Genomic DNA, 230,686 nt, shown 5'->3' on the forward strand with positions numbered 1-230,686 from the left:
GATTGCGAATTTTTAAATATTGATGAAAAGAACATGCCTCGTGATGGCAGAGAAATCGACTTCAAAGATATTGAAAAAGTTCGTCCCAAAGTTAAAAGTATAACGAATAAATTAATGAATAATCACGCTGACTTGATGAACAAATTAGAACACCTATGATTGTTTTAAACGATCATAGCAAAATATTTTTATGCGCAAATATATCTCAGCGTCTGCTTACACCATCCCAAAAGTACATTCTTTTAAACGATAACAAGCGTACTACTATAATATTTACTCTTGCTTTTCTGAAATTAAATAGGTACGTGCTAGATTCCATAGCTGTTGAAAGTAAAAGATTATGTTGATTATAACAATCAATACCACAACCAAAAAGCACTTTCAACCCCTTGTAGAGTAATTAGAAACCACCATTCAAACGAAACTTGATAATAAAAAACGGTTACCTTTCAGTACTAGTTAATAGCAAACTTATAAAAAGTAAAAAATTCATATTTTTATTTTAAGCTAGATCCCTATAAACATTTAATTAAAAATAAACCACCCTGTTCAGATAATCATCACTATAAAATAGTTACATAATTACAACCTCGTGTTTTATTTTAATCACAAATAAATTCTGCATTGTCATCTAATAATTTATAAAGCTCTCTAATTTCATCATGTCTTCTCTTTACCTTGTCGATATTTCTTTTTTGACAGAACGTACATGCTAGAATTCTTTTTGCTCGTGATATAGCAACAAAAAAGGCCCTTATATCTTCATCTCGTTGTTTTTTAAAGTTCCAAAAACCTTGGTCTTCTAATCCTACAAAATAAACTGCTTCATACTCCAATCCTTTACTCTTATGAATTGTCATGATAGAAATTGTATTTTTTCCTTTGAAGTTATCAATTATATCCTGCCAGTTTGTAGCATTATCTTTGGTTTTTATAATTAGATCACAAAAATTTTCAAGCTGTCTATCAAGATAAGACTTATTTCTATATTCTGGAAAAGCTTCTTGTATACTTTCAGTCTTAAAATAACTCATAATTTCATTTTTTATTTTTTTGACTTGTTCTGAATCTAAAGCACCAGTAAGTTTTTTTTTGAAACTTTTTAAAAAAAGATTTAACGATTTTAAGCACTCTCCAAACTGCCGATCATTTTCACTTGTTGTAATTTGCTTGATTTTACACACTATATCAATGTATTCTTGCCATTCTTTCGATTCCAAAGTATTATCCGCTGCTGAAATAGTTTTTAATATTAAATCAACTACGGGCTCCTTGAGTAAACTTTGATATGGATCTTCAACTCTAATTTGAACATCCTTTTCTTCCAAGTAATTTTTTAAGCACTTTGTATATACGTCTGGTTTTTGTTTACACAAAATAACAATATCTTCAGGCCGTAATCCTTTCGATAATCTTTTTAATATATCATCACCTACTAATTGAGCCTCATTTTCTTCGCTCGTAGATTTGAATAATTTTATCTCCCCGTCTTCTTTTCCCCATTTTTCTGAAGTTCTAATATTTTCAATACCTTCTTCTAATAAAAAGCAAACTGATTCTTGCAATTTAACTAATGCGGGTGCTGAGCGATGATTCATTTTCAAAGACAACTCGTTAGCTGAAAAGTCCCTTTTAAAATCTTTAAATATTGTTTTAAGAGCGCCAGCCCAGCCCATAATCCTCTGCTTTGTATCACCTACGGCTGTTATAACCGTAGTAGTATCTTTAAAGCATTCGGTTATTAACTCGTATTGAAGTGCTGTTGTATCTTGAAACTCATCTAAAAAAACAAATGGGTATGCATTTTGTATTAAACGTTTAATATTAGGATTCGTTTGAAGTAGGAAAATAGCGAGCTGGTTGATCATTTTAAATGTTAAGTTCGGTTTTAAATTTTCTGTTCCTTTTAGAGAAAGTTGCCATACTCCATCGGGTTCTTCTTCTAAAGTTGGCTTTTTTATTTTGTCAAAAAAATTATTTATTGTTGTTCTTGAATATTTATATACTGGTTTTTCTATATTTTTATAAATTGTTTCCTTTATTTCTGAATCTTCTATTGTATATCCTTTTGGCGGTCGCCATTTTAGTGGAATTGCCATTATAAATTGATCTACTAATCTTTTAGAAAAACTATCAAAAGTTATGGAATCTAGCCGTATATTATTTTTCTTTTCAGTACGCTCTTTCACTCGCTCTTTTAAATTACTTGCTGCATCTCTTTTGAAGCTTATTGCTAAGATTCTATATGGGTTTTGACATTTTCCAGTTTCAAGTAGGTAACTTGCTCTTTGTGCTAACATTTCAGTTTTTCCGGCGCCAGGACCAGCTAATATAAGAGTATTTTCTTCTGAAAATACAGCCTTTTTAGCATTTTTTTCTAATTTTATTCCATTTCGAGGGTTCCACACTTCTTTTATCATTTTTCATTTTCACCTTCTAGTAAGTATTCTGCTTTAACAAGTAACCGTTCTATTACTTTTGGCATGTTAGTATTTAAAGTTTCATCATCAATACTTGATAGTGCCAATATATGTGTAGAAGGTTTTCCTCTTCCTAAAAAGAAGTAATTGTACCAAATCATTAATTCACGTTCCTCTTGATTATATGATTCACCAGTACCACCATCTTTTTTTAATGTTTCTGCTACTGCGTCCTCTATCTTTTTCACAAAATCTTCTTCTAAAGATTTTGTATTCTTTTTAGGAACCTTAACATTTTTACCTTGTTTGTTTTTATATCTAGGTCCCTCATCATCATTAAGTAATCCTTTATAAAAGCCCCCATAAGCTTTTAGCATCATGAAGTCAATATCTAGTGGTGCAGAAAAGAAAATGTTTTTATTTTCTAGAGCATCTATTGCTTCCTTTAAATCTTTTTCACTACTTACAACTTTTTGGCCTTCAAATACTGATAATTTTTCATTTAGCTCTTCATCATTTTCTTTTAACTTCTTTAATTCTTTAATGACGTACTTAATACGTTGCCAATCGCCACCTTTTCTTTCTTTATCCAAGTCTAAAAGCGTTATATATGGTATTCCTAACTGATTTAGCAATCGCCATAAATGATTAACAAATCTACCCCCAAGCGGGACAACAGAGATTCCAGCTTCATCTAAATTTTTATTTTTAGCCTCAAAAAATCGAGGCAAAATGATTTCTTCACTATCTCCTTCACCTAAAACCACAAGTTGTGCAAAATATAGCTCTGGATATGTCTGGACTGCTCTTTTAATATATTTATATGCTTCGTCTTCTTTGTTTGGCAACGATAACTTATGAACTTCTGTATATTTTTCTCTAGATTTTATTCTAAAATGACGAATTTTTAGTGGGTCTACTCGTTTTACAATTGCCGGTGAATGAGATGTGAGCAGTACTTGAGCATTTTTTAATTTAGCAATTTCGAGCAACCTGTTCATTAGTTTTCCTAATAGATGTGGTGAAATGTGATTTTCGGGTTCCTCAATTGCAACCATCGTTAACAATGGAGGAGTATCGTTTATAATCGGATCATTTTCTGCTTCTAAATCAATAAGTTCATTTTCAATTTCAAGAGCCGTTTTCACGGTTGATATATAAAATAAAGAACGTGATCCATCTCCCATTTCATCAATTTGATAATTATGTTCTACGTTCGAAGAATTAAAAACAATTTGCGTCTGTTTACTCATCGCTACTAGATCAGTCGGTGAAATTTCTAATTTTGCTCCGCCATATCTTTCATCAGGACAAAACTCGTCCCAAATTTTACGTACTTTATCATTAATTAATGCCATACCACGTTCACTTAGGAAATCATTATTTAGCCTTTTGTTTTCGTTATTAATTTTTTCTTTTGTCTGCTCTGCCCACACTACATTTTTTATTAAACTTGATAATAAGCTATGAGAACTATCTTTTAGTATACGTGTTGGATTTCTGACTGCAGGCACATAAATCATTCTTAAACTATTAAGTTGCAAACGTGAAGCAATGGTTGAATTATTTTCTCTATCAACATAGTAAGTATTATAGTCAACTGTCCCGCTTGCACCACCTTCAGATGTCCAACTAGCTTCAAGTCGAATATGAAGATACGGTTCATCTTCTGGGCTATTAATTGTCATATTTTTCAAAAAAATAGCCGCTGCACGTCCATCATTTTCAAGTTTTTCTGTACTAATCCCAAAAATAACATCTATACTTAAATCCCGATTTGTTGTCTGCTCGTTTTCTTCTTGGGGTGACACAAAGAAGTCAGTTGCTTCAATAATTCTATCTTTTGGATTAGTTGAAAAAATTTTATTTAGTGCTTGTAAAGTAGTTGTTTTTCCGGTTCCATTATTTCCGATAAAAGTATTAAAGTCGTCAATGTTAATTTCTGTTTTTTTACCAAATGATCGAAAGCCTTCTATAATCACTTTTTTTAAATAAATTGGTTTTTCCATCGTAAATCTCCTAAATCAGTATTTATTTTGATAATGTAAGTTTATCACCAATTCACCTTATCGTAACTGAATTAAAAACTAAACAATGCATACTAAATAATAAAATCTTCATAAAATCACACAACATTACGTCTAGCTAAAAAGGTTTAGTTCACAAAGTGAACTAAACCTTTTTAAATACTTCTAGGAAAATTTAAGTTGTTAGAACGTACTAAAACTATTTGCTTATTTAAACAAATCGGGATGTGTACAATTTCGTTATCAAACTCATATTAATAAAAATCATCCGCTAGTTATAAAATCGACAATCCTGATTCCTCAATATCCCGTTGGAAACCTTTAACCGTATCCACTGAAATTTCTAAAGCTGCTTTACCCGTTTTACTTAACTTCGTAATTAAAGCTGGTGGCACCGTAATAATATCCACCCCCATTTGTTGTGCTTCAAATACGTTGTACACTTCTCGCGTACTTGCCCATAACAAGGATGCTTCTGGGTGAGACTTCGTAATTTCTACACTGCTTTCAATCAAATGATGCGGATCAATTCCAGCGTCAGCTACCCGTCCCACAAAAATGGAAATTAAGTTGTGGGTGCCTGGTGCTAAATTACGCTCGGCAACTTCAACCTGTTCTACCGTGGTGATTGCCGTAATGTTTAAGTTAATATGCGCTGCCGATAGCTCTTTAATCACGTCCGCAGTGGATTCTCCGGTTGTAGTAATAATCGGTACTTTTACATACACTCGGGGACCTAAATCATGTAAGATTTGAGCTTCCCGCAACATTTCTTGCGGTTCGTTACTAAAAACTTCGAAAGAAAACTCCTGCTCTGGAAATTCTGCCACCGCTTGGCGGGCAAAAGCTAAATAATCAGTCACTCCCGCTTGTTTTAATAGCGAGGGGTTCGTAGTAAAACCCTTAACGAACGCCTGCTGACTAGCAGCTCGCATTTTCTCAATTTCCGCGCCGTCTTCATAAACCTTAATAGTTAAATCATTTACATCCATCATTTCACTTCCGCCTCTGCTAATTTTGCTTTAAATCGTTCCACAATGTTATCTACCGTGAAGCCTGCTTGTTGAACTACTTTCGTGCCGTTCCCGCTTGCCCCAAAGTGATCAATTCCGATTACCGCGCTCGCCACTGTGGCTAAACCATTGCGACTGCCCATTTCAAGTCCTAGCTTTACCTTCACGTTTGGTGGAAGAACTTGAGCTTGATAATCCGGACTTTGAGCTTGGAAAAGCTCGACGCTCGGCATGGAAACTACTGCCACGTTCAATTTTTCTTGGGCGAGTTTTTGTTGTGCCTGTAGAGCTAAGGCGACTTCTGAACCCGTTGCAACCAAGATTCCGTCCGGATTGGCGGTGGCAGCTGGCGAAAGTGTATAGCCGCCGAAGGCCACTTTATCAGCCTGCGTTTGCACTAATAATGGCACTTTTTGGCGGGTCAACACTAGTACCGTTGGCTGATCAGTAATTTGGCCAATCTTTTGCCAAGCGCCCAGTACTTCGTGCGCATCGGCTGGGCGAATCACCGTCACGTTAGGAATGGATCGTAATCCGGCTAGCTGTTCAATCGGCTCATGAGTTGGTCCGTCTTCGCCGACCGCAATCGAGTCGTGCGTGAAAATGTATACTGCTGGAATCTGCTGGATCGCCGCTAAGCGAATCGCTGCTTTGAGATAATCACTAAAGACAAAGAACGTGCTCCCAAACGCCCGGGTGTTGCCATGTAAGTTAATCCCGTTAACCGCAGTTGCCATACCAAATTCGCGCACTCCGAAATAAACGTTGCGTTGTTCGGGATGCAACGCATCAAACGCCTTCGAATCATCAAGGCGAGTATTATTTGAAGAATACAAATCTGCTGAGCCGCCCCATAATTGCACGTTCTGGTCGGCAACCTGTTGCATAATTTTAGAATTGCTCGTTCGAGTTGCCATGGGCTCCTGCCATGCCGGGTCATCTAAATTAAGCTTGGTCGTATCTAAGCGCGCATCTTGAAATTGGCGGTAAACTTCTGGAAACTCTGTTTGATATTCTTGGAACATCGTTTGCCAGGCTTGGTAGGCCGTTTGCTTTTTAGCTACCTGTTCTTGATAATGTTGGTAAATTTCTGGGGCAATCTCAAACGGCGCCGCTTGCCAATGATAAAATTGGCGCATCGCTGCCAAATTAGCCTTTCCTAAGGCATTTCCATGTACCTTATTCGTCCCGCTTTCCGGGGTACCATATCCGATTATCGTTTTAACTTCAATCAAGGTTGGTCGGTCGCTAGTTTGGGCTTGCTGTAACGCTTGTTGCAACCCAGCCAGATCATTGCCGTCGGTAACTTTTTGGTAATTCCAGTTAGCAGCTTTAAAACGCTGTGCGACGTTTTCGTTGGCACTTAAACTCAAAGGTCCATCAAGCGAAACGTCATTAGAATCGTACAAAACAATTAATTTATTGAGCTGTTTTTGGCCTGCAATGTTAATAGCTTCCTGACTAACCCCTTCCATTAGATCCCCATCACCAACTAAAGCATACGTGAAGTGGTTGAAAACTGGGTAACCTGGGCGATTAGCCAACGCTGCTAAGTGGCGTTCTGCCATTGCCATCCCGACTGCCATCCCTAAGCCTTGGCCTAACGGGCCGGTGGTGGCATCTACACCGGCCGTCATCCCATATTCCGGATGTCCTGGAGTTCTAGAACCGAGCTGCCGGAACTTTTTCAATTCAGTTAGCGGTAAATCAAAGCCATTCAAATGCAATAAACTATAAAGCATTGCCGATCCATGGCCCGCGCTTAGAATAAAGCGATCCCGATTAATCCATTTTGGATCTTGTGGGTTAAATTGTAAGAACTTCTCCCATAATGTATACGCCATGGGTGCCGCATCAATCGGCAAACCTGGGTGTCCGCTTTGCGCCTTTTCAATCATGTCTGCGCTTAGAAAACGAATTGCGTTAACCGCATCAATATCTTTTTTAGTAAATCTCATTCTCCAATCTCCCGTCTAATCATAATAAAGACTTGTTAGTTGTTTCTTCATAATCTTTAACCATTTGATCCCAAGCCTCTTCGATATTAGAACTCAAGCCAAACAGTCCACTGCGTCCCACAATATAGATATCCGGTCCTGCTTCATCAATAACTTTAAAATGTTCCCGGTTTGATGAACCATCCATTTCGATTAAGTATTGGTACCCGTATTCTTCTCTTAATTTCTTTAACGTTTTTATTTTTTCCAAAGTCGAAACTAAAAATCGTTGTCCTGCAAACCCTGGATCTACTGTCATGATGGTGACTTTATCCAGTAAATCAATGTATGGCTCAATGACTGTTATTGGTGTTTCTGGATTTAGAACTACCCCTGCTTTTAAACCAGCACTGTGAATTTGATCAATTAATCGAAAAGCTAGACCATCTAAGGTTTCTACATGCATACATATATAATCACTTTTGATACCGATCAGTTGTTTAACCCAAAAAGACGGATTAGTTACCATTAAATGAGCCGATAAAGGTAATTTACTAATTTTCCGTACCTCTTCCATAAACCATGGTGATAACGTAATGTTAGGTACATAATGTCCGTCCATAATATCAATATGATAAGAATCAACTTTAGTGTTCAAAAACGTAATCTGTTCTTTAAATTTATCTAAGTCCATCGTCATTAATGATGGTGAAAATCTAGCTTTTTTCATTTCTACCCCTTGCTTATTAATTAATTTCCAAATCGTCTAAACTGATATCTTCCTCAACATTATCGTTAGCCTTTTCGACCTTCCCATCTTTTTTGATAATTGCATAAACTAAACCAGTTACAAAAATATTAACGAGTAATGATGCTAACCCTGCTAAAGGTTGCGACATAGTTGGAAGCATTAAAAATCCACCGAATGGGACTGTAGCATCCGCGCCTAAAACTAACGTAGTTGCTCCACCACACATACCACCAATAGCGGCGGCTACAATTCCTCGTACTAAATCATTCATTACAATTGGTATTGATCCTTCTACGATGTTTACAACTCCCATAGGTACCGCAGATTTAAGTGTTTCCACTTCTTCTTGTGTGTATATGTTTTTCTTTAACATTTTGGCGATTAAAAAAGCTAACCCAAATCCAATTGGAGTTGCAGTGTTTACTAATTGCAAAGCTGTTACTGGTCCATTAATTCCTTGTGCCTGAAGAGTTAATACGAATGCAAATACCGTCTTATTAATTGGTCCACCAAAATCAACAATACTTAAAACCCCAATCGCTGCACCAAAAATCAAATTAGATGTTGAACCTAAACCTTTTAGCAAATCTGTTAACCATCCTGTGAACCAAGCAACTGGGGTTCCAATGATATAAATCATGATTAAACCACTTAGAAGAGAAGCTAAAAATGGAATAATTAAAGTCGGCATGAGCCCTTTAGCCCAGTTAGGTACCTTTACGTGCTGCATGATTAAAACTGCAAAGAGCCCCGCAATGTAACCGCCTACAATTCCGCCAATAAAGCCAGCTCCAATAGTATTAGCAGCCAATCCAGTTACAAATCCTGGAGCAATACCTGGTTTTCCAGCAATTGAAAAAGCAATTCCTGTTGATATAATTACCGGTAACATGCCAAGTGCTTTTCCACCCATGGTTGCTAAGGCTTGCCAAAAATTAAAATTACCAATTACTAATGCATCTTGTGCTTTACCGCCTAATGCCATTCCAATCGCGATAATGAAACCTGCTCCACAAACAATGGGAATCATATAGGAAATTGCAGTTAATAGGTGTTCTTTTAAATTCATTTTCTTGGTTAATTCTTTCATGGATTTCTTCTCCTTAAATTAATCAATGCGAACTACTTTGCTAATTCGCCCAATTTTTCAATTAACTTATTTGGCGATTTGATAGCTACTTCAGTTGAAACTTTAACAACCTTTTTACCTTTAAATCGTTCTTCACCAGCTATTTTCACGTCTACGGCCAAAATTACTATATCTGCTTTATTGATTTCTTCAGGCGTTAATTCATTTTCAATACCAATAGTGCCCTGAGTTTCAATTTTTGCTTCAAACCCAGCTTTTTTTGCAGCCTCTTCAATCTTTTGTTGTGCGATATAAGTGTGTGCAATTCCTACAGTACAAGCTGCCACCCCTACAATTTTCATATCTAAAGTTCTCCCTTCATAACTTTAATCTTCAAAAGCCATTACTACATCTTTTGCATTATTAGATTTTAGTAATTTCTTTATTACTTCACTTTTTCCTAATTTCTTTGCAAATAAAGACAGCATTTTTAAATGTTCTCTTGCCCCTTCATGATCATCGCTTACCGCAAAAAGAATAATTACCTTAACTCCATGATCATCTAAGGTTTCCCATTGAATCTCGTCGTCCAGAATGCCAATTGCTACCCCGATTTTTGCGACATCGCTACTTTTTCCATGAGGGATTGCAACGTACTCACCAATACCAGTGGAACCTTGAGTCTCCCTTATATAAACGTCCTTAAGATATCCGTCAATGTTTTTTAGATAACCGTTATTGAAGAGGATTGTAGCCAGCTTTTTTAACGCTTCTGCTTTATCCTTTACTTTTAGATGCGTTGCAATTGTCTTCTTATCAATTACTGTATTAATTCCTAAATCCATCATTATTCATCCTTTTACCCGCTAATTATTTTTTCAATCAATTCCCTATCGCCTAAGTAAAGAGACTTCTTTACCTCGTCCTTAATAAAACTTTTTAAGATTTTAGATATTTGTTTGGCTGCTGGAAGAGTAATGTCTTCTCGTAAACAGCAAAAAATAAAATATTGTGCTGCTGAACTTCCGTCCCATAGTTCTACTGCATCTTCTAAAGAAACAAATATTACTACGTTTTTAACGAAAATATTACTTTGAGCATGCGGAGCCGCAATCAAATCGTCAATCATAGTACTTCCCAGATTTTCTCGTTGGTTAAGTTCTCTAAATAAATCTTGCCGTTCACTAATTAGGTGATTTTCTTCTAAAAACTTAGCGACTTCTTCAAAAAGCTCTTCTTTACTGTGACTATTTAAATTCCAAATTGCATAACTATCTACTAAACTTTCCACTGTATGTTCCTCACCGCTTTTTTAACGTTATCTTCATCTTCTTTTGTAAGCATGGCGCTAACAACCACCACAGGTATGTCTACCTGTGAAGATGATCGAATAGTAGAAATAATTAACCTTGTCTCTGGATGTTTTTTTAGTGCCATTGCTAAATTAAAACTCGAAATAGTCTCAACAATTTTCAAATCAGGAAATTTCTTTTCAACTTTTACTCTTAGTAATTCAGAGGTTCCCACCCCGGTCGCACACATTATCAAGGTCGGTATTTGTGGACTCTCTTCTTCAAGCGCCATTGCAAAATATAAAGTAAGAAACCCTATTTCATTTTCATCTATTTGAGGAACTTTCAACCTATCCGTTATTAATTGAGTTGCCTGTTTTATATAATTAAACATTTCGCCGTATTCAATTCGAATCTGTACTAATAAGCTGTTATTAATTTTGATTCCATTCTCCAATCGATTAAGCATTGGTCTAACATGTTCCATTAATCGATTATGAAAACTAGAATCGGTAAATTTTTTGCCACTTATGTTTTCAACAGTTTCGATTAAATAATTAGTAAAATTAATCGTCTTACCATCGTTTCGAATATTTTGGGCTACTCCCGGCAAGCGCGAGGAAATTAAATATTCATATAGATAGTAAGCTTCGTTTCGTGATAACTTTTTATGCACATAGTGCTCAATATTTTGGATAACTTCTTCAGAAACTATTTTCAATAAGTTTGTAGGCTCAATTTTTCTGAAATATTCGCTAATTTCTTTGGACGATTCCGCCACTTGTCGCTTGCCCTGGTTTCTCGTACGGTCAACTAAAATGTACATATGCGTAAATAGATTTACATTATATGGGTAAGGGATTGTACTTTTTATTCTGCTTTCAATTAAATCAATCTGCTTAAATACAAACCGAACATCATATTTCCTCGTAAAATTGTCATTTTTGAGAATTTGTTTTAAATCAATGACATCTCGGTCATCAGTTAAATCCTTAATTGCTTGTCGAATATTAAATTCTGCTCCAGAAACGCTAAGATATTCATTTGATCGATGCACCTCAAGATTGTATTTATTTAACACATGTTTAATAAATTTTTCGTCACTAATTTTCGATGAGTCACTAATATAATATTTATCGAACAACGTCTTTATCCGCACTTTAGCTGGAGCTTCTTTTAGCAACACTTTCATAATTTGATTACGCCGTTGAATTGGTAGTTCATCATTTATAGAATTTGGCTTTTTTCCTTCGTCAGTACTTATATATTTTGAATAATCAAGTTTGTATCCTTGTCCTCGTTCTGATAAAATAAGCGGCCCATTTCGATAATTTTTATTAATTGCGTTGATTGTTCGATAAACTGTCTTAAGGGAAACATCCAGCTTTTTTGCTAATTTTTCAGCTGATACGTAGTTTTCTTGATTCATCAATAAATAGATGATGCGCTTGCCCCTCTTATCCGTAACATTCCCTCCCTTCAACTTATATATTAAAACGCTTTCATTTTTATACACACAGACTTATGACCATTGCAATGGTCACTAAACTATTACGACTAATTTTTTTGGATAAATTGTGCATACTAAAAAGCCCTCAATCTATATAATTGACGGCTTTTATTAAACCTATTCAGTAAATTTAACCTGTCCTACTTAAAATACTGCTGCGACGACGTTTGGTCATCACCTAAAACATTGTGGTGCAACATGTAAAATACCCCTGAAGACCAAGAGAAGTTTGACGAATTCAAACCGTCTCCATTTAATGGGTTATAGTTTTCACGAATTGGTCCGCTTCCCGTTAATCCTTCGGCGTGGTCGAATAGCTTTTCGGTTTGCTTAAGTGCCTCAGAATTGTAGTTATAATTCTGTAACCCTTCGATACCAAACATCGCTTGATCCAGCCAAACTGGTCCTCTCCAATATTGGGTTGCAGTGAATTTTTTGTTATCCCGCGAAGTAGTTGGGAAAGGCATGTACGTGTTAAACATCTTTTTATTCATCAATACTTGTTTTACCTGAGCTGCTTGATCAGTCGTTGCAACCCTTGCCCAAAGCGGAATCAACCCTTCAGGACCCTTCCCTCGATTTGAAAGCAACAGAGTCGATCCATCTTTGTTACTTTGTAAGTCGTAGAAGAACCCGGTTTTCTTATCAAACATTTTAGATTGAATCTTATTTTGTAATTGTGAGGCTTCAGCGGTATATTTTTCAGCATCGGCGGTATATCCGAGTTCGTTAGCAATCGCCGCTAAAAATCCCTTATCAGCGTACAAGTAAGAATTCAAGTCAACGGACTCTTGGTTAACTGAATATCCAACAACCTTACCCTTGCTGTCCTTATCTGGATAAACTTTAACACCTTTATCAGCCTTGCCCACTCCAGTAGCATCAAACCTTACCGCATTGTCCATTCCAGATTCCCATGCGGAAGCAAGAATTACTTCTTCTTTATTAACAACTTTCTGATTGTGCTTATTCTTCTTGTAATGCAATGGATCGACCGTTGCGCCATATTCAACTAAACCGTCCTTATTGTAATCCCTATTGGAGTACCACCAATCATGGTAGGCAACCAACTTAGGATACATTTCCTTCAAAAAAGCTTTATCCTGATTTGATTTATAAACCTGCCAAACTGCCCATGAAGCTAATGGTGGCTTAGAATTACGTTCATTCCAGTTAATTCCATCCCCACCGCGTTCCTTATTCTTGTTGTAGAAGATGGCATCGGGAATCATCCCGGCATCTTGCGGACGCACCTTATCTTTTTTAGTAATTTGGTAATCGAATAACGCCTTAATTGAACTTTCCGCTAACTCTGGGTCAAACTCTGCCACGGCAGCGGCATGTTTCCATGAATCCCATGCCCATAAGCCTTCGAACCATTGGTCAGACATCGAAGGAACGATTCCATCATGTTTTAATTCTCCAGCTGGGCTTATCCAATTGGTTACTAAAGTTTCCATTCCTTTAACTGCTGCCCGATCATACTTGGCTTTGTTAGCAACTTCCTTCTTACTTTTATCATTCTCCGTTGCCTTAGTGATATAGTTATTCCAACGATTTTCGTTTTGTTGGAAGAGGGTATCTACATTTGCAAAATCATTATTGGCCTTTGCTACTTCAGCATCCGCCTCTTTTTTTGTAAAGGTATAAGACTGGGTAGATTCTAAGGTTTGACTTTCGCCTGGTTTAACGGTAAGAGTTTTATTTAAACTACTCTTGTATTTGTCACCCTTGATACTAGTTTTAACTGGCGCGCTGTAAACCACGTTAAACTGATTACCAGCAGTGGTCATATAATAGTTATCGTTTCTAACCTTCGAAAATTTGACCTTTACCCCGTTAGTTCCTTTCACTAACTGCTGTTTAAAATTAACCGTTTTCTTTTCCCGGGTCTTTAACTTATTGATAATGTCTCCCGTCCAGTACGCTTTTAAACTTAGATTAGTCTTGCCAGTATTTTGAATGTTTGTTCTAACCATTGCCGTGCGGCTATCAGTAAAAATCAGATCCAAAGTGACCGTCATATTTTTAAACTTATAAACCTGGTTCAAACGACCTGGATAATAGTTAAAACTTCTCTTAGCGTCCGCAAAGTTAAATTCTTTATTCGTTTTTGCGTTGATAATATGTAGCTTAGAAATTTGGTGCGACAAATTGACTGGATATTCTTCAGCAATGATCATGGGTCCCGGGAAACCACCATACGTCGAAGATACCCCTTCTTTTGGCAAATAATAAGCATGCCAAGCACCTTGATCCGAAAAAGATGAATACTTATTGGTAGATACTTTCTTATTCTTTGAATAGAAATTTGCAGTCGGATTGCCACTTATATCTAAGACATTTTTGTAATCTTCTACCGTGTCAGCTTTAACAAAATATCTGTTTTCGCTTAGTAAAATTCCGATACTTAGCCCACAGACTACGCCTAAAAGGCATTTTTTTATAAGACTAGAATTAATCATGTGTTACCCCTTCCCGTAAAAATATCAATATCTCTCAAAAAAATTGGAAACATAAACTTTTTTAATAACAGCATATTTATCTCCACTTGCAATTAGAATGGCGATACATTACCACATTAACTTTAATTTTTTATGTTTTAAAACATACTGTTTGTCAGCTATAACAGTATCATTAAAGCGCATACATTTGAATGATTTTTTTGATAATTAGGTTAATTACTTTTAGTGAAATTTCATGAAAATAAATACGTGATTTGGTAAATATATCCACTGCAACAAAAAAAGTCGTCAATCAGGGTGATTGACGACTTTTTCTTGTTAGATAAATATATTTCATAGATCAATAGACATGTTACCATTTATTAGTTAAGTTAACAAGGGTTATTAGCTACACATGTATTTTAATGCGCTATTATTTTCTATTAGCATTTTAATTGTTTAAATACTTCACTAAGATTCCAATTAAATTTGAAAAAACTATCATCTTTTCTTTAAAATGCTTTTGGCTTCTTTTAAAATATCTGTTCTTAAAATATATAGCATTCCTAGATAAGTTATAGCACCTATTATGACTTCTATTCCTAGTGCTCCCCATGAGTAATTTAATTTTTTATTTATAAAAAATACAACCACAAACATTAAAAATCCTGCAAACAAATATTTTCCAAAATCATGAAATAATTTTTTATAACTAATTTGTTTCCTAATAGCAAAAAGTTGATATCCGCTTACCGTCATCTCTGAACAGACTGTAGCAATACTTGCTCCAAAAGCTCCTAGGCACAAAATCAAAGGAATATTTATCACAATATTTACTATAGCTCCTAAAACTACAGAAACTGTATAACTCTTATTTTGCTTTGTAGGTAACAAATACTGCACACCTATAGCACTGCCCCAAGCAATTATTGGTATGACTATTGATTCTACTTGCATAAGTGGAATCACAGCAATAAATTTTTTTGAAAAAAACAAGGGTACAAATTTACTTGTGACTGCAATCATTCCAAACATCATCGGAATTGACAGCGCTGATACGAATGAAAAGCTACTATATAATGATTCTTTTGTTTTCTGTATATCGCCTCGCATATATGCATTTGCTACATGGGGCAACATTACTGTACCTGTAGCGGTAACAACCGCCAATACTAATTTTATTACCTTATCAGATTGATCAAAAAATCCCGCTGCCACAACCGTATCCAGAGTTCCCAACATGGTTTTATTTACTACTAAGTAAATTTGAATGGCAACTTGCGGAATAAATAAAGCTATAGATGGGCTAAAATGCTTTATTATATTAAGTGATTTAAAATCAAGTTTTCCAATATAACGTTTTAAATTAGGAAATAAAGTCAGATTTCCAAATAACAATGATAGTGACAGAATGAGTATATACGTAAACAAATCATTAAAATCTTTTACAAAAGTAAATATGCAGAACAGTGATATTATCTTTATTACTAAATTTCTAAGTACTGTTACAGCAAAATTTTCGACACCCATAAAGAACCACGATATATCAAAAGCTGCTGCAATGATAGAAATCGATTGTGCTATATAATATGATCTATATTCTTTTGTTAAAAATAAAAAAGCTACAAAGAATATATACGCAACGGTTATCGTAATAATTCTCAGAAAGAATATTTCATAAAAAGTCTTTGTAATTTCTTTTTTATTGTCTCTGACAAAAGCAATTTGTCTGTTACCATAAATATTTATCCCAATACTACCAGCGAGAATAAAATATTGAATAATTGAATTAGTATATGAATTAATCCCCACGCCTTGGGGTCCTAAAGCTCTTGAAAGGTATGGTGTAGTAACCAAAGGAACTAAAAGAACAAATATTTGGTAGAAGGCGTTGTACAAATAGTTCTTAACAACTTTCATTTAATCAATCCTCACTAATCCACGTTTTCCAAAAACTTAGAAAGTGCCTCTTTCCAATCGATAACTTTAAAACCAGTACCCTTAGTTTTACTTAAATCCATAACTGAATGCTTTGGTCGGTAAGCCTTTTGAGGGTATTCTGCCGATGTTACTGGTGATACTTCTACTTCAGTATCTTTTAAAATTTCTTTTGCAAATTCAAACCACGAACATTCACCATCGTTAGATAATTGATAGAGTCCATACGCAATGTTATTTTGAACTGCATATAGCATAAACTCTGCTAGGGTTCTTGTCCAGGTTGGACGCCCAACCTGATCGTTAACTACGGTAAGCTTGTCATGCGTCTTAGCCAAATTTAACATCGTGAATACAAAGTTTTTGCCATATTGTCCAAATACCCAAGAGGTCCGAATAATATAGTACTTACTCATTGTTTCAGCAACTATTTTTTCCCCTTCATACTTAGTACGACCGTATTCGTTTTTTGGATTTGGTTGGTCATCTTCCGTATACATTCCACCATTATTACCATCAAAAACATAATCTGTACTAATATAAATTAAAGTTGCTCCAACCTTTTCGGCAGCTTCTGCTACATTCTTGGTTCCGTCAACATTAACTTTTTGATTAATTGATTTTCCAGGTTCTTCTTCAGCAGCATCTACTGCAGTAAACGCTGCACAATGAAATACGTATTTTGGAGTGTTTTCTTCAAAATAATTCATTACAACGTCACGATTGGTAATATCTAATTCTTTAGCATCTGTAGCTGTGTATTTAATATCCTTTTCGTCGAATAAATTTCTTAATTCCGTACCTAGCTGTCCATTTGCACCAATTACTAGATTTTCCATGTTAACCTCCAAAAAAAGTAGGCATACGCCTACTATATTAATTTAAATTTATTATTGTCCGTTAGCAGCATATTTCTTTTCCACAGCTGCTTTCTCATCTTTCCACCAATCTTCGTGGTTCTTATACCATTCAATTGTGTGACGCAATCCATCTTCGAAATTCGTATATTTAGGTTTCCAACCTAATTCTTCACGTAACTTGGTTGAATCGATTGCATACCTTAAGTCATGTCCTGGACGATCTTTAACTTGTTCGTATGCATCTTTTGGTTGTCCCATTTCTTGTAAAATTAACTCAAGTACTTCTTTATTATTCTTTTCGCCATCTGCACCAATTAGGTAAGTCTCGCCAATTTTACCTTTTGTTAAAATTGTCCAAACTGCCCGAGAATGATCGTTAGTATGAATCCAATCACGCACATTTTTTCCTGTACCATATAATTTAGGCTTAATACCACTCAAAATATTAGTGATCTGGCGAGGAATAAATTTTTCAATATGTTGATAAGGACCATAGTTATTAGAGCAATTGGAAATTGTTGCTTTTAACCCAAAAGATCTTACCCAAGCTCTAACTAATAAGTCAGAACTGGCTTTTGATGAAGAATAAGGACTACTTGGTTTGTATCTAGATTCTGGAGTAAACTTTTCCCCTTCACCTTCACCATGTCCGGGGAGATCCTCACGCAATGGTAAATCTCCATAAACTTCATCTGTAGAAACATGGTGGAAACGAACTCCATATTTCCGACAAGCTTCTATTAAAGTATAAGTACCAACGATATTTGTTTGGATGAATGGACTAGGATCAATTAGTGAGTTATCATTGTGGCTTTCAGCGGCGTAATGAACAACCGCGTCCACATCTTTAACTAGTTTATCAACTAGTTCTGCATCCGCAATATCCCCCACCACTAATTCAACACGCTCTTCTGGCAATCCCGCTAAGTTAGCGCGGTTCCCAGCATACGTCAACTTATCTAGTACAGTAACGTGCACTTCCGGATGATTTTCGACTACATAATGGACAAAGTTAGAACCGATGAACCCAGCACCACCGGTAACAATAATATTCTTCATTCTCAGCACTCCTTAAATTTCACCGTAAACAAAAGGATTATCTTTTTCAAATTCTGCAAATGTTGGTTGAGCTGCATCTTTTTCAGAAGTAATTGCCATGTCAAAATCAATTGGCCAGTTAATACCTAACTCTGGATCCTTGAATGAAATTCCACCATCTGCTTCAGCATTGTAGTAATTATCGCATTTGTATAAAAAGTTTACGTTGTCAGTAAGGGTAACAAAGCCATGCGCAAAGCCCTTTGGAACTAGTAGCTGACGATGGTTGCTTTCTGAAATAATGTAACCTTCCCATTGTTTGTATGTAGGGGAGCCCTTCCGTACGTCAACAATCACGTCAAGAACAGCTCCGGTAACAACCCGAATTAATTTAGTTTGAGCAGCCTTCCCGCGTTGAAAATGTAATCCACGTAAAACACCTGCTTGTGCAGAAAGCGATTGGTTGTCTTGAACAAAGTCAAAATCAATTCCAGCATCCTTGAAATCACGATCTGAATATGTTTCAGTAAAGAAACCACGATGATCGCCGAAAACAGCTGGCTCGATAATCTTTACATCTTGTAGATTTGTTGTCGTTACTTTTAATTTTCCCATAGCTTATTTCTTACCCCTCAATCAATCTTAATAAATACTTACCATAGTCATTTTTCTTTAAGGGTTGCGCTAACTTAAATACTTGCTCCCGATCGATATATCCCATTCGATAAGCAATCTCTTCAAGACACGCGACCTTTAAGTTTTGTTGTTTTTGAATTGTGGCAATGAAACTTGATGCTTCTAACAATGAGTCATGGGTTCCCGTGTCTAGCCATGCGTAGCCTCGTCCCATAACTTGCACATCTAAGTTTCCCCTTTTCAAATATGTATCATTAATATCTGAAATTTCTAGTTCTCCACGATCAGAAGGTTTTATTTGCTTAGCAATTTCAACCACATCATTATCGTAGAAATATAAGCCAGTTACAGCAAAATTACTTTTTGGATGCTTTGGCTTTTCAACAATGGAAACTGCGTGACCATCGTCATCAAAATCAACAACCCCAAAACGCTCTGGATCTTTAACTTGATATCCGAAAACTGTTGCTCCAGACGTCTTTTCACTTGCTTCTTGTAAAAGCTTTGAAAGTCCAGCACCATAAAAAATGTTATCGCCTAAAACCAAAGCAACGGAATCATTACCAATAAAATCTTCGCCTAAAATAAATGCTTCCGCTAAACCGTTAGGTTGTTCTTGAATCTTATATTGGATATTAATTCCAAGTTGTGAGCCATCACCAAATAAAACTTTAAATTGATCGATGAAATCCGGTGTAGAAATCAACAGAATATCCTTAATTCCAGCAAGCATTAGCACCGATAGTGGATAATAAATCATTGGTTTATCATAAATTGGCACTAACTGCTTACTTGTCGCTTTAGTTATCGGGTATAACCTTGTACCCGAACCGCCAGCTAAAATTATTCCTTTCACGAAAATTCCTCCTCCGTTTTAAGCTCTATGCAGTACCCTTAACAAAAAATTATCTATGCGGTTAACCAATCTATAGAACATTTTATAACTCTTTGATATACCGTAGTAATTAGATAATAAGTATAATCTACTACTATCGTTAATTTTTTTAAATTTCAATTTCGGTAATTCTGTAGACCCTCTGCCTATATGCTTAAAATTATAATCAGTTAATAAATAATTTTGTTTGTTTATTCGTTTTAATCTTACAAAGAGAATTTCTTCTTCATAATACAAGAATGTATTGCTATCGAAATAACCAACCTTTTTAAAAGTAGTTTGTCTAATTCCAAAAAATGCGCCCATAACAATATCAACAGGTATTATATTTCTGCTATTTCTATACATACCACCTTCTCTAACACCCATCTTTAAGGATATCCATCTAAAAATCCAGGAATTAAACATAAAACCTGTTACTGGAGTTAAATGGTGCCAAGCAGATTTTAAAGTTCCATTTATTTTCGTCGTGACGGCGCCTGTATCAAAATTTTCCTGAATAAATTTATGTACAGCATTTACTGCATTTAAATCTGGAAAAGAATCTGGATTGACTACGTAGATTATATTGTTCTTTGACACCCCATATAGTTTTTCGATCAATCTGAAGCCAAAGTTATTTCCACTCGCATAACCTAAGTTAGCATTAGTTTGCCCAACAGAAACTCTTTCTTCATCAATGTAATTTTGTTTTAAGACTTCAAAAGAGTCATTAGCAGACATATTGTCTACAAGTACTATCCTATCCATTCCATTCTGTATAAGATTATCCACACATTCTATACTTTGTTTATAATTATTAAAATTTAGAACAACAGCAATTTTCATCTTTTAAAAATTCTCCATTATAAACTCTTCAGTAGTTATCTTGCTATTTACTGTAGGAACCCATTCTTTCTTATAAGTCAATTTAAAAAAATAATTTTTTTTATTTTCTATAATTTTTTTTATTTGTTCATTTACTGGTTTATTCCACAATTGCATACCTACCATTCCATAAGGGTTGATTATTGGCATATCTTCCCACCAAGTACTTAGTTGTGCAATATTATTTTTTCCTGCAAAGTAAGCTTTAAAATTAGCAAAGTAATCAAATTTTATTACTTTATCAAGCAATATCTTTTCTGTAATTTCTAAAGCAAACTCGTAAAAAGTAGCTCCCTTTTTTCCAACTAAAAAACTGTTATTAAATCCTTCTACAAAAGGAATGGCGATATATTCACTCTTTTTATCAGTAACGTCGTAAATTTTATTCCATACTAGTAATTTCGGGTTCCAAATCTTATTGTCCAAAGGCTTAATCATAAAATGGGTCGCGTCTTGCCAAATACCACCATAATCTCTTAAAAGTTTCATTCGAATGTAGTCTGTAAAGTGAGCAGGCTTAATGTTTCCCTTTTTAAATTCAGAATAGATTTTAGGATTAACTTCAATGTATTCATGTATATTTTTTAATGTAATAACTTTAACTTCATAGCCATTTGAATTCTTCTTTAAAGACTCTATACACTTCTTTACTATCTGTGGCATATCATTGAACCCCTGTAACCAAGCTGTCCATATTATTTTTTCTTCCGGAACTTCCCCCTCATGCCAAGTCATATTTTCATATTTCTTATAGATATCCTCATACTCTTGAAAGATATATTTTTCGACCATTTTATCTGTGATAGTCGTTAACTTACGTGCCATTTTCCCAAGAGATAAAAATTTTTTGTTTGTTTTGATGAAAAACTTTTTCAAAAATAATGCACATAACTTTATTAAAATAAACTTATTTCCTTCAATAACTCCAAAACAATCATAAATATTGCATAATCTAGACACGCCTGTTTCCTCCATGAAAATCTACTTCCAACGTACCATCCGATATACTATCCATTAAAACAAGTAGCAATGGTAAGTATAAAATCCTCTGTGGATCAAACAGTGACGTACTAATCCAACTGCCAAATATTAAAACGAATACAACTAAAAACAAATATTTCGAATGTGACTTAATAAAAAGGCTAACAGTCGTCACAAAATATACAAGTATATTAAAAACCCCTAGCCAACCATATTGTGCAATTAATCCAATCATACCAACATCATCATAATTATACGAATAAACGTTACCGATAATATCTACATGTTTATTATGCACAAGATTTGGAAAAACATCATCCCTAGCAAAACCTATAGAAAACCATTTATGCAGTGATATGTTTTGTAAATAATATCTCATCGCTTCTTGGCGAATTGACAAAGAAATTCCACGAGAAGAATTACCAAAGATAATATTGATAATAAATTTGACCATAAAATACAACACCGGAATAGTTAAAATACCTAGAGTTAATATTACGAGGTCTCTTCCAAAATGCCTATTTATGAACCAAAGGATAAATAACAATAAAACTAGCATAGTCATAACTATGTACGATCTAGTTTGACCCACTAAGAAAATAAAAGCAACGTATACTCCAATATACAATGTATACTTCCAACGATTAAACAGGTTCAACCCGGATACAATTGAGAATATTATTAGTAACAAAGCAACAAATATAAAGTCAGAAGACGATGGCATTCTAGTAAAACCTAATTTTACAAATCTCATAGAGGTTGCAGTATTATAGTCATTATTGCTCATAAAAAAGATAACTTTGCCAAATTTAGATATGAAAATAGATTGAAAGATTTTGATTAATGAAAGTATAAAAGCAAAATTTGTAAAAATCTTCATCAAATTAATCCATGACTCTTTAGAAGAAATTGCTTCTGAAAATGGAAAATACAATACTATTAATAAAAAATAATAGCTAACAAAAAAAGTCTTAATTACAGGTTGCCCATAAGTGGAAACCGTAGCCAATAATACAGCTAACCAAGATATCAGAAATAAAGCAACAAATAAGAAATAATTTTTTTTGCGCCTAAAATCAATACCATAGGCAATACTTCTAATGAATATATATATAAAGGCTACTACTAATAATAGTTTTTTCTGCGAATATGACGTGAAACTGGCTAAAAAACTTGTTTGTGTATTTATTAAATCAAAAAAATTAATTTGCAAAAGCAACATAAACGTAATAAAAAACTTGTCAAGTGTCCTCACTCTAATCTCCCTTTTCAAAAGATGATTTTAACGGATATTTCACATTAAAAACATCTATTAACCCCTTTGATATTTTTCCGAAAAGTGCCTCATCTATCTTAGAATCATCGTTTAAAACTATCATTTTATGCTTACTTTTTTTTACATCAAGTAAAGCTTTTCTGTAGTCGTCTTTCAAATCATATATTTTTCCTACTCGTGGGCTTCTGATAGAAAAATCACCTTGTACCAAAGAATAATATCTGACCAACCATATTGAAATATCGTTTTTATTTCTAAAACGATCATTCATAGTTTTGGTGTAAGCCTCATTATTTTCTTCTATAACATTCTTCATGTTTGACTTTAAAAAAGAGTATGGATAATGTAAATCAAAGAATCGTGTGAATTTAGGCCAGAAAAAAAGCAACATCGTATAAATATTTAACTCTAAATTAATGGGATTAATAAATTTAAAAAATTGTTTTCTCATGACTTTCTTTTTGTCAAATTCCTGATTGATAATGCGCATGTTGTTAGTATGTATATAATCAAAATCATATAGTGGTTGGATAGCATTTAACCCTGCTGTATCTTTAGGCAACCCACTTTTCGAGAAGAAATCGGTAGGCTTAACAGGCTTATTTAAAAACATATCATCATTAAAATATACAAAATGTTCTTCTAAATTTTTTATTTTATATAAGTTAAGTTCGATAGCATTAGAGTTAAAAACAGGTCTATATTGCTCATTAATAATTTCACTATGGTCAATAACCGTAATCTTAGAATTTTTATCTTCTAACCAACTTGGTTTCTGACTATCTGTTACTAAATATATGTGATTTACCCACGGTGCATTCTGTTCTACTGCTCTAAACCAGTATTTAAAGATACCGTAGTCTCTAAACCTAGCATTTTTTACATCTAAAGTATCGTCATCTTTATACTTTATATATTTTTTTAACCACTTTGGATCTTGACCATTGACCCATGACACAACAAAATCAATCTTAAAATCCATTACCATAATTTCCAACCCCACTTATTAAAGTAAATATACATACTTTTTAGCATTTGCTTAATCCCTTTAATTGACTTCCTATTTTGTCTTTGCCACTCATGATAAACAACTGCATCAGGAAAAAAAACAACATCTGATACTTCATTAACTTTTTTTGTAATATCACTATCTTCCATGTAGAGAAAGTACTTCTCATCAAACCCCTTAATCTCTTTAAAGATTTGAGTTCTAAACATCATAAAAGATCCCGGAACATTATCTGCATGGTGAATTTTTGAATATCCATCAGGTAAGTTCACAAAATATTGCTTGCGTTTTTTAAAAAAGGGACCTCCAATAAACCTTAGTGCCATATCTAAAAGTGTAGACTCTTTTTTTAATAGATGCTGAATGCTGCCATCTGGATACTTAATTAACGGAGAAAGAAGCCCATACTTCTCATTATTTTCCATAAAGTCGATCATTACATTAATTTCATTTTTACTGCGTATTGTTATATCAGGATTTAAAACAAAGTGAAAATCGCTATTAATCTTATCTAATACTAAATTATGCCCAGCCCCAAAACCTTTGTTTTTGGTAGGGAGGATTGTAAAAATTTGTTTGTTATTTTTAGAAATTTCTAATAATTTTTTTGATAAATCGACGTTATCTGGAGAATTATTCACTAAAAAAAGTTTTACTTCTTCTATATCCGTAGTAACCTCAAAAAAATTACTTACCAATTTTTTAATTTCTGTTACATCATTGTTATATAGCACAATAGATGCTGAAATTTTAACCAATGTCTTCCCTACTTTCTTAATACGCACCATTTGGCTTAAAAACTATTAGTACTGTTCTAAGAAGAATATTCAAATCCAAAAAAACACCACTATTTTGTATATAATTCAGATCTAGCTCAACCATTCCATCAAAATCCACATCATTTCGACCACTAACTTGCCATAAGCCTGTACAACCAGGTTTTACGGCTAGCCGTTGACGATCGTATTCTGAATATTCCGCAACTTCCCGTTCCAGCGGTGGACGCGGGCCAACTAAGGTCATGTCACCAACCAAAACGTTCCATAATTGTGGGAGTTCATCCAAACTATGTTTGCGCGTGAACCTCCCCACCTTAGTAATCCGGGGATCGTGTTTCATCTTGAACATGGCCCCATCGACCTCATTTTTTTCAAGTAAATCTTCAAGCTTTTTATCAGCATCGACGATCATTGATCTAAATTTATACATTTTAAAAGGCCGCTGACCTTTTCCCAATCTTATTTGTGAATAAAAAATTGGTCCCCGATCTTCGGCCTTAATTGCTAGGCTAATTATTAAAAATAATGGGGATAACAAAATTAAACCTGCACCACTTGCAATGATGTCTATTGCTCGCTTAAAAAAATGATAAATAAAACGTCGATTTTGATATTGCTCATCAATCACAATTTTTTTATTTTCTGTCATTTTAATCTCCATTTTAGAACAACCAGAACCTCTTTTTCTTTCTTTTTTTAACTTCCGATACGTGCAGGATATCGTCCGTAGCAATCGAGTCCCCATTTACGATTGCCTTTGCGTTGTAGTTAAAACTTGTTGCCTTTCTTTCAGTAGTTTTCTTCGTTAACTTATTAAATGCGTCCCGCATTAAGAACCGCCGTCCCTTAAAATTATGGGCGTCGGACGCAAAGATAAAACCTAAGTTAGCGTCAATGAAGCGTTGCGTCAGCTCTTCGACGTGATTGCCAAACACGCCCAGGTAGCTGCTACTGGTCAATTGCGATAAGCAACCCATTTCGATGAAATCGTATAACCGATCCGGATTTTTTTGAAATCCGTGATTTCGTTCAGGATGGGCCAGCACCGGAGTGATACCCCGGGCAATTAGCTCAAAGACCATATCTTCTGCGTACTCTGGAATTCCGCTGTGCGGAAATTCGAGCAACAGATACTTACCCGCTTCATCCATAAATAAGATGTCGTCTTGGTCAATTGCGTCTAACAATTCACCAGTCAAATGCACTTCTTGCCCGGGAAAAACCGTCAACGGAATTCCCGCTTTGTCTAATTCAGCTTGAAAAGCATTTGTTTTAGCAATAACGTCTTTTTTATGATTGGTGTACATTCCGTCCATGTGATGCGGCGTTAATAAAATGTGTGAAATTCCTTGTTTAACCGCTTCGCGCGCCATGTCGAGCGCCATCGGTAGGTCTTTCGCGCCGTCGTCAACCCCTGGCAGAATGTGACAATGTAAATCAATTAAACCCATGATTACTTATCATCCGTTCCATAATAACCACCATAGTAGCCACCGTAATAGCCACCATAGTAACCCGTTGATTTTTCAGCAGATGCACGGTTCAAAATGGCACCCAAAATGTTTGCCTGAACCGTTTCGAGCATTTGTTTAGCATGCCGAACGCCCGCTTTATCCGCGATTCCTTGAGGCACTACTAAAACAGTCCCGTCCGCACGTGCAGCCAAAACTTGTGCGTCGGTAACCGTATTGACGGGCGGTGCATCGATAATAACCAAGTCAAACTTGGTGGTGAGCACCCCTAGAAGGTTAACCATCTTAGATGAACCTAAAAGTTCGGATGGGTTAGGTGGAATTGGACCACTAGGCATTACGGAAAGATTTTCTACTACCGTACTGTGAATTGCGTCATCCAAGCTACCAGTGCCAGCCAATAGGTTACTTAAACCAACCGCGTTGCTAGTCCGGAAAGTCCGGTGCACGGTTGGGCGGCGCATATCCGCGTCAACGATTAGAACACTTTTGCCTTGGTCAGCCCAAGTTACCGCCACGTTGTTGCTGACGGTCGACTTTCCTTCAGATGGTGCCGAAGAGGTAAAGACGATCGATTTTAATTGCTTATCCACTGACGAGAATTGGATGTTCGTCCGCACCGTCCGGAATTGTTCAGCAATTGTGGAAGTAGGATCATTATAAGTAATCAATCCGACTCCATTTTTTAGACTTTCATTATCTAGCTTTGGTTTCTTCTTAAAAAACATGCTTATCACCTAGACCCTTCTGCGCATTCTAGTTTCGCCATCATCACGGTTATTGCCACCAATCTTAGGCGCAATCTTTCGACGAATTTCGTTCTCGTCAATTTCGCTAATAATCCCAAGCCCCTTCAAACCGAGTTCCTCAGTAAGGAATTCTTCTGAAGTAACCGTCCGGTCGCTAAATTCACGTAAGAACGCCAATCCAACTCCGAGCAAGAAACCAATTACGATTCCAGCTGCGATATTAAGTTTTGTCCGTGGACTAACTGGGTCATCGTCTGGAGTAGCTTTAGAAACAATCGAAACGTTGTTGATGCTCATGATCTTTACAACCTTACGCTTGAAGACCTTAGCAGTTTCGTTTGCCATCTTAGCTGCCGTATTCGGGTTAGTGCTTTTGGCATTAATCGAGAAAACTTGGGAGTTTTGTTGACTACTGATTGAAATGGAGCTCTTTAGGTTATCAACGCCGCTCTTGTAACCCGGAAGACCGGTTAATTTTTCGTCCGCCTCACGTAGAACCGTTGGACTAGTAATAATATCTTTATATGTATTAATCATCTGCACATCGGCTTGGGTTTGTTGTAATTGTGCGCCCGCCATGTCATCCGACAGCTTCCGATTAACCAAGATTTGAGTAGTTGCGCTGTACTTAGGCGTCATCACAAAGAACGTCATTAGCGCAGCCAATAAAGTAATAATAAACGTGCTAGCAAAAATTAATCCAATATGTTTTCGAAGTATGGCTAAGATTTGGCCAATACTAATCTGTTGTGTTTCTGCAGTTTCCATGAAATCCTCCGAAAGTTATCTTAAGTAGTCAAACATATTTGTTGAAATTGATGCGAGATTATCTTCCCCATTAACGTAATTACTAAATAGGAAGGTTCCCGTTTGGTCCTTCAAGTTCCATTCCACACGGTTACGCCCGCCTGCAATTGATTGGGCAAGGCTTAGTGAGTTTCCATCAACTGAAAAGCCCGCTGCGTGGTCGCCCTTAGCATCCTTGAAAACTTTGTCCAAGGTTGCAGGAGCAACGTAATCACTATTGAAGAGATAATTGAAGAGCTGCGCCATGTCGCTAGGCGAACTAACTAGCTGATCTTTACCAAGGCGGTTGATTGCCTTAGTGTCCAAGTCGTCCAACGAAACCTTCGTGCCATTGAGCGAATCGCCACTCTCGTAGTAGTCAACCGTCTTATTCTTCAAACCAAACGTGGTCTGATCAAGTTCGAGCTGATCCAGCAAGTCTTGAATGACCGACCGATAACTTTGGCCGGTCGCCTTTTGAATAATTGCTGCTTGTAAAATAGTGTTAACTCTTGAATCCGAATATGTACCTTCACTTGCTGAATCGTACGCAGCGTCCGCGTTGACCTTCTTAATCAAGTCCTTTGCCGAGCCGGTCGCCGAAAAGTCAGCGGCTGACAGCCCCGAAGTCTGATTCATGACTTCCTTAACGGTGATTAAGTCCGCACCGGCAACGTCCTTATCGTACTTCGACAGCTTGTCGTTTAACTTCACCTTGCCAGTGTCAATCAAGTGCATGATGACCGCGTTATTGACCACGTCTTGTATTTTCCCCATCACAAAACGACTATCTCGCGTCATCGTAATTTTATTTGCGTGGTTGCCGTAGCCACGCGAACTAACGAGAATTTTCTTACCTGTATTTAATGCTGCTGAACCATTATACTCGCCGTTGTTTAAAATCGAATCGAGGTTAGAGCTCTTCGATACTTTAAGCAAATCGGACGAAGATGATGTGGTACCTGAACTACTTGCGGAGTCGGATTTTGACCCCGTGTACTTTTCGATAAAGTGCGTAGCTAGAGAATCCTTATTGACTAAGGTCAACCCAAAGCCCGCGCCCGCAAAGACGACTAAAGACCCTACTGTAACCCCTAACCACGTTAGCGTTTTTTTCATACAGTATCTCTCCATTTTCAATAAGTCACAATTTAATCTATCATTTAACAGGGTAAGTTTCAACTGAATCGCACCCAGTCGGGTACAATGTCACTTAATTTACTTGGTTTTGTAACTCCGTTGTAATCTTTTGTAACAAAAATAAAGTGCGCAGTTGTCGTCTTAAACTAGTTCACTTGGCACCTCGCAACCTACTCCCTAAGCTAGTTTAGACAACGATAGCCATTATACACAAAAAACGACTGGAAGAACATATCCAGTCGTTTATCAATTGCGCAAAAACCCCTCTAAATCAAGGGTTAAGTCTCTTAGAATTTTCTTGCTAACTACTCGTTTTCATCCGTTTGCTTCCCATAAATCGAGCGCAAGCCGTTTAAGTCCTCTTCACTTAAGCCTTGCTGTCCCCGGTCAATCGGATACATGATTGAGGTCAAGCTTTGGCTGTGATCTAACCCTAACGCATGCCCCAGTTCGTGAAGCGCAACTGATTGAGAAATCGAGCGGTTATAATAAATGTTTAGTTTCGCCGAGGCGTGGTTAGCAATCCGGCTAACGACCCCCTGTTGTTCAATCACGTCGGGGCCGCCCACCCCTAGCTCAATAGTCCGGTCTTGGTTTTCTGGCATGGCCTTTTGGTAAACACCGAGCGTCACGTGGTTTAGCCAGTTGTGCATTGGTCCGGGTTCCAGATCCACAATTCCCGTTTGGTTGTACTGCTTGATTGCTTGTTGAAAGACCTTCTGAACGTTTTCTGGCGTATTCGGCGCGAAACTGTAGTAATAGGTCTTCGACAAATTCTTTCCCTTCACTACCGACTCAACCGGAGTTGCTTTTCCGCTCGCCTGGTCCGCCTTAGTCGCTTTATTCTGGTTAAAGTTCCAGTTGGAATCAATCACCGAATCTAAGCTGGTCGCCACTTTATTAATTCCCGTACGGAAGGTTTGCTGAACGCCGGCAGGAATTGTCACCACGTCGCTTTTAATCAACCACGCCGCAATCCCGAAAATCAAAAGCCATCCCCAAAATGTTCTAAAACGCAAAAAGCATCCTCCTAGCGCGATTAGTTTAAGTTAAATAACGCATCGCTTTCCAATCCGATTGAAGATTTTTACCTTCTTGTATTTTAAAACGATTTAGGTCCTAACTAACCAAAAATTGCCTCACCTTTATAAAAAACTAAGCTTCTTGGTAATTTTGCAATACTTTGAGGAACTGTTCGCCATACTTGGCTAATTTATTTTCCCCAATTCCCTTAACGTCTAACATTTCATCCAACGTTTCCGGAAGCACCGCACACATGTCGCGGAGGGTTTTATCAGAAAAGATTACAAATGGCGGAACGTGTTGTTCTTCGGCTAAATCACGCCGCAACTGACGCAACTCTTCAAACAAGGCGTCGTTAGTTGGCAATGATTTTTCGGCTCTGACCGCCACTTTGCGGGTTACCCGCTGCTTACCACGCAAAATATCTAGTCCGGCCGCAGTATTTTTCAAGACGGGATACTGGCCGCCTTCCATCGCGATTATTCCCGAAGCAACTAGGTAATCGATCAACTCGGTAACCTGCTTTTTGGTCTTTTGCTTCATTAGACCGTACGTCGATAACTTTTCAAAATGAAACTGCTTGACGCGCTGGTTTTGCGAACCGGTCAATACGAGTGCCACCATTTCTTTTCCAAACCGCTCGCCCATTCGGTGCATGCACGACAAAACTTGTTGAGTTTCAATGGTGATGTCTTGTGCTTCGCGAGTGTCTAAACAGTTCCCGCAGTATCCACAATCCGGACCATCTTCGTGGAAATAATTTAAAATGTAGCGTTGCAAACACATCTGAGTGTTGCCGTACTGACTCATTGCCTGGAGCTTCTGGTATTCGACTTCCTTACTTTCCTCATCCCGTTCCGAGCTTTCAATGTAATAATGTTGAATTTGCACATCCCGTAACTTATATAGCAGGATTGCTTCACTAGGCAGGCCATCCCGACCGGCGCGCCCCGCTTCTTGGTAGTACGCTTCAATGCTGCCAGGAATCTGGTCATGGATGACAAAACGGACGTTACTCTTGTCAATTCCCATCCCAAACGCGTTGGTGGCAATCATCACCGGCACCCGGTCGAAAAGGAAGTCCTCTTGGTTTTGGCGTCGCTCTGCCTTACTAAGTTGTCCGTGATACATCGTCACGTTGAACTTTTTCTTAGTTAAAATTCGATGAAGGCGTTCCACTTCCTTAACCGTGCTGGCGTAGATGATTCCGGACTGGTCCTGGTTTAACTTGAGGTAGTCCATTAAGAAGCGGTCGCTATCCTGGTTCTTAACCACTTTAAACGCCAAGTTTTCGCGCGCAAAGCCAGTTTGAACCTGTTCGGTAATTCCTAAACGTTCCTTGATGTCCGTGGCCACCCGCGGAGTCGCCGTTGCCGTCAGTGCAATAATCGTCGGTCGAGTTGGCAAATGTTGCACTAGGTCGGTTAGGTTTAGGTAACTGGGCCGAAAATCATGGCCCCATTGTGAAATACAGTGGGCCTCGTCAATTGCCAATAGATCGATCGGTAAGGAAGCCAGCTGGTCAAAGTAGTCGGAATCTAACCGTTCTGGCGAAATGTACAACAATTTCACCTGTCGATTACGTGCGGCCGCAAAGCGTTCGTTAATTTCCATGTAATCTAACGTACTATTAATGAAGGTTGCGGAAATGCCGTTGTCCACCAAGGTATCGACCTGATCCTTCATTAGCGAAATGAGCGGTGAAACCACGAGGGTCAATCCCGATTGCATGAGGGCCGGAATTTGGTAGCAAAGCGACTTGCCGCCCCCGGTGGGCATGATTGCCAAGACGTTTTGCCGGTGAAGCACGGCGTCAATGACGCGCGCTTGCCCCGGCCGAAAGGTATCGTAGCCAAAGTTAGATTTTAAAACGGTTTGTGGATCCATCGAATGCCTCTTTCTTTTTGTTGATAGTAGTTAAGTATAGTATGAAAGATGAGAGAGTGAAAGCCCTCGGGTAAGGATCGAGGATTAACGTAAACCAGCCATTAATCGTGAGTTTGGCGATTGATGGCTGGTTTGGGTTAACCGCAGAGCCTTGAGGGCTGAAACTCGTTTTCGTTTGAGAGAACGGAAGCCCCTGGGTAGCTTGTGAGGATTAGCAGAAGCTAGTGATTAAGCACGGGCTTAGTGCTTGATTACTGGCTTTGGCTAACCGGAATAAGCTAGGGGCTGGAGTTCATTTTAAATTAGAGAACGGCAGCCACTGGGTAATCTTTGAGGATTAGTTTAATTTTGGAATTAATCGCGGGTTGGGCGGTTGATTCCAAAATTGGACTAACCGGAGAAGATTGGTGGCTGGAGTTCATTTTGGCTATGCCACAGAGAACGCCCCCACCAAAAAAGCGGAAATCCGCAACGCATGATTTCCGCCTTCATTTTGAAGTATGCTAGTTTTAAAGTCTTTTTATTTCCACCGATACTTCCAATCCTTTTGCGAATACGCCTGTTCCCAGAAATCATACTCTAATTCACAACTACGCAAAAAGCGGTGGGTAATTTCTTCTTTGCGCTGGGCACTTAATTTAGGCGCGGCCTCGTCCAGCATCGCAAATAACTGGGTAACCGAATCGTCGCCAGCACCTTCTTCGTCGCCTTGGTAGAATTCAATCCACGGCAAGAAGGGGTTGTCAGGTGCGGCGTTTTCCACAATCGCTTGACTGATTTCATTGTACGTCCACGGGCACGGCAACACGACCGCTGCAATGTCTAACAAATCTCCTTCGCGAACCGCCGTGAATAAATGCTCCGTGTACAACGCAGTTAATGGCCGGGGTTCAGCGTGCTGGTGCTCGGCTAATTCAATGCCGGCGATGTCGCATAAAATCTGGTGGGCCGCTGACTCATCCGCAAGTGAATATTGAATTTGTTCGCTGAAAAAACGCATCCGTTCCTTGGTTTGACTTTTTACCAACGCTCCAGCAAAAACCTTCGCAAAGGCGTTCAAAAAGCAGGTGTCCTGCTCCACGTAAACCGCTAAGGCTGCGCTTGGAACTTTGCCCGCCTGAATCCCCTGCACAAACGGATGCTGTTGAATGTCGTGTAAAATTGGCTGGGCAGCTTGCTTTATTTCTTCGGAGAACATGCTGCACCTCCTGCTTGGGCGACCGTGGCTTTAATTCCAGCAATTTGCTGGGCAGGATCAGTCATTTGAATAAACATGCTGATGGCCGCAATTCCAGCCACGCCAGTTGCCACCGTTTCAGCAACCCGCTCCAGCGTGATTCCACCTATCGCAACGACCGGAAAGTTACTCATCTGGACTAATTCACGTAATTTATCCACTCCTAGGGCATTCCCAGCATCGGCTTTGGAGTTAGTTTCGTAGACGGTTCCGGTTCCCAAGTAGTCTACGCCGTTCAACTGGTTGGCAGCGGTGATTTGCGCCGCGGTATTGCACGAAAGCCCCACGATCATTTGGTCGCCGACGCGTTCTAAGACCGAGGTAATCCGTTCGTCTTTTTGACCGACGTGAATCCCCTCCGCCCCCACGGCCAACGCTAAGTCTACGTCGTCATCAATAAACAGCGGAATCTGGTATTTTTGGGTAATCTGTTGACAAGCCCGGGCTAGTTCAACTACTTCGTCACGACTAGCGGTTTTCACCGCCCCCTTGTTACGAAACTGAAAGGCAGTGGCTCCGGATTGCACGATTCGTTCCACCGTCGGTAAAAAGTCCGCCTTGCTAGCCACGTCCTGGGTACCGGCAATAAAGTAGGCTTGTAGCATTGTTGGATTAAATTTCATTTTCAACCTCCCGATATGCCCAATGGTTTAACGGGCCGTGCCCGTGTCCCACCTGAATTCCGTCACTAATCGCGGCGTTAATAAAGGCTTTGCCAATTTGTAGGGCTTGTTTTAAAGATTTCCCCTTCGCGATTTCCGACACGATTACTGACGAAATCGTGTCGCCAGTGCCGTGGGTGTTGCTGGTTTCGTAACGGGGGCTAGCTAACTCTAACTCGCTACCGTCCGCGAACAGAACGTAATCGCGACTTTCTGCTGAATCACTAAAATGACCACCCTTAATCAAGACGTTTTGTGCGCCCAGTTCCTGCAACCGGGCAGCAGCCACTTTGGCATCTGCGTTATTTTTAATTGGCATCCCCGCTAATTTTTCAGCTTCAGGGAGGTTCGGGGTAATTAGGTAAGCCAGTGGCAACAACCGGGTCCGCACCGCTTCAATGGCTTCGTCGCTCAGTAGTTTCGCACCGCCCTTTGCAATCATCACCGGATCCACCACTAAAGGTCCAAAATCATACTTTTGATAGTTTTCCACAACCGCGTCAACAACTGCCGAATTAGCCAACATCCCCGTTTTTGCAGCTTTAATATCTAAATCTTCGGCCAACGCCGCAAACTGATGGTCGATAATGTGGCGTGGCATCACCGCCACGTCGGTCACCCCCAGCGTATTTTGAGCGGTCACCGCGACCACCACGCAGGTTCCAAAAACCCGGCGTTCCTGCATCGTTTTCAAATCCGCTTGGATTCCAGCTCCGCCGCCGCTATCCGTTCCGGCAATCGTTAAAACTTGCGCTGGCTTTTTTGTATCCATGTTAATCATTCCTCAACTTTCATTCTTTCTTCAACTTGGACAACCGTGATGTTTGCCAATTCATCCATCAGCCCGTTCAAAAAACTCCCTGGCAAATACTGGTCGTGCAATTTTTCGGCAATCCGTTCACCGGCGCACGACAAGGTCAAACTTGCGTTAATTGCCGCCTGCAACGGCGTTGGTCCGATCGCACAAAATGCGGCTGCTAAACTCGAAAGTAAATCTCCCGAGCCCACCACCGCCGGCAAAAGCCGGGTTTGGTTGTGAATCTCGACCACCCGGGTTCCGTCACTAACGTAGTCGGTTGCCCCACTCGCAATCACCACGTTATGGTACTTTTGTGCGCAAGCTTTCACCACTTGATGTGCATCCCCGTCGCCGTTTCCCGCGTCAATTCCACGAGTTTGCCAATCAATCCCAGCTAATACGGCAATCTCGCCTAAATTACCACGAATTATGTCGAAGTGATACTTTTTCAACAACCGGAAGTTTAATTGCTGGCGGTACTGGGTTGCTCCGACCGCTACCGGATCCAAAACGAGCGGTTTTTGTTGGTCGTTCGCCGCTTGGCACAGCGTTTCGATGTCTGCCCAGCCTTCTCGACGTACCGCTCCAAGGTTAATAGTCACCGCGGACGCCAAGCGGACCAGTTCTTCGGCTTCGCTTTCCTCTTCACTCATAATTGGGGAAGCCCCCACCGCGTTTAACCCGTTTGCCACTAAAAACGGGGTCACAAAATTGGCGTAGTTAACTACCACCGGGTTAACCTCTCGAATTCGCTTAATTCCTTGTAAATCCATTTGATCAGCTCCTCATTCATATCTCCACCAAGCGATGTACCGAAGGCGGTCTCTACCAGCGAACCATCGCTGCAGATTGACGACCGCGTTTACTAACATCCTCCATCGGCAACCAACAAAAAAACCACCCTTGAGAAGGATGGTTTTCGCCCAATAAACACTTTCCTTCGCAAGTATCAACTTACAGGTTCAAAGGGATCACGCTGCACAAGCGCATCTCAGTTCTTCTAAGAACACCCCTAGTGTAGATATTATTTTATTTGAATATGAATTCGGTTTCATAATACGCCTTTTAACCCCCTTACACAAGTCCGTGAGCATATAAATTCACTTTTAAGGGCGACCCCTGCTAAAATAAAGATGTACCAAAAATATTCAAAGGGGGATAATATTTATGGATAAAGACAGAATGGAAAACACTAAGGACAAAGTTGCAGGTAAAGTACACGAAGGTGCTGGTAAATTAACTGGCGACAAGAAGGAAGAAAGCAAAGGCAAAGCACAAAACATGGCGGGCAAAGTTAAAGACAAACTTGCTGACGTAAAGGATTCCGCTGCCGGCGCAATGGAAGAATTAAAAGACAAGTTAGACAAGAAAGACGATAAAGATCACGAATAATTAAAAAACCGCAAATTGCGGTTTTTTGTTTGGCCTAATCACGTATCTGGAAACTAACTAAAAACAGTTCTACATCCTGAGTCTTCATTCATTTCAATTTTCTACATACATTTTAATGAAGCTTTTTTTTAGTGGTGCTCAAGCCCGCCGAATAAAAAACGGTTAAAAACATTTAGGACTTTAGCATCAACCGCACTAAGAAAACTGGTTTATTTCAACATAACTAAAACCCCACCAATCATCTAAACCATGATTAATGGGGTTTTATTAATGCTCACAAACTATCCGACTTTGGTCCCACTGTTTGTAACTTCTTCCGTGAATTATTGAATATTAACATCTGAAACTTGGTAAAAGGCATTTGCCGTATTAGCAATATTCCATACGCTTAGGATCACGTGGTATCCCTTTTGGTCCGGAATGTTAATTTTGTGCGTTACTTCGGTTCCTGGGGTTGCCCCGTGGTCGTCAAAACTAGCAATTTTCTTGAAATCACTGAATTTTAACGGTTTATTCGGGTCCCAGCCTGGTTTGGTAATGTAGTAATCCCACGTACTGGTACTGTGTGGAGCGGTTAGGTGCCAGGTAATATCAAAGGCACCACTCTTAATCGGCGTCTTGTACCAACGATCGGCAGTTTGCTCGTCTAATTGAGAAAACTTAGCAAGCCCCGCGCTCGCAATTTTACCATCGATAAAGGTATTTTTCGGCGCTTCGATACTTTGCGGTTCGTACATTACTGGTCCAATATTTTCGTTCAATGGTTTACCAGGAAACTCGCTACTTCCTAAATAAGCCCGGCCTCCAGGATTAGTAACGTATCCGTGCGCGGAAGCCTTGATAACGCTAAAACCTAATACAACAATTACAACACTAACAGCTACTAAAATATAATGTAAAATTCGGTTCCTCGACTTTACCATAACACATCCCTCCTTATGTCTATAAGATAACATGGTGGAAAATTGCGTTCCACAAAAACGCTTACACAAATAAAAATATCGGTAATCGTTGATGGTCTGCGTAGGTGGTGCCGGTCAGACTCGTTGCCCGGTGCAATGATGCTCTTTAAAAATCTTTTCCAGGGTAAAAGGAACTTCAAATCCCTTATATTGCACTCTCGACACGCTTTTATAAAGCCAAATTCACCATCTTAGTTGACACATCTTATGCAATCTCCACAATTGACTGCTCATAAATCAAGCCACAAAAAAACTGGGTAACCAAAACTTGGTAAACGACCTCGTTTTGGTTGCCCAGTGAAAATTAAAATTTAACTGATTTTTAGTTATTTCCATATTGTCCGCGCTGATGACGATTTCGTTTGGCCAAGTCGGGATAGCTTTGAAATAGCTTGCGCAACTCAGCTTGGAGTTCGGGATCGTTGCGCTTACGCCCGTGTCCCCGGTATTTCTTCATAATTTCGCGTTGTTTCTTCCTTAACTCATGTAAATCAACATTATTCGCACTCAAGAACTGATTCTGTTCGGCTTCCGGAAGTTCCGTAACGTCTTGGAAGTCCGTATAATCGTGCCGGGTGACCATAAACGAAAAGACCGGAATTGCCAAGTAGATAACTACGGCCCACTTCGGATAGAAATAGGCTAACACTAAAATTAACACGCTCGCGAAGCCAAGAAAGTTGTTGTGGTTATCATAAATCTTATGGAAAATCCGTCTCATTTCGTGGTGGCTAGTGTACTTTTGCTTGATAACTTCATAGCTGAGCCACATAAACAGGATGCTGACAATCATGGTCAACACCCCGTACGCCATTACGGTAGTCCGATTAGTGTCATAAATAATGACTTTGGTAAAAATTGGCGTCAGACTTAAGAACGCCAAAAAGGTAAACTCCTTAACGAAAACGCGGTCGTTCATGGTATCACTATCCTTGAACAACATGGCGTGTTGGTACCAAATGTTGGCTACGAAACAAAAACTAATGAAGAAAATACCAATGCTTTTCCCAAATTGTAAATATTCACTTAACGCATCGTGTTGCGGTAACGGCAGCTCCAACACCATGATGGTGATGATAATGGCGATTACCGCATCACTAAACGCATCCATTCGTTCCTTCAACTTTTTCAATTGCTCTTTTCATCCCTATTCCACGTGCTTGCCATCGATGATCACCACGTCGATGTGCTTTGCCACGCGATTTTTTTCTGGAGGCAGTTCCATGTAGTCTCCGTACATCCGGGTTAAAATTTTATCATAATGCTTGGGGATGGCAACCTCAAGATTTTCAAACTTATGCTTGGTTAACTCGGTGAGTTCCCGCTGGCTCAAAACCTCTTTATCGTAGGCGTATTGGGAAGCATAGTTCTTATAATGGTGGAACGGTTCATGATTATACAACCGCATGATGTTTTCTCGCCGTTCCTTCAGCTTTGCGACACTCATGAAGAGGTCCAAGCTCTTATCCTTAGGATCCTTACGAAACGGCGTCTTGATGACGTTATACCCTAGGCGCAGTAAGATTGCCGTATCCGCGATTTTGAACCGGTTATAAACCGCTTGGCGAATTTCAGGTTGGCGAGGAACCTTATCAAACGGAAAAATATCGATAAAGATTCCCTTCCGCGCGTCGTTGACGTTATTTTTCTCTTCAATATAAGTATTGGTATCTAAAATCTTCATATAACTAAACGCAAAATTAGGATCCGTATCCGCAGTTTGCATAAAGTAATGGGTATGTTGGAACTCAACCGGCGCCACGGTTGCAAATTTATCATAATTTTCCCGGGTCATCCCCAAGTCGACATCGTCGTCCCACGGAATAAATCCATCATGTCGAATCGCGCCCAGCAACGTACCGCCAATTAACATATATTCAATATCATACTTATCGCAAATGGCCGTAACCACTTGCAACATCTGCAACTGCACCCGATGCAGTTCTTCAATTTGACTCATGGCGTCCCTTCCTTTCATCTTCTAGAATAATTGTTACATTTAAGGATTGGTTAAGCAATAGGCAAAGAAGTTTGATTTTTTTGGGGAATGTAATATGATAATGGCAGACGGGAGGGAGTTTTTATGAAACCAACACAAAACAATCTTTTAGGTTATCTATTGAAGAATTTACAGAATTCAGAATTAGTTGAACGCCTTTTACGCAACTTGCAGGGCCAACAATTGGCTTACCGCCCCATTCCGATTGAAAATAACAAGAAACGTCGGTAAAATAGAACGTATGTTATAATATCTATGTAACATGATTTCGGGGTCGTTATGGATTCGACAGGTATGGGTCGAACTGTAACTGCATTTCGTAGGTTACGTCTACGTAAAAACGTTCAGTTTAATTATAACTGCAAAAAATAATAACAATTCTTACGCTTTAGCTGCCTAAACAGTAGCTTAGCGTGATCCGCCTAGTCTCGTCCACGGGCTAGTAACGGGTCTCAAAAAGAGTGGACTTGCGCTTAAGGATTGGCCTGGATGCTTAAGAAGAGGATTTACAGACTAGCGTTTTAATGAGGCCCTGACATACGGCAGCTTAATTCGCGAATTTAAATAGTATGGATATGAATGTAGAGGTTACAGTGGCGACATGCTTGGACGCGGGTTCGACTCCCGCCGACTCCATTTTTGCTATTCCTTCCCGTTGTATACAGCGTTAAAACGTTGATATGACGGGATTTTTTTGTACTTCTAAATATTCATGTTTTGCTTAAAATTGCACAGAATTGACCTAAAACTTAGCCAAAAGCTTAGCCAATTTTTTTGGTACTTATTCCTATTATGGCAAGGTTTAAAGCACTTATTTTTTACAAAAAATTCTATAAAGCTTAGCCAATTTTAGTTATTTGGCCTCAACGTAATCTTCAAATCTCTGCAAAGCTGCTACATTCTGTTGTTCTGTCGTATGAGTGTACACGTCGAGCGTAACGCTACTGTCTGCTCTTGAGTGTCCCAATCTCTGTTGAGTCTCCTTAAGACCTACTCCAGACTGATACAGTAGTGAGGCGTGTGTGTGCCTAAACCCGTGAATTGAGATGTGCTTGAGTCCCGTGGCTTTAATAGCTTTATTAAGCCATTTGGTGGGGGTATTCATGGAGCGAAAATGATTTCTATTGCTTGCGAATACCAACTGACTAGTATTGTTAGTATTGAACCCCATCCCCAGAAAAGTCTCACGTTGAATACCCTTCCATTGCCTGAGGTATCGCATGGTACTGTCATCCAAGTCGATTGTACGGCGTCCAGCCCTACTCTTTGGGGGTTGCACGATTAACTTACCACCTAACCCTTGCGTAAGAGTCTTGTTAACCCGTAACGTGTTGCCTTCAAAGTCGATATCCTTCCACGTTAGCGCCAGTAATTCCCCTTTCCTGATACCTGAATAAGCCAATAATCTGAACATGGTGAATTGTTCTACGTCCCTTTTGGGGGTCATATAGTCGAAAAAGGTATTCAGTTCGTCTCTAGTCCAAAAGTTTTCTAGCTTCTCTCCTGCCTGTTCCTGTACTCGTGGCATTGTTACCAGCGTGCAAGGATTTCGACTCACATATTCAGCTCTAAGAGCGTAATCAAAAACCATAGAGGCGTAATTTAGCCATTTTTTATAAGACTTTGCTTGCAGAAACCACCTGTTAACAACCTTCTGGCATTCATTGGGTGTGATTTGGTCAATAAGCATGTCGCCAAAAGCAGGCAGTACATGAATATTAATAATCCGTTGGGTCTTCTCTAGCGTTGACTCACGTACGGTTAAGCGGTACTGTTCCATCCATTCTGTGCAAACATCCCTGAAAAAGCGTCTCTCATCCTCCTGTAGTCCTCTTTTTTCGATTTCCAATTCTAATCTACTCAATACGATGGAGGCCTCTTTCCTCGTCTTAAAGCCACGTCTTCTCGTGGTCTTTTGGCGTCCCGTTAGAGGATCAACCCCTGCATATACTTGAAATTCATATCTAATTTTTCCTGTTTTTGTTGTGTATTTTTTAATTTTTGCCATTTTTATTTTCGCTCCTGTGTTGCTTGCGAGGCTCACATTTTTTGAAAATATTGGGATGACCTCCCGTGTTGCAGAGCCAGACCCGCAACAGCTACATGTTACATTTAAATCTTTATTTAGGCAACTCAAAACATAAATTTAAGAGATTTCACAATTTGTTTGTGAGATTTCTTTTTTATACATATTATCTGCAGAGGCATAGAAATGTATCTGATTGATATTTTTTGTATTTTCTTGGCATTTTCTCGTTTTTTTTATACATATATAGACATGGGGATATTTTTTTTAATTTTTTTACTCGAACCGACCAGTTTTTCACTATGTTATCTATGTAAGAGATTAAATGAAATTGCATTAAATTGATATTTTTTTAGTAAAAACCATTATTTTCACCCCATATTAGGAGTGTAAGGAAAAAAATTAAAAATTATTCTGTAATTTGTTTGTGAGATTTAAGTGTCTTATACATATTAACTATGTACAAGACCATTTATGTTTTAATTCCATCGAATTGCATAGAATTGATAATTAATTTTAAAAACTTGGCAAAATCCCTCATTTTTATACATATTAAGAAGTGTGAGGGGGAGCAATCATACATAGCCATATATTTAGATGGCTTAAAAAATAATTGGAGGATATACACATATGGAATTAACTCAGATAACTGAAAATAAGGAACTGATGAAACAACTAGCCATCATGTTCAACCCTACCCCTCGATATATGAACAAGAAAGAGGCATGTAAATATATGGGGGTCTGCTATAGAACTCTCCAGAAAGCTATTGCCGAGGGACTGCCTTCCGTTCTAATTGGAGGTGTACTCCGCTTCGACCGCCTAACAATTGACGAATATTTAAAAAATAACCAGATTTAAATAAAAAAATACGCTTGCGAGGCTTATTGTACACAGAATCACTGAACTAAATAAAATGAATATTTTATACCAAATAAACACCCTACAAACGTTGATATGACGGCATTTTTGAATTTTAAAGCTATCAAAATGCTAAGTAATTGGAGGAATTACTATGAATAACGAACGAGAACACTTCACGGGAGCAGTCATAGGTTTTAATATATACACAAATGCTAACGACACTAAGCAAAGACCTGTAATCTATCTCAGAAATGTAAGTGGTTCTAAACATCATTTTGATTTTGCACATCTAACTTACACTAAGGATATGCGGGATAACATCGGAATGTTAAAAAAATATGATTGGATAGAGTTTGATGCCCGTATTAAGCAAGTTAATCACACCATCCCCCTAAAGCCAGAGTTGTTAAACCCGACTAAGACAGGACTTTTGAGACCTTCACGTAGTTGTAAACCTATCTCAGAAGGCAAAACATTTAACATGATTAATAACTATTTAAAATATCGTACGGCATAGACATAATAATTAGATAGCTTCAGGAGTTATTCATATGCGGGCTTTGCATGTGGATAACATAACTAATAGTAGTTATATATTAGAGTCGTGAATCACTACGGTATTAATTAATGATAATGATGTAGTCCCAAATTAGGATTACATGTTAATTATTCTAGTAATTATTAAGTTAGCTACTAGTTGTCTTGGACTTTTCATTTTGAAACCCACAAAATGAAAAGATTCTTCAAATTCCATTCTGGAATTGTGCCCCATGACTATAAATCCTTGACGGTAAAATAGTCAATCACTTTATATATAAGAAACGACTAAATTACCGTGAAGCAATTATATATATTTAATATAGATAAATTGACTTAAATTAATTAAAAAATGGTACAGGTCTTATATAAGGTATCTAGCAAATTTTAACGAAAAAAACAAAATAGAGGTGTGTGTATGAGCAATGGAACCGTGAAGATGTTCTTATGCGTAGGCAACGCAGGAACTGGAAAAACAACGGCAATAAATGATGTACTAAGAAATATTGATGATAATGATGTATTTCTGACTACACCTAACAAAACAGCCAGTAGCAGATTGCAAGGTAGTATTAAACGTGTAAATAAGTTATTAAAGGTAAGGGTTAACTTTGGTAGTTATAGCACTAATAAAGCAAGTAATATAATTATTGATGAATTTGGGAAGATGGCGAGCATTACCTTTGAATCCTTACTAATGCATGTTAATAACCAAAAAGAATCAGGACAAGATGTAAATATTTATTGCTATGGAGATAGCCACCAGCAACCAGCAATCAATAAATCAGGTGCTTTGGATGCACTCTGGATGAAAAATGAACACAATAAACAAATATTTGATGATAATGATGACAAGAATTTTAATGGTCTAATGAAACAACTATATAAGAATATAAAAGATGGTACATTTCTTGATGTAGTTGATGACTGGAAAATTTATATTGATAGCATTCAGGTTAGAGTATTGAGAAAAAACTATAGAATGGATGCCGTTACTAGTTGGAATGCTAAAGATTTTAATGAAGAATTTTATCAGGAATTAAGAAGTGAACATTCATTTAACCATAATTATCAAATGCACCTAAAGCAATGTTTTAATGATGGGTGGATGATAATAAGCCCTGATTACAAAAGAATCAGAGAAGCCAACGATAAGTTAGAAGATGGAAATATAATTCCAATTGAAGACTTTCCCTTTGTCTCACCAAAAAAGAAAGACTCTGAAATCTATCTCAATCCCTTTAATAAATATTTAGAAAGATTGAAAAATACTATCCCAGATATTCCAACTATTGATAAAGAATCAGTTGATCCTGACTATTGGAATTTCATGTGTGGAAGTGTAACAGATAACATACAAGGTATGGAATTTGATAAAGTATGTTTCTATATGGGAAACCGACCAATTCCCCCCCAAAGTCATGATTTTTATACAATTAATAACCTTCATACTGGATTAACCAGAGGCAAGAAAGATTGGATGTATATAGGAAAATTAAGTTATTTTGACCAATTATTAAGTACGCCTCGTAGAGATGCATGGGAACAATTAGAATTAGATAATAATAATAGAGCACTGGAAGAAGTTGTGAAGAATGTAACAAAAGAATATTTTGGAGACCCTAACATTAATCCATATAGTGACTATAAGGAAATTATGAATAAGTGGAATATTAAAAAAGGTGTTTGGAGTAAATCAACTTTTGCAATTGAATTGAAGAAGAAAATTAAAAAAGATAAATTAGATATTCCACTGTATTTGGATTGGGCTACGAATAGTACTAATAAATCTAAACAAGTTGGTAACTCTTTAGGCGGTAAAAATAAGACTGGTAAAGGTAAGAACCAAAGTATATACAATAATTTATCAAATGAATTAAAGCAACAATTACCGAAAGATAGAAGCGATAGAACTATTACAAGCAAGGATTTTTCAAAAAAGTATGGAATGACAAAAGAGCAATCCAGAAAATTAAATAATTAATTGCTAATGGTGGCAGATTTTTAACCACCATACATACAGCCTAATTCGGTAAATTGCCGAGTCAGATTTTTGCCACTTTTGGCAGAACAATATACTTAACCGTGTAAAATATTTTTAACAAGAAAAGTCGATGTGGTACCTTGTGTATATATTTGAGGTTGCGAGGCATTAACAGAATTTTCATCTTTTTTCTAAATCACCCCCCGCCCTATTAAATAGGCATTTCCATCGATATTAATTTTTAAAAAATCATATTTCTATGTTTTAGTTTGCCTCAATCTTCCTACACCTATCCAACTATATAGATATTCATTATTGTGTATAAACATTCAATATATGCATAAAAAAGTCCTAGCGATCAGCTAGAGCCACATATATTTTTTATTTCGTTTTTTATTTTAATTTTGAGATTGCAAAAGTCTTGACCTCCCACCACAAGCGAGCAACTAGGCACAAGCATAAACGCATCATCTATATACATATCATGTATATCAGCAACACAACATACCAACTATAAGGTGAGCACATAAGTAACTAGGTATAGACACCAAGGCAAACCACAAGCAATGACGGAGCCACCAGCGACAGCATAGGACAGACAGCCGAGCCACTCAAGAACACTAAGACTATAGACCACAAGTACATGACACAAGACACACACGTACGACACCACACACAAGCATAGACACATATATAGTAACCACTCATACAGTAGCCATATAAGACACATAGGAGAGCGTAAAATATCTTGTGTAAATACATAAAAGATTTCTGAATTGTATAGAAATAGGGAATGCCTTTCCTTATGATATTTAGTAATCACAGAAAACATCACAGGAGGCATTCCCCATGAATGAACTTACCACAGAAATTATCGCTGCACTAGCCCAAAAGCAAGATTTGGACGAAGTTTTTCGTCACCACCTCGAAATTGCGATTAACCAGCTGCTTCAAACCGAATTGGCAGAGTTTTGAGGTTACGAACCCTACTCATACGCTGGGATTAACACTGGTAATAACCGCAACGGCAGTTATGAGCACTCGTTTGATACGAAGTACGGCCAACTTAACTTAACCATTCCTCGAGATCGCAATGGCCGGTTTGAAAATCATACCTTGCCAGCCTACGGTCGGCATAGTGATAATTTAGAAACAACGGTCATTCAGTTGTATGCCAAGGGAATTACCACTGCTGAAATTGCCGAACTCATTGAGAAAATGTACGGTGTTCACTACTCCAAAGCCACGGTTTCCAACATGACTAAAGCCGTCAATGAACAGGTTCAAGCTTTCCAGCAACGTCGACTGGCTTCACAATATGCGGCCATCTTCTTAGATGCCACTTACTTGCCATTAAAGCGGGATACCGTTCAAAAAGAAGCCGTTCATCTTGCGATTGGCATTCGTCCAGATGGTACGAAAGAAGTGCTGAACTACCAAGTGGCGCCAACGGTATCGACTGGCATCTGGACTGAACTGCTGGGAACCTTGATCAAGCAGGGCGTTAAAGATGTGCTGTTGTTTGTGGCCGATGGGTTAGTTGGTTTGGATGAAGGCTTGAATCGGCATTTCCCTAAAGCCAAACGACAACGTTGCCTGGTTCATGTTGGGCGGAATCTGATGAACAAAGTTCGCGTAAAAGACCGCAAGGCCGTGATCAGTGACTTTAAACAAGTTCATCGGGCCGCCAACCGTAAAGCAGCCGAACTGAAACTGAATGAGTTCGCCAACAACTGGCATCAGACCTATCCCAAATTAATCAAAGATCTGCTTAAAATGCCGAATTTACTCACTTTCATGGACTTTCTACCAGCTATCCGGCAATCACTATACTCCGCTAACCTGATTGAGAACTTTAATAAGCATCTCAAGCGCACCACCCACCACAAAGAACAATTTCCAACGGAAGATTCACTGGATCGCTTACTGGTTTTTCAGTTTAATGTCTATAACGAGAAGTCTCTGAAGCGGATCCACCGAGGGTTCAAAGGACTCCAGGACACCTTGGAAGCATCATTTATTTAAGTTAGATACATATTATATGTACGAAGGCATTTCATTTACACAAGATTCTTGACGCTACCAGTATAGTCCCTAGTCTGATAATATTTGTTGTATTTTTCTGTATTTAGTTATTCGATGATATCGAGGCTAATATGTCAGCCTTCCAATCAGCGTCGAAATCAGTTTCGATTATTGGTTTATATGAAGTATCTACGGCATCCCAAATAACCTTTTCGTTTACACCTTTATCATGTAACCATTTAATCAACGTATCAATTGTCAGAGGATATATGGTTGCACGAACAGAGCGATGTTGGACAGCGGTTTCCTCTAAATCGGTTGCAGCCACAGAACGCCAAATATTTTTGGTGTTCTTATCAACAGCGTCAGTAATGAAATATGTTTGAACCGGAACAGTGCGACTAGCAGAAAGATTGACGGTATGCCTAAGTACTGGTTCCCACTCCCCACGTTTAATGGCATTCTTATCCATCAGTGTTACTTCAAGAAATAAAGTATGATCCTTGTATTCTATTATAATGTCACCAGAATTTTCATCTTGCTTCTTCTTTTGTCCTCCTGCTTGTGCCACAGGTAATCCTTCTGAACCCAGCGTAAGGTTCATTGACTCTCGCAAACTATACTTTTCCTCTGAAATGTAACACCAGGCAACCGCAATTTGAAAGACTGGTCCATCTGATTGAACCCAATGACACATTGATCGTCATAAAGTTAGATCGTTTTGCTCGTAGTACTAGAGAAGCATTGAACTTAATTGATGACTTATTGAAAGAAAAAATAATGATTAAGGTTTTAAATTTAGGAACGATAGATAACACCCCAATTGAGCGTATGATTGTCAGAACTTTGCTATCGGTCGCGGAGGTGGAGCGTGATATGATTATCGAGCGTATGCAAGCCGGTAAAATATTTGCAAGGCAACACAATCCCAACTATAAGGAGGGTATACCCAAAAGAAAAGAAGATAGCTGGAATATGGCTATCTTTGAATATTCTAACTCTCATACTGTGAAGGAAGCCGCTGAAGCTATTAAATTATTGAAAGGAATCAGCCTTTTAAAAAGTCAACAAAGCACTTCTGCTTTAAATCATATTAGGGTATCACAAATACTTTACAAATATTTTTTGCGTCGCAACCAAAACCAGCAAATTAGGCTTAGTATAACAGAGATAATCAGCACAGCAAAAACACCATAAGAAGATTTTTCAAACGGGACATGGACATTGATTCCCCAAAAGCCAAAAATAATCGCTGGAATAGTCAAAACGATTGATATCTCTGTTAGAGTTTTCATAATCATGTTAAGCTGATACGAAATCATATTGGTTATCATATCTTCCAAATCATCCAAATATTGGCTATAACCTAAAATAATTCTATCCATTGTGTCGCTTGTATCGTATATCCCACCAATTATTTTTTTGGTGGTAAAATCAATATCATTAATAGTTGTGGATTTTTTTTAATGAAATCCAGCGCTTTGTGATTAGCGCCGTAGGTTGTTGACAAAGCTATCATGTATTTTTGAAGAGTCAATAAATCACCAAACGTTGGTCTGAGTGAACCGGACGTTGATATTTCTGAGTCTAAATCATCAATTTTTTCCTTGACTCCACGAAGATGGTTAAGCATCACATGGAAATCTTTTTGTATGATCTTTAAAAGTACTTCCTCTATGAAATTATTGACATCACGTAAAACCATATTGGATAAGAGTTCGGGAATGAATTTTAATTTTTGTTTTGTAAAAATTATCAACTTATTTTTAAATACCAAGAAAACAATAGATGTCGTCAGATTATGTAGATGCCCACCTTCATGTACCTCGGGAAACAAAAAACTTACGAGCAAACTTTTTTCATCGTTCCGATCTATCATCGTGTCATATGCAACTTGATCATCAAACGTTAGTATATTGCCTATTTCAAGGTCATATTTATGTTCAAAAGATTCGATATATTCTCGTTCGTCACCATAAACATAAACAACGGAAGAATTTTTGATATTTGATTCTGACGAAACTAATAATGTATCTTTTGTTAAAGAATAAGTTTTCAGCATTGTAATCCTCCTGCTTTATATTTTTCTCAAAAATAAATGCGTAATTGTTGTGAAATAAATACGTTATCAGTTTTAAAAACATTTTGTCTTATGTATGATAACCTGCCAAAAATTTTATCTCACACATTATCTAGACAATCTTGTCCCCAGCTTCTAATGTATTATCTAATTTATAATTATAGACCCTAATTTAAGGAATGTTTTGGTAACCACCTAGGATCATAGTTAACTCATAGCAAAACTCCTGGTATTTTACTTAGAAGTCGATAAATTAATTGGACTGCTTTATGGTGGTAAGTTATGACGTATTTTAACACCTTTAATTATAAGGCACAAAAAAGCGACACAATTGTTAAGTTATGACGTAGTTTATATATTCATTTAGCGGACATTAACCCATTTATTAATAAAAACTGGACTTAGAATGCGTTTCTCAAACGTCAAAACATGAAAAAACGCCTATTTCTAGGCGCTTTTTACGATTATTGTTGTAAAGTTTGTTGAGCTTTTTTAGCTCTTGGCTTTTTCAAATCTGGATTATCCTTTGCACCTGAAGATGGAAAGGGGACTGCTTCTTCTGCTTATGGTGGTCTAGGCCTGGCTTTAGGTAATAACGGATTTAACGTTATCGGTGCTTTGTTCCTTAGCCAGGTTCGACTAGGATTTATAGTCTTTGGTATATTCACATTTGCTGGCGTATTAATTACAACTTTGATTGTCCATGAGCCTTCTAATTTAGATGAAACCTCAACTAAAAAGAAAGAAAAGTTTTCTTTAAAAAATGTAAAGTTAATTTTTCCTTCTTGGCAAATTGGCGCGACTACTACCTAGCTCTTATAGGAAAAATGTTTCAGGGAGTTGGAAACTTTGCAATTACAGGATACATTTTATATATAATGACCGACTTTCTTCATCGTGGTAATCAAACTCAATCTTCTATCCAACTTGTTAACATGATTATGCTTATTTTTGGCATTTTGATGGGATTAGTCGCTGGGCCACTATCTAATAAATTTAAAATACTGAAATTACCAGTAGGTCTCTCAACTATCTTATTAGCAATTGCAGGTCTCTCCCTGTTCTTCTTAAGAAATAATACTGGTATTATTCTTTACGCCTTAGCTGCCGGTTTAGGAATGGGCTTATGGAACGCACTTGATAATTTATTAAACTTAAAAGTTATCCCCGATCAAAATCGTGTTGCATTTTTCTTAGGTGTTTACAACTTAGGTAATACAATTACACAAGCTATCGCACCCGTTTTAGCCGCTGCCGTCATAAGTCTTTTTGGTTATTCTGGAATTTTTATTGTTTCATTTATTTTTTCCTTGATTGGTGGTATTTCAATGCTATCGATTAAATCATTAAAACGTTAGTAAGATATTTTTTAGCAATCCTTATTTAAAGTTAAGGATGGCTTTTTGTTCTCTTCAGTTGCAATCGCTTGCAACTCGCACCTATCTTCTGCTATGCTCGTGCCAACAATGGTAATTGTTTATTCACCTAAATTTAGGATGGAGGTAATTAAATGACTGAAAGTTATCAATTTGATGTTTTGTACTTAGGCGCGGGGCATGGTGCCTTCGACGGGGCGGTTCCACTAGCTAATAGTGGTAAAAAAGTCGCCATTATCGAAGCGGACAAAATCGGGGGAACTTGTCCAAACCGTGGATGCAACGCGAAAATTACGCTGGACAACCCGGTTCAACTTTTACGCCACCAAGAACGCCTTGATGGCATTGTAAATGGTGACTTAAAGCTGGATTGGACTGCCAATGTAGAACATGAACACGAAGTCATCGACGGCTTGCCGGACATGATTACTGGTTTACTCGACTCTGTTGACATCGAAATTATTCACGGTCGTGGAAAATTTGTTGATGCTCACACCATCGAAGTGGATCAACAGCGCTACACCGCTGACAAAATCGTGATTGCAACGGGGCTACGTCCCCACCATCTAGATGTTATGGGCTCAGAACTTACGCATGACAGTACCGATTTTATGAGCCTCAAACAGCTTCCTGAAAATATCGTAATTATTGGCGCGGGCTATATCGGCATGGAATTTGCCACGATTGCCAATGCTGCCGGCGCGAACGTCACTGTACTTTTACGCCATAATCGGGCGTTGCGCAAATTTAATCAAGATTACGTAAAACAAGTCATTGCCGACCTCGAAAAACGAGGGGTGAAGTTCATTTACAACGCTCAGGTGGATCGTTTTGAGGAAGACGGTTCTCATTTTACCGTGTCTTATAACGATCACGAAACCCTCACCACCGACTGGATTTTGGATGCTACCGGACGAATTCCTAACATCGAAAACATCGGATTAGACGAAGTAGGCGTTAGTTACAATGCTAACGGGATCGAAGTTAACGATCATCTTCAAACTAACATTGATAACATCTATGCTTCTGGTGATGTGCTTGATAAAGAACAGCCTAAGCTCACCCCGACTGCGATCTTTGAATCTAGTTATTTAACCCAACTTTTCACAGGAAAGACTACTGACGCAATCAACTATCCGCCCATCCCAACCATTGTCTTTACCTCACCACAAATCGCACAGGTTGGTATGAGCGTCGAAGAAGCTCAGCAAAATCCTGATTACACCATTAAAACTAATCATCTTCCTGACGGATGGTTCCGCCAAGTTGATAAGGAAACAATTGGTGATAACACCTTGATTTACGATCAAGACCATCATCTTGTAGGAGCAGCTGAAGTTAGTGAACATGCTGCCGATGCAATTAACGTTTTATTACCAGCAATTGAGTTTCAATATACAGCTGAACAACTAGGCCGCATCGTACCTCTCTTCCCTACTTTGGGAGCGGACGTCTGGTCACAGATTTAAAAAAACGCTGAGCCTCTTTTAAGGAGACTCGGCTTTTTTTTATTATTTAGTAAATTCAGCAATTGCATCATCAATATGTTGCCGTACTACCTCAACATGATCCATTTCATCATCTTCTACATGTGGTAAAGGATTACGTGCTCGTCCTACACTTACCCCACGTTTAGCTAAGATTAACTTCATCACATCATATAAATTACCTTTAAATGATGTCAATTCTGAAATTAAATCATTAATTTTAAGTTGAATTTGAAGAGCTTTTTCAAGGTCATCCTCACGAACGCACCGATCCGCTTCCATTAACAATTCTGGATAAACACCATAAGTTCCACCTATACCTGCATCGGCCCCCATTACGCGTCCACCTACAAATTGTTCATCTGGCCCATTGAAAACAATATTATCTTTACCAGCACGTAATTTCCACATATTGATATCCATTACTGGCATGGATGAATTCTTAACCCCAATAACTTGTTCTTTTGCCATCATACGTTTAAATAAGTTTTCTGATAGTGCATAACCGGTTGTTTGCGGAATATTATATATAATGAAATCTAAATTAGTTACTTCCATCATGCTTGTCCAATATGCTTCAATTGCGTGTTCAGGTAATCCAAAGTAAATTGGTGGGATTGCAGCAAGGGCATCCACTCCAATACTTTCAGCATGCTTTGCTAACTCGCTTTGAATCTCATTTCATGTTTTACGTTCTTATCCCTTTCTATATTTTATATTGGTGCTATTGAAAAGCCAATTAAGGCGTTTATTTTTGTGTTTCAGCCATTTTTATAGATTAAACGGATAATTAGTCGTTTTAACTATAAAATTGCTTATATGGCATTTTATAGCTTTTAACGACTATTTACATTTTTTGCATTTCTAATTAATTCAGATACTCCGTCCCTAAGTCCATTGATAAATTATTCTTCGCTATCTGGTTTGTTGAGTGTTCAAGCTTGTATTCACGTTGTAGTTTAGAACTACCGTAATTTTCAAACATATTTTTCATAGTGATATATAAATAGTTCTCGTAATTTTTAATCTGTTTATCGTCGCTTCGCAAAGCATTAAAATACCGACGCAAGGTTTGTGTGATCTTGGTTTGTAATTCTGGTTCATGATCTAAGATAAAAAATAGATGATGATCTTTGTGTAAATCTTGGACATCTCGTCTAGCATTTAGAATAATCCCAATAGTTTTTTTAATGATTTTAGGATTATTATTTGCCCATAGACTAATTAGTCGTATTGTTTCTGGTTCAAATGGAATAGGGTTATTATCTTCTTCTGTCAAAAATTCTTTTGCATGTTGTACTAGGTCTTGATTTTGTTTTTCAATTTGAGCATTTGAAAAATTAGCAGTGGAAAAATCTAGCTGTGCAGTCTCTTTATAGTATCTATTAGTATCTAAGTTATTATATTCTTCTTGATTAACTGCAGAATTTGCAGTTCCGCTTGTACCAAGGGTTTCAGCCGTTTTATTAGAAAAATCAGGCATTTTATAAACATCGGTTGCTGTAAGATGGAGTTGTCCTAAATAAAGCCGATTAGGCAAATTCTTTTTTGCTTTGGATCAAACCCCACACTTTCTTGTCGTAACAATCCAAATTCTTCTAATTGCTTTTTAATAGAAATTACTTTGTGTTCTGAACAATTAAGTAATTCTTTTAGTTCTAAATTGGTAAATATAAAAAACACTTTATTATTTTCAGGTACTGTACCCTGTCAAGTTTGCACTTTAAATAATAAAAATTAGTTGGCCTTGCCAAAGCGATATTCTGCTGCGGTAAGGTCATTTCTTTTCGCTGAGATAAATTTCTCGGTAAAATATGTAATGCCTTCTTTGACTTGTTGTTTTAGTTCTACCAACGTTTGAGCTTTAGGAAGATGAGCTATCCAAATTGCTTTGAAATCAGCCCACCAGTGCTCGATTACCGCATTATCTGCCGGTGTTCCCGGAGCTGAGTAGCTATGCTGTGCATTGTTAATCACTAAATACTGGTTGAATGCTTTTGAGGTATATGCTGCTCCACGGTCAGTATGGATAAGCGGAGCTAATGCTCCTTCATTTACTCGTGCCCTTTCAAATGCTTTAATAGCCCCTTCCGCGGTTTCAGTAGGTGTAATTAACCAACTTACTGGATACTGGCCATATAGATCTAATACCACATGCAGTCGAACCTTATTAAGCCGTACTCCATATGTTATTTCTGTGGTATCCGTAACCCAAACTTGATTAGCTGCTGTCTGATTGAATTGTCGCTTGAGGATGTTTTCAGCTTCATAAGCTTGCTGAGTCTGGATACGCTTGCGAGTCGGCTGACGATAGTCAGCCTTGATTCCATGTTCCTTCATTATTCGAATGATACGTTTCTTATTCACATTGTAAGAAATTTGTTGGCTCAAATTGATTAACCTAGTCATCTTGTCATAGCCAACACTTTGCTTATGCTCATTCTCTAACTGCTTAATTAATTGAAAAATCTCTGACTCTTCGATTTCGCGCTTACTTGGCTTATGTTTGAGCCATTTATAGTAAGCCTGCCTTGTTATTCCAGCTGCTTTGGTTAATTCACTAACTGAGTAGCCTTCGACTATCATTTCCTGAATCGCTTGATATCGTCCGGTCGTTTCACCTCCCGATTTTGTATTTCGGTAGATTGCAAATTTAATTCGAATTTTTGGACAAATTTGTCAGCATAACCTGATACGGTGTTTGCCAGTCGAGTATTTTAAGCGGTCGCTGGTTAATTTGGAGTAACGTCGTCGTTAAATCTTGAGCACTAATGTGCTCAAAACGAGTCCCTTTAGGATAAAAATAACGTAAATTCCGATTAAAGCGTTCATTACTACCACGTTCAGCTGGAGTATAAGCGTGGCAGTAATAGGTCTTAATACCATATTGTGATTCAAGTGATACTAGCCCACTAAACTCAGTGCCACGGTCCACAGTAAAGCTGTGCACCGGACCATTAAAAGTGGTTAGGAACTTAGTTAGTGCTTCATTAACAGTCGCTGTCGTCCGATCTTTTAACCGGTATGCCCAAAGGAACCGTGATTTGCGATCGATTAAAGTTAATAAAACTGCCTTACTATGCCCACGAGGACCAACGACTGTATCTAGTTCAAAGTCGCCGATGCGCTTACGTTGATTAATCATCATGGGACGCTGTTCAATTGATCGCCCCAAAGATTGATTATATTTGGATCGTTGGTCAACGTTACGCCGTTGGCGTACGCCATGTTCAGGTAGATCATTCAAGGAGAAACCAATTCTCCCCTGATTTAGCCAATTATAAATAGATTTAGTAGCTAGTTTAAATTCGTGAGCAATCATTCCTGGTGACCAGCTTAGACGTAAATGGTTGAGAATTTTTTGCTTTAACTCATCGCTCAGCTTAGTTTTCCGACCACATCGTGATCGCTTGTATTCGGCATCTGTTTATGCTAATTCAGCCTGATAAGGTTGACATCGAGATAATTCATAAAAAATTGTTGACGGTGATCGGTTCAGCCGAACGCCCATTTGGATATTGGACAGCCCTAGTTCACAAAAGGTTTCGATTTTAATTCGTTCGGAATAGGTTATACTAGACAAAAGATCAGCTCCTAAAAGATGGGTTTGTGGTAAACACCATTTTAAAGGAAGCTGATCTTTTTTGTCCGAACAGCGTTCGGATTAATTTTACAATCTACTATTATACAGACGGAGAATAGCGTTTGCAAATATTTTGATTTCCTTATCAAAACTATTGCATATTACTTTACTTAATTTTGAATAAATTTATATAATGGGCATATAAATCAAAAAAGGGGTGTATGAATTTGAAAAAAATTAATATCTTATTGGCAGCGGACCGTAATTATGCTGACCCACTATGCATTACCATTAAAACTGCTTTAGAAACCTTAAATTCAGCAACCCGGGCCCATTTCATTGTTTTAACTAACAACCTTGGTGACCAAACCCGGGCACTGTTAGACAAATTGATGCATAATTTTCATACCATTGAGTATTTAAATCTTGACGACGAACGTTTTGATTTTTGCCCAACGAACCAACACATCAATAAAACCGCATATTTTCGAATCATCGCCCCTAAGCTACTAGCTTCACGGCAGATTGATCGACTAATTTACTTAGACGTTGACGTTTTGATTCGAAAGGACCTAACCGAACTTGCCGAAAGTAATTTAAATGGTAATACCGTGGGTGCGGTTATTGATACGGGACAGGCTTTTGCATTGCATCGCCTAGGTGTCGATCCCGTGGTTGCCGCAAGTAATCTATATTTCAATTCCGGAATCATGGTGATCGATGTTGCCCGGTGGAACGCCCATCGAATCACAGAAAAAACTTTGGCATTTATTAGAAATCATGCCGACCGAATTATTTTCCACGACCAAGACGCGCTTAACGCCGTGTTAGCTGGGGAAGTTCAATTTCTTCATCCAAAATGGAATTTACAAAACTCGATTATTTTCAGAAAACATCGGCCAATCAACCAGGGGTACGCTGAACTAATCGACGAAGCCATTAAGGAACCTAGCATTGTTCATTTCACTACTCATGAAAAACCGTGGAAGGACCTCACCGTCCATCCTTATTTAGATGAGTATCACGAAGAACTTGGTGAATTGGAAATGCATCGTGGAGTGATTAACGTTATCTCAGCGGCAAACTCGGCCTTTATTCAACCGCTTGCCACATCTTATATTTCGATTTTAGAAAATGATCCAGAACACCAATACAATTTCTTCTTGTTACCCGATCACCTGACTGATCGCGACATGATGTTATTGGGAAGCATCATTGCCCGGTATGACAACGCGACGATTAAAATTGTAGAAGTTAACGAAGAATTACTAGCTAACGCGGTAGAAAGCGACCGAATCGTCAAAACGGCCTACTACCGCATCCTAGCTCCCGCATTGTTGCCATCCATCAACCGGGCAATCTACCTCGACTGCGACATCATTGCCAACACAAGTTTGCATGAATTATGGCAAACCAACTTAGAGGGCAACGTAATTGCTGCCGTAGAGGATGCTGGATTCCACGACCGGTTGGAAAAAATGGGAATCACTAAGGAAAATGAAAAGTACTTTAATTCGGGAATGATGTTAATTGACCTTGTCCGTTGGCGGGCGAAGTCAATCACCCAAAAAGTGTTAGATTACATCAACCAAAACCCCGAAAAATTACGTTTCCACGATCAGGACGCGTTGAACGCCATCCTTTACAACGATTGGCTACACTTGCATCCCCAATGGAACGCCCAGTCCAACATTGTAATGGAAACCATTTTTCCACCGCGGACCGAATTGTTGGAACCTTACGCAGAAACACGTGAAGATCCTAAGTTAATTCATTTCTGCGGACACGTAAAGCCTTGGCACGAGAATTGTGAAAATCCTTACGCCGAGGTGTACCTGAAGTATCACGAAATGGTTAGCAACCAAGGTGAGAAGGTTCGCGGATAAGCTCAGTCAGGTTGGTTACCAACTTAACCACTAGCTTTTTCAAAACTTATTTTATTGCTAACCATTTAAAGTACCTTAAAAGTGGTAATCCTCCTAATCCGATTATCCACTAAAAAATAGGGGCTAGAGATTAAAAATCTCTGGTCCCTATTTGGTGCGTTAATGTTGAATTTTAAGGGCTCTAAGTCAACAAGTGTTGCTGAAGGCAATTGAAGAAAATCAATTCATTCACGAATTGGTTTTCTTTTTTAGTTTTAAATATAAATTCAATATATATACGATCTCTCAAGTGCTGCCAATTTCTATATCCATAAGCCGTGCGTTGAATTTGTTTAATTTTACGAATAGTGCCTTCAATACGACCATTTAATAATGGTGAATATAGAGCATATACGATTGATTTAACGCGTGTTTTAAAAGTATTAAGTAGTGTACGAAGATATGGAGTAGTGGTCTTGGTTCTAAGCAGTTGTAACAATTTTTCTTTATCTTGATGCCGAATGGCATCAGCGATGGATTGAACAGCAAAGTAGACTTCAGAAAAATCTGAATTAGTACTAATACCCTCGGAAACAACTTGTTCAGAAGTTAAACGGTAGATTGCAAATTTAATCCGAATTTTTGGACAAATTTGTCAGCATAACCTGATACGGTGTTTGCCAGTCGAGTATTTTAAGCGGTCGCTGGTTAATTTGGAGTAACGTCGTCGTTAAATCTTGAGCACTAATGTGCTCAAAACGAGTCCCTTTAAGATAAAAATAACGTAAATTCCGATTAAAGCGTTCATTACTACCACGTTCAGCTGGAGTATAAGCATGGCAGTAATAGGTCTTAATACCATATTGTGATTTAAGTGATACTAGCCCACTAAACTCAGTGCCACGGTCCACAGTAAAGCTGTGCACCGGACCATTAAAAGTGGTTAGGAACTTAGTTAGTGCTTCATTAACAGTCGCTGTCGTCCGATCTTTTAACCGGTATGCCCAAAGGAACCGTGATTTGCGATCGATTAAAGTTAATAAAACTGCCTTACTATGCCCACGAGGACCAACGACTGTATCTAGTTCAAAATCGCCGATGCGATTACGTTGATTAATCATCATGGGACGCTGTTCAATTGATCGCCCCAAAGATTGATTATATTTGGATCGTTGGTCAACGTTACGCCGTTGGCGTACGCCATGTTCAGGTAGATCATTCAAGGAGAAACCAATTCTCCCCTGATTTAGCCAATTATAAATAGATTTAATAGCTAGTTTAAATTCGTGAGCAATCATTCCTGGTGACCAGCTTAGACGTAAATGGTTGAGAATTTTTTGCTTTAACTCATCGCTCAGCTTAGTTTTCCGACCACATCGTGATCGCTTGTATTCGGCATCTGTTTATGCTAATTCAGCCTGATAAGGTTGACATCGAGATAATTCATAAAAAATTGTTGACGGTGATCGGTTCAGCCGAACGCCCATTTGGATATTGGACAGCCCTAGTTCACAAAAGGTTTCGATTTTAATTCGTTTGGAATAGGTTATACTAGACAAAAGATCAGCTCCTAAAAGATGGGTTTGTGGTAAACACCATTTTAAAGGAAGCTGATCCTTTTTGTCCGAACAGCGTTCGGATTAATTTTACAATCTACCAATTAGGAGAATAAAAATCGTGAAAATCAAATTTCTTACTAAAAAATTTTTTAGAACGAGACTATCTGAATTTATCTCTGTTCAAACTGATAACTTTTTGAGAAAATTAAAGCCGAGACCGTTTTTTACAGAATATATCGAGCAAGTTTTCAGAAAGAACGTTGAACCTAACTTTAGCCAAAATTGCTTGACTTTATCGGTTTTAACGGACACTCATGAAAAAGCTGTTTCCAGTTCATCGTACTATGGTCTCAACGGTGTAAGGCATATTATTGAAGCCAATAAGGCTTGCGATTCATTGCCAGTGGATTACAATATTCATTTAGGCGATTTGATCGACGGTAGTGATAAGCCAGAGATCAGTCGAGGATTGTTACAATTCACGATGGAAAATTACCAAAATAGCCAGCGTCCTTTTTATGTGCTGGAAGGTAATCACGATGAAAATGATAAGTATGATGAACACAAATTTATTACTTCAGCCTCATTTAGACGTGACGACTACTATAATTTGGTAACGAAACATGATTTCGAACAACCTGAGATCAAACGCTTGAGTCTCGGTTCCAAAGTTGCTTGGATCGATAAAGGGGATATTCGAGTAATTTTCTTGAATACGAGCGATATTCCCTATATCCTAAATGGCGGGACCAAGAAGTACGACTTCAAAAAAGTCCGTGGTATCCGCGAGCAACAGATCGAAGATTTAATATCTATTTTAGAAAAGACAATTGATAAGCATGTCGTAGTTTTTGGTCATGCTAATTTGATCAGTCAAAGTGGTCGTTCAGCTTTGAACTTCAACGGTGACTTAGTTCAGAAGATTTTTACTAGCTTTAATAATAAGGATTCTGGACAACTTAAAAATGAATTATCCGATGATTTTGGAGTTAATGTTCGCTATAACTTTACTGATACCGGTATTTCGACCATATCGAATTACATTTGTGGACACATGCATTATGAAAAGTACTACAAAGTTAATGGGATTAATCATATAATATTAAATTGTTCGGCCTTAATGGGTAAAAAACATGGCCTAACGACTGATTATAATAAAAAATGGGATCGCCGATATAATGAGATTTCCGAATTAGCTGGATATTTCATTAATATCAATCCCGACAAAATGTTGCTCCAAATATTTGGATATGGTGCAGCAACCAGATTCGTAAGTTTTGAAATTTAAGGAGAATTAATATTTGCGGTATCGTCGGTTTCGTAGACAAGAAGATTGCTGACAAAAAGCCAGTTATAGAAGCTATGATGGATACGATCAAACATCGTGGTCCAAATAGTTCGGGGGAATTAGTTAATGAGGATACGGCGCTAGGATTTCGTCGATTGAGTATCATTGATATCAACAGTGGTATGCAACCTATTTACAATGAAGATAAATCAAAAGCAGTAATTTTTAACGGAGAAATTTATAACTACCCCGCTTATCTTGAGTTTCGTCGTTTAAAGCATAGCACTAGGGAGGCTTAGATGCCTTTTTTTGTTATCAAAAAGGGCCTAGTACTTTTGGAATGGAAATACTTTCCAACACCAAAAATTCTAGACCCAATTAAATTGGGGCCTCGCAAGCATATTTTTTTATAAAACATAGCCAAAAGCTTAGCCAATTTTTGAATTAGCTATGTAAACTTTGGTATATCAACGTTTGTGAGCAGTCGGGTACAAAACCCGCCGACTCCATAAGATAGAAAAAGCAAGAATGCTGATTAGGATGATATCAGCGTTCTTGCTTTTTTGATTGGTGGAAAACTTTTTGTACGGGAGCCACTTTAAGATGCCCCAAATAACACCTCAAAATGTTCAATCCCCTTTAATCCAAAATCGGCAGCTATCCCTATTCAGGAGATAACTGCCGATTTCTAGTTAATACTCATAATTTTAACGCGTTCGGTTGCGCTTTATTCACTTACAATCAACAATGATTTAATCGCTTTGCGTTGGTCCATAGCTTCATAGGCAGCTTGAACATCGTCTAGCTTGAAGCGTTGGGTAAATACCTTACCAGGATTGATTTTACCGTCCAAAACTGCTTGTAGTAGTCCGTTGCGATCGTGCGTAGTAACTGCCGCAATCCCGCCTCGTAAGCCAATATTACGTCTAAACAACGCGTTGGTATCCATTTCAGGATTTTGCGGAATCCCAACCCGGCCCACAATTGCGCCAGGACGGCCAACTTTAGTGGCGGTATCTACCGACTGTTCAGTACCCACACATTCTAAAACGGCGTCCGCTCCGTGGTTGTCAGTGATTTCCATTACTTTAGCTACGGCTTCGTCGCCCCGTTCTTCAACAATATCAGTCGCGCCAAATTCAAGGGCTAACTTTTGTCGATCAGCGTGCCGGCTCATTGCGATGATGCGTTTTGCTCCGCGCAATTTTGCCGAAATCACCCCACACAATCCAACGGCACCGTCTCCCATAACCACCACCGTATCTTCAGGTTTCACTTCGGCGGTGAAGGCCGCGTGGTAGCCCGTGGCCATAACGTCAGACAGGGTTAAGAAGTTATTCAACATTTCGTCAGAATAATCGGCTGGTTGGCCCGGAATCTTCACCAGCCCCCAGTTAGCGTTAGCATAACGAACGTATTCACACTGGTAGGCGTTATTACCTGGTTCGCGATTATAACAATCACCATCAAAACCAGCTAAACATGCGGGACAGTGCCCACAACCGTGCGTAAACGGGACGATAACAAAGTCTTCCACCGAAACGTTATGTACGTCGCTACCCACTTCTTCCACAATCCCAATTGCTTCGTGGCCTACTGCCGAACCATGCTCGTGTTCTGAAATCCCCCTAAAAAACCATAGATCTGAGCCACAAACACACGCTCTAAGCACTTTGATTACGGCGTCAGTTGGCTTCTTCAAAGTTGGCTTTTCAATTTCTTGGACTTCTACTTTGCCTGGTTCCATAAATACGGTTGCTTTCATGACGGTTCTCCTTTGTTGTTAACTATTTTCCTGTATTATAACGCAAATGAGTGTAAAAAAGAGCGCGGGACAAAAGTCGGGTAGTTTGCGAGCATTAACTGAAAATTGCCCATCATGCCTGAATTGGGCATAATGGGCAATTTTTGGTTACGCGGAACTCATGAACTTTCCACTTATTATCCCACGTTAATAACAATCTTCCCCCGCGCATGGTTCGTTTGGCTACGTCCGTGTGCGGCTCGGAGACCATCTTCCGTAAGTGGGAACGTGCTATCAATGATCACTTTAACTTCGCCCTTTGCTACTAAATCACCTAGTTCGGCTAACTGTTTACCATTGGGTTGGAGCCACCAGGCCGTTGCTGAAGGCTGCGCTTCTTGTTGCTGTTGGGTAGGATGTCCCGCAATCGTCACTAACTTACCAGTTGGTTTCAAGATTGCTAAGCCCTCATCCAAAGCATCGATTGTGTCAAAAACGGCGTCGTAATCCTGAAGGACGTCTTCGATCTTGTGCTCATGGTAATCGATCACTTCATCAGCCCCTAAGCCCTTCAAAAATTCTGTGTTTTTAGCACTGGCAGTAGTGGCCACGTAAGCACCTAAATGTTTGGCAATTTGGATCGCAAAAATACCCACGCCGCCGGCTCCGGCTTGAATTAAAACTTTGTCGCCCTTTTGCACCTTTAAACGGTCTACGATTACCTGCCATGCGGTTAGCCCCGCCAATGGGATTGCCGCTGCTTCTTCAAACGAAACGTTGGCTGGCTTCAACGCTAGTTTATCTTCCTTAACCGCCGCGTATTCTGCGTAGGTTCCCTTCGTTCCGTCTTCATAGATGTCAGGACGGGCGAATACTTCGTCGCCGACTTTAAAATCCTTAACGTCCTTACCAACTTTGGTAATCACGCCCGAAAGGTCCCATCCCAAAACCACTGGAAATTGCCAATCGTACATTTGCTTCAAAAGCCCCATACGCGCTTTCCAGTCAATTGGGTTAATGCTAGTATTCTTGATCTTAACTAAAACTTCGTCGTCCGCAATTTGCGGAATCGCTAATTCCTCTTCGTGAAGTTGGTTAACGTCCCCGTATTCTCTAATCGTAATTGCTTTCATCGTCATTCCTCCTCAGCGAGTGTAACTTATTTTTTTAGGTATGTTTTACATTGTACCTCTTGTAAAAAGTAAGTTGTATAAAAAATGCTCATTTTCCTCATTCCTAATTCATAAAGTCCTCGTTGTTAGGCCTTCAGAAGCGTTAAATATTTTAAAGAGCTAGTTTTGCCTTCTGTAAATTCTTCAAGTTTAGCCTACGAATACGTTATATTTTCCGTTAAACAATCTTCCAAAAAATGCAATCGACATCCCGTGGCGGTTAGTCCTTCTATTTTAAAAAATATCATTTAGCATTGCTCCTCCAGCCCGCACCAATAATTTTTGGACATATTTGTCGTATTTTTAAAAGTAGATTTTTACATTAGAAAGTAGTAATCTTTTCCAGTAATAAAGGGAAAGGTGTGATAAAGATATGCTTTCAGAAAATCAAGAATATTTAAAAATTTTAGCCGATTTAATTAAAATCAAGTCCGTTAATGACCACGAATTAGAGGTCGCGGAATATCTAAAAGATTTATTCCAGAAAAATGATATTCACTCAGAGATTCTCCCGATTAAGGGCCAACGTGCTAATTTAGTTGCTGAAATCGGTAGTGGTGCTCCCGTCCTCGCCGTTTCGGGGCACATGGACGTTGTCGATCCCGGAAATTTAGCAGCTTGGGATAGCGATCCATTTACGATGACCGAAAAAGATGGCAAGCTCTTTGGTAGAGGAATTACGGATATGAAGGCTGGTTTAGCAGCTTTAGTAATTGCCATGATTGAATTGAAAAAACAAGGCTTGCCTAAAAAAGGCACCATCCGCTTGCTTGCAACTGCCGGAGAAGAAGTTGGTGAAGAAGGTTCCGCAGCCTTTTACCGTGACCACTATATGGAAGACGCGGACGGTTTGCTAATCGCCGAACCTTCCTCAACTTACGGCACTACTTCCGAACAAAAGGGCTCTTTTGATATTAAATTTACTTCTAAAGGTACTTCTGTGCATAGTTCGACACCTGAAAAGGGCTATAACGCCCTAGTTCCTTTGATGCAACTACTAAATGAAGCTAACGAATATTTTGAAACAATCCCTGCTGGAGAAATGGGCCCGGTAAGATTCAACATTGATGTTTTAAATGGTGGAAATCAGATTAATTCCATCCCTGATTTAGCTACGGCCTTAATCAATGTTCGAACCATTCCAGAATATGATAATGACCAAGTAGCTAAGAAGATTGAATCATTGGTTAAAACTTATAATGACGCCGGCGCACAAATTAGCACGGAAATAATTATGAATGAGTTCCCGATTGCAACGAGTCCTTCAAACCAATTAGTTAAAACTATTCAATCCATCGGTAAGGAATACGCTGGACGTGAGATTGTCGTAGCTGCTAGCCCCGGGATTACCGATGCTTCTAACTTAGCAAAGGATAAACCAAACGATTTTCCTTTTGCGGTATACGGCCCTGGTGACGGCTCACAACATCAAGTAAATGAAAGTTTACCTAAAAAGATGTACCTTGATTTCATTGAAATCTACCAAAAATTGTTTATGGAATTCCTTGAAAAATAATATCATTTGCAGTTGGAGCCCCGTTTAGTTTCCAAATAAAAAAGTTCTAATCGCCAAGCGGTTAGAACTTTTTTATTATCATCCTATTCTTCATCTAGCGCATCCTTAAACCGCGCCTTCAATTTATCCTCACTATAATTAAGCAACGTTTCTGGGGCGATATCAAATTTACTACTAATAATTAATAGTTGGTCCAAAACGTCGGCAAGTTCTTCCGTAAGGTTGTCGCGCAACTGCTCCGCGTTGGGTTGCGGTTCTCCAGGATGGTCCCGGCCAATTTTGATGGCCCGAATTGCTCGTGACAACTCCCCCACTTCTTCAGTTAAAAAATTAAGGCGCACAAACGGGGAAAGCTGATACCAATTCCGTTTTTGATAAAAATTAACTAGCCATTCTTGATGTTGATTAACTCGCAAAATCCTGCCTCCTAAAAAATGTTGCATCTAGCATAGCATAATTTTGATTGGGGTGTGGTGGGTTAGGGAATGGATTTCATAGTAAAAATCTAATTCTATGATTAGATTCCCAGTTCCCTTTTCAACGCTTCGCTAGCAACCCGCGATACGTTAATATTCTGTTCTTTAGCCATTTCGTTCAAGTATTCTGGAACGGTAATCGTCTTTTTAACGGTTTTAGAATTCTTTTTTAGCCATTTGCTCATATCAACGGTAATGTAAACTAACCGATCATTTTTATTTAACTTCCAATTACTTGGATCTTGGACCTTAGGATAGGATTTTTCGCCATCTAACATGGTTCCAATGGCATCTTCCGCCCAGCAAACCGCGTCTTCGAACGTATCTCCCTGAGTCACCATTCCCTATATGTTAAGAAGTGACTACATAATAATGACCTTCATGGTTATATTCGCTTATAATTACTGGGTAAATTAACTTTCTTTTCACGAGTACACATTGGATGTGCTAATGAATCACTTAAGTTTTACCATTTGCTTACCCGCTTTTTAGCACATCCTACTCCTTTCATCGCCTTTATCATACGTATTTTATCCTTATAAGTAAATTGTTTCTGGTGCCGGTTAGACAACTTCAAAATAAACGATTATTTTTGTAACTAAGTTAACAATTTCCTAGTGTTAAAATGAAGTGAAATCAGTTATATATAAACAATAACCATCACTCATCAAATGAGTCACCAACTTTAACCAATCAAAATAAGGAGCACCCTCATGAACCAGCAAATTGAACTCATCCAACGTTACTTCAACATGTGGAAAAATAAAAAGCTAATTGATTTAGCACAAATTTTCACTCCAGCTGTGCATTACGTGGAATGCTATGGAGCGGAGTACGTTGGCATTCAAGAGATTCAGCGGTGGATAACTCATAAATTCAAGGTACAAACCGTGACTTGCTGGGACATTAAAAATATCTATCATGATGGCGCTACTTATATCGTAGAATGGATGTTTGCTTGCGTTGATCATGGAAAGAATTTCAAGTTTGACGGTGTTTCCTTAATCACCTTTAAAGATTTACAAATTGCCGAAATCAAGGAATTTGAAAGCAAACATTCTCATTACCGTCCTTATCAATAAATAAAAGGGCTGTGACAAAAGGCTCTAAATAAAAAACGGTCCATGAAGTGAAACTTCCTCATGAATCGTTTTTATTTTGGCGTTTTGACTTCAATAGAGCCAAAACGTGTGTCAAAAGTCAGTTGGTTCCGCTTAACCAAAAATCACCAAACTTGGCATTTCCCCACCTAACCCATATAATTAAAAAACAATCATTGCATTGAAAACGTTTAACAAGGAGGACGACCATGCATTTAGTTCAAGCATTTTTACTTTCATTCACCGCATTTTTTGCAATTATGAACCCCTTTGCTAACTTGCCAATGTTCGTCAGTTTGACTGCTGATAACAGCCGCAAGGAAATCAACGCGATTGCCCGGCTGGCTTTTATCGTGGCGACCGTCATCGTAGTGTTGTTTGCCTTTCTCGGAAATTACATCTTCACCATTTTTGGCATCAACCTTGCTGCACTCCGCATCATGGGCGGGATCATTTTAGGATTGATTGGTTACCACATGATTCAAGGTAACGTTTCGCCGATCCAGCACAATCCCGAAAAATCCGTTAAGGATTCCGTCAACAGTAGTAACACCAACGTCGCGATTTCCCCGCTAGCCATGCCAATTTTGGCCGGCCCCGGAACCATTGCCACCACCATGAACTTGGCTAGTGGAACCAACCCCTTCATCGTTGTGGCCGCGTTCGTTGTTTTAGCAATCATTGCTTACTTCATTTTTATCTACGGTGAACAAATCATGGACAAGCTGGGCAACAACATCATGAATGTGATCACCAAGTTAATGGGGCTGATTTTAGCAACCATCGGCGTCAAAATGCTGATTGTAGGTGTGCAAGCCGCCTTCCATCTTTAAAATAAAACGCACCCCTAAAGTCGGCTAGTTCGTGAGCATTAACAAGGAATCGGTGGTTATGCATGAACATGGTTACCAATTACCTATTAAGCGGCGCAAACTGACTTTGGGAGCACGTTTTGGCTCTATTATTTAAAAATGTTTTCCACTTTAATTTATTATCAATCGTTTAAGAACGGCGAATTAACGCCGTTCTTTTTATTGGGCAAAATTTTGCATAACGTTCGCAAATTTCACAGCTTTAGCCGATACTGCCCTCCATCTGAAACTTAATCAACCGATCTAATTCCACAGCGTATTCCATTGGTAATTGCTTGGTGAAGGGCTCCAAAAATCCCATAATGATTAATTGAGAGGCGGTTGCTTCGTCTAATCCCCGACTTTTCAAGTAGTACAATTGGGCTTCAGAGATTTTCGAAACGTGGGCCTCGTGTTCAATCGTGCCGTCGCTCGTTTCAATGTCGTTAACTGGGAAAGTATCGCTGGCACTGTCTTGATCCATCAAAATCGTATCACACTCAACGTGGGACTTAGCCCGTTTGGCCGCCTTAGTGTACTTAATCAATCCCCGGTAGTCCGCCCGACCGCCGTTATGGCAGATTGCTTTTGAAACAATCGTGCTATGGGTGTTCGGTGCTAAATGGATCATCTTGGCGCCGGTATCCTGGTGCATGTTGGCACCCGCCGCCGCAATCGACAGCATTGAACCGGTGGCGCCCGCGCCCGTTAGGTAAATGCTGGGGTATTTCATGGTGACCTTTGAGCCTAAATTGCCGTCGACCCATTCCATGGTGCTATTTGCTTCGGCCTGGGCCCGCTTGGTTTCTAAGCTGTACACGTTCGTTGACCAATTTTGAATCGTTGTGTAGCGACAATAGGCATCCTTTTTAACGAACACTTCTACAACCGCGGCGTGCAGACTATCCTCCGCGTAATTCGGCGCGGTGCATCCCTCGACGTAGTTAACACTGCCACCTTCGTCGACGATAATTAGGGTTCGTTCAAACTGGCCCATCCGACCCGCGTTAATCCGGAAGTAGCTTTGGATCGGCACGTCGGCATGCACATTTTTCGGCACGTATAGAAAAGTTCCACCCGACCAAACGGCGGTATTCAATGCGGCAAACTTATTATCGTTTGCGGCAATTAATTTACCAAAGTACTGTCGGACTAGTTCCGGATGCTGTTTCAAAGCTGAATCAGTATCCATAAAAATGATTCCCTGACTTTCTAAATCCTGTTTGAGGTTGTGGTAAACCGCTTCGGATTCATACTGTGCCGCCGAACCGGCTAAGTACTTTCGTTCGGCTTCTGGAACCCCAATTCGTTCAAAGGTAGTCTTGATTTCGTCGGGCACGTCCTCCCAGTTGCGAGCAATGTGATCCGTTGCCCGCTGGAAATATTTAATTTCGTTCAGATCAATCTCACTAAGGTCTGGTCCAAAGCTCGGCATGGGCATGGATTGGTAAATTTGGTAGGCCTGTAACCGCAAGTCTAGCATCCATTGGGGCTCGTGCTTCGCCCGTGAAATGGCTTGGATGGTTTCCTCGTTAATTCCGACCCCGGTTGAAAAGACCGGCTGGACGTCATCCATCGGTCCCCATTCGTCCTTAAAATTTCCTGGTTGCGTTGGACTGACTTCATCCATCAAAAACTTCTCCCTTCTCCTTTAAACCTTCTGCAAGCGCGTGCCATGCTAAGGTACCGCACCGCACCCGCGTTGGAAACTGATGCAGACTAGCAAAAGCCGCTAAATCCCCCAGCTGATCGGAATCACAATCCTTTTGTAACACTAAATTTTGGAAATTTTCCCAGAGTTGGTGGGCATCCGCTAAGGTGCGGCCGTTTAATTGCGCAACCATCATACTTGCCGATGCCATGCTGATCACACAGCCCGCCCCCGTGAAACCCAGTTGCTGGATCCGTTGTGCGTCAACTTCGGCATAAACCGTAATCTCGTCGCCACATTCGGGATTGCGCAACGCCCCGACACAATTTGCGTGGGGTACTTTTCCGTAGCCTATCGGGTTCTTAGCGTGATTTAAAATAATTTTTTGGTATAACTCTTGTAAATTGTTCATGATAAAATCCGCCCCACTTGTTCTACCGCGTCCACTAAGCGTTGCAGATCAGCAATCTGATTTTCGAAGGTAAAGCTCGCCCGCACGACGCTACTAACGTTCAAAGCTTGCATTAATGGTTCCGCACACAGGTGTCCGGCGCGCACGGCCACTCCCGAAGCATCTAAAATCGTGGCCACGTCATGGGCGTGGTGTTTGCCAACGTTAAAGCTAACCACTCCCACCCGTTGTTGATAATCTAACGGGCCGTAAATTTTAACCTCCGGCACTTCCTGGAGTTCGGTAAGTAAAAACTGCATTAAGCGTGCTTCATGTTTTTGAATAGCGGCAAAGTCCTGTTTTTCTAGATACTTCACGGCCGCTCCTAGCCCTAGTACGCCAGCAACGTTGGGGGTCCCCGCTTCTAAACGGATTGGTAAAGGCTGAAAAGTTGCCGAAGTTGGCGTAACCAAGTCGACCATTTCGCCACCAAAACGGACCGGTTCCATCTCCTCTAACCGAGCTAGCTTGCCATAAAGCACCCCAATCCCTGTGGGGCCAAACATTTTATGCCCGGAGAACGCGAGAAAATCGGCATCCATGGCGATAACGTCAATTGGCAAATGGGCGACCGCTTGGGCAGCGTCCACCACTAAGATTCCGTCATACTGATGAACTAGTTGGGCAACCTTTGCCACGTCAACCACCGTCCCCAACACGTTAGAAACCATCGTGAGCGAAACTACCTTGGTATGCGTATTGACAAGCTCTGCTAATTGAACATAATCCAGGTTACCTTGCGAATCCATTCCCACCATTCGCAAGCGCGCCCCAGTTTGGGCAGCCACCCGTTGCCAAGGCACTAGGTTAGAATGGTGTTCGAGTACACTGACGATAATTTCGTCCCCCGGCTGCAACCGCGGCTGTGCATAGCCGAAGGCAACCTGGTTTAACGCGTCGGTAGTCCCGCTGGTAAAAACGACCGACTCTGGTTGAGGAGCATGCAGCCACTGGGCGATTTGTTCGCGAACCGCTTCATAAGCGCTGGTGACCCGGCCCGCAAGCTGATAAATCCCCCGATGGACGTTAACCTTGTTAAACCGGTGATACTCGTCAATTACCGCTAAAACTTCCTCTGGCATGGGGGTGGTCGCCGCGTTATCTAAATATGTTAAGCCTTGGTAATCCGTCATCTTAGCCAACCTCCCCGTTGCGCAAACGCCAAATCGGTTCCATAAAGTTATCAATTAAAATTTGCTTTGCCGTCGCCATCGGCAGTCCCCGACTTTGTAAGTAGTAAAGTTCATCTTCGTCATACTGGCCGACACTAGCGGCGTGGCCGGCTCGGACGTCGTTTTCGTCAATCACTAAGACCGGGTTAACGCTGCCCTTAGCATGCGGTTCTACGGTCATTAACCGACTTTCCTGGTCCGCGTCCGCATCACTGGCCCCGTGATCAATTTGGCCAATGCTCGTAAAGTTGACCCGGGAATTTTCGTACAAAACTCCCCGCATGTTGATTCGGCTAAAAGTATGTTGGCCCAAATGCTTAATTTGACCACGGATGCCCACCCAGTCATCTTGGTAGCCGTAACGCGCCAAGTTAAGGGTTGCCCGACTGCCGGTTCCAGCAAGCGTTACGTTTAAATCACCCAACAGCTGGCCCTTAGTTTGTGGCCACAAGGACCAATCGAGGTTAGCATCCCGAGCACTCACAAAATCACCTAGCAATAAACTTCGGGTAGCCTGATGGCTTTGCGTGTCGGTGATGAGTGTCAAATTGCTTTCGTCCGCTAAAGTTCCCCCAATCAAACAGTTGGATTGGGGCACTTCTCCTGCTAAATCTAGCGTTAACTTCGTGGTCAGCCGACTATGGTCCCCTAAATCAAACCAAACTGTCCATTCCACGGGAAAAGCTGACTCCGTTCGCAAGGTTAAGTTTAGCGTTGGCGAAATTTCCGCGTGGTCCGGCAAACTGATTACCACACCTTGGAGTTGGTCTTGCAAGTGTTGTTGCACAAATTGGTTGTTCGTGGAAGCTAGTAATTGGGGCAGCCCGGATAGTTCCGCTGTCGCACCATTAATGCGCCGGACCGTACCTCCCGCTGCATTAATGGCTTGCAAAGCTTCCGCGTTGGCCTCCCAGTCCCAAGCGGCGCTGGAAGAATCCGTCAAGGTAAAAACTGCGGGGTCATACCGAATTCCTAAAATTCGGGGATAACTTGCGGTCGTCGTTTTATTCAAGGGAATCGCCATGGCAGGTTTCACTTCCTAACGTTTCCTCTAATTCAGCGTAGCCAGTCTTTTCCAGATCCGTAGCTAGTTCGGGGCCGCCGCTTTTAACAATCCGGCCGTCCATCATGATGTGCACCACGTCAGGCACCACGTAATTCAACAGGCGCTGGTAGTGCGTAACCATCAAGCAGCTAAAGGTGGTACTGCGCATTGCGTTGATCCCCTTTGCCACAATTTTGAGGGCGTCAATATCTAATCCGGAATCAATTTCATCTAAAATAGCCATCTCGGGTCGTAACATCATCATTTGCAGGATTTCGTTACGCTTTTTTTCACCACCGGAAAAATCGGCGTTAAGCCCCCGGTCAGCATATTCCGGATTAATTTCTAAAAATTCCATGTTCGCTTTAAGCTGTTTTAAAAAGGGCAGTACGGCAACCGGTTGGCCTTGGTTACGCGCATTCAACGCTGCGTGAATGAAGTCGGCGTTGGAAATTCCCGCGACCTCCATCGGATACTGCATCGCTAAAAAGACTCCCGCCCGGGCCCGTTCGTCCACGCTCATTTCCGTGATGTCTTGCCCGTCTAACCAAATTTGGCCATCTACAATCTCGTAGAGCGGATTTCCCATAATCGTTTCCGAAAGCGTTGACTTCCCAGTCCCGTTAGGTCCCATCAATGCGTGAATTTCTCCCGGATTAATTTGTAAATTAACCCCGTTTAAAATGCGCTCATCACCCGCATTGACCTTTAAATTTTTAATTTCTAACTTACTCATCAAATTCTCCTACCTTAACGAAGCAATTTATCCCAAATGACGACTTGGTTTGCGGCTAACGATTTAGGCACGTCGATAATTCGTTGGTTGGAACTTCCCCGAAATTGAAGCGTCAAATCTTTTTTAGCTTCTAAAAACCGGCCATCCACCAAAATATCTAGTTCACTTAACAATTCCAATTTATCGTAAGATTCCTGCATCAATTCGTCCCAGGTGTAACCGGTCCACGACCAAATGTCCTTGTCGTGCCCAAATTCTTGGCGCACCCGCCGGACTAGCCGCAAGCAAAACTGCGTGTTTAAGAAGGGTTCTCCGCCTAACAAGGTCAGCCCCTGTACGTAACTTTGCCCCATGTCTTCGATAATTTGGTCTTCTAATTCCTGCGAATAGGGGCGTCCATAATGGAAATTTTGCGCCGCCTTGTTGTAGCATCCCGGACAGTTGAATAAACAACCCGAAACGTACAAGCTGCAGCGAATACCTTCCCCGTCAACCATGTTAAACGGCTTATAGTCGGCAATGTATTCTAAACTGCGGTCCTTCGCCAGCCATTCTTGCGGCTGGGGATTTCTCGGTGACCGTACTCGTCGTTGTCTAACCACGTTTTCACCCCTATTCCATATTTTTAACCCGTGATGAAATTTCTTTGTGCCGTCCGTGAACCATTGGCCGAATCATTGGGTTTCCTAAGTAACCACAAGTCCGTTTAACCACGTCACAAGTTTTGGGGTCACGGTTCCCACATTGCGGGCATTCAAAACCGCGGGCCGTGGGTTTAAAGTCGCCGTCAAAACCACATTTATAGCAGTGGTCGATCGAAGCATTCGTCCCTAAATAGCCCACGTGGTCATAAGCCCAGGTCCAAACTGCTTCTAAAGCAGCCGGATTTTGTTTTAAATTCGGGTACTCACAGTAGTGAATAAAGCCACCGGCCGCGTACTTCGGGTACTCCTCTTCAAAAGTAAGTTTTTCAAACGGAGTCGGATTTTTCCGGACGTCGTAATGGAAACTGTTAGTGTAGTATTCCTTGTCGGTAATGTCCTTGATCTTGCCGAATTTTTCAATATCATCCTCACAGAAGGTATCCGTCAGGGATTCGGCTGGCGTGGAGTAAACGCTGAAATGATAACCGTACTCTTTTTCCCAAGCTAGGCACTGTTCGTACAGGTACTTCACGATTGAAACCGTGAAATCGTGGGCCTCCTGATTATCTTCCCAATCTGGACCGAAAAAGGCAGTTCCCACTTCGTACAATCCAATGTAACCTAACGATATGGTCGCCCGCCGGTGGTTAAACAGTTGGTCCACGTCGTCACCATCTTTGAGGCGGACCCCAAAGGCACCGTGCTTATACAAAATCGGTGCATTTTGTGGTTGGGTATCCCGGCAACGTTTAATCCGGAAGAGTAAGGCTTTTTTCGCCAACGCCACCCGGTCTTCCATAATCTCCCAGAAGACTTCCCGATCACCCTGGGCTTCAATCGCAATCCGTGGCAAGTTGACGGTTACGACCCCTAAATTCATTCGGCCGCTATTAACTTCTTCGCCATCAGCGTTCTTCCAAGCTTGTAAGAAGCTCCGGCAACCCATGGGCGCCTTAAAGTTTCCGGTTAATTCCACAATTTTGTCGTACATTAAAACGTCGGGATACATCCGTTTAGTTGCGCACTCTACGGCCAACTGTTTGATATCGTAGTTGGGATCTTCCGGATTTAAATTTATTCCGCGCTTAATTGAAAAGACCAACTTCGGGAAAATTGCGGTCCGGTGCTGCTTACCGAGTCCCTTAATGCGAACTTTTAAAATTGCCTTTTGAATTTCCCGTTCGATCCACGAAGTTCCCAGACCAAATCCCACCGTGGTAAACGGCGTTTGTCCGTTGGATGAAAACAGCGTGTTAACTTCGTACTCTAACGCTTGCATTGCGTCGTAAATATCTTTCTTGGTTTTTTCCTTAGCAAAGGCCTCCCGTTGTTCGGGGAGCACCCATTTTTCGGCTTCCTTCAAGTGCTTTTCGTAATTTAATTTTGCGTAAGGCGCCAACATTTCATCCGTCCGGTCTGACGAACACCCTCCGTATTGGCTCGATGCGACGTTCGCAATAATCTGCGACATTTGGGCGGTTGCAGTTTGAATCGACTTAGGCGACTCTACTTCCGCGTTTCCAATCTTAAAACCATTCGCTAGCATACTCTTGAAGTCAATCAAGCAGCAGTTGGTCATTGAAGTTAGCGGTGAATAGTCCAAGTCATGAAAATGAATATCGCCGCGCAAGTGAGCCTTTGCTACGGTCTGTGGCATCATCGTTAATCCAAATGATTTGCCGACCATTCCGGCCGTTAAGTCCCGACGGGTGCTGAAAATATTACTGTCCTTATTAGCATTTTCGTGAACTACCGTATCCCTTCCATCAAATAACTGGCTTAATTTATTTTGCGGGTCAATCGCGGCCTGCCACTTGGCTTCATCGGCTTGCCGATATTCAGCATATTTTTCCCACAAGTCGTCCCGTTGATAATCATGGAGGATCGCTTTGAAGACTGCCCGAATTTGTTCTACCGTTAGCGGCGACGCCATTTGCGTTAACTGTTCTAAAATTGCTTGCGTAATATTTTGCCGTTCAACATCGTCCGTGGTTAATTGATCAACCACTAGCGCGATTTTATAGGGATAAAATTGCATCCTTTCCCCATCTGCTTTAACTACTTGTTTTTGACGTAATTCAGTCCAAGCGTCGGTTGCGATTGCTTGCGAATTGATCATTTTAACCACCCGTCCTTTTCTAATTTTTTATTCCAATCTCGTTCAATTCTCGCTATAATAAACAGCGTTATTATTTTCTGTTTATTTAAAGCTGTTTGATATTCGAAACTGGCTTGATTGGTTTCTCTTCACATCATAGATTACTCCGATTTTGCAAAAAGATAAAGGTTGAAAACACAAGATGTATGTGCTTAACGAACGATCAACCACTATATATGGTGTATGTAACGCATTTTAAAATAACAATCAAAAACCTGGTCATCGCAGTTTAGTTGCGGACCAGGTTTTTAGATTTGATTGATTTCTCATTACTACCGGCTAAAAATATTTTGTTTTACTGAACTTAATTAATGCTAAAGTGCGCGCCAAGAATCAGTTTGTTTTTCCATATTAACCACTTACCCCGAATACTAAACCACTTGTCCCTTGTCCCCATACAAACCTTTACTAGCTCCTTTATACTAATTCCAACCAAAGGAGATGACTTTATGAACACACTAATCGTTAAAAATCTAACTAAAAAATATCCCCACCAAATTGCCGTAAACCAAATTGACTTAAAAATTAAGGCTGGAGAATTCGTCGCTTTTCTTGGACCCAATGGTGCTGGAAAAACAACCACAATCAATATGTTAATTGGTTTAATTTCACCAACCAGTGGTTCCATTGAATTGGCGGGGTTGCATCCCGCAGACTCCGACTACCGAAAAAAGATTGGCGTAGTTTTTCAAAATAGCCTACTGGATAAAAAAATGTCCGTTCGGCAAAATATTCGAAGTCGGGCAAATATGTATTCCCAAACCTCTTCGAGCTGGCTCCAATTCTTGTTTAAACATTTCCACTTAAATAATCTTTTAAAACAACCCTACGGCACCCTTTCAGGCGGGCAGCGTCGGCGAGTCGACATCGTTCGCGCCCTAGTAAACCAACCGGAAGTTTTGTTCTTGGATGAACCGTCAACTGGATTGGACATTCAGACTCGCAATACCATTTGGCAAGCCATTCATAAGCTTCAACAGACCACCAAAATGACCGTGATTTTAACCACCCATTACTTAGAGGAAACGGAACAAGCTGATTACGTATACGTAATTGATCGCGGACAAATCATCGCTGACGATACTGTCACTAATTTAAAGCTTCAGTACGCGCAATACTCACTGACCTTAATTCCGAATAATCGTCTTGCTTTACAACAAGCTCTATTGAAAAATAACAGTTCATTTTCAAACGTTGCTACCGGTTTTGAATTACACGTTGCTAGTATTGACGAAATCCTCCAGATCGTTGGCCAGTACCGTGCCTTACTAACCGCTTTTGAATGTCGGCAAGGCAACATGAACGATATTTTCCTCGCACTCACCGGAAAGGAAGTTAATTAAAATGTGGTCACTAACTAAACGAAACTTATACCTTTTCTTCAGCAGTCCAAGCACCATATTTTTTTCACTCCTTGGTGCGTTAATCGCGTTTGTCCTCTACACTGTCTTTTTAAGGGATAACATTGATAGCGCCCTTATGCTTAAAAATTATAATTTACTTCTTGATCCTTGGGTGATTGGGGGAATCCTAACCGTCACCACCATTACAACCACCCTCACGGCATTTTCGCAAATGATCATTGACCGTGGAACGAAAACTTTGGCAGATTTTTTAATCACCCCGGTTGCCTACTTTAAGATTCAGTTTAGTTATATAATTAGTGCAATTACCATCAGCATCGTGATGCAATTCGGTATGCTAGCAATCATGTACACTTATTTTTCGATAACTGACCAACTGCGTTTTCCCTTTGAACAATTAGTCCCGTTATTCTTACTGATTATCTTAAGCAGCTTAGTTTGGACCGCCTTTTCTCAATTTATTCTCAGCTTTGTCACGCGCATTGAGACCTTAGGACGGTTAGGGACCATCATCGGAACCATGAGTGGCTTTCTCGCGGGAGTCTATTTACCAAGCGGAATGTTACCTGATTCAGCACAACGCTTCATTAACCTAATTCCCGCAATTTATAACGCAGCTTTATTTCGTAACCTGCTGATGAAAAAGCCTTTAAGCCAAACCTTTAACAGTGTTCAGGCTCGACACATTTTTGAAAAAAGCATGGGCGTTCGCATTAATATAAACGGACCATTAACTGGTTCAACCATGGTAATAATTTTATTTGCCAGTTTCTTAGGATTCAGCTTATTATCCTTATTACTTAGCAAACGGAGCCGGAATTTTATTACTAAACAAATCTAACCAGCCTCGGAAAGAAGGGGTTAAATTGAAAATCTCGTTTAACCAAGATACCTCGTTAGCTACCGACGAAATCATGGTTTCAATTAAAGCTGCACATTTAAATACTAAAGTTACAAGGTTATTAGAACTGTTGGATCAATTGGATAAACAAAAAGAAACTTTACCGATTGTTATCGATGACCAAGTCAACCTAATTCCTTGTTACCAAATTGTTGCTCTTGAGGTCTTAGGCGAACAAGTAACGATCCACACTATTACCCAAGATTACCAGCTACACGGCCAGCTAAAAAACGTGCTTGCTAAGCTTGATGCAACTAAGTTTGTTCGAATTAGTCGAAGCGCCGCCCTTAACTTGGATTATCTAAAACTACTTGAACCCTCTTTTTCCGGTAATATGGTTGCTCGCATGCAAAATAATCTAAAACTAATCATTAGCCGAAAATATCTGCCCGACTTAAAACACCATTTAGGATTGTGAGGTATCCAATTATGAACGCGATAAAAAAGTTTTTGCGGTACATTGTCTACCACGTGATGGCCGGTTCGACCTTTTATTTAGCAACCATTGCATGCGGGTTTACCACAATTAGTCCTACTCCTCAACACGCCTTGCAGCTCTTCTTGATGTTTGCTCTAATTGGACTTCTAACAATTACCCTTACCGAACTACAAAGTCATCAATTTTTAAAAATCCCCTTTTTAGGCAAAATTTTTCTTCACTTTGTGGGTACTTTTCTAATTATTGCCGGAACTTCATTTGTTTTTAACTGGCACTTTGCCGCTCCTAGTATTGTAGCTAGCTTCATCTGGGGGTACTTGATTATCTATCCTGTTGTTTGGTTAGCCCTTTACTTCTACTGGTGGTTAACGGCTAGAAAGATTAACGTTTCCCTGCGTTCCCGCCAAGCAAATTTCCATTCTTCAAATAACCATTCAAACTAGTATTTCACAAAAAAACTGGTCCAAATAGGCTTACCCTCCTATTTGAACCAGTTTTATTAATCCATTATTAAATTGAGTAGCGTGCTAAACCTATTGTGCCGTGTATCCGCCGTCCACCACAAATTCGGAGCCAGTCGAGAAGGAGGATTCATCGGAAGCTAGGTACAACACCATGTTGGCAATTTCTTCCGCGGTGCCTAGGCGGCCAACTGGGTGTAGTTTCTCCAAGTCCGCCCGCATTTCAGGATACGCATCCACCATTGGGGTGTGGGCGTATCCCGGATGTACCGAATTAATCCGGATTGGATAATGTTTCTCCGCACAGTACAAGGCTGCTGATTTAGTAAGTAAACGCACCCCACCTTTTGAGGCGTTATACGCGTACAGGTTAGAAATCCCAATCAGGCCCGCTATCGAAGCCATGTTGATAATCGAACCACCCTTTTCCTTCATGTGTCGAATGCCATACTTCACTCCTAACATGATGCCGTCCAGGTTAACCGACAAAATCTTGTGCCATTCGTCAAGTTCAATATTTTCAGCATCGTCAAAGGCTAAAATTCCCGCATTATTAACCAAAATATCCACTTTTTCGAATTTATCAATTGCCGTCCTAAAAATGGGTTCCCAATTGTCTTCCACCGCAACGTCTTGTTTGACGAAAACGGCCTTATCTTCGCCAATTTCCTGCAAGGCTTCACTTGCGCCAGCAACATCAACGTCTGTGATCACCACTTTTGCACCTTCTCGAACAAAAAGTTTGGCACAGGCTAACCCAAAACCTTTTACTCCACCAGTAATAATCGCAACTTTTCCGTCTAGTCTACTCATTTCATTGGCCTCCTAAACCTATTTTATTCGGCGCATTCCCTATCAACTTAAGCATAAACCTACCAGTACCAATTTGCAATCATTTTCACAAATCATCCTATTACCCCTGTTATTTTTTCGGTTGGGTCCCTTGTCATATCTAACGTTAAGAATAACGTGACCTTACCAATCTGTTCCCATAATTTTTAGGTAGACCATTTGCAGCCAAGTAACCGCTTTACAAGCCGATTACAAAATGCTACGATTGCTTCATAGTAAAAACTTAAAAACAACAATGCTGGGGTGCCGTTTTGGCTGAGATAATACCCATTGAACCTGGTCTAATTAGTATTAGCGTAGGGAGATATTGGATAATAACAGCCAGTTTTTCGTTGCCGAAAAGCTGGCTATTTTTCTGGCTTCTTGTTTCTAAGTAAATTTATTAATTTACTGAGGAGGTTTTTTAGTTATGAATACTAAAAAAGCAAACTGGAATTACTCGTTACGAGACGTAGTCTTTATTGTGTTAATCGCGATTTTTTGTGGGGTGATTTTTTTCGCCACTAATTTATCGTATAGTTTTCTAACGGCGGGGTTGGCCGCAATTGGTCTCGGTCCGCTAGCTAATGACCTGTTACTTGGCCTATGGATGATTGCCGGTCCTTTAGGCATCATGCTCACCCGCAAAATTGGATCCAGTATCATCGCGGAAACTCTGGGTGGTCTGGTTGAAATGCTCCTAGGCGGTCAGTTTGGCGCTGGTGCAATTCTTTCCGGGCTCATTCAAGGAATTGGGAGCGAGCTTGGTTTCACCTTCACTGGCTACCGCCATTACGACAAACTGGCCTTATTTTTGTCGACCGTCACTAGCACCATCATTACCTTCGGCTGGAGCCTTGCCCAAGAAGGCTATGCCGCTTACCGTCCAAGCTTTCTAATCGTTTTGTTTATCGCTCGGTTTATTTCAATTGGTTTCTTCTGTGGCGTTTTAGTTGCCTGGATCAACCGGCTGGTAGAGCGTTCGGGCATTATGCGGCGGAAGTAGGCATCCAATTATGGAAAAAGTCACAATTAACAATTTAACTTTCAAATATCGGCAGGCAACTCAGCCGATTCTCAAACAACTTAACTTTCACCTAACGGCTGGTAGTTTCAACGTTTTGTACGGTCCGTCTGGTGGCGGAAAGTCCACTCTGCTACGGATTATCGCAGGACTGTACCCTCACTTTGCGGGAACAATTATCCAAGGAACCATCAAATTGGAAGGGAAGGACGTTACCGCCTGGCAACCCGCAGAGCTGACCCAAAAATTGGCGTTGCTCTTTCAAAATCCACGAGAACAATTTGCCATGGACCAAGTCGAAAAGGAATTCATCTTCACCTTGGAAAACTTGGCTATTCCCGCTGATGAAATTGACGATTTAATTACCCAAGCGCTTAGTCAAGTGGGGATTGCTCACTTGCGTCACCGGCAACTCGCCACCCTTTCTGGCGGAGAACTGCAAAAAGTCGCCCTCGCGATTACTCTGGCAACCGGCAGTGACTTAATTTTACTTGATGAGCCATTTGCCAACGTTGACCTAAAATCTCGCAAAGCCCTCATCAAGCTTTTAAAAAAGCTGCAGGCACAAGAAGGCAAGACGATTTTAATTGCCGACCACGATCTCAACGACTATGCGGAAATTTGCGATCACTTATACCAGCTTGATCACCAACAAGTTAGCTTAATTACCGATCCACAACCGATTTTTGCACGTTACCAGTTAACCACCCGCACGGCGTTCCCGATTCCTAACGCAAACGCCGCTGCAATCCTAAAGTTACAAGATTTTGGGATTGAAAACGGGGGCCGGTATCTACTTCAGGCCGTCCAAACGTCCTTCCCCAAGCAACACTTAATTTTGCTTACTGGTGAAAACGGCTCGGGAAAGTCGACGTTATTCGAAGCAATTGCCCGACTTCATCCCTATCAGGGCAAACTTTTTTACGATAATCGGCCGCTTTCTCAGTTCAACGCGCGAACTTGGGCCAAAACTGCTACGGTGGTCTTTCAAGATTCTGAAATGCAATTTCTTAAAATGACCGTCACGGAAGAAATCGACCTAAGCTTACAGCATGCCCGGGCACCCCAATATTGGACTGCCGACCGTATCCAGGACTGGCTGGAACGTCTTAATTTAGCGAAGTTACAAGAACAGATTGTTTATCAACTTTCGGGCGGGCAAAAGAAAAAGCTCCAAATCTTAACCATGTTAATTTTAGGCAACCCGCTCGTTTTGCTTGATGAACCTTTGGCCGGCTTGGATTTAGCTTCCGTAAGGGTGGTTATGCAATTAATTCAAAAAGCTGCCCAAGTACAAAAACAAACCATTGTGATGATCAGTCACCAATTGACGGGACTGCCAGAATTTTTTGACTATCATTTGGCATTGACCGATCACCAGCTTATTTATCAGGAGGAGCTAAATGGATTCATCAGTTAAATTCATTTTAATTCTGGCAATTAGTTTTGAAATTGCCTTTGTTAAAAGTGTTCCCGTTAACCTAGTGATTATCATTGGCGGATTAGCCTACTTGCTTTGGAAACGAATTGCGGTGCGCAAACTGGGACTGCTTTTGGTGATCCCGCTGCTTCCTGCCGTAGCAACTTGGATTTCGTTTTATTTAAACGGGACCGGCAACGCGGTGCGGACCGCTTGGACAATGGCTACCCGGGTTTACGCCTACATTGTTTTGGGTGGAGCATTTTCTTTTACCGCGACCGTCGAAAGTCTGTTAGGTTCCCTGGAACAAAATTGGCATTTACCTACCAAATTCGTTTACGGATCGTTAGGCGCCTTTTACTTCATCCCCCGGGTAAAGACGGCCGTTCAACAAATTAAAACCGCAGCCATGCTGCGTGGTGAAGTTTTACACGTCTGGTCCCCCACAATCTTTTTTAAGGCGATTTTACTATCGCTGCGTTGGTCGGATAACTTGGCAATTGCCATGCATTCCCACGGTTTTAGCGAAAATCAGCCGCGCACCCATTACCAAACTTACGCCATTCCCCGATGGAACTGGGGCGTTGCCGCGGGAACTTTTTTAGCTTTACAAGTACTGGTTTGGTATTTTAGATAGTAAATCGGGTGTTGGGCCTTTAGTAAAGCCCAACGTGCACCAAAAATTAGTTTGTTCCGCTTAACCAAAAATAGACCATTATGCCTGAATTTGGCATAATGGTCTATTTTCAGTTAACGCTCAGAAATTACCCGACTTTTGTTTCCCGCATTTATTTTTATCTAGTCTTTTTCCACTTTTCCTGGCCAAGCTAGCATTCCGCCGACCACGTTGGTTACATCAAAGCCCTGGACTTCGAGTACCCCGCACGCGTTTGCTGAACGTCTTCCCGAACGGCAGATCACGTAGTATGGAGTTGCTTGGTCTAATTCGGCTAAGCGATTAGGTAGTTGGCTCAAGGGAAAATTACGCGCCCCCACCGCGTGCCCAGCCGCAAATTCGTCTGGCTCCCGCACGTCCAATAAAACGGCGGTAGTTAGCGGATATTTTTGGTAAAAATCTTCCATTGCAATTGTTTTAACCATTGCTTAACGCTCCTCATGTTAGTTTAAATTGTATATTGACCATGATAGCATTCCCTTTTCTAACTGAATAGTGATTGCCTATTTAGCTAATCGTGCTACCATTACAGTAAAAATCAATTGGAGGACAAGCACATGTTGAAAACTTGTACCACTATTTTAGTCGGTAAAAACGCTAGCCTGACGGGTTCCACCATCATTGCCCGTAACGAAGACGGTGCCGATGATTCTAATGCCCAACGGTTCGTGGTCGTTAACCCCGAAGATCAGCCCCAACCCTATCATTCTGTCCATAGTGATTTAACGATTCCCCTTCCCGACAATCCGCTCCGCTACACCGCCACGCCCGATGCCGATCCCACATATGGCATTTGGGGTGCTGGCGGCATCAACAGTAAAAACACGGCGATGACCGCTACCGAAACCATTACTACTAACGCCCGGGTACTTAGCGTGGATCCGTTAGTCGAAAAGGGACTTGGCGAAGAGGATTTTCTTACGCTAGTTTTGCCGTACATCGAGTCTGCCAAGGCGGGCGTCTTGCGCTTAGGTAAACTTTTAGAAGAATACGGTACTTACGAATCCAACGGAATTGCCTTCGCCGACCGCGAAGAAATTTGGTATATGGAAACCATCGGAGGCCATCATTGGGTTGCAATCCGAATTCCCGACGATGCCTATGCAATTGCGCCAAACCGCTGGAACATCACCGATTTTGACTTTAATTCAGCTAATTGCCTAGCCTCTGCGGATCTCCCGGAATTCATTGCCAAAAATCAACTTAATCCGGATCACGAAGGCCTTAATTTACGGCACATTTTTGGTAGTGCCACGATTAAAGACCGGTACTACAATAACCCCCGGGCTTGGTACGTCCACCAATTTTTGGACGATAATTTTGTTGGGGAGCCTACCGACCAAGATTTACCTTTCATTAATCGTGCAACCAAGAAAATTTCTGTGGAAGATTTGAAGTTTCTTTTGAGCTCACACTATCAAGAAACGCCCTACGATCCTTATGGCGAAACGGTGCCCGAGAAACGTTTTCGGCCAATCGGCATCAATCGCAATCTAGAAACTCACATTCTAGAGTTACGCAACCAAGTTCCCGATGAAATCGCGGGAATTCATTGGCTGGCCTTTGGTCCCAACACGTTTAACGCCATGGTGCCGTTTTATAGTAACGTCGCGGATACTCCGGCTTGCTACCGCGATACTCCCACGGTAGTGAATACCAACTACATGTACTGGATTAGCCGGGTGCTTGCTTTAATTGGAGACGGAAATTTTGCCCTCTACCAAGATTTACAGGAAAACTTTGCCCAAACGGTACTCCAAAACGTGCTAAGAATGCAAAAAGAAACGGATCACCAAGCCACCCTCACGGAAAAAATTTTAACGTCCGCTAACCAGGCAATGGCCGATTTCACCTTAGCCCAGGCTACTAAACTGCTTAACGATGCAATCAACATCGGTTCCCGCAATATGAGGTTGCGGTTTTCGTTGGGGGATTAGGATGCCACCCTTGTGCAGCCACTAAATATTCAAAAAAGCCTTGAATCCGTCATCGTCTGACTAAATTCAAGGCTTTTTGCTTACTATTAACGTTTTGAATTAGAAGCTAGCGTTACCCGGGGTCCGTGGGAATGGGATAACGTCGCGGATGTTTTCCACACCAGTAACGTACATCAATAATCTTTCGAAACCAATTCCAAATCCGGAGTGTTCCGTTTCCCCATATTTTCTTAATTCAAGGTACCACTTGTATTCTTCAGGATCCAAGTTAAATTCCTTAATCTTTTCGTTCAACTTAGCTAGTCGTTCTTCACGTTGGCTACCACCAATCAATTCGCCAATGCCAGGTACTAATAAGTCCACTGCGGCAACCGTCTTGTGGTCTTCGTTTTCCCGCATGTAGAAGGCTTTGATGTCGCGTGGGTAATCCGTGATGAACACTGGCTTTTGGTAAACTTTTTCGCTCAAGTATCTTTCGTGTTCAGTTTGGAGATCAATTCCCCATTCAACTTTGTTTTCGAATTCTTGGTCAGCAGCTAACAACTTGTCGATTGCTTCCGTATAAGTAATTTGGGCAAAATCGGCGTCGCGAGTTGCTTCCAAACGAGCCCGTAATTCTTGGTCCACGTTTTGGTTCAAGAAGTCGATTTCATCAGAAGCATTTTCCAAAAGATAGTTGATCACGTACTTCAACATGTCTTCGGAAACGTTAATCACGTCTTGCAAGTTAGCAAACGCCATTTCTGGTTCAACCATCCAGAATTCAGCGGCATGCCGCGTAGTGTGTGAATCTTCCGCACGGAAAGCCGGACCAAAAGTATAAACATCCCGGAAAGCCAACGCAAATGCTTCCGCGTTCAATTGACCACTAACCGTTAAGTTAGTTGGTTGCTTGAAGAAGTCCTTAGTAGAATCAACCTTGCCTTCTTCGTTCTTTGGAACGTTGTTAAGGTCTAAAGTAGTCACCTTAAACATTTCACCGGCACCTTCCGTATCACTAGAAGTGATCAACGGAGTGTTAACGTAGACAAAGTTATTCTTTTGGAGGAATTCGTGGATGGCAAAGGCTGCCAACGAACGAATCCGGAAAACTGCGTAAAAAGTATTGGTCCGCGGACGCAAATGTGCTTGTTCACGTAAGAATTCTGGTGTGTGGTGTTTCTTTTGAAGCGGGTAGTCACTGTCTGAGTTACCTAAAACTTCAATTTCAGTTGCGTGAATTTCAAACGGTTGTTTAGCTTTCGGAGTGTCCACTACCGTTCCGACTACTTTTAAGGTAGTGTAAATGGGAGCTTTCTTAATTTCTTCGTAGTTCTCCAACCCATTTTCCATGATTACCTGCACATTTTTAATGCAGGAACCGTCGTTAATTTCCAAAAAGCTAATTTTCTTGGAAGAACGGAGCGTCTTTAGCCAACCCGTTACTTCTACTGCTACATCTTCATCATGCGTTGCTTGCGCATAAAGTGATTTAACCAACGTATTTTCCATTAAAAATCCCTCCATTGTCTTCGTAAAAAGTCCGCCAATAAAAAAGTCTTCCATCCCGTAACAGGGACGAAAGACTTCGCGGTACCACCCAAAATTCGTTTAAAAATAAACATCTCTAAAAGCACATCTAAAATATGCTCTCCAAACGATAACGTATCGGTCACGTCTAGACTTACTGGACGCTTAATCGTTCAGCCTAGAAACAAAGAAGATGTTTTTCTTAAAAGAATAACTTCTTGAGCTTCCACCATCCTCAATTCGCTTTAAGTTACGGGCTTAAAATACTTGTTCTTCTTACGGTTTTTGATTATATTCAATTAGCTAGCTTCAAGATTAGCATAGAAAATTATTTTTGTAAATTGGGATTTCGTTGTTTTCACGCCTTTAGTATGCTATTCTATGCTCAAATATTTTCCCGAAACGGAGTATTATATTATGGTTAGTTTCGTATTGCTTTTGGCGATCTGTCTCATCCTGGCGACCGTTTACGTAACCTGGCTTAAAAATGACCGAAATCTCCACCTCGATTGGCATTCGCCACTCTTAATCCCCAAAGTATTTGGCTTTGGGGTGACCTTTAACCCGAATAATTTCTTTGGATTAAGCATGATTATCATCATTATTTTGTTAATTTTATTGCCTTTAATCCAATCACTCCATCTTTTTTAAAACTCATCGACCCTATAAAATCAAGTTTGCTTTTATAGGGTTATTTTGCCTTTGTGTATAGCAACAATCCCCCAAAAATATTAAGCTACGCATAAGGTAAGCAACGCCCAATCGTTTCAGTTCCTTTACTATGATTTCTGATGTTATCATACGTTACGAACATCAAGAATTTATTTTACAGTTATGTTCTGGGGGGATAATAACTATGCTATATAAAGATTTAAATGGAAAAGTCGCCGTGATTACTGGCGGCTCAAAAGGAATCGGCAGCGCGATTGCCGAACGCTTTGGGCAAGAAGGTATGCACGTCGTTATTAATTACAACTCTGATAAAGATGGCGCCAACGCCGTGCGGGATCAAATTAACGCAGCCGGCGGTGAAGGCGTGGTCGTGCAAGCTGACGTATCAACCGAAGACGGCGTTAAGCGCCTAGTCGACACGGCCGTCGATCAATTTGGCGACCTAGACGTTTGGGTCAACAACGCGGGGATGGAAAATCAACAACCGACTGCGGAATTATCGTTTGAAAGCTGGAAACGAGTGCTCGACGTCAACCTAAACGGCGTGTTTTTAGGTTCAAAAGCGGCCATTAATTATTTTCTTTCGCATGATAAGCCCGGAAACATTATCAACATGTCTTCCGTTCATGAGAAAATTCCGTGGCCAACTTTTGCACACTACGCTGCTAGCAAAGGCGGCGTAAAACTGTTCAACGAAACAATTGCGATGGAATACGCCGACCGGCACATCCGGGTAAACGCAATTGGCCCTGGCGCGATCAATACGCCCATCAACGCTAAAAAATTTGCGGATCCTGAACAGTTAAAAACCACTACCAGCATGATTCCCATGCAACGAATTGGCGATCCTGAAGAGGTTGCGGCCGCGGCGGCATGGTTAGCTTCCGCTGAATCAAGTTACGTCACCGGAATTACCCTCTTCGTTGATGGCGGGATGACACTTTATCCATCCTTCCAAGGCGGTAAAGGTTAATTAAAAGAGGTATTAAAATAACAGCACTGAGAGTTTGCAAACTTCTCAGTGCTGTTTTGGTGACGACGTTTTTTAAGGACCCCAAATCGGTAGTTACGCCCAATTTAGGCACAACTACCGATTTTGGGTTAGTGCTCGCAAGCCACCCGAATTTTCCCACGTCCGCCTACTTGTAAACCTGTTTTTCGGATTATTCGATGTGATTTTTTAGCCAGGCTAAATGGGATGCTTCCCTTTCAACCGCCCGAGACAAAATTAAGTAATGTCCGTAATTTTCCTCAATCGCGGATGGTTCTTCAAACAGTAATTTTTGCCGTTGCTTTAAGTGGGCCACTTTTTGTTCGTGAAGGTCCGCCGCCTGTTTTAAAATTTGCTGTAAAAGTGGATCATGTCGGTCAGCGATAAAGTACATTTTAAGTGACGTCAGTTCATCATTTTTGGCCGTAATCGGGGTAGCGAGCCATTCCCGCAAATCCGTTTGGCCCTTCTTAGTTATTGCGTAGTTAATGACTTTCCGATTTTGTTCATCGTCAACCACTTCAATTTGGCCTTCGTCCGTCATTCGTTGTAATTCAGGATACAACTGGCTGTGCGAAACCGTCCAGAACTCGCTAATTTCATTCTTAAATTCCGCAATCATATCTTTTCCAGACATAACCCCATTTTTATTTAACAATCCTAAAACAATGTACGGTAAAACTCGTGGTCGTGGCATGCGAACTCCTCCAAAAATTAATTACTTGTTAATTCGCTTGTAGTTTTCATCAAAATACTTTCCGTTGCGAATGTCGCTGGTAATGCCATCGTATGGTTCTTCAGAAATAACGTCTTCGTTATTTTGTCCAGCATCACCCATGTAACTAATTTTAGCAAATTCTGGAACAACTAGTTTAGGATAAGTTTCGTATTTTTCACGAGATTCTTCCATTAAATCAATGTGTTCATTTTGGAAAGTAACCGTGATTTCAGGATGTTCTTCAACCCACTTAGGGAAGAAAATGGTTCCGTGCAACTTACCTTCGTTTGGCATGAAGTCTAGCGCCACATCCGTTCCGGTCGGTTCCGTCCAAGTAATCTTATAAACACCTTCCGTCAACATTACGATGTCGGCTTCTTGGTCCTTAACCCAGCGGCCGGCAACCATTCCCCCATGAATTCGATAATCTACCGTATGGTCATTTTTAGCGTACCATTCGTATTCCCAACCATTATCGTATGTGTAAATAAAGTGCGTTCCTAAAAAGTCTTCTAAAGTTTTAAATTGTTTTTCCATTATTACTTCACCTGCTTTTGAATGTTATGCCGTTATCGACAAAAGTGATTATATGACGTTATCGACATAAAAGTCAACAATGGATTTTCTAAAAATTTAGCTAGCTCACTTTCAAGGTTTTCTTTAAGGTACGCATGACATCTTTCCAAAATAAAATAGGGACCTTCAGCTAAATACTGAAGATCCCTATTTTTAATTAGTAACCAAACTATTACCTCAATTCCCGAAGAATTTTTTTAAAATTCCTCGTCACCTTGTGCAACCATGGTGTATTGGAAAATTCCTTTTTGGCCCGCGCTTAAAAGTTCCTTAACCAAATCAGCTTTATCGAATTGGGTCCGGTAAACAAATAGCTGTAACAACATTGGAATATTCGTCCCCGTAATGATTTTTAAATCAGGAAAATCTTTGGTCAACGTCACTAGCGTGTTAAACGGTGTGCCCCCTTTTAAATCAGTTAAGCAAATCGGAGATCCATCTAATTCCGCAATTTCTTTTTTTAACTGGGCTTTGAAATCCGCTAAATCTTGCCCCATTTTGAAATCTATGGCCGCACATTTTTCTTGCTTACCACAGATCATTTCAGCCGAATCCCGCATTGCGGTGGCTGATTTTCCATGCATGCATATTAATACTGATGTCATTAGTTGAACTCCACTTCTAGTAATCTAAAGCTCGATAGTAGCGCCGAATATCCATTGGATGACGATTGATATGTTCAATATTTACATCAATACGGTTGTTAATTGCATGGAAGACAAATGGTGACAGGGTGCCCCGGAATTTTTCTGAAAATCCTGGTAAATCATAGTCTTTAGTATCAATAATTGTGTAATTTCCACAAATTTCGGGTAGGAATTTAGCAACTCGCTCACTAAGCGAACGTTGGCTATCTTCCCCAACATAAACTGTAACTGGCGTATCTCGGTCAACTACTTCAAACATTCCGTGGAAAAATTCAGCAGCTTCAATGGCACGAGTCCGAATCCAATGTTGTTCTTCCCAGTAACACATTGCGTATGAGTAAGTTGCGCCCCATTGGTTACCAGCTCCAACAAAGTAATGAATGTCGTCATCATGATGTTGTTGCGCAAATTCTTGAGCAAATTTGTCCGCACCTTCTTCAATATTCGCAATATCTTCAGCAAAGTGTTGATCCATTTCACTATAGAATTCTTCATATTCCGGGAATTCACCTTTAAGATACATTAAACGATCCGCAACCATGAAGAATTTAAGCTGCTCATTTTCTGGATAAGAAATACAATGGGTTACTAAACTTGCCAAATCAGCTTCAGCCCTATCAATAAAACCTAGAATAGTCGCTCCCGCTGCTTTAATTTGTTTTACCGCGTCAACCACTTCCTTAGTATTACCAGTAACTGAAGAAGTGATTACTAAAGTTTGGTCAGTAATTCGGCGATTCCCGGTCGTTAGGTATTCAGCTGCATTTTGGTAAAATGTTTCAATTCCCGATTTTTCTTTCATATGAACTACTGCTTGCATTGAGGATGCATAGGTACCACCAATCCCTAACCAGCAAACGTTACGATATCCTTGATCAGCAATCTGGTCTATTAATTGATTGATTTCACTCCGTAATTTAAGTGCACCTTGCATACCTGCGACTAATTGTTGTTTGTTAAATTTTCTCATGATGTTCTCTCCTTTATTGTTTAATTAGATTTTAGAAGCTGTAATTTGATCAAAATCTGGATAAGCCGAATGTTCTAAATCAACTCCCTTAATTTTGGAAAGTCGATAGGCCATTAAATGGATTGGCACGGTTAAAAATAATGCCGCCAGTAGTTCATCAGTTGCTATTTCAAAAGCTAAATCTCCGGTTGTCAAAGTACTCAAATTAACTTGGTTCGCATAAATTGTGTAAACATGGTTGACATGTTGTTTTAAGAATTTCCTTAATAACTGTGCACGATCCGCTAATTTACCATTCGGCTCTATGAAAACTATTATGTCTTCAGCGTGAAGTCCTAAATATGGACCATGCATATATTCTTCAAGTTCTTTTCCCCAAGCATTATTCCGTACTGCTTCAGTAAATTTGGTTTCTCCTTCACGAGCGACACCGTAAGCTGCACCATAACCAATAAAAGTAATTCTTTGTGCATTACTAAAGTCATCCACATGCTTTTCAACCCACTGATCGCCTTGTTTAATAACTTGTGGCAATTTTTTCGTGATTTCTTGAATAAGTTGCCAATACTTTTCATCCTCTTCAGCCGATATTTTCCCTAATTTTTTCGAAAGCACTAGCGCAATTAAGATTAAATCTAAAATAGTCACACTATATCCTGCACTGACGTATGGCATTTCTTCCACCGGCATTCCCATTTCAAGAACCCGGTTGCTAACTCGTGCCAATGGGCTATCTTTTTCACTAGTTAAGGCGACGACCATTTTTTGATTCTTTTGCAACCGTTCAACTAGCTTAACTACTGAATAACTATGCCCCCCTTGAGAAATTGCTAAACAAAGGGTGTCGTTTTCAATATTCATTAAATAATTTTCTGATATTGAAGGTTCTTCAACTTGAATAGGCATTCCTAGAATTTTGCTCATCAGTGGTAATGCACCAAAGGCCGCATTTGAACTAGAGCCCGTTGCATATATCATTACTCGCTTAAACTTACTTAAGTCCCACTGATTAAGCGGTTTCAAAAATAACTTTTCAACATTATCAAGAACTTGTTGATACAGCTTTGGTTCCAAATGCACATAATCATTAATCGATTTCACTATCTTGCTCCTCTCTATTTACTAACCAAGTAATCCACTCCAAGCACCAAAAATTCCGATTGCCGCAATCAATAACAAAATGTACTGTGCTTTCCATCCTTTTTTATCAAGCCAAAAAATAAATAGCGTAAATAATAACGGCAATATTCCTGGTACGATGCCATCAAAAATCTTTTGTACGGAAGTGGCATCCGCCCCTGTCCCAATTTTCATTGGCATTTTCAAAGTTACCATTGTAGCAACCATGGCTCCAACCACCCCGAGGCCTAAAACAGAAGCACCATACGTTAACTTATCCATCAATCCCGTTTTTTGCACTCGGTCAATAAATGACGCTCCAATGTTATACCCAATAAACAAGCCATAATATCGTGCAATGATTGCTGGAATGTTAAAAATCAGAAGAAAGAGTAACGGTCCTAATATATTTCCCTGGAAAGCTAACGAGGTTCCGATCCCGGTAGCAATAACTCTTAGAGTGCCCCAGAAAAATGAATCTCCAATCCCGCTTAACGGTCCCATCAAAGCAATTTTAATGTTATTAATGGAATCTTCATCAAAGTCGTCATTTAACGCATTTTGTTCTTCCATTGCGATCGAAATGCCTAGCGGAAAAGTACTTAACCATGGAGTAACGTTGAAAAATTCCAAGTGTCGCTTAAACGAACTTTTTAACTTGTCTTCTCTGTTTTGATAAATTTTCTTAAGAGCTGGAGTCATCGCATAAGAATATCCTAAGTTAGATTGTCGTTCGTAATTCCAAGCCCATTCCATGGTAAACGACCGCCAAAAGGTTGCCATTAGATCTTTTTTCGTAAGTAACTTAGAACTCTTCATCTTCATAATCGATTCCTCCATTTTGCCCACTATTCGTAGTTGAATTTCCACCTACAGCTGCTGGTTCAGCATGAAATTTATCTTTAAATGCTGAGTAACCCGTTAAAATCAAAGCTAAACATGCTCCGAAAATTGCGACGCCGGTAACTGGAATCTTCATATATACAGCCAGTGCAAACCCTAAAATAAAGAACGTAATGTTGTTTTTGTTGACCATCATCTTTAAAAGTAACGCAAAACCGTAAGCCGGTAGGAGCCCCGTTGCAATACCTAAACCATTAATAATGAACTGTGGAATTACCGCTAAGAATGATTTAATTACCGGGCTACCCAGCAAATAGGAAACTCCTACAACTAATCCAATTGGTAAGTTAATTGAGAAAAATCCTCCAAGAAGATTCATTCGATCGAGTCCCTTGCTATTGCCTTGTTCCGCGTAATGATCTGCTTTATGCACAAAGTACGGCAAAATAAAGATAAAGCACAGATTTTTAATTACCAGCACTAACGAAGCAATTGGGATTCCTAACGTTAAAGCAACCGCCGTACTTTTACCAGCTCCGATTGCAAATGCCGTTCCTAATACGCTTCCTGAAATAATTTCTGGTGGAATCGATGCTCCGATTGAAAAGGAACCTACAAAAGCTAGTTCTAGAGTTGCTCCCATAATAATTCCTTGTTGCACATTACCCATGATTAGACCAGCTAACGTACACATTACTAACGGACGGGAAAGCATGGACGAACCTAAGAAATACTCTCCGTTCCCCAACATAGCAATCAAGGCTAGCAGTAAGGCTGTTAAATAGGCACTCATTTTTACACCTCCATAATTAATCTATTTTTTTGAATTCTTGCCGCTCTTCGCTAGGAACTTGTTGGATATAAACGTCTACACCACGTTGTTGTAGTTGAGTTAATTGTGCTCCCTCATCGTTAGTCAAATTAATTGTCTTAGAATAATTAATTGTTCCTTCGCGTGGCTTTGTACCTCCTAAGTTAAGCTCCCCAATCTTTCCGTCGGTTTCTTGAATTAGTTTGCTAGCGTCGGCAACTGATTCCACAACCACTAGCATTTTATATTTATCAGTGACGCCTGAATTAATTGCTTTAATGCTGTCTTCAATTGATTTCATCACTAACTTTGCATTATCTGGTTTCGCCAATCGAATTGCCGATTTACGAAAATCATCGCTAGCAACGGCATCATTAGCCACCAAGATAGTGTTTGCTCCCAAACTGTTAAACCAAGAAACCGCTACTTGACCATGTAATAATCGATGATCTACTCTAACAAGTTTTATCATTTTAAATTCCCTCACTTTTAATCAAAGTCTATTGAATATTTAGTATCTAAAGCGCTCTGTAATTTATATTCAATGGCAACTACTCGTGCCCGATCGTCTAAAAAGGTATTAGTTATTTTAAAAACTGGAAAGTCAGTTGCCACTTCTAACTGTTTATAATCTTCATCGGTAGCTTCCGTTAATTGAAAATCTTGGTAAACATCCTGGACACTCAGTTTGCCAGTGTTAACTGCTTCAATAATTGCGGTAACCTTCAATATCTCCGGATCAAAGCCGGGAAAATAATCCAGTGGCAAAATTAACTTTTCATACGTGCGTTCACCTTCGGAAAACACTAAAAAACTAAGATAATAAATCAATTCATTCTCTTTGATTCCAAAGATTTTTGAATAGTAAACCCCTGCCTTACGCAAGTAGCTTTCCTTAATCTGTGTTTTCTCAGGTTCTAGCCCAGTAGAAGTTTTAATAATTCCGGTCATATCCAAAATATTTTGCTTAGAAATTCCTGGGGCAACAAATAGTCCCACGCCTTTTTTACGCACAACTTGTTTTTCTTCAACTAGTTGCTCAACTGCCTTACGCACCGTTGTTCTACTAACTTGGTATATCTTTTGTAGCTCACCTTCATTCGGTAAAACTCCGCCCTTTTTGTATACCCCATTTTCAATTTTGCGTTTGATATCAGCGTAAATTTCTTTAAATAGTGTCATTTTATAAGTCCTCTTGATAATCAAAAATATTCTTTGCCTTGAAGTGGTACTTGAAGTTACTCCCAATAAGGTACTGCACCGTATGTTCAACTGGAACATCATTTTCTTCGTAGTTAAAACTGTCTACTTGATATAACGGTTTTCCCTCTTCCACTTGTAATGTGCGTCTTAAACTTTCGTCTGCTAACACACACGTGATGGTTTCATAGCCGTACGTGGGTTGAACCCCATAATTTTCTTTTAAGGCTTTATAAAGCGAATAGTTATTAAAATTAAAATCCACTAACTTCTCGAAACGCTTTGCATCTAGATATGCAATTTCAAATGAAAACGGCTGGTTTTTGTACAAACGAAGTCGCTTAAGCTCTAACGTTTGCTTAGTAGAACTTTTAAAAAAGCTTTCTAAACTATTTGGTGTATTAATTACTTTTGCGGAAAGCTGTTGAATTTGTTCATTTGATTCTCCTAATTCACTACTTAACGGGCGCATTCCTAGCAAATTAACATCTATTTTCTTGTTAACCCGAATTCCTTGACGATTTTTAACCCGAATATCACCTTCTTTTTGTAATCTCGCTAACGCATATTTGACAGCGTTACGACTTACTTGTAATTTCTCCGCTAATTCTCTTTGCGATGGCAATTGATCGCCATCCTTTAATTCCATAATCATTTCCCGAAGTAACTCTTCAATAACGGTTGATGGTGAAATATCTTTATACTCCATTGCAATACTCCCTTGGGACTTAAAATGCTTATTTTGTATTTATAAACTTGGTAAAAAGCTTATTTTTTAACAAGTCAAAGCATTCAAAGTAACATGTTAGTTTATTTTTGAGCCCACAGATAGTGTAAGCGCATTCAGATAATAAGTCAACATTTTTTCTAAAATAAAAAAAACAGTGTGGGCTCTTTCACCTCCACACTGCTTTTAAACTATTTAGTAATGAAAAAAATTCAAATTTTTGATTCTTCAAGTTCCATTTTGCTGGACCCTTAATTTCGTAAGTTATCTCTTTTTATTTGTTGTTTCAAGCACGCCTTACAACATTAATTCCCGCAACTGGTCATAAGAATGTGCCACCGCGGTTGGCTTGATTGGCGCATCCACCGCGATTTGTTGGGGATTATACCAAATGCTTTTGAGCCCGGCTTGATTGGCCCCTAAAATGTCGGATTGCAACCGGTCGCCCACCATTGCGGTATTCTGGAAACTCATATCCGCATATTTATGCTTAATTGGCGCAAAGAAGCGTTCATCAGGTTTAGCATAACCAACGTCTTCTGAAATAAAGCAGTCGGTAAAGTATTGGTCTAACTTGGAACCAGCGAGTCGACTCAACTGAGTCTTCTTAACCCCATTAGTTCCCACCATCAACCGAATTCCTGCCGATTTCAAATCCCGCAGTAATGCTTGCGCGCCTTCAAATTGGTAGTAGCTAGTTGCCAATCGCTGGCGGTATTCCCGTTCAGCAGCGACCCCATCGCCATCCACTCCGAGTGCCGCAAAGGTTTTCGAAAATCGGGTTTTCAACACTTGATCCCGAGGTGCACCTTGCTCGATTGCTTCCCAGACCTGCTGGTTAATTTTTGTGTAGGTTGCCAATCCAGTCGTCAAATCTTGCACGCCATATTTACGTAAGACTTCGGTAGCTTTGATACGTTCACCCTTCTTAAAATCCAGTAAAGTATCGTCTAAATCAAAAATCGCGTATTTTAACATTCCGGTACCCCTTAAATAATTTTTCATCTATCGTAACTTATCCTTTAACATTTAGCAAACAAACGTTTGTGTAAATACCTTAAATTTACTATAATTGTTGATGTTGTTGAAATTATTAAACGTAATTACGTTTAACGGGTTTATTATGAACGGATATAAGACATGGCTAAAGCAAAGAAATTCAAACGTCCCAGAATCTTTTCTAAATCTAACTTAACCGTAGTTGTTTTGGTAATTCTGGGCTTTCAAACTTACCCTAATTTTACCAATCAACAATTAGATATTCATTCAAATACTGATTCCTATGGCGAGGAAAACGCCTCCAATGAGGCCACCTTGATTGAAAATCAAATTGCGGATAGTTTTAACGGTCGCCTGCCTTTTCAAGTTAACTTTACGGACTCCCAGATTATCATTCGGGTCCCTAAGTTAAACTTGTTTGATTTCACCCAGCTTTACGCACCCAATATGGTCCATATTCTGAAGAAAATCCAGGGCGACACGCTTCCCCGTTCGCTGAAGAAAATTCGGCTAAGCGTCGGCGACCAAACCCAAGTCTTCTCAATCAGCGCAATTAAAGAGGCTAACTTTAGTACCGAAAAAATTAAGGAATTCAGCCAAGAACAATGGGGCCAAATTTCCAAACAAACCTACCAAGATTACTATCAAAACTACGTCCTCCCCAAAATCACCCGTAAGTAGTAAAAGTACGCGTGACGGACTTGAAAACTTTACTAAGTCCTAACCCAAAATGCTAAGAGCAGGACAAAAGTCGGGTAGTTTACAAGCATTAACAAAAAAATCGACCGTTGCCTAAATTGGCATAACGATCGATTTTTTGTTAAGCGGAGCAGCTGATTTCGTTGGCGCTTCAATAAAATCAAGCTCTCAAATCAACTTTTAGTATTATTAAATAGATAATTCTAACGGAACATGGTCCGGGTTGCTTTCAAAAGCACCTTTGGATTCTTCTCGTAGTGGTGCACTGGGGTCATTTTTTCTTCAGGAATTCCTAAGAAATGGTAGACTGCCCGTTGTGCCGCCCGGAACGAGTATTGTTCGGTAAAGACCATGTCAAATGGCATTTCTGCGAACTGGCTGACAAATGCCAAGTTTTTCGAATGCTTTGGCACTACTTCAGGACGGTCTCCAACAGCTCGCGTATTGAACAGTGCGCTAGCGTACGGCATGTAAACCGGAATTACGTTAACGATGCTATCCATAATTTCCTCTTCATGATAAACAACGCTATCCGTTGCTTGATCAACTTCTGCCAAATGACCTAGTAATTCTTGCAGCATTTCTTTTCCGGTCATTTCAATTACCGGTTTGTCCACATAATCCCCATTTTTACGTGGGAACATGAAGTAGCCCCAGAAGACCGTTTCGTTTTCCTTTTGAGCGTGAAAATGCGGCTGATGGTGAACCACGATGGATAACAAGTTATTACTATCTACCCAAGTATTTAAAGCATTCCCCGGTTCTTGTTGGGTAATCCGGCTAATTTGGTTTACCAAATAGTGGTTCTTCGTGGTTACCGTAAAGCTCATCCATTCACTTTGGGCACGGTCGTTAAAGAACTTGTCCGGATTTCCTAGATTATAGAAATGTTCGGTAGCTTGTTTCCATAATGCTGCGCTAGGAGCGTATTCCATATTTTCCTTAATTGGGGTGTTGAAATCACCAATCGATGAACTATCGGTAATCGCGCCGTTGATATCGAAAACGAGGTCATTTTCGTCAACCGGGATTGTGCCGGTTTGCTTATTTTCCCCTACGTCTTCGTACTCTAAGCCAGTAACGATGATATCATCGCGCAACGGAGTGTCCTTGAATTGGAAGGCGGTAATCTTACGGTTGTTGATAAAGGTAACCCCGTGATCGCTCAAGTACTTACGCATCGGTAGAATGATACTTTCGTATTGGTTATACGGCGTTCTGGTAACCCCTTCAAGGGTGTTAATCCGACTAAATTCCAGAATCATCCGGTTCATGTAACGCCGCAATTCCATTGCGGAGCTTTCCTTCTTAAACGCAAAGGTAGTTTCCCACATGTACCAGAAGTTAGTAGTGAAAATGTGCGGACTATCCTTAAACCATTCCGCGATGCTGACGTCGTTAAGCTTTGCTTCTTGGCTTTCAGGCATCATCATTAATTTGGTTAACAACTTCCGGTCTTGGTTATTAAATTGCATATGCGAATAGTCGTCCGCACCGCCATTATTCCGGATCCCGTTACGCTTATCCATTAGCCGGGCCACGTCATGGGTTGGATGAGCATGGTCAAAGTTTAAAATGTCATCCGTAACCGATTGCCCTGGGTGATCCAAAGACGGCACGCTCCGCAAAACGTCCCACAAGTTTTCATAGGTCTCTTCGTTAAGCATCCGACCGCCCTTGGCTAAAAAGCCCCGATCGTTAGATAGCCGTTGGTTGCCGTATTCCGTCTCGTAATCCGCAACCGCTGCCCCATCGTTAGCCCCGTGTTTATCGAGTCCGAACATGGTAATTTGATTACCGCTCCAACCACCATCACGAATCAAATATACGCCGGCAGCTAAATTTGCAACTCCTGTACCAATCATAAACGCTTTTCTCATCATCGATTCCCCCTTGTGGAAACAAACCTGATTATTCTTATATTTAAATTCAAGAATAGATTAACACGAAAAGCGAATTTTTGCGAGCGTTTACACTTGCGGATAAAAATTATTTTTTCTGGTACAAAAAAAGAACTGCGAAAACCAAAAAATACTTTCCCAGAATTAAGAAATTCCAGAAAAGCATTTGAATTACTTGAATTGTATAATGCAAAAACGGGCCTTAAAAGCCAAGTAATTATTCTTTATTAGCACTGATATGATTTTCGTGTAAAATCGCGTTGAAGTCCTTCATAATCCGGTCATCTTTTTGCCATTCTTCCCACGAAGTCATGTTTTCGTCGGGCATTTCGTAGCGTTCCCCGATGTATTTTTCATAATTAATTACATGTTGCGAATGCGATATGTTCAGCTGCATAATCCGCACTGATTTAATATAACCACGTTCGGCCGCTAGCTCAGCGCGACCATTCATCATCATGTTACCAATTTCAATGTATTTAGTACCATCCAAACGGGTAATCTCTTGAATCAAGGTGAATGTCTCATTACTCTTCATTCTCTCGCCTCCACTTATCTAGTATAAAGTGCGTTACCGACTCCTGTCTAGAATTATTATGGCACCAAAAAAGGATCCGGACTTGTACGAGTCGGATCCAGCATAAGAGAGAAAGAGAATTGATTGTGCAGGTAGGAGATGCGCCACTACCTTACAACCATATGTTAGCGCTTACACATAATAATGTCAACCTAAATTTCAAAAATATTCAAATTAAAATTCAGGCGACTTTGCACTGCTCTTCCTCCTATTCTACCGTGACACTCTTAGCTAAATTACGCGGTTGGTCAACGTTGTAACCCCGCTGCAAGCAAGCGTAGTAAGCCAATAATTGAGCAGCAATGACGCTAACCAACGGCATCAACATTTCATCAACGTCAGGAAGAATTACGTCATCCGTATTCTTGGCGAGGCTTTGGCTAGCGAAGGTGATTACCTGTGCTCCGCGTGAAATCACTTCTTCTAAATTGCTCCGGGTGTGATCGGCAGTTTTACCTTGGGTAATGATCCCGATAACCGGAGTCCCTTCTTCAATTAAGGCAATCGTGCCGTGCTTCAATTCGCCGGCTGCAAAACCTTCTGCTTGAATATAAGAGATTTCCTTAAGCTTAAGGGAAGCTTCTAGGGCTACCGCATAATCTAGCCCCCGGCCAATGTAAAAGGTGTTACGCGCCTTTAAAAGGGTGTCTTTGGCCAATTGTTCGATAGCTGCCTTTTCATCCACCACCGTTTGAATTGCGTTTGCCACCATGCTTAATTGTCCTGCAATGTCAAAATCAGTTGCCGCATTGATTTGCTTCATCCGTCCCATTGCTACCGCTAGAAGTGCTTCTACGGCAATTTGCGCGGTGTAGGCCTTGGTCGACGCTACCGCAATTTCCGGACCCGCTTCTAAGGTTGCCGAGAATTCTGCTTCGCGCGCCAACGTTGAGTTAGCCACGTTAGTAATCGTGAGGCTTGGCTTTTGCCATTCATCATTTACCCGGACTAAAACTTGCCGACTATCAGCAGTTTCACCACTTTGACTAAGGAAGATGAAGAAGGCATCTTTTTCAATAATTGGATCGTCGTAGGCAAATTCGGATGCTAGCACAACTTCCGTTGGCACCTTGGCAAAGCGTTCCAATAACTTCTTGCCCACTAAACCAGCATGATAACTAGTTCCCGCACCCACAATGTAAATTTTACCGGCTTGGTTTAATTTATCTAACATTGCTTTATCGAAACGAACTGCGCCTTTTGAATCAAGGTATTTTTCTTCGATGCGCCGGATTACGGCTGGTTGCTCGTCAATTTCTTTTAACATGTAGTATGGGTAAGTTCCCTTATCAGCATCGGACTGGTCAATGTCAACTTCAAAAGGATCCCGTTGAATTGCTTGACCATCTGCATCAAATAGCTCCACTTTGTCAGGGGTGATTTTAACCACGTCGCCATCGTGCAACTCCACAAACCGTTTCGTCACGTTGATCATTGCTAAAGCGTCGCTGCAAACTACGTTAAAGTCGTCGCCTACCCCAATTAATAACGGGCTCTTGTTCTTGGCTACAAAAAGGGTGTCCGGCATTTCCCGGTCCATTAAAACAAAGGCGTATGAAGAATCCTTCAACAAGCTTAAAGTTTTCTTGAAAGCGGCCATGGTCGATAAACCTTCTTTAGCGAAGTGGTCAACTAATTGAACCACTACTTCAGTATCGGTATCGCTTTGGAAAGGCACGTCTGCTAAATAAGTTTGTTTTAATTCCTTGAAGTTTTGAATCACTCCATTGTGCACGAGGTAAAACCGGTTGTCTGCCGAAAAATGCGGGTGCGCATTAGCCACGCTCGGAATACCGTGAGTTGCCCAGCGCGTGTGCCCAATTCCGGCACTGCCGTTCACGTCATCAGAAAGTTGATCTTCTAAGTTTTGAATCTTTCCTTGCGCTTTAACTAGGTAATCCTTGCCTTGACCATTATTTACGTAAATTCCCGCAGAATCATATCCCCGGTACTCCAATTTTTTCAAACCATTCACTAAAAGTTTGGTCGTATCTGCTCTACCTGTTACTCCAACAATTCCACACATAATCCCTGTTCTCCTAAATTCATCTATTTATTTTTATATAATTGGTATAATTAACGATTCTTAATATATTACCACTTAAGGCGATTGTCAAACATTATTTTTCGAAATTGGTATATATCAAATGCAGGAATAGGTATAGCACAAGGGATTAGACCCCCTTAAATTTTTTACCCCAAACTCATTTTATTAGACAATCAAAAACGGGCTAGAGATTTTCTCCGCCCGTTTCGTTTTTTTATTATTTAATTACAGCCGTTAATCAACGCCAACTTCACTCTTAACTACCGCAACAATCCGGTCAACGTATTGGTTAACCGCTTCTTCAGTAGGAGCTTCCGCCATCACCCGAAGTAAGTCTTCAGTTCCGGAAGGACGGACTAATACCCGGCCTTCGCCAGCCATTTCGTCTTCAACCTTTTTGATAATGTCCTTGATGGCTTGGTTTTCAAGCGCTAATTTCTTATCTTGAACCCGTACGTTAACTAACTTTTGAGGATACGTAGTTACTTCAGCAGCTAATTCGGAAAGTTTTTTACCAGTTTGCTTAACCACGTACATTAATTGGATAGCCGTAAGCATGCCATCCCCAGTAGTGTTGTGGTCTAAGAAAATGATGTGGCCGGATTGTTCCCCACCAAGGTTATAACCATCCTTCAACATTTCTTCCACCACGTAACGGTCACCAACTTGGGTTTTAACCGAATGCATGCCGTGTTTTTCTAACGCTTTGTACATTCCGAGGTTACTCATTACGGTCGTTACCACGGTGTCTTCCTTAAGACGACCCCGTTCACTTAGAAACTTACCGCAAATGTACATGATCTTATCACCGTCGACGATATTTCCCTTTTCGTCTACCGCAATACAACGGTCGCCGTCCCCATCAAAGGCAACTCCCATATCCGCGCCCTTTTCAACCACGAATTTTGCTAGAGCTTCTGGATGAGTCGAGCCGACTCCCGCATTGATGTTTAACCCATCGGGATTGGTTGCCATCGTTTCAAATTCAGTATTTAAGTCAGCAAAGATTTGGGAAACGTAGCCGCTAGTAGCACCGTTAGCAGCGTCCACCGCGATATGTAACCCTTCTAGGTCGTCGGGAATCGTTTGTTCCAAGAATGCCGTATAGTTTAACCCACCTTCAGGGTAATCCGTTACGGAACCAAGTCCCTTAGCCGATGGCCGGGGGAGGTTATCTTTTTCAGCATCTAAAAGAACTTCGATTTCAGCTTCTAATTCGTCAGATAGCTTGTAACCGTCCGAACCGAAGAATTTAATTCCATTATCCTCTACTGGATTGTGCGAAGCGGTAATCATCACTCCCGCGTCAGCTTCTTGCTTACGAACTAAGTAAGCAACCCCGGGCGTCGTAACGATTCCCATATCCATTACTTCGATCCCTACTGACAAAAGGCCCGAAATCAAGGCGTGTTTTAACAACTGGCCAGAAACTCGAGTATCTCGTGAAACCAGTACCCGGGGACGCTGATCAGCATCCTTGGCGTGCTTAGTTAATACGTATCCGCCAGTTCGCCCTAATTGGAAAGCTAGTTCTGGTGTCAACGTTTCGTTTGCGATTCCACGAACTCCATCTGTACCAAAATACTTCAATTTCATTATTGAAAATCTCCTTCTTTGCGACAAGACCTGTAGCCCGCCGTCAATCTCTTTTAACTCATTATCTAAATTATAAAATCAGCAATTTAATTAGCACAGCTCCCAAGCTAGTTTTCACTTATGAATCACTGTTGGAGCTGCGGATTCCCGTCACTGCTAGTATCGTCAGCGGACGAACTCTCGTCACTACTTGCTGAACTCGAAGAACTTTCTTCACCACTCGATGAGGATGCGCTACTTGCTGATTTTTCCGAACTGCTAGAAGAGGACGTAGCTTGACTGCTTGCCTCACTAGATTCCTTGGCTTTTTCTGTTTTCGCCTTGGAAACTGGAATAGTGACATTTACCGATTGCGGAGTCAAGACTACATTTACAATGTTACCGTTTGAGTCCAAAGCTTGCAACACAGAACGCGCAGAAACATCCTCTGTCGTGTTGCTAGGGACGTTAACGTCGGCAACCACTTGGCTAATCCGGTCAATTTCTGATGCGGAGCCCGTTGCTTGAACCGTCGTTACCGAGGTTTTTACGTTCCCCATCGTATACCCTTCCTTAACCATGTTGGTATCGTAACGGTAGCGAATTTCAAATTTCTTCGTCTTCCGATGGGCAATTGTAATTTTTGATTTTTCTGGTTGGATTCGGTAACGAATATCCTTACCAAGCCCTTCCACTTGATATTTAACCGTATGCTTACCCGGTGCATAATCCTGCAATGCAAGGTACACCTTAAAATTACGGGTGTTGGTTAAGGTAGTAATCATTGCGCTGGAGCCGTTCAGCGTAATTTTAACGCGTTCTTGGTATCCACTAACTACGTACTTACTTGAATCCACATCTAAATCCACCGGCATCGTAATTGTAGCCGTCTTGGTGGACATCAACGCGGTTTTATTCTGGTTTGCATCGGTCCCCGAAACCCGCGTTGAAGTAAGGTGATCGGTCTTTACGTACGCAAAAAGCAAAAGGGCTAAGACTAACGCAATTAACCGATAGCTAAAATTTTTGGTAAAAAATTTTTTCATCTAGTGCCGCCCCCTTTTTCCCTTAAAGAAGGCCGAAATATTTTCCGTAACCGAAGTGAAGAACGGGGTGGGCCCTTCATCACTGGTAATTAATTGGGTCCGGAAATACCGTAAGTAAGATTCTTGCGACATATCCCGTAATAGTTCGCCGTCCTTCATAATAGAAACTTCTCCAGTTTCTTCTGAGACTACGATGGTCAATGCATCGGTAACTTCACTCATCCCGACCGCTGCACGGTGTCGAGTCCCAAGTTCCTTAGGAATTAAGTTGCTCTGTGACAAAGGCAAATAGGCAGCTGCCACGGCAATCTTACCGTTTTTAATAATCACCGCACCATCGTGTAACGGGGTGTTCGGGATAAAAATGTTGATTAACAACTCTCCCGAAACGTCCGCATCCAGGGGAATTCCGGTTTCAATATAGTCATCAAGCCCGGTTTCCATCTGAATTGAAATCAACGCTCCAATTCGGCGTTTAGCCATGTACTGAATCGCCTTATCCAACGCTTGAATCATTTTTTCTTCCGCTTCTTTTTGCGAATGGTTCTTTGCAAAAATCGACCCGCGACCTAAGTGTTCCAGTCCCCGGCGAATTTCCGGCTGAAAGATGATCACCATCGCAATTACTCCCCAATTGATGACCTGATTCATAATCCAGTAAACCGTGCTTAATCCGATATACCAGCTTCCCGCCATAATTATAATAATGACGATAATCCCACGAAATAACTGTACCGCTTTGGTTCCCCGCAGCAGCATAATCAATTCATAAATTACAAACCAAACCACGAGTACATCAATAATATTGATGACATCGCTCCAAGTTAACAACTGGGACCAATTTATGTTCATACCTGTCCCTCCAAATTCATATTCAGGGATAATTATACCAGAGAGAATATAAAGTGACCTCCTATTTGTTGCAGGGGGTTAATTTATCGCACATTCACGCTTCAAATGTGCCCAATTGCATTTTACCCGTTTGCCAAATTGGAGGTCACTTCGTTTAAATATTCAATTTATTTTTCTTCACCAATAATCCGGACTTCGGTTTCCAACTTAACCCCAAACTGTTTAAATACCGTGGCTTGTACGTGGTGAATCACGTCTAAGTAGTCAGTTGCCGTAGCATTCCCGATGTTAATGATGAATCCGGCGTGCTTTTTAGAAACTTGGGCGCCGCCAATCGTGAAGCCTTGCAAACCGGCTTCGTGAATTAACTTTCCGGTAAAGTAACCGGTGGGGCGTTTAAACACACTCCCGCACGATGGATATTCCAACGGCTGCTTGGAAGCACGGAGCCGGTTTAACTCATCCATCCGCGCCCGGATCTTAGTTTGATCACCAGGACGCAACTTAAATGATGCTGAAATTACCACATCGTGATAATCCTGCACGCTGCTGTGTCGGTACCCAAAATCCAATTCGTGGTTATTCAGCCGTTTAATTTGGCCATCTGGCGTTAACACTTCGGCACTTTCCACAATTTCACTAATTTCACCGCCATAAGCTCCGGCATTCATGAAAATCGCACCGCCTACTGAACCCGGAATTCCAGCAGCAAACTCAAAACCGGTCAATCCTGATTGGTAAGCTACTTCGGTGGCTTGAATTAAAGCTGCCCCCGCTTCCGCAATCACGGTATTGCCGTTAACTTGGATATTGTCCATCTTGGTTAAGATTAAAACTAGTCCGCGAATTCCTCCGTCACGCACAATCAAATTACTTGCATTTCCAATCACCGTTAGGGGCGTAGCGGTTTCCTTAGCCCAAATCATCAACTGCTTAGTTTCAGTCACCGACTTGGGAAATACTAGCAAATCCGCTGGTCCGCCCGTTTGTGTATTGGTGTATTTTGACAACGGTTCATCTTTGTAGACCTTAATTTCTGGAAATGCCGCGGTTATTGATTGATCCATCATACTTTCCCCTCTTACCTCATTTACATTGTGAATCCTCACGATTCATCGAAAATCTCTTCGCTTATTTTATCACTTTCATACTCTGGATTAAACGGTCACATAGCGTATGGGACTTAATCACCGAAGCCGGAGATACCGGGCTGGGACCGTCATTTTCCACCGCCCGCAAAAAAGCTTCAATTAACGGCGCAAATCCCCGGGTTACCAGCATTTTTTGCCAGTCTGGCGTACTTTGGATCGTCCGTTGCCCGTCGTGATCATGGGTTAACGTTTGTAAGTTTTCCACTCGGGCGACGCCGTGATCGCTAACTACCTCTGCTACTTCAGTATTCGCACCAGCGCGCAAATCAATTTGGGCCACGCCAGAAGCATCCCCGTTGGTTAGTTCGACCTCCGCCCAGACCAACTGACCATCCTGTTCTCGTAGGCGGCCATCCACGTATTCCACTTTTGATGATCCCATTAAAAACTGAACCAAATCAATTACGTGAATCATTAGGTCATAAACGGCAAACTGGGGACTTTGATTTTCCATCACCCGGGTCTTAGCTGCCCGAACTAAATGCGGGGTTCCCAATTGCCCGAACGCTTGGTGCAGTGGCGCAAACCGCCGATTAAATCCACAGGTTAATAACACGTGCTGCTCAGCAGCAATTTGGTAAAGTTCTTTCACCTCCGCCAAATTTTCTGAAATGGGTTTATCCACATAAACGTGAACCCCGTGTTGCAGAAACTTTTTGATAATCGCGTAATGGGTGGAGGTAGCGGTATGAATGAACACCGCCTGAACGTTTTCCTCAAACAAATCATCCATCCGGGTCGTCCCGTGTTGAAAACCGTACTTTTTCTGCAAATATTGCAATTTTTCGGCTTGCCGGCTGACTAAGTACCACTCGAAGCGATCTTGTAACTGACTATCTACCGGCAAATAAGCCTTTTGAGCGATGTTTCCCAATCCAATTACCCCAACTTTAATCATTGGAAAAACTCCTTTACGCACTAATCTTTATTCGTTAAACTTGACTTAAAATAATATAAGGACAGTGATATTTTTGAACTTTGTTGCCATTGATTTTGAAACTGCCGCGCCTGCGCGGGCAAGCGCTTGTTCAATCGCGCTGACGGTGGTTCAAAATGATCAAATCACCGACGAATTGTACTCTTTAATTAACCCGGAAACCAAATTTCATTGGCGGAACGTTCAAGTACACGGGATCCACGAAGCCGACGTCCAGGACGCGCCCACCTTTCCGGAGCTATGGCCAATTTTACAGCCGTTCTTTACTCCCGACCAACTTGTCGTGGCCCACAACGCCAACTTCGACAATAGCGTTTTAAAGAAGACGCTGGAGCGTTACGAACTTAACCGGCTGCCTTACCAAACTTTGGACACTTTGCGGACTTCCCGCAGCTTTTTCCCTAATTATCCTAACCACAAGCTCAACACGCTCTGTGATAATTTGGGGATTGAATTAGAGCACCACCACAACGCCTTAGACGATAGTTTGGCGTGCGCGAACATCTTGTTGTATGAGAAGAAGCAGTTCGGTGCGGACGCCATCAGTAGCTTTATTCGTAAAGTTAGCTAAGCTTACGTGCCATTCGTTTTAAACTACGACCCTGATCATCCTTGATCGGGGCTTTTTTAGTTGTAAAGCCCATCTTTTCGTATAGGTGGATGGCCGGCTCGTTATCCGTCAGGACGTCTAGCCAAATGGTCGATAAGGAGCTGTAATTTTTAGCCCAGTATAATGCTTCATCGACTAATAGGGTTCCAATCCCGTTGTGCCAATATTTTTCAAGCACGCCGACTCCCAACTCGGCCTGCCCCTTTTTAGCGTCCGTTTCCACAATCGTCAGCAAGCCGATTGGAGCATCCCCCAACTTTGCCAACAATAAAAAGTTAGTCGGACTTTGCTGAATTAACGCTAAATTTTGTTGAACCAGCTTGAGCTCCAGCTGATGGATGGTCGGGTCAAACTCAATTGAATCCGTCTCCGTTTCTAATTGGTCAATTAGCCCCACGATCGCTTGGGCGTCCTCGGGAGTTCCCTCCGTTAGGTAAACTTCATCTTCCCTATTGGCCATTGATTTCATCCTCAAGGAATTTTTCAAATTGCTGGTACCGTTCGCCGTTGGGTTCGATAGTTAGGAACCGCTGGGTATTATCGTGGTTCCGGTCCAATCCAATCTTCAAGTACTCTTCAGGCAAGTATTCCTTAATAAACTGGGCCCACTCAATAACGGTAACCCCATCGCTTTCAAAATATTCTTCTAAACCAATGTCATCAGCATTCCCATCTTCTAACCGGTACGCATCAATGTGATAAAGCGGCATCCGCCCGTCATGGTACTCGTGGATGATTGTGTAGGTGGGACTTTTTACGTAGCGTTTGATCCCTAAAGCTTGGGCAATGCCCTTCGTTAAGGTGGTCTTCCCTGCTCCGAGATCTCCGTCTAACACAACCACATCGTTTGGATGTAGAAGTTTACCAATCATTTTGCCAAATTCAATGGTCATTTCTTCGTTTCGTAATTGATAAGTTTGCATTTATTTTTCCTCTTCTACGTGTTCTGGTAGTTGCCAATCAATCGGCTTTTCCCCCATCGCTTCCAAAGCTGCGTTAGTTTTGGAAAACGGCTTGGAGCCAAAAAAGCCCCGGTATGCCGATAACGGACTGGGATGCGCAGATTGAATAATAATGTTTCGGGACTGGTCAATTAACTTAATCTTGTCACGCGCGGCCCGGCCCCACAAAATAAAGATCACCGGCTTTTCACGTTCCGACAACCGTTTAATCGCCGTGTCGGTTAGCCGTTCCCAGCCGTGACCTTGATGTGAAAAGGCCTGGCCGTTGCGGACCGTTAATACAGAGTTAAGCAACAGTACTCCTTGGTCCGCCCATTTCTTCAGGTATCCGTGTTGTACCGGTTTGACTCCTAAATCATCCTGTAATTCTTTGTAGATGTTTTGTAAAGACGGGGGCACCGGCACTCCCGGGCGCACCGAAAAACTTAGTCCGTGCGCTTGGTGAGGGCCATGATACGGATCCTGCCCTAAGATAACCACTTTAACCTCCGAAAACGGCGTCCATTCGAATGCTTGGAAAATGTGATACATATCGGGGTGGATATTTTGGGTTGCGTACTCCTGCTTTAAAAACTGGTGGAGATTTGCGTAATAATCCTTTTCAAATTCACTTTCTAAAACCTTCTGCCAATCGTTATGAATAATTGTTTTCATACCTCAATCTTCCTCGAACAATTTGTTACTTCCATTCTAACTGATTTCTGAAAAAAATGGCGGGGTTCATGTTAAAATTAGGATAAATATATGGATTGGATGTGCATAACATGATTTCAGTGATTGCTTCAGATATGGATGGAACGTTACTTAACGAAGAAATGCAAATTTCACCAGGTAATGCTGCGGCGATTAAAAAAGCGCAGGACGCCGGAGTTCATTTCGTCGTGGCAACGGGTCGCGAATATCGTGAAGCGAAACCCCTTTTAGAGACTTACGGGCTTTCCGTACCACTTATCACCCTCAACGGTGCCGCAATTTTTGACACCGAAGGCAAAATTCTTGATGAAGTGCCGATTACTAAGCCTAACGCGCAGTTAATCATGCACCAACTCGAGAAACGCGGACTTTACTATGAAATCACCACCAACCAAGGCGTGGTTTCCAACAGTCGGACCCGGCGGATCGAAACGGTCTCTCACCTTTTAGAGACCGTTAACCCAGATACGCCATTCAAACTAGCAGTGGCCATGTCTTCTGCCCGGGTAGAATTAATGAACATCCGGTACGTAGATAATTACCAAGTGCTCCTTGACGATCCGAAAATTCAAATTTTGAAGCTGGTTGCGTTTGGTCAAAACGGTCAAAAGGGATTACAACCCGTCCGGGAAGCTATTCAACAACAAGTTGACGTAGCAATTTCATCATCGTTTGAAAATAACATTGAAATCAACAGTCCCCGTGCGCAAAAGGGACTTGCTGTACAGAATTTTGCGGACCAACTTGGAATTCCGATGTCCCAAGTGATGACGATTGGTGATAACTTAAACGACGCTTCCATGTTGCGCGTCGCGGGCGTTAGCTATGCCATGGGCAATGCAATTCCGGAGATCAAGCGCTTGGCAAACCACCTCACCGTAACTAACAACGAGGATGGGGTTGGAAAAGCCATCCTGGAACAGCTTGCCGAAAATCAACAATAATTAAAAAGAGGCTAAGCCGATGCAGAGATTCTATCTAAAAAGTCAAGGGCTAGAAAATAAAGGTGCTACCACGGTTAGCGATGAAAACCATAATTCCAAATACCTTCTAGTTGGCAAATGGGGCATCAAACGCGATGCCCTTTCTGTTTACGATATGCAAGGCCAGCTCCGAGCTGAGCTTAAGCAAATCGCGGTAGGACTATTACCCAAGTTTAAATTGTTTTTAAATAACCACGAAGTTGGGACGGTGACGACTCCCGTAGGCTTCATTCGCGGGCTCTTGTACGTTCACAACCTTCGCTGGATTATTATTGGAGATACCGTTACCTGCCATTTTAAGGTTTTTCATGGCTTAACTAAAATTCTTGAAGTTAACCGCGTTCAAATCAACGGCAGTGCATATATTGAATTGAACGTTTTCGTAGAATCCAATACGCCACTGTTTATTTGTTTAGCGGCGATTCTCGACCGCTGGATTCAAAAACGCCCCCCGCTTCGGGAGCCTAAACTAGTTCGAACTTGGAAGATTGAGTCAGACACGGCTGGCTATAATAATTTTTCGAAGGAGAATTCTAATGCAAATCACTAAAGCCACTACTGAAGACATGCCCCAGGTTGTCGAGCTACTCAAAATCATTCTCGACGAAATGGAACTGCCTTTTTACTTGAAAAACGATCCTCAAGAAGTTACTAAACTATTCGTAGCAACCTTCCAAAGCCCCCTATACCAAGAGGCTGCCGACGTGGTTGTTGCTAAAATGGATAACCAAGTTGCGGGAGTCGCTTTTGGCTATCCAGGTGCTAACGAAGAGAAGTTAAAGGATGAATTTCAAAACCATTTTGACCAAGTTGCCCTCGCTCCTCAGCCCATTTACGAAGAAGCTGAAGCTGACGATGACGAATGGTACCTCGATTCGCTAGTAGTTAACCCTGATTTCCAAAATCACGGAATCGGTACTAAGTTACTCAATGCCCTTCCCGAATACGCGAAAGCTCGTGACTTAAAAATGGTCGGGCTACTGGTTGACGATTTGAATCCTGACGCAGAACGCCTTTACCGGCGAATTGGTTTCCAACTCGACCACCGGCAAATTGTTTCTGGTCACCACTACCAACACTTGAAAAAGGAAGTTTAACCTTCTCGAATTCTCATTAAAGTAATCGAAACCAAGGATAGGGGAAAGACTAAAACTCCCTTGTTAAAGTTAAAAATCGTTTTGGTGTGTTGCCTTTCATAGCAGCAAAAGCAGCTTGCATCACTCAACCTAAAATCGACTGTTATGCCTGAATTTGGCATAATAGTCGATTTTTAGTTTACTCATAAACTACCCGACTCTTATTCAGCCTCTTTTTCATCACCTTGCTAAGTAACTGTAGAAACCAAAAATAGCTGTGGATTATTCCCCTCGATGGAGGGAGTTATCCACAGCTATTTTTTATTATTCACTTATCAATAAACGTCGCCCGTTTAACGGTTCTTCAACGCGCGTTCAATTTCCCGTTGTTGGTCACGTTTCTTCAAAGTTTCTCGTTTATCGTATTCGTGCTTTCCTTTAGCAACCCCGATCAGCACCTTCGCAAAACCGTGCTTAAGGTAAACTTTTAAAGGCACAATCGTGATTCCTTTATTTTGGCTAGCTTCTTGTAACTTTTGAATTTCTTTTTTGTGCAACAAAAGCTTCCGATTTCGCAACGGATCGTGATTAAACTGATTACCTTGCAAGTATTCACTAATTTGCACGTTCACCAAAATTGCTTCACCATGGCGAATTTGCACAAACCCGTCTCTGAGGGTAATCCGGCGTTCCCGAACTGATTTAATTTCCGTGCCGGTTAACGCAATTCCCGCTTCCATCGTGCTTAAAATAGAATAATCATGGCGAGCCTTTTTATTTTGGGCTAAAGCTTGATCCTTTACCTGTGGTTTTTTAGCCATACGAAACCCTCCTCTTTATTTTTTGTGAGAAGTATTCTTAGAAAAGCGTTTGACGTTTTTATCTTTGTAGAATGGTTTGTTGTTGGAATTATTAGAACGTTGCCCGTTTTGTCGGCGATTTCGGTTACCATTCCGTTGACCGCCCTTGTTACGGTTAAAGGATTGGCGAGGTGGCAACTTAATTTCGCTAGTTGGCGTCTTTTCCGGATGCAACAACTCGAAGTCCACTTCAGCCTGGTCCTTTTCTACCCGCATTAACTTCACCGCAACTGGTAAGCCAATTTGGAAGGTCCGGTGGGTGTTACGGCCCACTAGCGCCATTTGATTTTCCACGTATTCGTAGTAATCATCCTTCATGGTACTAATATGGATTAAGCCTTCAATGGTGTTTTCCAATTCAACAAAAAGTCCGAACTTCATTACGGAACTAACCATGGCGTTAAATTGTTCACCAATGTGGTCGCCCATGTATTCAGCCTTCTTCATACTGTCAACATCGCGTTCCGTATCGATTGCCCGTCGTTCAAGTTGGGAAGTATGTTCCGCAATTTCCGGAATAATGTCCGCGTACTTTTCTTGAGCGTCTTTTCCAGTACCATCTTCCGCATAATGGCGAATCAACCGGTGCACAAACAAGTCGGGATACCGCCGAATTGGCGAAGTAAAGTGGGTATAGTACTTAGCTGCTAACCCAAAGTGACCTAATGACCTAGCATCGTACTTCGCTTGGCGCATGCTCCGCAATAACATAACCGAAATCATGGCTTCTTCACGGGTTCCCGCAACTTTTTTGAGGACGCTTTGCAACATCTTTGGTTTAAGATCCTTAGTGCTCCCCTTAACCACGTGGCCAAAGGTTGATAAGAATTCGAAGAAGGTTAACATCCGTTCGCTATCTGGGGTTTCATGGACCCGGTACAAGAATGGCACGTGGGCGTCGTAGTAATGCTCTGCCACCGTTTCATTAGCCGCCAACATAAAGGATTCGATCATCCGTTCTGAAGTTCCGCGTTCCCGCAACTTAATATCAATTGGGTGCCCATTTTCGTCGACAATGATTTGTGCTTCGTTATCGTCAAATTCAATGGCTCCGCGTTGTTTACGGCGCTTCAACAGCAACTTGTGCAACTTGCCCATCATTTCAAACATTGGCACTAAATCTTGGTAACGCTCGATGGTTTTCTTATCGCGTGCTTCCAAGATTTTGTTAACGTCGTTATAAGTCATCCGGGCGTTAGACTCAATGACACTTGGGTAGATTTTATGGCTTAACACTTCGCCATCCGGACTGATTTCCATTTCACAAGTCATCGCTAGCCGTTCCACGTTAGGGTTTAAGGAACAAATCCCGTTAGAAAGCTTCCGCGGTAACATTGGAATTACCCGGTCCGTCAAATAAACACTGGTACTGCGCCGGTATGCTTCCTTATCAAGCGGGGAGCCTTCCTTAACGTAGTGGGAAACGTCCGCGATGTTAACTAGCAAGCGGTAGTTACCGTTGTCTAACTTTTGTAAGCCAACTGCATCATCAAAGTCTTTTGAATCATCGCCGTCAATGGTAACCACTACTTCGTTAGTTAAGTCCACGCGACCTTGTTTTTCGGCTTCAGTAACGTGGTCTGGAATTTGAGCAATTTCTTCTTTAACGTCATCCGGAAATTCAGTTGGTAACTCATGTTGGTAAACAATTTCCAGAATGTCTACTCCCGGATCGTCGCGGTATCCAATCGTTTTTTCCGCAACCCCTGCAATTAACTTAGGGGCGTTGGGTTTTGGATACTGGGTAACCTGAGCAGTAATCACCGCTCCGTCTTCGGGGTGAATACCGCCTTCTAGCACGTCAAACTCGTAGTTAGACATCTTTTTATCTTTTAGATTAATGTGCCCGAGCACGTTATGAGCAGGGTCTGGAGCAAATTCAAACACCCCCACTGCTTGGGTGAGATGCCGTTTGGTAATTTTCTTAACAATTCCTTCCGGACCCCGGTCGTCACCTTTTTTAGACGGACGCACGATTTTTACATCGACTTCGTCCAAATTAAGCGCGTAGGCGGTGTGTTCTTCACTGATATAAATATCAGGAATTTCATCATCTTCTACCGCTACAAAACCAAAGCCGCGGTCATTTGCCCGAAAGGTTCCGTGAACGAGCAATTGGTTTTGGGGGCGGGCAATTTTAAACTTGTCATCCGCCGTGATTTCTACTTTATGGGACCGTTCCAACGAAGTTAATTCTTTGACCAATTCGTTGAATACGGACGCCTTTTCTAAACTAAGACCTTTAAACAATTCTTCCGCGGTGAATTTTTGTGTAGGCCGTCGCTCCAAATAATTAATGATTGAAGCTTGAAGTTTACTTGATTCCATTACTTACCTCTATAAATTCATAGTATTAAATAAAAAAGCTAAAGACAAAACCATGCTCGATTTTGTCTTTAGCCATTCCTAATCCGTCCCAAAAATGCCTTAGGACTTCGCTAAATGCAATTTTTTTGTTAGATACGATCGCTTTTAATGGGCCGATACGTAAACCATTGCAATGGTGATAGCAAAAAACAAGAAAAGCAAGACTGCCGTTACTCTTTGCATGAACGCTTCAAATCCACGTGACTTTTGCTTTGAGAATAGGTCACCAGCCCCACCTGTCAATGAAGACATCGCATTATCAGTCTTTGCCGGTTGCATCATAACCGCAATGATTATGACCACTGACAGAATCAATAGAATTGTCATCAAAAGTGAGTACACAAGATGACCTCCTTTGTATTCTAAATAAGTTCTAGTATTAATTTAACATACTTACGGGTGAATTCCAATTTAAACAATAAAAAAAGGATGGACAAAATGTCCATCCTTCTCTTAGATCACTCGAAATGAATTACTTGTTTGTAATATCTTCGCGTGCTTGTGCACTAAGGTTGTAGAATGAGTGGATACCCTTGTATTCTGCAACGCCTTCGAGTTGGTCTTCAATCCGCATTAATTGGTTGTACTTAGCAATGCGGTCTGTACGACTCATTGAACCAGTCTTAATTTGGCCAGCGTTTGTAGCAACAACCAAGTCAGCGATTGTTGTATCTTCTGTTTCACCTGAACGGTGAGATACGATAGCTGTGTAACCAGCTTCCTTAGCCATTTCGATAGCTTCCATTGTTTCTGTAAGTGTACCGATTTGGTTAACCTTGATAAGGATTGAGTTAGCAGCACCCATCTTGATACCTTTTGCAAGGTATTCAGTGTTTGTAACGAAGAAGTCGTCACCAACAAGTTGAACTTTCTTGCCAAGTTCTTTTGTGATGCTTGCCCAGTCTTCCCAGTTGTTTTCGTCAATTGGGTCTTCGATTGAAATGATTGGGTATTTGTTTACTAAGCCTTCAAGGTACTTAACGAATTCTTCAGTAGTGAATTCTTCACCAGTTGACCAGCGAAGCTTGTACTTCTTGTCATCGTCGTTCCAAAGTTCTGAAGCAGCAACGTCAACAGCGATTGCTACGTCTTTACCTGGCTTGTAACCAGCTTTTTCGATCGCTTTGATCAAGTATTGAAGAGGTTCTTCGTTGTTAGCAAAGTCAGGAGCGAAACCACCTTCGTCACCAACTGAAGTAGCTTTGCCGTCAGCAGCTAAAAGACTCTTCAATGCGTGGAATGTTTCTGAACCCATCCGGATAGCTTCCTTAACAGAAGGAGCACCAACAGGCATAATCATGAATTCTTGGAAGTCCACTTTGTTATCTGAGTGAGCACCACCGTTGATAACGTTCATCATTGGTGTAGGAAGAACGTGTGCGTTTGATCCGCCAATGTAGTTGTAAAGTGGAATTTGGAGTTCGTCAGCAGCAGCACGAGCAACCGCTAAAGAAACACCTAAGATAGCGTTAGCACCTAACTTACCTTTGTTAGGAGTACCGTCTAACTTGATCATTGCCTTGTCAATTGCGATTTGGTCAGTTACTTCAAAACCAACAATTTCCTTAGCAATTGGGCCGTTAACGTTAGCAACAGCCTTTTCAACACCCTTGCCTTCGTAACGGTTCTTGTCGCCGTCACGAAGTTCAACAGCTTCGTGTTCACCAGTTGAAGCACCTGAAGGAACGATTCCGCGACCAAAGCCGCCGTCTTCTGTGTAAACTTCAACTTCAACAGTTGGGTTACCACGTGAGTCTAAGACTTCGCGTGCATAAATATCAGTAATAAGTGACATTTTAATATCTCCTCACATTTTATAATCTGCTTATGCAGTTACCATTATATTATATTTCTAGAATTAAATTAACCCTGGTAGTTAACTAATTGTAGGAATGATTCTGGATCGAGTGAAGCACCACCAACAAGGCCACCATCGATGTCTTCTTTGCTCATCAATTCAGCGATGTTTGCAGGCTTAACACTACCACCATATTGGATACGAACTTTGTCAGCAACGGTTTGGTCGTATAACTTAGCAACCGTTTCACGGATTACGTGGCAAACTTCTTGTGCTTGGTCACTTGAAGCAGTCTTACCAGTACCGATTGCCCAGATTGGTTCGTAAGCAATTACGGTGTTAGCAACTTGTTCAGCAGACAAGTCTTTAAGAGCGTTAGTAACTTGGCCAGCAACCCATTCGTTAGTTTCGCCAGCTTCGCGTTGTTCAAGCGTTTCACCACAGCAGATAATTGGCTTCATGTTGTTCTTGAAGATTGCCTTAGCCTTCTTGTTGATGTCTTCGTCAGTTTCTTTGAAGTATTGACGACGTTCTGAGTGACCGATAACTACGTAGTTAACGCCCATTTCAGACAATGCTTTTGGACTAGTTTCACCAGTAAAAGCACCTTCATCTTCGAAGTAGCAGTTTTCAGCAGCAGTCTTTAGTTGTTCATCTTTAGAGAATTGTACTAAAGTGTTTAAATCAATTGCAGGAGCAGCGATTACTGATTCTACAACTGAAGCATCTGGTAATTTGCCCTTGATACCTTCCAAGAATTCTTGTGTTTCTTGGGGGTTCTTATTCATTTTCCAGTTTCCAGCAATAATTGGAGTACGCAAAATAAAACATCCTTTCTTAATCACAAAATATGTAACCGAACGGGATTAGCAATCCCTGTGGATTCCCGACCCCATTCAAGTTAATTATTTGTTAGAAATTGCAGCGATACCTGGAAGTTCTTTACCTTCAAGGTATTCAAGTGATGCGCCACCACCAGTTGAGATGTGTGTCAATTGGTCGCCAACGCCTAATTGCTTAACAGCGGCAGTTGAGTCACCACCACCAACGATGGTTGTTGCGTCTGATAGAGTTCCTAAGAACTTACCAACTTCAAGAGTACCCTTAGCGTAGTTGCTCATTTCGAATACACCCATTGGTCCGTTCCATACAACGGTCTTAGCGTCTTTAAGAACGTCCTTGAATTCAGCAACTGACTTAGGTCCAATATCAAGAGCCATGTAACCGTCAGGAATGTCACCTTCAACAACTTTGTGAGGAACATCGTTGTCAAATTTTTCAGCAACAACACTGTCTACAGGAAGAACGATCTTGTCGCCACCCTTAGCAAGGATTTCTTTAGCAACGTCAATCTTGTCAGCTTCAACAAGAGAGTTACCAATGCTCATGCCTTTTGCAGCGTAGAATGTGTATGTCATACCACCGCCGATGATAACTTTGTCAGCTTTGTCAAGTAAGTGGTCGATAACACCAATCTTGTCAGAAACCTTAGCACCACCTAAGATTGCAACGAATGGGCGCTTAGGATCGTCAACAGCTTCACCTAAGAACTTGATTTCCTTTTCCATTAAGAAACCAGCAGCAACTTTCTTGCCTTCTGCCTTCATTGCTGTAGCAACACCAACGTTTGATGCGTGTGAACGGTGTGCTGTACCAAATGCATCGTTAACGAACATGTCGCCAAGTGATGCCCAGTACTTACCTAATTCAGGATCGTTGCCACTTTCCTTCTTGCCGTCAAGGTCTTCGAAACGTGTGTTTTCGAATAACAATACGTCACCGTCGTTCAAGCCGTTAACTGCGTCTTCTAATTGTGCACCGCGAGTTACGGGAACAAAAGTAACTGGCTTGCCAAGCAAGTCTGAAAGACGTTGAGCAACTGGACGAAGAGTCAATTCTTTCTTGTCTTCTTCCTTCTTGATCCGACCTAAGTGAGAGAAGAGGATTGCCTTTCCACCATTTTCAATGATGTATTTGATGGTTGGTAGTGCGGCTACGATACGGTTATCGTCACCGATCACACCATTTTTAACTGGCACGTTGAAATCAACGCGCATCAAAACTTTCTTGCCTTTAACATCTAAATCTGAAACTGTTAATTTAGCCAAGATAATTCCTCCTTTTAAGTGAGCAATAAATTATTTTTTCTTAAAAAAAGAGACGGAGGAAGTGACCTCCCTCCGTCTCCAAGACCGATTAGACGGTTTGAAATCTACAAATATTTAAGAATTTAATCTTAAAGAGTAGCAAATTTCAATAAAGTACGTACCATTTGGCAAGTGAAGCCGTATTCGTTGTCGTACCAAGCAACAGTCTTAACTAATTGCTTGTCGCCAGCCTTTGTAACTTCTGTTTGTGTTGGGTCGAAGATTGAACCGTAAGTTGTACCAATGATGTCGCTTGATACTACTTCGTCTTCGTTCCAACCAAATGATTCGTTGCCTTCTGTATGCTTCTTGATTGCAGCATTAACTTCTTCAGCTGTAACATCCTTGTCAAGAATTGAAACAAGTTCTGTTAATGAACCGTCAACAACAGGAACACGTTGTGCATGTCCTTGTAATTTACCGTTCAATTCTGGGATAACAAGGCCGATAGCCTTAGCAGCACCAGTTGAGTGAGGAATTGTGTTAGCTGCAGCAGCACGTGCAGAACGGAAGTTTCCACCACGAACAGGGCCGTCAAGGATCATTTGTGTACTTGTGTAAGCATGGATTGTTGTCATTGTACCAACTTCAAGACCAAATTCTTTGTTCAAGAAGTATGCCATTGGTGCCAAGCAGTTTGTTGTACATGAACCAGCTGAAACGATGCGGTCGTCAGCAGTTAAAACATCATCGTTTACGTTGTAAACAACTGTCTTAAGGTCTGAACCAGCAGGAGCTGAGATCAATACACGTTTTGCACCAGCGTCTAAGTGAGCTTGTGACTTTTCTTTTGATGTGTAGAAACCTGTACATTCAAGTACGAAGTCTACGCCGTCTTCCTTAACCCAAGGAATGTTTTGAGCTTGAGGTTCTGCGTAAACGTGGTACTTCTTACCATCAACAACGATAGCGTCATCTGTTGCGCTAACTTCGCCAGGGAAAGTACCATGTGTTGAATCATATTTGAGCAAGTGTGCTAATAATGCAGGACTTGTCAAATCGTTGATAGCAACTACTTCGATATCATTTGACTTTGCACCCAATTCGTGGATACGACGGAATGCCAAACGACCGATACGTCCAAAACCATTAATACCAATCTTTACAGTCATACTAAGATTTCCTCCTTTAGGAATCTAAAAAAATAATTTATTTTAAAAAGTTCAGTCACAATTGGCCTCACTTTTTTAAAATCACGTTTGCGGCACCTTCATCAGTAATTAAAATTGTCTGATGCGGTGCAATTTTCATGTACGACTCAATCGCTTGAGCCTTGTCATGACCACCGGCCACGGCAAATACATGATTGAAATGCTGGACATCCTGTAATTGGAGTCCAATGCGATGAACCTGATATAAGATCCGACCTTCCTTATTATAGAAAGAGCCGAACGCTTCTCCCACGGCCCGCGCCTTCCGCAAATAACTCTTGATTTCGGAGTTAACTCCTCGTCTTTGAGCCATCGCATCTGCTCGGCCAATCCCGTGGATGGCAACCCCGGCATGCACGATTAGGTCCAACACCGGTCTCACCGTTGGTTCATTTAGTAGCGGGTGATATGTGCTTTCGCTGAGTTGTTCCGGAATATATAATGACTTAGCTTCCCCTGCGGTCTGCTTGGCCATCGTAGCGGCAACTGAATTAGCTTGCTTAGAAACTGATTCGCCAATGCCGCCCCTTCCAGGAACAAAAATCAACTGGCGGTGCTGTGAGAGCTCTGGTTTAAGCCTCGTCGCTACCGACGCCATCGTCGATCCGCCCATCACCACTATAGTATTATTACCCTCCGGCAATAATTTTGCAAGTGCGTCATTTAAGACAATTCCTAGTTGCTTGGAAACGACCGGGCTCTCCGCTTGATCACCGCGAACAATGAAGCACCGTTCGATATTTAACCGTTCCGCTAATTGCTTTTCTTGGCTAGTTAAGCCCAAGAATCTATTAGCCACCGGTTCCAATCCGTTCATAACCCGACGACCCTCATCCGATAGCGACATCCCCGCTGGCGAGGTCTTTAACAACCCTTGAGACTTTAACACGTCCGTCTGGGACCGTAAAACCCGCTCGCTTAGATGTAAGTGTTCGGATAAAACTCGTCTACCAACTGGAGCCAACAAGTCGATTGATTTTAAAATATCAAATCTTTGTAGAAACTCGCTGATTAAACCTGGGACAACAGACTCTAATAAATCCATTTCATTATCATCCATGTTATCTCCTATATGGGACTTTATTTGTCCAGCTGTGTCATAAAACGACCCAACAACTTAAAAATAAATGGCACACAACCATAAGAACTAATTCTTGTTGCATACCTCACTTACAAGTCAAATTATAACAAGCTCCCCATCATTTTGCAAATTTGCCTGCCTAAATATTCTATTTAATTTTAAGCTTATTTTTCCAGATAGCGTTTTCGTTTTGATGACGACGGGATTCCCAACGCTTCCCGATACTTAGCGACCGTTCTGCGGGAGATCGTGACCCCCTGCGCCTTTAACTGCTTTTCAATTTTAGCGTCTGAAATGGGCTTTTCCTTATCTTCTTGATCAATAATTGCCTTAATCTTTTGCTTGGCCGCATCGGCGGAGACGTCGCTAGTCTGGTTAACCGCATTGCTGAAGAAAGAACGTAATTCGAAGGTTCCAAAGGGCGTTGCAATATACTTGCCATTAACCGCACGAGAAACCGTCGATTCGTGTAAATGTAATTTGTTGGCCACGTCTCGTAGCATCAACGGACTTAATTCTTTACTCTTCTGAAGGAAAAAGTCTTGTTGTCGCTCAAAAATTATCTTGCCCACCCTTAAAATGGTATCTTGGCGTTGCGTCAAGCTTTTGGCAATCCAATCGTATTCGCGTTTTTTCTCATTTACGTAGCTGCTTACTTCATCGTCAGCCTTTTTACGTAATTGTTCAAAGTATTCCTGTGAAAAACTGACCCGTGGTCGCGAAGCTTTCGATTGGATTAGTCGGGGTTCGCCATTTTCCAACTTGAAAATTAAGTCTGGCGTAATGTATCCGCGATCTTGCTTACCAAAGCCCGCTCCTGGATTTGGGGTTAAAGTGCGCACGTAGTCGAAAACTTCTTGAACCTCAGCCAATGTAATGTCATATCGCTGAGCAATCTTTTCCCAATTACGGTCAACTAAGTCGTCAAACGACTCTTCTAAGACCATATAAGCAATCTCAGGCGAACCCTCGTCATTTTCAGTTTGGAGCATTAATGATTCTTGCAGAGTTCGGGCTCCGACCCCGGGCGGATCCAGTTGCTGCAAAAGCGTGACTGCATCCATGATGGCAATGTCATCAGCCTGCGTTTTTTGCTTAATTTCGTCTTCCGTGATTCGCAAATAACCATTTTGGTCAACGTAATCCAATAGGAAAAGAACCAACTTCCTTAGTGGCGTATCCCGCATAGTTAGATGGACTTGATCCAATAAATAATCAAATAATGATTGTTCCGTATCGCTAGCAATTTGATTCATAAAGGTCTCATGCGTGTCGGAATTTTTCGACACCTTGCTTAAAGGCCGTTCTTCAGCTACTTCAACGGTAATTAAGGGGTTGTCCATTTCTTTTTGTTTCAAGAAATTTTGCAACTCTTCAGCATTGTATTGCAGCATTTGAATTGACTGCTGTAGTGTTTGCGTCATTGCCAAACGCTGCACTTGCTTTTGCTGTTGCGTTTGGTTCTGCGTAAATCCTTGCTTCATTACCATAAAATTTTTCTCCATAATTCTATTATTTTTAGCTTGTTTTTTTTGCCAACATAATGTAAAATTTATTTTGTTAAGCGCCGTTAGTGTAATGGATAGCACGTGAGATTCCGGTTCTCAAGATCGGGGTTCGACTCCCCGATGGCGCATTTTTTTATATTCTGAAACGTAAAAGTACTGAGATTGCGAGTAATTGTCATCTTCAGTTCCCGATATCTGTTATTAGTAATTTGAATAATTGCTGATGACAGATATTTTTTTATAAACAACTTACCATTTTGATAAGTCCTTCTTTAACGTCGATTATATACTAGTAATAGCGCTTTATCCATGATAAACCCGTATTTAGTATTCCAGCGTAGGTTTTAACAAGTATTTTCATTTCTTCCCCCATCCTTTACTCCTTGTTGGTGCTAGATAGTACTTTTGAAGCATTAATTTTAATGAATGAGCAAAAACATTTGACCTTTTTTGACCAATGAGATAAACTAAAGCCATGGTTAGTAATTAATACTAAATCTTTATCCGAAAAGGAGGCTACTAAGTTATGAACTTGGTTCCAACCGTTATTGAACAATCATCACGTGGCGAACGTGCTTATGATATTTACTCACGACTATTAAAAGATCGGATTATTATGTTATCAGGTCCAATTGACGATGATTTGGCTAACTCAATCATTTCTCAATTACTATTCCTTGATGCACAAGACTCTGAAAAAGACATTTACCTTTACATCAACTCTCCAGGTGGCGTAGTTACTGCTGGATTGGCAATCTACGACACGATGAACTTCATTAAAGCTGACGTACAAACCATCGTAATGGGAATGGCTGCTTCGATGGCCAGTGTTTTAGCTTCTTCTGGTACAAAGGGCAAACGTTTTGCATTGCCTCATTCAGAAGTTATGATTCATCAACCTTCTGGTGGTGCTCAAGGTCAACAAACTGAAATTGAAATTGCCGCTGAACAAATTTTGAAGACTCGGAAAGAGTTAAATAAAATTTTGGCAGAAAATTCTGGTCAACCGCTAGAAAAAATCAACCTTGATACGGAACGGGATAACTACCTCTCTGCGCAAGACGCAGTTGATTATGGTTTGATCGACGGTATCATGGAAAAGAACGCAAGCCTTAAGTAAGCAATCTTACTGATACTTGCAAAGCAAAAGAGCTTGGAAATCAAAAACGATTTCCAAGCTCTTTTTTATCTATAGTTTAATTTCCTAAACCGCTAACCATCACTTTGTACCGAAATTCATACCATTCTTCGGCCATTCGGGCTTCCCCTTCAATTTCTTCTTCCAAAGCAGAGAAGCGCCGTTCTACATCGGTATTTGGGAAAATGTAATGTTCGGGATCTTCCTTACTCTTCATTTCTAGCCAACCCCAGAAATTATCTTCAATTAAATAGCCGCCACTGGACAGCGTCTTAATAATTGTACCCATTCGGCCGTCCCATAGCTGAACAAATTGATATTCTTTATACTTCACTTTTGCTCATCCCCCATCACTCACTTATTAAAGAAGAGACTGTAACATTACGTTCCAGCCTCTTCTGCTTATACACCTATATTAAATTTTATCTACAGAAATTACAACGAAATTGCTGAGTCCAAGCCATCTAATTTGTAGAATCCATAGTTATTAATGCAATTAACAATGCTGCTTACGTAAGTAGGTGCCGTTGCGTAACCGCCAGCTTTGATTGCTTTAACTGATTCAACGTAGTTGTGCGCATGGTTAGAAAATGCATTTGCGTATTGTGGACGTGATTCTAATTTCTTAGCGTAGTCCGCAATCGAATCCTTGAATGAATCGTATTTTCTGAACGCAGCTGAAATAGTTACTACCCGACCATTAATAACTTCTTGAGTATTCTTGGTATAGGTTGCACCATGCCACGTGCTGTCTGCCTTAATTCCAAAGAGGTTGTGTGCTTCTTGAGCCAAAGTTGAAGCACCATAAGCACTTTCTACAACGGCTTGTGCCATTGCAACGGAAGCGTATAAATGATTGTTTTGGCAAACGTTCATTACGTCTGCTGCAATGCTGTTAACAAAGTTAGTTTGAGCAGCCGTCCAGTTTTGGTTGGTAAAGTGGTAATTGCTACCGTTGTTGTGGTTATTATTGCTGTTGCTATTGTTATTATTGGATGAACCTGGAACGTATACGTCCCCCTTATTAATCCAACTAATAACCTTATCTAACAAGAGGCGGTTACCGTTCATTTGGATAACTTTGTAATTCTTACCCTTTACGCCGTAGTAGATGTTTTGGCCGGTTGCCCAACGTTTAGCAGACGGCTTGATGGTTACGTTTGTACCAACCCGGATCGTACCATCGTTATTATTAGCGTGGTTATTATTGTTGTTATTGTTATTTTGCGAACCGTTTGAACCAGGAAGGTGAACATCACCCTTGTTGATCCAGCTGATTACCTTATCCAACAATAGCCGGCTACCGTTCATTTGAATAACCGTGTAAGTCTTACCCTTTACACCGCTATAAATATTTTGACCAGTTGCCCAACGCTTAGCATTGTTATTGATGGTAACTTTTGAGCCAACGTGGATTGATTCTGTATTACCGTTATTATTGTGGTTATTGCCGTTATTATGGTTTTGGTTGCCAGAGTTATTGTTATTCGAGTTCGAACCGGGAACGTGAACGTCGCCCTTGTTAATCCAGCTAATTACCTTATCCAATAAAAGACGATTTCCGTTAGTTTGGATAACCTTGTAGCTCTTGCCCTTTACACCACTGTAGATGCTTTGACCAGTTGCCCAGTGGCTAGCATTGTTGTTAATGGTAACCACGGTACCAACCTTAATGTCCGCATTGTTAGTAGTGTGATTATTATTATGATTGTTTGACGAACCGGAATTAGAACCCGCCTTGTAAACATCACCGTCGTTAATCCAGCTGATTACTTGATCTAACAACAACTTGTGACCATTAGTTTGGATAATCTTGTAAGTATGCCCCTTAACCCCATTGTAAATGGATTGACCAGTTGCCCAGTGAGAAGCACTGTTCTTGATGGTAACCTTGTCGCCTACATGGTAGCTTTGGTTATTTTGGTTGCCATGGTTATTTGAAGAGTCATTTTGGTGGTTATTATTTTGGTTGTTTTGATTATCATTTTGATTATTGTTTTGGTTGTCGTTAGCAGCATCATTACCGAAACCATATGCCAAATCATGCGCAAACTGTTCCTTGGTAATTCCATGAGTACCTAAGTAACCGTATGGGTCAACGTGATTTCCCCAAACGTGTTCGGTAACCCAAACATGTGACTTAATTCCAGTGTATTCATCACTATCCAAAGTTGTTGGGATATTCCACTTCTTTGCGGAATCACGGAGTAAGTTAACGTAAGTTTGGTAGTCCTTCTTGAATTGGCTATCCGAGTAAGTTTGTGCTAATTCAACTTGAACGGGAGCATTTTCGTTAGCCCATTTACCAGCACCCCAAGCAACGTACCCTTCTTCTCCAACGGCGTATACCCGTCCGCCATCTCCAACGATGTATTGAACGTAGGTTTCACTACTATCCCATTCCCGTTTTTCGTAGATAGCAACGTCGCGAGCAGATGAGTATTGTCCAACGGCATGGGCAACGATAATTTTATTGTTAGTCTTTTGATCGCTACCTTCGTTATCAGCTAACCGATATGTATTATCAATCGTGTAGTCCTTCGATGAGTTATCGGTCTTCTTTTCTGCAGTTTTTTCCGCTTTAGCGTCTTTTTGGGCAGCTTCAGAAACCGCACTTGAATTAACCGAAGTTTTAGCTGCGGCAGAACTTGATTTCACATTAGCTGCTGAAGATACGGCTTCCTTAGCTGCGCTATCCTTAACGGCTGCTGAAGTAACCGTCTTGCTTGCTGCCGAGCTTGGAGCTGCAGAACTAGCTACACTAGTACTTACCTTTTTAGCTGCACTAGAAGCTGGGGCTGCTTTAACTGCATTAGCTGAAGCGGCTTCCTTAGCTGGTTTTACTGCTGAAGAAGTAGTTGCTTTGGTTTCAACTTTTGCTGCAGCAGAATGTTGGTCAGCCTTTGCAGCACTATCCGCGTTAACCTTAGCTGCAGATTGAGCAGCGCTAGAAGCTGGGGCTGCTGATTGTGCTGTAACGGCAGCTGAACTAGCTTTGACAGTCGCTGGCTTAGCTAACGTAACTTGCTTTTCGTTAACCGGAGCCGTTTTGGTCTGTTGATCAAGTTGACTTGCAGAATTAGTGTTAGCTTGCGCATCGCTATCCGCATGTGCTTTTTCAGCATTAGTATTGAGTGCTACCAAACCCAAACTAGCTGTAGCGATACTTGCGAATGCCCACTTCTTCCCTGACTTAAACATTTTGTAATGCTTTTTGATTTCCATATATTAACTACTCTCCTATATCCAAACCTTTTCGGCGTTGATTTATATATCCCCTTAAGGATAGCACATCTGTTTATTAAAACGTTTTACATTATAGTTACAAAGTCCGTAGTGTAGCGCTTTTGGCACATTTTACTTGCAAAATAAAAATACGCGAAGTTAACAGTATTCCTGTCCATCCCCACGTATTTTAGATAAATTTATATTCATTGGTCCTGTATTAACCAATGCAAAAGTTCTTAAGAAATATTTTTTATTGCGAAAAACTTTAAGCTCGCAACTTTTCTGCATACTGATTAATCTTTCTTAACCGGTGGTTAACCCCCGATTTAGAAATTGGCCCACCCGGCACTAGTTCGCCAAGCTCTTTCAAACTAACTTCCCGGTGCGCTAACCGTGTCTTCGCGATGTCGCGCAGCTTAGGCGGCAACTCGTCGAGTCCTACCACTTCATCAATGTACTGGATGTTATTAATCTGCTTCATCGAAGCGTTGGCAACTTTATTCATATTAGCATTTTCGCAATTTACCAACCGATTAACCGAATTACGCATATCCCGCATAATTCGAACATCTTCGAATTTTAACATTGAATTGGTTGCGCCAATTAGTTGAAGAAAATCTGCGATATGTTCGGCTTCCTTCAGGTAAACAATGTAGCCGCTTCGGCGCTCCGTTGTCCGGGCGTTGAGGTGGTACTGATTGATCCAATCCGCAATCATTTGATTATGGGCTTCGTAAAGCGAATAGATTTCCAAATGATAGCGACTAGTTTCGGGATTATTAACCGAACCTCCCGCTAAGAAGGCCCCCCTTAAATATGAGCGTAGCTCCGATTCAGTTGATAGGAGCCCCTCCGGAACGGTTTCGTTAATTTGAAAATCGTCTTTTAAAATTGATAAATCGTTAAGTAGTTGCTGAGCGCCCGTCCGCAAACGCACAATGTAAAGATTGTTTTTCTTCAGCTTCATCTTACGACGCACACTTAACTCTGCTTCTAAGTGGTAGAAGTTTTTTAGTAGCGAGTAAATCCGCCGTGCAATCGCCGGATTTTCCGTCTGAGTATTTAACACTAACTGCCGATTATTAATCCCAATTGAACCGTTCATCCGGATCAACGCCATCAATTCAGCCTTTGCGTTATGTTCGTGGACTTCCAAGCTAGTCAGCTCTTTTTTTACTTCACTGGCATAAGACACGACCACACCTCCTATGCTTGTTTCTTAATTGGGTTGCTACAGATGTGCATTAGCTCACCGACCACTTTTTCACCATCATGGAAAGCACCGCCGTCACGCAGTTTCAAAAAGTTATCCGAAATTACTCGTACCCCTTGCTCGCGGAGTCCTTTAAAATTATGAATTACTTGTTTGGAAACTTCGTCATAACGGTTGAAATCCATATACGATTCAGGAACTTTTTCGGTATTAACCAACACGGTATCCACAAAGTTTCGACCTAGATGTTGGTTTAAAACGCGGACGTGGTCGGCATCGGTAAAGCCGATTGTTTCGCCTTTTTGAGTCATAATGTTGCAAATGTAAACAATTTCCGCTTGGGTCGCTAAAACGGCCTTACGAATGTCTTCAATCATTAGGTTTGGCAAAATACTAGTGAATAAACTTCCCGGTCCTAGGATAATTTCGTCAGCTGCTTCAATAGCTTCTAAGGCTTCTGGAACGGCCCGCGGCTTTTTATGCTCACTCCAAGGATTGTTTTCGACCCAAACCTGTTTAACATCCTTGTGGGCCGCGGTAATTTCTGATTCACCTGCTAAGCTCGTGCCATCCGTAAACTTAGCGTGCAACACTAGTGGTTCAGCACTTGCCGGATAAATATGTCCTTCAATTTGAAGCATTTGCGATAATTCTCGGATTGCAGGGTCAATTCCGCCCCGCATTTCAGAAAGTGCGGCGATAATTAAATTACCAATCGCATGTCCGGCAAGAAAGTTATCTTCACTTTTAAAGCGGTATTGGAAAATGTCCTTGAGTTCGGGCGGCATGTCCGACAAAGCCACCATGACGTTCCGGATATCCCCCGGCGGAACCACGTTAACGTAGTCTCGAATGATTCCCGAAGAACCTCCGTCATCTGCCACCGTAACGATGGCGGTCACGTCTGCATTGCGTTTGTGTAGCTCGTTTAAGATAACTGGAAGGCCAGTCCCGCCCCCAATTACCACGATTTTAGGTCCCTTGATTTTACTCATGAGCGATTTACCGTTTCCTTTCGCTTATTTACATCTCGGTGAGAAATGTGAGTAACGTAGTGCTTAGCTAAATCATTTCCTAACCGCTCCGCAATCGCTACTGAACGATGTTGCCCACCGGTACAGCCAATCGCGATCGTCAAATTCGACTTTCCCTCTTGTTGGTACCCCGGCATAATATCCATCAGCAGCTTTAAATAAGCTTGGTAAAATTTTTCCGTAGCCGGCTGGTTCATTACATAATCGTACACCGGTTGATCGGTTCCCACCTGATTTTTTAGTTCCGGCACGTAGTATGGGTTAGGCAAAAAACGCACGTCCATAGTGATGTCTGCGTCAATCGGTAACCCGTATTTGTAGCCAAACGAAACTACTTCAATATGGAATTTAGGAACCGTTTTGTTGGTTGAAAATTGGTTAAAAATTTTACTTCTTAATTCGCGAGGCGTTAAATTACTAGTGTCAATCACCAGCTGGGCCTCCGACTTGATTGGGGCAAGCAGTTCGCGTTCTTTGCGAATTCCGTCCGCTACCCGACCGTCCATCGCTAGCGGATGTGCCCGCCGAGTTTCCTTGTAACGCGCAATTAATTCCTCATTAGTAGCATCCAGGAACAAGATGTCACGATTAATTCCCGAAAGTGCTTGGGTATCGGTCAGCATCGTGATGACTTGTTCGTAAAATGCATCCGAACGTAAATCAACTGCTAAGGCAACTTTGGTGATGTTGCCATTTTCTTTAATTAATTCCCAAAATTTTGGTAACAGTGCTAACGGCATGTTATCAACGCAAAAGAAGCCCATGTCTTCGAAACTTTGCATTGCGACAGTTTTTCCGGCACCGCTCATTCCCGTTACCACTACCAATTTCAATGATTCGTTCATAATGATTCCCCCATTCCAAGGTAACAACTTCTCCAGTATAACACATCCGGGCGTGTCATTTTTTAAATGATACCACGAAAACTTGGCGACCACCAAAGGTCATCGCCAAAAATCCCCGCGGTACTACTAAAAAAGCGGAAATCTAACCAATCTAATGGTCTGATTTCCGCTTAATTTTTGATAAAATTACTTTTTCTGTAGCTTGCGATCTCGTTCTAAAACAGGTTTCAAATATTGACCCGTATAGCTTTCGGCCACTTCCGCAATTTCTTCGGGGGTTCCGGTAGCCACGATTTGTCCGCCACCGTCGCCGCCTTCTGGTCCTAAATCAATTAGGTGATCTGCTGTTTTAATAACGTCTAAATTATGTTCAATTACCAAAACAGTGTTGCCATTATCCACTAGGCGTTGTAAAACATCTAACAACCGCTTAATGTCATCAGTATGCAACCCGGTAGTTGGTTCGTCTAAAATATAGAAGTTTTTTCCGTTAGCTTTTTTATGCAATTCAGCAGCTAACTTTATCCGTTGCGCTTCGCCCCCAGAAAGGGTAGTTGCGGATTGCCCTAAATGCACGTATCCTAACCCAACGTCAATGATGGTTTGAAGCTTGCGGGCAATTTTAGGAATTGGCGCAAAGAACTTAGCGGCTTCTTCAACGGTCATATCCAAAACTTCCGCGATGTTCTTCCCCTTATATTTAACTTCTAAAGTTTCAGAATTGTACCGGGTGCCATGACATACTTCACAAGGAACGTAAACGTCTGGCAGGAAGTTCATTTCAATTTTCAGAATTCCGTCACCCTTACATGCTTCACAACGACCGCCCTTTACGTTAAAGCTAAAGCGGCCCTTTGTGTATCCACGTAGCTTAGCTTCGTTAGTTTGGGCAAACAGTCCGCGAATATCATCAAACACACTCGTGTAAGTTGCCGGATTACTCCGGGGAGTCCGTCCAATTGGGGTTTGGTCAATGTTAATAACCTTTTCAATGTTCTTGATTCCGCTAACCGACTTATACTTACCAGGCTTTTCCGAATTTCGGTTAAGTTTTTGTGCCAAAACTCGTTTCAACACCATGTTTACCAGGGTAGACTTACCGGATCCCGAAACTCCGGTAACGGCAATAAACTTTCCTAATGGGAACTTCACGTCAATGTTTTTCAAGTTGTTTTCTTGAACGCCCTTTAGTTGAATTGCCAAGCCGTTACCATCCCGCCGTTCAGTAGGGACCGGAATCGACTTCTTACCAGCTAAATATTGTCCGGTAAGCGATTTACGACTGCGTTCAACCTGTTTGGGAGTCCCCGCGGCCATTACTTCGCCACCATTTTCTCCGGCGCCTGGACCAATATCAATCAAATAGTCCGCTGCCCGCATGGTATCCTCGTCATGTTCTACGACAATCAAGGTGTTGCCGAGATCACGCATCTTTTTCAAGGAACTAATCAAGCGATCGTTATCCCGTTGATGCAACCCAATCGAAGGTTCGTCCAGGATATATAGTACTCCGGATAAGTTCGAACCAATTTGGGTAGCTAACCGAATCCGTTGCGCTTCGCCTCCGGAGAGGGTTCGTGCCGACCGACTTAAGGTCAGGTATTCCAACCCCACGTTCCGTAAGAAGTTCAACCGGTCCCGGATTTCCTTCAAAATTGGCGTTGCAATGACGGTGTCTTGTTCCGAAAAATTAAGTTTCTCAAAAAAGGCCGTACACCGGTCGATTGGTAATTCAGAAACCTCACCAATGTGTTGACCGGCAATCTTAACCGCCCGCGCCTTCCGATTAAGACGATAACCGTGACAAGTTTGACAAGTTAACTCCCGCATATATGACCGCATTTGGTCACGCGTGAAGTCACTGTTAGTTTCTTGATAACGGCGGTTGACATTATTAATGACCCCTTCAAATTCGGTATCAACATCCCGCACTCCTCCAAAGTCATTTTCGTAATGAAAATGGAATTGTTTTCCCTTGGATCCGTATAAAATTAGTTGCCGTGCATCCTTCGGTAGGTCCTTGAACGGCGTGTCCATATCGATCCCAAAACTTTCCGCCGCCTGTTCCAGTAATTTTGGATAATACTGGGAGCTAATTGGATTCCAAGGAGCCAAAGCCCCTTCCCGCAACGTTTTATCCTGATCAGGAACTACTAAGTCCATATCAACTTCCAGTTTAACCCCGAGCCCGTCACAATCTGGGCAGGCACCAAACGGAGCGTTAAATGAAAACAACCGGGGTTCCAACTCTCCCACCGTAAATCCACAAATTGGGCAAGCGTAGTGTTCCGAAAATAGAATGGGGTCTCCGCCAATCACATCGGCGGTCGCGTATCCTTTACTTAATCGTAAAGCCGCTTCAAATGAGTCAAAGAGTCGGGAATGAATCCCCTCCTTAACCACAATGCGGTCAATGACAACGTCGATGGAATGGGCCTTGCTCTTTTCTAATTCCGGAACTTCTTCAACATCCATGGTTTCACCATCAACCCGAACCCGCACAAAACCTTCCCGCTTGATGCTAGCAAACACCTTTTTATGTTGCCCTTTTTTAGCGCGCACGATTGGGGAGATAATTTGTACTTTAGTTCGTCCAGGAAGTTCCATAACCCGATCCACCATTTGTTCAACCGTTTGGCTAGTAATGATCGTCCCGTCGTTTGGACAGACGGGAGTTCCCACCCGCGCCCAGAGTAAGCGCAGGTAATCGTTAATTTCCGTAACGGTTCCCACCGTGGACCGGGGGTTCTTCGAAGTAGTTTTTTGGTCAATTGAAATTGCCGGGCTCAACCCGTCAATCGAATCTACGTCGGGTTTGTCCATCTGGCCTAAAAATTGCCGAGCGTATGCTGATAAACTTTCCACGTAACGACGCTGCCCCTCCGCGTATAGCGTATCGAAAGCAAGCGAACTCTTCCCTGAACCAGATAAACCAGTTACCACCACTAATTTATTTTTCGGAATGGTAACGTCAATATTTTTTAAGTTATGTGCTCGCGCACCGTGAATGATAATCTTATCATTTACCAAACGGAATTCCTCCTAATCAATCTGGGCTTTTAATTCCAATACCGTATCACGCAGATTAGCAGCCCTTTCGAAATCAAGTTCTTTAGCTGCCGCGCGCATTTGGTCTTCCAGACTTTCAATCATTTCTTTTTGGTCTTTACGATCCATATCCGCGAAGTCCACATCCAAAAAGTCGTCCTTTTCACCAGCGTCTTCCGTCTCCGTGGTAGCTGAGATTAGCGAACGGATATCTTTCTTAATCGTGTGCGGGGTAATCCCGTGTTCCTTATTGTATGCTTCCTGAATCGAGCGCCGCCGCGCGGTTTCGTCGATGGTTTCCTTCATAGATTGGGTAACGTGGTCGGCATACATAATTACGTGTCCGTGTTCGTTACGCGCCGCCCGTCCAGCCACCTGAATCATGGAACGGGTGTTACGTAAGAAGCCTTCCTTATCGGCATCTAAAATTGCCACCAGTGAAACTTCCGGAACGTCAATTCCTTCCCTAAGCAGGTTAATTCCGACCAAGACGTCGTACTTGCCCAGTCGTAAATCACGAATAATGCGGGTTCGCTCCAGCGTCTTTACGTCACTATGCAGGTAGGCCACTTTAATCCCCATATCCTTTAGATAATCGGTTAAGTCTTCGGCCATCTTCTTCGTCAAGGTAGTTACAAAGACCCGTTCGTCTTTTTCTACGCGTTGGTTAATTTCGCCAAGCAAATCATCCATTTGGCCCATAATTGGCCGCACTTCAATAGTCGGATCCAATAATCCCGTTGGCCGAATGATTTGTTGTACCACGTGGTCCGTCCTAGCCGTCTCGTAGTCCCCAGGAGTTGCTGACATATAAACCACTTGATGAACGTGTTTTTCAAACTCCTCAAGTTTCAACGGCCGGTTATCTAACGCACTTGGTAACCGGAACCCGTAGTCAATTAATTGTTGCTTCCGGGCCCGGTCCCCGTTGTACATCCCGCGAACTTGCGGCATGGTAACGTGGGATTCGTCAACTACCAATAGGAAGTCGTCTGGGAAGAAGTCCAGTAGCGTATACGGTGGTTCACCAGGTTTGCGACCGTCCATGTGCCGAGAATAGTTTTCAATTCCGTTGGTATAACCCATTTCTCGCAACATTTCGATATCGTAAGTGGTCCGTTGCTTCAGTCGTTGGGCTTCCAATAACTTACCCTGGCCTTCTAATTCTGCAAGCCGGTCCTTTAATTCCGCTTCAATTCCTTCGATAGCGTGTTCCATCCGGTCTTCGTTAGTCATAAAGTGGGTTGCCGGGAAAATGGTGATATGATCGCGGTCACCAATAATTTCTCCAGTTAAAGCGTCCATCTCACGCATCCGGTCAATCTCATCGCCAAAGAATTCCACCCGGATTGAGTGGGCTTCGTTAGCGGCCGGGAAGATTTCCACCACGTCGCCGTGCACTCGGAAACGTCCCCGTTGAAAATCAATGTCATTTCTTTCATATTGAATGTCGACTAATTCTCGGAGTAATTGATTACGGTCAATCTCTTGCCCCACGCGTAGTGATAAGGCTTGGTCGCGATATTCGCGCGGGTCCCCTAAACCAAAGATACTCGAAACTGAGGCCACCACAATCACGTCGTTCCGTTCCAATAGCGAGCTTGTCGCCGAATGCCGCAGCTCATCGATTTCGTCGTTAATGGACGAATCCTTTTCAATATAAGTGTCACTAGAAGGCACGTATGCTTCGGGTTGGTAATAGTCGTAATAACTAACAAAATACTCAACTGCGTTATTTGGGAAAAATTGTTTGAATTCACCATACAATTGTCCAGCGAGCGTCTTGTTATGTGATAAAATCAGCGTCGGCTTGTTGACCTGCTGAATTACGTTTGAAATGGTAAAAGTCTTTCCAGTTCCGGTCGCACCCAAAAGAATCTGTTCTTTTTCACCCTTCTGGATCCCATCAACTAGTTGTTTAATCGCCGTCGGTTGGTCTCCGGTAGGCTGGTACTTAGAAACTAGTTCGAACTGCCGATTTTCCTCGCGTTCAATCATTATTTTTCCCCCATTCACACAAAAAAACTGAGATGAACCCCGTTAGGTTCTGGCTCTCAGCCATTTGATTATTAACGTTTGAGTTACTGCCACTATTCTATCACACCGAACATACTTTCGCTATTTTTTTGCTATTGAATAATTGTGCGACTAATTTTTTCTAATTTTAGTTGGTCCGTAAACTCTTCATTTAACAATTCGGGTAAAACTTTTTCGAGGAAGTATTGCACACTCGGCATGTCCTTATATTTAACAATCGTGGTTAAGCTTTCCTTATAAATGTCGGTATAAACGTCTTCCGGATTTCCCTTTTGGATTTCACCAAACGATTCGTAAAGCAGGTCAATCTTATCCGCCACCGCTAAAATCTGGCCTTCGATCGTGTCATCCTTGCCCTCTGACAAACGCCGTTCGTAAGCAGCTTGGAATTCAGCAGGAATTTCATTTTTAATGAAATTATCCTTCATTGAATCTTCTACATTCGCCAGCATCTTCCGCAAGTCGGCCGTGGCATACTTAACCGGCGTCTTGATGTCGCCGATAAACCGTTCGTTATAGTCGTGATTAAGGGATTTTTCATAAAGTAAACGCCAATTAATTTGGTTTCCCGCATGTTCTTCCACGTCGCCTAAAAATTGAGCAATTTCCGCCACTTTGAAGGAATGTTCCGCAACCGAATGTTTTTGATACTTAAAAAATCCGGGTGCCCGGTAAATTGTTTCTAAATTACTTAAACTTTTAAAAAATTGATGCATCCCCATAAAAAATTCCCCCTAAATAAATTTAAATTGTTAACATACTATCACAAATAAACTGGAATGTGAAAGTTTTCCGCCGGGGAACAAACTTGGCTCAGCACCCCTTTTAAAACAGCTAGAAACTAAAAAAGATCCGGCCGTTAGCCGAATCTTTGCTTATCAAGTTATCAAATTGATGGATAAGTTTAAACGTGCTCCGGTACCCAGTTTTCTCCGGTTAACCAAATATCGGGACCAATCGCTCAAACTGCGATTAGTCCCGATATTCAGTTAATCCTCAAAATCTACCCGGGTCCCTGCGCACTCTAGTTTATCAACCCATCAATCGCCTTTTCATAGTTTTCGATCTTCTTCAAAGTTGCTTCTTCGCTTTCGCCTACCGCTCCGATATAGAACTTAATCTTTGGTTCCGTTCCGGATGGGCGGATCGCAATCCATGAGCCATCTGCCAACTTAAACTTCAAGACGTCCGCCTTTGGCAATTCGATTGGCGAAGTTTCGCCATTATCTGCATACTTAGTTTGACTTAAGAAGTCTTGGGTTTCAACCACCGCAACGTCGTCAAAATGGTCTGGGCGTTCTTCACGAACCTTTTCCATGATTGCTGCCATCTTCGCTTTACCATCCACACCAGGGAAGTCTTTTGAAATGGTTTTTTCTTCATGGTAGCCATACGTTGTGAAGAGGTTTTGTACCCCATCATAAAGGGTTTGACCCTTACTCCGGTAATAAGCGGCAATTTCCGCCAATAGTACAATCCCTTGAATGGCATCCTTATCCCGAACAAATGGCCGAACAAGGTAGCCGTAACTTTCTTCAAAGCCAAACATAAAGGTGTGTTCGTTGGTTTCTTCATAATGTTTGATTTGATCGGCAATGTACTTAAATCCGGTCAAAACGTCAATCATTTCTACGCCATGAGCTTCCGCAATCCGGGTTGCTAATTCACTAGAAACGATTGATTTTACGGCTGCAGCGTTCTTTGGTAAGTCTCCAGCTTCATCGTGGGCGGTTAAAATGTATTCTAACATTACCGCCGCAATTTGATTTCCGGTCAATAACTTGTAATCGCCATTTGGTAAACGAACGGCCGCTCCTAGTCGGTCTGCGTCGGGATCCGTCGCAATCAAGAGGTCTGCCTGTTGCTTTTTACCTAACTCAATCGCCAAATCAAAAGTTTGGGCAAATTCCGGGTTGGGGAATGGTGTTGTGCCAAATTCAGGATCCGCAATGGCTTGCTTTGGTACCATCGTGTAATCTTTGAAACCGGCATTTTCAAGGGCACGGCCGCCGACTACCTTTCCAGTTCCGTGAAGTGGCGAATAGATCAACTTCATATCTGCGCCATATTTTTTAATAAGGTCGTGGTTGATGGAAACCGTCTTTACTTGTGCAAGATATTTCTGGTCAATATCTTCGCCGATCAAGGTCATTAAGCCCTTTTCACGGAGTTGGCCTTGCGTCAAAGCTTTTACGCCAAAAATATCGGTGACCTTCCGAATGTATTCAGTAATCCGGTCCGATTCCATTGGTGGCATTTGCCCGCCATCCGGACCGTAAATTTTATACCCGTTATATTGCTTAGGGTTGTGGCTAGCCGTAATCATAATACCAGCGTAGGTATCGAGTTCACGAACCGTAAAAGAAAGTTCGGGAGTAGGCCGCATACTATCAAACACGAACGTTGGAATGTCGTGGTTGCCTAAAACACCCGCAGCTTCTAAAGCAAATTCTTGCGAATGGTAACGGGAGTCAAAACTAATTGCTACTCCCCGTTGCTTGTCTTCGGCATTTAGCGTGTCCATGAAGTTAGCTAAACCTTCCGTTGCTTGACGAACCGTGTAAATGTTCATCCGGTTGATTCCCGGACCCATTACTCCCCGCATTCCTGCAGTTCCAAATTCCATCGGTGCATAAAAAGCCTCTTTTAGCGCTTGTGGATCCTTTGCTAATTCTTTTAATTCTTGTTTTAAGTTAAAATCTAAATCGGCAAAATCTTGCCATTCTTTAACTGAATCTTCCCAGTTCATTAAAAAATTCCTCCTCGGTGTGAGTAACTTAATTTTTATTATACAATACGATTAGTCACTCAGAAAGCGTTTTACCCAAAAATCGCACTCTGCCATTACCTATAATTATAAAGTACAGCTAATCCATAAAAAAGTTTTTAATTATTAAACCACTCCAGTTCACCAAAAAAGCCTCCAGAAACCAAGGTTTTCCCTGGCTTCTGGAGGCTTCATAATTTTCTTAAATGATTAATGACTTCACACTTTTAGGATAACGATTGAATGTACTCGTAAGCTTGTTGTCCCGCCGTGCCACCTTCTCCAACTGCCGTAGCAACTTGGCGAAGGTTTTTCTTCCGTACGTCACCGACTGCAAAAATTCCCGGAACCTTGGTGTGCATTAGGTTGTCGGTTGGAATCCAGCCGTTTTCATCTAAAATGCCCAAGTCCTTAAACGGAGCGGTCATTGGCTTTACCCCAACGTAGATAAATACTCCCGCAGCTTCAATAAAAGAATCTTCACCAGTTTGGTTATTTTTAACCTTTACGCCGGTAACCTTATCATCGCCCACGATCTCGGTTACGTTGCTGTTCCAAATAAATTCCATCTTGGGGTTAGCAAACGCCCGGTCTTGGCTGATTTTTTGTGCCCGAAGTTGGTCCCGCCGGTGAATAACAGTAACTTTCGATGCCAATTGAGTTAGGTAAATACCTTCTTCAATCGCTGAGTCACCACCGCCGACCACGATCAAGTGCATTCCCTTAAAGAAAGCACCATCACATACCGCACAGTAGGAAACTCCCCGGCCACTAAAGTCTTCTTCACCAGGCACGCCCAGCTTCTTGTATTCTGAGCCGGTCCCAATGATGATGGCCTTGCCGATAAATTCTTCACCCATATCGGTCTTCACTAACTTAGTGGCTCCATCGTCACGAATTGATTCGACGCTTCCGTAAGCGTACTCTGCGCCAAATTGAGTGGAGCTTTCGTACATTTCTTTTGCTAAATCTGGTCCCAGGATGGACTTAAATCCCGGATAATTTTCGATGGCTGCCGTATTATTCATCTGGCCGCCATAAATCCCGCGATCAAGCATCAGCACCGACAAATTAGCACGCGATGCATACAAAGCCGCAGTCATTCCAGCCGGCCCCGCACCGATTACTATCACATCATATTGCTTTGCCATAATAATCCTCCATATCTGATAATGAATCCACTATACACTTACTTTTAATAACTGTCCATTATTCTGTATTATAATCACTAATTTAAAAATTGCATTTTTAATGCTTAGCAAGTTACCCAGCAACTTAGAAAATAAATAAGGGAGCCCGGGACCAAAAGTCCGAGTCTCCCCTAAATAGCTATGTTAATTTTTATTTGAGCGTTTTAGCCAATTCCTTGATGTAGGCCTTAAGTTCATCCTTTGTTTCTGGATGCTTCAAACCATATTCAATGTTGGTCTTTAAGAAACCAAATTTGTTACCCACGTCGTAACGGTCACCGTTAAATACTTTCGCAAACACCCGTTGCTTCTTGTTTAACGTATCGATTGCGTCGGTTAATTGGATTTCGTTACCTTCACCAGGTTTTTGGTTTTCGAGAATGTTAAAGATTTCTGGAGTAAGTACGTAACGACCAATGATCGCTAAGTTACTTGGTGCTTCATCAACTGCGGGTTTTTCCACAAACTTAGAAACGTTGTACAAGCCTTTTTCCACTTCTTCAGATGGATCAATAACCCCGTACTTCGAAACTTCTTCGTGAGGAACCGGTAAAACAGCTAATGTAGAAGCACCAGTATCTTCAAACGAATCAACCAGTTGCTTAGTTAGGGGAACCTTGTCTTCCATCAAATCGTCACCTAACATAACGACAAATGGTTCGTTACCAACGAATGTCTTCGCAGTTAAAACCGCGTCCCCTAAACCACGGGGATGACTTTGCCGCTTGAAGTACATGTTCAGACCGGTGGTTTCTTCAACCATCTTCAACATTTGCTTCTTGCCCTTTGCCTTTAAGTTAGCTTCCAATTCAGGAACCGCGTCAAAATGGTCTTCAATTGCCCGCTTACCTTTTCCGGTAATGATCAAAATATCTTCAATTCCAGACTTCCGTGCTTCTTCGACGATGTATTGAATCGTAGGCTTGTCCACGATTGGTAACATTTCCTTAGGCGAAGCCTTAGTTACTGGTAAGAATCGGGTTCCTAATCCCGCTGCTGGTATGATTGCTTTACGTACTTTTGTCATAAAAACTCAAACCTCCAAATATTTACTCTAATTCTGATTTTCCATCCCGGTGCATAAGGTCATCAATGACTTCTTTAACACCTTTATCATTATACAACACATCGTAGATGGCTTCAGTAATTGGCATCTCGATATGTTTTTGTTGGGCTAATTCGTAAGCTGCCTTGGTAGAAGGAATCCCTTCGATGACCATCCCCATCGTATCGATAACTTCTTGCAGCTGCATTCCTTGGCCAAGTTCGTTACCAGCCCGCCAGTTTCGAGAATGAACACTCGTAGCCGTAACAATCAAATCACCAACCCCGGATAAACCAATAAAGGTTAGCGGTTTAGCGCCAAAGGCAACCCCTAAACGAGATATTTCAGCTAATCCCCGGGTAATGAGGGCTGCTTTAGCATCGTCCCCGTATCCAAGGCCGTGTAAAGCACCCGCGCCAATCGCAATGACGTTCTTCAACGCCGCCCCCATCTCTACGCCGATGATGTCGTCATTGGTGTAAACGCGGAAATAGTGGTTCATAAATAATTTTTGGACCATTTCAGCACTTGCTAAATCAGTGCTTGCCGCCGTTACCAACGTCAAGTCTTGTTTAGCAACTTCTTCAGCATGACTTGGGCCAGACAAGACCACGATCGCCTTTCGGTACTGGCTTGGAATTTCTTCTTCCAATACTTCAGAAAGACGTTTGTGCGTTCCTAACTCAAGTCCCTTACTTGCATGAATAATCACTGGTTGTTGCTTTGTTTTTTCTAAAACGGCAACCATTTGTTGAGCAACTAAGCGCATTACCTTAGTAGGAACAACGAATAACACCGCATCAACGTCTTTCAACGCAAATTCTAGATCCGTCGTTGCTACTAAACGTTCATCATATTTGAAACCTGGCACGTAATGCTCGTTAGTGTGTTGGTCGTTAAGCTCTTGAGCTTGCGCCTCCATGTTTGTCCAAGCAACTACATCATTGCCATTTTGAACCAACATGTTTGCTAAAATACTGCCCCATGAACCGGCTCCTAACACTGCAACTTTTTTTGCCATTATTAATCCCCTTACAATCTATAAAATATAATTATTTAAAAATATGTACCCTCTCATTATCATATATAAAGGTACTTTACTCAAGGTCTTTTGGTGCGAACTGGTTTCCATCCAGGTAGTCGGGAACCGGATTTTGGACCCGCGTTCGGCGCCAAATCAACAGGCCAATCGCGCCCATAAATAACACTACCGACAACCATTGGGAGACCCGAATCCCCAATAACATAAGGCTATCCGTTCGCATTCCTTCCACGAAGAACCGTCCGAAAGAATACCAAATCACGTAGCTCAAAAAGATTTCACCTTGTTTAAAAAGTTTCGGTACGTGACGTAAACTCATTAACACAATAAAGCCTAAAATGTCCCATACGGATTCATACAGGAAGGTTGGTTGGCGAAACGCGCCGTTGATCCACATCTGCTGAATAATAAAGGGCGGCAGGTGCAAACTTTGCAGAAAAGCTAGGCTGGTCACCCGCCCAAAGGCTTCCTGATTCATAAAGTTACCCCACCGGCCAATTCCTTGAGCCATGATCAGCACCGGAGCAATGATATCCAACATCAACCAAACCGGAATCCAGTAGTATCGACAAAATAGGTAAACCACGATTCCCGCACCAATCAACGCACCGTAAATCGCAATTCCACCGTCCCAAACCCGAATGATTTCGGAAAGGTGGTTTTGGTAGTAACCCCATTCAAAAATCACGTAGTAGGCGCGAGCACTAATAATGGCCACCGGTAGCGACCATAAAATCAAATCATAGATGCGGTCGGGATCCACGCGCCGGCGTCGCGCTTCCCGAACCGCTAGAATGGTTGCCAGGACCACGGCAGAGGCAATGATAATTCCGTACCAGTGCACCTGGAGGCTCCCCCACGAAAATGCAATCGGATTTAAAGCTCCGATACTTAAATTCACTAAATCCACTTCCTATGCTTGTGAGTTATCTTTAATCAACGCGTTAAGGTTTTGGTCGAAAACCTTCGTAGCGTCGTAACCCATATTTTTAGCCCTAAAGTTCATTGCGGCGGCTTCGATGATGTCCCCGAGGTTCCGTCCAACACGAACCGGAATCGTAATTTTGGGGATGTCTAAATCAAAGAAATGCCGGGTTTGTTCACCATTCCCGAGCCGATCAAAATGGGTTTCTTTATCCCAATTTTGTAAGTGGACGATTAGGTTAATATCGGTACTGTTCTTAACCGAACTAGCCCCGAATAAATTCATCACGTCGATAATTCCGACTCCCCGGATCTCTAACAAATGCCGGAGAATTTGGGGAGCTTCCCCAATTAAGGTCTGTTCATCTTGTTGGTAAATATCGACCCGGTCATCCGCAATCAGCCGGTGCCCGCGTTTAATAAGGTCTAGAGCAGTTTCACTCTTCCCGATTCCGGAATCACCGGTGATCAGTACCCCTAGTCCGTAAATTTCCACAAGTTCACCGTGAACCGAATCTCGTTCAGCTAAACGGTCTTCTAGGTAGTTAGTCATGTTACTTAACAACCGGGAAGTCGGAAGGGTCGACGTTAAAATCGGCACTCCGTTATCCTTTGCCGCCTTAATTAACTCCTTAGGCACCGGAAGTCCCCGTGAAATTACGAAGGCGGGCGTTTGCTTATCTGCCATTTGGCTGTAGACAACCGTGCGATCCGCGCTCGTCATGCTATCCTTTGCGTACGAAATTTCGGTTTGGCCAAACAACTGAATTCGCTCGCGGGGGTAAAATTTAAAGTAATTGGTTAATTCTAATCCCGGCCGGGAAATGTCACTAACCGTAACCTGCTTTTTATCTAACAGGTCTTCCCCATAAAATACGTCGAGCCTAATTTTTTTAACTAATTCTGTAATTGAAACACTATCGGCCATTACGATGGGCCTCCTTTAATAACGATTGGAAAAATGATTCGAAATAATCATGTTACAAATCGACAAAATCACCGAGATCAACATCGTCATCCCGAATGACGAAAAATAGAAGTTAGCGGGACCAACCAGCGCCGACGTGAACGTCAGCATTAACGCGTTAATCACGATGCTGAAAAATCCTAAGGTCAATAACGTGATTGGTAGCGAAATAATTTGTAAAACTGGCCGCACGCTAGCATTTAAAATCGCCAAGACGAGGCTTGCCGCTAACGCAATCCAAATGTTAGAAACGTAGAAATTTCCGCTATTTTGGAAAAATCCCGTTAAAGCGACAAATAAAATTCCATTCACTAATACTCGTTGCCAAAAGCGCATTTGCATTCTCCTAATCTTTTATTCATCGACGTCGTGTACTTCGGCGTCCTTAATTTCTTTTCTTTGCCGTGATTGCTTTTGTCCGGGAGTTTTTCCCGAAAAGCCAGTCCAGTTGGCAAACTGCTGAAAGAATCCTGTATTTTGACTTGGCATGTACCAAGCTAAAATAAAGTATGGAATCAACAACAACCCGTGTGATAGTAAAATTAGTACTAACGCAATGATTCGGGTAAGGGACTTATCCCAGCCAAAATGCTCCGCAATGCCACCGCATACTCCAGCAACAAAACGGTCGTTAGACTTTGTAAACTTTGATTTGAAACCTGATTTCAAACATTTCACCTCTAAGCTTTTTAATTATCTGTAATTTTACAGCTTTTCACTTTCGATTAGCAAACTTTATCCCCATAAAAAGTACGGGTATTACCAAAATTTTAAATTAATCCCCTAAAAGGCAGCACATCTTATGTTATTTTCCATGATAAAAATAAAAAAGCGAGAGTGGGACAAAAGTCGGGTAGTTTGTGAGCATTAACCAAAAATTGACCATGATGCCAAATCCAGGCATCATGGTCAATTTTTGGTTAAGCGGAACAAACTAGCTTTTAGCACACGTTTTGGCTCTATTGAAGTCAAAACATCAAAACAACTTTTTAAGGACCTTTTTATCCTTGAAAAGCATTTTTTACTTTTTTCCCAGCCTCCACCCGTTTATTTTTAATTGTCCCCGGATAACTCCGTAATCTTTCCAGTCTGGTTGTACATGATCCACTCCACCACGTTAATTACGTGGTCGCCAATCCGTTCCAAATAGCTAGCAACCATTAAATATCCGGTCCCTCCAGTCACCACTTTGGCGTCGTGTTTCATTTTACTGGCAATGCTTTGCCGAATTTTTTTAAAACTGGTTTCGATTTGGTGGTTCGCATCGATAATTTCTTTTGCAAGCCGGCCGTCATCCTTAACGTAGGCGTCAATCGTTGCGTCAAGCATCCCCCGAATCAAATGGGTCATTTCAGCAATTTCTGCTTCAATTATTGCATCCCGCTGATGCCCCTTAATTCGGATCGTTTCCTTGGCAATCCCCACCGCGTGGTCGCCGATTCGTTCCAGTTCCGAACTCGCCTTTAAAACTACGATCACCTGTCGAAAATCATTAGCCACTGGTTGTTGCAGCGCCATCAAATTAATTGCCTGATCTTCTAACCGCACTTCGGCAACATTGACTTTTTCATCGTGTTCAATCACGGACTGAGCTAGCTCACGATCGTGGTCAATAAAAGATTTGGTTGCCTGATAAATTTGTTCCCCCACGTCCAGTCCCATTTCCGTGAACTGTTCTAATAGCCGCTTAAGCTCTTCCTTAAAAATTCCTTGCATACCAATTCCCCCTTAACCAAATTTACCGTTCAAGTAATCACTCGTTGCCGTCTGATCCGGATTTAAAAATAGTTTAGCAGTTGGCCCCGCTTCCACTAACTGCCCGTTTAAAAAGAACGCCGTCTGATCCGAAATTCGAGAGGCCTGTTGCATATTGTGGGTCACTACCGCTAATGTGTAATTTTCTTTCAAAGCCACCAAACTTTCTTCCACCTTCCCCGCCGAAATCGGGTCTAGCGCACTAGTTGGTTCATCTAAAAGAATAATTTCCGGTTGAACCGCTAACACCCGGGCAATGCAGATCCGCTGCTGCTGCCCGCCCGAAAAAGAAAGGGCGTTGCTTTTTAAATGATCTTTAGTTTCTTGCCAAACCGCGGCCTGTTTCAGACTCGTCTCCACCCGTTCCGCTAAAACTTGGGGGTCAGTGATTCCCGCAAGGCGGAGCCCGTAGGTGACGTTGTCATAAACCGAAAATGGAAAGGGGTTGGGTTGTTGGAAAACCATACCGACCCGCCGTCTTAAATCCGCTTCGTCAGTTTGAGCATCGTAAATGTCCTGCCCCGCAACCCGAATCGTTCCGGTCACCCGCACTTCTGGAATTAAATCGTTCATCCGGTTCAAACAACGTAAAAAGGTTGATTTGCCACTTCCCGACGGACCAATTAACGCCGTAATTTGGTTTTTTGGCAAGTTAAGGTTAATTCCGTGTAAAGCCTCCGTTTTCCCATAAGATAAGCGCACGTCTTCTGCAGTTACCACGTTATTACTCATTACCCTTCTCCTTTAACCAAAGTTTCCTGAAATATAGTCTTCCGTCAATTTTTCACGGGGATTGGTAAAAATATTCTTGGTTGTATCAAATTCTACAATCTTCCCTAAATGCATGAACGCCGTATAATCGCTTAATCGTGACGCCTGCTCCATGCTATGCGTAACGATGATGATCGTATACCGCTTTTTTAATTCTCGCAGCGTGGTTTCAATCTTAGCGGTCGACACCGGATCTAGCGCGCTGGCCGGCTCATCTAACAGTAGAATGTCGGGATTCATCGCCAACGCCCGGGCAATGCACAAGCGCTGTTGTTGTCCGCCCGAGAGTGCTAAGGCACTTGCATTTAAGCGGTCATGCACTTCATCCCACAGGGCAGCTTGTCGTAAACTCGTCTCGGTCACTTCAGCTAGTTGCGCGGAATCCCTTATCCCATGCTCGCGTAATGGAAAGGTGATGTTACGTTCGATTGACTTAGCAAACGGGTTGGGACGTTGAAAAACCATCCCGATCCGGCGCCGCATTTGGTAAATATCAACGTTATTCGTATTAATATCTAACCCCCGGTACGTAATGCTACCGGTTACTCGCGCAATGCCATCGTTCATCCGGTTCAAGCTGCGTAAGTAGGTCGACTTTCCCGATCCCGAGGCACCAATTAACGCTGTAATTGAATACCGGGGGAACTGTAGCGAGGCATCAAAAAGGGCTTGCTTTTCCCCATAGAATACCTGTAAATCGTGAGTTTCCAGTGCAATTTCACGGTTAGTTGGAAACCTTAGGATTGAACTTTCATTAACGTTGGTTTGCATTGCATTCATCCCCCTATCGGCTCGCAGTAATTCGCCGGTATACCCAGTTACCTAAGCGCCGAGCGCTGAAATTAAATATTAAAATTACGATAATCAAAACTGCAGAAGCTCCTGCAGATACCTGGCTAGCATCGGGCATGATTCCCTCCGTGTTAATCTTCCAAATGTGGACGGCAAGGGTTTCCGCCGGCCGGAAAATATTCAGTGGACTAGTGCTGCTAAGCGGGTTCCAATCGGCGTAATTTAAACTTGGTGCGCTTTGTCCCGCGGTAAAAATTAGTGCAGCGGCTTCCCCGAACACCCGTCCCGCACTCAGAATTACTCCGGTTAAAATCCCGGGTAAGGCAGCTGGTAGAATTACCTTGGTAATCGTGTGCCACCGGGAAATCCCCAACGCTAAACCTGCTTCTCGTTGTAAATCAGGCACCCCTGCCAAGGCATTTTCAATGCTACGGGTTAACAGTGGTAAATTGAATAGCGTTAGGGCAATTGCACCTGAAAGAATGGAAAATCCTAGTTGAAACTGCACCACGAAAAGTAAGAAGCCAAACAACCCGACCACTACCGAAGGCAACGAACTCAACACTTCAATCATGATTCGCATAATTTCGGTAATTTTATTTTGGGGCGCATACTCGTTTAAATAAATTGCTGCTCCTAACGCAATCGGTAAGGATAGTATCAGGGTTAGCACCAATAAATAAAATGAGTTAAACAATTGATCCCCAATGCCGCCTCCTGCACTAAAGGCGGCCGCCGAAGATGTCAGAAATCGCCACGATACGTGTGGTAATCCGGTCGCTAAGATAAAACCTAGCAACCCAATTAGGATTAAAACGACCAATCCCACCATTGCGTAAATTACCCCGGTTGCAATCCGGTCAATTCGTTTCGCCTTCATTTAAACGCCCCCTTTTTGCCAATCATCCGAATTAATAGGTTGAAAAATAGTGACATTATCAACAGTACCAGAGCTAAGGACCACAGGGCGTTGTTTGGTAAAGTGTCCAACACTGTATTCCCGATTCCAGTCGTTAAAACACTGGTCAACGTAGCCGCCGGAGTCAAAACATCTTTTGGCAAAACCGCTGCGTTTCCGATTACCATTTGTACCGCGAGTGCTTCGCCAAAGGCGCGGGCCATCCCAAAAATAATCGCCGTTAACAACCCGGGTAAGGAAGCACGCACCACTACTTTAGAAATTGTCTGCCAACGGGTTGCCCCTAACGCTAAGGAAGCTTCCCGATAGTGACGGGGAACTGCTTGTAAACTATCCACGTACATTGCGGTTACGGTTGGCAAAATCATTACCAATAACACCAGGGCGCCAGCTAAGATTCCAAAACCGGTTCCACCGAAAATACTACGGAGAGCGGGGACCACCACCGTTAAGCCGACGAACCCGTAAACTACCGATGGGATTCCCACTAGTAACTCAATTACCGCTTGAAGAAGGCCCCGACGTCGTTTGTTTGCAATTTCCACCATGAAGATGGCCGTTGCCATTGCCAAAGGCGCTGCCAAAAGTGCCGAGCCCAGGGTTACTGCAAAAGAACCGACAATCATCGGTAATGCACCCACTAACGGGGTCGGTTTAGCAGTCGGATTCCAGATTGTTTTGGTGAAAAAATCGCCTACACTGATTTTGTTTTCTGAAAAAGTTGCTAAGCCTTTGGAAGTGATCATGAATAAGATTGCTAGAACTACTAGCATAATTACTCCCACACAAATCCGGGCGATTAATTTGCCCAATTGATCTTGCCGCGCGGCTTGTGACTTTTGGGTTAATTCCTTTTGAATTTCATCAATCATTTTGCTCCCCCCTGATCGGAATCACTTTTCCGTCCATGGTCCGTTTCACTTGCATATCATGAATGGAAATGTATCCTAAATCACTCACTAAATTTTTTTGTACCGTCTGGGACGTCATGTACTTAAGGAAGTCTCGGGTTGCTGAGTTAGTTTTCAGCTGGGTGTACATGTGCTCATACGACCAAATTTTCCACCGGTTAGTTTGCACGTTTTCCGCGGTGGGTTGTACTCCGTCGATCGCGATTGGCTGTAACTGCTTATTGAAATATGAAAAGGACAGATAACTGATTGCCCCGGGAGTTGCCTGCACCACCTTTTGCACCGTTCCGTTAGCATCCTGTTCCTGAGCATTTACTGCGCCACCATGCGGTAAAACCGTTTGTTCAAACGTTTTCCGGATTCCGCTGCCTTGGGCCCGATTGATTATCACAATTTTTTCATCCGGGCCGCCCACCTGTTTCCAATTGGTGATTTTTCCCGTGAAAATTTTTTGTAACTCGGTCATGGACAAATTCTTAATTCCCACGTCTTTATTGACCACGGGTGCAATGCCGACTACCGCCACTTGGTGATCCTTTAATTGACTAGCTCGAATCCCATCTTGTTGCCCAGCATATACATCAGAGTTTCCGATTTGTACCGCTCCTTGTTGAACTTGACCAAGTCCGGTACCCGATCCGCCACCCTGCACGGTGATCTGTGCTTGCGGGTGAGTTACCTGATAATCTGCCGCCGCTTTTTCCACCAAGGGCTGCAACGCAGTCGAACCGACGATGGTTACTTTTTGGGTGGCGTCTTTATTCTGGCAACCCGCAAGTAACCCAATTCCCAAAATTAATCCGCAACTAAGCAGCAACTTAAGCCATTTATTCATTAGCGAACCTCCCGTTTTTCCTGTTCCTTACTTACATATTTAGCTTATGAAAGCTAGGTAAAGGTTCCATATGGGTAATGTAAAGATTATGTAAAGATGTCGAAACTAACGCCAAGATTAGCTAAGTTATCCACATCCCCATGAGCAAAAACTTACTTTTACATCGTCAAAGTCAACAAAAAAAGGCGTCGGAATTTTCCGACACCTTAATTGTGTAAATTATTATTTTAAACCCGGCGCTTAAACCGAACTACGACGGTGGTTCCACTATCGTCATCGTCCGATTCAATCCGAACGCTACCGCCCATATCCACGACGGCTTCCTTAACAATGGCTAACCCCAGGCCGGTTCCGCCCTTCACCGCATTGTTAACCCGGTAAAAGCGCTCGAAAACTCGTTCAGACTGATCTAACGGAATTCCGATTCCGGTATCACTAACTGACAATTCCCAACTATCGTGGTGCGAAGCGTATTCGACCTTAATCTTTCCACCATGGCGATTGTAACTAATCGCGTTAGTAATCAAATTCTTAGTGATTTGGAAAAGGTCGTTTTCTACCACGGTTTCCATGGCCGTTTCCGGAATTTTATTTTCCACCGTCAACTGCATTTCTTGTAAATTGTTTTGTAACATGTGAAATTGCTGTTCCACGTAAGCGTACAAGTTAACTTTCTTCCAGGTCTTTGGTTCATTTTTAACCTGGGACATGGTCAAAATATCATCCGCCAGGCGCACTAATTTGTCACTTTCCGACTTAATAATATTTAAAAAGTTATCCAGCGTTTCGGGATCGTCTTTGGCGCCCTCCAACAACGTTTCCGCAAATCCAGCAATTGAAGTGATGGGGGTCCGCAACTCATGAGAGGCGTTGTTAACAAAATCCTGTTCAATTCGTTTCGACCGTACGCTTTCAGTTACGTCGTAAAGCAACACGATAATTTCAAACTTGTGGTGCACTTTGGGACTGTAAACTACGTTAGTTTCAAAAATATAAGATTGCCCGCCGTCTTCCAGTTCGAGTGTTTTAGTGACGCTTTGGCGACTTTGGAAAACTTGGTCAACTAAGTTTCTGAGCTCCTGATTTCGCACGTCTAACGTGTAAGGGTGCGGAATATCGAGCGCCGTGATTCCTAACCGGTTAATGGCGTAAGTATTCGCCACCTGTAACTCCCGGTGTCGATTGATTACTAATACTCCCACCGGTAAGTTATCCATAATCGCTTTTAATTCATTTTGTTGGTTGGTCAACTCGTGAATTTGGTGACGCTCGTGTTTACTAATTTCATTAACGGCCTTAGATAATTTATAAAAGGGGTCGTCTGGATCCAGGTAAATTTTAGGAACCTTATTCCCTTTAATGGTCTCTTCCAGGTTAATTCGGAACTGGTGTTGCCGCTCAATGATGTTCTTTTGATTACTCCAAAAAACAATCACTTCAATCACGGTAATCAATAAAATTACCGCAATCATTAAGGTCATGTCGACCCGGGTGACCCGCGGGTTTTCCTTAACAATTAATTTATAAACCAGAAAGGCCATAAACGCGTTCCCAATCAAACTTGCTAGCCCAAACTGAATGGTTTTTCTAATGCCCTTCTTTTGTGAAGAACTCATAACCGAACCCCCTAATAGTTTTAATCAACCGTGGATGTTTTGGATCATCTTCCAGCTTGTCGCGTAAATGGCTGATGTGCATATCCACAATGCGCGTCTGCCCGCCATACTCGTATCCCCAAACCTGTTCGAGGATTTGATCCCGTGATAAAACTTGGTTACTATTTTGAAACAAAAACTTCAACAACCGAAATTCATTGGGTGTTAAAGCCACCGGTTGCCCATTTTTTTGTACCGTCAGCCGCTTAAAATCAATCGTAATTCCGGTAGCAGGTAATTCAGGGACAATTTCCTTTAAGTCGACCACCCGGTTAGTCCGCCGCAAAATAGCCTTAATCCGGGAAATTAATTCCTGTGGGCTAAACGGTTTGGTTAAGTAGTCGTCCGCCCCTAATTCTAGTCCTAAAATCTTATCCACTTCGCTAGATTTAGCCGTCAACATAATAATCGGAATTTGTTCATTGAACTTACGGATTTGTTTCGTAGCTTCGACCCCGTCCAACTGGGGCAGCATCAAGTCCATAATCACAAAATCGACCTTCCCGCGTTGCACTTCTTTAACAGCATCAACCCCGTTGTCTACGCTAATCACTTGATAATTAGCCTGTTTTAAATTGTACGTTAAGAGTGTAACGATTGCCGGTTCATCATCGACCACTAAAATTGTCATTGCCATGAAAAAATCTCCTATTTAGGATTACGTTTCTGCAACTTCCATTGTAAATAAGCGTTAATAAAGTCATCCAGATCGCCGTCCATCACACCTTGCACATTCGCAGTTTCTAAATTGGTCCGGTGATCCTTGACCATTGAATACGGATGAAAAACATAAGAGCGAATTTGGGATCCCCAACCGATTTCTAGCTGGGTTCCCTCTAACTTAGCCTTTTCTTCGGCCTTTTTCTGCTCTTCTAACTCGAACAACTTGGCCTTTAACATATTCATCGCGGTAACCCGGTTTTGCAATTGGGACCGTTCCGCTTGGCTAGCGACCACGATTCCGGTTGGCAAATGAGTAATCCGAACAGCCGAAGAAGTTTTGTTAATATGCTGCCCGCCGGCCCCGCTAGAGCGGTAAACGTCCACCCGTAAATCGTCTGGGTTAATGTTAACTTCTACCGAGTCGTCTAATTCTGGCATTACGTCTACCGAAGCAAACGAGGTGTGCCGCCGCCCGGCTGAATCGAAAGGCGATAACCGCACGAGGCGGTGAACCCCTTTTTCCGAACGTAGGTAGCCGTAGGCGTTATGGCCCATCACCCGTATTGTAACACTACTAATTCCGGCAACTTCGCCGGCTTGGTAATCTTCAATTTGGACCTTGAATTGGTGCTGTTCCGCCCAGCGGGTATACATCCGCAGTAACATCGAGCCCCAGTCTTGGGATTCGGTTCCGCCAGCTCCCGGATGAATTTCCAAAATGGCATTATTGGCATCGTACTTGCCATTCAGCAACAGCCCTAACCGGTAGTCACGCAACAGTTTGGCCGTTTGGGAAAGTTCGTCTTCAAACTCCGCCTGCACGTCGGGGTCCGCTTCCATTTCCAATAGTTCTAGGGTGACCTCTAAGTTTTCCACATGGTCAGTTAAATTTTTATAATTGTCGTATTTAGCTTTTAATACGTTAGTTTCGTTAATTATTTTTTGGGCTTTTTCCTGATCATTCCAGAAATCAGGTTCCGCCATCTTTGCCTCGTTAACACTGATGCTTTCGTTCAACGCATCTAAGTCAAAGAGACCTCCCGAAGTCAGCGACCTCTTTTTGCATATCTTCAATTTGATGTTTTGCGTCCGTTAGCTCCATTTCATCTACTCCTTTTTTCTTTTAACTAAAAAAACTGGGTCAGCTTTGCCGCCTCCCCAGTTTATATTATAAAGCTACTAACGTTCAAGGTTTTGTCGAATTTCCGACTTCATGAAGAGTCGGGTAGTTTCGTACTCAATGTCCGTAACCATTTCGTTGAACATCCGGTAGCCTTCTTGTTGGTATTCAACTAGTGGGTTTAATTGACCATAACCCCGTAGTCCAACTGATTGACGTAATTGATCCATCGCGTCAATGTGGTCGGTCCAGTGTTGGTCAACCACTCGTAAGATAACTACTTTTTCAAATTCGAGAATTTGTTCAGGCGCGTACAACGCATCTTCCTTTTGCTTGTACATCTGGTCTGCTAGCTGCTTCAAGTAATCCTTGATTTCGTTAGCCGACTTGCCTTCTAAGTCCTCAATGTTAATATCATTTTCGTTTACCAAGGTGGTCCGGGCAAATTCCACAATCGTATCTAGGTCGTAACTCTTCTTCGTCTTGGCCGTATGCGCGTCTACCACCCGGTCAATCGTCCGGTAAACCATCGGCATTAGCACATCTTTTAGACTGTGTTCTTCCATAATTACTTGTTGCCGTTCCGCGTAGATAACTTCCCGTTGCGCCCGCATTACGTCATCGTATTGTAAGACGTTCTTCCGCGCGTCGTAGTTGTTACCTTCAACCCGTTTTTGGGCAGATTCCACTTGGCGGCTAATCAAACGGCTTTGGATTACCGCGTCTTCATCCGCTACCTTCATCCGGGAAAGCAAGTCCTTAATTCGTTCAGAACCAAAGCGAATCATCAAGTCGTCTTCTAGTGAAAGGTAGAATTGCGACATCCCGACGTCACCTTGCCGTCCAGAACGTCCCCGCAACTGGTTGTCAATCCGCCGAGATTCGTGACGCTCGGTACCGATTACGGCTAACCCGCCGAGTTCGACTACACCAGGTCCCAATTTAATATCGGTTCCCCGTCCAGCCATGTTAGTCGCGATGGTTACGGCACCCTTTTGGCCCGCGTTAGCAACAATTTCAGCTTCGCGAGCGTGGTTTTTCGCGTTCAAAACTACGTGCGGAATCCGTTCACGGTCTAATAACCGGGATAGGTATTCGGAAGTTTCAACCGCCACGGTACCAACCAGCACCGGTTGTCCCTTAGTATGCAACTTTTTAATTTCCTTAACTACCGCTTTAAACTTACTTTCCAAAGTTGGGTATAGTAAATCAGGGCGGTCGTCCCGGACTACTGGCCGGTTAGTTGGTACACTAACCACTTCCATGTTATAAATTTCGCGGAATTCTTCCGCCTCCGTTTGCGCCGTCCCGGTCATCCCGGATAATTTCTTATACATCCGGAACAAGTTTTGGTAGGTAATGTTAGCCATGGTCTTGGAACCATCTTGAATTTCAACGTGTTCCTTAGCTTCAATTGCTTGGTGAAGACCGTCAGAAAAACGCCGGCCTTCCATGACCCGTCCGGTAAACGAATCAACAATTAGTACTTCACCATCATCAGAGACCACGTAGTCCTTATCCTTGGTCATGATGTAGTTGGCCCGAAGTGCTTGGTCAATGTGGTGATTCAAGGCGCTGTTTTCTACATCGTATAAATTATCCGTGTTGAAATACTTTTCACCACGTCGAATTCCGTTTTCGGTCAATGAAATTGACTTAGATTCCCAATCAATCGTGTAATCGCCATCGGTAAGAGTCTTCACGAAGCGGTCCGCACGTTGGTATAAGGTAACCGAGGGTTCAGTTTGTCCAGAAATAATCAACGGAGTCCGGGCTTCATCAATTAATACCGAGTCAACCTCATCAATTAACGCGAAGTTCAATGGTCGTTGTACCATATCTTCCTTGTACACAACCATGTTATCCCGCAAATAATCGAACCCGATTTCACTATTGGTGGAGTAGGTAATGTCACAATTGTAGGCTTCCCGTTTTTCGTCAGGGGACATTTCTGCCGTGTTAACCCCAACCGTCAAACCAAGCCACTTGTATAACTCACCCATTTCAGTAGAGTCCCGTTCCGCTAAGTATTCGTTAACGGTAACTACGTGAACCCCTTCGCCGCCTAGGGCGTTAAGGTACACTGGTAGTGTAGCGGTCAAAGTCTTTCCTTCACCAGTTTTCATTTCGGCAATATTTCCGCCATGAAGAACCATTCCACCAATTAATTGCACCCGAAAAGGGAATAGTCCCAACACGCGTTTGGCACCTTCCCGGGCAACCGCGAAGGCTTCAATTAAAATATCATCGAGGGTTTCCCCATTTTTTAAACGTTCCTTAAATTCTGGCGTTTTTGCCTTTAATTCTTCGTCACTTAATTGTGCCATTTCATCCTTAAGGGCATCAATTTTGTCGGCTTTTTTTCCTAGCCGTTTGATTTCACGGGCATCACTTTCAACCCATTTTTTTAAAATGTTTGCCATGTATAATTCCTTCCGTACTCTTCTAAATCGTGTCCACGATAAACTTGTCTAAGTTTATCATTTTTTTCTATATTATCAAAGTTCATCAAAAAAAGCTTAACAAACCATGTGTGGTCTATTAAGCAATCCTTATTTTTAACATTCACAATTATTCGTTAGCGGATTCAATTAAACCATAGCGACCGTCGTGACGCCGATAAACAATATCAACCGATCCTGTATCAGCGTCTTCGTAAATAAAGAAGTTATGGCCTAACATGTCCATCTGCAAGATTGCTTCTTCAGCCCCCATCGGCTTCAAGGATACTTGCTTAGTCCGCACAATATCAAATTCACTGGCCTCTTCTTCGTCTTCACGTGCGTCTTCTTGTGGGATTTCAACTCCCTTATAACCCGTTTCCCGTGATTTACGATTAATTTTAGTTTTGTATTTACGAATTTGTCGTTCTAATTTGTCCGTTACTAAATCCACGCTTGCGTACAAATCAGGCGATGTCTCTTCTGCTCGTAATACCAAGTATGGTAATGGTATGGTAACTTCTACTTTAGCTGTCCGATCTTGGTATACCTTCAAATTTACGTGTGCCTTTGGGTTAGCACCTTGATCAAAGTACTTTTCGATTTTACCAATTCTTTTTTCAACGTAATCTCGAATTGATTCTGTTACTTCAATATTTTCACCACGTACATTAAAATCAAGCATAAGACTCTCTCCTTTCAACTGTGAACAAAGTGCGTCCACGTGCAGAAATATAAGTTTTACTTCATGTATTTCTGTACACTTATATTATAAATGAAAACGCTATAATAAACAATTAATACACTCAAAAACTATCGGCAAAGCGTAATTGAACGAACTTGACGCGCACCATGCTTACTAAGCTCCCGTCCGGCTTGGCGAACGGTTACCCCAGTGGTGTAAATATCATCAATAATTACCCATTTGGCTCCGGCGACTTTATTGGGTTCAACAACCCGGAAAGGATTTTCACGTTGCAACCGTTCCCGACGGCTACGTTGAAACTGATGGCGGGCTTGTTCAGAGCGTTGGCTAATTAAAACGGGCTCAAATTCCAAACCTTCTATTAACCCCGCCACCTGATTAAATCCCCGTACCTTTATTGTACCTTGATCGACCGGAATTGGTACTAAATGTTCATCTTCTTTAACTAAACTTTGAATAAAATTGATAAAATCGTTGCAAAAAGCTTTACGCAACCAGTAGTCTCCCTGAAATTTATAACGCTGAAAAAATTCCTTCATGAACGCGTTGTATTGAAAAAGTGCTTGATTGTTAAATTGGTCATTCCATTTTTGGCAATCTGAGCATTGTAACTGGTTAGCTAGTCGTCCGCAGCTTACACAAACTTTACGCTCCTGCAAATTAACTAACTGGTTTCGACAGTTGTGACAAAGCAACTGCGGTTGCGCCCGTTGAAAGCTAAGGATAAAGGATAGGTCAACTCGTCTATTCAGCATTCGACTGCATAATAAACAGCGGTTCATTGCTTAAAGGCCTGCTGGTTCATAAATTTAATCTGGCGTTGGGCCCTTTTAATCCGGCGGGTTAACATTTGGCCGATAAATAAGACGGTTCCGGTTGGTCGTTTAGGACTGCGCCCGACCCTTCCAGCAATTTGTACGAGGGCAGCCATGGAAAAGATTTCATCATCCGCACCTAAAACTGCTACATCAATTCCCGGAAAGGTAACCCCGCGTTCCAAAATGGTGGTCGTAATTAAACCGGTAAGCTGACCTTCCCGCATTGCTGAAACCTTCTCAATCCGTTCCGGGTCTTCTGCGTACACCGTTGCTAAATCAAGCTCCGGGAATTGTTTTTGAATGGCCTGCAAAACTGAAGACAACTGGTCAATTCGCGGAACAAAGACTAAAAATTGCCGCTGTGTCTTTGCTTGAGCCATTAGAAATTGGCGCAGTCGTTCCGGAAGCCGCCGGCGGTGAATTAATTTTTGCCAATTGCACCCACTAACCATTTTAATTTCTGGTAGCGGGTGCCCGTGAAACCGGCGGGTTAAATAGCTAGTAGGCAACCGGTGGGACCGACTATCCTTTAACAATTGACCGTCTGGCGTGGCCGTCAAGTAAATGGTCGTACCGCACTCCTTACGCGCTTGGTGCGCCGCGTAGTGTAATGCTGGATTCATTGCAAAGGGAAACGAATCCACTTCGTCAATGATTAAAACGTCAAAGGCGTGGTAAAATCGAAGTAGCTGGTGCGTAGTGCATAAAACTAACTGTGTATACGTATAGGGAGTGGAAGTGCGCCCGTGTAATAATGCGATCGCAATTTCCGGAAACGCCGCTTGAATCCGGGGGTGCAGTTCTAAAACTACATCGATACGTGGAGAGGCAATTGCAACCCGGAGCGCTTTTTTTAACGCAAAGTTAATTCCCGGAAAAAGCATTTCGGTTTTTCCCGCCCCCGTAACGGCCCACAATAGCCGGTCCGTTTGCTGTTTAATTGACGAAATAATTTCGTTGGCGCAACGCTGTTGGTCCGGGGTTAGCTGCCCTTGCCATTTTAAATATGAACGGCCCACAGGAAAGTGATTCGGTTCAGGCAAGTTTCCTAACTTAACCAATGTGGACATTCGACCGAGATTTATACAGTGTCGACAATAATACTGCTGGTTGGGTAAGCTGCCCTCCTTTAATTTGGTAGTCGCTCCGCAGCGCTGACATTGGATCCGCCGTTTTTTTACGATAACGGCTGGAAAATAATTAACCGTTGGATCAGTAGCTTCCGCCTGATTAACCGGTACTAGCCGGCCGTAATATTTTTCTTTAACCTTTGCTTCCATACTATAAGATACTTAAAAAGGAGACCTTTTCTTGAAATTAATTTTATCCGTCAAAGAACCGGTTACCACTGAACAAGACATTAAGAAATCCCGTTTCATTAGCCGGATTATTCCGGTACAAACCGAAGAAGAAGCCCAAACTAAACTGCAAGATATCCGTGAAATCGAAGCTAAAGCTACCCATAATTGTTTTGCTTACGTGCTTGGAGACCACCAAGATATTCAACGAGCTTCGGACGATGGTGAACCTTCTGGCACGGCGGGCGCGCCCATCCTTGAAGTTTTAAAACGTGAAAATCTAACAAACGTTTTGGTAGTGGTCACCCGGTACTTCGGCGGCATCAAATTAGGCGCCGGCGGGTTGATCCGGGCTTACGGATCGAGTACTTCTCTTGCTGTGCAATCTGCTACCCTAATGGAATCGGTAGACCAAGAATTGCTAGCAATCACCATTGATTACCAAAATAACGATCAGTTAACCTACTACCTCGAACAACACCAAATTACCCAGGTGAATCACGAGTATACCACTCAGGTAATCACCACCGTAGCCGTCGACCAAGACCAAGTGGCCGATTTAAAGGCAGAACTAACCGGACTTTTTAGTGGCAACGTTAGCTTTAAAGATGGCGGACAACAACGCGTTCAAGTTCCGTACCAACCTCAGTAATTATTTAACAAAAAAGCATCACGCCTTACATAGTATCTCCAAAATCTAACTTTTAGGGATTACTACATCAGTCGTGATGCTTTTTTTGTTGGTGACGTTCACTACGCGAACGCACCCGATCTTTTAAAGTATCTTCTTCTTTAAATTCATTGCTAGCAGTTTTAGAAGTAGTGGTCCGAACTAATCGTTTAATCCAGCTCAGCATCGGGGTCCGATTTTCCCCTACTAGCCCGATTGCTTCCACAAACAACTCAATTCCCACTAAAATTCCGATTGTTAACAATACCGAGCCCCACAATGTAGAAAGCGGGTAGAGCAACGCGATAAAGGAAAAAATCATTGAAATACCATAAATTACCAACACGGTTTGTCGATGCGTCAATCCCATTTGCATCAAACGGTGGTGCAAATGGCGCTTATCAGCGTGCGCAATTGATTGTTTATTTAGCAGTCGTCTCAAAATGGCGTAAATTGTGTCGGTTAACGGCACTCCTAAAATCATTACCGGGATTAAGACGGAAATGAAGGTGGCGTTTTTCAATCCTGAAAGCGAAAAGACCGCAATCATAAATCCAATAAATAACGCCCCGGTATCCCCCAAATAAATGCGGGCCGGGAAGAAATTATATGGCAAAAAGCCCACTTCTGCAGCCACTAACGTAAAAATCATAATTACAATGTAAATATTAGTGGATGGTAAAAAGAACAATCCGGTAAACCCGGTCGTAAATAGCGCAATGATGGTGACCCCGGTAGCCAACCCGTCTAGACCGTCCAATAGGTTAATCGCGTTAGTAATCGCGGCAATCCAAATTAGGGTAATTGGTAACGAAAACCATCCCAAATGGACAATCCCAATAAACGGTAAAGTCAAGGTCGTCATTTGCACTTCCGCAAACCAATACACCGCTAAAGCCGCGAGCAAGATTCCAATCATTTTCTGCGAAGGTTTTAATTCAAAAATATCATCAATAATTCCGGTTAACATAATTATACATTCGCCGAAGAAGATTCCGTAAAATTGCGGGTTAGGAATTTGATTTCTTAGTAAGAAAAAAAGTGAGAAATTAAATGCCAAGAAGATTGCTAACCCGCCCATCGTCGGCATCGGCACTTTATTAACCCGCCGAGCGTTCGGCTTATCAACCGCTCCAATTTTAAAAGCAATTCTTCGGACAAATGGTGTTAAAATCGCCGAAATGATCATGGTTGCAAATAAACTGACAACTATTTCAAATCGCATAATTTGTCCTCTTTTATGTTCATAATAAGCTCATTATACCGAAATTTGCATGCCTTATACAGTAACTTCACCGAAAACTCACATAATTTAACGATAATTTTCATTTTAAAACGACAACGTTTCCACAGAAAAATAACATCTATTCACTTCAACGAAGTTTTTCCCGGAGTCTTTGCACAAAAAACGGGTTAAGGAAACTCACTTCCTTAACCCGTTTACTTTTATTTCAAATGATAATTATACGTGGAAACAATAATGTTTTCGCGTGAATTTAGTGCCGCCCGCAAACGTAAACCAGTTTGGTTATGCAAAATGTTTTGCCATGGCTTGCGCGGAACGAATTGCGGAACCAATACCGTCGTGGTGTAATTCCGTTCTGCCGCCCGTTTAGCAATTACGTCACAGAACCGAAGCGTCGGATTGGTAATCGAACGGTACGACGAGTGAATGTCGATAAACCGTACGTCCGGATATTCCGCTTTAAATTCCATCGCCGTCTTATGCTCTTTTTCTGGGTTAGCATCAAACGAAACGTGCATGGCGATTACGTAGTCCCCGATTGACCGAGCGTAGTTGATCGCACCAGAAGTTACTTGGGTAACGTTGCTAACCAACACAATTACGGTTGAACCGTCATAGTCGTGCAAGTTAACCTTGCCCTTTTCCACAACCCGCAGTTGGTCAGCGACTTCGTCATAGTGCTTACGAATCTTGTAGAACATCCGCAATAACAGTGGCATAACCACGAAGTATGGCCAAACGTTGCTAAAGTGTAGGAATAGCAAGCAAACTACTAAGACTGCCGATAGTAACGCTCCTAGTAAGTTAGCAGAAGCATTTATCCACCAATGAGCGCCGCCTTCTCGTTTCCAATGCACGATCATTCCGGATTGTGACAACGTGAACGGTACGAAAACCCCAATAGCATAAAGCGGGATTAAGAGACCGGTTTGTCCACCGAAAATCAAAATCAGCACGATTGCGCCCGCGGCTAACGAAATGATTCCGTTAGAGTAGCCGAGTCGGTCGCCCCGATCCATGTAAGCATGGGGCATGAACTTATCCTTGGCCAAATTGTAGGCCAACATTGGAAAGGCCGAGAACCCGGTGTTTGCGGCTACCGCCAAAATCAACGCGGTTGACAATTGTAGGATATAGTAGAAAATCCCGTGGCCGAAGACCGTAACCCCGATTTGGGAAAGCACGGTTTGCGAACTCATCGGCGTAATTCCGCTGTAGTAAGCTAAGAACGTGATTCCCGCGAAGAACGAAGCCAAAATCAACGACATGATTGCCAAAGTAGCTGCCGCATTTTTCCGCCGCGGTTTCTTGAAATTAGGCACCGCGTTACTAATCGCTTCTACCCCAGTTAGGGAAGATGATCCAGAAGATAACGCCCGCATGAAGAGCACGAAGGTCATTCCCGGCACGGTCGAGCCAATTGCTGCCGCCGCATGATAAGTAACTTGTCCGGTAACGATGTTATATAACCCTACAATAATCATTATCGAGATTACCACTACGAACAGGTAAACCGGGATGGTAAGGAAACTTGCCGATTCCCGCAACCCTCGCAAGTTCAGGGCCATAATTCCGAGCACAATCAGCACCGCGATGGCCACGTGATACTTCTGTAACGCCGGGATTGCCGAGGTAATCGCTTCGGTTCCGGAAGTCACACTTACGGCCACCGTCAGCATGTAATCAACTAACAGCGACCCCCCGGCGACTAGCCCGGCCGAAGTCCCCCAGTTCTTGCTAGCAACTACGTAAGCACCGCCTCCCGAAGGATACGCCTTAATAATCTGACGATATGACACCGTAATTGCAAATAATAGCACTAACACGATTGCTGCGATCGGGATTGAATACCAAGTTGCCGCAGCTGATAAAACAATTAAAACCGAAAGAATTTCTTCGGTACCATATGCGATAGATGATAAAGCATCTGAAGATAGCAGAGCGAGCGCCTTAAATTTCGTTAACGCTTGGCCACTTTCGTCTAACGTCTTCAGTGGTTTACCAATTAAAATACGTTTCAAATACGAAAACATTTTTTACTCTCCGTTTTTAAAAATATGCAAGTGAAATTCTACTCCAAAACCAGTAAATTAGCTAGCATATTTTTGGATTCTCACTCATATACTGATAATAACAGAATTTAGGCAAATAAAACAAAATTCCTGATTAACTTTTAAAGAGATTTTGCGATAACCCTTTACCCCGGCATTTGGACACAAAAAAAGACGCGCAATGCGCGTCTTTTCCTGGATTATTCAGTTGCCTTCAGTGATTAATTGCGGGGATGGTTTACCATTTTCGGTAAGCATCTCCATCAGTCACGAAAGTTTGATTACATCATTCCGCCCATACCTGGGTTTGGAGCTGCTGGAGCTGCCGGCTTTTCTTCTGGTAAGTCAGCAACTACTGCTTCCGTTGTTAATAACAATGCGGATACACTAGCAGCGTTTTGAAGTGCTGAACGAGTAACCTTAGTTGGGTCAACGATACCAGCTTCAATCATATCAACCCATTCGTCAGTTGCAGCGTTGTAACCAACACCATCTTTTTGTGTCTTAAGTTTTGTAACGATGACGGAACCTTCTTCACCAGCGTTTTCAGCAATTTGGCGAACTGGTTCTTCAAGAGCACGACGAACGATGTTGATACCTGTTAATTCGTCGCCTTCTGCGTCAAGGTCTTCTAAGGAAGCAATCACGTTAACAAGTGCTGTACCACCACCAGGAACGAATCCTTCTTCAACAGCAGCACGAGTAGCGTTCAAAGCATCTTCGATACGGTACTTCTTTTCCTTCAATTCGGTTTCAGTAGCAGCACCAACCCGGATAACTGCAACCCCACCAGCTAACTTAGCAAGACGTTCTTGAAGTTTTTCCTTGTCAAAGTCAGAAGTTGTTTCACTGATTTGTTGCTTGATCATTGCAACCCGTTCAGCGATTTGTTCTTGGCTACCAGAACCTTCAACGATGGTTGTGTCGTCCTTAGTAACCGTAACCTTGTTTGCTTGACCTAATTGTTCGATTGTAACGTCCTTCAAGTTCAAGCCAAGATCGTCAGTGATAACTGTACCACCAGTTAAGATGGCAATATCTTCAAGTTGTTCCTTACGACGGTCACCAAAACCAGGTGCCTTAACAGCAACCACGTTGAAAGTACCACGCATCTTGTTCAATACCAAGGTTGGCAATGCTTCACCAGTGATGTCATCAGCAATGATCAAAAGTGAACGGCTTTGTTCAACCACTGATTGAAGTAATGGCAAGATGTCTTGAATGTTAGCAATCTTCTTGTCAGTAATTAAGATGTATGGGTTGTCGAGGTTAGCTTCCATCTTGTCGTTGTCAGTAACCATGTATTGTGACATGTAACCACGATCGAATTGCATACCTTCAACAACGTCGAGGGTTGTGTCAACTCCACGAGATTCTTCAATAGTGATAACTCCGTCGTTACCAACCTTTTCCATTGCATCCGCAATCAACTTACCAACTTCTGGGTTAGCAGAAGAAATTGAAGCGATTTGTGCGATGTCATCCTTTGTCTTTACTTCGTGTGACATGTTGTGCAATGCGGCAACTGCTTTTTCAGTAGCCTTTTCAATACCACGACGAATCCCAACTGGGTTAGCACCAGCAGTAACGTTCTTCATACCTTCGTTAACAATTGCTTGGGTAAGTACTGTCGCAGTTGTAGTACCGTCACCAGCAATGTCGTTTGTCTTAGAAGCAACTTCGGATACTAACTTAGCACCCATGTTTTCAAAGTGATCTTCTAATTCAATTGACTTAGCGATTGTTACACCATCGTTAGTGATTGTTGGTGAACCGTATGATTGTTCCAAAACAACGTTACGTCCCTTTGGTCCAATAGTCGACTTAACGGTATCTGCTAATTTGTCGACCCCTTTTAGCATCTTTGTGCGTGCATCTTCTGAAAACTTAATTTCTTTAGCCATGATCAACACTCCTTTAAATTAATTATTCAACAACTGCAACTAAGTCCTTTTCATGGACAACTAAATATTTTTGATCTTCGTATGTTACTTCTGTTCCTGCATATTTATCGTAAACTACTGTGTCGCCTACTTTAACGTTCATTGGTAACGTCTTTCCGTCATCTAAAACGCGACCGTTACCTACAGCGACAACTTTACCGGTTTGGGACTTTTCTTTAGCATTACTTGCCAGAACGATGCCTCCGACAGTTTGTTCTTCTTCGTCTTTAGCTTCTAAAATAACGCGATCTCCTAAAGGTTTTAACACGTGAATCCCTCCAAATTTCTGATAATTAAATGCATGATTTATTTAGCACTCGTTACACCTAAGTGCTAACTACACTGATAACTATATCATGTTTTTAATAGAATGCAAGTGTTTTTGACCAATATTAACCAATCAAATATAACAACCGTTCAAATATGCTATACTTACAGGAAATAAAGGAGTGTCATGATGAAAATTAGTAAAAGTTCTTTATTAACTTTAATCACTTATTTAGCAATTTTCTTGCTACCGAGCGTTATCAACCTTTTCGTTCGGTTGGGTGCATCATTTATTTGGGTGGAAACTATCGATTACCTAGTCGGAGCTGCCCTGCTGGTGGTTATTAACCTGAAAAATAGTGAAATCAACCAAATTGAAACTCGGCGAATCCCCTTCTTCCGAGCAATTGCGTGGGGGATCATCGGGACCGCGTTAGTGATCGTGCTCCAGTTTGTGGTTAGCTACGTCACTTTTATTCTGGGGCAAAACCCCGCTTCCGCCAATACGGCTACGTTAGTTACCCTAGCGAAAATCAACCCGTTTTTTGTGTTGGCAATCACCGTTGGGGCGCCCATTATGGAAGAGTTAGTTTTTCGGAAAGTTTTGTTTGGCAATTTAAGCACTCTATTTGGGATGCGCTCGAACTTAGGTTTGACGATCATGGCGATCATTTCCAGCTTAGCGTTCGCCTTTATGCATAACGACAGCCACATCTTTTTATACGCCGCGATTGGGCTGCTATTTTGCTGGCTGTACCATAAAACGGGACGCATCCAAACTTCAATGATTGCGCACATTTTGATGAACGGCCTGGTGGTATTGCCGCTAGTGATGTAGGAAATTTAAGACGGTCTGACTGGATTGGGATTCGGTTGGGCTGTTTTTTATTACTAAAAACAACAAGCTACTTAAAAGATGTCACGCTTAATCAAGTAGTTTGTTGTTTTGCTAGAGGAAATTTAAGGATTGCAATATCAAAATAAATAATCGTATCTATTTTTGATTATCCTTAGGGATTTGGCATCCTTTTGAAACTCTTTTGATTACAATGAGATTCTTTAAATGACTTTTTATAACCGTTTCATAAAGGTATAAAAAGTGATAAAAAATGTGGGACATTTCCAAAATACCTCTGCGGTTCCAATAAAAAAGAGGTAGTACCGACTAAAAATAGACAAAATAAAACCGTTCGATTGATTTCGAGCGGTTTTATTTTGCAAATCATCTAATTTCTGTACAACATGTTCAACTGTTTTTCCATTGAGCAGGCTAGAGATCTTATCAATCTAAAGGACAGAGAATCGAGGTCTTCGTTAGAAAACGTCAATTTCACCATCCTACTTTAGTAAATTTATTAGCGACAATATCAGAGCAACGATACTGATAGTCAAAGTTAAATATTGTAGCTTTCCTATGTTTTTCATTTTAATGCCTCCATTTTAAAATTGATGAACAGAAGAAAGGCGTATCGCCTCTTTTACCTATTTTTTAAGCATTGTGATGAGTTGTACAATAGCTGTAATCGTCTGAATGATTAGTGTCACTATTGTCATTTGCTTATTGCGATACCTTTTTTATTCTTCATCATCCAATTTTTATCACTTTCTTAACTTTATGCATTTACTATATCAATATAATTGGTATACTTTTACAAACTGAAAACCACCCGATCGTTTCGGGCGGATTTTATTTCCAACCACCACTAAAACATCGTCTTCGAGTAATGATGCTAAACCTATAAATTCATTTGGACCTTAGTAGTTTATCATCCTCCATGACTAGTAGTTTCATCAAAAATAGACAAAACAAAAAAATGTTCGATTATTTTTGAGCAGCTCTGTTTTACAAAAATATTTAATTCTTTTGCGACAAGTTACTATATCTTTTCCTAGGGAAGTGGAGATAGCTTTAAGATGCTTAAACGATAAGTTATCCAAGTCCTTATTAATTCCCCTTGTCATTATTGGCTAGGTAATATTATTATCTTTAGCAATCCTATAAGAATCTAGGTGCTTCTTTATTAAACTCACGATACACACCTACTTAAATAGATTTAAAATAGATAACACGATTGAAATTAACAGCAATACAATAACTATGTTAACTGCTTTTTCTCTTTTCATTTTTTTATTCCTCCGTTATAAAATATATATAGAGAGCGGCAAAAAAGATCTACGTCTCTTAATCCTATTTCTTAAAACTGTACCCGAGCCAATCTAGAGTTCTCATTATGGTTTGTATTACCGCCAGTAATATTGTTAACCTTTCATTCTTGTTTGGCTCTTTTTTATGACTTCCATTTAACTTTATTCCCCTTCTGAAAACTCCCTTAGATACCCAAACTAACCAGCCACGCTCTTAACCTTATTGATTTAACATCCTTCTGAAACGCCCATAGGTGTGATATAACCAACGGGTAAGATCTTAACCTTATTGATTTAACATCCTTCTGAAACTTTTTCAGTCATTCTTGCATAATCAATCTTGATCTTAACCTTATTGATTTAACATCCTTCTGAAACACTACCACCGGTGCTATCCCAAAATTGATTGATCTTAACCTTATTGATTTAACATCCTTCTGAAACACACGCCACGGAAGTTGACGACATTCCCGAGATCTTAACCTTATTGATTTAACATCCTTCTGAAACCGAACTTAATATTCGCTTCAACAATTTGAGGATCTTAACCTTATTGATTTAACATCCTTCTGAAACGGCGAATGGACATGGCCGTTTGAGAAGAAAGATCTTAACCTTATTGATTTAACATCCTTCTGAAACTACGTTTGAATAACAATGGGTCACCGTTATGATCTTAACCTTATTGATTTAACATCCTTCTGAAACCCGATTCTTAAAACATTGATTAATCAATCAGATCTTAACCTTATTGATTTAACATCCTTCTGAAACGGTAGGTTTGGGTGTTTTTCTCCGTTTTGTGATCTTAACCTTATTGATTTAACATCCTTCTGAAACAAGAATTGCTTTCCAACGTTTTTTATCTAGGATCTTAACCTTATTGATTTAACATCCTTCTGAAACGTTACTCAAAGCTTGCAGAATATTATTCTGGATCTTAACCTTATTGATTTAACATCCTTCTGAAACGGAAGCCTTGCGCAAAGCCGGGAAGAAGCCGATCTTAACCTTATTGATTTAACATCCTTCTGAAACGAATCTTCATCGGCCTTTATCGAAACCACGGATCTTAACCTTATTGATTTAACATCTTTCTGAAACAAATCCATGCGGAGTCGTTGCTCCGGATAAGATCTTAACCTTATTGATTTAACATCCTTCTGAAACCCAATACTGGTTACTACGTTGGTTTCAAGAGATCTTAACCTTATTGATTTAACATCCTTCTGAAACCGTTATTTTCTAACTAAAATTTCATCAATTACTGATGCCAATCAACAAAGTCATTGTCAATGTAGTAGAATTCGCTATTTCCATAGGCCTCCTGATTGCCTATTTCTGTGAATTCAATTAGTAAGAGTGCTTGATTCGTTTGACTTACTAGCTGGGTAAGTTCTTCAATTTGGGTCGCTGTCAAATAATGTGCAACATCAGTTAACACGACACACGAATTAATCGCGCACTCCTCGTGAATCTTCAAAATCGCTTCAATTATACCATATGGGTTACCCACGCTTAGCGGATCAAAGTGCACTCCACAATACTTCAATAACTTTTTCAAATCAAAATCATAATTGACGCTAATCGGTAAATCTAGCATAAATAATTGTTCAGCAACCGTATTAAATAGTTGGTTTACCTGATCATGAATTTGGTTACGTTGCTCATCCATCAACCCTTCGGCAAAAACCCGTTCAATCTTAGTTAAATACTTTTGAATAACTAAGTCCTGGGTTCCTACGTCGCCAATCCAATCGAAAACTTTACTAATTTCGAGTTCTTTGTAGTTTTCATCAAAAGCTAAAATCAATTCGTTACGTTCCTGCATACCATTTACTAAATCGGTATAAACCGTAGAATTATTGGTTCCCAAAACCGTAATTGCGTGAGGTTTAATTTCCACCGGTTCATGAGTTCGATACGTTAGTTTCATAGGATCACCGTCCGATCAGAGGTATTGCGCACGTCTTTTACCCGTTCACCAACCAAAAAATGCATGTCGTTATACTGCTTCTCAGTTAACGTAAGGGCCTGAATTGTGCCATTTTCGGGTAAATAAGTTTTGATGCGGTTTTCCATAAACGTCGCCGATTTTTTATTCACGCATACGCGAACATAAACAGAATATTGAATCATCAAAAAGCCTTCGTTAATTAGCGCTTTTCTAAATTGTCGGTACTGTTTTCTTTGTACCGCCGTCTCAACTGGTAAATCAAACATTATCATTAATCGCATTATTCGGTACCTCATCGCTTAACTCCATTTCAATCGTAAAACTATTAGCTTTCCCCGCTAAATACTTCAAACAATTCCGTACGTGATCAGTAATCACATTACGTAAAATCATCTTCTTGCCGTTGTACTTAAGTTCCAAACTCAAAAGTTCCACCAGCCCATACTTAATGTCAGGCGTAAGTTGATTAAATTTTTGATTTGCCACCCAGCAATCCACAACTGGCCGAAAGGGTTCCATCAAGTCTGAAGCCAAGTTAAACTGATTTTCCTCGCTATCATGATGAATCCCTAAATATGTAACGTAGCCATTCGCCACGATTTCTTGGTTTACGGCCGACAATAAAATTGAGTAACCATAGTTTAACGCCGCGTTAATTACCGAACCGTCCCTCCTCGTAAAACCGCTTTCAAACAATAACGGAAAATATTTGTGCGCTACCACCGCTTCCCGATTAGTTAAATCATTCAATTCCAATTTTTCCAATTCTGTTACTAGTTCATCGGTCGAATGTTCTAGTAAATTCAAAACGTTAATCTGATTGATGATTTTATTAGCCACTAACTTCGTCCACAATATTTGTTGTAACTGTAAGTCCCAGTTAACTTGCTCTCGCAGCAGCTGGGCGGTCCGGTTAGCGGGATAATAGCCGTAAATTTCGCTAATCGGTTCCCGCGCTTCATCGGTAAATACAATTTTGACGTTTTTCTTTGATAGCTCACTGATTAACGCCGTCGTAATTACCGCTTGCGTCGTTGAAATTAACAACAAACTAACGTCGTCAACCGGAATCTGATTAATTCCGTCATTGGTCTGCACAATCATCGCATGTGCCGAATACGACAATTTAGCGTGCTGAGTGATGATTACTGATCTCCATCCCATATTTTTAAAACCTCCTTGATTTTACCAGTGTACTGGTTTATATTAATGGTGTTGGGTAGCTCCCAACTTTTAACCTTATTGATTTAACATCCTGATTTGAAATCAAACAATGCACTTTGTGCGGAGTTTATCCATTTGTCCCAGCTATCTGGGCAATACATAGTGAAAGAGGAACCGACCCTTAATGGGACGGCTCCTCTTTTTTGATGCTCTCATTAAAGATCGCTTAATTTAATTTTATGTTCGAATAATCCTGATGGCGATTGATGAATTAGGGCTGTATTTTCTGATAATGTAAGCCCCCCAGTTTTAACCATTTTTCCAAAACTTTTAAGCCCTAGTTGTGGGATGTCTTGTGAAGTGCCGTTTGCATGAAGTGCAATCAATATCTGCTTCAACGTCTCCCGCTTGCCTTTAATAACTTTGCTTTTTTCTTTTGTATCTTCTACTGGTAAAGAAACAAACTTATCTCGACTTTCATTAAGCTTTTTTCTAAAACTTCTAATATCAAAAATACTGAACGAATCATTAACAATAGTTAGTATTTCATCAAAAGCATTAATAAGATCCTTTTCAGCATCTCCGTTATATTGCTTATTGTTTCGAATGGCTTTTAGAGTTTTCTCAGATAATACTAACTGCTTAGTGTTGTGTACATATTTGGAACTGCCAATTCTAAATTGCTTTGTGCCATCCTGCATTCTTTGATGATAATTAACTTTTGGAATAACAATTTCAAAATCGGCTTTAGTTTTTTTGCCACTATCTAAAAATTGCTGTTCAATAACTTCCTTTAATTTTTTTAGATATTCTTCATGCGCATTATTTTCATAAGCTTTCAACTTACTAGCATCGCGCATTGATATACCAACTACTTTGTACGTTTTTTTCTTGTCACTTAACCTAATAATGCTCATATATGCATCTTCATTCCCGCTATACCCACCGTAAAGTTTGGTAGGTCGGTCATTTTTAATTGGAATCATCGTTTTTGAAGCTTTGGCAGAGTATATCGTTTGATTAAACAACGCACCGTGTTTAGTGTAAGTTTCATGAGAAGTAAGCATAAATTTATAATCATAAACCTTCTTAATCTGCTTGATGGTCTCATTCGGTGCCACGTTTGACCACAAGATTTCACCAGTTTCAGGAGCAACCACTTTCTTGTCTCGCTCAATTTTTCCTAAAAAGTTAAAACGTTTATGTCCTATATCTTCCTTGTTACCAAACTTTTTAAAATTATCATAAACAAAGTATGGCCGTAATTTTGGATAACATTTATACAGATAGTTTCCAATAAAGATAGTTAAATAAGCGTCAAAGGCATGGTGGTAGTCGTTAACTTCCCGCACCTTAACCAAATCAAACATTTTCCGCATTTGAGAATTCATTTTCGCTGGAACTTCGATAATTTCGGTGTCCTTATCGTAAATCCCGTTTAAAATGTTAGCCGTCAGTTTGATAACTTGACTGGTTTCCACGAGTTGCCGGTTAATAAATCCCTTTTGGGCGTATTTACTGATATTATCCGGATCGGTAATTAAGTTATTATATTTTCGTTTGGAAATCATCCCGTTATCCAGCAAGTACCGCCAAAACGAACCCATTTTTTTGCCAAACATTTTAGCTGGTACGTTATCACTTTTTCCGTTGTTAACCGCTCGAATCGTCAATACCCGGTTGTCCAAACTATCATCCTTAATAAAGGATTGTGGCAAAATGTGGTCAACATCGTAATCGTTCAACCTATCTAGACTAATAGTGTCCCCAGTATAAACATCCCGGCCTAATTGGGTAAAGTACAGGTAGTACTTATCCGATAAAACGTGCTTATTTTCCTTAAATTCAGCTAGTTCGGCAGTTAACCCCGCGTCTACAACTTCTTCGGCACTTTCATAAAGTTTTTCCAAGGTCCGCAAACGGCTTTGCGTCCGTTGAGGGTTCGCCGCGGCTTCACGGGTAAACTCAATCGCAATTTTTTCAGGTGGGTTACCCACTGCTTTTTCAATATCTTGGACAACCTTCACCACTTGACGGATTGCCTTCTTATTTTGTGGTGAAGTGTACGCATCCCCCAAAATGTTTTCAATATTCTCCCAAACATTATCCGGGTCGTTGCCCTCAAATTGCTTTTCGTTGGCCTGTTGAATTAGTGCCGCAAATTCTGGGCGAGTTTGAATTTGCATGAAGTTTTCGGTCGAATGCCACATTTCGTCTAAAATTGAGTATCCTTCCGCGTTCTTTAGCCCAGTTAAGAGCTTCTTGGAAAGCCGGCCCCATCCTTTGTAACGTTTAGCCACCAGTTGTTGAATCTGCTTTTCAGATAGCCAACCCAGGGCTTGTAATTTTGCCTTGAAGATTCCCCGATCTTCAAAAATTGTCGACCATTCCACGATTTGTTCCAAATCCTCTTGGAATTGCGGATCGTTTACCCGCTCCCCAAACATATTTTTGAAATCAATATAAGTTGATAGACTTGATAAAAATTTCTTTGGATCGGCCAATCCGCCCACGGTAGGCGCGGTTGCAGCCTTCTTTTTGGTAACGTAGTAATTTTGGAGCGCTTTAATGGAAACCGTTTTTTGTTGCTTGAACAAGTCATTATAAATGTCTTGCTTATCCTTAAGCGATAAATGCCGCCCATTAATTTTCAAATTATTTAGCTCATTAAGCACCACAAATTTTTCGTAAATCATGCTTTCCGCAGGTAAGACATCTTCGCCAAAAAGATACGTATCTTTGGTAGTCATCCGCCGAATAAATCGGTTTGCGGATTCCATCCGGTCAACTTTTTCATCAAAATTCCATGGTGTAATTGGACCGGCAGCCTTCCGCTTCATCCACGCAAACACGTTTTCTTTATTTTGTGCTTGTTCTTCCGGCGTTACCAATGGGCCCACGTAGTACGGGATCTTAAAGGCAATCAATTCGTCTAGTTTGTAAGGAGCATCTTTACGGCGCTTAACGTTCGGATTCGGCTCCGCCAAAAACGGATAATATTTAGATTGCTTTTCGATAATTTGGTCGAGCTCCTGTTGATGCAGTTGGTGAGGGATTGCCCCATTTTGCCCAGTCCGTTGCTTAGGCATGAACTGGTCTAGCTGAATTAAACGTTTAATTTCTTTTGCTTCCGGCGAATCATCTAAGTTCTTTTCCACAGCCTTATAGAAATCATCTTTGTTCTGGGTCTTATCGTCCGTTTTACCGACGTAGGCCGTGTACGTTTCCTTCAGTGCTTTTGCTTTCTTGGCATCTGAATGATCCTCAATTACCTTTTTCAATAATTCTAAATGGTGACGGTGGTCTTTATATTTTTCAACCATCGCCGCGGACAACGAATTACCATCTTTTGTAATTTCATTTAATGAAAACCAGTTATGTAGTCTTTGCAAAAGATCAATAATTTCCAAACGATTTTCATCTAAATCACCCGTGAATTCTTCTAATTTATCATCCGCCCCCTCGTCGTTTAACTTCAAGGACCAATCCGCGTCCGTTTCAACTTGGAGGAGCACGTCAAGCTTAAACTTATAGTTCAAAATCGCATTAACAAACTGCGTAACGATTTTCTTGTTTTCACTCTGTAATGCCTTGTTGCTTGCGGGAAGCAGCATCATCTTCACTAGTTGTTTTTTCTTATCCATTTTATAGATAGTTGTGCTACTAAGAACTTCCTTAACATCCGCCACTTGTTCTAAATCAAAGGCCAGTTCATTGTCGGGAATAATCTCTTCATAAAGCTGGTTTAACCGGTCAAATAACGTATCAAGCTCAATATTTTCTACTTTAAACGACCGCATCGGCGTTCCGTTTAAGAAGTTTCCCCGATATTTAATAATGTGATGGACTGCTAAATAAATTTCCCGAATATCAAACTTCCGGTCTTTTTCCATCAATGCCTTTCGCAAATGGTAAATCGTGGGATATTCCTTGTAGAATTGATAATCTTTCCGTTCTGGGAATAAAAGTGAGCCTTGAAAAGACTTCTTTGGATCCAAATTTGACCGGTTCGATTCTTTTAACCGGGCCAAAAAGGTGGGGTCCACCTCGGCAAGGTGCGCATCAAAAATTCCGTTCAATAAATTGATCCGCCACCGGCGCCGGGATAATCTCCGCCGCGTAGTCCGAAAACCACGCCGATCCGCCGCCGTTTTGCCCTCTTCAAAGAGACGTACCCCAATTGCCGTCTTTCCTTTGACTCGAATGGGTTGGTTATTTTCGTCAACTGCCGCAAAGCCAATTGATGACGTCCCGATATCGAGACCAAGGTTATACTTTCTGTCACCCATATAAAATTCCTCCTCAACGTTATTAATCTCACTATATCGTTTTTCCCCCGATTACTCAACGCATTTTAAGCGGTTTCAACGTTATTAAATTAAACTTTTGCGTACCTTGCAGTTTTGCTTGAGTATGCTAGAATTAACTAAATTATTAGCACTAAATTCATCAATCCGGGGGAGGATTTTACCATGAAAAAAATTGCGTCAATCGCTATCTTAGCAGTCTTACCATTAACCTTGGCAAGTTGTGGCAACCATTCTACTTCTAACTCTGATACATCTTCTAATTCTAGCAAGACCGAAAAGGTGGCCAAGTCATCAAGTAAGTCGTCTGCTAGCAAGGACGCTAAATCAAGTTCAGATGATAAAGCAACTAGCTCATCAGCTAGCGCAAACTCTTCAAAAGACTCGACTAACTCTAACTCTAGCTCTAATTCTAATTCCGCTTCTTCTTCAACAAGTTCGGTTACCGACTCAAGTAGTTCTGCAGATAATCAAATGTCCCGCAGCGACTTAACGAAGGCAGAAAAGAAGAATGGCAACCGGCCCCTTGCTGACGAGAAAATTCAAAACGAACAAGCAGCAGTTGCCCTTCTAACCGAAAAATATGGTAATCAAAATTGGAAAGTGGCCTTTAGTTCCATTGGCAAGTCTTCACCAATTTATTTCCACATTACCTCCCCTAAGCACGGTTCTTACTACGTTTACGCAAATGGTGACGTGCAAAGCGCGGACGGGGACCTTTCCAACCACCAAATCGTTAACAAATAACTAACACCGCACTTTAGGCAAATTAAAAACGAGCGCATTGGCCAAAAGTCGGGCAGTTTGCAAACACTAACTAAAAAGCGACCATTATTATGTCTAAATTTGGCATAATAATGGTCGCTTTTAGGTTAAGCGGGACAAACTGGCTTTTGGTGTGAGTTGACTCTAGTAGAACCAACCCGCAAAAGGAACTTTCAGTTTTTTCGCAGTCTCTCGCTTTATTTATCACGTTACTTAATTGCTTGGGCTACCGCAGCTTGTACAGCATCCCTTTCTGTTTCAATTAGTGCGACTCGGGTTTCAATTACCTTAATATCCATCGTAATTTCCCGAGTTAATCCTGGAGTTGCTAGTTTTGGTTCAAAGAATGCTTTGAATTCGGCTAGGCGCGTCGGTGTTTGGAAAATCCCCGCAATCACCGTAATGTAGGTGGCAAATTCCATGTCACCGCCCACCGTGTCTTCTAGCCATTGCCATTCGTCACGAATCCAGTTCCATGCCGGGCCTTGTCCTTGAGGGTTAGCTAATACGCCACGGAACCACGCTCGCAAGTCTTGCGGCTTAATTACTTGCGCATTTTCAAACTGTTGAACTAGTTGTTGAATCAATGGTAAGGATGGTGTGGCCGTAAGCGCCTGGCAAAGGTCGCTCTTGTAGCTCGCATCGCTTGTCCGTTGATATTCTTTAAGCAACCGGGCAAAAAGCTCAGGGCTACCGAAATGTTCGACTTCATTCCGAATTACTAAGGAACGAATTGCGGCCGGTAGTTTTGGCAGCTGTGCTTCGTTTTCTTCAAATAGCTGATGGGCTTGTGCGGTAACTGCTGGATTTTCAGCGTACAAAGCCGCCTTCAATACCATCGGACGCATCAACTGGTCGTCGTTGGCTTCACCAGCCGCCGCTTGCCAGCCTAACCGTTGGGCCGGTGCTTGACTTAATTCACCAAAGAACTTCTTAAGTTGCTTTTCTGCTGAGCTTTGCGGAGCAACGAACTTCTTTAAATCATTTGCCACCCGGTATAACATCTCCGTTACGAGCGCAGAATCGGTTTTCGCAAATCGTGGTAATAAGGGCACAATCTCCGCGTAAGAAATTTGCTTGCCTTCCGCCAACAAACGCAGGTCTTGCAGTAGTTGAAGCTGGTCGGTCGCGGACAGTTGCTCCCAATCAGCTAAAATATCGTCTAATAACCGTTGGTCGTAGCGCACGATGAAATGCGAACTGTTGCCCACGTTCAACCGGAATGGTTGTTGGTTTCGATCCCGTAAGTCTTGGTGATTTCCTAAATTCAAGGTCTTCGTCTGTAGTAAGGCCGGAACCTCTGCATAGTTTCCATTCAACGGAATCTGCCATTGGCGTTGTTGAGCTTGCCCTTCACCAATGAAGAATTGTTGTTGTTCAAGTACCAGGTCACCATTTTCAACTTGGGCGGTCACCACTGGGTATCCCGGTTGATCTAGCCACGTATGCATGATGTCGCCAATTGGCATGTTCGCGGCTTCTCCGAGTGCTTGCCACAAATCGTTTCCGGTAGCATTTCCGTACTGGTGGCTTGCAAAGTACTTTTGCAGTCCTTGACGGAGAGCGTCGTCGCCAATCAAAGCGCGGACCATTACTAGCATCCGGGCTCCCTTTGCATAAACGATGGCTCCGTCAAAGAGGGCGTCAATTTCGGCCGGATCGTTAACTTGGACGTGCACGGATTGCACTCCGTCCGTGGCATCCCGTTGTAAAGCTGCGCCTGCTTCAGAATTTTGGAACAATTCCCAAATTTGCCACTCGGGTTCCAAAGCGTCAACGGCCACGTATTCCATCATGTTGGCAAAACTTTCGTTTAACCAAAGGTCGTCCCACCACTGCATGGTTACTAAGTCACCAAACCACTGGTGCGCTAATTCGTGAGCAATTACCGTGGCCACCACTTGTTTAGTGCGTAGAGTGGTGTTCTTTGGATCGAGCAAGAGGTAAGCTTCCCGGTAAGTTACCAAACCCCAGTTTTCCATTGCCCCGGCTGAAAAGTCTGGCAAGGCTAGTTGCCATGAATGCGGTAGTGGATACGGAGTTTGGTAGAAGTCTTCGTAAAATTCAATCGCTCGTTTGGCAATATCCAAAGCAAAATCTAACTCTTGTGGCTGATGAGCCTTGGTGGCAAAAACGCCCACTTGGACGCCGCTCTTAGTTTTAGTTTGCTTACTTTGCAAATCACCAAAGGCAAACGCGATTAAGTACGTAGACATTTTTACCGTACGTGCAAAATAGTGGTAACCATCCTCAACCTTAGTTTCTGGCATGTTGCTCAATACCACTTCGCCCGGATGCTCGTCGAACTTAATTGCTAAATCAAAGGTGGCCTTGGCTTCCGGTTCGTCCACGCACGGAAAGGCTTGCCGCGCAAAGGTGGTCTCAAACTGGGTGCCCACTAACTGCTTGGTTTCCCCATTCACTTCATAATATGACGGATAAATTCCCATCATCGTGTCGGTTAGCTTGGTGGTGTATTTGATTTCCAAAGTTACCGTTCCGGTGTGCGGTAATTTAACGTGAATTGCTTCCGCGGCTTGATCAACGGTAAAATCGCCTGCCGTACCATCTACCCGTAGTTCTTCGATTTGTAGATCCTTTTGGTGGATGTCAATTTGGGAACTTAACGCCTCCCCGGTAATGGTGGTCGTTCCCTTAATTTCCTTTGTTTCCCGACTAATTGCTAATTTAATTTGGTAATTAGTTGGGTGAAATTTAGTGTAAAATCGTTCAATATTCGCCATGCTGCTCCTCCTATTTTGCCCAGCGCTTATAAATCAACGCCCTTATCTTCTGGCAAATTCTTTAAATTAACCAAATGGTGGAAAAACACAAAGATTACGCAACCGAAAATTACTAGCAAAATAAATGCTAACTGGCTCCCCGCGCTTACGTTTTGCGCGTGGGTGTAGCCTGGGCGTTTAACCGATCCCATCAATAGCGCTAAGACAGTCGTTCCGATTGCTCCGGTAACCTGTTGTCCCGTATTATACAACGCGTTAGCATCGTTTTGAAATTCTTTGTCAATATGTTTTAGACCGTACGCGACCGAATTTCCAAACGCCATCGAGCGGCCAATCGCGAAAATTAAGTAAGCAATCGTGATTCCAACCACTCCTAATTGAGGTCCCCAGCACATTAAGCCAACCAACGCCAACGTAAACAAAAGGTCTCCGGTATACAAGGGCACTTTTCCGCCAAACCGATCCAACAGCCAGCCGTACAATGGTTGTCCAAACCCGTTAAACAAACTCCCCGGCAGTAAGATTAGCCCACCAACTAACGAAGTCGCTTGAAAAACATCCTGCACGTAATTAGGTAACAGGAAGTTAATCCCTACGTTTGCAAATTGCAGCATTATATATGGTAGAAAACTGTATAAAAAGGCCGGTTGCTTAAAAACTTGCAGTGAAAATAAAGCTTTCGTTGCGGTGTGCGAGCGTTTAACAAATAGTATAGTTAAGCCAATGCTGACGATCAGCAACCCTACAAAAGTACCCAATTGCATTTCTCCGAGGGCGTTCAATCCAACAATTAAACTAACTAACGCCATCCCCAACAAAAGAAACCGGGTCCAGTCAAACGCGTAGTGCTGGTCAGTAGGCGCGTACTGCTTGATGACTTTCATGCCAAGCAACATCAGCACTAACGCAACGGGTAAAGTTGACCAAAAAATCATTCGCCAACTATTAAAAGCAACTACCGCCCCGCCAAACGTGGGCCCGAGTGCCGGTGCAATTAAAATAATTAAATTTGCCATTCCAATGTAAGTCCCCAATTTATGCTGGGGCACTACGTCTAGAATGATGTTGACCATCAGGGGCGTGCATAGCCCCACACATCCTGCCTGAATTAACCGACCGGCTAACAAAACCCAAAAGTTAGTCGCGAGCCCACAAATCAAGTCACCGCTGCTAAATAAGATTGCCGCGGCGGTAAATAACTGCCGGTTAGTAAACCGACGTTTCATGTAAGCCGACGTTAACATTACTAAAGCAGCCATCAATAAGTATCCGGCGGTCACCCACTGAACCGTGTTGAGGGGGACGTGAAACTCCTTCATTAAAGCTGGGAAAGTTACGTTCATTGAGGTTTCCGTCAAAATTCCCATAAAGGACATCAACGCCACTACCGCCACCACAATCATCGGGTTGGTGTGCCGCGTATTTTGTGCTTCCATATTTTTCTTCCTCTCTCATTTTCATCAAACGTGCTTCTACCATAATGAAAATAATTCAGGAAAATGTCAAATCCGTAATGAAAATCCAGTTCGTTTTCACAAACAGAATATTTTACTCATAAAATATAAAACGCCAAGAATCACGTTAATGATTTCTTGGCGTACTGGGGGAAATTCTAGTTGGTTAAAATTTATACGTTAGCCAACGCTTGGTCGATTGCTTGACTACCGCTGCTCATCATAAATACTTTTTTAACAGTATTCGGATGTTTCAAAACGTCTGCTAGAACTTTTGCCACGTCTGGAATTGGGTTAGTCTTTTGTGGGAGCTCTTTTCCGATGTAAATTTGGCCGGTTCCCGCTTCTTCAGTCAAACTAGTTGGTTGAACAATGGTGTAATCCAAATCGGTGTCATGAACGAGGTAGTTGTCCGCAAAGAACTTGGCAGTTGTGTAATCCAAGAGGTCTGCCAAACCGCCCTCATGCCACTTACGTTCTGATTCCAATGTGTATAGTGAACTTAGCATGACGTAACGCTTAATGCCTAATTTTTCGGCCGCTTGCATAGTTTTAACCGCGCCCATCGCATCAGTTTGCAACAAGTCGGCGCCTCGCGAACCAGCAGTGAAGTAAACGGCGTCGCTCCCCTTCATTAAGTCGGCGATCGCGTCTACCCCGTCATGCAAATCGAGCTTTACCGCGTTCACGTGGTCCATCTCAACAACGTTTTCAGGATGCCGCGCTCCAGCAACCACTTCATTACTATCCGCAACTAAATTCTTAATTAAGGCGGTAGCAACCCGTCCAGAGCCGCCCGCAATAAATATCTTTGCCATTCTCCGTTCCTCCTATTAATTAGTCTTAATCTATATCTCTATGATAGCTAACTTTTTGTAAGCATTCAAGCAACTACACTTTGGTAACTTATTTTCATCGTAGTAATCATAAAAAGTTAGTTAATCAATACTGACGATATCATATTAGTTCATTTTTAATTGCCTCGTGTTTTAATCAACTATATAATTACACTTTTTTAAAAAATATATTAAAGGTTATTTTTGCGTCCCAACAGAAAGTTTAGGCAAAATGATATTCAAAGAACACGACATTAAACTGTTTCAAAGAATGGTTTCGGTTTATTGTTAAATCATTTTTATTCAACTATTTTTATATGCATATATCATTTGATATACTAACATTATAAAGCTGATGGATATCCTTTTGAAAGGAGCTGATTTTTGAAAAACATTCATTCCTACGTATTTTAGAATCCACTCGTATTAACTATTTACTTTTTGGAGGAGTTTAAATGAAGAAAAGTTACGCCTTAGTCGCATTACTTACCATTTCATTAATGTTGGGATCCTGCGGTAGCCAAGCTAAAACAACGCAATCATCTTCAGTAACTAGTAAAACTAACAAAGTCGCTAAACAATCGCGGTCAAGTAGTTCCACAACTACTAAAAAGACACAAAAGCATTCTACCCAGAACATTGCCGTCAAAACTCGGGATAAAGAGAAAATTGCGGTAATGCTTTTCCAAATGTGTTACCCCGATGATGACATCATGCAAGAAATCAATTTTGGAATTTGGCAAAATGATGGCGGAAACTTTGTTGGAAATGGTGGGCCCGCTTGCATTGTTTCATATCAAATTGAAGGTAACAACGTAAAATATTCTCGCAAGGCTAATAAACACTATCCCCCATTTAAAACCATTAGTTTAGCTGAATTAGAACAACGCTACTACTCTACACCCGCGCAGGTTAAGCAGGTCGATGACATCATCGTTAAAATTCACCAAGGCCAAAAAAGTCCCCAAAGTTTTGATAGTACCCACGGCAAGGTTCATCTGACTACCGACGCCGAAGCAATTGCTTACGCAACTAAAAAACAAGGTGATCAAGGCTGGACCGTCCATGTAAAAAACGTTGAAGGTAATAATACATATTGGTCTTTGGACAATGCCGATGGAAAAAACATTGGGTTAAAATCGGATGGTACTTTTGCTTCTGATACTGACGGAGACGGCAGCTATAACGTACCTGCGGGTTGGTAATCCTGCACATCTCAACTTAAGATATCCCACGTAAAAATACATAAAAGGAACGGAGAAATGATCAATGGATAAACTTAAAGAAACTTTGAACGGAAAAAATGGCAAGACTATCAAGCTTGTTGGAGTGATTGCTATAGTACTATGTGTATTTTTTGCATTTAAAACATTGAATAATCCTGCTCGGGACTTTAATGGGCATTCTTATTATGTTGTAACTGAAAGTGAAAAACCTGAAAGTTATGATGACGCTAAAAATGATAGTGAAGGCTACGTACGTTTCCATGATGATGGAACTACTAGTGGCTTCTTAGCCAGTGGAGACTGGAAAATTAAAGGACACAAATTGTATATTCACTTTGACTCAGAGGAGGAAGAATCTGAATCAGAGTCGGAAGATGATAGCTACTACATTGATCTTAGTGCTAAGACCAAAATCAATGGTCATGTTGCTTATCCAGAAAAAAGCTCAACTGGAGAAACAGGCGAGTGGTGGGTCCAAAATAAATAAAGAAGGAGTCTGAAAATGAAGAAAACTAAATTGATAAGTGTACTTGTTGGGGGAGCCTTAACCGTTGGTTTGGCAATCGGATTAGCCGGATGTGGTAATTCTAATAATGGTAATGGAAACCAAACAAGTAAGAGTACTTCAAATAAAAAAGTTGCTGAAAAGAAGACCTTTACAATTAAGGAAATGAATAAATACATTAAGTTTGTACCGAATAAGAATACTAAAGAGTTATATTCTGGCTTTAACACTGACAAAACATGGGGAAAAATTGTAGTTGATTCGCCATATAAGAACATTAATGGTACATTGGCTGAATTAAATGAAGATGAAATCCCACAAAACGGGGAAGTTACGTTGGAATCATTGGATTCTGATAGCATGCATAGTGATAGTTTTAGTAGTAACGTTAATGATTATTTTGATAATAAAGGCGTCAAAATTAATGATGGCAAAGAAAAAGATGTTGGCGGACAAGCTTTGTCCGTTAAGATAAATGATTTAAAAGACCCTGCTGAGTTAGACTGGCAAAGCTTTTTGAATCAATTTGATTATAGTGGGCACAAGCCTAATTTAGTTGCTATGCAACCTGATGGTAGAATTTCAGTGGCATATGTAGATAACACGGGACTTAATTATGGAGTATTTGAAGGTAATAAGCTGAAGGCTCACGATGGAAAATTAGAATCAGACCTCACCAAAGGTGATATTTCTGATATGAATTTCTCTTATGAGACTGACCATAGCGGGCAAAGCAACGAAAAACCAAAAGACCTAAATGACGCCATAGCTAAAATTACAGATACTAATTATAAGCAATCAGAATATCATGGGGTGCTACTATACAATGGTACAAATTTAAATTAAAAATAACTAAATAATTTTCCCTTAACGTCTAGCTCTATTACCTAATGTAAGTTCCAACTATCGTACTCATTAAACTTAAAATTTCTTACGAAATAAAAACAAAATGCACGCCGAGAAAAATTTTCTCGACGTGCATTTTATTTATTAATTAGACTAGTATTATTCCAACTTGTTTGGCAGGGAATTGGCAGGGAACCATATTTATTTTAATTAAATTTGATTTACTTATATACCCACAAATGCCTTTATAACGGCATTTGTGTGCCTGCTTTGCCCTTACCAATTATTCCCATTCCACAGTTGCCGGCGGCTTGGACGTAATGTCGTACACTACGCGGTTAACATGGTCAACTTCGTTTACGATTCGTACCGAAATCTTTTGGAGTACGTCCCATGGGATCCGCGCGAAGTCGGCGGTCATTCCGTCAATCGAGTTAACTGCACGAATTCCGACTGTGTAGTCGTAAGTCCGGCCGTCACCCATTACTCCAACGCTCCGAATTCCTGGCAAGACGGTGAAGTATTGCCAAATGTCACGATCTAAGCCAGCGTTCTTGATTTCTTCACGTAAAATCAAGTCACTATCGCGAACGATTTGCAATTTATCTTCGGTGATTTCACCTAGCACCCGAATTCCTAGACCAGGGCCAGGGAAAGGTTGACGCCAAACTAAATCTTCTGGCATTCCCAACTTTTCACCTAAGTCACGCGCTTCATCCTTGAACAAGGTCCGAAGCGGTTCGATTAGTTCAAAGTGCATGTCTTCTGGCAATCCACCCACGTTATGATGGGATTTGATGGTTTGCGCAGTATCCGTTCCACTTTCGATTACGTCAGTGTAAAGGGTACCTTGAGCTAAGAAATCAATTCCCTTAAGTTTTTGAGCTTCGTCATTGAAGACTTCGATAAATTCGTTACCGATGATCTTCCGTTTTTGTTCAGGATCAGTAACTCCGGCTAATTTGCTCAAGAAGCGGTCTTGTGCGTCAACCTTAATAATGTTCAAGCCAAATTTGCCTTCTAGGCTATCCATAACTTGCTTTGCTTCACCTTTACGTAACAAACCGTGATCCACAAAGATACATACTAATTGATCGCCAATTGCTTTGTTCAACAATACGCCGACAACGCTTGAGTCAACCCCGCCAGAAAGTCCTAAGAGTACTTTACGGTCGCCAACTTCTTCGCGAATCTTTTCCACTTGCATGTCAATGAAGTCGTTCATTGACCAATTTGCTTGAGCTTGACAAACATCAAAGGCAAAGTGCCTTAAAATATCGTTACCATATTGCGTATTCCGCACTTCCGCGTGGAATTGAACGCCGTAAAATTTCCGTTCGTCATCCGCCATGGAAGCGATTGGGCAATTTGCGCTAGTAGCTACCGTCTTAAAGCCGGCTGGAACTTCGCGAACCAAGTCACCGTGGCTCATCCAAACCGTTTGGGTAGCTGGCAAGCCTTTAAACAATGCCGCTTGGTCATCAGTTACGTTAATGTCTGCGTGGCCGTATTCCCGGTTATCCGCAGATTCAACCCGACCGCCCAAATTGTAGGCCATCAATTGCATTCCGTAACAAATTCCCAAAATTGGAATTCCTAGTTGATAAATTTCAGGATCAACTCGAAAAGCATCGTCATCATAAACACTGTTCGGTCCCCCGGAGAAAATAATTCCCTTAGGATTAATCTGCTTAATTTCTTCCGCAGTGATTTTATGAGAAAGAAGCTCTGAGTAAACCCCAAATTCACGGATTCTGCGCGTAATCAATTGGTTGTATTGACTACCAAAATCCAAAACAATGATTTTATCAAAATTTGATAAATCTGTGTTTGCCAAGTCCTTCACCTCATCTTTTCATTCTTATCCTCTATCATACAGGAAAATTGTGAAAAACCATAGCCCTATCACTTAGATAGTTTCACTGGAAGGGCTCTCACCGCCAGTTTTTGTGGAAAAATTCTCCCAGGCGGGCCGTTTTAGTTTCAGTAATCGCATGGCGTTAAAAATCACCACTAGGATACTAACTTCGTGGAAAAACATCCCGCTTGCCATATTTACCCAACCTAAACTAACTCCTAACATCAACAACGCCACCGTACCAACCGCAATTCCCACGTTTTCCATCATGTTACGCAGCGTTGTTTGAGCAATCTGCCGCGCAAAAACGACATTTTTAAAATCGGGATTAATCAGTACCACGTCCGAAGTTTCAATCGCGACGTCGGTGCCGCTCCCCATCGCGATTCCCACCGCCGCTTGGGCAATGGCGGGACTGTCGTTAATTCCGTCGCCAACGAATAGCACTGGTTGACCGCTTGCTTGGAGTTCTTTCAAAAACTGGGCCTTTTCGTTAGGCAACTGACCTGCTTTAACCTGGGTGATTCCCACGATATGTGCAACGGACTGGGCAACGTTTAGTTGATCACCAGTCACCATCCACTGATTCGTCACTCCGGTTTGGCGAAGTCGTTTAAGTGCGCTAGCTACGCCGGGCCGGACTTGGTCGGATAAGCCCATTGCCAACACTAAAGCACCATCTACGATCATTAAAATTACCGATTGCCCATTTTCCCGCAGTTTTTGTAAATCAGCAGTCTGTTTATTAGAAAGTTTTTGGGCACTTGGTTCTAAAATCCGCGGGCTTCCCAATTTCACCTGATGACCATGCCAAGTGGCGGTAACCCCGATTCCTTTAACGGTGGTGATTGCGATATCATGGTTTTGCACAGGCTGGCCCGTTCGTTGTTCATAAAATTCCACAACGGCTGCTGCCAAAGGGTGGTTAGTTTGTTTTTCTAATTGGGCCGCCACCGCTAGCCAATCTTGTTGTGAATACTGATAGAAGCTCTGGACGGTCGGTTTACCAGTGGTAATCGTCCCGGTTTTATCCATGAGGATGGTACGCACCTTGGCCAGTTGATCAATGACCTGACCGCCCTTAATCAAGATGCCGCTTTGCGCTCCCCGGCCAATCCCCGCGACGTTGGATACCGGTGTCCCAATTACTAACGCTCCCGGACACGCCAGCACCAAAATTGTAATCGCCAACCGGAAGTCTTGCGTAACTAACTGTGTTAAGAGTGCTAACACTAAAACCAGTGGCGTGTAGAACCGGGCAAACTGGTCAATAAAACGGCTTACTGGCGCCTGATTGTCTTGGGCTTCCTCCACGAGCTCAATTATTTTGCCAAACGTGGTTTCTTCCCCAACTTTTTGGGCTTCAACCACCATTTGTCCGTTTTCCACAATTGTACCTGTGTATACTTGATCCGTGGGAGTTTTATTAACCACCCGTGCTTCACCAGTAATGGCCGCTTCGTTGACGGCAGCCGTCCCGGTAACCACCCGCCCGTCAACCGGAACTTGGTCACCAATCCGCACTAATAACTGGTCGCCTACCTCAACGTCGTCAATTGCTACCGTGCGGGTTTGTCCTTCGCTCACTAAGAGTGCTTGTGTCGGTTGCATTTCCGTTAGGTTAGCCAACGCCCGGTGAGTCTGCTTTAAAGTGCGGCGCTCTAAGTAATTACCTAGGCCAAACAAAAAAGTGACCATCGCCGCTTCTTCTAGTTCCCCAATGATTAAAGCTCCTAGCACGGCAATGCTTACTAACAATTCAATGCTGGCCACCCGGGCGCGTAACGCAGCGATTGCTTTCAACAGGATCGGCATCCCCGCTACCAACGTTGCTATACCATACGCCATCCCAGCCACTTCTGGGGAACCCCCGCCATGTTGCAGCAGCCATCCCGTGGCGGTTAATAACGCAGCCACCCCGAGCAACGGGTTAGCAAACCTTGTGAACCAGCGTTGCATTTTAATCATCATCATCGTCTTCTTCCAAACCTTCGCGCGGTTCTTTTCCCAAACGGGCCTGTAATTTTTGTGAAGCCCGGTCAAATTGTCCGTTAAGCTCAATTAAGTAGCTTGCTAAGGGAAACTTACTTTCTTGGTTAGCCAACGCAATGGCGCGCTGAATAAACATCAAACTAGTTTGGCAATCTGCTACTAACCCCGCCAATATAGCTTCCGTCGAGTAATACTTAATCCGCGGATCTTCAGTAAGCATACTGTATTCGCTAAATTCTGCGGTGACGGAAGCGGGCTTTTCCCCTACCGCACGAAGCTGGTCGCCTAATTGCACGAAATCATGGTTTAACGTTGCCTGTAACTGTAGCAAATATTCCCGGTCGGCAAAGTAGCTTGGCCCCTTAACGTACCAAGCAGCTTGCACCAGTTTATTGGTCAACACGCGTAAATTTGCCAAAACATGGTCCGCCATCGCCCCCGCGGTTGGTTGGTGGTGGTCGATTTCAGCTTGCTTTTGCTCTGCTAAATAACGTTCTTCAATTGATTTTGCCATTATTCAGTAACCTCCTTGGTTTTCACGCTTTTTACCTGATATCCTAGTTCTTCAACGGTCCGTTTTAAATCCGCACTATCTAACCGATCATTAACGAGCGCCTTAACTTTGCTAGCGTTAAAAAGTACTTTAACGTTTTGGACCCCCGCCAATTTAGTGAGGGCACCCTGAATTTTCGTCATGCAACTTGGGCAAGTTAACGTATCTAATTGCAGAATAACCTTAGTCATTTTATATTTCCTCCTTGCTTTGATATATTAAGCATAGAAGTACCCGACCTTTTTGAAATTGACCTTGGTCAAGTTTTGACAAAAAAATTTGCACTTCGCTAATGAAACAAAGGAGAAATATAATGGCCACCCTCGTTGATGCGCACCATTGCGTGCCCTTAGTACCGATTTTTAAAAACTTAACCCCCGTTCAAAGCCAGCAAATTGAGGCAATCGTTCGCCATCGTCACGTCCCGGCCCAACAAATTCTTTATCAAGCCGGGGACGCAGTTGACGCCTTGACCATCGTTGCCAAGGGGCAAGTTAAGGTGGTTCGACCCGCAGAAAACGGTAAGGAACATCTGCTTTACCTGCTCCAAAGCGGTGACATCAACGGGGAAGCAGCCCTTTTCAACCAACTTGAGCACCATTCCACGGCGACAACTTTAACCCCGACCACCGTGTGCACGATTGCGCGGGCGGATTTTCAACAGCTTCTAACCCGCAATCCTCAAATTGCCGTGAACGTGATGAACACCCTGGGCAACCGGCTATTGTCACTCGAAGCTCAAGCCACCAAGACTAATACAGAATCGGTTGCTGAACGACTTGCCGATTACCTCGTCGAAACTTCTGCTAGTTTGCAAGCCAATCCTTTCACCCTGCCGCTCAAAAATAAGGACCTAGCCACCTTGTTAGGAACCACGCCGGAAACCATTAGCCGTTATCTAAAACGTTGGGAAAGCCACCATTTGATTAAAAAGCTTCCTGGACACCAGTTACAAATTCTCGATGCCGCCGGCTTAACGCTAATTGAATAAGTTGTTTTTAGTTATCCAATCACCAATTCATCAAACTAACGCTTCAGAGATGACGTTTTTAATTAAAATAAAAAAGGACCATTTCAGAATCTAAAAATTCCTGAAACGGTCCTTTAATTTAAAACACTAAAAACTAATTCATCTCACTCGATCAAGCTTGTTCAATTTTTTCTTTCCCGTTAAAAACATCTTCATTGAACATGTCACTTCGTTTGGCAGTTACCAATCCGGCTAGGATACTATCGTTAACGTTCACTAACGTCCGACCCATATCGATAATCGGATCAATTGCCAAAACAATTCCCATGATGCCAACCGGTAAATTCAACGTCCCTAAGACAATTAGGGCAGCAAAGGTCGCGCCGCCACCTGAGCCAGCCACCCCAAAGGATGAAATGGTGACGATAATAATCAACGTTAAAATAAATTTAACCGATACGATGTTGATTCCCACCACCGGAGCCGTGATCGACGCAATCATGGCTGGGTAAATTCCTGCACATCCGTTTTGTCCAATACTGAGTCCTAAACTAGCAGAAAAATCTGCGATGGCCTTATTAATCCCCAGTTGCTTAGTTTGTACTTCGACGTTCATTGGCAACGTTCCCGCGCTGTTACGCGAAGTAAACGCAAAGATCAGGGTTGGCCACACTTTTTTGTAGTACTCAATCGGGTTGGTATGCGTTAATAATAAAATTACGGTATGGACTACCAACACCAACAACAATGCCACGTAGACCGCTACAATAAAGTACGACAAACTTACGATAGTTTTAATGCTATTCACCGCAATTGTCTTTGCCATCAAAGAAAAGATTCCGTACGGAGTTAAATTGATGACGAGGCGAACCATTCTGGATATTAATTTATCTAGAATATCGGTGCCCCGTTCGAAGGCAAGTGCGTCGTTAGGATAGTGTTCTTTTAACCATATATACGCTAACCCAACAATCAGTGAAAAAATCACTACCGCAATCGTGCTGGTTGCCCGCGTTCCGGCAAGGTCTTCAAAAATGTTTTGTGGTAAGAAACTTACAATTTTTTGCGGAACCGTTAATTCCGATAATGCGTGTTGGTGTTGTTGTAAAAAGGCCAGATTGTCTTTAGAGGCGGTCCCCTTTACAAACGACGCTCCTTGCAAGTTAAAAGCGATCACGGTAATTACCCCAATAAATGCCGCAATTGCCGTAGTTGTTAATAACACCGTTAGCACGTTTCTCGCAATCTTCCCCAGATTCTTAGTGTCTCCTAGCTTGGTGAACGCGCTGATTAACGATATTACGATTAGCGGAATTACCAGCATTTGTAATAACGAAATGTAGCCATTCCCCACAATTCCAATCCAATCAACTGCGGTAGCAACAACTTTACTTGTTGATCCAAAAATTGCTTGAGTGATTGCTCCAAAACTTAATCCTAAAACCAAGCCAATCAAAACTAACTTATTGAAGCTCACGTTCTTTCGTTGTAATAAAGCTAAAACAAGCAGGATCACGCCAGCAATCCCCACGGTTACCCAAATCATCAAATCATTCATAAATCTTCATTCCCTCTTATTAATTATGGTATTACATGCATTTTTATCACTAACCATCATTAACAAGATTGACCACCACGATGTTTACCTAGTAGTTTAACTAATCTTTCATTCACCATAATTTTTCTTCCTAACTAAAAAGAGTTGGGATCTAAAGAGTTGGGATCTATTCAAATAGACCCCAACCCCTTTTGCACGTCAAAAAAATTGTATAGAAGGTGTGTTGATGATCAATATGAATTGCCCTTAAGATCCAAATAAGCTGGTTCGCTAACAAATAAGGGAATCCATAATTTGATCACTTATTCATTAGACTGATATCAAACAACAACACATCTTCATAATAGTTAACTCCTCGTGGTATTTTTAGTAAGTGTATCACCATCATTCCAAAAAGAAAAGCATTTAGTACTGCCTTATTTACTATCCGTACTTAATTAGCTTTCTCATTCGCTAACATAAGCCTTATCCATTGGTCGCATTAAGGCATTAGCAACTAGGCTAATCAGCCTTTCTTAGTCCAAGCCATCCTCTTGTTCTTCCGTACTTTTAGACAACTCAATTTATGTGCCTTAACTAAAAATCGACCAGTATGCCAAATTCAGGCACACTGATCGATTGGGGTTAAGTAAAACTAACTTTTTAGCGCACGTTTGGGCTCTATTAAAGCCAATCGCAACAAGTTAGCCTCCTAATTTTTTAAAACGACTTTTTCCTTCGTTTCTTACATAGAACGGCGCCTACACGCGCACTAAGATGTTGTCCATCACGTGCCCCTCCGTTTTGTGTAGAATCATATCGGCTCTAAAACGGGTTGGCAAAATGTATTCTTTTAAGTTTTTCAAATCGATATCGCGCCAAATTTTTTTAGCGTAGGCAAAGGCTTCTTCCCGTGGCATCTGAGCGTACTGGTAGTAATAATTGCTCGGATCGTGGAATGCCGTATCCAATAACACGCCGAACCGTTCCAAGAACCATTTTTCAATCAAGTCCGCTTCCGCATCCACGTAAATCGACCAATCGAAAAAGTCGCTAACGTAAATCGTTTCGTTAGCCGGTAATTGGAGTACGTTAATGCCTTCCACAATTAAAATATCTGGCTGATCAATTACGTCGTATTCATCCTTGATGACGTCATAAACTTGGTGTGAATATTTCGGCACCTTAATCTGTTTTTGCCCCGTTTTCACCGCGTTTAAAAAGTGGATTAGTTCCTTCATGTTGTAACTTTCAGGAAATCCTTTCCGACTCATTAAATGGCGCCGCTTTAATTCAGCATTAGGGTATAAAAAGCCATCCGTAGTAATCAACTGGGTCTTTAAATCGCTAAACCAGTTGCTTAACAGCACTTGCAATAGGCGCGCAGTGGTGCTTTTACCTACCGCTACGCTTCCCGAAATTCCTACAATAAACGGCGTTTTTTTAACCGGAATCTGTAAAAAGTCCAGTTTATCGCGGTTCCATTTTTCAAAATCAGCGTACTTCTTCTGCAATAACCGTACCAGCGGAACGTAAACGTCCTGGACGTCCTCTAAGGAAATCCGGTCGTTAAGCGCCTTAATGTCGGCTAATTGTTGCTGAGTCAGCGGTAATTCTGCTCGATTTGATAAATTTTGCCACGCGGTGCGGTCAAACGTGAAATATCCTTGTGCCTGCATGATTACTAAATCCTCGTCTTCGATTAATTCCTTAACTATTCCGATTCAGCGATGGACTGTTGAATATCTCGCACGTCACTAGCTTGATGCTTCATAAATTCGGAGTCCTTAATCGGTAAACTCAAGTCAATCCCGTCCAGAATCTGCCAGGAAAGTTTCACTTGATCGGCCTTAAAATCTAATAAATGACCGCCGAATTGGTGCTGATCGTCGATGAAATGCAAATGCATTCCGGCCACGCTCGCTCCGTGGAATAGTTTCGGACTATAGTATCCCACAACGGTTCCCTTAATGTTTTGTGCATCAAAGATCTGTTGCTTTGCAGCGGTCTCGCTCAACGTTGGGTAAGGGCGCTGTTGGCCTTTAACCACCCGGGTTTGCACTCGGGAGAAGAGTCCGCTAATTTTAATTGCCACAAATGTATTTTGGTATGACAATTCTTTAGCTAATGTCGCATCTACTTCGGCCATTTCGATTTCTGGTAAAACCACGTGTCCCTCAAAATCCGCTTGGTTAACGTCGGCAAAGGGTAACATGGCTTCGGGTTCCAAAATGCGAACACTCCCGTCAGCTAGGGCTTGGTAAGCAACCCCATCTAAAATAATGACTTCGCCATCAAGACCTTCCGCAGTCCCAATCCCAAAATCGCCGTGTTCTAATAATGCTTCGGCAGTCAAAGTTCCGCCGAAAAGTCCGTCTACTAACATTGCTAACGTGCCGTGTTGAAATAATTTTGCCATCTGCAATCCCCCCTTTTTTACAAATATTTTATAGTTGATCTGGTAGCAAGGATTTACCCAACTTAACGTTATCGCGATAATCAACCGGAATGTCGACCACTACCGGTCCCTTCGTTTGAAACGCTTCGTCCAGTTTCTTTCCTAGATCTGCTGGTCCATCAACTCGTAAACCCTTAGCACCATAACTTTCAGCCAGTTTAACAAAGTCAACCGGACCAAAGTTTACTCCCGCAGCTTTGCCGTATTTCAATTCTTCTTGGAACTTAACCATGTCATAGTGCCCATCGTTCCAGATAATGTGCACAATATCTAGATTTTCCCGAACGGCCGTTTCCAATTCTTGCGCGGAGAACAGGAAGCCTCCGTCCCCAGAAACGGAAACTGATTTGTGAGCCGGACGTAACAACGCCGCTGAAATTGCCCATGGCAAGGCAACTCCAAGGGTTTGCATTCCGTTACTAAATAAGAGGTGCCGTGGTTGATAACTTCTAAAGTGCCGCGCCATCCAAATATAGAAGCTTCCCACGTCAACTGAAACGGTCATTTCATCGTCGACCCGGTACTGTAGCGCTGAAATTAGTGATAACGGATGGATTCGTTGGGTATCCGATTCCGCTTCGGGCGGTAAGTCCTGTTGATTTTGTTGTTCGCGTAACTGCTCTAAGTACTGCTCTCCGTCGTTACTAATTTGGTAACCCGCGAGGTGCGGTGTTAAGAGGTTAATGGTTTGGGCAATGTCGCCCACTAGTTCCTTTTCAGGTTCAAAGTTGTGATCGATTTCGGATGGTGAATCATCAATTACGAGAATCTTGCCATCCCCTTCCGCATTCCAGTTCCGCGGTTCGTATTCGATGGCATCGTATCCGACCGTAATAACCAAATCACTGTGTTTCAACAACTTATCCCCAGGTTGGTTGCGGAAAAGTCCGACCCGCCCGTAGAAATGGTCTTCTAAATCATGGGAAATGATTCCCGCGCCTTGGAAAGTTTCCACAACTGGCAAATCAGATTCCTTAACTAACTGCCGTACCGCTTGGGTAACTTCTGGCGATGACGCCCGCATCCCTAGCAATAGTACGGGAAGTTGGGCGTTTTTAATGGCTTCCGCCAGTTTCTTAATTTCATCAGGGCTTGCTGGTCCTAAAATTGGCTTCTTCAAGGGTTGAATTGGCCGGGTGCTAACCGGTGCGTTTACCACGTCTTGTGGAAAACTCACAAAACTTGCCCCTTGTTTAGAAGATTCCGCAGCCCGGTAGGCATTTGCCAAAACTTCTGAAATGTTTTCTGGTTCCTGCACTTCCACACTGTACTTGGTAATTGGTTCAAACAAATCCGCGTTGCGCATGCTTTGGTGCGTTAGTCTCAAAAGGTCGTTACGGGGAACTTGTCCACCGATAGCTAATACCGGATCCCCTTCCGCCGTCGCGGTAACTAATCCGGTAGCTAAATTACCCACTCCGGGGCCGGAGGTGGTTAAAACCACCCCCGGTTTTCCGGTAATCCGGCCAACCGCTGCCGCCATAAAGGCCGCATTTTGTTCGTGCCGGGTAATAATTAACCGGGGCTTACGAGCCCGATTAGAATGCTCTAACTGTTCGAATAACAAGTCAATTTTGGCACCTGGAATCCCAAAAATATATTCCACATCATGGTTAATGAGACTGTCCAGAATCGAATCCGCTCCCGTGTAACTGCTTTGAATCATCTTTTTCCTCCTTAGGGGGTCTTGAAAGTGTTTACATAACTACTATATCAGAATTTCACTACCATGGATCGGGTAAATATTGCTTTTTGCACTCCTTGCAACTTGATCCCCATTATCCATCGTTTGCTGTGCATAATTTAATTAATTGTTTGGTATAACGACTCGGGGATTTTAGCAATTAACGGACTAAGTTGTCCCTTGGCTACTACTAATAAACGATGCATTGCCCGTGAACAAATGGTGTATAACAACTGTTCGTCGCGGTGACTTTGATAATTTTCCGCGTTGGCATCCCAAACAATCACGGAATCAAATTCCAGTCCCTTAGCTAGGAAGGATGGGACTACTAAAGTTCCTTCCACAAGTCGTTGATTTTCCGTGCGAATTAAAGTTACCTTTTCTCCAGCGGCCTGTAACTGCTCCGTGATTTGCTCACATTCTGCTAAACTACGACCAATAATTGCGGTAGTTTCGTGGTCTTGGCGATCCCGTTCTAACTGGGCTTGGACCGTCTTAAGCATGGTAGCTTGATCTTGAGTAACGGCAACCCGGGGTAACTCGCCTTGGCGGTTGAACGCTTCGATTGCTTCGCCCTCTTCTAAAATCTCCTTCGTGAAGTCCGTAATTGGTTGCGTCGAGCGGTACGACTTCGCCAACTGAACTACCTTAGTTTTTTCTGGATCAAACATGGTCGAAAGTTCTGCCAAAAGGGTTTTACTGGTTTCGTTTGCGTAAATTGATTGGTTCAAATCCCCTAGCAAAGTGAACTTAGCCTTCGGGAAGTTATACCGCAGATAAGCCAGTTGAAAGGCATTGTAATCTTGGATTTCATCGATAAACACGTAGCGCATCGAACGGTCACCCCGTTTACCAGTAATTAAATCATAGAGGTACAAGTACGCTGACGTATCCACCATCGTTAATTGCCGATTTTTAAGATTTTCCACTAGTTTTTCCACATGGGCCTGCCACTGTGCTTCGGTAACCCCGATTTTTTCTAACTTATACCACTTTGGCAAAGTCCGGAGCATGTGGACGTACTGCGCGTTAATACTCAAGAAGCGGTTCCGCATAATTGCGTTCCGAACCGGTTTTAACTCTTTAACCACAATTTGCCGAGCTAAAAACTTAAATTCTTCGTCATTGTCCTTGAATTCGCGAGGTTTATTCTTAAACAACTCGTGAATTTCTTCTTGGCTTAAGTTTTGCACCGCTTCTTCTACCCATTTCGTCCGTAGTTCGCTCCCAACCTTTTGGTTAAGCATGCGAATTAAGGTCTCTCGAGTTCCGTCGATCCGGTTACTTAAGCTATAAGTGTCGTTAAACGAATAGTAAATTTCCTTAATCTTTTCCCTGCTAGCGAACGGTTTTTCCTTGAACATGATATTTCTAAACCGCATGCCGCCCTTCCCAAGGTGCTGTGCATAACGGGTTAGGGCTTTAAAGAATTGTAAACTACCTTTAAATTGGTCGATTTTTCGTTCTGCGTCAGTAAGCTGCTTATCAAACCGTTGTTGTAAGTTTTCCACATCTAAGTTAGGAATCCGCCGCCGGGCAAATTGGTAATAGGTCATCTGCACCATGTTTTGTTCCCCTAATTCAGGTAACACTTGGTCCACATAGTCGTTAAACAACTGGTTTGGCGAGAACATAATCACTTGGCCTGCAGTCAGTTTTCCCCGATAACGGTATAACAAGAACGCAACTCGTTGTAAAATTGCCGCCGTTTTTCCTGAACCAGCCGCCCCTTGCACAAATAAAAGGTCCGCGGACGTGTTCCGGATAATTTGATTTTGTTCGCGTTGAATGGTGGAAACGATGCTCTTCATCTTTACGTCCGACTGTGAGCCTAAAGCGTTCAATAACATTTGATCGCCAATCGTTTCGTCAGTATCGTAAACCGAAATCAACTTACCGTCTTCAATCGTAAACTGGCGCTTTAACTTTAAATCTACGGATTGTTGCCCATCTGGGGTTGCGTACTCCACGTGGCCCATTTTGCCATCATAGTAAACACTTGAAATTGGCGCACGCCAATCGTAAATCAAAAAGTGGTCCGGAGTATCCGAAAACGAGCCCAGTCCGATGTAGATGGTCTCGTCATTTTTCTCGCCCTCTTCGTGGAAGTCAATCCGGGCGAAGTAAGGCCGTTTTTGCATTTGTTTAAGTGTTTTAATTCGTTTGGTTGCGTGTTGCCAACTATTCTCGCGCTCTTCGAGCAACTGTTGTTGTTGGCGAATCGAAATTGCCGTGTCCATCATTCCTGAATAACTGGAAGTGTTGATCCGGACATCGTTATAAAAATTATCTTGGATTGCTCCGCGATCATTTTCGGCATTCTTAGCATCTTTTTGGGCCTTATCCATAGCAATGTCTACCTTATCTAAGACCTCTGCTAAATGTTTTTCTTCATATTTAAAAATTTCGTCTGCCAATATGTTTCACCTCTCGGTTTTGTTAGACATAAATTTTACTCCTTTTTATGCGTTTTCACAAAGATTTAAGTCATTTTGGAAATTTAATTTATGATAGAATGGTTGAGGTTTTACAAAAAATAAGGAAGGACAGAAGCTGATGAAACAACTAAAGCTGTACTTTGTCCGTCATGGACAAACCATTTTTAATAAGTACAATCGGATGCAAGGCTGGTCCGACTCGCCCTTAACTGAAAAAGGGTACGCAGACGCCCACCAAGCTGGCGTCCGCTTAAGTGACACCAAGTTTGACGCGGTGTACGCTTCGGATACCACCCGAGCAATGAACACCGCCCGCGCCATTTTAGCTGAAAACAAGCATACTACCGCTGAAATCCTACCGAAAACCGAATTTCGGGAAGAATTTTACGGCTATTTCGAAGGCAACGATTCCGCCCAAACTTGGTTTGAAGTTTTGATGCCGATTTCTGGAAAACGTTCGTTCCACGAATTTCTCGAAGAACGCCCGATTGCAGAAACTAAAGATGCTATTAAAGCGGCAGATCCTTTCCACGATGCGGAAAACAACGCCGAATTTTGGGAAAGAATCAACCGTGGATTTAATGATTTGCTAGCGACCGCTAACGATGGCGATCAAATCCTCATCGTCAGCCACGGAACGACAATCCGTTCCATCGCAGCTAAAGCAGATCCTGAACTAGACATCACTTGGGGACCTAAAAATGGCAGCATTACCCGTTTTACCCTTGATGAAGATGGAATTCATTTAATCGAATATAACAATTAAGATAGTAGAATTGAGATTTAAAATTTACATAGGAGAGACGTAAGAATGGAAAATTCACCTTTAGATGCAAAAAAAAGGTACATTAGCTGGCCGGTCGTTGCTCTGATGGACTTTGTTACCGTAATTGGCTTTGACGATTTAATTTACAATTTTCATAACCAAGGTTTAGCAATTGTTTCTACCTGGGTTTTGATGATCCTGCTTTTTGTTTGGCCATATGAAATGATGGTTGGCCAACTAGGCGGAACTTTCAACGAAGACGGTGGCGGACTAGCTTCCTGGGTTCGCGCAACTAACGGGGACCTTGCCGGATACATCGTGGCCTTCTTCTACTGGATTGCGGGATTACCATACGTAGTCGACGTTGCTAACTCCGTGGTAGTTTCAATTAGTTGGTTAGTTAAGGGTAACGGGGACTTACAATCCTACATGCCCACAATTGCCTTTGCTCTCTTCACCGCGGTGGTCTTTTTAGTTTTCATTTGGTTCCAGCACTTTTTCCGCAACCGCTCGTTGGAGATTCTCAGTACTTTAGGCGGCGGGGCCATGTTTGTAATGACGATTCTTTTCGTGGTAATGACGGTTGCCGCCCTAATGCATGGTCGTCACATTGCTACCCAGCCCTTTAACGCGAGGGCCTTCATCCCTAAAATTGATGGACACTTCCTATCTACCTTTGGGTTATTAATTTTCGCGATTAACGGTGCCGAACTTGCCGCACCATACGTTAAGGAAATGAAAGACGGTAAACGGGACTTTCCGAAAGCCATGATGATGCTCCTATTAATGACGATTTTCCTCACCGTCTTTGGTTCGTTCTCGTTAGCAGTGTTCTTTAACGCTCACCACCTTCCTTACGATTTAAAGATGAACGGTTCCTACTACGCCTTCCAAGCGCTAGGAAAGGAATTTGGAATTGGGGATACCCTCATGTACATCTTTGCGGTGAGTCAAGCCCTTTACATGTTTGCCCAATTGGCGGTTATTTTAGACGCCAGCACCCGGATCTTCTTGTCTGACGTCGCAATGAAGTACTTGCCTAAATCACTAGGTAAACTAAATAGCGACGGTTTGCCAATCAACGGGTACTGGTTAACCACTGGAATCGTTTCGCTGGTACTCTTCCTCAGTAACTGGCTACCAAGTATTAACGATATGTTCAACTGGCTTTTGAACATCAACGGGATTGTTTCGCCGTTCGTAACTAGTTTTGTCTTCTTTGCCTTCATGCGCATTCGGCAAAAGAGTAAAGAATTCCACAGTGATTACGTCTTCATTAAAAACGACGTTCTTGCTTGGTTGGTGGGAGCATGGTGTTTTGTAATCACCATCGTATTTTCACTGTTAGGGGTTCGTCCAACCGACGCGACGCCAGGAACTGCTTTATACGACAAGGAATTAGCGTTGAACATCATCATTCCGGTAATTTTCATTGCCCTATCCGCGTTGCTTCCTTACATGGCGTGGGTAGAACGTAACCATTTGAAGAAGACTTCCCGGGCTTCCTACCCATTTGCAATCTTAACCTTCATTGTGGGCGCTTATCTAGTAATTAAGGGCCACTACAGTGCTGACGTTTGGTCTGGCGTGATTGCTTGGGGAATTATCGTGGTCGCTACCTTAGCGGTTTACTTCCTCTTCTTTAACATTTTTAGAAAATCATTTAAGAAAGCATAGATTCATGAAAACTGTTAACTATTACTTTGTACGGCACGGGCAAACCCTCTTCAATCGGTACCGCCATTTACAAGGTTGGTCTGATTCGCCGCTTACCGAAAAAGGAGTGCACGACGCCCAACAAGCAGGCGACTTCTTAGCGGACGTGGATTTTGCCCACGCTTACTGTTCGGATACTACCCGGGCAATTAAAACGGCCCGGTTCATCAACCAACGAAATCATCACCCGCTACCCGAAAAAACAATCGAACCAATCGCAGCTTTTCGGGAACAATTTTTTGGTTATTTCGAAGGTGCTAATTCGGTAGAAACTGAATTTAAACTTTATCAACAACATTCCACAATTGAACCAACCCTTAACGCCATGACCGCTTTACATGGCATTAAGGCAGCCATCGACGTGTGGAAAAACGTGGATCCGTTCCACGATGCCGAAAGCTATACGGAAATCACCACCCGTTTGCAACAAGGCTTGGATTACACCTTTGACCAAGCTAACGATGGTGATAACGTGTTAATAGTATCGCACGGAACTTTGATTCGAATTTTGACGTCCATGTTCAACCCGGAAATTGACGTGTCCCATAGCCCCCGCAACGGGAGTGTTACCAAATTAAAATTGAGGGACCAAGATGGAATGGTGGAATATTTTGGCAGAGTGTGGAAGTCCTCGGGGAGAGTTTGAGGATTAATCGAGGAATAGGCATAATTGTCCAAACAATTATGCCTATTTTTTGATTAACCGGAAGACTCTGAGGACTGGAACACGTTTCGACTGCAACATATAGAACCACACGCTCAACTAAAAAGTAGACCTAATTGTCGAGACAATTAGGTCTTTTTTTAGTTAACCGGAAAGGGTTGGGGCTGGAAACACATTTCGAATAGGTTGCATACCCAACTTTTGTCCCACTCTCATTTTCTTATTACGGCAGAGAAATTTACGCGGCTCACCCCGTAAAATGCTTATTTTTCTACCCCCGCCTAATCCATGATATAATTATATAAACGTTTTCAATAATTTGGAGGCCATTCTTATATGAACGAAGAAATCAATGAAGAACCAATTATTATTGCCGGTCTAGAACTTCCTGGCGTTAACCTGGATTACGCCATGGCAGAACTTAAGTCGTTAGCATCTGCTAACCACATGAGGGTGATGGACCAGCTTACCCAAAAATTAGAACGGCCTAATGCCGCAACCTATTTTGGAAAAGGAAAGATTGAAGAACTGACCCAAGTAGCTGCGGCTCGCGAAGTCGAAACCCTGGTGGTTAATGACGAATTAACCCCTAGTCAGCTTAGTAACTTAGAAAAGGAAACCCAGTTACGAGTCATCGACCGCACCGGTTTGATTTTAGAAATCTTTGCTAACCGGGCTCGTTCAAAAGAGGCCCGTCTCCAAGTTGAACTTGCCAAGTTGCAATATCAGCTTCCCCGTTTGCGGACTAGCGCTACCCAGCGACTTGACCAACAAACTGCCGGAAATACCGGCGGTGGATTTACTAACCGGGGTGCTGGTGAAACTAAGCTAGAATTAAACCGGCGGACGATCCGCAATCGAATCAACCACATCAACCAGGAACTTAAGGAAATGTCCACTTCGGCCAACGTGCAACGCCAGCGTCGGGATAAAAAGGACATTCCTAGCGTAGCCTTGGTTGGGTACACCAATACTGGAAAGTCGACCACGATGAATGGTTTAATCAGTATGTACGGTCGCAATGAAGACAAGCAAGTTTTCGAAAAAGACATGCTGTTTGCCACCTTGGACACTAGTGTGCGCAAACTAACCTTCCCAGACCAAAAAGAACTGATTCTTAGCGATACGGTTGGATTTGTCAGCAATTTGCCACACCAGTTGGTAAAAGCCTTTCGTTCCACCCTGTCGGAAGCTGCTAAAGCGGACCTCCTTGTACAAGTTGTGGACGTATCCGACCCGCATTACCGGGAAATGATGCAAACTACTGCGGACACCCTCCAAGAAATTGGGGTCACCGACGTTCCCATGATCTACGCCTTTAACAAGGCCGACCGGGCAGGCATCGCTTACCCGACGTTGGATGGTACCGAACTCACCTACTCGGCAAAGCAGCTTCAATCACTCGAAATGCTAACTTCGTTAATTAAAAAGCAAGTATTTAAAAACTACGTACGTGCTGATTTCCTGATTCCTTTTGATGAAGGTCAAGTAGTCAACTTCTTAAACGGCAATGCCGACGTAAAGAAAACTTCCTACACCGATCAAGGAACTAAAATCACCGCCGAACTAAAGGACAGTGATTATCAGCGGCTCGCCCAGTACGTTGTCCAACCTGAAGATCGAATTTAAAATTTTGTTAGCTACTAACGCAAAAATGGCATTCAACTCTGATTCGGTAACGAATGGGGTTGAATGCCATTTTTTATTAGTTTTACAATCTTACGCTAATTTTTTCTCTAGTTTTCGCGAGATGATCGACAAGGTATAGCAGACCACGAAGTACATTCCTGCTAGAGCCACAAACATTGGAATAATATAATTTGTGTTTTGCCCGTAAATGATTTGCGCGTGGTACATCATTTCCGGAAGCATGATAATCGTCGCTAAAGAAGTATCCTTAATCAACGAAATGAATTGGCTAACCAAAGCGGGAATCATCCGGACCTGCGCCTGGGGCAAAATAATGTAGCGCATTGCTTGCCAATACGATAACCCGTTCGCCCGGGCGCCTTCCATTTGGCCTTTATCGATCGAAACAATCCCGCCCCGAATAATTTCCGCAATCATGGCTGATTCAAATACCGTTAGCGCCAAAATTGAAGATGGCAAGATTCCCAACCGAATTCCTAAGTTAGGCAATCCAAAGTAAACGAAGAAGAACATTAACAAGAGGGGCAAGTTTCGGATTACGTCAATCACCACACCCACCAACGCTGACAAGTAGCGTACGTTAAGGTAACGGATTAGTCCCAGTATTCCACCGAGCACGTAGCTAAAAATAATCGAAATCACCGAAACTTCAATAGTTATCCACAGTCCCTTTAATAAGAACGCTAAATTTACCGCGGAATAGGCTTCCATAAATGCGTGCATTAGGCGACACCTCGATTCGTCCGTTTTTCTAGGTACCGCATGTAGTAACTTAGCGGCATCGTAATAATGAGATACAATACTCCCACTACTAGATAAGAGTTAATCGTGTCAAAGGTGGTGGAGGCAATGTCGTTACCCACGTACATCAGGTCAAATCCAGCCACGAAAGCTAACACTGACGAATTCTTAACTAGGTTAATAAATTGGTTTCCTAAAGGTGGAATCACAATCTTAAAGGCCTGGGGCAAAACAATGTAACGCATCGCTTGGCTAAACGTCATTCCGTTTGACCGGGCCGCTTCCATTTGGCCCCCGCTTACCGATTGGATTCCCGCCCGCACCGTTTCGGCAATGAAAGCCGAAGTGTAGATGGTCAATCCAATGGTTCCGGCGGTAAAACCATTTACCGCGGGGACATACCGCGGAATCACAATGTAAAAGAACATGGTCACTACCAGTAGCGGAATGTTTCGAACCACTTCCACATAAATGCGGCCAATGGTCCGTGCTAACCGACTAGGCAAGACTTCCATGATGGCAAACAGTGATCCGATTACTAAACTAAAAAATAACGCAATCAAACTACAAAGTAGCGTCTGTCCGAGTCCGCTAAAGAGCTCCGCACTATGATTAGTTAAAATATTAATCATCGTTCCACCTCCCGGTAATTAAATCCAGGAATATCGCCAAACCATTTCTTGATGAGTCGGTTATACTCCCCGTTTGCGATAATTTCTTCCAACGCTTGGTTAAGGTGTTTTTTCAACGCCGGTTGGTTTTGGTTAATGGCAATTCCGTAAGGTTCCTTAGTGAACGCCTTTCCGACCACTTTAAATTGGGGATTATCAACCGCCATCCCAAATAAAATACCGTTATCCGTAGTTAAAGCCGCTCCCTGCCCGGATTTTAGTGCCGTAAGGGCTTGAGCATAGTCTTGCAACTGAATTACCTGTGCTTTAGGGGCAACTTTTTTAACGTTGCTGACCGAATTAGCACCAACCACCCCAATCACCTTGGTACCCGGATGGTTTAGATCCTTTACGCTGTGAATCTTACTATCTTTAGGAACTAACAGGGATTGCCCGGCATCAAAATAGGAGTCTGAAAAATCAACTACTTTTTGCCGGTCCTTAGTGATCGTCATCGTCGCAATCACTGCATCCAAATTGCCATTCTTCAGCAGTGGAATCCGTGTTTGGCTAGTTACTTGAACAAATTTGGCCTGCGCATCCTTTCCCAACATCTGCTTCGTCAGCGCTTTAGCAATGTCAATATCAAACCCCTTAATTTGGGAGTCCTTTACGTCCATTAATCCAAACAACTTGGTATCGGCCTTTACCCCCCAAGTGAGGGTTTTAGTTTGCTGGGCGGTTTGCCAAGCGTCACGTTGTTTAGCTTCTTGCTTTGTACAACCACCTAGAATGCCCAGAAAAAGTACGGCTGTCAGTCCCAAGAAAAGCATTTTAAACCTTCTACGCATGGGGACCACCTCCTAGTGTTTGATAATCTTGCTGAGAAATTGGCGTGCCCGTTCGTTAGATGGTTGTCCGTCAAAGAACTCTTCCTTGCGGTCATCTTCGAGAATTCGGCCACCATCCATGAAAATCACCCGGTCCCCCACTTCACGAGCAAAGCCCATTTCGTGAGTCACCACTACCATGGTCATGGCGGAATCGCGGGCAATTTGCTTCATAACGTTTAAAACATCATCGATCATTTCAGGATCGAGCGCGGACGTTGGCTCATCAAATAAAATACATTTAGGCTGCATCGCTAAACTACGGGCAATCGCAATGCGTTGTTTTTGCCCCCCTGATAACATGGCAGGCATGCTGTCTGCCTTTTCAGCTAGTCCAACCCGATCCAGCAGTTCCATTGCTAGTTGGCGATTCTGTTCTTCAGGTCGTTTAAGCACGACCCGGGGAGCTAGCATAATGTTCTCTAAAACGGACTTGTTATCATACAAGTTAAAATGTTGGAAAACCATTCCCACTTCTCGGCGAATTTTGTTGATATTAGTTTGGCGGTTGGCCAAGTCAAATCCGTTGACAATTAATTGACCACCGTCAATACTTTCTAATCCGTTAATGGTTCGAATCAAGGTGCTTTTTCCTGAACCAGACGGTCCAATCAATACCACCGTCTCTCCCTTTTCGATCGTTAGATTAACGTCGGTTAGGGCATGAAACTTACCGTAATACTTTTCCACATTATGAAATTCGATCATCGACATCTTGATCCCTCCGTTTCCATTTACCCGATTACATTAACGAAAGATTAAAATTAGATAAATTTTTGGTTATATTGACTATACTGGACAAAAAAAGACCTGTCAAAGTAAATACATTGACAGGTCTTAATAATTTATCATCAAATCACTTCGAAAGTGAGGTTTGGCGCCGTTTATAAGCAATATTAATTTTTAAGCGGTATGGTTCATTTTCCACGATCATTCCAGAGCGACCGCGTACTTTCTTTTCGCCACCAATTAAAAACGCGTTTGCTAAATACAAGTGGTTTTCAGCTTTAGCGGCTTGGTAACTGGATAAGCCCACCTTGGTAATTTCGCCCACTGGAACGGCCTCCATTTGGTTCATTCCAGCTATCACAGTGGGTTTGCCAGCAACGAGTTGGACTTCCGCATACGGGATCGCCACTCCCAAGTCGCCGATTGCGTACGTTTCGGTTTGCTGAGCAGGCATTTCTGCCCGTAATTCTTCGTCAGTCCGGCCCCCATAATCCATGAAGACCATCCCTGATTGAATCATCTTTTCCGCAATTTGTTCAATATTTTTTTGTTGGCGCGCAGATGAAACGATCGTGGCGGGTAACAGGGCCTTCTGGTCGAAAACTCCGCCTGGACTAGCAACTTGGCGGCTTTGTCGTTCTACCCGCGAAAGGCGGCGCCGGAATTCTTCTTTTTCCCGCACTTCTTCTGGCGTACCCCCAATGTATTTTTCTAAAATTGGAGAAATATCAAACGGAGCCTGCTTATTAGTGAAATAGTAATAAATGTTCATAATTGAGAAATACAAGAAGATCAAGAAAATTGCTAATAGCAGTAATCCTCTTGTATATGCGCCATTTTGGATAAAGCGAATCCCAATGTATAACAAATACCAATTCCCTACAAAGGCTGTGATGGTGTAAATTTGGTTCTTCAACTTACTCTTAACACTAATCATGCCCATGTAATGACTTACTAATGTTAGAAATGAAATCACGTTTATCCCCCCTTATTGACCTGTATTAGTATCAGTGGTCGTGGCCTTTTGGACGGCAGCCTGTTGGTTAGTATCCTGCTGCGAACTTGCTTGTCCTTGCGATGCAGCAGCTCCCGATCCTGAACTTGCATCTCCGGAACTATCCGTCGTGGTCTGGTCCTCATCATTTGCCCCACTAGAGGCCTTATCATTGCCAGTCGAATCCTTAGTCGTTGTCGAAGAAGAATTGTCTTGAGTTTGATCATCAGTTGGTTGTGAAGTTTCCCCACTGCTTGAAGTATCTTCACTCGGCTTGCTGCTTTCTTCAGAACTCGATGACGACTCTTCCGATTTATCTTTAGAATGTTCATCGTCGCTTGAAGGTTTCTTTTCTGGTTCACTGCTTTCAACTACTTTTGAAGAACGCACCGGCGCTCCTTCAGAAGTGTTGGTAGCTTTATTAACAATTACGTTTGTCGCACTTAGCGCAATTATCATCGTCACGATGGCAATCGGCGTTAAAAAAGGTGGTGTTCTGTATGCCATTCTATCTCCCTCCATATTTCCAAACGTTAGCATACCAAAAAAACGCGCTCAGGTAAGCAAAACTCCCCCAAGTTTGCAATAACTTTAATATTTTATCTGATAAAGTTAACATTTAACTTATCCATACTATGCGTGAACTTTTTTTGCACACTCAGCACAGATCCCATATAACTCAAAATGGTGTCCGGTAATCTCAGCACCCGGTAACTGGTCACTAAAAAAACTCAACGGACACATTTTTAATTCCTGTACTTTTCCACACTGGTTGCAAATAAAGTGATGGTGATGTGCATGCTGCTCGTTACAGTCCAGTTTTACTTCTGTTTTTCCGTCATTTTCGTTTTGATTTTCTTCCACAATTCCTAGTGCCGCAAATTCCTTAACGTTTCGGTAAATCGTGTTATGACTCATCTTAGGAAATTGTAGCCGCATCAAGCGGTCTAATTCGGTTAATTCCAAATACCGATCACCGCTTTGCGCAAGCAACTCTAATAAACTCTGCCGCTGACGCGTAATTTTATAGCCGTTCGCTTTTAAAATTTTAACCGCAATTGCAATTGGGCTTTTATCCACAGTTTGCCACCTCGTAAATAGTAATTATTACGCTTTACATTAACATATTTAGGGGCGCATTTAAACGTCCAAAGTTTGCTTTTTGACCTGCAAATAAAATGCGTCAAGTTTTTGCTTAGTAGCCTGCCAATCGTCGTTATCAATCACGGTTGCCTTTCCTTGTAGTTCACTTGGCAATTCCATATCTCGGCGATACTCAGGGCTGTTAATTCTTTTAGTGATTGAATCCATACTATCCCCACGCTTCAACAGCCTTTGTTTCAGCGTAGCTTCTTTTTGCACCCGCAAAAACAAAATTTCCACTTGGTCACCCAATTTTTGCTGGTAAGTAATTGCCCCGGCCGTGTCTAACACAATGCAAGCAATCGGGTTCTTTTGCCACGCCTGGGTGAGCCCTTCGTAGGAAGAGCCGTACCGGTAGTGAGCGTACTGAACTTGTTCCAAATAATGATTTTGGTCGAACGAATCCGCCGTTTCAAAATAATAGTCCACCCCTTGCTTTTCATTAGTCCTTTGGGGGCGGGTGGTGTGCGTGATCACCTTCACAACGCCATAACGTTGGTTAAGATAGTCTGCTACTGTGGTTTTCCCCGAACCCGTAGGCCCCGCTATTACAATAATCTTATTCATTTCCCTTACTCCAAGCTTAAATATTTGCATTTTTGTTTAAAATGTTGTAAATTAAGGTATCGTATCAATTGGAAGCGCTTTTCCCGCTTCTAAAATTCATGATTTAGGAGGTTTATCATTATGCAATTTAAAAAGTACAGCACAGCTTGGTACAGTATCGCACTTGATACTGAAAAGCAGGTTTTTATCGCTAATGATAAAGCCCAACCAGAGTTTCAAGCTACAGGCGTAACGATTGAAGAAGCAATTCAAAATCTTCAAAGCCTCGAAGAAAATTCATTCAGCAAGTTAACATAACTTAACTCTTAAAAAGCTTTATCAAATGCAAGTAAGGAGGCCATGACCCGCGATGTCATGGCCTCTTTTTTGTTTGCTTTGCGCGCGCCCAATTTTTATTACTATTGTTCTGCTTTCCGAATATATTGGTCCGCGTTATCTAACGCCTGCTTTAAGTTTAGGTAGGTTAGCCGCTTTCTAGCAGCTGCGTAATCAAGCCACGCCGCCATGCTAATTTCTTCCTTCTGCAATCGAACTACCGTATCTTCAGGAACCTTTGCCGTAAATAGGGTCACTTTCTTGTCGTTTTCGCCAACTCGATAATTTAAAACGTCGTAAAAACGATCGTCGACCGTAGCGATAATCCCGGTCTCCTCCCTAATCTCCCGCTCGGCGGCTTCAAGAGCCGATTCCGTATTTTCTAAATGTCCTTTAGGGAATCCCCAAAAAACGCTCGTAGCGCTTTTTAGCAATAAGTAATACGGCTCTTTTGCCCGCATTTGGTAAACTACTGCTCCGCCATCCAATTCTAAAGCCATCGTCATTCCTCCGTTTTTTGCTTACTTTTTTAATTATACCAGTCTCTAATTGCACTAGTTTAGCAAATTTAATCTAGGTAGATTTCTTGATTTTCGTTGACAGTATTAACTTCATCCCGTATTATTAGAAAAACATTAGAGAGGAAGTGGCGTATGCAACTAAAACATAATATTTTTCGTAAAGAATCACTAGCTAATTATCTGAAGGTAGATTCTCAATTTGAAAAAACGCTGGGCGCTAAAGACCTCTTAGCCCTCGGAATCGGGGCAGTAATCGGTACCGGAATTTTCATTCTCCCTGGCACCGTGGCGGCGCTAAAAGCTGGTCCCTCAATCACCTTATCATTTGTGATTGCCGCCTTGGTTTGTGCTCTAGCAGGAATGTGTTACGCAGAGTTTGCCGCCTCGATTCCCGTGGCGGGCAGCGCCTACTCCTACGGAACCATTATTTACGGGGAACTGCTCGGCTGGTTATTAGGTTGGGCGTTAATTCTAGAGTACGTACTGGCCGTCGCGGCGGTTTCCACCGGGTGGTCTGCTTACTTTGGTTCCTTAGTTAAGGGATTTGGCGGCCACCTCCCTGCAGCAATTGCCGGGCCATTTGATCCCCAGCATGGGACTTATATTAATTTGTTTGCGGTAATCATTGTGCTTTTAATTGGCTTTCTATTAAACCGTGGTTTTAAGTCTTCAATCCGCATTAACAACTTAATGGTTTTCGTTAAAATTGCAATTATTTTAATTTTTATCGGCGTGGGTATTTTTTACGTTAAGCCCAGCAACTGGCAACCATACTTTCCATTTGGGATTCATGGAACCTTAGCTGGCGCATCCACCGTCTTCTTTGCTTATTTAGGCTTCGACACCGTTTCAGCATCTGCAGCGGAAGTAAAAAATCCGGCTAAGAACATGCCTATTGGAATTATCGGTACGCTGGTCGTTGCCACCATCTTTTACGTGGCGGTGGCAGTGGTACTAACTGGGATGGTGCCTTATAACGAGCTTAACGTGGCAAACCCCGTATCCTTTGCTTTACAATTAGTTCACCAGAACTGGATTGCGGGATTGTTATCCGTGGGTGCCCTAGCAGGGATGACTACCATGATGATTTCCATGATTTACGGTAGTTCTCGTTTAGTTTACGCAACCGGGCGGGACGGACTCCTGCCGCGCTTGTTAGGCCAACTAGAAGGGCCGCACCGTTCACCCAAAAACGCTTTGATCGTCGTTACGATTTTTATCGCGTTACTTGGCGGATTCGTACCCCTTGATCAACTTACCAACCTAGTAAACATGGGAACCCTGTTTGCCTTCGGACTAATCTCGTTAGGGGTAATCCCCCTTCGTCGCCGCACCGACATCCCGGGGAACGGCTTTAAGGTACCTGGTTATCCAGTGATTCCGATCATTTCAGTTATCGCCTGTGTTTACTTGATTTCGACCCTTTCCTTAGAAACTTGGATTGGTTCGGCAATCTGGTTTGCAATCGGCTTAATCATTTACTTTAGCTATGGGATGCGGCATAGTAAACTGGCTGAATAAAAATTATTCACCAATCTCCAGTCAATTTATGAACCTTAATTACCTTTGCTTGATTCTAAAAAAATAATTTACGTATAAAAAAATTGGAGCCTCTGGAAATTTATCTAGGGGCTCCAATTTTTATTTGCTACTTTGTAAGGTCAAGAATAGGATCAAAGTATTCTAATTTCGTGTAATCAACGTTTCCGCCATCCGTAATTGCTAAATCTGGGATGGCCGTGATTGGCAAGAAGGACAGGTAAAATAATGGATCCGGAAGTTTACATCCTAATTGATTAGCAGCATTTTTTAACTCTACTTCTTTTCGAGCTAATTCGTTTGGCTGCAAATCAGTTACTATTCCAGCAACCGGCAATTCCAACAAGGCGAGCACTTCGCCCTTATTAACCACGACTTGTCCTCCGCCATGTTTAACTAATTCGTTGACTGCTAACGCCATATCCGCTTCATCCATCCCCGCCACGACAATGTTATTATCATCTGGCGAAGCAGAAGTAGCTATTGCTCCGGACTGCAATCCCCATCCCGAGATGAATCCCCGAGATTGTTGGTGGTTAATCCCATATCTTTCAATCACGGACACTAACGCGACGTCCCGTTTGGCATCGGGAAGGATGCATCTGTCCTTAATTTTTAAATCAACTTTTCTCGATTTACGGACAAACGGCCCCACGCTCTTGATGCTTCGGACCGTCGCCATTCCCGTTGGCTGATCAACTTGGTATTTAAAACTCTCAGCCGTTATTTCCGCACATTTAACCGAATTTGTAATCTCTACAGATCTTTTTGGTGGCACAAATTCCAACTGTTCCGCTTGTCGTTCAACTACCACCACGCCCTTACTGATCACCGTTTCAATCTTAAAGGTTCCTGGCTGGTCAATTAGCAAAATATCCGCTTCCTTGCCAGGCGCAATCGAACCCACTTGGTCGTCAATATGGTACGCTTCGGCACTGTTTAAAGTTGCCATCTGAATGGCGGTCATGGGCGAAATTCCTGCCTTAATCGCTAACCGAACTAGATGATCAACATGCCCTTTTTCCAAAATATCACGCGCCGTTACGTCGTCCGTACAAAAACTAGTGTGGCGGGCTACACCCGGAGCACCTTCCGTAATGGCTTTAACGTTTTCGGTTAAAAATTTGGTAACCGAAGATTCCCGAATTATCGTATGGATTCCTTTCCGGGCTTTTTCTAAAAATTCTTCGTGAGAATAACTTTCATGATCGACTCGCACCCTAGTCATTAAGAATTGATTTAGATCTTTCCCCTTGGCCATCGGAGAACAGCCAAAAATCGGCTTATGCAATTTTTGTGCCGTTAAAACAGCTGACAAGGTATCTTTATCTTTGGTTTGGACCGCTTCTCGGACGGTTTCCCAAACACCGTAACTACGCTCTTGAGGTTGAAACTTTTGGTGATCTTGCGCGCTGACATTATAAGCTACCGTTGACTGCGGGATTGTGTACGGTGTTTTATAAGGAACCCCCCAGAAAACTTTTAGGGGAAGCTGATCAATTTCCGCAAAAATTTCGTCTAGCCCGGCTAATCCAATCACTGAAATATATTCATCCAATCCAGAGACAATGCTAGTCGTTCCTTTGGACACCACTGCTTGAGCAAAGCGCGTCATTGACATTTTGCTGCATTCAACGTGAATATGTCCGTCAATCAAACCAGGGGCTAGATATTGGTCGGTCGCATCTACGTGCCGGGTGTGCTTTCCGACATAGTCCGAGACGTCTTTATCAACTGCCACAATTCTACCCTTGTAGATTGCTACGTCTGCACGATAATATTCGGCCGTATCCACATTAATTAACGTACCATTTTCAATAACTAGGTCTGCTGGAATTTCAGCTGCCCCTGCATCAATATATTTTTCTAACTCCGTCGTAGTATCCATGTCCGCTCCCGTCTGCTTAGGCTTTAGGTACAATATTTAAAATGTATAGCAATACAATAAAGATCACTAGCATTGCCCACATAATGTAGTTAATTTCTTTTCGCCGCCCAGCAGCCACCATGAGGATGGGATAGGTTAGGAAACCAAAGGCAATTCCGTACGAGATGTTATACGTTAATGGCATACCAATCACGGTTAAGAAGGCTGGCATTGCAATTTCAAATTTATCCCATTCAATTTCACGTAATGCTGACGCCATTAATACCCCCACCACAATTAGTGCTGGTGCAGTAACTTGGTTAGTAACTACGGTTAGGAGCGGCGAAAATAGCATACTAAACCCAAACAATACCGCAACTGTTAAAGAAGTTAACCCCGTCTTTCCTCCAACCGCAATTCCTGCTGAAGACTCTACGTAAGCTGCGGTAGGTGTCGTTCCCATTACTGATCCAGCTAACATTGAAACCGAATCCGCTACTAATGCTTGCCCAATTCTAGGCATTTTATTATCCTTCATAATTCCAGCTTGTTGCGCTAACCCAATCAAGGTTCCTGCGGTATCAAAGAAGGCGACTAACAGGAAGATTAAAACTACCGCCCACATTTGAGGGTCCATCATTGAAGATAGATGATAAACTCCGACCCCAAAAGTTGGCTTCATACTTGGTGCAAGAGAGATGATGCTCGCCGGCATTTTGATTAGCCCAGTGATCAATCCTAACAAAGCGGTCGACACTAAACCGATAAAAATGGAGCCCGGCACCCTTTTTGCCATTAAAATGGCAATCACAAAGATTCCAAAGATTGTTAGCCAAGTGGTTGGAACGGTTAAAGAGCCAATTTCAACCAACGAAGTTTTGCTAGCGGTAACTAGTCCGCCACCTTGGAGACCAACAAAAGCGATGAAAATACCGATTCCCGCCGCCATTGCTAGTTTCAAATCTTTTGGAATTGCATTAATTACCACTTCCCGAACTTTAAGAAACGAAAGGATGGTAAAAAGAACCGAAGCGACAAATACACCCGCCATTGCTTTTTGCCAAGAAATTCCCATTCCCAAAACTACTGAGAAAGTAAAGAAAGCGTTGTCGCCTAACCCAGGCGCTACAGCAATTGGATAATTTGCTAAAAATGCCATTAACGCACTTCCTAGAATTGCTGATAAAGCAGTTGCCGTAAAGACCGCTCCCTTATCCATTCCTGCTGCTCCCAAAATACTAGGATTAACAAACAAAATGTAGGCCATTGAAACAAACGTTGTTAAGCCTGCTAACATTTCCCTCTTAATCGTGGTTCCATGACCGCTTAAATGAAATACTTTTTCTAACATATTGTCATCCGCCAAAATTTGATCGTTCGCCTTTTGCATGGTAAGTACCGTCCTCCAAATATTTTTTAGCTTTCTTCACTAATTATTCCATACTTTATTTCGATTTACAATCATTAATATTCGTATTTAGCTTTAATAATAACTCAAAAAATGCTAAAATAACCCTCACAAGGCCCTAATGACGAACTACCTACCAGAAAGGAAACAGATTATGGATAAAATAACCAAGGAGTTTATTCAGGGACTCCCCAAAGCTGAACTACACTTACATATCGAAGGAACCCTCGAACCTCAGTTGAAGTTAAAATTAGCCAAACGAAACCACGTGGATATCGGACAAAATACGATCGAAGAGGTTCAAAAGACCTACCAATACGATGATTTGGCTTCGTTTTTAGCCGTTTACTACCCCGCAATGAACGTCTTACAAACGGAAGCGGACTTTTATGACTTAGCTTTTGATTACTTAAAACGTGCCGCCCAAAATAACGTCCGCCACGTTGAAATCTTTTTTGATCCCCAAGCGCACACTAGTCGCGGGATTAGTTTTGCGACCGTAATCAACGGATTATATCGGGCAACGGTTGACGCGCGGGCCCTAAATATCGATGCCGGATTAATTATGTGTTTCCTGCGTGATTTCTCTAAAGAATCCGCACGAAAAACTTTAGCGGAAGCTTTGAAATATCAAGATAAGATTATTGGAATCGGCTTAGATTCAGACGAACACAATAATCCACCATTAAAATTTGCACGCCAGTTTGAAGATGCAGCTGCTGCCGGTTTACATCGCACCGTTCACTGCGACATCGACCAAAAAGATTCCATTGAGCATATTCGTCAAGCACTTGAAATTATGGAAGTTGAACGCATCGACCACGGTACCAACATCGTTGAAGACCCCGATCTGGTTGATTTGGTTGCTAAACGAGGAATCGGTCTAACTTCGTGTCCGCTTTCTAATTCTTTCGTATCTCCAGAAATGAAGGGTCAAGAGGTTTTAGAACTCCTATCAAAAAACGTCAAAGTTTCAATTCACTCTGACGATCCTGCCTATTTTGGTGGCTACATCAGTGACAACTACACCGCGATTGCTAGCCAATTCAAATTAACTAAACCACAAATTATCCAATTAGCTAGAAATTCATTTGAAAGCTCTTGGATCAGCGATCAACAAAAAGAAATTTATCTCAACGAATTAAACAACTACGTAAATAGTAATTAAACTTAAAAATCCTTCCATGGCGGTAAATGTTCGTATGCTTTAGGCGTATAATATGAACCATAAACCACTGTGGAGGATTTTTTATGAAAAACAACCAATTTGGTCGCATTGACGTTGACCAAGATGAAGAAATTACCGAATTGAAAGCAATTCATTTTATTGACCAGGACCTGATTGCCGATCCTAAGGCACAATTTGAGGATTTTCTCCGGCGTTCTTTTTTAATCAGTAATCAAGAGTCCACGTTTCAACAAAAGTTAGGCAACCTACTTGCGACGCCTAACCAAACTGCAGCAGACTTTTTTGCGAGCACAGAGCCGCTAACCTTGGATATTTTTTATTTAATTGCCTTACAGCTATTACAATTTGAATCAGGAATTGATTTTTCCGTTATTGACCCGCAGGCTGCAACTGCTAAAATCAACTTACCGCGCCTTGCCCTTGACGCTCTTGAAACTAGCGCAGACGTGGCACACGCTTGGTATTCAATCTTGACGGCACACACGAAAAATGGGGAAACTTACCTTGATCACCTTACTCAACAAGGCTACTTCACCCCGTTCTACGCGACCACAACCGCCCCGTTATTCTTCAATGGAAAGGCCCAAGCCGTCTTTGATCCGCATCAAATCATTCGAGAAGTCGTTTACGTAGAAGCTCCCTTAGATACTGATCACGATGGCAAACGCGACCTGTTAAAAGCAGAAATTTTACGTCCTGCCCAAACTGAACAAGGATACAAGGCCCCCGTTTTGTATACTGCCAGCCCCTATAACCAAGGAACTAACGATCATTGGGGTGAACAAGTAACCCATAATGTCGACGTCCCGTTAACTGAAAAACCAGTTAACCACCTTACTCGCGAAGACGTGACGGCTAAACCGTATGACCCAGAACTACCACCCGAACGACAAGTTAAGGGTCAAGCTGAACACGCTTGCGAACACTTTGCCCGCGAACAACCCTACACCTTAAATAACTACTTCCTAACCCGTGGGTTTGCGGTAGTTTATGCGGCCGGAATCGGAACCCGGGATTCAGAAGGTTTGCGGGATACTGGTTCGGTGGCGGAAACCATTTCCACCACGGCAATTATTGAATGGCTCGCGGGGAATCGTCGCGCGTTTACTAACAAAACCGATAACATTGAAATCAAGGCCAACTGGAGTAACCATAAAATTGCCATGACCGGACGTTCCTACTTAGGTACGTTAGCCACTGCAGCAGCTACTACCGGGGTCGAAGGTCTTGAAACCATTATTTCGGAAGCGGCCATTTCCAGTTGGTACGATTATTATCGGGATGGCGGTTTAGTTGCCGCCCCGGACACCTTCCAGGGTGAAGACATGGACGTCCTCGCTGCCGAAGTCTTTAGTCGACAAAAAGACCTTGGGGATGCTTTAAAAGTTCGTAGTAAATTTGACCAAGTTTTAAACCGGATTAACCACGACCAAGACCGGCAAAGCGGCAACTATTCTCGCTACTGGGACAGCCGCAACTATCTCAACCAAGCCAAAAATATTAAGGCCGATCTAATTTTAGTGCACGGTTTGAACGATTGGAACGTCAAGCCCCGTAACGTCGCTAACTTGTGGAACGCGGTCCGTGACTTGCCAATTAACAAGAAGATTATTCTTCACCAAGGTCAGCACATTTACATTAATAATTTCCGTTCGATTGACTTTACCGACATGATGAACTTATGGCTAAGTTACAAGTTGTTCGGCGTGGAAAATAACGCTCCAGAAGTTTTACCAAACGTCATCATTCAAGATAACGTAGAACCCGAAACGTGGCATACCTACCCTGATTGGCAGGATGCTGATGATGAAGTACGGGAATTCACCCTCCAAGCCAAAACACTGGTGGACGCTGCTTTGCCAACTAAAAACGAGGCCGCCTCGTTTAAAGACGTCCTCGATCCAGCAGTTTTTGAAATGTACAAAAATAACCTTACGCAGTGGCATACCGACCTGCTTAACACGGAACACGCCACCAATGGTAAAAACCAGATGCGTGATAACCGGTTAATCTTCAAGTCTGCCCAACTCGATCACGATTGGTATATTGATGGGGCTGCGGAAGTTAAGGTTAACGTGGCGGTTAATAAACCATTTGGAATGCTTAGTTTTCAACTAGTTGACTTTGGCGATGCCCGGCGCTTAAACGTCACCCCAAGCCTCATCCAACCTCGCTCGTTAAGTGGCAGTTACGATTGGCGCACCGACGACTTACGGGAATTTACGCAACAAAAGAGCATCACCCCGTGGAAAATGATTAGTAAGGGCCACATTAATTTGCAAAATCGGACTAACAACTACCGCGTTGATAAGGTCGTGCCTAACCAATTCTACGACGTAACTTTACAGTTACAGCCGACGTTCTATCACCTTCCTGCAGGTCACCAATTAGGATTGGTAATTTACGCAACTGATTTTGAAACCACCATCCGGGGCAACCAGGATTTGCAATATTCATTGCAGCTTAATCAAAGTCATTTAAAGGTTCGGCTTGCCAACGTAATATCCGACCATTCGTAACGGTTCGCACTTGATGACCATCGTTGACAAGTAGTTCATTTTCGGGTGTGATCCCCGTTACTTTTCCGGTAAGCCGACTTGCGGCCTGATCAATGATCACCCATTGGTCTTGTAAAATCGATAAATCTAAATACTTTGGATTAATTGCGTCAGACGCCAGCGTCTGGCGCTTTTTTTGGATAGCTTGGTTGATCTTAATCAACAAGTCGGTTACTTGCGTTGCGTTTGCTTGTTCGGCAATTGGCCCTCCCGTCCGCAACATCGCTTGGGGAAAGGTCGTGGTTAAAATGTTCAACCCCATTCCCAGCACCAGCCCGATTAGTTGATTATCATCATTAGACACGGCTTCGCACAGAATGCCGCCCACCTTTTGATCATGTAAATATAAATCGTTCACCCATTTAATACCAAGCGGTTGTCCAAAAACGCGGTGCACCGCTTCGGCAACAATCACGCCCACGTTTGCCGTTACCCGTCCGGGATGTAAAACGGTGGCTGGGGCTAGAGGAAGGTAAATCGAACAGTAAATCCCCGAATTCGGTGAATAAAACTGGCGCTGGTTAGTCCCTCGTCCAGCCGTTTGTTGATTGGCAACTACCATCCCCGCTATTCCAGGATTTTGTTGCACGCGCGTAAAAGCTACGTCATTAGTAGAGCCAACTTGGTCAAAATATTCAATTTTTTCATCCGGAAATTCATTTTGTAGTCGTGCGACATTAATTTGCATTAAAATTACTCCTTGATCAACTGCAGAAAATAATTAATTTTTTCTAATTTTTTAATTTAAGCACTAAGTCGGTTATACCAGTATTTCCGCGGAACTTTACGCCTAAACGCTTCTCATTTAATCTGGTCACTTTCTAATAAATCTGCTATTATAGGCTTAAATTTAAGAAACTAGGTGAAATATCTTGAAACAAGGTACAACAATTTTAACACTAGATAACGGATATCACTTATGGTCACATACGGATGGGACTAACGACTCCATCCACCTTTTGGCCCTTCATGGTGGTCCCGGGGGCAATCACGAATACTGGGAAAACTTCCACGATGAACTTTTAAAACAAGGTTTGGACGTTCAAGTTCACTACTACGACCAATTGGGTTCGTGGTATTCTGACCAACCCGACTACTCCGACCCTGAAATTGCTGAAAAGTACCTCAGCTACGACTACTTCCTTGACGAAGTGGAAGAAGTTCGTCAAAAACTCGGCATTGACCACTTCTACTTGATCGGTCAATCTTGGGGTGGCGCATTGACCATGATGTACGCATTGAAGTATGGTGAACACTTAAAGGGTGCCATCATCTCTTCCATGGTTGATAATATCGATGAATACCTCGAACATCAAGACGCAATTCGAGACGAAGCCCTTGCTCCCGAAGATGCTCAGTTCATGCGTGACTGTGAAAAGTCTGGAGATTGGGATAACGAACGTTACCAAAAACTAGTCGACGTACTTAACGCTGGTTACGTAGATCGTAAACAACCAGTGGCAATCCGTCACTTGGTTCCAACTATGGCAACTCCCGTTTACAATGCTTTCCAAGGCGACAACGAATTCGTTGTTACTGGTAAGTTGAAGGAATGGGACGTTCGCGACCAAATCCATAACATCAAGGTCCCAACCTTGTTGACCTTCGGCGAACACGAAACCATGCCGTTGAAGTCGGCACAACGGATGGCTGAAGTAATCCCTAACGCTAAGTTAGTTACTACTCCAGATGGCGGTCACCACCACATGATCGACAACGCCCCCGTTTACTTCAAGCATCTTGCTGATTACCTTCGCGAAGTAGAAGCAGGCACTTTTAACAAATAATAGATTTCAAAATAGAGGTTAGGATTGCTCCTAGCCCCTATTTTTTTATCTCGGCCACCCTTTTCTTTACAAAACGCCTGACAAATTTTCGGGCTTATGGCTGGTTATTGCTAAAGAAAAAAGCTATCATATAGTAAGTAAGGTTAAATAAAGGAGGAATTTCTCATGAATAAACTCACCGATACCTATACTTTAAATAACGGGGTTAAGATTCCCGTAATCGGTTTTGGAACTTGGCAATCTAAAGATGGTGAAGAAGCATACCAAGCAGTTAAGGCTGCCCTAGATGCTGGATACCGTCATATCGATACTGCCGCAGCTTACGGTAACGAAGAAAGCGTGGGAAAAGCCATTAAAGACAGTGGCGTAGCTCGCGAAGACCTCTTTGTCACCTCTAAGCTATGGAACGAAGACCACGGTTACGAAGCAACGAAAAAAGCCCTTGATTTAAGTTTGCAAAAACTTGGTTTAGACTACCTCGACCTCTACTTAATTCACTGGCCAAATCCCGTTAAATTCCGTGACGAATGGCAACAAAAGAACGCAGAATCTTGGCGGGCAATGGAAGAAGCCCTAGAAGCCGGCAAAGTGCGGGCAATTGGGGTTTCCAACTTCCGGCCTCATCACCTAGACGAATTGTTGAAGACTGCTAAGGTAACTCCTGCAGTTAACCAAATTTTCCTCAATCCTAGCGATACTGAAGACGAAGTGGTTGCTTATAACAAAGAACATGGTATCCTCTCCGAAGCTTACAGCCCACTAGGAACTGGTAAAATCTTCAGCATTCCAGAACTTAAAGAAATTGCTGAAAAGTACCACAAGTCGGTGGCCCAAGTAGTTATTCGTTGGTCATTGCAACACGGCTTCTTGCCATTACCAAAGTCTGTCCACGCGGATCGAATTCAACAAAATACCGAAGTATTCGACTTCGAACTATCTGCTGACGACATGAAAACCATTGATGGTTTCCACGGCCAAGCAGGTGCCCCAACCGATCCCGATACAGCAACGTTCTAATTAATATTACTAATCGCTAAACAAAGAGAGTGGGACAAAAGTCGGGTAGTTTGCGAGCATTAACTGAAAATTGCCCATTATGCCTGATTTTGGCATGATGGGCAATTTTTGGTTAAGCGGAACAAACTGACTTTTGGCACACGTTTTGGCTCTATTGAAATCAAAACGCCAAAATAAAAACGATTCATGAGGAAGTTTCACCTCATGAACCGTTTTTTGTTTAAAGTCTTTTGACACAACCCTTTTGATTGTAATTAAGTTTTAGCGATCCAAACGTAATTTTTCCACGTTGATTACTTTATCAATCCAGCCGTTATAAAAACTACTTTCGTGAGATACCACGATTAAGTTTCCTTTAAAGCGTTGCAACGCTTCACTTAGGGCTTGCTTGGTTTCGTCATCAAGGTGGTTGGTGGGTTCGTCCATGATCAAGAAGTTAGATTCAATCAATTCCATCAAGGCTAGCTTAACCTTAGTCTGCTCACCACCACTTAGTTGGTGCATGGGCTTTTGAGTGTCCGCCGCGTTAATCCCGCACTTGGCTAACTTAGTCCGAATCGTTTTTGGTAACATGGTCGGATATTTTTCTTGAATCGTTTGTAATGGTGTTAGGTCGGGGTTATCCCAAACTAATTCTTGGCTAAAATAGTTCACCTTAGCCGATGGTGAGAAATGAGCTTCCCCACCTAAAGCCGGAATCAAGCCTAAGATACTCTTAATTAACGTCGACTTTCCGGCTCCGTTAAACCCAGAAAAGGCCACCTTTTCGCCCGCCACCATGGAGAACGTCACTGGTTCCAAAAGCTGCTTTTTACCATAACCAACGGCTAGCTTATTAACCGCCACGGCGTTTTGTGAGCCCGTATCTAGGTAAGGAAAATCGAAATGTCCCTTCAAGTTTTCACTAGGCGGATCGATCCTGTCCATCCGATTAAGCATCTTTTCCCGGGATTTCGCCATTGTTGAACGTTGACCAGCCTTATTCTTGCGGATAAAGTTTTCCGCCTTTTCAATGACTACTTGTTGCTTTTCGTAAGCCTTTAATTGTGCTTCTTGCCGCGCTTCCTTTTGCCGCATTGCGGATTGGAAATCGCCCCGGTACTTAGTAATTTTGTTAAATGAAACGTCACAAATACAATTGGTAACCTTTTGCAAAAACTCATAGTCGTGAGAAACTACCATGAAAGCTCCCTCGAAGCCGTTAAGGTAGTCTGCCAACCAATTAATGTGCGCGGTATCCAAATAGTTGGTCGGTTCGTCTAGGATCAATACGTCAGGATCTTGTAGTAGGAGCTTTGCCAAAATGATTTTGGAACGCTGGCCCCCACTCATCTCGCTGACAATGTGATCCTTACCGATATCATCAAGTCCTAAACCGGTCATTACCCGGTTAATTTCGGTATCGATTTCGTAAAAATTGTTAGCGTCCAGATTTTCTTGGATTCGGCCCGCCTTTTCCAACAACTTATCATCCAAATTTTCGGCGTATTCGGCGTAGTATTTTTCCATTAAATCACGTTGCTTAAACAAATCTGCGTACGCAGTGGTTAAAAATTCGTACAGCGTGTCATTTTGCGGAATATCCGCATACTGGTCTAAATAACCATAAGTGACCTTATTTTGCCAAACAATCCGGCCCTTATCTGGTAAAGTTTCGCCAGTCAAAATCTTAATTAGCGTACTTTTACCAGCACCATTTTGCCCGACAATTCCCATGTGATCTTCTTTATTCAGTTCGAAACTTGCATCTTCATACAGTTCTTTGTCCGCAAAACCGTGGCTCAGATGTTCAACTGATAGCAAACTCATTTTTTTCACCCTGTCTTTTTAAAATAACTAGTAACCACCGTAGCATGAATTACCACAAAACGTCAATTGAATTTACCTATGCTATACTTGTACAGGTTACAAGGAGGATTTATAGATTATGAATATTCGAGAAATTGATCATATTACCCTAACCGTGGCAGACGTTGCTCGTAGTGAACGTTTTTACCACGAGGTTTTTGATATGCCGATCCTAACCGACGCTCCGTATCCAGGCGTGCGTGCGGGGAAGCAGCGAATCTATTTTACAACTAAGGAGACCCAGCCGGCAATTGCTCCAGCGCAACCAACCTCCGGAAGCATTGCGTTGTCACTGGTTGCCAAAAATCCGATGAACGAAATTGTCAACCACTTAAAGAGCTACTTTGTGGAAATTGTCGATGAACCAAAGCAACGCCAGGGAACTCACGGAAAGGTCCAGTCGCTGTTGATAAAGGACCCAGACGGAAATGTGGTGGAAGTGGCGAATTATTAAATCAGAGTGCACCAAGCCCCCGGTCAGCTCTTGAGGATTAACGGAATTAATTCATTAATCGTGGGTTTAGCGATTGATGAATTAATTTGGTTAACCGCAGAGAGTTGGGGGCTTAGTGCACGTTTCGGCTATCTCACAGTAGAACACGCTCCTCTAACTTTGGGTCATGCGGTTAAGGACCTAATCTGGTTATCCGCAGAACTCTGAGGGCTGGAACACGTCTCGACTATCTCGCACCCCAACAGATCCACACCCATATTACAAAAATAGAGGCTGGGAACGCCAAATTTCCAGCCTCTTTTATTAATAATTAATCATTTTCATTAAAGGTACTTAGCGTCCCCCACTGGATCCTGTGAAGTTAAAATCTTAGGACCATCTGGCGTAACCACTAGAGTATGTTCGTATTGGCAAGATAAACTACCGTCCATGGTGGTAACTGTCCAACCGTCTGGAGCAGAAGTATCACATTGCCAACTTCCGGTATTTACCATTGGTTCAATAGTGATGGTCATTCCGTTCCGGAGCCGCGGACCGTGACCAGCTTCACCATAGCCAGGAACCATGGGATCTTCGTGCATTGTTGGTTGAATACCGTGACCAACAAATTCCCGGACGTCTCCATAACCCATTTCGTCTTCTACGTAAGTTTGGATTGCGTGACCGATGTCGCCGATCCGGTTTCCTTCAACGGCTTGATCAATTCCCAGGTACAAAGCTTTCTTAGTAACTTCCATTAATTTCTTAACTTCGTCACTAACTTCACCAACCGCAAATGCCCAGCAAGAATCTGCCATGTAACCATCCACGCTGACTACGGTATCAACCTTAACTAAGTCGCCTTCCTTTAAAATCAAATCTTTCCGCGGAAAACCGTGACATACTTCGTTGTTAACACTCACGCAAGTTGCGTATTCGTAACCTTCAAAGCCCTTTTCTTCAGGAACTGCGCCGTGTTCATCTAAATAACGAAGCGCGAATTTCTCGATGTCCCAGCTAGAAATTCCTGGCTTAATAACATCGCGAAGTCCAATATGCATTCCTGCTAGAACTGCGCCTGCTTTCCGCATTCCTTCAATTTCACGTTCTGATTTCAATGTAATCATTTTATCCACCCGTTTCTTAATTAACCTAACTACTATGGTATCACAACTTTGGTGACCAAATTAACCCAATTGCCTTGCTTCCCGTATAGGTTCCCACGTACGGACCAATTGGACAAGATTCTACGTGTAAGCCCGGGTGTTGGACCTTCAGTTCACTTTGCCATTGCATGCTGCGATCCGCATCATCAGCATCGACCACTGTCACCGTCAAATGGCGATAATCAACCACTTGTTGCGCAAAAATTTCACTAATCGCTTCCATAGCGTTTTTTATCTTACGCTCTTTACCGACCATTTCTAAGCGGCCTTGCCGATTAATCGTTAAAATTGGGCGCATCCCAAAAAACGAGCTTACCAACGAAGTCCGACTGGCAATGTTCCCCGAAATCTGAAGTTCTTTAACGTTGTTGACCGCTAAGTACACTTCCGTTTGACTACGATACTTACGCAACTGCCGCAAAACTTCGTGGATGTCCACGCCACTATCTAACAGGTTGGCCGCCAAAATGGCCGCATTGCTTTGTCCAGCCAGAATTGAGCCCGAATCATAAGGGTAAACTTGTAGTTCCTTAATTACCGGCACGGAAGCTGAAAGACTATTGATGAACCCGCTCAAGCCTCCCGACAACCCGATGCACAAGGCTGCTTTATAACCTTTCGCAGCAAGTTCAGCAAAAACCCTTTGCATTTCCTTAATCGGAATCTGCGAAGTGGTGGGATGGTACTTTTCTAATTTCAACATGCGATAAAATTCATCCGCATCAATATCAACATTTTCGTGATAGACGTGCTTGCCAAACATAATTGGCTGGTTAACCACCGTAATGTTGTACTTCCGCGCTATCGCAGGATCAAGGTTAGCCGAACTATCAATCACAATTGCCGTTTTACTTTGATTCATTTTCATTAATCTTCTTCTCTATATATTTCGCTAATTTTGCTTCGGGATAAACGCCGGTAACCTTTTCGATTGCCTTGCCATCCTTAAACAAAACTAATGAAGGAATACTCATTACCTTAAATGATTGGGCCAATTCTTGGTTATGGTCAACGTTAAGCTTGCCAAAATGAACTTGGTCCCCGTAACTTTGCTCCAGATTTTCTAAAATAGGTTCCATCATCTTGCAAGGTCCGCACCAAGGGGCCCAGAAATCAACGATGGTCAATCCATCTTTAATTACTTCAGCTAAATTTTCACTTGTTACCGTAGCTGCCATGAGGAGTCTCCTTTTTATTTATAGTATATAGATTATAGCATTATTTGCGTACGCTTTTTCTGAGGTAGTGAATTGCGATCGTAATCAAGAATGCCAGCACTACGATTCCGGCAAAAATTCCCGAATTAATTTCAATATCAATCGCGGGAATCGACAAGAATAATTTAAGGGCAATAATCCCAATCAGCACGTAGGCCATTGTCTCTAGTTCAGGAATCCGGTGCATTAATTTCATAATCACCTCGGCAATTCCCCGCATCGCTAAAATTCCAATTAAGCCCCCCAGTAACACAATGACCGGGTTAGAAGAAATCGCCAGCGAAGCTAATACCGAATCGATTGAAAAGACAATGTCCATAAATTCGATTTGGATTACCACCCGCCAAAAAAGCGAAATTTTACCCCGTGGTTTCACCAATTTACGAGTCCGACGCCCCCGTTTCCGTTTGTCAAAATAGCGAAACACTAGGTATGCTAGATAAAGTGCTCCAATGATTTTAATTTCCCATAGGTGAATGAGGTAAGTCCCAATCCCGATTACTAAAAACCGAAATAGGTACGCGCCCCACAAACCGTAAAATAAGGATTTTTCCCGTTCGACCTTATCTCCCAACACTTGGGTTTGGGTTGCAAGAACTACGGCATTATCCACCGATAGTAAACATTCGATCATCACCAGTGATAAAATCACTAACCAGTCCGAACTAGACTCTAATACCGTCTTCCAATTGTTGAGATCGAAGAAGGGACCGTATAAATTTGTTAAAATATTCAATATAAATTTCTCCCCTTAAACTCCAAACAATATATTTTAATCGATTTAGTATATTTTTTCACCCATTAAGGGTTACACTTAGGTTAATACAAACAACGAGGTCCAGATTATGTTAAAAGTAAGCAAAACCGTGAATGATTTTTCGCTAATTCAAGTCTCGAACCCGAGTACTTTAGAATTACAGACCCTAGTAAAAACTTACCACGCCACTTCCGAAACGTTGAGTTACGCAATTGACCCTAACGAACGTGCTCGGGCAGAAATCGACGAAGAAAATAACAGCTTTTTGATTATTTTCCATGCTTTAAGCTCGCTATATAATGCCGGTATTCAGACCGAACCGGCCGCTTTTCTGTTTCTACCTAAGGCGCTGGTAATTTTTACTCACGATTCTACCCACTACGTTAATAAAATTATGGATCGCAATTTAAAAACTTTATTACGCAAAACTTTAAATAAACCGGTTCAGTTAAATAGTTCGCTGATGGTTAACGCCGTTTTCAACACGATTTACGAACTTTCGATGCGGTTTAACGACGCGGTTTCCCGAATTAATTATGATCGTCAAGCCATTCAGGATAAATTTAAAACCCGCCTGAACCACAGCGGCATCCAAAGCATGTTGCAATTAGAAACCAGTTTAATCTACTTACTGACTTCTCTAAAGTCGAATACGTCGTTGCTTAACAGCATGATGCGCCTCCCCAACCTAAACCTGACCAAGGCCCAACGGAATCGGCTGGAGGAGATCATTATTGAATCAGAGCAGAGTCAAGAAATGGCCCAGCTATCTTCAGACATTATCGAACAAGTTTCTAAATCCTATTCGGATATTTTAGACAATAACTTGAATAATACCATGAAATTCCTGACAATTCTTTCAATTGTTTTAGCAGTTCCTAACATTGTTTTTGGTTTCTTCGGTCAAAACGTTAAATTACCGCTTGCCGATCAAGGCTGGAGTTGGCTCGTTACCCTAGAAATTTCGTCCCTATTAATTCTAATTGTCTATCTAATCGTTAACTGGAGTAACTTTTTTAAAAAATGATCCCACAAAAATACAGCATTTCAAACCGGCATTGAGTAAAACCGCACCGGCTTGAAATACTGTATTTTTTATTATAGTTTGCTACTGCCTGCCGAAACGTGCAAAAAACTCAGTCTTCTCCGGCTAACCAAATTAAGGCATCAATCGCTCAAACCGCGATTAATGCCTTAATTCTGTGGGCCTTCTTTGCTGTGTAGTCAAAACGTGCTCCGAAACCCAAGACTCTCCGGCTAACCAAATTACGGGACCAATTGCTAACCCCGCAATTAGTCCCGTAATTCAGTGACGCTTCTTTGCTACCTTGTCGAAACGTGCAAAAAAACTCAGTCTTCTCCGGCTAACCAAATTAAGGCATCAATCGCTCAAACCGCGATTAATGCCTTAATTCTGTTAGTCCTCAAAGACTACCCGAGTTTTTTCGCACTCTTAATTGCGTTACCCATGCCGTCAACGGCACCGTGCTAATTACCCCGATGAAACCAATCAAAATCATCGAAAATTCTGCCGCAAAAATCTTATTATTAAAGAATTCGCTAAAGCGGTAATTCAACTTCACGTACCAAATAAATAAACCCAGAAAACTTCCAAAGAAGCCAAAAAATAAGGTGTTCAAAGCAGTCCCGATAATTTCTTTTCCAATTTCGTAGCCGTGACTAAAAAGCTTGGTCAAATCTAAATCCGGCGTTGTTTCAATCAGTTCCTGAATCCCCGTCGATACGGCAATCGAAGCTTCCGCAACCGCCCCCAACGAACTAATGATCATTGTCGACGTAATTACGTCACTAAACTTAATCCCAATTAACAACGACATCCCTTCGAGGTCCTCGTTGTTTTCGTTACCGAATCCTTGAATCATTAAGTGGGGATGAATAATCAGAATCAGCCCAATCAAAACTACCAATACTAATACCGAACTGTAAAATGCATTCTGTGTAATCTGGTCGTCGTCACTGCCCATGAAAATTGTAATGGCTAAAATCACCAAACTGCTGATAATGGTCACCGTCAACGCCGGAAAGCCCCACGAAATTAAAGCAATGTTTACGAACAATACCGCAAAATTCAAAATAATGCTTAAAAAGGCCCGCAATCCGGTCGCTCCCCCCACGATAACCATTAGAACCGCCAAGATGATCATTAAAATTAACGTCGCGCTAACCATTAGTCGGTACCCCCTTATTTTTGAAAAAGACGCCCGTTAGCCAACTCGCAATCGGTACCGTCAACACGATTCCAATTCCACTGATTAAGCTTTGCACAAAACCTAACTGCATGTTCATTTCAAAGGCGTACTGCCAACTGTTCCCGTTGCGTAAATAAAGCACCATCATGGAAAAGGTGTCGGCCATAAAAATCATGAACAACACGTTTAAAAGGGGACCCATAATGGTTTTACCGATGTTCCGTCCCGAAATCCACAGCTGTTTCATTGAAATCTGCGGGTTTTCTTTTCGCAGCTTAGCCAAACTGACAATGATGTCGGTAGACTCATCCATTACGGCCCCTAACGAACCTAGCACCGTTTCTGCTAAAAAGAGCGGTTCGGGATTTTGGATCACGTACTCCATGGTTTCAAAATGAAGCCCACCGTTGCCCGTCAAACTAAATACAAGTCCGCCAATCAACATTGCGCTAAAGGTTCCTGCTAAAGTCGTTAACAGACTAACCATCATTTTCTTGTTCCAGCCTAAAACTAAGGTAAGGGTGATGGCGCTAAACAACACCGCGACCACGCTAAAAATTGCCAATACTGCATATCCAGATTCTTGCACGTCAATTTCCACGGCAATAAAAAAGAGCACCATGTTTAATAACACACTGACAATTGCGTGAATTCCGGTTCGCCGCATTAAAATCAGCAACCCTACGGCAATCACTACCAATATCGTGATGGCGACGTCCCGCTTCAAATCTAATATCGTCGCCCCCTTCACCCGCTGCCCGGTGCCATTAAAATGTAACAGTACCGTTTGGCCCGGGCGATATTTTAAATCGGTCGCTTGGGAACCACTATATTCGTTCTTCACGGACACCGTTTGCCCCCGGTGTTTTCCGTTTAAAATTTTAATCTGGAGGCGTTGCTTGGCACGATAATCGTGATTATTAAAATTGTCGGTTTGCGGAACCTTTTTTAAATTAGTAACCCGTTCAATTCGACCTAACGGGGTCCGGTAAATCACGTCGTCATGCTGTACTAAGCCCACCACGAGTAGGCCAGTCAATATAACTACCAATATTAACCCAATTTGAGATTTCCAACGCATTAGAGTTTTTTCTCCATCCAGTAATGTAATAGGCCCGCTTCCATTTCTGGACCGCCAGTGCGCTCGTAATTCAACGCAAAGTAAAAGGGTTCCGCAGTTGCTTGGGCGTGTAACCGGATCTTTTCAATGCCCGCTTGGCGCCCTTGGGTTTCAATGTATTCAAAAAGTTCTTGGGCAAGGCCGTGACGCCGCGATTCCTTGGCAGTTGCCACCCGTTGTACTGTCCAGGTATTGGGCTCCGTCCGCCGGGTCCGAGCCGTCACGACCGGCGTATCGTCTTCGTAACCCACAAAGTATGTATAAAAATCTTCGTCAGCACCAAATTCAAGTGCGGGATCAATCCCCTGCTCCTCCACAAAAACTTGTCGCCGGAGTGCTAACGCGTCCATGTAAATTGGGCCCGTCGCTCCCTTAACCATTTTAGCTTCCATTGTGACCTTCCTTTCCAAATCCAAATTATTAAGCCCATCTTACAACAATTTCTTCATAGATTTGAAAATTTATTAAAATTTTATTTTATTCTTTCTTTAGTACCGACCCCTTAAGATTTCTTTAAACAATCTATGGTAAAATTGCATTTATATTTGTAAAGAACGTACTTTTGAAAGGTCTTTGAAAATGAAATCTCTTAAATCAAGAATTGACACGCGGTTCGGGTTCTTTATCCTGATCAGCGTCCTATTTTGGTTAAAAACTTTATTCGCTTACTTTACCGACATTTCCTTAGGAGTGTCCGGTATTTTTCAGTGGATTATTTTATTAATCAATCCCATTGCCACCACTATGCTAATCTTCGGGCTAGCCCTCTACGTCCGTCCTAAACGAGCTTTTTACTGGACGGCGATGCTTTTAGATTTAGCTAATACAGTTTTACTTTACTTAAACGTAATTTACTTTCGGGAATTTTCCGATTTTATGACCGTCAACACGATGCTCGGATATTCCAAGGTAAACCAAGGACTCAGCGCGAGTTCCATGTCGCTAACCAACTTTCACGACATCTTTTATTGGTTGGATCTACTGGTCATCTTTTTACTATTAGTCTTGAAAAAAATTAAGATGGATCCCCATCCGTTACCGAAAAAATTCGGTTTTCAAATTACTTCGGTAGGGATTTTATTCTTTGCGTTTAACCTCATGCTTGCCGAAATGGACCGTCCCCAATTAATCACCCGGACTTTTGACCGCTCCTACGTGGTTAAATACATGGGCATTGACGCCTTTACGGCTTACGACGGCGTTCAACTGGAGCGCAACATTAAGATGCGTTCCGAAGCTAAAAAAAGTGAGCTTACCTCGATTGAAAAATATGTTAAACAACACTATGCTAAGCCATCCGACGTTAGTTTTGGGAAGGCTAAGGGCAAAAACGTCATTATTATTCATTTAGAAAGTTTCCAACAGTTTTTAATTGACGATAAGGTTGAAGGACAGACGGTAACCCCATTTTTAAACAGTATTTACCATAGTAAATCAACCTATTCCTTCAGCAATTTCTTCCACCAAGTGGGCCAAGGAAAAACTAGCGACGCGGAAAACATGCTGGAAACCAGTACGTTTGGAACCCCGCAAGGTTCCCTGTTTGCCCAACTAGGTTCGGACCAAACTTTCCAAGCGGCTCCGGCAATTTTAAAACAGCACGGTAACTATACTTCCGCCGTTTTCCATGGAAACACCGCATCGTTCTGGAACCGCAATAACACTTATAAAAACATGGGTTATGAAAACTTCTTCTCCGCTAGCGACTTTGACGTTTCTGGGGATAAATCGACTACTTACGGACTAAAAGATAAGCTGTTGTTTAAAGACTCAGTGAAGTACTTACAACATCTCCAACAGCCGTTTTACGCTAAGTACATTACCGTAAGTAATCACATTCCGTACACGTTGGACGCAGAAGACAGCGACTTCAAAACTCCCGACACTGGCGATGCAACCGTGGACGGTTACTTCAAAACCGCTAACTATCTCGACCAGTCCATTGAAGAATTCTTCAACTTCTTAAAGAAATCGGGATTGTATGATAACTCAATGATTGTGCTGTATGGTGACCATTATGGGATTTCGAACTCGTCTAACAAAGCTTTAGCGAAGACTTTTGCTCAAGATCCAAATCACTTTAAACAGTTCGGCGATAATCCCACCGAAAACTGGAATAGTTGGGATAACGCCCAGTTACAACGGGTTCCCCTAATGATTCACATCCCAGGAATGAAAGATGGCGGAATTCAAAACCAATATGGGGGCGAAATTGACGTATTGCCAACCCTCCTTCATTTACTAGGAATTTCAAACAAGAACTATATCCAATTTGGTACCGACTTGTTGTCCAAACAACATAGCCAAATCGTAGCGTTCCGCAACAACGACTTCGTGACGCCTACGTATAGTTCGATTGGCAACACCCTGTACGACCAAAACGGTAACGAGATTACCGATCCTAGCGATGCTTTCTTAAAGAAGGTCAAGAAGGATCGTAAAGCCGCCCATAAACAATTAGAGATGTCGGATTCCTTGAACGAAAAGAACCTTTTACGCTTTTACAAGAATCCCGACTTTAAGAAGGTCAATTCCGCAGATTACAACTATTCTGACGGTTTAGACAAAGCTATCAAGATTGAGGACAAACTAAAATTAAAATCTACTTCAATGTATTCGCGTAATCAAGATAAGTCGTTGGAAGACCTTTATAAAACTGACGCGCCTGAAGTAAACCATAAGTCAACCAGTGAAAATCGAATTAAGATTACTAATCCGGATTCAAATGGTAGCTGATTTTAAAATTTAAAAGAGGATTTTCGTTGCGTGATGCAACTGAAAATCCTCTTTTTTTGTGGTTTGATTTAGTTAATTTTGGCGTTCTGCTGATAGATAGGCGAAACGCGTGGAAATCCCCAGCTCTCTCCGGCTAACTAAATTAAGGCATCAATCGCTAAACCCGCGATTAATGTCTCTGTGTTCTGTTGCTAGGTAGTCGAAACGTGTTTTCGTCCCAACTTCCTCCGGTTAACCAAATTAGGGCACCAATTGCTAAACCCGCAATTAGTGCCTGGCGTGCTACTGATAGATAGGCGAAACGCGTGGAAATCCCCAGCTCTCTCCGGCTAACTAAATTAAGGCATCAATCGCTAAACCCGCGATTAATGTCTCTGTGTTCTGTTGCTAGGTAGTCGAAACGTGTTTTCGTCCCAACTTCCTCCGGTTAACCAAATTAGGGCACCAATTGCTAAACCCGCAATTAGTGCCTGGCGTGCTACTGATAGATAGGCGAAACGCGTGGAAATCCCCAGCTCTCTCCGGCTAACTAAATTAAGGCATCAATCGTAAACCGCGATTAATGCCTCTGTGTTCTGTTGCTAGGTAGTCGAAACGTGTTTTCGTCCCCAACTTCCTCCGGTTAACCAAATTAAGGCACCAATTGCTAAACCCGCAATTAGTGCCTTAATTCAGTTATCCTCAGAAGCTGACCGGGGCCGAAAACACTCTCTATCATTTAAACATCGACGTACTATGTACCGGGCCCCTCTTTCCCGGATACAACTTTTTCATAATTTGATCTACCGCAATCGGTCCCTCTCCAAACGCCGTGGCTATCAATCTTAATTTTCCTTGATACTCAATTCCATCACCAATTGCATATACATTCGGCAAATTTGTTTTCATCAAGTTGTCCACCGCGAACATCCGGTGCGCTTGTTCTAATTCTACATCCCATTGCTTAATAATCTTATTGCTCGACGTAAATCCGTAGTTAACCACCACTTGGTTAAACTTCCGGGTCGTTAGCTCCTCGGTGCCGACTTCCTTTAAGTCCACCGCTACGCCCGCGGCTTCTTCCCGAACGTCATGAATCAAAAACGGCGTCAGGATTTCTACCGAAGAATCCTTCAACCTTTGCACACTTAGTTCAAGCCCGCGGAATTGTTCCCGCCGGTGAACTAGGCTAACTTGATGTGCGACCTTCTCCAACATTAACGCCACGTCGATCGCGGAATCTCCGCCGCCAGCAACCAACACGTCTTGGTCTTTAAACTGAGCTAATTCTGGAACGTGGTAAAAAATCTTGTCGCCTTCCAATTTTTTAAGGCCCTTCACCGCTAGTTTACGCGGATTGAACGCTCCGTTTCCGGTGGCCAACAGAATTGCCCGCGACTGATACTTTGCCTTCGTGGTTTCCACGTCGTATAGTTCCCCGTTAGGCGTAATGTTCACAACCGTTTCGTTAAGCCGGATCGGCACGTTAACCAAGCGAGTCTGCTTTTCCAATGACTTTGCTAAATCAGCAGCCTTCACGCCTGCGTAACCGCCCACGTCGTAAATTACTTTTTCTGGGTATAAAGCAGCTGCTTGTCCACCCACTTGGGCCAAACTTTCGATAATCTGCGTTTTTGCAGTCCGCATTCCTGCGTAAAATCCGGCAAACAAACCCGCAGGACCGCCCCCCACAATCGTAATGTCGTATATTTCAGTCATGATTTCTGCATCCTCTTTAATACAATAATTTTTTAGTTTACTAAATATCTTAACAGTTTCTTCAGCAAAAAAGAAAGCCAAGCATTGTTTTTTAACAACGAGTTTCGTATGATTAATTTGTAATACAGTACATAAACGTTTATTTAACGGAGGGGTTCTTTTGGCAAGTAAAAAAATGATTCTAGATCTTGATACTGGTATTGACGACGCAATGGCCATCGCCTACGCGTTAGCTGCTCCAGACGTCGATTTGATTGGTATTATTTCCACATATGGTAACGTACTAACACCCGATGCAGGAATTAACAGCTTAAAAATTCTCGAATTGCTCGGGCACACCGACATCCCCGTTTTCTTGGGCGATGAACATTCGCAAACAACCGACCATTTTGAAGTAATGCCAATTAGCGCACAAATCCACGGAAAAAATGGGATTGGCGAAGTGGACCTACCTACTCCGCAACGTAAATTAGAAGAACAATCTGGGATCGACTTCCTGATCGAAGCTGCCCACCAATATAACTCAGATTTAATCTTAGTTCCTACTGGTCCACTGACTAACCTCGCGGCCGCAATTCGGAAGGATCCGGAAATTACGGACTTGATTGGCAAGGTAACGCTAATGGGAGGCGCACTCACCGTACCAGGCAATGTGTCCCCAGTGGCTGAAGCTAACATCAACCAAGATCCGCACGCGGCTAACGAAGTCTTTACTCGTCAAAAGAACCTTACCATGGTTGGCCTAGACGTTACCCTAAGAACGTTGCTTACTAAAAAAGAAACCCAACAATGGCGTGATTTAGGCACCAACGCCGGACAGAAATTTGCTGACATCGTTGACTACTACATTGATGTTTATAAAATTACCAGTCCGCACTTAGGCGGCTGTGCGCTCCACGATCCGCTAGCAGTCGGCGTGGCCTTAGATCCTAGCCTAGTTCAAACGCTGGCCTTA

The 230,686-nt window shown here is 41.9% G+C and carries 206 protein-coding genes, 1 tRNA gene, 1 other RNA gene, 6 pseudogenes, 1 CRISPR repeat array, 2 riboswitches and 1 other annotated feature (2 of these 218 only partly in view); of the genes and pseudogenes, 54 read left to right on the top strand and 160 right to left on the bottom strand.

Going from position 1 to position 230,686, the window contains the following annotated elements; genetic code table 11:
- Nucleotides 1-159, top strand: the 3' portion of a protein-coding gene (locus I6H64_RS06080) for a hypothetical protein (protein ID WP_008842192.1). 48 nt of this gene lie to the left of the window's left edge; the window shows 159 of its 207 coding nt (coding positions 49-207); its start codon lies beyond the left edge, outside the window; it ends in the stop codon at nt 157-159.
- A 443-nt stretch (nt 160-602) separates the two neighbouring features.
- Here I6H64_RS06080 and I6H64_RS06085 read toward each other — a convergent pair whose 3' ends face one another.
- From I6H64_RS06085 to thiM, 32 genes are all read right to left on the bottom strand, one after another.
- Nucleotides 603-2,420 carry a UvrD-helicase domain-containing protein gene (locus I6H64_RS06085; protein WP_008842191.1) on the bottom strand — a complete coding sequence of 606 codons (1,818 nt, stop codon included), beginning with the start codon at nt 2,418-2,420 and terminating at the stop codon, nt 603-605.
- Nucleotides 2,417-4,429, bottom strand: a complete 2,013-nt coding sequence (locus I6H64_RS06090; protein ID WP_056985234.1) for an ATP-dependent nuclease — start codon at nt 4,427-4,429, stop codon at nt 2,417-2,419. Before I6H64_RS06090 ends, I6H64_RS06085 begins: the two co-directional genes overlap by 4 nt.
- 293 nt (nt 4,430-4,722) lie before the next feature.
- Nucleotides 4,723-5,442 (bottom strand): transaldolase, encoded by a 720-nt coding sequence (locus tag I6H64_RS06095; RefSeq protein WP_004165293.1) that lies wholly within the window; start codon nt 5,440-5,442, stop codon nt 4,723-4,725.
- Nucleotides 5,439-7,418: a transketolase gene (tkt, locus tag I6H64_RS06100; RefSeq protein WP_198458921.1), complete on the bottom strand. Its 1,980-nt coding sequence runs from the start codon at nt 7,416-7,418 to the stop codon at nt 5,439-5,441. The genes I6H64_RS06095 and tkt overlap by 4 nt, the downstream gene beginning before the upstream one ends.
- Before the next feature lie 19 nt (nt 7,419-7,437).
- Nucleotides 7,438-8,127, bottom strand: a complete 690-nt coding sequence (gene alsE / locus I6H64_RS06105) for a D-allulose 6-phosphate 3-epimerase (RefSeq protein WP_008842282.1) — start codon at nt 8,125-8,127, stop codon at nt 7,438-7,440.
- A 16-nt stretch (nt 8,128-8,143) separates the two neighbouring features.
- Entirely contained in the window at nt 8,144-9,238 is a 1,095-nt protein-coding gene (locus I6H64_RS06110) for a PTS fructose transporter subunit IIC (protein ID WP_056985227.1), read from the bottom strand.
- A 32-nt stretch (nt 9,239-9,270) separates the two neighbouring features.
- On the bottom strand, nt 9,271-9,579 hold the full coding sequence (locus I6H64_RS06115; RefSeq protein ID WP_008842279.1) for a PTS fructose transporter subunit IIB: 309 nt from the start codon (nt 9,577-9,579) through the stop codon (nt 9,271-9,273).
- A 24-nt stretch (nt 9,580-9,603) separates the two neighbouring features.
- Nucleotides 9,604-10,065, bottom strand: a complete 462-nt coding sequence (locus tag I6H64_RS06120; protein ID WP_008842278.1) for a PTS sugar transporter subunit IIA — start codon at nt 10,063-10,065, stop codon at nt 9,604-9,606.
- Between the two features lie 11 nt (nt 10,066-10,076).
- Complete coding sequence (locus tag I6H64_RS06125; RefSeq protein WP_008842277.1) at nt 10,077-10,508, bottom strand: PTS sugar transporter subunit IIA; 432 nt, start codon at nt 10,506-10,508, stop codon at nt 10,077-10,079.
- Entirely contained in the window at nt 10,496-11,938 is a 1,443-nt protein-coding gene (locus I6H64_RS06130; protein ID WP_056985224.1) for a BglG family transcription antiterminator, read from the bottom strand. The genes I6H64_RS06125 and I6H64_RS06130 overlap by 13 nt, the downstream gene beginning before the upstream one ends.
- 221 nt (nt 11,939-12,159) lie before the next feature.
- The gene (locus I6H64_RS06135) at nt 12,160-14,484 is read right to left on the bottom strand and encodes an MGH1-like glycoside hydrolase domain-containing protein (protein WP_008842274.1); all 2,325 of its coding nucleotides are present in this window, start codon (nt 14,482-14,484) and stop codon (nt 12,160-12,162) included.
- 480 nt (nt 14,485-14,964) lie between these two features.
- Nucleotides 14,965-16,383, bottom strand: coding sequence for an oligosaccharide flippase family protein (locus I6H64_RS06140; protein WP_008842273.1), 1,419 nt, complete (start codon nt 16,381-16,383; stop codon nt 14,965-14,967).
- A gap of 14 nt (nt 16,384-16,397) precedes the next feature.
- Nucleotides 16,398-17,240 (bottom strand): dTDP-4-dehydrorhamnose reductase, encoded by an 843-nt coding sequence (gene rfbD, locus I6H64_RS06145; protein ID WP_036685824.1) that lies wholly within the window; start codon nt 17,238-17,240, stop codon nt 16,398-16,400.
- Nucleotides 17,241-17,291: 51 nt separating this feature from the next.
- Nucleotides 17,292-18,320: a dTDP-glucose 4,6-dehydratase gene (rfbB, locus tag I6H64_RS06150; protein ID WP_008842271.1), complete on the bottom strand. Its 1,029-nt coding sequence runs from the start codon at nt 18,318-18,320 to the stop codon at nt 17,292-17,294.
- A 12-nt stretch (nt 18,321-18,332) separates the two neighbouring features.
- Nucleotides 18,333-18,914: a dTDP-4-dehydrorhamnose 3,5-epimerase gene (gene rfbC, locus I6H64_RS06155; protein WP_008842270.1), complete on the bottom strand. Its 582-nt coding sequence runs from the start codon at nt 18,912-18,914 to the stop codon at nt 18,333-18,335.
- 10 nt (nt 18,915-18,924) lie between these two features.
- Nucleotides 18,925-19,791 carry a glucose-1-phosphate thymidylyltransferase RfbA gene (rfbA, locus tag I6H64_RS06160; protein ID WP_008842269.1) on the bottom strand — a complete coding sequence of 289 codons (867 nt, stop codon included), beginning with the start codon at nt 19,789-19,791 and terminating at the stop codon, nt 18,925-18,927.
- Between the two features lie 18 nt (nt 19,792-19,809).
- Nucleotides 19,810-20,658: a glycosyltransferase gene (locus I6H64_RS06165; RefSeq protein ID WP_008842268.1), complete on the bottom strand. Its 849-nt coding sequence runs from the start codon at nt 20,656-20,658 to the stop codon at nt 19,810-19,812.
- A 3-nt stretch (nt 20,659-20,661) separates the two neighbouring features.
- Entirely contained in the window at nt 20,662-21,672 is a 1,011-nt protein-coding gene (locus tag I6H64_RS06170) for a capsular polysaccharide synthesis protein (protein ID WP_176594882.1), read from the bottom strand.
- Nucleotides 21,650-22,900 (bottom strand): oligosaccharide repeat unit polymerase, encoded by a 1,251-nt coding sequence (locus tag I6H64_RS06175; RefSeq protein WP_176594883.1) that lies wholly within the window; start codon nt 22,898-22,900, stop codon nt 21,650-21,652. The genes I6H64_RS06170 and I6H64_RS06175 overlap by 23 nt, the downstream gene beginning before the upstream one ends.
- Before the next feature lie 34 nt (nt 22,901-22,934).
- The gene (locus tag I6H64_RS06180; RefSeq protein WP_008842265.1) at nt 22,935-23,936 is read right to left on the bottom strand and encodes a stealth family protein; all 1,002 of its coding nucleotides are present in this window, start codon (nt 23,934-23,936) and stop codon (nt 22,935-22,937) included.
- Nucleotides 23,936-24,751 carry a glycosyltransferase gene (locus tag I6H64_RS06185; RefSeq protein WP_008842264.1) on the bottom strand — a complete coding sequence of 272 codons (816 nt, stop codon included), beginning with the start codon at nt 24,749-24,751 and terminating at the stop codon, nt 23,936-23,938. Before I6H64_RS06185 ends, I6H64_RS06180 begins: the two co-directional genes overlap by 1 nt.
- Nucleotides 24,738-25,403, bottom strand: a complete 666-nt coding sequence (locus tag I6H64_RS06190; RefSeq protein WP_008842263.1) for a sugar transferase — start codon at nt 25,401-25,403, stop codon at nt 24,738-24,740. The genes I6H64_RS06185 and I6H64_RS06190 overlap by 14 nt, the downstream gene beginning before the upstream one ends.
- Nucleotide 25,404: 1 nt before the next feature.
- Entirely contained in the window at nt 25,405-26,193 is a 789-nt protein-coding gene (locus tag I6H64_RS06195; protein ID WP_002829826.1) for a tyrosine-protein phosphatase, read from the bottom strand.
- A 2-nt stretch (nt 26,194-26,195) separates the two neighbouring features.
- Nucleotides 26,196-26,942: a CpsD/CapB family tyrosine-protein kinase gene (locus I6H64_RS06200; protein ID WP_008842262.1), complete on the bottom strand. Its 747-nt coding sequence runs from the start codon at nt 26,940-26,942 to the stop codon at nt 26,196-26,198.
- 9 nt (nt 26,943-26,951) lie between these two features.
- Nucleotides 26,952-27,731, bottom strand: a complete 780-nt coding sequence (locus I6H64_RS06205; RefSeq protein ID WP_005917523.1) for a YveK family protein — start codon at nt 27,729-27,731, stop codon at nt 26,952-26,954.
- Nucleotides 27,732-27,746: 15 nt separating this feature from the next.
- Nucleotides 27,747-28,868, bottom strand: coding sequence for a serine hydrolase domain-containing protein (locus tag I6H64_RS06210; protein WP_008842261.1), 1,122 nt, complete (start codon nt 28,866-28,868; stop codon nt 27,747-27,749).
- Nucleotides 28,869-29,194: 326 nt separating this feature from the next.
- Nucleotides 29,195-29,908: a matrixin family metalloprotease gene (locus tag I6H64_RS06215; protein WP_005917527.1), complete on the bottom strand. Its 714-nt coding sequence runs from the start codon at nt 29,906-29,908 to the stop codon at nt 29,195-29,197.
- Between the two features lie 136 nt (nt 29,909-30,044).
- Nucleotides 30,045-31,799 carry a DNA helicase RecQ gene (gene recQ / locus I6H64_RS06220; protein WP_008842260.1) on the bottom strand — a complete coding sequence of 585 codons (1,755 nt, stop codon included), beginning with the start codon at nt 31,797-31,799 and terminating at the stop codon, nt 30,045-30,047.
- Nucleotides 31,800-32,319: 520 nt separating this feature from the next.
- Nucleotides 32,320-32,997: a thiaminase II gene (gene tenA / locus I6H64_RS06225; protein WP_008842259.1), complete on the bottom strand. Its 678-nt coding sequence runs from the start codon at nt 32,995-32,997 to the stop codon at nt 32,320-32,322.
- Nucleotides 32,979-33,659: a thiamine phosphate synthase gene (gene thiE, locus I6H64_RS06230; RefSeq protein ID WP_036685811.1), complete on the bottom strand. Its 681-nt coding sequence runs from the start codon at nt 33,657-33,659 to the stop codon at nt 32,979-32,981. Before thiE ends, tenA begins: the two co-directional genes overlap by 19 nt.
- Nucleotides 33,649-34,479: a bifunctional hydroxymethylpyrimidine kinase/phosphomethylpyrimidine kinase gene (gene thiD, locus I6H64_RS06235; protein ID WP_008842257.1), complete on the bottom strand. Its 831-nt coding sequence runs from the start codon at nt 34,477-34,479 to the stop codon at nt 33,649-33,651. Before thiD ends, thiE begins: the two co-directional genes overlap by 11 nt.
- Entirely contained in the window at nt 34,476-35,270 is a 795-nt protein-coding gene (thiM, locus tag I6H64_RS06240) for a hydroxyethylthiazole kinase (RefSeq protein ID WP_036685828.1), read from the bottom strand. Before thiM ends, thiD begins: the two co-directional genes overlap by 4 nt.
- Before the next feature lie 145 nt (nt 35,271-35,415).
- Nucleotides 35,416-35,521, bottom strand: a riboswitch (TPP riboswitch).
- Between the two features lie 143 nt (nt 35,522-35,664).
- Between thiM and I6H64_RS06245 the strand changes: the two genes are divergently transcribed.
- Complete coding sequence (locus I6H64_RS06245; protein WP_002829841.1) at nt 35,665-35,889, top strand: CsbD family protein; 225 nt, start codon at nt 35,665-35,667, stop codon at nt 35,887-35,889.
- Between the two features lie 323 nt (nt 35,890-36,212).
- Here I6H64_RS06245 and I6H64_RS06250 read toward each other — a convergent pair whose 3' ends face one another.
- The 3 genes from I6H64_RS06250 to I6H64_RS06260 form a co-directional block, all read right to left on the bottom strand.
- Complete coding sequence (locus I6H64_RS06250) at nt 36,213-36,812, bottom strand: lytic polysaccharide monooxygenase auxiliary activity family 9 protein (RefSeq protein ID WP_008842437.1); 600 nt, start codon at nt 36,810-36,812, stop codon at nt 36,213-36,215.
- A gap of 361 nt (nt 36,813-37,173) precedes the next feature.
- Entirely contained in the window at nt 37,174-37,983 is an 810-nt protein-coding gene (locus I6H64_RS06255) for a TMEM175 family protein (protein WP_008842436.1), read from the bottom strand.
- Between the two features lie 15 nt (nt 37,984-37,998).
- On the bottom strand, nt 37,999-38,811 hold the full coding sequence (locus I6H64_RS06260; protein WP_008842435.1) for a LicD family protein: 813 nt from the start codon (nt 38,809-38,811) through the stop codon (nt 37,999-38,001).
- Nucleotides 38,812-38,934: 123 nt separating this feature from the next.
- Here I6H64_RS06260 and I6H64_RS06265 point away from each other — a divergent pair, with 123 nt between their 5' ends.
- Nucleotides 38,935-39,081 carry a hypothetical protein gene (locus I6H64_RS06265; protein ID WP_005919478.1) on the top strand — a complete coding sequence of 49 codons (147 nt, stop codon included), beginning with the start codon at nt 38,935-38,937 and terminating at the stop codon, nt 39,079-39,081.
- A 39-nt stretch (nt 39,082-39,120) separates the two neighbouring features.
- Nucleotides 39,121-39,489: a transfer-messenger RNA gene (gene ssrA, locus I6H64_RS06270) on the top strand.
- A gap of 214 nt (nt 39,490-39,703) precedes the next feature.
- On the opposite strand, the gene I6H64_RS06275 is transcribed toward ssrA, so the two are convergent.
- The gene (locus tag I6H64_RS06275; protein WP_036685953.1) at nt 39,704-40,858 is read right to left on the bottom strand and encodes a tyrosine-type recombinase/integrase; all 1,155 of its coding nucleotides are present in this window, start codon (nt 40,856-40,858) and stop codon (nt 39,704-39,706) included.
- Between the two features lie 648 nt (nt 40,859-41,506).
- Here I6H64_RS06275 and I6H64_RS06280 point away from each other — a divergent pair.
- The 4 genes and pseudogenes from I6H64_RS06280 to I6H64_RS06295 all read left to right on the top strand — a co-directional run bounded on the left by I6H64_RS06280 (nt 41,507) and on the right by I6H64_RS06295 (nt 46,286).
- Complete coding sequence (locus I6H64_RS06280) at nt 41,507-41,737, top strand: excisionase family DNA-binding protein (protein ID WP_002831219.1); 231 nt, start codon at nt 41,507-41,509, stop codon at nt 41,735-41,737.
- A gap of 154 nt (nt 41,738-41,891) precedes the next feature.
- Complete coding sequence (locus I6H64_RS06285; RefSeq protein WP_024862528.1) at nt 41,892-42,257, top strand: hypothetical protein; 366 nt, start codon at nt 41,892-41,894, stop codon at nt 42,255-42,257.
- A gap of 438 nt (nt 42,258-42,695) precedes the next feature.
- Entirely contained in the window at nt 42,696-44,261 is a 1,566-nt protein-coding gene (locus I6H64_RS06290) for an AAA family ATPase (RefSeq protein ID WP_008842462.1), read from the top strand.
- 849 nt (nt 44,262-45,110) lie between these two features.
- A pseudogene (locus I6H64_RS06295) lies at nt 45,111-46,286 on the top strand (IS256 family transposase).
- A gap of 103 nt (nt 46,287-46,389) precedes the next feature.
- Here the strand turns inward: I6H64_RS06295 and I6H64_RS06300 are convergent.
- The gene (locus I6H64_RS06300) at nt 46,390-46,890 is read right to left on the bottom strand and encodes an AlwI family type II restriction endonuclease (RefSeq protein ID WP_229092962.1); all 501 of its coding nucleotides are present in this window, start codon (nt 46,888-46,890) and stop codon (nt 46,390-46,392) included.
- 38 nt (nt 46,891-46,928) lie between these two features.
- On the opposite strand from I6H64_RS06300, the pseudogene I6H64_RS06305 reads away from it, so the two are divergent.
- A pseudogene (locus I6H64_RS06305) lies at nt 46,929-47,324 on the top strand (recombinase family protein); the annotation flags it as partial.
- Between the two features lie 74 nt (nt 47,325-47,398).
- On the opposite strand, the pseudogene I6H64_RS06310 reads toward I6H64_RS06305, so the two are convergent.
- Nucleotides 47,399-48,348: pseudogene (locus I6H64_RS06310) on the bottom strand (magnesium transporter CorA family protein).
- 845 nt (nt 48,349-49,193) lie between these two features.
- On the opposite strand from I6H64_RS06310, the gene I6H64_RS06315 reads away from it, so the two are divergent.
- Nucleotides 49,194-49,724 (top strand): MFS transporter, encoded by a 531-nt coding sequence (locus tag I6H64_RS06315; RefSeq protein WP_005919347.1) that lies wholly within the window; start codon nt 49,194-49,196, stop codon nt 49,722-49,724.
- Between the two features lie 152 nt (nt 49,725-49,876).
- Nucleotides 49,877-51,211, top strand: a complete 1,335-nt coding sequence (locus I6H64_RS06320) for a dihydrolipoyl dehydrogenase family protein (protein ID WP_008842402.1) — start codon at nt 49,877-49,879, stop codon at nt 51,209-51,211.
- Between the two features lie 42 nt (nt 51,212-51,253).
- On the opposite strand, the gene I6H64_RS06325 is transcribed toward I6H64_RS06320, so the two are convergent.
- The 5 genes and pseudogenes from I6H64_RS06325 to I6H64_RS06340 all read right to left on the bottom strand — a co-directional run bounded on the left by I6H64_RS06325 (nt 51,254) and on the right by I6H64_RS06340 (nt 54,812).
- The gene (locus tag I6H64_RS06325) at nt 51,254-51,865 is read right to left on the bottom strand and encodes a dihydrodipicolinate synthase family protein (protein WP_005919342.1); all 612 of its coding nucleotides are present in this window, start codon (nt 51,863-51,865) and stop codon (nt 51,254-51,256) included.
- A 232-nt stretch (nt 51,866-52,097) separates the two neighbouring features.
- Complete coding sequence (locus I6H64_RS06330; RefSeq protein ID WP_230937730.1) at nt 52,098-52,769, bottom strand: repA; 672 nt, start codon at nt 52,767-52,769, stop codon at nt 52,098-52,100.
- Nucleotides 52,748-52,912, bottom strand: a complete 165-nt coding sequence (locus I6H64_RS10140; RefSeq protein WP_008842404.1) for a helix-turn-helix domain-containing protein — start codon at nt 52,910-52,912, stop codon at nt 52,748-52,750. The genes I6H64_RS06330 and I6H64_RS10140 overlap by 22 nt, the downstream gene beginning before the upstream one ends.
- A gap of 54 nt (nt 52,913-52,966) precedes the next feature.
- The gene (locus I6H64_RS06335; RefSeq protein ID WP_056985222.1) at nt 52,967-53,815 is read right to left on the bottom strand and encodes an IS3 family transposase; all 849 of its coding nucleotides are present in this window, start codon (nt 53,813-53,815) and stop codon (nt 52,967-52,969) included.
- Nucleotides 53,816-53,882: 67 nt separating this feature from the next.
- Nucleotides 53,883-54,812: pseudogene (locus tag I6H64_RS06340) on the bottom strand (IS30-like element ISLpl1 family transposase).
- A 221-nt stretch (nt 54,813-55,033) separates the two neighbouring features.
- Between I6H64_RS06340 and I6H64_RS06345 the strand changes: the two are divergent.
- Complete coding sequence (locus I6H64_RS06345) at nt 55,034-56,698, top strand: glycosyltransferase family 8 protein (RefSeq protein WP_008842470.1); 1,665 nt, start codon at nt 55,034-55,036, stop codon at nt 56,696-56,698.
- A gap of 181 nt (nt 56,699-56,879) precedes the next feature.
- Here I6H64_RS06345 and I6H64_RS10285 read toward each other — a convergent pair whose 3' ends face one another.
- Both I6H64_RS10285 and I6H64_RS06355 read right to left on the bottom strand, forming a co-directional pair.
- Nucleotides 56,880-57,329 carry a transposase gene (locus I6H64_RS10285; RefSeq protein ID WP_081276405.1) on the bottom strand — a complete coding sequence of 150 codons (450 nt, stop codon included), beginning with the start codon at nt 57,327-57,329 and terminating at the stop codon, nt 56,880-56,882.
- Nucleotides 57,307-58,236: pseudogene (locus I6H64_RS06355) on the bottom strand (IS30 family transposase). Before I6H64_RS06355 ends, I6H64_RS10285 begins: the two are co-directional and overlap by 23 nt.
- A 118-nt stretch (nt 58,237-58,354) precedes the next feature.
- Between I6H64_RS06355 and I6H64_RS06360 the strand changes: the two are divergent.
- Nucleotides 58,355-59,524 (top strand): metallophosphoesterase family protein, encoded by a 1,170-nt coding sequence (locus tag I6H64_RS06360; protein WP_008842348.1) that lies wholly within the window; start codon nt 58,355-58,357, stop codon nt 59,522-59,524.
- An 11-nt stretch (nt 59,525-59,535) separates the two neighbouring features.
- Nucleotides 59,536-59,772 (top strand): annotated as a pseudogene (locus I6H64_RS06365) (asparagine synthase (glutamine-hydrolyzing)); the annotation flags it as partial.
- A 479-nt stretch (nt 59,773-60,251) separates the two neighbouring features.
- On the opposite strand, the gene I6H64_RS06370 reads toward I6H64_RS06365, so the two are convergent.
- Nucleotides 60,252-61,289: a zinc-dependent alcohol dehydrogenase family protein gene (locus I6H64_RS06370; protein ID WP_008842349.1), complete on the bottom strand. Its 1,038-nt coding sequence runs from the start codon at nt 61,287-61,289 to the stop codon at nt 60,252-60,254.
- 176 nt (nt 61,290-61,465) lie between these two features.
- Complete coding sequence (locus tag I6H64_RS06375) at nt 61,466-62,401, bottom strand: NADP-dependent oxidoreductase (protein WP_008842350.1); 936 nt, start codon at nt 62,399-62,401, stop codon at nt 61,466-61,468.
- 412 nt (nt 62,402-62,813) lie between these two features.
- On the opposite strand from I6H64_RS06375, the gene I6H64_RS06380 reads away from it, so the two are divergent.
- Nucleotides 62,814-63,956, top strand: coding sequence for an ArgE/DapE family deacylase (locus tag I6H64_RS06380; RefSeq protein ID WP_008842351.1), 1,143 nt, complete (start codon nt 62,814-62,816; stop codon nt 63,954-63,956).
- 83 nt (nt 63,957-64,039) lie between these two features.
- Here the strand turns inward: I6H64_RS06380 and I6H64_RS06385 are convergent, their stop codons facing one another.
- The gene (locus tag I6H64_RS06385; RefSeq protein ID WP_008842352.1) at nt 64,040-64,399 is read right to left on the bottom strand and encodes a MazG nucleotide pyrophosphohydrolase domain-containing protein; all 360 of its coding nucleotides are present in this window, start codon (nt 64,397-64,399) and stop codon (nt 64,040-64,042) included.
- Between the two features lie 74 nt (nt 64,400-64,473).
- Nucleotides 64,474-64,773: a hypothetical protein gene (locus I6H64_RS06390; protein ID WP_008842353.1), complete on the bottom strand. Its 300-nt coding sequence runs from the start codon at nt 64,771-64,773 to the stop codon at nt 64,474-64,476.
- A gap of 372 nt (nt 64,774-65,145) precedes the next feature.
- Here I6H64_RS06390 and I6H64_RS06395 point away from each other — a divergent pair, with 372 nt between their 5' ends.
- Entirely contained in the window at nt 65,146-65,514 is a 369-nt protein-coding gene (locus tag I6H64_RS06395; RefSeq protein ID WP_008842354.1) for a nuclear transport factor 2 family protein, read from the top strand.
- Nucleotides 65,515-65,741: 227 nt separating this feature from the next.
- The gene (locus tag I6H64_RS06400; RefSeq protein WP_008842355.1) at nt 65,742-66,365 is read left to right on the top strand and encodes a MarC family protein; all 624 of its coding nucleotides are present in this window, start codon (nt 65,742-65,744) and stop codon (nt 66,363-66,365) included.
- A gap of 241 nt (nt 66,366-66,606) precedes the next feature.
- Here I6H64_RS06400 and sufB read toward each other — a convergent pair whose 3' ends face one another.
- The 7 genes from sufB to nrdD are packed head-to-tail and all read right to left on the bottom strand — an operon-like array spanning nt 66,607 to nt 74,201.
- Nucleotides 66,607-68,013: a Fe-S cluster assembly protein SufB gene (sufB, locus tag I6H64_RS06405; RefSeq protein ID WP_008842356.1), complete on the bottom strand. Its 1,407-nt coding sequence runs from the start codon at nt 68,011-68,013 to the stop codon at nt 66,607-66,609.
- Nucleotides 68,006-68,446 (bottom strand): Fe-S cluster assembly sulfur transfer protein SufU, encoded by a 441-nt coding sequence (gene sufU / locus I6H64_RS06410; RefSeq protein ID WP_008842357.1) that lies wholly within the window; start codon nt 68,444-68,446, stop codon nt 68,006-68,008. Before sufU ends, sufB begins: the two co-directional genes overlap by 8 nt.
- On the bottom strand, nt 68,443-69,618 hold the full coding sequence (locus tag I6H64_RS06415; protein WP_008842358.1) for an aminotransferase class V-fold PLP-dependent enzyme: 1,176 nt from the start codon (nt 69,616-69,618) through the stop codon (nt 68,443-68,445). The genes sufU and I6H64_RS06415 overlap by 4 nt, the downstream gene beginning before the upstream one ends.
- A gap of 1 nt (nt 69,619) precedes the next feature.
- Nucleotides 69,620-70,693: a SufD family Fe-S cluster assembly protein gene (locus I6H64_RS06420; protein WP_232623493.1), complete on the bottom strand. Its 1,074-nt coding sequence runs from the start codon at nt 70,691-70,693 to the stop codon at nt 69,620-69,622.
- Nucleotides 70,662-71,438 carry a Fe-S cluster assembly ATPase SufC gene (gene sufC / locus I6H64_RS06425; protein WP_008842360.1) on the bottom strand — a complete coding sequence of 259 codons (777 nt, stop codon included), beginning with the start codon at nt 71,436-71,438 and terminating at the stop codon, nt 70,662-70,664. Before sufC ends, I6H64_RS06420 begins: the two co-directional genes overlap by 32 nt.
- 14 nt (nt 71,439-71,452) lie before the next feature.
- Nucleotides 71,453-72,040, bottom strand: coding sequence for an anaerobic ribonucleoside-triphosphate reductase activating protein (nrdG, locus tag I6H64_RS06430; RefSeq protein WP_008842361.1), 588 nt, complete (start codon nt 72,038-72,040; stop codon nt 71,453-71,455).
- Nucleotides 72,041-72,050: 10 nt separating this feature from the next.
- Complete coding sequence (gene nrdD, locus I6H64_RS06435) at nt 72,051-74,201, bottom strand: anaerobic ribonucleoside-triphosphate reductase (RefSeq protein WP_036685892.1); 2,151 nt, start codon at nt 74,199-74,201, stop codon at nt 72,051-72,053.
- A gap of 488 nt (nt 74,202-74,689) precedes the next feature.
- Here nrdD and I6H64_RS06440 point away from each other — a divergent pair, with 488 nt between their 5' ends.
- Genes I6H64_RS06440 through I6H64_RS06455 form a run of 4 tightly spaced genes read left to right on the top strand, consistent with a single transcriptional unit; the run spans nt 74,690 to nt 77,387 of the window.
- Entirely contained in the window at nt 74,690-75,583 is an 894-nt protein-coding gene (locus I6H64_RS06440) for an ABC transporter ATP-binding protein (protein WP_056985066.1), read from the top strand.
- A 1-nt stretch (nt 75,584) separates the two neighbouring features.
- Nucleotides 75,585-76,445 carry an ABC transporter permease gene (locus I6H64_RS06445; protein WP_036685512.1) on the top strand — a complete coding sequence of 287 codons (861 nt, stop codon included), beginning with the start codon at nt 75,585-75,587 and terminating at the stop codon, nt 76,443-76,445.
- 25 nt (nt 76,446-76,470) lie between these two features.
- Nucleotides 76,471-76,923: a LytTR family DNA-binding domain-containing protein gene (locus tag I6H64_RS06450; RefSeq protein WP_008841788.1), complete on the top strand. Its 453-nt coding sequence runs from the start codon at nt 76,471-76,473 to the stop codon at nt 76,921-76,923.
- 11 nt (nt 76,924-76,934) lie between these two features.
- Nucleotides 76,935-77,387, top strand: coding sequence for a DUF3021 domain-containing protein (locus tag I6H64_RS06455; protein ID WP_008841789.1), 453 nt, complete (start codon nt 76,935-76,937; stop codon nt 77,385-77,387).
- A gap of 90 nt (nt 77,388-77,477) precedes the next feature.
- Here I6H64_RS06455 and I6H64_RS06460 read toward each other — a convergent pair whose 3' ends face one another.
- On the bottom strand, nt 77,478-78,218 hold the full coding sequence (locus tag I6H64_RS06460; RefSeq protein WP_008841790.1) for a glucose 1-dehydrogenase: 741 nt from the start codon (nt 78,216-78,218) through the stop codon (nt 77,478-77,480).
- A 268-nt stretch (nt 78,219-78,486) separates the two neighbouring features.
- Nucleotides 78,487-78,578, top strand: a riboswitch (TPP riboswitch).
- Nucleotides 78,579-78,666: 88 nt separating this feature from the next.
- On the opposite strand from I6H64_RS06460, the gene I6H64_RS06465 reads away from it, so the two are divergent.
- Genes I6H64_RS06465 through I6H64_RS06475 form a run of 3 tightly spaced genes read left to right on the top strand, consistent with a single transcriptional unit; the run spans nt 78,667 to nt 81,317 of the window.
- A complete protein-coding gene (locus I6H64_RS06465) occupies nt 78,667-79,242 on the top strand; it encodes an ECF transporter S component (RefSeq protein ID WP_008841791.1) in 576 nt (191 codons plus the stop codon).
- 10 nt (nt 79,243-79,252) lie between these two features.
- Nucleotides 79,253-80,680, top strand: a complete 1,428-nt coding sequence (locus tag I6H64_RS06470; RefSeq protein ID WP_008841792.1) for an ABC transporter ATP-binding protein — start codon at nt 79,253-79,255, stop codon at nt 80,678-80,680.
- On the top strand, nt 80,664-81,317 hold the full coding sequence (locus I6H64_RS06475) for an energy-coupling factor transporter transmembrane component T family protein (RefSeq protein ID WP_008841793.1): 654 nt from the start codon (nt 80,664-80,666) through the stop codon (nt 81,315-81,317). Before I6H64_RS06470 ends, I6H64_RS06475 begins: the two co-directional genes overlap by 17 nt.
- Before the next feature lie 161 nt (nt 81,318-81,478).
- Here I6H64_RS06475 and I6H64_RS06480 read toward each other — a convergent pair whose 3' ends face one another.
- On the bottom strand, nt 81,479-81,781 hold the full coding sequence (locus tag I6H64_RS06480) for a rhodanese-like domain-containing protein (protein WP_008841794.1): 303 nt from the start codon (nt 81,779-81,781) through the stop codon (nt 81,479-81,481).
- 132 nt (nt 81,782-81,913) lie between these two features.
- Here I6H64_RS06480 and I6H64_RS06485 point away from each other — a divergent pair, with 132 nt between their 5' ends.
- On the top strand, nt 81,914-83,293 hold the full coding sequence (locus I6H64_RS06485; protein ID WP_056985064.1) for a C69 family dipeptidase: 1,380 nt from the start codon (nt 81,914-81,916) through the stop codon (nt 83,291-83,293).
- A gap of 99 nt (nt 83,294-83,392) precedes the next feature.
- Here the strand turns inward: I6H64_RS06485 and asnS are convergent, their stop codons facing one another.
- Complete coding sequence (gene asnS, locus I6H64_RS06490) at nt 83,393-84,784, bottom strand: asparagine--tRNA ligase (RefSeq protein ID WP_002831160.1); 1,392 nt, start codon at nt 84,782-84,784, stop codon at nt 83,393-83,395.
- Between the two features lie 59 nt (nt 84,785-84,843).
- Nucleotides 84,844-85,091 (bottom strand) — a binding site (T-box leader).
- Nucleotides 85,092-85,658: 567 nt separating this feature from the next.
- Between asnS and I6H64_RS06495 the strand changes: the two genes are divergently transcribed.
- Entirely contained in the window at nt 85,659-86,447 is a 789-nt protein-coding gene (locus I6H64_RS06495) for a glucose-1-dehydrogenase (RefSeq protein ID WP_008841798.1), read from the top strand.
- A 190-nt stretch (nt 86,448-86,637) separates the two neighbouring features.
- Here the strand turns inward: I6H64_RS06495 and I6H64_RS06500 are convergent, their stop codons facing one another.
- From I6H64_RS06500 to I6H64_RS06550, 11 genes are all read right to left on the bottom strand, one after another.
- On the bottom strand, nt 86,638-87,162 hold the full coding sequence (locus tag I6H64_RS06500; protein WP_008841800.1) for a PadR family transcriptional regulator: 525 nt from the start codon (nt 87,160-87,162) through the stop codon (nt 86,638-86,640).
- 21 nt (nt 87,163-87,183) lie between these two features.
- Nucleotides 87,184-87,720, bottom strand: a complete 537-nt coding sequence (locus I6H64_RS06505) for a phenolic acid decarboxylase (protein ID WP_002829879.1) — start codon at nt 87,718-87,720, stop codon at nt 87,184-87,186.
- 236 nt (nt 87,721-87,956) lie between these two features.
- Nucleotides 87,957-88,364, bottom strand: coding sequence for a PTS sugar transporter subunit IIA (locus I6H64_RS06510; protein ID WP_036685516.1), 408 nt, complete (start codon nt 88,362-88,364; stop codon nt 87,957-87,959).
- Between the two features lie 16 nt (nt 88,365-88,380).
- Nucleotides 88,381-89,376, bottom strand: coding sequence for an SIS domain-containing protein (locus I6H64_RS06515; protein WP_008841802.1), 996 nt, complete (start codon nt 89,374-89,376; stop codon nt 88,381-88,383).
- Nucleotides 89,377-89,400: 24 nt separating this feature from the next.
- Nucleotides 89,401-90,477 (bottom strand): SIS domain-containing protein, encoded by a 1,077-nt coding sequence (locus I6H64_RS06520; protein WP_008841803.1) that lies wholly within the window; start codon nt 90,475-90,477, stop codon nt 89,401-89,403.
- Nucleotides 90,478-90,498: 21 nt separating this feature from the next.
- A complete protein-coding gene (locus tag I6H64_RS06525) occupies nt 90,499-91,320 on the bottom strand; it encodes a PTS system mannose/fructose/sorbose family transporter subunit IID (RefSeq protein ID WP_002831154.1) in 822 nt (273 codons plus the stop codon).
- Nucleotides 91,301-92,131, bottom strand: coding sequence for a PTS mannose/fructose/sorbose/N-acetylgalactosamine transporter subunit IIC (locus tag I6H64_RS06530; RefSeq protein WP_008841805.1), 831 nt, complete (start codon nt 92,129-92,131; stop codon nt 91,301-91,303). The genes I6H64_RS06525 and I6H64_RS06530 overlap by 20 nt, the downstream gene beginning before the upstream one ends.
- Before the next feature lie 16 nt (nt 92,132-92,147).
- Nucleotides 92,148-92,621, bottom strand: a complete 474-nt coding sequence (locus I6H64_RS06535; RefSeq protein ID WP_008841806.1) for a PTS sugar transporter subunit IIB — start codon at nt 92,619-92,621, stop codon at nt 92,148-92,150.
- A gap of 17 nt (nt 92,622-92,638) precedes the next feature.
- Nucleotides 92,639-93,331, bottom strand: coding sequence for a GntR family transcriptional regulator (locus I6H64_RS06540; protein WP_008841807.1), 693 nt, complete (start codon nt 93,329-93,331; stop codon nt 92,639-92,641).
- Nucleotide 93,332: 1 nt separating this feature from the next.
- Nucleotides 93,333-94,058, bottom strand: a complete 726-nt coding sequence (locus I6H64_RS06545) for a GntR family transcriptional regulator (protein WP_008841808.1) — start codon at nt 94,056-94,058, stop codon at nt 93,333-93,335.
- Between the two features lie 315 nt (nt 94,059-94,373).
- On the bottom strand, nt 94,374-95,054 hold the full coding sequence (locus tag I6H64_RS06550) for a YjjG family noncanonical pyrimidine nucleotidase (RefSeq protein WP_036685518.1): 681 nt from the start codon (nt 95,052-95,054) through the stop codon (nt 94,374-94,376).
- 162 nt (nt 95,055-95,216) lie between these two features.
- Between I6H64_RS06550 and I6H64_RS06555 the strand changes: the two genes are divergently transcribed.
- Complete coding sequence (locus I6H64_RS06555; protein WP_008841810.1) at nt 95,217-95,756, top strand: hypothetical protein; 540 nt, start codon at nt 95,217-95,219, stop codon at nt 95,754-95,756.
- Nucleotides 95,757-95,977: 221 nt separating this feature from the next.
- Here I6H64_RS06555 and I6H64_RS06560 read toward each other — a convergent pair whose 3' ends face one another.
- The 8 genes from I6H64_RS06560 to I6H64_RS06595 form a co-directional block, all read right to left on the bottom strand.
- Nucleotides 95,978-97,657, bottom strand: coding sequence for an oleate hydratase (locus I6H64_RS06560; protein WP_056985062.1), 1,680 nt, complete (start codon nt 97,655-97,657; stop codon nt 95,978-95,980).
- Between the two features lie 235 nt (nt 97,658-97,892).
- Nucleotides 97,893-98,213 (bottom strand): hypothetical protein, encoded by a 321-nt coding sequence (locus I6H64_RS06565; protein ID WP_002829893.1) that lies wholly within the window; start codon nt 98,211-98,213, stop codon nt 97,893-97,895.
- Nucleotides 98,214-98,460: 247 nt separating this feature from the next.
- Nucleotides 98,461-100,278, bottom strand: coding sequence for a glutamine--fructose-6-phosphate transaminase (isomerizing) (gene glmS, locus I6H64_RS06570; RefSeq protein ID WP_005919208.1), 1,818 nt, complete (start codon nt 100,276-100,278; stop codon nt 98,461-98,463).
- A 255-nt stretch (nt 100,279-100,533) separates the two neighbouring features.
- Nucleotides 100,534-101,895 carry a phosphoglucosamine mutase gene (glmM, locus tag I6H64_RS06575; RefSeq protein ID WP_002829896.1) on the bottom strand — a complete coding sequence of 454 codons (1,362 nt, stop codon included), beginning with the start codon at nt 101,893-101,895 and terminating at the stop codon, nt 100,534-100,536.
- Between the two features lie 125 nt (nt 101,896-102,020).
- Nucleotides 102,021-102,920 (bottom strand): CdaR family protein, encoded by a 900-nt coding sequence (locus I6H64_RS06580; RefSeq protein WP_008841818.1) that lies wholly within the window; start codon nt 102,918-102,920, stop codon nt 102,021-102,023.
- Nucleotides 102,921-103,772 (bottom strand): diadenylate cyclase CdaA, encoded by an 852-nt coding sequence (gene cdaA, locus I6H64_RS06585; RefSeq protein ID WP_002829898.1) that lies wholly within the window; start codon nt 103,770-103,772, stop codon nt 102,921-102,923.
- A 167-nt stretch (nt 103,773-103,939) separates the two neighbouring features.
- Complete coding sequence (gene murB, locus I6H64_RS06590) at nt 103,940-104,842, bottom strand: UDP-N-acetylmuramate dehydrogenase (RefSeq protein WP_002829899.1); 903 nt, start codon at nt 104,840-104,842, stop codon at nt 103,940-103,942.
- Nucleotides 104,843-104,903: 61 nt separating this feature from the next.
- Nucleotides 104,904-105,821 carry a Gfo/Idh/MocA family protein gene (locus I6H64_RS06595; protein WP_036685522.1) on the bottom strand — a complete coding sequence of 306 codons (918 nt, stop codon included), beginning with the start codon at nt 105,819-105,821 and terminating at the stop codon, nt 104,904-104,906.
- A 73-nt stretch (nt 105,822-105,894) separates the two neighbouring features.
- Here I6H64_RS06595 and I6H64_RS06600 point away from each other — a divergent pair, with 73 nt between their 5' ends.
- Complete coding sequence (locus I6H64_RS06600) at nt 105,895-106,431, top strand: 3'-5' exonuclease (RefSeq protein WP_002829901.1); 537 nt, start codon at nt 105,895-105,897, stop codon at nt 106,429-106,431.
- Here the strand turns inward: I6H64_RS06600 and I6H64_RS06605 are convergent.
- Genes I6H64_RS06605 through I6H64_RS06615 form a run of 3 tightly spaced genes read right to left on the bottom strand, consistent with a single transcriptional unit; the run spans nt 106,424 to nt 108,086 of the window.
- Nucleotides 106,424-106,930 (bottom strand): GNAT family N-acetyltransferase, encoded by a 507-nt coding sequence (locus I6H64_RS06605; RefSeq protein ID WP_005919219.1) that lies wholly within the window; start codon nt 106,928-106,930, stop codon nt 106,424-106,426. The genes I6H64_RS06600 and I6H64_RS06605 overlap by 8 nt on opposite strands.
- Nucleotides 106,920-107,393, bottom strand: coding sequence for a tRNA (adenosine(37)-N6)-threonylcarbamoyltransferase complex ATPase subunit type 1 TsaE (tsaE, locus tag I6H64_RS06610; protein ID WP_005919222.1), 474 nt, complete (start codon nt 107,391-107,393; stop codon nt 106,920-106,922). The genes I6H64_RS06605 and tsaE overlap by 11 nt, the downstream gene beginning before the upstream one ends.
- Nucleotides 107,394-108,086, bottom strand: coding sequence for a uracil-DNA glycosylase (locus I6H64_RS06615; protein ID WP_002831140.1), 693 nt, complete (start codon nt 108,084-108,086; stop codon nt 107,394-107,396).
- A gap of 110 nt (nt 108,087-108,196) precedes the next feature.
- Here I6H64_RS06615 and I6H64_RS06620 point away from each other — a divergent pair, with 110 nt between their 5' ends.
- The 3 genes from I6H64_RS06620 to I6H64_RS06630 are packed head-to-tail and all read left to right on the top strand — an operon-like array spanning nt 108,197 to nt 110,205.
- The gene (locus tag I6H64_RS06620) at nt 108,197-109,069 is read left to right on the top strand and encodes a Cof-type HAD-IIB family hydrolase (RefSeq protein ID WP_002829905.1); all 873 of its coding nucleotides are present in this window, start codon (nt 108,197-108,199) and stop codon (nt 109,067-109,069) included.
- A gap of 19 nt (nt 109,070-109,088) precedes the next feature.
- Nucleotides 109,089-109,658: an LURP-one-related/scramblase family protein gene (locus I6H64_RS06625; protein WP_002831139.1), complete on the top strand. Its 570-nt coding sequence runs from the start codon at nt 109,089-109,091 to the stop codon at nt 109,656-109,658.
- On the top strand, nt 109,645-110,205 hold the full coding sequence (locus I6H64_RS06630; protein ID WP_004166673.1) for a GNAT family N-acetyltransferase: 561 nt from the start codon (nt 109,645-109,647) through the stop codon (nt 110,203-110,205). The genes I6H64_RS06625 and I6H64_RS06630 overlap by 14 nt, the downstream gene beginning before the upstream one ends.
- A 332-nt stretch (nt 110,206-110,537) precedes the next feature.
- Here I6H64_RS06630 and smpB read toward each other — a convergent pair whose 3' ends face one another.
- The 9 genes from smpB to rpoN form a co-directional block, all read right to left on the bottom strand.
- On the bottom strand, nt 110,538-111,005 hold the full coding sequence (gene smpB, locus I6H64_RS06635; RefSeq protein ID WP_056985061.1) for an SsrA-binding protein SmpB: 468 nt from the start codon (nt 111,003-111,005) through the stop codon (nt 110,538-110,540).
- A gap of 15 nt (nt 111,006-111,020) precedes the next feature.
- Nucleotides 111,021-113,372 (bottom strand): ribonuclease R, encoded by a 2,352-nt coding sequence (rnr, locus tag I6H64_RS06640; RefSeq protein ID WP_008841822.1) that lies wholly within the window; start codon nt 113,370-113,372, stop codon nt 111,021-111,023.
- Between the two features lie 144 nt (nt 113,373-113,516).
- A complete protein-coding gene (gene secG / locus I6H64_RS06645; RefSeq protein WP_002829910.1) occupies nt 113,517-113,753 on the bottom strand; it encodes a preprotein translocase subunit SecG in 237 nt (78 codons plus the stop codon).
- Between the two features lie 130 nt (nt 113,754-113,883).
- Nucleotides 113,884-115,206, bottom strand: coding sequence for a phosphopyruvate hydratase (gene eno, locus I6H64_RS06650; protein ID WP_002829911.1), 1,323 nt, complete (start codon nt 115,204-115,206; stop codon nt 113,884-113,886).
- 68 nt (nt 115,207-115,274) lie between these two features.
- Complete coding sequence (tpiA, locus tag I6H64_RS06655; RefSeq protein ID WP_002831135.1) at nt 115,275-116,030, bottom strand: triose-phosphate isomerase; 756 nt, start codon at nt 116,028-116,030, stop codon at nt 115,275-115,277.
- Between the two features lie 84 nt (nt 116,031-116,114).
- A complete protein-coding gene (locus tag I6H64_RS06660; protein WP_008841824.1) occupies nt 116,115-117,317 on the bottom strand; it encodes a phosphoglycerate kinase in 1,203 nt (400 codons plus the stop codon).
- Nucleotides 117,318-117,445: 128 nt separating this feature from the next.
- On the bottom strand, nt 117,446-118,468 hold the full coding sequence (gap, locus tag I6H64_RS06665; protein WP_005919245.1) for a type I glyceraldehyde-3-phosphate dehydrogenase: 1,023 nt from the start codon (nt 118,466-118,468) through the stop codon (nt 117,446-117,448).
- Nucleotides 118,469-118,535: 67 nt separating this feature from the next.
- Entirely contained in the window at nt 118,536-119,567 is a 1,032-nt protein-coding gene (locus I6H64_RS06670) for a sugar-binding transcriptional regulator (RefSeq protein ID WP_002829917.1), read from the bottom strand.
- A gap of 185 nt (nt 119,568-119,752) precedes the next feature.
- Nucleotides 119,753-121,078: an RNA polymerase factor sigma-54 gene (gene rpoN, locus I6H64_RS06675; protein ID WP_056985058.1), complete on the bottom strand. Its 1,326-nt coding sequence runs from the start codon at nt 121,076-121,078 to the stop codon at nt 119,753-119,755.
- A 74-nt stretch (nt 121,079-121,152) separates the two neighbouring features.
- Here rpoN and I6H64_RS06680 point away from each other — a divergent pair.
- Nucleotides 121,153-121,224 (top strand) — tRNA-Arg (locus tag I6H64_RS06680).
- Between the two features lie 398 nt (nt 121,225-121,622).
- A complete protein-coding gene (gene clpP / locus I6H64_RS06685) occupies nt 121,623-122,216 on the top strand; it encodes an ATP-dependent Clp endopeptidase proteolytic subunit ClpP (protein ID WP_002829919.1) in 594 nt (197 codons plus the stop codon).
- Nucleotides 122,217-122,292: 76 nt separating this feature from the next.
- On the opposite strand, the gene I6H64_RS06690 is transcribed toward clpP, so the two are convergent.
- The 29 genes from I6H64_RS06690 to I6H64_RS06830 form a co-directional block, all read right to left on the bottom strand.
- Entirely contained in the window at nt 122,293-122,568 is a 276-nt protein-coding gene (locus I6H64_RS06690; protein WP_005919254.1) for a hypothetical protein, read from the bottom strand.
- 101 nt (nt 122,569-122,669) lie between these two features.
- Nucleotides 122,670-125,459: a glucosaminidase domain-containing protein gene (locus I6H64_RS06695; protein ID WP_008841826.1), complete on the bottom strand. Its 2,790-nt coding sequence runs from the start codon at nt 125,457-125,459 to the stop codon at nt 122,670-122,672.
- Nucleotides 125,460-125,727: 268 nt separating this feature from the next.
- Entirely contained in the window at nt 125,728-126,657 is a 930-nt protein-coding gene (gene whiA / locus I6H64_RS06700; protein ID WP_002831129.1) for a DNA-binding protein WhiA, read from the bottom strand.
- Nucleotides 126,658-126,668: 11 nt separating this feature from the next.
- Nucleotides 126,669-127,670: a gluconeogenesis factor YvcK family protein gene (locus I6H64_RS06705; RefSeq protein WP_008841827.1), complete on the bottom strand. Its 1,002-nt coding sequence runs from the start codon at nt 127,668-127,670 to the stop codon at nt 126,669-126,671.
- Nucleotides 127,667-128,554, bottom strand: coding sequence for an RNase adapter RapZ (rapZ, locus tag I6H64_RS06710; RefSeq protein ID WP_005917387.1), 888 nt, complete (start codon nt 128,552-128,554; stop codon nt 127,667-127,669). The genes I6H64_RS06705 and rapZ overlap by 4 nt, the downstream gene beginning before the upstream one ends.
- A gap of 186 nt (nt 128,555-128,740) precedes the next feature.
- The gene (gene uvrA / locus I6H64_RS06715) at nt 128,741-131,584 is read right to left on the bottom strand and encodes an excinuclease ABC subunit UvrA (protein ID WP_008841829.1); all 2,844 of its coding nucleotides are present in this window, start codon (nt 131,582-131,584) and stop codon (nt 128,741-128,743) included.
- A 12-nt stretch (nt 131,585-131,596) separates the two neighbouring features.
- Entirely contained in the window at nt 131,597-133,600 is a 2,004-nt protein-coding gene (gene uvrB / locus I6H64_RS06720) for an excinuclease ABC subunit UvrB (protein WP_005916189.1), read from the bottom strand.
- Nucleotides 133,601-133,731: 131 nt separating this feature from the next.
- Nucleotides 133,732-134,361, bottom strand: coding sequence for an HD domain-containing protein (locus tag I6H64_RS06725; protein WP_002829927.1), 630 nt, complete (start codon nt 134,359-134,361; stop codon nt 133,732-133,734).
- A gap of 302 nt (nt 134,362-134,663) precedes the next feature.
- Nucleotides 134,664-136,388 (bottom strand): phospho-sugar mutase, encoded by a 1,725-nt coding sequence (locus I6H64_RS06730; protein ID WP_008841832.1) that lies wholly within the window; start codon nt 136,386-136,388, stop codon nt 134,664-134,666.
- A gap of 245 nt (nt 136,389-136,633) precedes the next feature.
- Nucleotides 136,634-137,557 carry a thioredoxin-disulfide reductase gene (gene trxB / locus I6H64_RS06735; protein ID WP_008841833.1) on the bottom strand — a complete coding sequence of 308 codons (924 nt, stop codon included), beginning with the start codon at nt 137,555-137,557 and terminating at the stop codon, nt 136,634-136,636.
- A 190-nt stretch (nt 137,558-137,747) separates the two neighbouring features.
- The gene (gene galU, locus I6H64_RS06740; RefSeq protein WP_002829932.1) at nt 137,748-138,623 is read right to left on the bottom strand and encodes a UTP--glucose-1-phosphate uridylyltransferase GalU; all 876 of its coding nucleotides are present in this window, start codon (nt 138,621-138,623) and stop codon (nt 137,748-137,750) included.
- 22 nt (nt 138,624-138,645) lie between these two features.
- Complete coding sequence (locus I6H64_RS06745; RefSeq protein ID WP_004166684.1) at nt 138,646-139,662, bottom strand: NAD(P)H-dependent glycerol-3-phosphate dehydrogenase; 1,017 nt, start codon at nt 139,660-139,662, stop codon at nt 138,646-138,648.
- A 76-nt stretch (nt 139,663-139,738) separates the two neighbouring features.
- Complete coding sequence (gene lgt / locus I6H64_RS06750; RefSeq protein WP_036685528.1) at nt 139,739-140,584, bottom strand: prolipoprotein diacylglyceryl transferase; 846 nt, start codon at nt 140,582-140,584, stop codon at nt 139,739-139,741.
- Between the two features lie 12 nt (nt 140,585-140,596).
- The gene (gene hprK, locus I6H64_RS06755) at nt 140,597-141,535 is read right to left on the bottom strand and encodes an HPr(Ser) kinase/phosphatase (RefSeq protein ID WP_002829936.1); all 939 of its coding nucleotides are present in this window, start codon (nt 141,533-141,535) and stop codon (nt 140,597-140,599) included.
- A 15-nt stretch (nt 141,536-141,550) separates the two neighbouring features.
- Nucleotides 141,551-141,910: a phage holin family protein gene (locus I6H64_RS06760; protein ID WP_002829937.1), complete on the bottom strand. Its 360-nt coding sequence runs from the start codon at nt 141,908-141,910 to the stop codon at nt 141,551-141,553.
- An 18-nt stretch (nt 141,911-141,928) separates the two neighbouring features.
- Entirely contained in the window at nt 141,929-142,252 is a 324-nt protein-coding gene (locus I6H64_RS06765; protein WP_224429104.1) for a PspC domain-containing protein, read from the bottom strand.
- Nucleotides 142,253-142,627: 375 nt separating this feature from the next.
- Nucleotides 142,628-143,290: a phosphate signaling complex protein PhoU gene (gene phoU, locus I6H64_RS06770; RefSeq protein ID WP_008841836.1), complete on the bottom strand. Its 663-nt coding sequence runs from the start codon at nt 143,288-143,290 to the stop codon at nt 142,628-142,630.
- A gap of 12 nt (nt 143,291-143,302) precedes the next feature.
- Complete coding sequence (pstB, locus tag I6H64_RS06775; protein ID WP_008841837.1) at nt 143,303-144,061, bottom strand: phosphate ABC transporter ATP-binding protein PstB; 759 nt, start codon at nt 144,059-144,061, stop codon at nt 143,303-143,305.
- Nucleotides 144,062-144,073: 12 nt separating this feature from the next.
- Nucleotides 144,074-144,880, bottom strand: a complete 807-nt coding sequence (gene pstB / locus I6H64_RS06780; protein ID WP_008841838.1) for a phosphate ABC transporter ATP-binding protein PstB — start codon at nt 144,878-144,880, stop codon at nt 144,074-144,076.
- Between the two features lie 4 nt (nt 144,881-144,884).
- Entirely contained in the window at nt 144,885-145,772 is an 888-nt protein-coding gene (pstA, locus tag I6H64_RS06785) for a phosphate ABC transporter permease PstA (RefSeq protein ID WP_008841839.1), read from the bottom strand.
- The gene (pstC, locus tag I6H64_RS06790; RefSeq protein WP_036685534.1) at nt 145,769-146,680 is read right to left on the bottom strand and encodes a phosphate ABC transporter permease subunit PstC; all 912 of its coding nucleotides are present in this window, start codon (nt 146,678-146,680) and stop codon (nt 145,769-145,771) included. The genes pstA and pstC overlap by 4 nt, the downstream gene beginning before the upstream one ends.
- Nucleotides 146,676-147,557, bottom strand: a complete 882-nt coding sequence (locus I6H64_RS06795; RefSeq protein ID WP_005916149.1) for a phosphate ABC transporter substrate-binding protein PstS family protein — start codon at nt 147,555-147,557, stop codon at nt 146,676-146,678. Before I6H64_RS06795 ends, pstC begins: the two co-directional genes overlap by 5 nt.
- Before the next feature lie 227 nt (nt 147,558-147,784).
- The gene (locus I6H64_RS06800) at nt 147,785-149,173 is read right to left on the bottom strand and encodes a sensor histidine kinase (RefSeq protein WP_005916145.1); all 1,389 of its coding nucleotides are present in this window, start codon (nt 149,171-149,173) and stop codon (nt 147,785-147,787) included.
- Nucleotides 149,145-149,849, bottom strand: coding sequence for a response regulator transcription factor (locus I6H64_RS06805; RefSeq protein WP_024862566.1), 705 nt, complete (start codon nt 149,847-149,849; stop codon nt 149,145-149,147). The genes I6H64_RS06800 and I6H64_RS06805 overlap by 29 nt, the downstream gene beginning before the upstream one ends.
- A gap of 11 nt (nt 149,850-149,860) precedes the next feature.
- Nucleotides 149,861-150,977, bottom strand: a protein-coding gene (gene prfB / locus I6H64_RS06810; protein WP_141782997.1) for a peptide chain release factor 2 whose coding sequence is annotated in 2 segments (ribosomal slippage) — nt 149,861-150,904 and nt 150,906-150,977 — 1,116 coding nt in all. Because the reading frame shifts where the segments join, the coding sequence is not laid out codon by codon here.
- 77 nt (nt 150,978-151,054) lie between these two features.
- A complete protein-coding gene (secA, locus tag I6H64_RS06815) occupies nt 151,055-153,418 on the bottom strand; it encodes a preprotein translocase subunit SecA (RefSeq protein WP_002829950.1) in 2,364 nt (787 codons plus the stop codon).
- A 148-nt stretch (nt 153,419-153,566) separates the two neighbouring features.
- A complete protein-coding gene (gene hpf, locus I6H64_RS06820) occupies nt 153,567-154,121 on the bottom strand; it encodes a ribosome hibernation-promoting factor, HPF/YfiA family (protein WP_002829951.1) in 555 nt (184 codons plus the stop codon).
- Between the two features lie 128 nt (nt 154,122-154,249).
- Nucleotides 154,250-154,636, bottom strand: a complete 387-nt coding sequence (locus tag I6H64_RS06825) for a ComF family protein (protein WP_005916130.1) — start codon at nt 154,634-154,636, stop codon at nt 154,250-154,252.
- Nucleotides 154,637-154,920: 284 nt separating this feature from the next.
- Nucleotides 154,921-156,240: an ATP-dependent helicase ComFA gene (locus I6H64_RS06830; protein ID WP_008842440.1), complete on the bottom strand. Its 1,320-nt coding sequence runs from the start codon at nt 156,238-156,240 to the stop codon at nt 154,921-154,923.
- A gap of 31 nt (nt 156,241-156,271) precedes the next feature.
- Here I6H64_RS06830 and I6H64_RS06835 point away from each other — a divergent pair, with 31 nt between their 5' ends.
- Nucleotides 156,272-156,910, top strand: coding sequence for a YigZ family protein (locus tag I6H64_RS06835; RefSeq protein WP_002831111.1), 639 nt, complete (start codon nt 156,272-156,274; stop codon nt 156,908-156,910).
- A gap of 67 nt (nt 156,911-156,977) precedes the next feature.
- On the opposite strand, the gene I6H64_RS06840 is transcribed toward I6H64_RS06835, so the two are convergent.
- The 4 genes from I6H64_RS06840 to groES all read right to left on the bottom strand — a co-directional run bounded on the left by I6H64_RS06840 (nt 156,978) and on the right by groES (nt 162,436).
- Nucleotides 156,978-158,153, bottom strand: coding sequence for a glycosyltransferase family 4 protein (locus I6H64_RS06840; RefSeq protein ID WP_002831110.1), 1,176 nt, complete (start codon nt 158,151-158,153; stop codon nt 156,978-156,980).
- Between the two features lie 221 nt (nt 158,154-158,374).
- Nucleotides 158,375-160,207 carry an APC family permease gene (locus tag I6H64_RS06845; RefSeq protein ID WP_002829957.1) on the bottom strand — a complete coding sequence of 611 codons (1,833 nt, stop codon included), beginning with the start codon at nt 160,205-160,207 and terminating at the stop codon, nt 158,375-158,377.
- Nucleotides 160,208-160,506: 299 nt separating this feature from the next.
- A complete protein-coding gene (gene groL / locus I6H64_RS06850) occupies nt 160,507-162,129 on the bottom strand; it encodes a chaperonin GroEL (protein ID WP_002829959.1) in 1,623 nt (540 codons plus the stop codon).
- A gap of 22 nt (nt 162,130-162,151) precedes the next feature.
- The gene (gene groES, locus I6H64_RS06855; protein WP_002829962.1) at nt 162,152-162,436 is read right to left on the bottom strand and encodes a co-chaperone GroES; all 285 of its coding nucleotides are present in this window, start codon (nt 162,434-162,436) and stop codon (nt 162,152-162,154) included.
- A 189-nt stretch (nt 162,437-162,625) separates the two neighbouring features.
- On the opposite strand from groES, the gene I6H64_RS06860 reads away from it, so the two are divergent.
- A complete protein-coding gene (locus I6H64_RS06860; RefSeq protein ID WP_024862570.1) occupies nt 162,626-163,273 on the top strand; it encodes a CPBP family intramembrane glutamic endopeptidase in 648 nt (215 codons plus the stop codon).
- A 1,517-nt stretch (nt 163,274-164,790) separates the two neighbouring features.
- A CRISPR array of direct repeats spans nt 164,791-165,816; the repeat unit is 36 nt; unit sequence GATCTTAACCTTATTGATTTAACATCCTTCTGAAAC.
- Between the two features lie 28 nt (nt 165,817-165,844).
- On the opposite strand, the gene csn2 is transcribed toward I6H64_RS06860, so the two are convergent.
- From csn2 to cas9, 4 genes are all read right to left on the bottom strand, one after another.
- The gene (gene csn2 / locus I6H64_RS06865) at nt 165,845-166,516 is read right to left on the bottom strand and encodes a type II-A CRISPR-associated protein Csn2 (protein ID WP_056985056.1); all 672 of its coding nucleotides are present in this window, start codon (nt 166,514-166,516) and stop codon (nt 165,845-165,847) included.
- Complete coding sequence (gene cas2 / locus I6H64_RS06870) at nt 166,513-166,818, bottom strand: CRISPR-associated endonuclease Cas2 (protein WP_002831107.1); 306 nt, start codon at nt 166,816-166,818, stop codon at nt 166,513-166,515. Before cas2 ends, csn2 begins: the two co-directional genes overlap by 4 nt.
- The gene (gene cas1, locus I6H64_RS06875; RefSeq protein ID WP_036685930.1) at nt 166,796-167,701 is read right to left on the bottom strand and encodes a type II CRISPR-associated endonuclease Cas1; all 906 of its coding nucleotides are present in this window, start codon (nt 167,699-167,701) and stop codon (nt 166,796-166,798) included. Before cas1 ends, cas2 begins: the two co-directional genes overlap by 23 nt.
- Before the next feature lie 215 nt (nt 167,702-167,916).
- Nucleotides 167,917-171,990 carry a type II CRISPR RNA-guided endonuclease Cas9 gene (gene cas9 / locus I6H64_RS06880; protein WP_056985054.1) on the bottom strand — a complete coding sequence of 1,358 codons (4,074 nt, stop codon included), beginning with the start codon at nt 171,988-171,990 and terminating at the stop codon, nt 167,917-167,919.
- A 183-nt stretch (nt 171,991-172,173) separates the two neighbouring features.
- Between cas9 and I6H64_RS06885 the strand changes: the two genes are divergently transcribed.
- Entirely contained in the window at nt 172,174-172,755 is a 582-nt protein-coding gene (locus tag I6H64_RS06885; RefSeq protein WP_008842004.1) for a hypothetical protein, read from the top strand.
- 227 nt (nt 172,756-172,982) lie between these two features.
- On the opposite strand, the gene I6H64_RS06890 is transcribed toward I6H64_RS06885, so the two are convergent.
- The 3 genes from I6H64_RS06890 to I6H64_RS06900 form a co-directional block, all read right to left on the bottom strand.
- Nucleotides 172,983-175,517, bottom strand: a complete 2,535-nt coding sequence (locus I6H64_RS06890; RefSeq protein ID WP_056985052.1) for a M1 family metallopeptidase — start codon at nt 175,515-175,517, stop codon at nt 172,983-172,985.
- Between the two features lie 26 nt (nt 175,518-175,543).
- Nucleotides 175,544-176,953, bottom strand: coding sequence for an MFS transporter (locus I6H64_RS06895; RefSeq protein ID WP_008842007.1), 1,410 nt, complete (start codon nt 176,951-176,953; stop codon nt 175,544-175,546).
- 191 nt (nt 176,954-177,144) lie between these two features.
- The gene (locus I6H64_RS06900; RefSeq protein WP_005916099.1) at nt 177,145-177,789 is read right to left on the bottom strand and encodes an SDR family oxidoreductase; all 645 of its coding nucleotides are present in this window, start codon (nt 177,787-177,789) and stop codon (nt 177,145-177,147) included.
- A gap of 473 nt (nt 177,790-178,262) precedes the next feature.
- On the opposite strand from I6H64_RS06900, the gene I6H64_RS06905 reads away from it, so the two are divergent.
- The 3 genes from I6H64_RS06905 to I6H64_RS06915 all read left to right on the top strand — a co-directional run bounded on the left by I6H64_RS06905 (nt 178,263) and on the right by I6H64_RS06915 (nt 180,384).
- Nucleotides 178,263-179,012 (top strand): Lreu_0056 family protein, encoded by a 750-nt coding sequence (locus I6H64_RS06905; RefSeq protein ID WP_056985050.1) that lies wholly within the window; start codon nt 178,263-178,265, stop codon nt 179,010-179,012.
- A 64-nt stretch (nt 179,013-179,076) separates the two neighbouring features.
- A complete protein-coding gene (locus I6H64_RS06910) occupies nt 179,077-179,520 on the top strand; it encodes a hypothetical protein (protein ID WP_008842010.1) in 444 nt (147 codons plus the stop codon).
- Between the two features lie 15 nt (nt 179,521-179,535).
- Entirely contained in the window at nt 179,536-180,384 is an 849-nt protein-coding gene (locus I6H64_RS06915; RefSeq protein WP_005916092.1) for a hypothetical protein, read from the top strand.
- 283 nt (nt 180,385-180,667) lie between these two features.
- On the opposite strand, the gene guaA is transcribed toward I6H64_RS06915, so the two are convergent.
- The 4 genes from guaA to I6H64_RS06935 all read right to left on the bottom strand — a co-directional run bounded on the left by guaA (nt 180,668) and on the right by I6H64_RS06935 (nt 184,978).
- Nucleotides 180,668-182,221 carry a glutamine-hydrolyzing GMP synthase gene (gene guaA, locus I6H64_RS06920; protein WP_036685629.1) on the bottom strand — a complete coding sequence of 518 codons (1,554 nt, stop codon included), beginning with the start codon at nt 182,219-182,221 and terminating at the stop codon, nt 180,668-180,670.
- Nucleotides 182,222-182,293: 72 nt separating this feature from the next.
- On the bottom strand, nt 182,294-184,216 hold the full coding sequence (locus I6H64_RS06925) for a heavy metal translocating P-type ATPase (protein WP_065124496.1): 1,923 nt from the start codon (nt 184,214-184,216) through the stop codon (nt 182,294-182,296).
- Nucleotides 184,203-184,748: a ferritin-like domain-containing protein gene (locus I6H64_RS06930; RefSeq protein ID WP_008842013.1), complete on the bottom strand. Its 546-nt coding sequence runs from the start codon at nt 184,746-184,748 to the stop codon at nt 184,203-184,205. The genes I6H64_RS06925 and I6H64_RS06930 overlap by 14 nt, the downstream gene beginning before the upstream one ends.
- Complete coding sequence (locus I6H64_RS06935) at nt 184,748-184,978, bottom strand: heavy-metal-associated domain-containing protein (protein ID WP_036685631.1); 231 nt, start codon at nt 184,976-184,978, stop codon at nt 184,748-184,750. Before I6H64_RS06935 ends, I6H64_RS06930 begins: the two co-directional genes overlap by 1 nt.
- 122 nt (nt 184,979-185,100) lie before the next feature.
- On the opposite strand from I6H64_RS06935, the gene I6H64_RS06940 reads away from it, so the two are divergent.
- The gene (locus tag I6H64_RS06940; protein WP_005916075.1) at nt 185,101-185,778 is read left to right on the top strand and encodes a Crp/Fnr family transcriptional regulator; all 678 of its coding nucleotides are present in this window, start codon (nt 185,101-185,103) and stop codon (nt 185,776-185,778) included.
- Between the two features lie 151 nt (nt 185,779-185,929).
- Here the strand turns inward: I6H64_RS06940 and I6H64_RS06945 are convergent, their stop codons facing one another.
- The 5 genes from I6H64_RS06945 to helD form a co-directional block, all read right to left on the bottom strand.
- Nucleotides 185,930-187,315, bottom strand: coding sequence for a cation:dicarboxylate symporter family transporter (locus tag I6H64_RS06945; protein WP_008842015.1), 1,386 nt, complete (start codon nt 187,313-187,315; stop codon nt 185,930-185,932).
- A 740-nt stretch (nt 187,316-188,055) separates the two neighbouring features.
- Nucleotides 188,056-188,976, bottom strand: a complete 921-nt coding sequence (coaA, locus tag I6H64_RS06950; protein ID WP_370647627.1) for a type I pantothenate kinase — start codon at nt 188,974-188,976, stop codon at nt 188,056-188,058.
- Nucleotides 188,977-189,008: 32 nt separating this feature from the next.
- On the bottom strand, nt 189,009-189,713 hold the full coding sequence (gene budA, locus I6H64_RS06955; protein WP_005916061.1) for an acetolactate decarboxylase: 705 nt from the start codon (nt 189,711-189,713) through the stop codon (nt 189,009-189,011).
- A 28-nt stretch (nt 189,714-189,741) separates the two neighbouring features.
- Nucleotides 189,742-191,418 carry an acetolactate synthase AlsS gene (alsS, locus tag I6H64_RS06960; protein WP_008842016.1) on the bottom strand — a complete coding sequence of 559 codons (1,677 nt, stop codon included), beginning with the start codon at nt 191,416-191,418 and terminating at the stop codon, nt 189,742-189,744.
- Nucleotides 191,419-191,555: 137 nt separating this feature from the next.
- Nucleotides 191,556-193,853 (bottom strand): RNA polymerase recycling motor HelD, encoded by a 2,298-nt coding sequence (gene helD, locus I6H64_RS06965; RefSeq protein ID WP_005916055.1) that lies wholly within the window; start codon nt 193,851-193,853, stop codon nt 191,556-191,558.
- Nucleotides 193,854-193,992: 139 nt separating this feature from the next.
- On the opposite strand from helD, the gene I6H64_RS06970 reads away from it, so the two are divergent.
- From I6H64_RS06970 to hflX, 4 genes are all read left to right on the top strand, one after another.
- Nucleotides 193,993-194,640, top strand: coding sequence for a histidine phosphatase family protein (locus tag I6H64_RS06970; protein ID WP_008842017.1), 648 nt, complete (start codon nt 193,993-193,995; stop codon nt 194,638-194,640).
- Nucleotides 194,641-194,685: 45 nt separating this feature from the next.
- Entirely contained in the window at nt 194,686-196,317 is a 1,632-nt protein-coding gene (locus tag I6H64_RS06975) for an APC family permease (RefSeq protein ID WP_002829996.1), read from the top strand.
- Between the two features lie 4 nt (nt 196,318-196,321).
- Nucleotides 196,322-197,002 (top strand): histidine phosphatase family protein, encoded by a 681-nt coding sequence (locus I6H64_RS06980; RefSeq protein WP_008842019.1) that lies wholly within the window; start codon nt 196,322-196,324, stop codon nt 197,000-197,002.
- A gap of 354 nt (nt 197,003-197,356) precedes the next feature.
- Nucleotides 197,357-198,649, top strand: coding sequence for a GTPase HflX (gene hflX / locus I6H64_RS06985; RefSeq protein ID WP_005919551.1), 1,293 nt, complete (start codon nt 197,357-197,359; stop codon nt 198,647-198,649).
- A 90-nt stretch (nt 198,650-198,739) separates the two neighbouring features.
- Here the strand turns inward: hflX and I6H64_RS06990 are convergent, their stop codons facing one another.
- The 8 genes from I6H64_RS06990 to I6H64_RS07025 all read right to left on the bottom strand — a co-directional run bounded on the left by I6H64_RS06990 (nt 198,740) and on the right by I6H64_RS07025 (nt 204,345).
- Complete coding sequence (locus I6H64_RS06990) at nt 198,740-199,393, bottom strand: amino acid ABC transporter permease (RefSeq protein WP_005919554.1); 654 nt, start codon at nt 199,391-199,393, stop codon at nt 198,740-198,742.
- Nucleotides 199,393-200,043: an amino acid ABC transporter permease gene (locus I6H64_RS06995; protein ID WP_002831087.1), complete on the bottom strand. Its 651-nt coding sequence runs from the start codon at nt 200,041-200,043 to the stop codon at nt 199,393-199,395. Before I6H64_RS06995 ends, I6H64_RS06990 begins: the two co-directional genes overlap by 1 nt.
- A complete protein-coding gene (locus I6H64_RS07000) occupies nt 200,040-200,873 on the bottom strand; it encodes a glutamate ABC transporter substrate-binding protein (RefSeq protein ID WP_024862587.1) in 834 nt (277 codons plus the stop codon). The genes I6H64_RS06995 and I6H64_RS07000 overlap by 4 nt, the downstream gene beginning before the upstream one ends.
- Nucleotides 200,874-200,885: 12 nt before the next feature.
- A complete protein-coding gene (locus tag I6H64_RS07005) occupies nt 200,886-201,626 on the bottom strand; it encodes an amino acid ABC transporter ATP-binding protein (RefSeq protein ID WP_004166713.1) in 741 nt (246 codons plus the stop codon).
- Nucleotides 201,627-201,768: 142 nt separating this feature from the next.
- Nucleotides 201,769-202,617, bottom strand: coding sequence for a DUF6681 family protein (locus I6H64_RS07010; protein ID WP_005919560.1), 849 nt, complete (start codon nt 202,615-202,617; stop codon nt 201,769-201,771).
- Between the two features lie 12 nt (nt 202,618-202,629).
- Nucleotides 202,630-203,142 carry a hypothetical protein gene (locus I6H64_RS07015; protein ID WP_024862590.1) on the bottom strand — a complete coding sequence of 171 codons (513 nt, stop codon included), beginning with the start codon at nt 203,140-203,142 and terminating at the stop codon, nt 202,630-202,632.
- Between the two features lie 126 nt (nt 203,143-203,268).
- The gene (locus tag I6H64_RS07020) at nt 203,269-203,715 is read right to left on the bottom strand and encodes a Fur family transcriptional regulator (protein WP_002830008.1); all 447 of its coding nucleotides are present in this window, start codon (nt 203,713-203,715) and stop codon (nt 203,269-203,271) included.
- Between the two features lie 60 nt (nt 203,716-203,775).
- On the bottom strand, nt 203,776-204,345 hold the full coding sequence (locus I6H64_RS07025; protein ID WP_002831082.1) for a guanylate kinase: 570 nt from the start codon (nt 204,343-204,345) through the stop codon (nt 203,776-203,778).
- Between the two features lie 120 nt (nt 204,346-204,465).
- Between I6H64_RS07025 and I6H64_RS07030 the strand changes: the two genes are divergently transcribed.
- Nucleotides 204,466-204,642, top strand: a complete 177-nt coding sequence (locus I6H64_RS07030) for a hypothetical protein (RefSeq protein ID WP_008842024.1) — start codon at nt 204,466-204,468, stop codon at nt 204,640-204,642.
- Between the two features lie 101 nt (nt 204,643-204,743).
- On the opposite strand, the gene I6H64_RS07035 is transcribed toward I6H64_RS07030, so the two are convergent.
- Nucleotides 204,744-205,160 (bottom strand): NUDIX domain-containing protein, encoded by a 417-nt coding sequence (locus tag I6H64_RS07035; RefSeq protein WP_036685634.1) that lies wholly within the window; start codon nt 205,158-205,160, stop codon nt 204,744-204,746.
- A 153-nt stretch (nt 205,161-205,313) separates the two neighbouring features.
- Between I6H64_RS07035 and I6H64_RS07040 the strand changes: the two genes are divergently transcribed.
- Nucleotides 205,314-206,702 carry an amino acid permease gene (locus I6H64_RS07040; protein WP_056985048.1) on the top strand — a complete coding sequence of 463 codons (1,389 nt, stop codon included), beginning with the start codon at nt 205,314-205,316 and terminating at the stop codon, nt 206,700-206,702.
- A 127-nt stretch (nt 206,703-206,829) separates the two neighbouring features.
- On the opposite strand, the gene I6H64_RS07045 is transcribed toward I6H64_RS07040, so the two are convergent.
- A complete protein-coding gene (locus I6H64_RS07045; protein ID WP_036685637.1) occupies nt 206,830-208,608 on the bottom strand; it encodes an adenine deaminase C-terminal domain-containing protein in 1,779 nt (592 codons plus the stop codon).
- Between the two features lie 16 nt (nt 208,609-208,624).
- Nucleotides 208,625-209,977, bottom strand: a complete 1,353-nt coding sequence (locus tag I6H64_RS07050) for an NCS2 family permease (RefSeq protein ID WP_002831076.1) — start codon at nt 209,975-209,977, stop codon at nt 208,625-208,627.
- Between the two features lie 172 nt (nt 209,978-210,149).
- On the opposite strand from I6H64_RS07050, the gene add reads away from it, so the two are divergent.
- Nucleotides 210,150-211,163 (top strand): adenosine deaminase, encoded by a 1,014-nt coding sequence (add, locus tag I6H64_RS07055; RefSeq protein ID WP_036685981.1) that lies wholly within the window; start codon nt 210,150-210,152, stop codon nt 211,161-211,163.
- 83 nt (nt 211,164-211,246) lie between these two features.
- Nucleotides 211,247-213,703, top strand: coding sequence for a Xaa-Pro dipeptidyl-peptidase (locus I6H64_RS07060; RefSeq protein WP_056985047.1), 2,457 nt, complete (start codon nt 211,247-211,249; stop codon nt 213,701-213,703).
- Here I6H64_RS07060 and I6H64_RS07065 read toward each other — a convergent pair.
- Entirely contained in the window at nt 213,648-214,430 is a 783-nt protein-coding gene (locus tag I6H64_RS07065) for a biotin--[acetyl-CoA-carboxylase] ligase (RefSeq protein ID WP_036685192.1), read from the bottom strand. The genes I6H64_RS07060 and I6H64_RS07065 overlap by 56 nt on opposite strands.
- A 184-nt stretch (nt 214,431-214,614) precedes the next feature.
- On the opposite strand from I6H64_RS07065, the gene I6H64_RS07070 reads away from it, so the two are divergent.
- Together I6H64_RS07070 and I6H64_RS07075 are read left to right on the top strand one after the other, a co-directional pair.
- Nucleotides 214,615-215,529, top strand: a complete 915-nt coding sequence (locus I6H64_RS07070) for a proline-specific peptidase family protein (RefSeq protein ID WP_002830021.1) — start codon at nt 214,615-214,617, stop codon at nt 215,527-215,529.
- A 165-nt stretch (nt 215,530-215,694) separates the two neighbouring features.
- Nucleotides 215,695-216,546, top strand: coding sequence for an aldo/keto reductase (locus tag I6H64_RS07075; RefSeq protein ID WP_005919578.1), 852 nt, complete (start codon nt 215,695-215,697; stop codon nt 216,544-216,546).
- 261 nt (nt 216,547-216,807) lie between these two features.
- On the opposite strand, the gene I6H64_RS07080 is transcribed toward I6H64_RS07075, so the two are convergent.
- A complete protein-coding gene (locus tag I6H64_RS07080; protein ID WP_036685195.1) occupies nt 216,808-218,355 on the bottom strand; it encodes an ABC-F family ATP-binding cassette domain-containing protein in 1,548 nt (515 codons plus the stop codon).
- A 118-nt stretch (nt 218,356-218,473) separates the two neighbouring features.
- Here I6H64_RS07080 and I6H64_RS07085 point away from each other — a divergent pair, with 118 nt between their 5' ends.
- Nucleotides 218,474-218,848 carry a VOC family protein gene (locus I6H64_RS07085; protein ID WP_004166721.1) on the top strand — a complete coding sequence of 125 codons (375 nt, stop codon included), beginning with the start codon at nt 218,474-218,476 and terminating at the stop codon, nt 218,846-218,848.
- A 323-nt stretch (nt 218,849-219,171) separates the two neighbouring features.
- Here the strand turns inward: I6H64_RS07085 and map are convergent, their stop codons facing one another.
- Genes map through I6H64_RS07105 form a run of 4 tightly spaced genes read right to left on the bottom strand, consistent with a single transcriptional unit; the run spans nt 219,172 to nt 221,946 of the window.
- Nucleotides 219,172-219,954, bottom strand: a complete 783-nt coding sequence (gene map / locus I6H64_RS07090) for a type I methionyl aminopeptidase (protein ID WP_002830025.1) — start codon at nt 219,952-219,954, stop codon at nt 219,172-219,174.
- A 40-nt stretch (nt 219,955-219,994) separates the two neighbouring features.
- Nucleotides 219,995-220,861, bottom strand: a complete 867-nt coding sequence (locus tag I6H64_RS07095; RefSeq protein WP_171030838.1) for a DegV family protein — start codon at nt 220,859-220,861, stop codon at nt 219,995-219,997.
- Nucleotides 220,842-221,171 carry a thioredoxin gene (trxA, locus tag I6H64_RS07100; RefSeq protein ID WP_008841179.1) on the bottom strand — a complete coding sequence of 110 codons (330 nt, stop codon included), beginning with the start codon at nt 221,169-221,171 and terminating at the stop codon, nt 220,842-220,844. The genes I6H64_RS07095 and trxA overlap by 20 nt, the downstream gene beginning before the upstream one ends.
- Nucleotides 221,172-221,211: 40 nt before the next feature.
- A complete protein-coding gene (locus I6H64_RS07105; protein WP_002830029.1) occupies nt 221,212-221,946 on the bottom strand; it encodes a TerC family protein in 735 nt (244 codons plus the stop codon).
- 109 nt (nt 221,947-222,055) lie between these two features.
- Here I6H64_RS07105 and I6H64_RS07110 point away from each other — a divergent pair, with 109 nt between their 5' ends.
- Nucleotides 222,056-222,994: a magnesium transporter CorA family protein gene (locus tag I6H64_RS07110; protein WP_008841181.1), complete on the top strand. Its 939-nt coding sequence runs from the start codon at nt 222,056-222,058 to the stop codon at nt 222,992-222,994.
- A 397-nt stretch (nt 222,995-223,391) separates the two neighbouring features.
- Here the strand turns inward: I6H64_RS07110 and I6H64_RS07115 are convergent, their stop codons facing one another.
- The 3 genes from I6H64_RS07115 to I6H64_RS07125 are packed head-to-tail and all read right to left on the bottom strand — an operon-like array spanning nt 223,392 to nt 225,689.
- The gene (locus I6H64_RS07115; RefSeq protein ID WP_024862600.1) at nt 223,392-224,156 is read right to left on the bottom strand and encodes a YibE/F family protein; all 765 of its coding nucleotides are present in this window, start codon (nt 224,154-224,156) and stop codon (nt 223,392-223,394) included.
- Complete coding sequence (locus I6H64_RS07120; RefSeq protein ID WP_008841183.1) at nt 224,149-225,258, bottom strand: YibE/F family protein; 1,110 nt, start codon at nt 225,256-225,258, stop codon at nt 224,149-224,151. Before I6H64_RS07120 ends, I6H64_RS07115 begins: the two co-directional genes overlap by 8 nt.
- Nucleotides 225,258-225,689, bottom strand: a complete 432-nt coding sequence (locus tag I6H64_RS07125; RefSeq protein WP_002831068.1) for a GNAT family N-acetyltransferase — start codon at nt 225,687-225,689, stop codon at nt 225,258-225,260. Before I6H64_RS07125 ends, I6H64_RS07120 begins: the two co-directional genes overlap by 1 nt.
- A gap of 187 nt (nt 225,690-225,876) precedes the next feature.
- Here I6H64_RS07125 and I6H64_RS07130 point away from each other — a divergent pair, with 187 nt between their 5' ends.
- Complete coding sequence (locus I6H64_RS07130; protein ID WP_008841184.1) at nt 225,877-228,033, top strand: LTA synthase family protein; 2,157 nt, start codon at nt 225,877-225,879, stop codon at nt 228,031-228,033.
- Between the two features lie 714 nt (nt 228,034-228,747).
- On the opposite strand, the gene I6H64_RS07135 is transcribed toward I6H64_RS07130, so the two are convergent.
- Complete coding sequence (locus I6H64_RS07135) at nt 228,748-229,731, bottom strand: NAD(P)/FAD-dependent oxidoreductase (protein ID WP_036685201.1); 984 nt, start codon at nt 229,729-229,731, stop codon at nt 228,748-228,750.
- Between the two features lie 160 nt (nt 229,732-229,891).
- Between I6H64_RS07135 and I6H64_RS07140 the strand changes: the two genes are divergently transcribed.
- Nucleotides 229,892-230,686: the 5' portion of a nucleoside hydrolase gene (locus I6H64_RS07140; RefSeq protein ID WP_036685203.1), read on the top strand. 162 nt of this gene lie beyond the right edge of the window; 795 of the gene's 957 nt are visible here — the first part of the coding sequence; it begins with the start codon at nt 229,892-229,894; its stop codon lies beyond the right edge, outside the window.

Origin of the sequence: Pediococcus acidilactici, assembly GCF_016127815.1 — a bacterium.
GTDB classification, from domain to species: Bacteria; Bacillota; Bacilli; order Lactobacillales; family Lactobacillaceae; genus Pediococcus; species Pediococcus acidilactici.

What these genes read in the sequence shown, in the direction of transcription:
- I6H64_RS06400 (WP_008842355.1), top strand. Translation starts at nt 65,742, where the DNA reads ATGCATTTAGTTCAAGCATTTTTACTTTCATTCACCGCATTTTTTGCA.
- I6H64_RS06580 (WP_008841818.1), bottom strand. Translation starts at nt 102,920, where the DNA reads ATGAAAAAATTTTTTACCAAAAATTTTAGCTATCGGTTAATTGCGTTA.
- I6H64_RS06980 (WP_008842019.1), top strand. Translation starts at nt 196,322, where the DNA reads ATGAAAACTGTTAACTATTACTTTGTACGGCACGGGCAAACCCTCTTC.
- I6H64_RS07045 (WP_036685637.1), bottom strand. Translation starts at nt 208,608, where the DNA reads ATGGATACTACGACGGAGTTAGAAAAATATATTGATGCAGGGGCAGCT.
- I6H64_RS06480 (WP_008841794.1), bottom strand. Translation starts at nt 81,781, where the DNA reads ATGGTTAAAACAATTGCAATGGAAGATTTTTACCAAAAATATCCGCTA.
- I6H64_RS06805 (WP_024862566.1), bottom strand. Translation starts at nt 149,849, where the DNA reads ATGGCAATGACAATTTTAGTGGTCGATGATGAACCGGCAATCGTTACA.
- I6H64_RS06210 (WP_008842261.1), bottom strand. Translation starts at nt 28,868, where the DNA reads ATGAAAAAAACGCTAACGTGGTTAGGGGTTACAGTAGGGTCTTTAGTC.
- I6H64_RS06390 (WP_008842353.1), bottom strand. Translation starts at nt 64,773, where the DNA reads ATGGTGACTCAGGGAGATACGTTCGAAGACGCGGTTTGCTGGGCGGAA.
- I6H64_RS06475 (WP_008841793.1), top strand. Translation starts at nt 80,664, where the DNA reads ATGGATTCATCAGTTAAATTCATTTTAATTCTGGCAATTAGTTTTGAA.
- I6H64_RS06485 (WP_056985064.1), top strand. Translation starts at nt 81,914, where the DNA reads ATGTTGAAAACTTGTACCACTATTTTAGTCGGTAAAAACGCTAGCCTG.
- I6H64_RS06260 (WP_008842435.1), bottom strand. Translation starts at nt 38,811, where the DNA reads ATGAGTCAAATTGAAGAACTGCATCGGGTGCAGTTGCAGATGTTGCAA.
- clpP (WP_002829919.1), top strand. Translation starts at nt 121,623, where the DNA reads ATGAACTTGGTTCCAACCGTTATTGAACAATCATCACGTGGCGAACGT.
- sufB (WP_008842356.1), bottom strand. Translation starts at nt 68,013, where the DNA reads ATGGATGAAGTCAGTCCAACGCAACCAGGAAATTTTAAGGACGAATGG.
- secA (WP_002829950.1), bottom strand. Translation starts at nt 153,418, where the DNA reads ATGGCAAACATTTTAAAAAAATGGGTTGAAAGTGATGCCCGTGAAATC.
- I6H64_RS06440 (WP_056985066.1), top strand. Translation starts at nt 74,690, where the DNA reads ATGAACACACTAATCGTTAAAAATCTAACTAAAAAATATCCCCACCAA.
- I6H64_RS06465 (WP_008841791.1), top strand. Translation starts at nt 78,667, where the DNA reads ATGAATACTAAAAAAGCAAACTGGAATTACTCGTTACGAGACGTAGTC.
- I6H64_RS06085 (WP_008842191.1), bottom strand. Translation starts at nt 2,420, where the DNA reads ATGATAAAAGAAGTGTGGAACCCTCGAAATGGAATAAAATTAGAAAAA.
- I6H64_RS07000 (WP_024862587.1), bottom strand. Translation starts at nt 200,873, where the DNA reads ATGCGTAGAAGGTTTAAAATGCTTTTCTTGGGACTGACAGCCGTACTT.
- I6H64_RS06250 (WP_008842437.1), bottom strand. Translation starts at nt 36,812, where the DNA reads ATGGTAAAGTCGAGGAACCGAATTTTACATTATATTTTAGTAGCTGTT.
- I6H64_RS06120 (WP_008842278.1), bottom strand. Translation starts at nt 10,065, where the DNA reads ATGATGGATTTAGGAATTAATACAGTAATTGATAAGAAGACAATTGCA.
- I6H64_RS06630 (WP_004166673.1), top strand. Translation starts at nt 109,645, where the DNA reads ATGCAAATCACTAAAGCCACTACTGAAGACATGCCCCAGGTTGTCGAG.
- I6H64_RS07015 (WP_024862590.1), bottom strand. Translation starts at nt 203,142, where the DNA reads ATGGCATACAGAACACCACCTTTTTTAACGCCGATTGCCATCGTGACG.
- I6H64_RS06625 (WP_002831139.1), top strand. Translation starts at nt 109,089, where the DNA reads ATGCAGAGATTCTATCTAAAAAGTCAAGGGCTAGAAAATAAAGGTGCT.
- I6H64_RS06395 (WP_008842354.1), top strand. Translation starts at nt 65,146, where the DNA reads ATGAACCAGCAAATTGAACTCATCCAACGTTACTTCAACATGTGGAAA.
- I6H64_RS06620 (WP_002829905.1), top strand. Translation starts at nt 108,197, where the DNA reads ATGATTTCAGTGATTGCTTCAGATATGGATGGAACGTTACTTAACGAA.
- I6H64_RS07130 (WP_008841184.1), top strand. Translation starts at nt 225,877, where the DNA reads ATGAAATCTCTTAAATCAAGAATTGACACGCGGTTCGGGTTCTTTATC.
- I6H64_RS06130 (WP_056985224.1), bottom strand. Translation starts at nt 11,938, where the DNA reads ATGAATCAAGAAAACTACGTATCAGCTGAAAAATTAGCAAAAAAGCTG.
- I6H64_RS06115 (WP_008842279.1), bottom strand. Translation starts at nt 9,579, where the DNA reads ATGAAAATTGTAGGGGTGGCAGCTTGTACTGTAGGAATTGCACACACT.
- recQ (WP_008842260.1), bottom strand. Translation starts at nt 31,799, where the DNA reads ATGGATCCACAAACCGTTTTAAAATCTAACTTTGGCTACGATACCTTT.
- I6H64_RS06300 (WP_229092962.1), bottom strand. Translation starts at nt 46,890, where the DNA reads ATGAACCTTACGCTGGGTTCAGAAGGATTACCTGTGGCACAAGCAGGA.
- hflX (WP_005919551.1), top strand. Translation starts at nt 197,357, where the DNA reads ATGAACGAAGAAATCAATGAAGAACCAATTATTATTGCCGGTCTAGAA.
- I6H64_RS06375 (WP_008842350.1), bottom strand. Translation starts at nt 62,401, where the DNA reads ATGAAAGCAATTACGATTAGAGAATACGGGGACGTTAACCAACTTCAC.
- I6H64_RS06615 (WP_002831140.1), bottom strand. Translation starts at nt 108,086, where the DNA reads ATGAAAACAATTATTCATAACGATTGGCAGAAGGTTTTAGAAAGTGAA.
- sufU (WP_008842357.1), bottom strand. Translation starts at nt 68,446, where the DNA reads ATGAACAATTTACAAGAGTTATACCAAAAAATTATTTTAAATCACGCT.
- I6H64_RS06170 (WP_176594882.1), bottom strand. Translation starts at nt 21,672, where the DNA reads ATGGAGGAAACAGGCGTGTCTAGATTATGCAATATTTATGATTGTTTT.
- I6H64_RS06275 (WP_036685953.1), bottom strand. Translation starts at nt 40,858, where the DNA reads ATGGCAAAAATTAAAAAATACACAACAAAAACAGGAAAAATTAGATAT.
- I6H64_RS06290 (WP_008842462.1), top strand. Translation starts at nt 42,696, where the DNA reads ATGAGCAATGGAACCGTGAAGATGTTCTTATGCGTAGGCAACGCAGGA.
- I6H64_RS07065 (WP_036685192.1), bottom strand. Translation starts at nt 214,430, where the DNA reads ATGCAAATTAATGTCGCACGACTACAAAATGAATTTCCGGATGAAAAA.
- I6H64_RS07135 (WP_036685201.1), bottom strand. Translation starts at nt 229,731, where the DNA reads ATGACTGAAATATACGACATTACGATTGTGGGGGGCGGTCCTGCGGGT.
- asnS (WP_002831160.1), bottom strand. Translation starts at nt 84,784, where the DNA reads ATGGAAAATACGTTGGTTAAATCACTTTATGCGCAAGCAACGCATGAT.
- I6H64_RS06945 (WP_008842015.1), bottom strand. Translation starts at nt 187,315, where the DNA reads ATGAATGATTTGATGATTTGGGTAACCGTGGGGATTGCTGGCGTGATC.
- I6H64_RS06605 (WP_005919219.1), bottom strand. Translation starts at nt 106,930, where the DNA reads ATGGCCAATAGGGAAGATGAAGTTTACCTAACGGAGGGAACTCCCGAG.
- I6H64_RS06185 (WP_008842264.1), bottom strand. Translation starts at nt 24,751, where the DNA reads ATGGTGCGTATTAAGAAAGTAGGGAAGACATTGGTTAAAATTTCAGCA.
- I6H64_RS06345 (WP_008842470.1), top strand. Translation starts at nt 55,034, where the DNA reads ATGAATTTGAAAAAAATTAATATCTTATTGGCAGCGGACCGTAATTAT.
- alsS (WP_008842016.1), bottom strand. Translation starts at nt 191,418, where the DNA reads ATGATTCAAAGCAGTTACACGGGAGCGGATTCGATTCTGGACAGTCTC.
- trxB (WP_008841833.1), bottom strand. Translation starts at nt 137,557, where the DNA reads ATGGCAAAGCAATATGATGTGATAGTAATCGGTGCGGGGCCGGCTGGA.
- I6H64_RS06315 (WP_005919347.1), top strand. Translation starts at nt 49,194, where the DNA reads ATGTTTCAGGGAGTTGGAAACTTTGCAATTACAGGATACATTTTATAT.
- I6H64_RS07025 (WP_002831082.1), bottom strand. Translation starts at nt 204,345, where the DNA reads ATGAATAAGATTATTGTAATAGCGGGGCCTACGGGTTCGGGGAAAACC.
- I6H64_RS06525 (WP_002831154.1), bottom strand. Translation starts at nt 91,320, where the DNA reads ATGAAGATGAAGAGTTCTAAGTTACTTACGAAAAAAGATCTAATGGCA.
- tsaE (WP_005919222.1), bottom strand. Translation starts at nt 107,393, where the DNA reads ATGCAAACTTATCAATTACGAAACGAAGAAATGACCATTGAATTTGGC.
- galU (WP_002829932.1), bottom strand. Translation starts at nt 138,623, where the DNA reads ATGACAAAAGTACGTAAAGCAATCATACCAGCAGCGGGATTAGGAACC.
- I6H64_RS06890 (WP_056985052.1), bottom strand. Translation starts at nt 175,517, where the DNA reads ATGGCGAATATTGAACGATTTTACACTAAATTTCACCCAACTAATTAC.
- I6H64_RS06415 (WP_008842358.1), bottom strand. Translation starts at nt 69,618, where the DNA reads ATGACGGATTACCAAGGCTTAACATATTTAGATAACGCGGCGACCACC.
- uvrB (WP_005916189.1), bottom strand. Translation starts at nt 133,600, where the DNA reads ATGATTGAACGCGAGGAAAATCGGCAGTTCGAACTAGTTTCTAAGTAC.
- I6H64_RS06135 (WP_008842274.1), bottom strand. Translation starts at nt 14,484, where the DNA reads ATGATTAATTCTAGTCTTATAAAAAAATGCCTTTTAGGCGTAGTCTGT.
- I6H64_RS07085 (WP_004166721.1), top strand. Translation starts at nt 218,474, where the DNA reads ATGAATATTCGAGAAATTGATCATATTACCCTAACCGTGGCAGACGTT.
- thiD (WP_008842257.1), bottom strand. Translation starts at nt 34,479, where the DNA reads ATGATTAACATGGATACAAAAAAGCCAGCGCAAGTTTTAACGATTGCC.
- I6H64_RS06110 (WP_056985227.1), bottom strand. Translation starts at nt 9,238, where the DNA reads ATGAAAGAATTAACCAAGAAAATGAATTTAAAAGAACACCTATTAACT.
- I6H64_RS06175 (WP_176594883.1), bottom strand. Translation starts at nt 22,900, where the DNA reads ATGTTGCTTTTGCAAATTAATTTTTTTGATTTAATAAATACACAAACA.
- I6H64_RS06195 (WP_002829826.1), bottom strand. Translation starts at nt 26,193, where the DNA reads ATGGGTTTAATTGATTTACATTGTCACATTCTGCCAGGGGTTGACGAC.
- I6H64_RS06845 (WP_002829957.1), bottom strand. Translation starts at nt 160,207, where the DNA reads ATGTTTTCGTATTTGAAACGTATTTTAATTGGTAAACCACTGAAGACG.
- I6H64_RS06535 (WP_008841806.1), bottom strand. Translation starts at nt 92,621, where the DNA reads ATGATAAAACTTGTTAGAGTAGATCATCGATTATTACATGGTCAAGTA.
- I6H64_RS07110 (WP_008841181.1), top strand. Translation starts at nt 222,056, where the DNA reads ATGTTAAAAGTAAGCAAAACCGTGAATGATTTTTCGCTAATTCAAGTC.
- cdaA (WP_002829898.1), bottom strand. Translation starts at nt 103,772, where the DNA reads ATGAACATAAATTGGTCCCAGTTGTTAACTTGGAGCGATGTCATCAAT.
- I6H64_RS06895 (WP_008842007.1), bottom strand. Translation starts at nt 176,953, where the DNA reads ATGGAAGCACAAAATACGCGGCACACCAACCCGATGATTGTGGTGGCG.
- thiE (WP_036685811.1), bottom strand. Translation starts at nt 33,659, where the DNA reads ATGAAATTTAATCCAACAATGCTACAAGCCTACTTTATTGCCGGTACC.
- I6H64_RS06975 (WP_002829996.1), top strand. Translation starts at nt 194,686, where the DNA reads ATGGAAAATTCACCTTTAGATGCAAAAAAAAGGTACATTAGCTGGCCG.
- I6H64_RS07120 (WP_008841183.1), bottom strand. Translation starts at nt 225,258, where the DNA reads ATGCGTTGGAAATCTCAAATTGGGTTAATATTGGTAGTTATATTGACT.
- I6H64_RS06530 (WP_008841805.1), bottom strand. Translation starts at nt 92,131, where the DNA reads ATGAGTGCCTATTTAACAGCCTTACTGCTAGCCTTGATTGCTATGTTG.
- gap (WP_005919245.1), bottom strand. Translation starts at nt 118,468, where the DNA reads ATGACTGTAAAGATTGGTATTAATGGTTTTGGACGTATCGGTCGTTTG.
- I6H64_RS06285 (WP_024862528.1), top strand. Translation starts at nt 41,892, where the DNA reads ATGAATAACGAACGAGAACACTTCACGGGAGCAGTCATAGGTTTTAAT.
- I6H64_RS06335 (WP_056985222.1), bottom strand. Translation starts at nt 53,815, where the DNA reads ATGATAGTCGAAGGCTACTCAGTTAGTGAATTAACCAAAGCAGCTGGA.
- I6H64_RS06595 (WP_036685522.1), bottom strand. Translation starts at nt 105,821, where the DNA reads ATGATTAAAGTTGGGGTAATTGGATTGGGAAACATCGCTCAAAAGGCT.
- rapZ (WP_005917387.1), bottom strand. Translation starts at nt 128,554, where the DNA reads ATGAACGAATCATTGAAATTGGTAGTGGTAACGGGAATGAGCGGTGCC.
- smpB (WP_056985061.1), bottom strand. Translation starts at nt 111,005, where the DNA reads ATGGCTAAAAAACCACAGGTAAAGGATCAAGCTTTAGCCCAAAATAAA.
- I6H64_RS06200 (WP_008842262.1), bottom strand. Translation starts at nt 26,942, where the DNA reads ATGTTTTTTAAGAAGAAACCAAAGCTAGATAATGAAAGTCTAAAAAAT.
- I6H64_RS06935 (WP_036685631.1), bottom strand. Translation starts at nt 184,978, where the DNA reads ATGACTAAGGTTATTCTGCAATTAGATACGTTAACTTGCCCAAGTTGC.
- I6H64_RS06940 (WP_005916075.1), top strand. Translation starts at nt 185,101, where the DNA reads ATGGCCACCCTCGTTGATGCGCACCATTGCGTGCCCTTAGTACCGATT.
- pstB (WP_008841837.1), bottom strand. Translation starts at nt 144,061, where the DNA reads ATGAGTAATAACGTGGTAACTGCAGAAGACGTGCGCTTATCTTATGGG.
- I6H64_RS06245 (WP_002829841.1), top strand. Translation starts at nt 35,665, where the DNA reads ATGGATAAAGACAGAATGGAAAACACTAAGGACAAAGTTGCAGGTAAA.
- I6H64_RS06905 (WP_056985050.1), top strand. Translation starts at nt 178,263, where the DNA reads ATGAAGAAAAGTTACGCCTTAGTCGCATTACTTACCATTTCATTAATG.
- I6H64_RS06760 (WP_002829937.1), bottom strand. Translation starts at nt 141,910, where the DNA reads ATGCGCTTTTGGCAACGAGTATTAGTGAATGGAATTTTATTTGTCGCT.
- eno (WP_002829911.1), bottom strand. Translation starts at nt 115,206, where the DNA reads ATGTCACTTATTACTGATATTTATGCACGCGAAGTCTTAGACTCACGT.
- phoU (WP_008841836.1), bottom strand. Translation starts at nt 143,290, where the DNA reads ATGCAAGGAATTTTTAAGGAAGAGCTTAAGCGGCTATTAGAACAGTTC.
- I6H64_RS07125 (WP_002831068.1), bottom strand. Translation starts at nt 225,689, where the DNA reads ATGGAAGCTAAAATGGTTAAGGGAGCGACGGGCCCAATTTACATGGAC.
- rpoN (WP_056985058.1), bottom strand. Translation starts at nt 121,078, where the DNA reads ATGGTAATGAAGCAAGGATTTACGCAGAACCAAACGCAACAGCAAAAG.
- I6H64_RS06565 (WP_002829893.1), bottom strand. Translation starts at nt 98,213, where the DNA reads ATGAAGAGTAATGAGACATTCACCTTGATTCAAGAGATTACCCGTTTG.
- I6H64_RS06455 (WP_008841789.1), top strand. Translation starts at nt 76,935, where the DNA reads ATGAACGCGATAAAAAAGTTTTTGCGGTACATTGTCTACCACGTGATG.
- tkt (WP_198458921.1), bottom strand. Translation starts at nt 7,418, where the DNA reads ATGAGATTTACTAAAAAAGATATTGATGCGGTTAACGCAATTCGTTTT.
- pstB (WP_008841838.1), bottom strand. Translation starts at nt 144,880, where the DNA reads ATGAATGCAATGCAAACCAACGTTAATGAAAGTTCAATCCTAAGGTTT.
- I6H64_RS06885 (WP_008842004.1), top strand. Translation starts at nt 172,174, where the DNA reads ATGAAAAAAATTGCGTCAATCGCTATCTTAGCAGTCTTACCATTAACC.
- I6H64_RS06830 (WP_008842440.1), bottom strand. Translation starts at nt 156,240, where the DNA reads ATGGAAGCAAAGGTTAAAGAAAAATATTACGGCCGGCTAGTACCGGTT.
- I6H64_RS06180 (WP_008842265.1), bottom strand. Translation starts at nt 23,936, where the DNA reads ATGGATTTTAAGATTGATTTTGTTGTGTCATGGGTCAATGGTCAAGAT.
- I6H64_RS06505 (WP_002829879.1), bottom strand. Translation starts at nt 87,720, where the DNA reads ATGGAAAAACAATTTAAAACTTTAGAAGACTTTTTAGGAACGCACTTT.
- I6H64_RS06990 (WP_005919554.1), bottom strand. Translation starts at nt 199,393, where the DNA reads ATGCACGCATTTATGGAAGCCTATTCCGCGGTAAATTTAGCGTTCTTA.
- I6H64_RS06095 (WP_004165293.1), bottom strand. Translation starts at nt 5,442, where the DNA reads ATGATGGATGTAAATGATTTAACTATTAAGGTTTATGAAGACGGCGCG.
- I6H64_RS06915 (WP_005916092.1), top strand. Translation starts at nt 179,536, where the DNA reads ATGAAGAAAACTAAATTGATAAGTGTACTTGTTGGGGGAGCCTTAACC.
- I6H64_RS06280 (WP_002831219.1), top strand. Translation starts at nt 41,507, where the DNA reads ATGGAATTAACTCAGATAACTGAAAATAAGGAACTGATGAAACAACTA.
- cas9 (WP_056985054.1), bottom strand. Translation starts at nt 171,990, where the DNA reads ATGGGTGACAGAAAGTATAACCTTGGTCTCGATATCGGGACGTCATCA.
- I6H64_RS06900 (WP_005916099.1), bottom strand. Translation starts at nt 177,789, where the DNA reads ATGGCAAAGATATTTATTGCGGGCGGCTCTGGACGGGTTGCTACCGCC.
- I6H64_RS06380 (WP_008842351.1), top strand. Translation starts at nt 62,814, where the DNA reads ATGCTTTCAGAAAATCAAGAATATTTAAAAATTTTAGCCGATTTAATT.
- I6H64_RS06140 (WP_008842273.1), bottom strand. Translation starts at nt 16,383, where the DNA reads ATGAAAGTTGTTAAGAACTATTTGTACAACGCCTTCTACCAAATATTT.
- I6H64_RS06970 (WP_008842017.1), top strand. Translation starts at nt 193,993, where the DNA reads ATGAAACAACTAAAGCTGTACTTTGTCCGTCATGGACAAACCATTTTT.
- I6H64_RS06090 (WP_056985234.1), bottom strand. Translation starts at nt 4,429, where the DNA reads ATGGAAAAACCAATTTATTTAAAAAAAGTGATTATAGAAGGCTTTCGA.
- I6H64_RS07040 (WP_056985048.1), top strand. Translation starts at nt 205,314, where the DNA reads ATGCAACTAAAACATAATATTTTTCGTAAAGAATCACTAGCTAATTAT.
- glmS (WP_005919208.1), bottom strand. Translation starts at nt 100,278, where the DNA reads ATGTGTGGAATTGTTGGAGTAACAGGTAGAGCAGATACGACCAAACTT.
- rfbC (WP_008842270.1), bottom strand. Translation starts at nt 18,914, where the DNA reads ATGGGAAAATTAAAAGTAACGACAACAAATCTACAAGATGTAAAGATT.
- I6H64_RS06795 (WP_005916149.1), bottom strand. Translation starts at nt 147,557, where the DNA reads ATGAATAAATGGCTTAAGTTGCTGCTTAGTTGCGGATTAATTTTGGGA.
- I6H64_RS06510 (WP_036685516.1), bottom strand. Translation starts at nt 88,364, where the DNA reads ATGACATCAGTATTAATATGCATGCATGGAAAATCAGCCACCGCAATG.
- nrdD (WP_036685892.1), bottom strand. Translation starts at nt 74,201, where the DNA reads ATGATCAATTCGCAAGCAATCGCAACCGACGCTTGGACTGAATTACGT.
- cas2 (WP_002831107.1), bottom strand. Translation starts at nt 166,818, where the DNA reads ATGCGATTAATGATAATGTTTGATTTACCAGTTGAGACGGCGGTACAA.
- thiM (WP_036685828.1), bottom strand. Translation starts at nt 35,270, where the DNA reads ATGGATTTACAAGGAATTAAGCGAATTCGAGAGGTTAACCCGGTGGTA.
- I6H64_RS06725 (WP_002829927.1), bottom strand. Translation starts at nt 134,361, where the DNA reads ATGGGGATGCATCAATTTTTTAAAAGTTTAAGTAATTTAGAAACAATT.
- I6H64_RS06730 (WP_008841832.1), bottom strand. Translation starts at nt 136,388, where the DNA reads ATGAACTGGGAAGATTCAGTTAAAGAATGGCAAGATTTTGCCGATTTA.
- I6H64_RS07075 (WP_005919578.1), top strand. Translation starts at nt 215,695, where the DNA reads ATGAATAAACTCACCGATACCTATACTTTAAATAACGGGGTTAAGATT.
- I6H64_RS06500 (WP_008841800.1), bottom strand. Translation starts at nt 87,162, where the DNA reads ATGCCACGACCACGAGTTTTACCGTACATTGTTTTAGGATTGTTAAAT.
- I6H64_RS06470 (WP_008841792.1), top strand. Translation starts at nt 79,253, where the DNA reads ATGGAAAAAGTCACAATTAACAATTTAACTTTCAAATATCGGCAGGCA.
- rnr (WP_008841822.1), bottom strand. Translation starts at nt 113,372, where the DNA reads ATGGAATCAAGTAAACTTCAAGCTTCAATCATTAATTATTTGGAGCGA.
- I6H64_RS06840 (WP_002831110.1), bottom strand. Translation starts at nt 158,153, where the DNA reads ATGCGATTTGAAATAGTTGTCAGTTTATTTGCAACCATGATCATTTCG.
- I6H64_RS07005 (WP_004166713.1), bottom strand. Translation starts at nt 201,626, where the DNA reads ATGTCGATGATCGAATTTCATAATGTGGAAAAGTATTACGGTAAGTTT.
- hpf (WP_002829951.1), bottom strand. Translation starts at nt 154,121, where the DNA reads ATGCTTGATTTTAATGTACGTGGTGAAAATATTGAAGTAACAGAATCA.
- sufC (WP_008842360.1), bottom strand. Translation starts at nt 71,438, where the DNA reads ATGAGTAAGTTAGAAATTAAAAATTTAAAGGTCAATGCGGGTGATGAG.
- I6H64_RS06540 (WP_008841807.1), bottom strand. Translation starts at nt 93,331, where the DNA reads ATGACACTATTTAAAGAAATTTACGCTGATATCAAACGCAAAATTGAA.
- I6H64_RS06670 (WP_002829917.1), bottom strand. Translation starts at nt 119,567, where the DNA reads ATGGATGATAATGAAATGGATTTATTAGAGTCTGTTGTCCCAGGTTTA.
- alsE (WP_008842282.1), bottom strand. Translation starts at nt 8,127, where the DNA reads ATGAAAAAAGCTAGATTTTCACCATCATTAATGACGATGGACTTAGAT.
- I6H64_RS06550 (WP_036685518.1), bottom strand. Translation starts at nt 95,054, where the DNA reads ATGTTAAAATACGCGATTTTTGATTTAGACGATACTTTACTGGATTTT.
- csn2 (WP_056985056.1), bottom strand. Translation starts at nt 166,516, where the DNA reads ATGAAACTAACGTATCGAACTCATGAACCGGTGGAAATTAAACCTCAC.
- I6H64_RS06265 (WP_005919478.1), top strand. Translation starts at nt 38,935, where the DNA reads ATGAAACCAACACAAAACAATCTTTTAGGTTATCTATTGAAGAATTTA.
- I6H64_RS06370 (WP_008842349.1), bottom strand. Translation starts at nt 61,289, where the DNA reads ATGAAAGCAACCGTATTTATGGAACCAGGCAAAGTAGAAGTCCAAGAA.
- rfbD (WP_036685824.1), bottom strand. Translation starts at nt 17,240, where the DNA reads ATGGAAAATCTAGTAATTGGTGCAAATGGACAGCTAGGTACGGAATTA.
- I6H64_RS06495 (WP_008841798.1), top strand. Translation starts at nt 85,659, where the DNA reads ATGCTATATAAAGATTTAAATGGAAAAGTCGCCGTGATTACTGGCGGC.
- I6H64_RS06560 (WP_056985062.1), bottom strand. Translation starts at nt 97,657, where the DNA reads ATGATGAGAAAAGCGTTTATGATTGGTACAGGAGTTGCAAATTTAGCT.
- I6H64_RS06555 (WP_008841810.1), top strand. Translation starts at nt 95,217, where the DNA reads ATGGCTAAAGCAAAGAAATTCAAACGTCCCAGAATCTTTTCTAAATCT.
- tenA (WP_008842259.1), bottom strand. Translation starts at nt 32,997, where the DNA reads ATGTTCTCCGAAGAAATAAAGCAAGCTGCCCAGCCAATTTTACACGAC.
- I6H64_RS07050 (WP_002831076.1), bottom strand. Translation starts at nt 209,977, where the DNA reads ATGCAAAAGGCGAACGATCAAATTTTGGCGGATGACAATATGTTAGAA.
- I6H64_RS07080 (WP_036685195.1), bottom strand. Translation starts at nt 218,355, where the DNA reads ATGAGTTTGCTATCAGTTGAACATCTGAGCCACGGTTTTGCGGACAAA.
- I6H64_RS06205 (WP_005917523.1), bottom strand. Translation starts at nt 27,731, where the DNA reads ATGGAAACTGCAGAAACACAACAGATTAGTATTGGCCAAATCTTAGCC.
- I6H64_RS06745 (WP_004166684.1), bottom strand. Translation starts at nt 139,662, where the DNA reads ATGGCAAAAAAAGTTGCAGTGTTAGGAGCCGGTTCATGGGGCAGTATT.
- I6H64_RS06925 (WP_065124496.1), bottom strand. Translation starts at nt 184,216, where the DNA reads ATGATGATGATTAAAATGCAACGCTGGTTCACAAGGTTTGCTAACCCG.
- I6H64_RS06930 (WP_008842013.1), bottom strand. Translation starts at nt 184,748, where the DNA reads ATGGCAAAATCAATTGAAGAACGTTATTTAGCAGAGCAAAAGCAAGCT.
- I6H64_RS06190 (WP_008842263.1), bottom strand. Translation starts at nt 25,403, where the DNA reads ATGGAGATTAAAATGACAGAAAATAAAAAAATTGTGATTGATGAGCAA.
- I6H64_RS06545 (WP_008841808.1), bottom strand. Translation starts at nt 94,058, where the DNA reads ATGGAGTATAAAGATATTTCACCATCAACCGTTATTGAAGAGTTACTT.
- pstA (WP_008841839.1), bottom strand. Translation starts at nt 145,772, where the DNA reads ATGAAGGCGAAACGAATTGACCGGATTGCAACCGGGGTAATTTACGCA.
- glmM (WP_002829896.1), bottom strand. Translation starts at nt 101,895, where the DNA reads ATGAAATTGAAGTATTTTGGTACAGATGGAGTTCGTGGAATCGCAAAC.
- rfbB (WP_008842271.1), bottom strand. Translation starts at nt 18,320, where the DNA reads ATGAAGAATATTATTGTTACCGGTGGTGCTGGGTTCATCGGTTCTAAC.
- I6H64_RS06705 (WP_008841827.1), bottom strand. Translation starts at nt 127,670, where the DNA reads ATGAGTAAAATCAAGGGACCTAAAATCGTGGTAATTGGGGGCGGGACT.
- map (WP_002830025.1), bottom strand. Translation starts at nt 219,954, where the DNA reads ATGATTACATTGAAATCAGAACGTGAAATTGAAGGAATGCGGAAAGCA.
- I6H64_RS07035 (WP_036685634.1), bottom strand. Translation starts at nt 205,160, where the DNA reads ATGGCTTTAGAATTGGATGGCGGAGCAGTAGTTTACCAAATGCGGGCA.
- I6H64_RS06385 (WP_008842352.1), bottom strand. Translation starts at nt 64,399, where the DNA reads ATGCAACATTTTTTAGGAGGCAGGATTTTGCGAGTTAATCAACATCAA.
- I6H64_RS06320 (WP_008842402.1), top strand. Translation starts at nt 49,877, where the DNA reads ATGACTGAAAGTTATCAATTTGATGTTTTGTACTTAGGCGCGGGGCAT.
- I6H64_RS07030 (WP_008842024.1), top strand. Translation starts at nt 204,466, where the DNA reads ATGCAATTTAAAAAGTACAGCACAGCTTGGTACAGTATCGCACTTGAT.
- budA (WP_005916061.1), bottom strand. Translation starts at nt 189,713, where the DNA reads ATGGCAAAATTATTTCAACACGGCACGTTAGCAATGTTAGTAGACGGA.
- I6H64_RS06445 (WP_036685512.1), top strand. Translation starts at nt 75,585, where the DNA reads ATGTGGTCACTAACTAAACGAAACTTATACCTTTTCTTCAGCAGTCCA.
- add (WP_036685981.1), top strand. Translation starts at nt 210,150, where the DNA reads ATGGATAAAATAACCAAGGAGTTTATTCAGGGACTCCCCAAAGCTGAA.
- I6H64_RS06995 (WP_002831087.1), bottom strand. Translation starts at nt 200,043, where the DNA reads ATGATTAATATTTTAACTAATCATAGTGCGGAGCTCTTTAGCGGACTC.
- I6H64_RS07095 (WP_171030838.1), bottom strand. Translation starts at nt 220,861, where the DNA reads ATGAAAATGAATCAAAGTAAAACGGCAATTGTGATTGATAGTTCGGCT.
- trxA (WP_008841179.1), bottom strand. Translation starts at nt 221,171, where the DNA reads ATGGCAGCTACGGTAACAAGTGAAAATTTAGCTGAAGTAATTAAAGAT.
- I6H64_RS06800 (WP_005916145.1), bottom strand. Translation starts at nt 149,173, where the DNA reads ATGAGTTCTTCACAAAAGAAGGGCATTAGAAAAACCATTCAGTTTGGG.
- murB (WP_002829899.1), bottom strand. Translation starts at nt 104,842, where the DNA reads ATGATGGATCAATCAATAACCGCGGCATTTCCAGAAATTAAGGTCTAC.
- I6H64_RS07060 (WP_056985047.1), top strand. Translation starts at nt 211,247, where the DNA reads ATGAAAAACAACCAATTTGGTCGCATTGACGTTGACCAAGATGAAGAA.
- cas1 (WP_036685930.1), bottom strand. Translation starts at nt 167,701, where the DNA reads ATGGGATGGAGATCAGTAATCATCACTCAGCACGCTAAATTGTCGTAT.
- I6H64_RS06460 (WP_008841790.1), bottom strand. Translation starts at nt 78,218, where the DNA reads ATGAGTAGACTAGACGGAAAAGTTGCGATTATTACTGGTGGAGTAAAA.
- hprK (WP_002829936.1), bottom strand. Translation starts at nt 141,535, where the DNA reads ATGGCCGATAGTGTTTCAATTACAGAATTAGTTAAAAAAATTAGGCTC.
- groL (WP_002829959.1), bottom strand. Translation starts at nt 162,129, where the DNA reads ATGGCTAAAGAAATTAAGTTTTCAGAAGATGCACGCACAAAGATGCTA.
- I6H64_RS06515 (WP_008841802.1), bottom strand. Translation starts at nt 89,376, where the DNA reads ATGAGAAAATTTAACAAACAACAATTAGTCGCAGGTATGCAAGGTGCA.
- I6H64_RS07115 (WP_024862600.1), bottom strand. Translation starts at nt 224,156, where the DNA reads ATGGTTAGCGCGACGTTAATTTTAATGATCATCTTGGCGGTTCTAATG.
- I6H64_RS06860 (WP_024862570.1), top strand. Translation starts at nt 162,626, where the DNA reads ATGAAAATTAGTAAAAGTTCTTTATTAACTTTAATCACTTATTTAGCA.
- I6H64_RS06165 (WP_008842268.1), bottom strand. Translation starts at nt 20,658, where the DNA reads ATGAAAATTGCTGTTGTTCTAAATTTTAATAATTATAAACAAAGTATA.
- I6H64_RS06695 (WP_008841826.1), bottom strand. Translation starts at nt 125,459, where the DNA reads ATGGAAATCAAAAAGCATTACAAAATGTTTAAGTCAGGGAAGAAGTGG.
- I6H64_RS06910 (WP_008842010.1), top strand. Translation starts at nt 179,077, where the DNA reads ATGGATAAACTTAAAGAAACTTTGAACGGAAAAAATGGCAAGACTATC.